Origin of the sequence: Serratia proteamaculans, from assembly GCF_004684015.1 — a bacterium.
Classification (GTDB): domain Bacteria; phylum Pseudomonadota; class Gammaproteobacteria; order Enterobacterales; family Enterobacteriaceae; genus Serratia; species Serratia proteamaculans_F.
In genome coordinates this window covers 115,343-294,757 of sequence record NZ_SRIA01000001.1, presented here as the reverse complement: position 1 = coordinate 294,757, position 179,415 = coordinate 115,343, and the positions used below count along the sequence as shown (strand labels likewise).

Annotated in this window: 156 protein-coding genes, 6 tRNA genes, 1 other RNA gene and 1 pseudogene (1 of these 164 running past the window's edge); 44 read left to right on the top strand and 120 right to left on the bottom strand. The window is 56.0% G+C overall.

Annotation, left to right across the window (positions count from 1 at the left end):
- The 4 genes from hemG to pepQ all read right to left on the bottom strand — a co-directional run.
- Positions 1-526, bottom strand: a 526-nt coding sequence (gene hemG, locus E5C26_RS01360) for a menaquinone-dependent protoporphyrinogen IX dehydrogenase (RefSeq protein WP_135314744.1), incomplete at its 3' end; no start/stop codon positions are given.
- A 22-nt stretch (positions 527-548) separates the two neighbouring features.
- Positions 549-2,000 (bottom strand): Trk system potassium transporter TrkH, encoded by a 1,452-nt coding sequence (trkH, locus tag E5C26_RS01355; RefSeq protein ID WP_012004734.1) that lies wholly within the window; start codon positions 1,998-2,000, stop codon positions 549-551.
- A gap of 34 nt (positions 2,001-2,034) precedes the next feature.
- The gene (locus E5C26_RS01350) at positions 2,035-2,649 is read right to left on the bottom strand and encodes an IMPACT family protein (protein WP_135314743.1); all 615 of its coding nucleotides are present in this window, start codon (positions 2,647-2,649) and stop codon (positions 2,035-2,037) included.
- On the bottom strand, positions 2,649-3,980 hold the full coding sequence (gene pepQ / locus E5C26_RS01345; RefSeq protein WP_135314742.1) for a Xaa-Pro dipeptidase: 1,332 nt from the start codon (positions 3,978-3,980) through the stop codon (positions 2,649-2,651). The genes E5C26_RS01350 and pepQ overlap by 1 nt, the downstream gene beginning before the upstream one ends.
- Before the next feature lie 428 nt (positions 3,981-4,408).
- On the opposite strand from pepQ, the gene fadB reads away from it, so the two are divergent.
- Both fadB and fadA read left to right on the top strand, forming a co-directional pair.
- The gene (fadB, locus tag E5C26_RS01340) at positions 4,409-6,598 is read left to right on the top strand and encodes a fatty acid oxidation complex subunit alpha FadB (protein WP_135314741.1); all 2,190 of its coding nucleotides are present in this window, start codon (positions 4,409-4,411) and stop codon (positions 6,596-6,598) included.
- Positions 6,599-6,608: 10 nt separating this feature from the next.
- A complete protein-coding gene (gene fadA, locus E5C26_RS01335; protein WP_135314740.1) occupies positions 6,609-7,772 on the top strand; it encodes an acetyl-CoA C-acyltransferase FadA in 1,164 nt (387 codons plus the stop codon).
- Positions 7,773-7,942: 170 nt separating this feature from the next.
- On the opposite strand, the gene fre is transcribed toward fadA, so the two are convergent.
- From fre to pepE (E5C26_RS01320), 3 genes are all read right to left on the bottom strand, one after another.
- Positions 7,943-8,644: an NAD(P)H-flavin reductase gene (gene fre / locus E5C26_RS01330; protein ID WP_135314739.1), complete on the bottom strand. Its 702-nt coding sequence runs from the start codon at positions 8,642-8,644 to the stop codon at positions 7,943-7,945.
- Between the two features lie 50 nt (positions 8,645-8,694).
- Positions 8,695-10,191, bottom strand: a complete 1,497-nt coding sequence (gene ubiD / locus E5C26_RS01325; RefSeq protein ID WP_135314738.1) for a 4-hydroxy-3-polyprenylbenzoate decarboxylase — start codon at positions 10,189-10,191, stop codon at positions 8,695-8,697.
- An 88-nt stretch (positions 10,192-10,279) separates the two neighbouring features.
- Positions 10,280-11,005, bottom strand: a complete 726-nt coding sequence (pepE, locus tag E5C26_RS01320; RefSeq protein ID WP_135314737.1) for a dipeptidase PepE — start codon at positions 11,003-11,005, stop codon at positions 10,280-10,282.
- Between the two features lie 244 nt (positions 11,006-11,249).
- Here pepE (E5C26_RS01320) and rfaH point away from each other — a divergent pair, with 244 nt between their 5' ends.
- A complete protein-coding gene (rfaH, locus tag E5C26_RS01315; protein ID WP_135314736.1) occupies positions 11,250-11,738 on the top strand; it encodes a transcription/translation regulatory transformer protein RfaH in 489 nt (162 codons plus the stop codon).
- Positions 11,739-11,783: 45 nt separating this feature from the next.
- On the opposite strand, the gene hemB is transcribed toward rfaH, so the two are convergent.
- The 12 genes from hemB to udp all read right to left on the bottom strand — a co-directional run bounded on the left by hemB (position 11,784) and on the right by udp (position 22,450).
- Complete coding sequence (gene hemB / locus E5C26_RS01310; RefSeq protein WP_135314735.1) at positions 11,784-12,806, bottom strand: porphobilinogen synthase; 1,023 nt, start codon at positions 12,804-12,806, stop codon at positions 11,784-11,786.
- Positions 12,807-12,820: 14 nt separating this feature from the next.
- Entirely contained in the window at positions 12,821-13,603 is a 783-nt protein-coding gene (gene tatD, locus E5C26_RS01305) for a 3'-5' ssDNA/RNA exonuclease TatD (protein WP_135314734.1), read from the bottom strand.
- Between the two features lie 52 nt (positions 13,604-13,655).
- The gene (gene tatC, locus E5C26_RS01300; RefSeq protein WP_135314733.1) at positions 13,656-14,426 is read right to left on the bottom strand and encodes a Sec-independent protein translocase subunit TatC; all 771 of its coding nucleotides are present in this window, start codon (positions 14,424-14,426) and stop codon (positions 13,656-13,658) included.
- A gap of 3 nt (positions 14,427-14,429) precedes the next feature.
- Positions 14,430-14,996, bottom strand: coding sequence for a Sec-independent protein translocase protein TatB (gene tatB / locus E5C26_RS01295; protein ID WP_135314732.1), 567 nt, complete (start codon positions 14,994-14,996; stop codon positions 14,430-14,432).
- 3 nt (positions 14,997-14,999) lie between these two features.
- Entirely contained in the window at positions 15,000-15,263 is a 264-nt protein-coding gene (gene tatA / locus E5C26_RS01290) for a Sec-independent protein translocase subunit TatA (protein WP_135314731.1), read from the bottom strand.
- Positions 15,264-15,343: 80 nt separating this feature from the next.
- Positions 15,344-16,975, bottom strand: a complete 1,632-nt coding sequence (gene ubiB, locus E5C26_RS01285; protein ID WP_135314730.1) for a ubiquinone biosynthesis regulatory protein kinase UbiB — start codon at positions 16,973-16,975, stop codon at positions 15,344-15,346.
- Positions 16,972-17,580, bottom strand: a complete 609-nt coding sequence (gene ubiJ / locus E5C26_RS01280; protein WP_135314754.1) for a ubiquinone biosynthesis protein UbiJ — start codon at positions 17,578-17,580, stop codon at positions 16,972-16,974. Before ubiJ ends, ubiB begins: the two co-directional genes overlap by 4 nt.
- Before the next feature lie 13 nt (positions 17,581-17,593).
- Complete coding sequence (gene ubiE, locus E5C26_RS01275; protein ID WP_012004718.1) at positions 17,594-18,349, bottom strand: bifunctional demethylmenaquinone methyltransferase/2-methoxy-6-polyprenyl-1,4-benzoquinol methylase UbiE; 756 nt, start codon at positions 18,347-18,349, stop codon at positions 17,594-17,596.
- 79 nt (positions 18,350-18,428) lie between these two features.
- Entirely contained in the window at positions 18,429-19,976 is a 1,548-nt protein-coding gene (gene rmuC, locus E5C26_RS01270; RefSeq protein ID WP_135314729.1) for a DNA recombination protein RmuC, read from the bottom strand.
- A gap of 140 nt (positions 19,977-20,116) precedes the next feature.
- Positions 20,117-20,647, bottom strand: coding sequence for a DedA family protein (locus E5C26_RS01265; protein ID WP_135314728.1), 531 nt, complete (start codon positions 20,645-20,647; stop codon positions 20,117-20,119).
- Positions 20,648-20,734: 87 nt separating this feature from the next.
- The gene (locus E5C26_RS01260) at positions 20,735-21,517 is read right to left on the bottom strand and encodes a tyrosine-protein phosphatase (RefSeq protein WP_135314727.1); all 783 of its coding nucleotides are present in this window, start codon (positions 21,515-21,517) and stop codon (positions 20,735-20,737) included.
- A 171-nt stretch (positions 21,518-21,688) separates the two neighbouring features.
- On the bottom strand, positions 21,689-22,450 hold the full coding sequence (udp, locus tag E5C26_RS01255) for a uridine phosphorylase (RefSeq protein WP_135314726.1): 762 nt from the start codon (positions 22,448-22,450) through the stop codon (positions 21,689-21,691).
- 508 nt (positions 22,451-22,958) lie between these two features.
- Here udp and E5C26_RS01250 point away from each other — a divergent pair.
- Positions 22,959-23,795, top strand: coding sequence for a dienelactone hydrolase family protein (locus E5C26_RS01250; RefSeq protein ID WP_135314725.1), 837 nt, complete (start codon positions 22,959-22,961; stop codon positions 23,793-23,795).
- Positions 23,796-23,900: 105 nt separating this feature from the next.
- Here the strand turns inward: E5C26_RS01250 and metE are convergent, their stop codons facing one another.
- On the bottom strand, positions 23,901-26,177 hold the full coding sequence (metE, locus tag E5C26_RS01245; RefSeq protein WP_135314724.1) for a 5-methyltetrahydropteroyltriglutamate--homocysteine S-methyltransferase: 2,277 nt from the start codon (positions 26,175-26,177) through the stop codon (positions 23,901-23,903).
- Positions 26,178-26,282: 105 nt separating this feature from the next.
- Between metE and metR the strand changes: the two genes are divergently transcribed.
- A complete protein-coding gene (gene metR / locus E5C26_RS01240; RefSeq protein ID WP_135314723.1) occupies positions 26,283-27,233 on the top strand; it encodes an HTH-type transcriptional regulator MetR in 951 nt (316 codons plus the stop codon).
- Positions 27,234-27,266: 33 nt separating this feature from the next.
- Here the strand turns inward: metR and E5C26_RS01235 are convergent, their stop codons facing one another.
- Positions 27,267-28,130 carry a carboxylate/amino acid/amine transporter gene (locus E5C26_RS01235; protein WP_135314722.1) on the bottom strand — a complete coding sequence of 288 codons (864 nt, stop codon included), beginning with the start codon at positions 28,128-28,130 and terminating at the stop codon, positions 27,267-27,269.
- Between the two features lie 151 nt (positions 28,131-28,281).
- On the opposite strand from E5C26_RS01235, the gene E5C26_RS01230 reads away from it, so the two are divergent.
- The gene (locus tag E5C26_RS01230) at positions 28,282-28,611 is read left to right on the top strand and encodes a hypothetical protein (RefSeq protein ID WP_135314721.1); all 330 of its coding nucleotides are present in this window, start codon (positions 28,282-28,284) and stop codon (positions 28,609-28,611) included.
- On the opposite strand, the gene ugpQ is transcribed toward E5C26_RS01230, so the two are convergent.
- The 11 genes from ugpQ to E5C26_RS01175 all read right to left on the bottom strand — a co-directional run bounded on the left by ugpQ (position 28,608) and on the right by E5C26_RS01175 (position 39,986).
- Entirely contained in the window at positions 28,608-29,354 is a 747-nt protein-coding gene (gene ugpQ / locus E5C26_RS01225; RefSeq protein WP_135314720.1) for a glycerophosphodiester phosphodiesterase, read from the bottom strand. The genes E5C26_RS01230 and ugpQ overlap by 4 nt on opposite strands.
- Entirely contained in the window at positions 29,351-30,427 is a 1,077-nt protein-coding gene (locus E5C26_RS01220; RefSeq protein ID WP_135314719.1) for a sn-glycerol-3-phosphate import ATP-binding protein UgpC, read from the bottom strand. The genes ugpQ and E5C26_RS01220 overlap by 4 nt, the downstream gene beginning before the upstream one ends.
- 4 nt (positions 30,428-30,431) lie before the next feature.
- A complete protein-coding gene (gene ugpE, locus E5C26_RS01215; RefSeq protein ID WP_135314718.1) occupies positions 30,432-31,277 on the bottom strand; it encodes a sn-glycerol-3-phosphate ABC transporter permease UgpE in 846 nt (281 codons plus the stop codon).
- Positions 31,274-32,161, bottom strand: a complete 888-nt coding sequence (ugpA, locus tag E5C26_RS01210; protein WP_012004705.1) for a sn-glycerol-3-phosphate ABC transporter permease UgpA — start codon at positions 32,159-32,161, stop codon at positions 31,274-31,276. The genes ugpE and ugpA overlap by 4 nt, the downstream gene beginning before the upstream one ends.
- Before the next feature lie 114 nt (positions 32,162-32,275).
- Positions 32,276-33,595 (bottom strand): sn-glycerol-3-phosphate ABC transporter substrate-binding protein UgpB, encoded by a 1,320-nt coding sequence (gene ugpB / locus E5C26_RS01205; RefSeq protein ID WP_135314717.1) that lies wholly within the window; start codon positions 33,593-33,595, stop codon positions 32,276-32,278.
- Positions 33,596-33,785: 190 nt separating this feature from the next.
- The gene (locus E5C26_RS01200; protein ID WP_135314716.1) at positions 33,786-34,973 is read right to left on the bottom strand and encodes an aminotransferase-like domain-containing protein; all 1,188 of its coding nucleotides are present in this window, start codon (positions 34,971-34,973) and stop codon (positions 33,786-33,788) included.
- 105 nt (positions 34,974-35,078) lie between these two features.
- A complete protein-coding gene (livF, locus tag E5C26_RS01195; protein WP_135314715.1) occupies positions 35,079-35,780 on the bottom strand; it encodes a high-affinity branched-chain amino acid ABC transporter ATP-binding protein LivF in 702 nt (233 codons plus the stop codon).
- 3 nt (positions 35,781-35,783) lie between these two features.
- Positions 35,784-36,551: a high-affinity branched-chain amino acid ABC transporter ATP-binding protein LivG gene (livG, locus tag E5C26_RS01190; RefSeq protein ID WP_135314714.1), complete on the bottom strand. Its 768-nt coding sequence runs from the start codon at positions 36,549-36,551 to the stop codon at positions 35,784-35,786.
- Positions 36,548-37,831: a high-affinity branched-chain amino acid ABC transporter permease LivM gene (locus tag E5C26_RS01185; RefSeq protein WP_135314713.1), complete on the bottom strand. Its 1,284-nt coding sequence runs from the start codon at positions 37,829-37,831 to the stop codon at positions 36,548-36,550. The genes livG and E5C26_RS01185 overlap by 4 nt, the downstream gene beginning before the upstream one ends.
- Positions 37,828-38,754 carry a high-affinity branched-chain amino acid ABC transporter permease LivH gene (gene livH, locus E5C26_RS01180; protein WP_135314712.1) on the bottom strand — a complete coding sequence of 309 codons (927 nt, stop codon included), beginning with the start codon at positions 38,752-38,754 and terminating at the stop codon, positions 37,828-37,830. The genes E5C26_RS01185 and livH overlap by 4 nt, the downstream gene beginning before the upstream one ends.
- Positions 38,755-38,870: 116 nt before the next feature.
- The gene (locus E5C26_RS01175; protein ID WP_012004698.1) at positions 38,871-39,986 is read right to left on the bottom strand and encodes a branched-chain amino acid ABC transporter substrate-binding protein; all 1,116 of its coding nucleotides are present in this window, start codon (positions 39,984-39,986) and stop codon (positions 38,871-38,873) included.
- Positions 39,987-40,391: 405 nt separating this feature from the next.
- On the opposite strand from E5C26_RS01175, the gene panM reads away from it, so the two are divergent.
- Genes panM through E5C26_RS01160 form a run of 3 tightly spaced genes read left to right on the top strand, consistent with a single transcriptional unit; the run spans position 40,392 to position 44,042 of the window.
- Entirely contained in the window at positions 40,392-40,784 is a 393-nt protein-coding gene (gene panM / locus E5C26_RS01170; protein WP_135314711.1) for an aspartate 1-decarboxylase autocleavage activator PanM, read from the top strand.
- Entirely contained in the window at positions 40,781-41,998 is a 1,218-nt protein-coding gene (locus E5C26_RS01165; RefSeq protein WP_135314710.1) for a DUF3142 domain-containing protein, read from the top strand. Before panM ends, E5C26_RS01165 begins: the two co-directional genes overlap by 4 nt.
- Before the next feature lie 43 nt (positions 41,999-42,041).
- Positions 42,042-44,042 carry a hypothetical protein gene (locus E5C26_RS01160; RefSeq protein WP_240775887.1) on the top strand — a complete coding sequence of 667 codons (2,001 nt, stop codon included), beginning with the start codon at positions 42,042-42,044 and terminating at the stop codon, positions 44,040-44,042.
- 59 nt (positions 44,043-44,101) lie between these two features.
- On the opposite strand, the gene rpoH is transcribed toward E5C26_RS01160, so the two are convergent.
- The 4 genes from rpoH to ftsY form a co-directional block, all read right to left on the bottom strand.
- Positions 44,102-44,959, bottom strand: a complete 858-nt coding sequence (gene rpoH / locus E5C26_RS01155) for an RNA polymerase sigma factor RpoH (RefSeq protein WP_012004694.1) — start codon at positions 44,957-44,959, stop codon at positions 44,102-44,104.
- A 315-nt stretch (positions 44,960-45,274) separates the two neighbouring features.
- Positions 45,275-46,228, bottom strand: a complete 954-nt coding sequence (gene ftsX / locus E5C26_RS01150; RefSeq protein ID WP_135314708.1) for a permease-like cell division protein FtsX — start codon at positions 46,226-46,228, stop codon at positions 45,275-45,277.
- Positions 46,218-46,889: a cell division ATP-binding protein FtsE gene (ftsE, locus tag E5C26_RS01145; RefSeq protein ID WP_012004692.1), complete on the bottom strand. Its 672-nt coding sequence runs from the start codon at positions 46,887-46,889 to the stop codon at positions 46,218-46,220. Before ftsE ends, ftsX begins: the two co-directional genes overlap by 11 nt.
- 5 nt (positions 46,890-46,894) lie before the next feature.
- A complete protein-coding gene (gene ftsY / locus E5C26_RS01140) occupies positions 46,895-48,466 on the bottom strand; it encodes a signal recognition particle-docking protein FtsY (RefSeq protein ID WP_135314707.1) in 1,572 nt (523 codons plus the stop codon).
- Positions 48,467-48,690: 224 nt separating this feature from the next.
- On the opposite strand from ftsY, the gene rsmD reads away from it, so the two are divergent.
- Positions 48,691-49,311: a 16S rRNA (guanine(966)-N(2))-methyltransferase gene (gene rsmD / locus E5C26_RS01135; RefSeq protein ID WP_135314706.1), complete on the top strand. Its 621-nt coding sequence runs from the start codon at positions 48,691-48,693 to the stop codon at positions 49,309-49,311.
- Positions 49,301-49,573, top strand: a complete 273-nt coding sequence (locus E5C26_RS01130; protein WP_006317223.1) for a DUF1145 family protein — start codon at positions 49,301-49,303, stop codon at positions 49,571-49,573. Before rsmD ends, E5C26_RS01130 begins: the two co-directional genes overlap by 11 nt.
- Here E5C26_RS01130 and E5C26_RS01125 read toward each other — a convergent pair whose 3' ends face one another.
- From E5C26_RS01125 to E5C26_RS01105, 5 genes are read right to left on the bottom strand one after another with little or no spacing between them, the layout of a single operon-like run.
- Positions 49,574-49,939, bottom strand: a complete 366-nt coding sequence (locus E5C26_RS01125) for a DUF2500 domain-containing protein (RefSeq protein ID WP_135314705.1) — start codon at positions 49,937-49,939, stop codon at positions 49,574-49,576.
- A gap of 23 nt (positions 49,940-49,962) precedes the next feature.
- The gene (locus tag E5C26_RS01120) at positions 49,963-51,447 is read right to left on the bottom strand and encodes an MdtP family multidrug efflux transporter outer membrane subunit (RefSeq protein ID WP_167796589.1); all 1,485 of its coding nucleotides are present in this window, start codon (positions 51,445-51,447) and stop codon (positions 49,963-49,965) included.
- A 5-nt stretch (positions 51,448-51,452) separates the two neighbouring features.
- The gene (locus tag E5C26_RS01115; protein WP_135314703.1) at positions 51,453-53,402 is read right to left on the bottom strand and encodes an FUSC family protein; all 1,950 of its coding nucleotides are present in this window, start codon (positions 53,400-53,402) and stop codon (positions 51,453-51,455) included.
- Positions 53,403-53,411: 9 nt separating this feature from the next.
- Entirely contained in the window at positions 53,412-54,455 is a 1,044-nt protein-coding gene (gene mdtN, locus E5C26_RS01110) for a multidrug transporter subunit MdtN (protein WP_135314702.1), read from the bottom strand.
- 6 nt (positions 54,456-54,461) lie between these two features.
- A complete protein-coding gene (locus E5C26_RS01105; protein WP_135314753.1) occupies positions 54,462-54,719 on the bottom strand; it encodes a YtcA family lipoprotein in 258 nt (85 codons plus the stop codon).
- A 267-nt stretch (positions 54,720-54,986) separates the two neighbouring features.
- Here E5C26_RS01105 and E5C26_RS01100 point away from each other — a divergent pair, with 267 nt between their 5' ends.
- Entirely contained in the window at positions 54,987-55,613 is a 627-nt protein-coding gene (locus E5C26_RS01100) for a lysoplasmalogenase (protein ID WP_135314701.1), read from the top strand.
- A gap of 37 nt (positions 55,614-55,650) precedes the next feature.
- Here the strand turns inward: E5C26_RS01100 and E5C26_RS01095 are convergent, their stop codons facing one another.
- Positions 55,651-56,028, bottom strand: a complete 378-nt coding sequence (locus tag E5C26_RS01095) for an AprI/Inh family metalloprotease inhibitor (RefSeq protein ID WP_135314700.1) — start codon at positions 56,026-56,028, stop codon at positions 55,651-55,653.
- A gap of 52 nt (positions 56,029-56,080) precedes the next feature.
- The gene (locus tag E5C26_RS01090; protein ID WP_135314699.1) at positions 56,081-57,544 is read right to left on the bottom strand and encodes a serralysin family metalloprotease; all 1,464 of its coding nucleotides are present in this window, start codon (positions 57,542-57,544) and stop codon (positions 56,081-56,083) included.
- A 613-nt stretch (positions 57,545-58,157) separates the two neighbouring features.
- Here E5C26_RS01090 and E5C26_RS01085 point away from each other — a divergent pair.
- The 4 genes from E5C26_RS01085 to E5C26_RS01070 all read left to right on the top strand — a co-directional run bounded on the left by E5C26_RS01085 (position 58,158) and on the right by E5C26_RS01070 (position 63,987).
- Entirely contained in the window at positions 58,158-60,473 is a 2,316-nt protein-coding gene (locus E5C26_RS01085; RefSeq protein WP_135314698.1) for a zinc/cadmium/mercury/lead-transporting ATPase, read from the top strand.
- Positions 60,474-60,626: 153 nt separating this feature from the next.
- Entirely contained in the window at positions 60,627-61,697 is a 1,071-nt protein-coding gene (locus E5C26_RS01080) for a hypothetical protein (RefSeq protein WP_135314697.1), read from the top strand.
- The gene (locus E5C26_RS01075; RefSeq protein WP_135314696.1) at positions 61,697-62,833 is read left to right on the top strand and encodes a BamA/TamA family outer membrane protein; all 1,137 of its coding nucleotides are present in this window, start codon (positions 61,697-61,699) and stop codon (positions 62,831-62,833) included. Before E5C26_RS01080 ends, E5C26_RS01075 begins: the two co-directional genes overlap by 1 nt.
- Positions 62,833-63,987 (top strand): DUF4056 domain-containing protein, encoded by a 1,155-nt coding sequence (locus E5C26_RS01070; protein ID WP_135314695.1) that lies wholly within the window; start codon positions 62,833-62,835, stop codon positions 63,985-63,987. The genes E5C26_RS01075 and E5C26_RS01070 overlap by 1 nt, the downstream gene beginning before the upstream one ends.
- On the opposite strand, the gene tusA is transcribed toward E5C26_RS01070, so the two are convergent.
- Positions 63,963-64,208: a sulfurtransferase TusA gene (gene tusA / locus E5C26_RS01065; RefSeq protein ID WP_012004676.1), complete on the bottom strand. Its 246-nt coding sequence runs from the start codon at positions 64,206-64,208 to the stop codon at positions 63,963-63,965. The two genes, E5C26_RS01070 and tusA, sit on opposite strands and share 25 nt — an antisense overlap.
- A gap of 220 nt (positions 64,209-64,428) precedes the next feature.
- Here tusA and E5C26_RS01060 point away from each other — a divergent pair, with 220 nt between their 5' ends.
- From E5C26_RS01060 to E5C26_RS01055, 3 genes and pseudogenes are all read left to right on the top strand, one after another.
- The gene (locus E5C26_RS01060) at positions 64,429-65,094 is read left to right on the top strand and encodes a 7-cyano-7-deazaguanine/7-aminomethyl-7-deazaguanine transporter (protein WP_135314694.1); all 666 of its coding nucleotides are present in this window, start codon (positions 64,429-64,431) and stop codon (positions 65,092-65,094) included.
- A 122-nt stretch (positions 65,095-65,216) separates the two neighbouring features.
- A pseudogene (locus E5C26_RS24730) lies at positions 65,217-65,318 on the top strand (GNAT family N-acetyltransferase); the annotation flags it as partial.
- A gap of 79 nt (positions 65,319-65,397) precedes the next feature.
- Positions 65,398-65,961 carry a DcrB family lipoprotein gene (locus E5C26_RS01055; RefSeq protein WP_135314693.1) on the top strand — a complete coding sequence of 188 codons (564 nt, stop codon included), beginning with the start codon at positions 65,398-65,400 and terminating at the stop codon, positions 65,959-65,961.
- A 32-nt stretch (positions 65,962-65,993) separates the two neighbouring features.
- On the opposite strand, the gene glpC is transcribed toward E5C26_RS01055, so the two are convergent.
- Genes glpC through glpA form a run of 3 tightly spaced genes read right to left on the bottom strand, consistent with a single transcriptional unit; the run spans position 65,994 to position 70,094 of the window.
- A complete protein-coding gene (gene glpC, locus E5C26_RS01050) occupies positions 65,994-67,193 on the bottom strand; it encodes an anaerobic glycerol-3-phosphate dehydrogenase subunit GlpC (RefSeq protein ID WP_135314692.1) in 1,200 nt (399 codons plus the stop codon).
- Complete coding sequence (glpB, locus tag E5C26_RS01045; protein WP_135314752.1) at positions 67,190-68,461, bottom strand: glycerol-3-phosphate dehydrogenase subunit GlpB; 1,272 nt, start codon at positions 68,459-68,461, stop codon at positions 67,190-67,192. Before glpB ends, glpC begins: the two co-directional genes overlap by 4 nt.
- Complete coding sequence (gene glpA, locus E5C26_RS01040) at positions 68,451-70,094, bottom strand: anaerobic glycerol-3-phosphate dehydrogenase subunit A (protein ID WP_135314691.1); 1,644 nt, start codon at positions 70,092-70,094, stop codon at positions 68,451-68,453. Before glpA ends, glpB begins: the two co-directional genes overlap by 11 nt.
- A 365-nt stretch (positions 70,095-70,459) precedes the next feature.
- Between glpA and glpT the strand changes: the two genes are divergently transcribed.
- Together glpT and glpQ are read left to right on the top strand one after the other, a co-directional pair.
- On the top strand, positions 70,460-71,815 hold the full coding sequence (gene glpT, locus E5C26_RS01030; RefSeq protein ID WP_017891280.1) for a glycerol-3-phosphate transporter: 1,356 nt from the start codon (positions 70,460-70,462) through the stop codon (positions 71,813-71,815).
- 78 nt (positions 71,816-71,893) lie between these two features.
- Complete coding sequence (gene glpQ, locus E5C26_RS01025) at positions 71,894-72,973, top strand: glycerophosphodiester phosphodiesterase (protein WP_135314689.1); 1,080 nt, start codon at positions 71,894-71,896, stop codon at positions 72,971-72,973.
- A 35-nt stretch (positions 72,974-73,008) separates the two neighbouring features.
- On the opposite strand, the gene yigL is transcribed toward glpQ, so the two are convergent.
- Positions 73,009-73,809 carry a sugar/pyridoxal phosphate phosphatase YigL gene (yigL, locus tag E5C26_RS01020; RefSeq protein ID WP_135314688.1) on the bottom strand — a complete coding sequence of 267 codons (801 nt, stop codon included), beginning with the start codon at positions 73,807-73,809 and terminating at the stop codon, positions 73,009-73,011.
- 11 nt (positions 73,810-73,820) lie between these two features.
- On the bottom strand, positions 73,821-74,858 hold the full coding sequence (pldB, locus tag E5C26_RS01015; RefSeq protein ID WP_135314687.1) for a lysophospholipase L2: 1,038 nt from the start codon (positions 74,856-74,858) through the stop codon (positions 73,821-73,823).
- A gap of 303 nt (positions 74,859-75,161) precedes the next feature.
- Here pldB and rhtB point away from each other — a divergent pair, with 303 nt between their 5' ends.
- The gene (rhtB, locus tag E5C26_RS01010; protein WP_135314686.1) at positions 75,162-75,782 is read left to right on the top strand and encodes a homoserine/homoserine lactone efflux protein; all 621 of its coding nucleotides are present in this window, start codon (positions 75,162-75,164) and stop codon (positions 75,780-75,782) included.
- 52 nt (positions 75,783-75,834) lie between these two features.
- Here rhtB and rhtC read toward each other — a convergent pair whose 3' ends face one another.
- Genes rhtC through pldA form a run of 3 tightly spaced genes read right to left on the bottom strand, consistent with a single transcriptional unit; the run spans position 75,835 to position 79,233 of the window.
- Complete coding sequence (gene rhtC / locus E5C26_RS01005) at positions 75,835-76,461, bottom strand: threonine export protein RhtC (RefSeq protein ID WP_135314685.1); 627 nt, start codon at positions 76,459-76,461, stop codon at positions 75,835-75,837.
- Positions 76,462-76,473: 12 nt separating this feature from the next.
- Positions 76,474-78,306 carry an ATP-dependent DNA helicase RecQ gene (recQ, locus tag E5C26_RS01000; protein ID WP_135314684.1) on the bottom strand — a complete coding sequence of 611 codons (1,833 nt, stop codon included), beginning with the start codon at positions 78,304-78,306 and terminating at the stop codon, positions 76,474-76,476.
- 48 nt (positions 78,307-78,354) lie between these two features.
- Positions 78,355-79,233, bottom strand: a complete 879-nt coding sequence (gene pldA / locus E5C26_RS00995; RefSeq protein ID WP_135314683.1) for a phospholipase A — start codon at positions 79,231-79,233, stop codon at positions 78,355-78,357.
- 202 nt (positions 79,234-79,435) lie between these two features.
- Between pldA and E5C26_RS00990 the strand changes: the two genes are divergently transcribed.
- Positions 79,436-79,906, top strand: a complete 471-nt coding sequence (locus tag E5C26_RS00990) for a thioesterase family protein (protein WP_012004662.1) — start codon at positions 79,436-79,438, stop codon at positions 79,904-79,906.
- A 64-nt stretch (positions 79,907-79,970) separates the two neighbouring features.
- The gene (gene rarD / locus E5C26_RS00985) at positions 79,971-80,858 is read left to right on the top strand and encodes an EamA family transporter RarD (protein ID WP_135314682.1); all 888 of its coding nucleotides are present in this window, start codon (positions 79,971-79,973) and stop codon (positions 80,856-80,858) included.
- A gap of 73 nt (positions 80,859-80,931) precedes the next feature.
- Here rarD and E5C26_RS00980 read toward each other — a convergent pair whose 3' ends face one another.
- From E5C26_RS00980 to corA, 6 genes are all read right to left on the bottom strand, one after another.
- Positions 80,932-81,882, bottom strand: coding sequence for a DUF1177 domain-containing protein (locus E5C26_RS00980; RefSeq protein ID WP_135314681.1), 951 nt, complete (start codon positions 81,880-81,882; stop codon positions 80,932-80,934).
- Complete coding sequence (pepE, locus tag E5C26_RS00975; RefSeq protein WP_135314680.1) at positions 81,879-82,601, bottom strand: dipeptidase PepE; 723 nt, start codon at positions 82,599-82,601, stop codon at positions 81,879-81,881. The genes E5C26_RS00980 and pepE (E5C26_RS00975) overlap by 4 nt, the downstream gene beginning before the upstream one ends.
- Before the next feature lie 31 nt (positions 82,602-82,632).
- Entirely contained in the window at positions 82,633-83,817 is a 1,185-nt protein-coding gene (locus E5C26_RS00970) for an aminotransferase class V-fold PLP-dependent enzyme (RefSeq protein WP_206194219.1), read from the bottom strand.
- 29 nt (positions 83,818-83,846) lie between these two features.
- Entirely contained in the window at positions 83,847-85,457 is a 1,611-nt protein-coding gene (locus E5C26_RS00965) for an OPT/YSL family transporter (RefSeq protein WP_135314679.1), read from the bottom strand.
- Positions 85,458-85,521: 64 nt separating this feature from the next.
- A complete protein-coding gene (locus tag E5C26_RS00960; RefSeq protein ID WP_135314678.1) occupies positions 85,522-86,274 on the bottom strand; it encodes an IclR family transcriptional regulator in 753 nt (250 codons plus the stop codon).
- A gap of 259 nt (positions 86,275-86,533) precedes the next feature.
- Entirely contained in the window at positions 86,534-87,484 is a 951-nt protein-coding gene (corA, locus tag E5C26_RS00955; protein ID WP_012004659.1) for a magnesium/cobalt transporter CorA, read from the bottom strand.
- 434 nt (positions 87,485-87,918) lie between these two features.
- Here corA and E5C26_RS00945 point away from each other — a divergent pair, with 434 nt between their 5' ends.
- On the top strand, positions 87,919-88,398 hold the full coding sequence (locus tag E5C26_RS00945; protein WP_135314676.1) for a WbuC family cupin fold metalloprotein: 480 nt from the start codon (positions 87,919-87,921) through the stop codon (positions 88,396-88,398).
- 43 nt (positions 88,399-88,441) lie between these two features.
- Here E5C26_RS00945 and uvrD read toward each other — a convergent pair whose 3' ends face one another.
- From uvrD to lptM, 6 genes are all read right to left on the bottom strand, one after another.
- Positions 88,442-90,604: a DNA helicase II gene (gene uvrD / locus E5C26_RS00940; protein ID WP_112363631.1), complete on the bottom strand. Its 2,163-nt coding sequence runs from the start codon at positions 90,602-90,604 to the stop codon at positions 88,442-88,444.
- Positions 90,605-90,681: 77 nt separating this feature from the next.
- Entirely contained in the window at positions 90,682-91,398 is a 717-nt protein-coding gene (gene yigB, locus E5C26_RS00935; RefSeq protein ID WP_135314750.1) for a 5-amino-6-(5-phospho-D-ribitylamino)uracil phosphatase YigB, read from the bottom strand.
- Entirely contained in the window at positions 91,398-92,309 is a 912-nt protein-coding gene (gene xerC, locus E5C26_RS00930; RefSeq protein WP_135314675.1) for a tyrosine recombinase XerC, read from the bottom strand. Before xerC ends, yigB begins: the two co-directional genes overlap by 1 nt.
- On the bottom strand, positions 92,306-93,010 hold the full coding sequence (locus E5C26_RS00925) for a DUF484 domain-containing protein (protein ID WP_135314674.1): 705 nt from the start codon (positions 93,008-93,010) through the stop codon (positions 92,306-92,308). The genes xerC and E5C26_RS00925 overlap by 4 nt, the downstream gene beginning before the upstream one ends.
- Complete coding sequence (gene dapF, locus E5C26_RS00920) at positions 93,007-93,831, bottom strand: diaminopimelate epimerase (protein ID WP_012004653.1); 825 nt, start codon at positions 93,829-93,831, stop codon at positions 93,007-93,009. The genes E5C26_RS00925 and dapF overlap by 4 nt, the downstream gene beginning before the upstream one ends.
- A gap of 57 nt (positions 93,832-93,888) precedes the next feature.
- Positions 93,889-94,095: an LPS translocon maturation chaperone LptM gene (lptM, locus tag E5C26_RS00915; protein WP_017891271.1), complete on the bottom strand. Its 207-nt coding sequence runs from the start codon at positions 94,093-94,095 to the stop codon at positions 93,889-93,891.
- A 78-nt stretch (positions 94,096-94,173) separates the two neighbouring features.
- On the opposite strand from lptM, the gene cyaY reads away from it, so the two are divergent.
- Positions 94,174-94,494, top strand: coding sequence for an iron donor protein CyaY (cyaY, locus tag E5C26_RS00910; RefSeq protein WP_012004651.1), 321 nt, complete (start codon positions 94,174-94,176; stop codon positions 94,492-94,494).
- A gap of 46 nt (positions 94,495-94,540) precedes the next feature.
- Here the strand turns inward: cyaY and E5C26_RS00905 are convergent, their stop codons facing one another.
- A complete protein-coding gene (locus tag E5C26_RS00905) occupies positions 94,541-97,093 on the bottom strand; it encodes a class I adenylate cyclase (RefSeq protein ID WP_135314673.1) in 2,553 nt (850 codons plus the stop codon).
- Positions 97,094-97,409: 316 nt separating this feature from the next.
- On the opposite strand from E5C26_RS00905, the gene hemC reads away from it, so the two are divergent.
- Genes hemC through hemY form a run of 4 tightly spaced genes read left to right on the top strand, consistent with a single transcriptional unit; the run spans position 97,410 to position 101,436 of the window.
- A complete protein-coding gene (gene hemC / locus E5C26_RS00900; protein ID WP_135314672.1) occupies positions 97,410-98,351 on the top strand; it encodes a hydroxymethylbilane synthase in 942 nt (313 codons plus the stop codon).
- Positions 98,348-99,088, top strand: a complete 741-nt coding sequence (gene hemD, locus E5C26_RS00895; protein WP_135314671.1) for a uroporphyrinogen-III synthase — start codon at positions 98,348-98,350, stop codon at positions 99,086-99,088. The genes hemC and hemD overlap by 4 nt, the downstream gene beginning before the upstream one ends.
- A gap of 23 nt (positions 99,089-99,111) precedes the next feature.
- Complete coding sequence (hemX, locus tag E5C26_RS00890) at positions 99,112-100,236, top strand: uroporphyrinogen-III C-methyltransferase (RefSeq protein ID WP_135314670.1); 1,125 nt, start codon at positions 99,112-99,114, stop codon at positions 100,234-100,236.
- 3 nt (positions 100,237-100,239) lie between these two features.
- On the top strand, positions 100,240-101,436 hold the full coding sequence (hemY, locus tag E5C26_RS00885) for a protoheme IX biogenesis protein HemY (RefSeq protein ID WP_135314669.1): 1,197 nt from the start codon (positions 100,240-100,242) through the stop codon (positions 101,434-101,436).
- A 674-nt stretch (positions 101,437-102,110) separates the two neighbouring features.
- Here hemY and E5C26_RS00880 read toward each other — a convergent pair.
- The 20 genes from E5C26_RS00880 to trxA form a co-directional block, all read right to left on the bottom strand.
- Positions 102,111-102,238, bottom strand: a non-coding RNA gene (locus tag E5C26_RS00880) — RtT sRNA.
- 32 nt (positions 102,239-102,270) lie between these two features.
- Positions 102,271-102,347 (bottom strand) — tRNA-Pro (locus tag E5C26_RS00875).
- Positions 102,348-102,423: 76 nt separating this feature from the next.
- Positions 102,424-102,510, bottom strand: a tRNA-Leu gene (locus E5C26_RS00870).
- A gap of 43 nt (positions 102,511-102,553) precedes the next feature.
- Positions 102,554-102,629: transfer RNA gene (locus E5C26_RS00865), tRNA-His, on the bottom strand.
- 59 nt (positions 102,630-102,688) lie between these two features.
- Positions 102,689-102,765, bottom strand: a tRNA-Arg gene (locus tag E5C26_RS00860).
- A gap of 135 nt (positions 102,766-102,900) precedes the next feature.
- Entirely contained in the window at positions 102,901-104,304 is a 1,404-nt protein-coding gene (thrP, locus tag E5C26_RS00855) for a bifunctional threonine/serine APC transporter ThrP (protein ID WP_135314668.1), read from the bottom strand.
- A 369-nt stretch (positions 104,305-104,673) separates the two neighbouring features.
- Complete coding sequence (gene wecG / locus E5C26_RS00850) at positions 104,674-105,414, bottom strand: lipopolysaccharide N-acetylmannosaminouronosyltransferase (RefSeq protein ID WP_099062184.1); 741 nt, start codon at positions 105,412-105,414, stop codon at positions 104,674-104,676.
- A 13-nt stretch (positions 105,415-105,427) separates the two neighbouring features.
- On the bottom strand, positions 105,428-106,804 hold the full coding sequence (wzyE, locus tag E5C26_RS00845; protein ID WP_135314667.1) for an ECA oligosaccharide polymerase: 1,377 nt from the start codon (positions 106,802-106,804) through the stop codon (positions 105,428-105,430).
- Entirely contained in the window at positions 106,801-107,886 is a 1,086-nt protein-coding gene (locus tag E5C26_RS00840) for a TDP-N-acetylfucosamine:lipid II N-acetylfucosaminyltransferase (RefSeq protein ID WP_135314666.1), read from the bottom strand. Before E5C26_RS00840 ends, wzyE begins: the two co-directional genes overlap by 4 nt.
- On the bottom strand, positions 107,883-109,133 hold the full coding sequence (gene wzxE / locus E5C26_RS00835; protein WP_135314665.1) for a lipid III flippase WzxE: 1,251 nt from the start codon (positions 109,131-109,133) through the stop codon (positions 107,883-107,885). The genes E5C26_RS00840 and wzxE overlap by 4 nt, the downstream gene beginning before the upstream one ends.
- Before the next feature lies 1 nt (position 109,134).
- Positions 109,135-110,265, bottom strand: a complete 1,131-nt coding sequence (gene rffA, locus E5C26_RS00830) for a dTDP-4-amino-4,6-dideoxygalactose transaminase (RefSeq protein ID WP_135314664.1) — start codon at positions 110,263-110,265, stop codon at positions 109,135-109,137.
- Positions 110,252-110,983, bottom strand: a complete 732-nt coding sequence (gene rffC / locus E5C26_RS00825; RefSeq protein WP_135314663.1) for a dTDP-4-amino-4,6-dideoxy-D-galactose acyltransferase — start codon at positions 110,981-110,983, stop codon at positions 110,252-110,254. Before rffC ends, rffA begins: the two co-directional genes overlap by 14 nt.
- Positions 110,961-111,842 (bottom strand): glucose-1-phosphate thymidylyltransferase RfbA, encoded by an 882-nt coding sequence (gene rfbA / locus E5C26_RS00820; RefSeq protein WP_135314662.1) that lies wholly within the window; start codon positions 111,840-111,842, stop codon positions 110,961-110,963. The genes rffC and rfbA overlap by 23 nt, the downstream gene beginning before the upstream one ends.
- Positions 111,843-111,893: 51 nt before the next feature.
- On the bottom strand, positions 111,894-112,961 hold the full coding sequence (gene rffG, locus E5C26_RS00815; RefSeq protein ID WP_135314661.1) for a dTDP-glucose 4,6-dehydratase: 1,068 nt from the start codon (positions 112,959-112,961) through the stop codon (positions 111,894-111,896).
- The gene (gene wecC, locus E5C26_RS00810) at positions 112,958-114,220 is read right to left on the bottom strand and encodes a UDP-N-acetyl-D-mannosamine dehydrogenase (protein ID WP_135314660.1); all 1,263 of its coding nucleotides are present in this window, start codon (positions 114,218-114,220) and stop codon (positions 112,958-112,960) included. The genes rffG and wecC overlap by 4 nt, the downstream gene beginning before the upstream one ends.
- The gene (wecB, locus tag E5C26_RS00805; protein WP_135314659.1) at positions 114,217-115,347 is read right to left on the bottom strand and encodes a non-hydrolyzing UDP-N-acetylglucosamine 2-epimerase; all 1,131 of its coding nucleotides are present in this window, start codon (positions 115,345-115,347) and stop codon (positions 114,217-114,219) included. Before wecB ends, wecC begins: the two co-directional genes overlap by 4 nt.
- 84 nt (positions 115,348-115,431) lie before the next feature.
- Positions 115,432-116,484, bottom strand: a complete 1,053-nt coding sequence (wzzE, locus tag E5C26_RS00800; RefSeq protein WP_037410117.1) for an ECA polysaccharide chain length modulation protein — start codon at positions 116,482-116,484, stop codon at positions 115,432-115,434.
- Positions 116,485-116,504: 20 nt separating this feature from the next.
- A complete protein-coding gene (gene wecA, locus E5C26_RS00795) occupies positions 116,505-117,602 on the bottom strand; it encodes a UDP-N-acetylglucosamine--undecaprenyl-phosphate N-acetylglucosaminephosphotransferase (RefSeq protein WP_135314658.1) in 1,098 nt (365 codons plus the stop codon).
- Positions 117,603-117,917: 315 nt separating this feature from the next.
- Positions 117,918-119,177, bottom strand: coding sequence for a transcription termination factor Rho (gene rho, locus E5C26_RS00790; protein WP_004950874.1), 1,260 nt, complete (start codon positions 119,175-119,177; stop codon positions 117,918-117,920).
- 578 nt (positions 119,178-119,755) lie between these two features.
- Positions 119,756-120,082 carry a thioredoxin TrxA gene (trxA, locus tag E5C26_RS00785; protein ID WP_037422813.1) on the bottom strand — a complete coding sequence of 109 codons (327 nt, stop codon included), beginning with the start codon at positions 120,080-120,082 and terminating at the stop codon, positions 119,756-119,758.
- 117 nt (positions 120,083-120,199) lie between these two features.
- On the opposite strand from trxA, the gene rhlB reads away from it, so the two are divergent.
- A complete protein-coding gene (rhlB, locus tag E5C26_RS00780) occupies positions 120,200-121,486 on the top strand; it encodes an ATP-dependent RNA helicase RhlB (protein WP_012004630.1) in 1,287 nt (428 codons plus the stop codon).
- A gap of 6 nt (positions 121,487-121,492) precedes the next feature.
- Positions 121,493-122,989 carry an exopolyphosphatase gene (ppx, locus tag E5C26_RS00775; RefSeq protein ID WP_135314657.1) on the top strand — a complete coding sequence of 499 codons (1,497 nt, stop codon included), beginning with the start codon at positions 121,493-121,495 and terminating at the stop codon, positions 122,987-122,989.
- Between the two features lie 44 nt (positions 122,990-123,033).
- Here the strand turns inward: ppx and rep are convergent, their stop codons facing one another.
- Positions 123,034-125,058 (bottom strand): DNA helicase Rep, encoded by a 2,025-nt coding sequence (gene rep, locus E5C26_RS00770; protein WP_135314656.1) that lies wholly within the window; start codon positions 125,056-125,058, stop codon positions 123,034-123,036.
- A gap of 109 nt (positions 125,059-125,167) precedes the next feature.
- Here rep and ppiC point away from each other — a divergent pair, with 109 nt between their 5' ends.
- Entirely contained in the window at positions 125,168-125,449 is a 282-nt protein-coding gene (gene ppiC / locus E5C26_RS00765) for a peptidylprolyl isomerase PpiC (protein ID WP_017891252.1), read from the top strand.
- Positions 125,450-125,475: 26 nt separating this feature from the next.
- Here ppiC and E5C26_RS00760 read toward each other — a convergent pair whose 3' ends face one another.
- The 9 genes from E5C26_RS00760 to bcsR form a co-directional block, all read right to left on the bottom strand.
- Positions 125,476-126,969, bottom strand: coding sequence for a M16 family metallopeptidase (locus tag E5C26_RS00760; protein WP_135314655.1), 1,494 nt, complete (start codon positions 126,967-126,969; stop codon positions 125,476-125,478).
- A gap of 407 nt (positions 126,970-127,376) precedes the next feature.
- A complete protein-coding gene (locus tag E5C26_RS00755) occupies positions 127,377-128,666 on the bottom strand; it encodes a dicarboxylate/amino acid:cation symporter (RefSeq protein ID WP_135314654.1) in 1,290 nt (429 codons plus the stop codon).
- Positions 128,667-128,959: 293 nt separating this feature from the next.
- Positions 128,960-130,966, bottom strand: a complete 2,007-nt coding sequence (hmsP, locus tag E5C26_RS00750; RefSeq protein ID WP_135314653.1) for a biofilm formation regulator HmsP — start codon at positions 130,964-130,966, stop codon at positions 128,960-128,962.
- Positions 130,967-131,180: 214 nt separating this feature from the next.
- Positions 131,181-134,654: a cellulose synthase complex outer membrane protein BcsC gene (gene bcsC, locus E5C26_RS00745; RefSeq protein WP_135314652.1), complete on the bottom strand. Its 3,474-nt coding sequence runs from the start codon at positions 134,652-134,654 to the stop codon at positions 131,181-131,183.
- A complete protein-coding gene (bcsZ, locus tag E5C26_RS00740; protein ID WP_135314651.1) occupies positions 134,636-135,748 on the bottom strand; it encodes a cellulose synthase complex periplasmic endoglucanase BcsZ in 1,113 nt (370 codons plus the stop codon). Before bcsZ ends, bcsC begins: the two co-directional genes overlap by 19 nt.
- A gap of 5 nt (positions 135,749-135,753) precedes the next feature.
- Complete coding sequence (bcsB, locus tag E5C26_RS00735) at positions 135,754-138,063, bottom strand: cellulose biosynthesis cyclic di-GMP-binding regulatory protein BcsB (protein ID WP_135314650.1); 2,310 nt, start codon at positions 138,061-138,063, stop codon at positions 135,754-135,756.
- 55 nt (positions 138,064-138,118) lie between these two features.
- The gene (bcsA, locus tag E5C26_RS00730; RefSeq protein WP_135314749.1) at positions 138,119-140,722 is read right to left on the bottom strand and encodes a UDP-forming cellulose synthase catalytic subunit; all 2,604 of its coding nucleotides are present in this window, start codon (positions 140,720-140,722) and stop codon (positions 138,119-138,121) included.
- Positions 140,719-141,456, bottom strand: a complete 738-nt coding sequence (bcsQ, locus tag E5C26_RS00725; protein WP_135314649.1) for a cellulose biosynthesis protein BcsQ — start codon at positions 141,454-141,456, stop codon at positions 140,719-140,721. The genes bcsA and bcsQ overlap by 4 nt, the downstream gene beginning before the upstream one ends.
- Positions 141,457-141,459: 3 nt before the next feature.
- Complete coding sequence (gene bcsR / locus E5C26_RS00720) at positions 141,460-141,651, bottom strand: cellulose biosynthesis protein BcsR (protein ID WP_135314648.1); 192 nt, start codon at positions 141,649-141,651, stop codon at positions 141,460-141,462.
- A gap of 199 nt (positions 141,652-141,850) precedes the next feature.
- On the opposite strand from bcsR, the gene bcsE reads away from it, so the two are divergent.
- Genes bcsE through bcsG form a run of 3 tightly spaced genes read left to right on the top strand, consistent with a single transcriptional unit; the run spans position 141,851 to position 145,258 of the window.
- Entirely contained in the window at positions 141,851-143,419 is a 1,569-nt protein-coding gene (gene bcsE, locus E5C26_RS00715) for a cellulose biosynthesis protein BcsE (protein WP_135314647.1), read from the top strand.
- The gene (bcsF, locus tag E5C26_RS00710) at positions 143,406-143,603 is read left to right on the top strand and encodes a cellulose biosynthesis protein BcsF (protein WP_135314646.1); all 198 of its coding nucleotides are present in this window, start codon (positions 143,406-143,408) and stop codon (positions 143,601-143,603) included. Before bcsE ends, bcsF begins: the two co-directional genes overlap by 14 nt.
- Before the next feature lie 2 nt (positions 143,604-143,605).
- On the top strand, positions 143,606-145,258 hold the full coding sequence (bcsG, locus tag E5C26_RS00705) for a cellulose biosynthesis protein BcsG (protein WP_135314645.1): 1,653 nt from the start codon (positions 143,606-143,608) through the stop codon (positions 145,256-145,258).
- Between the two features lie 281 nt (positions 145,259-145,539).
- Here the strand turns inward: bcsG and dppF are convergent, their stop codons facing one another.
- The 6 genes from dppF to E5C26_RS00675 all read right to left on the bottom strand — a co-directional run bounded on the left by dppF (position 145,540) and on the right by E5C26_RS00675 (position 153,498).
- A complete protein-coding gene (gene dppF, locus E5C26_RS00700) occupies positions 145,540-146,529 on the bottom strand; it encodes a dipeptide ABC transporter ATP-binding subunit DppF (protein ID WP_135314644.1) in 990 nt (329 codons plus the stop codon).
- The gene (dppD, locus tag E5C26_RS00695; RefSeq protein WP_037422859.1) at positions 146,526-147,506 is read right to left on the bottom strand and encodes a dipeptide ABC transporter ATP-binding protein; all 981 of its coding nucleotides are present in this window, start codon (positions 147,504-147,506) and stop codon (positions 146,526-146,528) included. The genes dppF and dppD overlap by 4 nt, the downstream gene beginning before the upstream one ends.
- 14 nt (positions 147,507-147,520) lie before the next feature.
- Positions 147,521-148,423, bottom strand: coding sequence for a dipeptide ABC transporter permease DppC (dppC, locus tag E5C26_RS00690; protein WP_037422861.1), 903 nt, complete (start codon positions 148,421-148,423; stop codon positions 147,521-147,523).
- Between the two features lie 11 nt (positions 148,424-148,434).
- A complete protein-coding gene (dppB, locus tag E5C26_RS00685) occupies positions 148,435-149,454 on the bottom strand; it encodes a dipeptide ABC transporter permease DppB (RefSeq protein WP_135314643.1) in 1,020 nt (339 codons plus the stop codon).
- 142 nt (positions 149,455-149,596) lie between these two features.
- Positions 149,597-151,204, bottom strand: coding sequence for a dipeptide ABC transporter periplasmic-binding protein DppA (dppA, locus tag E5C26_RS00680; protein WP_135314642.1), 1,608 nt, complete (start codon positions 151,202-151,204; stop codon positions 149,597-149,599).
- Positions 151,205-151,806: 602 nt separating this feature from the next.
- Positions 151,807-153,498 (bottom strand): glycosyl hydrolase family 18 protein, encoded by a 1,692-nt coding sequence (locus E5C26_RS00675; protein WP_135314641.1) that lies wholly within the window; start codon positions 153,496-153,498, stop codon positions 151,807-151,809.
- Between the two features lie 380 nt (positions 153,499-153,878).
- On the opposite strand from E5C26_RS00675, the gene E5C26_RS00670 reads away from it, so the two are divergent.
- Both E5C26_RS00670 and E5C26_RS00665 read left to right on the top strand, forming a co-directional pair.
- Positions 153,879-154,169, top strand: coding sequence for a toxin-antitoxin system TumE family protein (locus E5C26_RS00670; RefSeq protein ID WP_135314640.1), 291 nt, complete (start codon positions 153,879-153,881; stop codon positions 154,167-154,169).
- Positions 154,166-154,513 carry an HVO_A0114 family putative DNA-binding protein gene (locus E5C26_RS00665; protein ID WP_135314639.1) on the top strand — a complete coding sequence of 116 codons (348 nt, stop codon included), beginning with the start codon at positions 154,166-154,168 and terminating at the stop codon, positions 154,511-154,513. Before E5C26_RS00670 ends, E5C26_RS00665 begins: the two co-directional genes overlap by 4 nt.
- A gap of 48 nt (positions 154,514-154,561) precedes the next feature.
- On the opposite strand, the gene E5C26_RS00660 is transcribed toward E5C26_RS00665, so the two are convergent.
- The 7 genes from E5C26_RS00660 to E5C26_RS00630 all read right to left on the bottom strand — a co-directional run bounded on the left by E5C26_RS00660 (position 154,562) and on the right by E5C26_RS00630 (position 161,402).
- Positions 154,562-154,638, bottom strand: a tRNA-Pro gene (locus E5C26_RS00660).
- A 120-nt stretch (positions 154,639-154,758) separates the two neighbouring features.
- Positions 154,759-156,090, bottom strand: a complete 1,332-nt coding sequence (locus E5C26_RS00655) for an MFS transporter (protein WP_012004606.1) — start codon at positions 156,088-156,090, stop codon at positions 154,759-154,761.
- A gap of 94 nt (positions 156,091-156,184) precedes the next feature.
- A complete protein-coding gene (uhpB, locus tag E5C26_RS00650; RefSeq protein WP_135314748.1) occupies positions 156,185-157,726 on the bottom strand; it encodes a signal transduction histidine-protein kinase/phosphatase UhpB in 1,542 nt (513 codons plus the stop codon).
- Positions 157,726-158,316: a transcriptional regulator UhpA gene (gene uhpA, locus E5C26_RS00645; RefSeq protein WP_017891232.1), complete on the bottom strand. Its 591-nt coding sequence runs from the start codon at positions 158,314-158,316 to the stop codon at positions 157,726-157,728. Before uhpA ends, uhpB begins: the two co-directional genes overlap by 1 nt.
- A 120-nt stretch (positions 158,317-158,436) precedes the next feature.
- Positions 158,437-160,131 (bottom strand): kdo(2)-lipid A phosphoethanolamine 7''-transferase, encoded by a 1,695-nt coding sequence (gene eptB / locus E5C26_RS00640; RefSeq protein WP_135314638.1) that lies wholly within the window; start codon positions 160,129-160,131, stop codon positions 158,437-158,439.
- Positions 160,132-160,356: 225 nt separating this feature from the next.
- Positions 160,357-160,782 carry an organic hydroperoxide resistance protein gene (locus tag E5C26_RS00635; RefSeq protein ID WP_004934114.1) on the bottom strand — a complete coding sequence of 142 codons (426 nt, stop codon included), beginning with the start codon at positions 160,780-160,782 and terminating at the stop codon, positions 160,357-160,359.
- Positions 160,783-160,937: 155 nt separating this feature from the next.
- Positions 160,938-161,402, bottom strand: a complete 465-nt coding sequence (locus tag E5C26_RS00630; protein WP_135314637.1) for a MarR family winged helix-turn-helix transcriptional regulator — start codon at positions 161,400-161,402, stop codon at positions 160,938-160,940.
- Between the two features lie 111 nt (positions 161,403-161,513).
- Here E5C26_RS00630 and E5C26_RS00625 point away from each other — a divergent pair, with 111 nt between their 5' ends.
- The gene (locus E5C26_RS00625) at positions 161,514-162,113 is read left to right on the top strand and encodes an HD domain-containing protein (RefSeq protein WP_135314636.1); all 600 of its coding nucleotides are present in this window, start codon (positions 161,514-161,516) and stop codon (positions 162,111-162,113) included.
- A 12-nt stretch (positions 162,114-162,125) separates the two neighbouring features.
- Here the strand turns inward: E5C26_RS00625 and E5C26_RS00620 are convergent, their stop codons facing one another.
- Positions 162,126-162,884 carry an SDR family NAD(P)-dependent oxidoreductase gene (locus E5C26_RS00620; RefSeq protein WP_135314635.1) on the bottom strand — a complete coding sequence of 253 codons (759 nt, stop codon included), beginning with the start codon at positions 162,882-162,884 and terminating at the stop codon, positions 162,126-162,128.
- Positions 162,885-162,998: 114 nt separating this feature from the next.
- On the opposite strand from E5C26_RS00620, the gene E5C26_RS00615 reads away from it, so the two are divergent.
- Complete coding sequence (locus E5C26_RS00615) at positions 162,999-163,862, top strand: LysR family transcriptional regulator (RefSeq protein ID WP_135314634.1); 864 nt, start codon at positions 162,999-163,001, stop codon at positions 163,860-163,862.
- A 93-nt stretch (positions 163,863-163,955) separates the two neighbouring features.
- Positions 163,956-164,705, top strand: coding sequence for an NAD-dependent epimerase/dehydratase family protein (locus tag E5C26_RS00610; protein WP_135314633.1), 750 nt, complete (start codon positions 163,956-163,958; stop codon positions 164,703-164,705).
- Here E5C26_RS00610 and E5C26_RS00605 read toward each other — a convergent pair.
- Complete coding sequence (locus E5C26_RS00605; protein WP_135314632.1) at positions 164,702-166,150, bottom strand: alpha/beta hydrolase; 1,449 nt, start codon at positions 166,148-166,150, stop codon at positions 164,702-164,704. The genes E5C26_RS00610 and E5C26_RS00605 overlap by 4 nt on opposite strands.
- Before the next feature lie 104 nt (positions 166,151-166,254).
- On the bottom strand, positions 166,255-166,491 hold the full coding sequence (locus E5C26_RS00600) for a DUF4282 domain-containing protein (protein WP_012004591.1): 237 nt from the start codon (positions 166,489-166,491) through the stop codon (positions 166,255-166,257).
- A gap of 145 nt (positions 166,492-166,636) precedes the next feature.
- Here E5C26_RS00600 and E5C26_RS00595 point away from each other — a divergent pair, with 145 nt between their 5' ends.
- Positions 166,637-167,224, top strand: a complete 588-nt coding sequence (locus E5C26_RS00595) for a histidine phosphatase family protein (protein WP_135314631.1) — start codon at positions 166,637-166,639, stop codon at positions 167,222-167,224.
- 571 nt (positions 167,225-167,795) lie between these two features.
- On the opposite strand, the gene E5C26_RS00590 is transcribed toward E5C26_RS00595, so the two are convergent.
- The 5 genes from E5C26_RS00590 to E5C26_RS00575 form a co-directional block, all read right to left on the bottom strand.
- Entirely contained in the window at positions 167,796-168,932 is a 1,137-nt protein-coding gene (locus E5C26_RS00590) for an HlyD family secretion protein (protein ID WP_135314630.1), read from the bottom strand.
- A gap of 5 nt (positions 168,933-168,937) precedes the next feature.
- The gene (locus tag E5C26_RS00585; RefSeq protein ID WP_135314629.1) at positions 168,938-169,261 is read right to left on the bottom strand and encodes a DUF3302 domain-containing protein; all 324 of its coding nucleotides are present in this window, start codon (positions 169,259-169,261) and stop codon (positions 168,938-168,940) included.
- Positions 169,262-169,447: 186 nt separating this feature from the next.
- Positions 169,448-169,542 (bottom strand) — tRNA-Sec (locus E5C26_RS24585).
- 100 nt (positions 169,543-169,642) lie between these two features.
- Entirely contained in the window at positions 169,643-170,989 is a 1,347-nt protein-coding gene (locus E5C26_RS00580) for an esterase-like activity of phytase family protein (protein ID WP_135314628.1), read from the bottom strand.
- A 76-nt stretch (positions 170,990-171,065) separates the two neighbouring features.
- The gene (locus tag E5C26_RS00575; protein WP_135314627.1) at positions 171,066-172,265 is read right to left on the bottom strand and encodes a CynX/NimT family MFS transporter; all 1,200 of its coding nucleotides are present in this window, start codon (positions 172,263-172,265) and stop codon (positions 171,066-171,068) included.
- A gap of 126 nt (positions 172,266-172,391) precedes the next feature.
- Here E5C26_RS00575 and E5C26_RS00570 point away from each other — a divergent pair, with 126 nt between their 5' ends.
- The gene (locus E5C26_RS00570; protein WP_135314626.1) at positions 172,392-173,246 is read left to right on the top strand and encodes a LysR family transcriptional regulator; all 855 of its coding nucleotides are present in this window, start codon (positions 172,392-172,394) and stop codon (positions 173,244-173,246) included.
- A gap of 53 nt (positions 173,247-173,299) precedes the next feature.
- On the opposite strand, the gene xylR is transcribed toward E5C26_RS00570, so the two are convergent.
- The 4 genes from xylR to xylF all read right to left on the bottom strand — a co-directional run bounded on the left by xylR (position 173,300) and on the right by xylF (position 178,402).
- Positions 173,300-174,478, bottom strand: a complete 1,179-nt coding sequence (gene xylR / locus E5C26_RS00565) for a D-xylose utilization transcriptional activator XylR (RefSeq protein ID WP_135314625.1) — start codon at positions 174,476-174,478, stop codon at positions 173,300-173,302.
- A gap of 196 nt (positions 174,479-174,674) precedes the next feature.
- Positions 174,675-175,859, bottom strand: a complete 1,185-nt coding sequence (xylH, locus tag E5C26_RS00560; RefSeq protein WP_135314624.1) for a xylose ABC transporter permease XylH — start codon at positions 175,857-175,859, stop codon at positions 174,675-174,677.
- Entirely contained in the window at positions 175,837-177,378 is a 1,542-nt protein-coding gene (locus tag E5C26_RS00555; RefSeq protein ID WP_135314623.1) for a xylose ABC transporter ATP-binding protein, read from the bottom strand. The genes xylH and E5C26_RS00555 overlap by 23 nt, the downstream gene beginning before the upstream one ends.
- Before the next feature lie 28 nt (positions 177,379-177,406).
- Positions 177,407-178,402, bottom strand: a complete 996-nt coding sequence (xylF, locus tag E5C26_RS00550) for a D-xylose ABC transporter substrate-binding protein (RefSeq protein WP_135314622.1) — start codon at positions 178,400-178,402, stop codon at positions 177,407-177,409.
- A gap of 367 nt (positions 178,403-178,769) precedes the next feature.
- Between xylF and xylA the strand changes: the two genes are divergently transcribed.
- Positions 178,770-179,415, top strand: partial view of a xylose isomerase gene (xylA, locus tag E5C26_RS00545; RefSeq protein WP_135314621.1) — the 5' portion only. Its footprint extends 674 nt past the window's final position; the window shows 646 of its 1,320 coding nt (coding positions 1-646); its start codon is at positions 178,770-178,772; its stop codon lies beyond the right edge, outside the window.

The window sequence follows — 179,415 nt, the reverse complement described above, 5'->3', positions numbered from 1 at the left end:
CATACTGAATATGACCAAACTCCTGGGCAAAACGGTCCACCTGCTGCCAGTCGGTATACTCCACTTCTTTACTGGTATCTGTTTCGCCCCCCGTCATACGCATAATAAGTTGAATCATGACTCGATCGAACCAGCGATAACGTGGATAGCGCAGCGCGCCGGCAAACACGACACACTGTTTTGGCTGCCAGGGAGAAGACAACAGGAACTTGCGGGTATAGGCGTTGGTCTGTGGCGAACGCTTGTCCGCCTTGCGGGCGGTCAGGTTAACGCTAAAAAACGCGCTCGGCATCTGGTTCAACTGCTCAGCATGGCGTTTAACAAACTTATCCAACGTCGGATGGAAATGGCCATAGCGTATTGAGGCACCAATCAGCACCTGCTGATACTGGCTGAGGTCGACATTATCCGCCTGTAGCAAATCGATCACATCGCAGCGCAGCGTATCCTGCAATTTGCTTGCTATATAAGAAGCAATAGAACGTGTTTGCCCATCACGGCTAGAATAAAGAATCAGTGCCTTCACGGCGTTACTCCTTCTATCAGGATCATTCACGCCAGAACGTCGGTGTGAACAGAACCAGCAGTGTAAAGACTTCAAGGCGCCCGAACAGCATCGTCAGAACCAGGATCCACTTCGCCGGTGCAGGCATAGTGGTGAAGTTATCCGCCACCACTCCCAGCCCAGGCCCAAGGTTGTTCAGCGTCGCCGTTACGGCAGCAAAGGCAGAAAAATCATCAACGCCGGTGGCGATAATCGCCAGCATGCTGACGATAAACACCAGCGCATATGCAGAGAAGAAACCCCATACCGCCTCCAGGATGCGTTCCGGCAGCGCGCGGTTACCCAATTTGATAGTGTAAACCGCATTAGGGTGCACCAGCCTTTTTAGCTCACGCGAGCCCTGTAAATACAGCAGCAGAATGCGGATCACCTTCAGGCCGCCACCGGTCGAGCCGGCACAGCCACCAATAAATGCAGAGCACAGCAACAACATCGGCAGGAATAACGGCCATTTGGCAATACTGTCGGTGGTAAAGCCGGCAGTTGTCGCCATAGATACCACCTGGAAAAACGCCTGATTGACCGTTTCCATTCCGGTTTTGTAGACACCATGTCCCCACAACACGGCAGTACACACCACCACCAGCGTCAACTGCACGGCAATGAACATGCGGAACTCAGGATCGCGCCAGTAAACCTTCAGGCTGCGGCCGCTCAGCAAGGCGAAGTGCAAGCCGTAGTTACAACCGGAGATCAGCAGGAAAATAGCAATGATGGTGTTGATGGTCGGACTGGCGTAATAACCGATGCTGGCATCATGGGTAGAGAAACCGCCAATAGCAATGGTCGAGAAGCTGTGGCCGATAGCGTCGAACACCGACATGCCGGCCCCCCAAAGTGCCAGCGCACAGGCAATGGTCAACAGGACATAAATCAGCCACAGGGTTTTGGCCGTTTCGGCAATGCGTGGCCGCATCTTGTTATCTTTCAGTGGACCAGGCATTTCTGCGCGATATAGCTGCATGCCACCGACACCGAGGATTGGCAGTATCGCAACCGCCAACACAATGATCCCCATCCCGCCCATCCATTGCAGCATCTGCCGATAGAACAAAATGGCTTTGGGTAGTGAGTCCAACCCCACCAGCGTCGTCGCCCCGGTAGTGGTTAAACCGGAAAACGATTCGAAAAAAGCATCAGTCAGCGAAAGATTAGGCCGTTCAGAGAATAAAAATGGCAATGCCCCGACGCTGCCCAGCACCGTCCAGAACAACACCACTATCAGAAAACCCTCTCGCGGCTTTAGCTCATGCTTTTGTTTGCGGTTAGGCCACCACAGCATCAGGCCAATAGTTACCGCTACAAAGAAGGTCTGGCTGAATGCCCGCCCTGCCCCATCGCGGTATATCAATGCCACCAGTCCAGGAATAAACATCGTCCCGGAGAACAGGATGACCAGCAAACCAACGATACGGGTTATAGCGCGAAAATGCATTTCAGCACGATCCTTAGCAATTCAATTGGGGGAATTATTGCGAAATGGGGGTCAATTGCAAATTACCGCGACTGAGATCACGTAATTTATTCCCGAAAGCTTCGACACCGGTGACCGGCAAAGTCAGGTGCAGCGTGACGGAAGCACCATATTCCCCCTGTACAATCCGCCCTTCAGTTTGCTGCAACAAATTCTCTACCAGCGCCAACTGAGCATAGTCACATTGCAAAGTATATTCGGCCTGCGGGATTTTGTAGCTCACAGCCAATTGCTTTAAAGCCTGCTGCACGCCACTGCCGTAGGCTCTCACCAAGCCGCCGGTGCCCAACTTGATACCGCCGTAGTAACGAACGACTACGGCGGTGATTTCACCGATGCCGCTGCCCATCAGCTGTGCAAGAATGGGTTTACCGGCCGTGCCGGAAGGTTCGCCGTCGTCGGAGAAGCCCAACTGTTGTGAGTCAGTCGGTGATCCTGCGACAAATGCCCAGCAATGGTGCCTGGCCGCCGGGTGTTCATCACGAACCTGCTGGATAAACGCCTTTGCCTCATCAACCCCGCTGGTCGGTGCCAGCAGGGTGATAAAACGACTCTTCTTTATTTCTTCACTGACACTGACGGGGCCTGCCGGGATCGGGTAAGGCTGCATCAGGCCAGATTCAGATCGCGCGTCATGTTCTCGATACGCTTTTCGTGGATCACGATATTGTCTTCAATACGGATACCACCATAAGGTTTCAGCGCATCGATGCGATCCCAGGCAAAGTGTTGACTGAATTCGCCGCTGCGCCATGGCGCCAACAGGGAATCAATGAAATACATGCCGGGTTCAATGGTTAACACCATGCCTGGTTGCAACACGCGGGTGCAGCGCAGGTACGGGTATTTGGACGGCGCAGCCAGATGGGTACCCAGTTCATCCTGCATAAAGCCGGCAGAGTCATGCACCTGTAAACCCAGAGGATGGCCCAGACCGTGTGGCAGGAATGGCGTGGTCAGCCCCTGCTCAACCATGGCTTCTTCACTGATGCCGGTCACCAGCTTGTGGCTCTTGAGCAATTTGGCGATACGTTGATGCATTTGCACATGGTAATCAGTGTAACGCACGCCGGCTTTGATGGTATCCATCAGTGCCAGTTGCTCACCGTTAAGATCTTTTATCAGGTGCGCGAAATCACTGCCGCTCTGACCAGCGTAGGTACGAGTCAGGTCGGCGGCGTAACCGTTATATTCGGCACCGGCGTCAAGCAGGAAGCTCAGTATTTCTGACGGTGGCTGTTGATCCAGCGTAGTGTAATGCAGCACCGACGCATGCTCATTGAGCGCAACAATGTTGTCATAAGGCACATCGGTGTCGCGATGACCCGTGGCGGTGAGGTAAGCCTGGTTGATATCAAACTCACTCATGCCGGACAGGAAAGCCTCATGAGCAGCATGGTGCCCCATAACCGCGGTTTTCTGTGCTTCGCGCATGCAAGCCAGCTCGTAGCCAGTTTTGATTGAGCGATGGAAATCGAGGTAATTCAGCACCGCTTTCGGGTTGACGTTTTCTGCCAGAATACCAAGATCGCGGGCACGTTGCTGCGCATAGCCGATATAACCCACACGCTCACGCTGGGCAGGAAGCTGCTGCGCGATATCATCAGCATTGGCCAACGGCATCAGTTCAACGGACTTGGTCCAGAAACTCTCCGGCAGTGGCTCAACGCTGTGCCAGTAATCGACCGGCGAATAGAACCACAGCTTCGGTTTGTTAACGCCATCCACCCACAGCCAGCAGTTGGGTACCGAGGTGACTGGCACCCAGGCCTTAAAGTGCGCGTTCACTTTGAACGGATAGCTACGGTCGTCCTGGAATATCCTTTGCAGCTCTCCTGAGTGAATCAGCAGCGCATCCAGTTTGTTGCGCGTTAACACTTCACGCGCCCGTTTTTGCAGTTCTGCCAGGTGGTCGTTATACAAAGAAGCCAGCGTTTCCATCACAATACCCTTATACATACCATTAGAACGGAATGAGTCATCTTAGCACAGCGTTCAGGCGTACCAACCCCATCAGCTCTGGCATGCGGGGCGGTTCGCAAATCCCTGTAAACCTCGTTACATCCGTAGCTTAACAATCCGTCAGGCAGCCAAGCCTGGCCACGCAAGAGTTACTGCCCACATCCCCAGTGTTTGGGCGGCACAGCCTCCAGAGCCTACATCACCATCGGTAAGCGTATGGGGCTTTCAAACGCCAGCAAACCACCGTAAAGCAAAAAATATAAATTCACTAAAAATCAATAAAATAACCAGAGGACATGTGATCAGACCAGCAAATATGCAATCTCTCATTTGCATATTGTTAACATAAAAACCACACTCCTCATCATCTGGTCATACCAGATCAAACGCTGATTCAGGAGATAGACATGCTCTACCAAGGCGAAACATTACAACTGCACTGGCTCGACAACGGCATCGCCGAGCTGGTGTTCAATGCCCCAGGCTCGGTAAACAAGCTCGATACCCGCACCGTTGCCAGCCTGGGCGAAGCGCTCGCGGTGCTGGAAAAGCAGACCGAGTTGAAAGGCCTGCTGCTGCGTTCTACCAAGGCCGCCTTTATTGTCGGTGCCGACATCACCGAATTCCTTTCGCTGTTTGCTGCCCCGGCTGAAAAGCTGCAGCAGTGGCTGAACTTCGCCAATGCGATCTTTAACCGGCTGGAAGATTTGCCGGTGCCGACCATTTCGGCCATCAACGGCTATGCGCTCGGCGGCGGCTGCGAATGTATTCTGGCGACCGACTTCCGCGTTGCGTCTCCGGATGCGCGTATTGGCCTGCCGGAAACCAAACTGGGTATTATGCCCGGCTTCGGCGGCTCGGTTCGCTTGCCACGCCTGTTGGGTAACGACAGCGCTCTGGAAATTATCGCCGCCGGTAAAGACGTCAGTGCCAAAGATGCACTGAAGGTCGGTCTGGTGGATGCAGTAGTTGCACCGGAGAAGTTGGTGGAAGCCGCACTGAAAATGCTGCAACAGGCGATTGAGGGCAAACTGGACTGGCGCGCCTATCGCCAGCCAAAGCTCGAGCCGTTAAAACTTAGCCCAATCGAAGCGGCCATGAGCTTCACCACCGCCAAAGGCATGGTGATGCAAACCGCCGGAAAACATTATCCGGCGCCAATGACCGCAGTCAAAACCATTGAGGCCGCAGCCAAGCTGGGCCGTGATGAAGCACTGAAACTGGAAACTGCCAGCTTTGTGCCATTGGCCCGTTCTAAAGAGGCCCGCGCGCTGGTCGGCATCTTCCTTAATGACCAGTTTGTGAAAGGTCAGGCGAAGAAGCTGGCAAAAGGTGTTGAAGCGCCGAAGCAGGCTGCCGTGTTGGGTGCCGGTATCATGGGTGGCGGTATCGCCTACCAGTCGGCGCTAAAAGGCGTGCCAGTTGTCATGAAAGACATCAGTGACAAATCCCTGACGCTCGGGATGAATGAAGCCGCCAAACTGCTGAACAAGCAGCTGGAACGCGGCAAGCTCGATGGCATGAAAATGGCCCAGGTGCTGTCGACCATTCAACCGACGCTGGATTACGCCGGTATCGAACGCGCTCAGGTGATCGTCGAAGCCGTGGTCGAGAATCCAAAGATCAAGGCGGCAGTACTGTCCGAAGTAGAAGGCCTGATCGGTGAAGACACCGTACTGGCGTCCAATACCTCGACCATTCCGATTAATCACCTGGCGAAATCGCTCAAACGCCCACAGAACTTCTGCGGCATGCACTTCTTTAACCCGGTACACCGCATGCCACTGGTGGAAATCATCCGCGGTGAGCAGACCAGCGACAGCACTATCGCCGCCGTGGTGGCCTATGCCAGCCGTATGGGTAAAACGCCGATTGTGGTTAACGACTGCCCAGGGTTCTTCGTCAACCGTGTGCTGTTCCCGTATTTTGCCGGTTTCAGCATGCTACTGCGCGACGGTGCGGACTTCCGCCAGATCGACAAAGTGATGGAAAAACAGTTTGGTTGGCCAATGGGTCCAGCTTATCTGCTCGACGTAGTGGGGATTGATACCGCGCACCACGCCCAGGCGGTGATGGCGACCGGTTTCCCTGAACGCATGAGCAAAGATTACCGCGATGCTATCGACGTGATGTTCGATAACCAGCGTTTTGGTCAGAAAAATCAGTTGGGCTTCTATCGTTACAGCCAGGACAACAAAGGCAAACCGCGTAAAGACAACGATGAGCAGACCGATGTGCTGCTGGCCGAAGTCAGCCAGCCGCGTCAGACCATCAGCGACGAAGAAATTATCGCCCGCATGATGATCCCGATGATTAACGAAGTGGTGCGCTGCCTGGAAGAAAACATTATTGCCAGCCCGGCCGAAGCCGATATGGCGCTGGTCTACGGCATCGGTTTCCCTCCGTTCCACGGCGGGGCGTTCCGTTACCTGGATACGCTTGGCACCGCCAATTATGTCGAACTGGCCCAGCGTTATGCGCATCTCGGCGCCCTGTATCAGGTACCTGCCGGCCTGCGCACCAAAGCCGAACATAATGAAAGCTACTACCCGGTGGCAGCCCCGCTGTCCGATGTCTCCACTGGCCAACCGGCATGAGGTCATAAAGATGGAAAACGTAGTTATTGTTGATGCCGTACGCACGCCGATGGGCCGCTCCAAGGGCGGCGCCTTCCGCCAGGTACGTGCTGAAGATCTTTCCGCTCACCTGATGCGTGCCGTACTGAGCCGTAATCCGTCGCTGGATGCCGCCGAAATTGACGACATTTACTGGGGTTGCGTGCAGCAAACTCTGGAACAGGGCTTTAACATTGCCCGTAACGCTTCGCTGCTGGCCGAGATCCCACACAGTGTCCCGGCGGTCACCGTCAACCGACTGTGCGGCTCATCCATGCAGGCGCTGCACGACGCCGCACGCGCCATTATGGTCGGCGATGCACACGTCAGCCTGATTGGTGGCGTAGAACATATGGGTCACGTACCGATGAATCACGGTGTGGATTTCCACCCGGGTCTGAGCCGCAGCGTGGCAAAAGCCGCCGGTATGATGGGTCTGACCGCCGAGATGCTGGCCAAGATGCACAATATCAGCCGCCAGATGCAGGATGAGTTCGCAGCACGCTCGCACCAACGTGCGCATGCCGCTACCCTGGCCGGCTATTTCAAGAATGAAATCATCCCAACCACCGGCCACGACGCCGACGGTGTGCTGACCCGTTATGACTTCGACGAAGTGATCCGCCCGGAAACCACCGTCGCCAGCCTGGCAGCGTTGCGCCCGGCCTTCGATCCGGTCAACGGCACCGTGACCGCCGGTACTTCTTCGGCATTGTCCGACGGTGCGTCTGCCATGCTGTTGATGAGTGAATCGCGCGCCAAAGCGCTTGGCCTGAAAGCCCGCGCCCGCATTCGTTCGATGGCGGTAGTCGGTTGCGACCCTTCCATCATGGGCTACGGACCGGTACCTGCCAGCAAGTTGGCGCTCAAACGTGCCGGACTGAACGTGCAGGACATCGACCTGTTTGAACTCAATGAAGCCTTTGCCGCCCAGTCACTGCCGTGCATCAAGGATCTGGGTCTGTTGGACAGCATCGACGACAAGATCAACCTGAACGGCGGCGCCATTGCCCTGGGTCACCCATTAGGCTGCTCGGGCTCACGTATCTCTACGACCCTGCTGAACAATATGGAACGCCGCGACGTACAGTTCGGTCTGGCGACCATGTGTATCGGTCTGGGTCAGGGGATTGCCACCGTTTTTGAACGCGTTTAGCTGTGTCTATTAGGGATGACTGCGTCAACACTTCAAACCGCAGCATCCCGCCAAGTTTAGTTGCCGTACTTCCCGCCTGTCAGGGGCGGGTTTTTTTATGCCTGAATTCTGCTGACGCCCCAATAAAAAGGGGCAGCCATTGGCCACCCCGTTTGCTACTGCTTCGCGCCTCAGATAAACGAGAAAGCATCGCCAAACATATGCGCTTCCAGCGCGCCACGTTCGGCACAGAAACGTTCGCGAGCGATTTTGGCCATCTCGAAACGGCCGGCAATATAAATGTCGTGCTCTGCCAGCGTGCCGAAATCTTGCAGCACCGCACTGAGCACCGTGCCACTACGGCCACGCCACTCTTCTTCCGGCTGTTCAACCACCGGAATGACTTTCAGATTAGGATGCTGCAACGACAGCGCTTCCAGCTCGCTCAAGTCATACAGGTGCTTCAGTTCGCGCCCGCCCCAGTAGATGGAAATATCGCGATCCGGCTGCTGCTCCAGCGCGGCCAACAGAATCGAGCGCGCGTAGGAAAAACCAGTGCCGCCAGCGATCAACACCAGCGGACGGCTGCCTTCTTCACGCAACCAGGCATCGCCGTGCGGGATATCAACGGTAATCGCCTGCTCTTTCAGAATGCGATCCATCACCGCCATGGCATACAGATTCAGCTCCGAAGCGCCAATATGCAGCTCAATGTAATCCTGGTCGGTCGGAATGGAAGCCAGTGAGAACGGGCGCTTGTCGCGCTCATCCATCACCACCATCAAATACTGTCCTGCCTTGAAAGAAAACGGTGCCTCAGGCACCAAACGTACCCGATAAACCGTATCGGTAATGGCCTCTACGGAGGTCACTTTACAGCTCAATATTGTCATGCGTTCCCTCTGTCGGGTCATCAATGCAAAACTGAGAACAAAGCCTGGCGCTAAAGCGTCGGTTCTCTGTCACTGAAAATTGCGAGCTCATCCCAGATTTCATCGACGCGCGCACGCACCTTTTCATCCATCTGAATCGGACGGCCCCATTCGCGCTGGGTTTCACCCGGCCATTTATTGGTGGCATCCAGCCCCATCTTCGATCCCAAACCGGAAACCGGTGAGGCGAAGTCCAAATAATCGATCGGCGTATTCTCCACCAAAACGGTATCCCTTGCCGGATCCATTCGGGTGGTAATCGCCCAAATCACATCATTCCAGTCGCGTGCGTTGACGTCATCGTCGCAGACGATAACAAACTTGGTGTACATAAACTGACGCAGGAACGACCAGACCCCCATCATTACGCGTTTGGCATGACCGGCATACTGTTTCTTGATAGTCACCACCGCCAGGCGATAGGAGCAACCTTCAGGCGGCAGATAGAAATCGACAATTTCCGGGAACTGCTTTTGCAAGATAGGAACGAAGACTTCATTGAGCGCCACGCCCAACACCGCTGGTTCATCCGGCGGACGACCGGTATAGGTCGAGTGATAGATAGCGTCACGACGCTGGGTGATGTGGGTGATGGTGAATACCGGGAAGTGGTCGATTTCGTTGTAGTAGCCGGTGTGATCGCCATACGGGCCTTCAGGCGCCATTTCACCCGGTTCGATATAGCCTTCCAACACGATTTCCGCGCTGGCGGGCACTTCCAGATCGCAGGAAATACACTTGACCACTTCGGTTTTGTTGCCGCGCAGCAGCCCGGCAAAGGCATATTCAGACAGGGTATCCGGCACCGGTGTTACCGCGCCGAGAATGGTGGCGGGATCTGCGCCCAGCGCAACCGCAACCGGGAAGCGCTCACCGGGATGCGCCTGGCACCATTCGAGGTAATCCAGCGCGCCACCGCGGTGCGACAACCAACGCATGATGACTTTATTCTTGCTCAGCACCTGCTGGCGATAAATGCCCAGGTTCTGTCGCTCTTTTTGCGGCCCGCGGGTCACGGTCAGGCCCCAGGTGATCAGCGGTGCGGCGTCTTCCGGCCAGCAATGCATCACCGGGATACGGCTGAGATCGACGTCATCACCCTGCCATACCTGCTCCTGACAAGGCGCTGAACCCAACACCTTGGTCGGCATGTTCAGCACTTGCTTGAACTTCGGCAGTTTATCGAACAGATCGCGAAAGCCCTTTGGCGGCTCCGGTTCTTTAAGGAACGCCAGCAACTTGCCGACCTCGCGCAACGAGCTGACATCCTCCTGGCCCATCCCCATCGCTACGCGACCGGGAGTACCGAACAGATTGCATAGCACCGGCATGTCGTACCCTTTCGGGTTTTCGAACAGCAGCGCCGGGCCGCCCGCACGTAAAGTACGATCGGCAATTTCTGTCATTTCCAGATAGGGATCAATCGGCTGGCTAATGCGTTTTAGTTCGCCTCTCTTTTCCAGCAACGAGAGGAAATCGCGTAAGTCACGGTATTTCATGCTGATCATTATAACGGCCAGTGAGAAGGGCATTATAGGCCCTCTTCACGGTTGTTGCTGCACTTTTGTTAAACACCGGTAAAGACCTCACCGGCACTCAGTGGCACGTGAACGGCACCAACGGGCGTAATGCCTGCGCATCCTGATACTCCTGGGTCTCTACGCCGTGGCGGAACACCTTGAAGCCCTGGTCTCGGGCACTGAAATAACGCAGATCATTGCCCTCAACGTGCAACAGACTGCCCTCTCGCAGCGCCACCACAGATTCGCTTGGATTAACCGCGCAGAACTCCGCCAGGCGCTCATCACGGGTTTCACCCATGTGGCCACTGATATGGGCATCAATGTAATGCGGGTTGATTTGCACCGGGAACAGGCTCAATGCCGGCAATACGACGCTGTTGCGTACCGGCATGTCATTGGTGGTACGAATGCTTGGTGTGGCAACGTTACAACCGGCGCTCCAGCCCACATAGGGAATGTTACGTTCGCGGACTGCTCGCTGGATCGGGACTATCAGGCCCTTCTCATGCAGCATCTGGTTCAGCATCCAGGTGTTGCCGCCGCTGACCAAAATGCATTGCGCCTGTTCAATCGCCGCAGCCGGAGACTCGGCATGGTGAATGCTGGTGACTTTTATACCCAGAGTTTGCGTCAGCTCCTGCGCACGCTGATCGTAATCACCGCGGATCATGGCATATGGGATAAAGACGGCGGACGTGATACCGCGGCGCGCTATCATCGCCAACAGGTGGCTCTTGGCATAGCCCAACAGTTCACTTTCACCGGACAGCTTGCCATTGCTCAACAGAAATAACTCCATTTCTCCCCCTCAATCGAAAACGATGAATACCATCACATCAGGCGACGGTGCCCCAAGGCATACTGCGACGGTAGCAAATTTTTAGCCCTTTGTTATACCCAAGCCGTGCGGATAAGTGTGTGACCCTTCGCTAATTGCCAGCAATTCATGCAGATAGCGGCTGTTACATGCTGAAACTTGCACCACTATGTATCCGTAATAGCTTTTGATATGCTTACTGGCTGACAGAAAGGCATGTGAAATTATGGAATCTTGGTATCTACTGTATTGCAAACGCGGCCAGCTTTTACGGGCACAGGAACATCTGGAGCGGCAGGAAGTTAACTGCCTGAGCCCAATCATTACGCTGGAAAAGATCGTGCGTGGTAAACGCATCGCGGTCAGCGAGCCTCTGTTCCCCAACTATCTGTTTGTGGAATTCGATCCGGAGCGCATCCATACCACCACCATCAGTGCAACGCGTGGTGTCAGCCACTTCGTACGCTTTGGTTCAACGCCGACCACTATCCCGCAGAAAGTGATCGAAGAGTTGCAGACTCATACCTGCGAGACCTACGTCGATCCAGAAACGCCACAACCCGGCGATAGCGTGTTGATCGTCGATGGGATGTTCGAAGGGCTGCAGGCGATATACACCGAGCCGGACGGCGAAGCGCGCTCAATGCTGCTGCTCAACCTGATCAACAAACAGGTCAGCCAAAGTGTGGACAACCGACAGTTCCAAAAGCTGTAATGTAAAAAAGGCGCCCAAGGCGCCTTTTTACTGGAGACTCACGCCTTAGCGCTGCATCGCATCGTCATGCATCCACTGAGCTACCCGCTTGGCGAAGTAGGTCAGCACGCCATCGGCACCGGCACGCTTGAAGCACATCAACGACTCCATCACCGCCGGCTGTTCCTGCAACCAACCGTTTTGAATCGCCGCCATGTGCATCGCATATTCGCCGGACACCTGATAGGCGAAGGTCGGCACACCGAAGGTGTCTTTCACCCGACGCACCACGTCCAGATACGGCATGCCCGGCTTCACCATCACCATATCCGCGCCTTCCTGCAGATCCTGTGCAATTTCCTGCAGCGCTTCGTCGCTGTTGGCAGGGTCCATCTGGTAGGTTTTCTTGTTGCCGCCTTTCAGATTGCCGCTGGAACCGAGTGCATCACGGAACGGGCCATAGTAACAAGACGCATATTTGGCTGAGTAAGCCATGATCTGAGTGTTAATCAGGCCTTGATGCTCCAGTTGATCGCGGATCGCACCGATACGGCCATCCATCATGTCACTTGGCGCCACGATTTCTGCACCGGCTTCAGCATGGGACAGTGCCTGACGCACCAAAATCTCTTTGGTGATGTCGTTAATGACATAACCTTGCTCGTCGATGATGCCATCCTGACCGTGGGTGGTGTAAGGATCCAGCGCCACATCGGTCAGAATACCCAATTCAGGCACCGCGTCTTTTAATGCACGTACCGTACGCTGTACCAGGCCGTCCGGGTTATAGGCTTCTTCTGCATGCAGTGATTTCAGGCCAGACTCAATGACCGGGAACAGGGAGATCACCGGCACGCCCAGCTTGGCAATGGCTTCCGCTTCTTTCACCAGCAGATCGATGCTCATGCGTGATACGCCAGGCATGGATGCCACGGCCTCCTGACGGTTGCTGCCTTCCATGACAAATACCGGGTAGATCAGGTCGTTAACCGTCAGTTGGTTCTCCGCCACCAGGCGACGACTGAAATCATGACGGCGCACGCGGCGCATACGGCGACCAGGGAAGGTGCCCGGAAATGCATAGCTCATAGTTTTCTCCTAACTCATTCCAGCCGGAATAGCCGGCGGGCGTTCTCATCGATTTTTTGCCCCAGCCATTCGGCTTCTTCTTGTCGCCAGGCGGCCACTTGCCGGACGATATGGGGCAAATAACAGGGTTCGTTGCGGCGAGATGCAGGTTTCGGATGTAGATCCCGGGGCAACAGATAGGGAGCGTCGGTTTCCAACAACAGACGGTCTGCCGGGATCTGCGGCAACATTGCACGCAATTCCAGGCCACGCCGTTCATCACAGACCCAACCGGTGATACCCACCGACAGACCCAACGACAAACAGCTTTCCAATTCTTCGGCGGTGCCGGTAAAACAGTGCACCACGGCCGCGGGCAGTTTACTCAACCAGGGTGCCAGCAGCGCAACAAAACGTGCGTGCGCTTCACGGCAGTGAAGAAAAACCGGCATCGCCAGCTCTGCCGCCAGCGCAAGTTGCGCGCTGAAGGCCGCCTCCTGCTGTTCCGGGGTAGAGAAATTACGGTTGAAATCCAGCCCGCATTCACCAATGGCCGCGACCTGCGGCCGGGACGCCAATAAGTGGATTTGCTCAGCAACCCGATCGTCCCAACAACTGGCATGGTGCGGATGCACACCGGCGGTGGACCAACAGTACCCGGCATGCTGTTGTGCCAGCTCATTGGCAGCAAGGCTTTCCTGCAGATCGGTGCCGGTTATCAGCAGCCCTGTTACGCCTGCGGCACGGGCGCGCTCCACCACTGCCGGGCGGTCTTTGGCAAACTGTGAACTGGTGAGATTAACGCCGATATCAAACATGATGTTCCCAAAGTAAAAGCCGCCCATCGGGCGGCTTGCGACATACTAATTTTTAAACTGCCGGGGGTTCATCACCTTCGTCTTCTTCTTCCGGCTGCGCACGACGCTTACCCGTGTAGAAGCGGGCAAAGAACACACCCACTTCAAACAACAGGTACATCGGGATCGCCAACAGAGTCTGAGAGAACACATCCGGCGGGGTCAACAGCATACCAACCACGAAAGCGCCGACCAGAACGTAAGGCCGTTTCTTTTTCAGATCTTCCGGTGAAGTGACGCCACTCCAGCACAGCAGAATAATGGCAACCGGTACCTCAAAGGCCACGCCAAACGCCATAAACAGCGCCATGACGAAATCGAGATAGTTATTGATGTCGGTCGCAATCATCACCCCGACGGGCGCGGTCTTGGCAAAAAAGCCGAACGCCAACGGGAACACGATAAAGTAGGCAAACGCCATACCGAGATAAAACAGCAGACTGCTGGAGACCAGTAACGGCATCATCAGGCGGCGTTCATGCTTGTATAACGCCGGTGCGATAAAGGACCACACCTGATACAGGATCACCGGTGCAGACACAAACACCGAGACGATCATGGTCAGCTTGATCGGGGTAAAGAACGGTGAAGCCACGTCGGTGGCGATCATGCTCGCCCCGGCGGGCAACTGCTTGATCAGCGGCGCAGACACCAGTTGATAAATGTCATTGGCGAAAAAAACCAGCACCAGGAAGACTCCCAGTATGCTGATAATCGAGTTTAACAACCGCTTACGCAGTTCTATCAGATGACTGATAAGGGGTTGGGTATCTTCAACAGCCATGTTTTAACGATCGCCACTAGGTTGGTGAGACGCTGGGGTTTTATCCACAACAGGTTCTGGTTTTGCCTGAACGGCCGAAGCGACCGGCTGTTTAACCGGCTCGACCACGGGTTGTGCAACCGGCGGCGCTACCGCAACGACCGGCTCCGGCACGGCAGCCGGGGACGATGCCACGGCCGCAGCTTCTGCCGGCGTCACGCCGTCATGAATAGCTTCAGGATCGGTGACCAGAGGGTTATGGATGGTGTGCGCAGGTTCGGTTTTGTTGTCACTGTCGCCCTGATAAGAACGTTTCAGCGATTCCGCCGCGTCTTTCAGCTCATCCATTGACGCCTTCAGCTCCGGCGACAAATTCTGCATGCCCGCCTTCTCTACCTTTTTCAGACTGTCCTGCAGTTCCTGCAGCTTCAGCTCCTGAGAAAGTTCGTTCTGCACCGAAGCCGCCAAGGAACGCAGCGCGCGGATCCAGCCCGAAACTGTTCTTACCGCAACCGGCAACCGTTCCGGCCCGAGTACCACCAGGCCGATAACCAGAACCAGCAACAGTTCACTAAACCCAATGTCAAACACGGTTTATACCTGCTCTTTGTTCTTCGACTCTTCCGCTTTCACTTCCGGCTGCTTATCGGTAATAGGCTTGGCCGTGAAGTCAGCGTCATCCAGGCTGCTTTTCTCAGCCGTGTTGGTCGGCGGCGTATTTTCATCGCCGATCGCCTTTTTGAAACCTTTGATTGATGCACCGAGATCAGAGCCCAGCGTACGGAGCTTTTTGGTACCAAACAGCAGCACCACGATCACTGCGATGATCAACAATTGCGTAATACTAATACCGCCCATTGCAATTACCTCTATTTTAAAAGGGTTTTTCCAAAATCCGTCGCATTATACGGCAGATTTTACCAGAGTTTCGAATCAATTCAGGCGGTTCGCTTCCAGCCAATCACCCAGGATACGATACCGGCCGCTATCAGCCACGCGGGGAACACTTCAACATCCCCCAGCAGCAAAATCGTACCGCTTACTAACAGTGTAGCGCCAACACCGAACAAATAACGCGATTGCCCCTGGCGAACCCGCTGGGCCTGCATCTGATTTGTCAGTTTATCAACGCTCTGTTGCAACAGTTTATGCTGCTGCAGGCTATCGTAAAATAATTCAGGCAGTTCGGGCAGTTTCTCGGCCCAAAATGGCGCTTTTTCTTTCAGTGCGCGGATCACTGCCGGTATACCGACCTGATCGCGCATCCAACTTTCCAGAAACGGCTTCGCCGTGGTCCACAAATCCAGCTGCGGATAAAGCTGCCGGCCCAGACCTTCAACATACAGCAAGGTCTTCTGCAATAACACCAGTTGGGGCTGCACTTCCATATTGAAACGGCGTGCGGTATTGAACAGGTTCAACAGCACGTTGCCGAACGAAATTTCCGACAATGGCTTTTCGAAGATGGGTTCACACACCGTGCGAATAGCGAATTCGAAATCTTCCACGTTGGTGTCGCGCGGGACCCAGCCAGAATCTACGTGCAGCTCTGCGACCTTGCGATAGTCACGATTGAAGAAGGCGATAAAGTTTTCCGCCAGATAGCGTTTATCGTCTTTGTTCAACGAGCCGACAATACCGCAGTCAATGCCGATATAGCAGGGATCTTCAGGATGCTCATAGCTGACAAAAATATTACCGGGATGCATGTCAGCATGGAAGAAGCTGTCGCGGAAGACCTGGGTGAAGAACACCTGAACCCCGCGTTCGGCCAACAGTTTCATGTTGGTGCCCTGCTTTTCCAGCGTTGGGATATCCGAAACCGGAATTCCGTAAATGCGCTCCATGACCAATACGCTTTCGCGGCAGTAATCGGAATAAACCTCCGGCACGTACAGCATCGGGCTACCGTCGAAATTACGGCGCAGCTGGATGGCGTTGGCCGCTTCACGCAGCAGGTTCAACTCGTCCAGCAAGGTCTTTTCGTATTCGCGCACCACTTCACGCGGACGCAGACGGCGACCATCCGGCATCAGCTTTGGCACCCAGGCCGCCAAACGATACATCAGGCGGACGTCAGCCTTGATAATCGGCCGGATATCGGGCCGAATCACCTTCAGCACCACTTCCTGCCCGGTCGTCTTTAGCCGTGCGGTATGTACCTGAGCTATCGATGCCGAAGCCAGCGCCTGCTGGTCAAAATCATCAAACCAGGTTTCCAGCGGGCCGCCCATCGCCAACTCAATATGCTTACGTGCCAGTGCACCATCGAAGGGGGCAACCCGGTCCTGCAACAGAGTCAACTGATCCGCAATCTGTGGTGGGAACAGGTCACGACGGGTGGACATCATCTGGCCAAACTTGATCCATACCGGTCCCAGTTCCTGCAAGGCCAAACGCAGACGTTCACCCAGCGGTTTATCTGCATGGCGGTTTGGCATCCAGAATAGCAGACGGCGGCCCACGCGCAGCGGCAACGTCAAGCGCATCTGGGGGATCAATTCATCCAGGCCATAGCTGAGAAAAACGCGGACGATCAAATACAGGCGGCGTAGTTCGCCAGGGGTCATCGTTTACCCTCCAACTTGTCCATGCGAGCAATCAGCGCTTCGAGGCTGCGAACGGTGGCATCAACTTCCTCGTTGAACCACACAACTTCCAGTGGGCCTGGCGCCACGCGCCACTCTTCCGTCAGTGTTTCCGCTACATAATGCTGTTGACGCTGGAAGCCTGTTTTCAGCAGGTTAGCGCCCTTACCGAGCGCCTGCGTAATCCCCTGCGCGGCAATATCGCCGATGTAGGGGGCCAACCATTCAGCCGGATCCCACTCCGCCAGATCGAGCAGCCCAACCAGTTGTTGAACCACCTGAATATCCCCTTCGACAATCAGCTCACCGCTGCGCATCAATGGCGAAAGTTGCTGGCGATCCCGCAGCTTCAGCAACACCGAGATGCGACTGCGTACCGTGCAGTCGGCGGTATCTTCAGACTGACCAAGCACATCGACACGCTGCTCACTGAACAGCAACACCAGCGGTGAGGAAAGCTCCTGCAATTCAATACGCAAGACCTTACCTGCCAGGCGCAAACGGGCGGCTTTCATGCTGCGATCGCGGAACAGCAGGCTATTGAGCGATGTTTCCAGCACGCCGGTCAACAACGGGGTTAACAGCATCGGCATGTCCATATCAGAACTTGAAGCCACGATGCAGGGCCACAATGCCGCCGGTCAGGTTAAAATAGGTCACGTTGTCAAAGCCGGCAGCCCCCATCATACCCTTCAGGGTTTCCTGATCGGGATGCATGCGGATCGACTCAGCCAGATAGCGGTAACTTTCCGGATCCTTCACCACCAGCTCACCGATTTTCGGCAGCACGTGGAACGAGTAGGCATCATAGGCTTTACTTAGCGGCGCCAGCAGCGGTTTGGAAAACTCCAGCACCAGCAAACGGCCGCCCGGCTTAAGCACGCGGAACATGGAACGCAGCGCTTTGTCTTTGTCGGTCACGTTGCGCAGGCCGAAGGAAATGGTAATGCAGTCAAAATAGTTATCCGGGAACGGCAGCGCTTCGGCATTGGCCTGCACATAGTTGACGTTGCCGATAATGCCGCGGTCACGCAGCTTCTCGCGCCCCATCTTCAGCATGGAATCGTTAATGTCCGCCAGTACCACCTGCCCCTGCTCACCGACCATGCGGGAGAACTTGGCGGCCAGGTCACCGGTACCCCCGGCCAGATCCAACACCCGCTGCCCACGGCGAACGCCGCTGCAGTCAATGGTAAAACGCTTCCAGATACGGTGGATACCAAACGACATCAGGTCGTTCATCACGTCATACTTTGCAGCTACCGAATGAAAAACGTCTGCCACCATGGCCTGCTTCTCGTCTCTAGCTACGGTGCGAAAACCGAAGTCGGTGGTTTCCTGCGGTTGATCTGCCATTGTCCTGCCTGCTATTCAGTCAATTTAGTGTGGATGAGTGTACCAGAACCCTACGCAATACCCCACCTCGCCGCGGCTGTCATGCCTGCGATGCGGAGCGGGGTTCCTCTGCGGAGTCGTCGTCTTCCGCCCCGGGCAACGCGTCAACTTCATCGTCACCCGCCGTCTCGAATTCTTCATCATGCTGCGCACTGGCCTGCTGAGCCAGCAGCGGGTTAATCGGTCTTTTCACCTCAACCCCCAACGCGCGGAACCCCTCGGTCTGGCCGATAAGATTACCACGGCCTTCACTCAGTTTATTCATCGCCTGGCGATAACTCCCCTGGGCCTTGTCCAGGCTCTGCCCCAGCGCCGACATGTCGTCAACAAACAGCCGCATTTTGTCATACAACCGCGCCGCTCTGTCGGCAATGCGTTGGGCATTCTGGCTTTGATGCTCATAGCGCCAAAGGTTGGTGATGGTACGCAACGCCACCAGCAAGGTGGTCGGACTGACCAGCATGATGTTGTGTTTGAGCGCTTCGCTGATCAGCTCCGGCTCACGGTCAATGGCCAGCAGGAAAGCCGGCTCGACCGGAATAAACATCAGTACGTAGTCCAGCGAACGCAGGCCGGGCAACTGCTGGTAATCCTTGCGTCCCAACAGGCGGATATGGCCACGCAGCGAGCCAATATGCTCACTCAGCGCCGCCTCGCGTTCCACTTCATCTTCACTGTTGAAGTAACGTTCGTAGGCCACCAGCGACATTTTCGCATCGATGACCACGTCCTTCCCCTGGGGTAAACGAACGATGACGTCCGGCTGCATACGGCTCTGATGATCCAGCCGCACATTGACCTGGGTTTCGTATTCGTGTCCTTCGCGCAGTCCGGAAGCTTCCAGAACCCGACTTAGCACCACCTCGCCCCAGTTACCCTGAGTTTTATTATCCCCTTTCAGGGCCTTGGTGAGGTTAATCGCCTCGCGTGCCATTTGTGCATTGAGCTGCTGCAGGTTACGTATTTCGTGGGTCAGCGTATGGCGTTCACGCGCTTCCTGACCAAAACTGTCCTGCACCTGGCGGCGGAAACCATCGAGTTGCTCACGCAGCGGCAGTAACAGGCGGTCCAGGCTTTGCTTATTCTGCTCGTCAACCTTGCGTCCGCTGTGTTCAAAAATGCGGTTGGCCAAATTTTCAAACTGGGTGGTGAGACGCTGTTCGCTGTTAATCAACAGACGCTGTTTTTCTTCTGCCGCCATACGGGTTTCTTCCAGGCGGATAGTCACCTCACGCAGCTCGGCCTCCTGAGCGCTGTTAACCTCACGCTGGGCGCGCAGTTCCTGATTCAGCAACTCGCATTCGTTACGCCAGTGATTGAGCTGTTGAAGTTTTTCGTGCCCTGCGGCCAGCTGGCTGTGCAAATTACGCAGTTCCAGATCGCTCTGCCGCATTTGTTGCTCATTACGCTGCAGCGTTTCTTGCCGGGCTGTTGTCTCCTGCTGCGCCTGTTGCAGCGATTGTTCCAGCAGCCGTAGCTCGGTTTCATGCTGTGCCTGCGTCTGCTGCACACGCAAACTGGCGATTAGCCACCCCAGCAGCAGGCCAATTGCCACCCCGCCCATACCGTAAACCAAACTGGTATCCACCCTGCCTCCTGTTACACCTGACCGTTCCGGCGTTTTATGCGCCTGTTGCCCGTCACGTTAAGGGGATGCTGTATGGATGTCCAGTCTGTTTTTGCCCCAACGGCTCAAAATTGCGAAACGCTACGCAAGTCAGACCAGAACTAGCCAAACCACTGGCTTAACCACTTGATGCCAAACGCCCCCGGCGCGAGAATGCCGAACGCCCAGATCATCGCCGAAGTGATATTCGCGACCTGGAAATAACGCTGGGGCATGCCGCAAATGCCACCAACCAGCGGCACCACGGCACGCAACGGGCCGAAGAAGCGACCGATGAAAATGCCCAGTACGCCCCAGCGTTCAAAGAACGCATGGCCACGCGTCAGTAGCTGTGGATTGCGAGAAAGAGGCCACATATGCGCCACCCGGTCTTGATAGTGATAGCCAATCCAGTAAGAGAGCCAGTCGCCGAAAAAGGCTCCGGCAGCGGCGGCAACCCAGATAGGCCAGAATGCAATGCCGCTTTCGCCAATCAAGGCTCCCAGTGCCAGCAAAATCACCGTGGCCGGCAACAGCAGCGACAGAAACGCCAGTGATTCGCCGAACGCCAGGAAGAAAATAATCGGGATGGCCCAGGCTTCATGCTGCCGCACGGTGTCGCTGACCCAGTGGATAATGTCATTGAGGCTCAATATGGGCTCCAGATGCGGGATTTATAGCCCCAAGGATACGCAATGCCGGCCGGGGTCGATTAAACCCCGGCTAAACACCCATGCAGTTTACTCGAGGTAAAACGCCTGCAGCGCTTCACGCTGATTTTGGCCCAGGCCGTACTCGGCTTCCAGCCAGCGATCGGTTGAACCGTATTGGTCACGGATGCAGCTCAGGGCGGTCATCAGGAATTCTTCGCGGGCGCTGAGCACATAGGCAAATTGCCCCAGAGCCGAGGCACTCAGGCGAATCGACAATTGATCCAGCATTTGTTCGCGGAAGGTTGCCAGCGTGGTTTCGGTCAGCAGGTAATCTTCTACCACCGTCGCTTCATCAGCCCCCAGCGCAAACAACACCAGCGCCGATCCTATCCCGGTACGGTCTTTACCTACCGCGCAGTGCTGAACGATGGCGCCGTTACCGACATTACTCAGCAACTGGGTCAGCTGTTTGTACGCCGCATTACCGAAAGGCAACCGGCGGTACAGTTCCAGCATAAACGCCTGCGCGTCGAAACCAGCCAAAGTTTCACTGGTCAACTTTTCCAGGTTGGCATTCACTTCATTGCTCAAAGGATTGGCCGGGAAATGATGGTAATCGGCACCGCGCCACAGAATGTCCGGCTTGGCCTGCACTTCATCGGCATCCCGGTAATCGAGTACCGAACGCACCGGTACACCGGCCAGGAAGGTGCAGTCGTCTTCGGTCAGACGCTCCAGAGAACCGGAACGGAACAACAAACCGCGCTTGATACGGCGGCCGTCGGCGACGCTGTTGCCGCCAAGATCGCGAAAGTTAATGCCGCCATCAAGCGGCGCCAATGAAGGATGAAGCAGGATCTGGGCGGTCATAAACGTCCTCGCTGTTATTGTCTGAAAAAACGCAACCTGTAAGCAGCGGTAAAGCCGGGCTCAGCGGGTAAAGAGGCGGCCAGAAAGATGGCGCTGATGAGGTTAACCGTAACAGATTACGGCTGAATGGAGAAACGGGCCGCGTCAGCGACCCGTTGAAATGCGAGATAATTACAGCAGGCGGCGCGCCGCATCAACCACGATCTGCACCGCTTTGCTTTCGGTGTTTTTCATGGTTTCTGCGTTCGGGATTTCCTGCTGGGTGCGGTTAACAATCACACCGGCAACCATACCGGCACGCAGGCCCTGGCTGGCACACATGGTCAGCAAGGTAGCGGATTCCATTTCATAGTTCATCACGCCCATCGACTGCCATTCTTCCATTGAGCCTTTGAAGCGGCTGACGACGCGGCCGGAGAAGGTATCGTAACGTTCCTGGCCAGGGTAGAAGGTATCGGAAGACGCGGTCACGCCAATGTGCGTGGTAGCGCCGGCAGCCTTGGCGGCTTCGACCAGTGCCGTGGTACAGGCAAAGTCGGCCACGGCCGGGAACTCCATCGGGGCGAAATGCAGGCTGGCACCGTCAAGGCGAACCGCCGCGGTGGTGACCAGAACATCGCCGACATTGATATTCGACTGGATCGCACCGGTGGTGCCGATACGCAGGAAGGTACGGATCCCCAATTGCGCCAGTTCTTCAACGGCAATAGAGGTAGACGGGCCGCCAATGCCGGTAGAGCAGACGATCACCGCCTTGCCGTCCAGCTCTGCGCGCCAGGAAGTAAATTCACGATGGGAAGCCAGATGCACCGGATTTTCCATCAGCTTGGCAATTTTCTCTACGCGCTGTGGATCGCCAGGAACGATGGCAAGCAGGGCCCCTTGTAAATCGTTTTTAGTGAGGCCGAGATGAAAAACGTCAGATTGGGACATGCGAGACTCCTCATGGATCATGTTTATTGGGAGGAACAAAAAAGTACTCTACTGAAAATTGCCACGCAATTTCGTGACAACCATCACTATGAATAAAGAAACAGAATGCAATCTACATAGTATTTGTGATTAACATCACAAAAACCAAGTCAAAAGTCGATATGAACATCTCAGATGCCCCAAGTCTAGTCGACAAAATGCACCGCTGTTTTTCAACCTCGCTGTTGAGTACAGGAGCTGATTTCCTGATGAAACTATTTACATCGGAACAGAAAATAACCTTATTTTATCGGTGACTTAGCCACAATAAAGGGAGGTAACGCACCTTATGGTATTAATGCAGGTCAACATGCGTAATAGCATGATAAAAAGACAACAAAAATGCGCTAAAGCCAGATAATTATTCGTTTTTTACAGACTTGGCCGAAAATGCTCCCCCCGGTGCCAATAACGGGTAATCTTTCCTATAGTTAATCTCAGCGCTTTTCTCGATTGCACGGAGACCGCAATGAAAACCGATCAAGTGATGACATTAAAACAGGCCCAGGGGGGATTCACCCCGGCCGTTACACCCTTGGCTGCTTCAACCATTCTCACCGACGAACAAGGCATTCATGCCGGGGAAACCACCATTCCCTCGCAGGGTGACAATCTGCCGGCCTATATTGCCAAACCTGCCGATAGCAGCGGCCCCTTCCCGGTGGTGCTGGTGGTGCAGGAGATTTTTGGCGTACATGAGCACATTCAGGATGTGTGCCGTCGCCTGGCCAAACAGGGCTATCTGGCGATAGCACCGGAGCTGTATTTCCGCCAGGGCGATGCCCGGGATTACACCGACATCAGCGAACTGTTCCAAAAGCTGGTGCTCAAGGTGCCGGATCGCCAGGTATTGGCGGATCTGGACCATGCCGCTCATTGGGCCACACGCCACGGCGGCGATGCCGGCAAGCTGGCGATTACCGGTTTCTGCTGGGGCGGGCGTATTAGCTGGCTGTATGCGGCACATAATCCGCAGTTGAAAGCGGCTGTTGCCTGGTACGGTAAACTGGTGGGCGAAAAAACGCTGAACTCGCCAAAACAACCGATCGATGTCGCGACCCAACTCTCTGCGCCGGTGCTGGGATTATATGGCGGACAGGACACCAGTATCCCGCAGGATACGGTGGAAAGCATGCGTCAGGCACTGCGGGCGGCCAACGCTGATGCCGAGATTCTGGTCTATCCCGACGCCGGCCACGCCTTCTATGCCGACTACCGGCCAAGCTATGATGCAGAAGCAGCCGCCGACGGTTGGCAACGCATGCTGACATGGTTCGCCCAACACGGCGTGCCGGGCGTGAAATAAACCTCACCTCACGGCTGCCTGACCAGGCAGCCGCTTGCGACATAAAAAAGGGCGCCGAAGCGCCCAGAATAATCACATCAAAACATCATTGCCCAAGGGTGGCAATCAGGCCTGCTGCTCGCGCAGACGCTGTGCTGCCAGCACCATGTTGGCCAGCGACTGACGGGTTTCCGGCCAGCCACGGGTTTTCAGGCCACAGTCCGGGTTAACCCACAGGCGTTCTGCCGGGATGTTCTGCGCGGCTTTACGCAGCAGCGCTTCAATCCATTCCACGCTTGGCACGTTTGGCGAGTGAATGTCATACACGCCCGGGCCGATTTCGTTCGGATATTCGAACTCTTTAAAGGCTTCCAGCAAATCCATATCGGAACGCGAGGTTTCGATGGTGATCACGTCAGCATCCAGCGCTGCGATCGAATCCATGATGTCGTTGAACTCGCAGTAACACATGTGGGTGTGGATCTGAGTATTATCCTGCGCCACGGCGGCATTCAATTTGAACGCGCCCACCGCCCAATTCAGGTAGGCAGCCCAGTCGGATTGACGCAGCGGCAGACCTTCACGCAGTGCCGGTTCATCAATCTGGATGATGCCGATACCGGCTTTTTCCAGATCTTCCACTTCGTCACGCAGCGCCAGGGCGATTTGTTTGGCAATCACTTCACGGGTCACGTCTTCACGCGGGAATGACCAGCAAAGAATGGTCACCGGACCGGTCAACATGCCCTTCACCGGCTTGTCGGTCAGTGACTGGGCATACTTCGCCCACTCTACGGTGATCGCTTCCGGTCGGCTGATATCGCCGATGATCACCGGCGGTTTTACGCAGCGGGAACCGTAGCTCTGCACCCAGCCGTTTTGGGTGAAGACGAAACCGTCGAGGTTCTCACCGAAGTACTCGACCATGTCGTTACGCTCGGCTTCGCCGTGCACCAAGACGTCCAGGCCCAGACGTTCTTGCTCAACGATCGCCTGTTTGATGTGTTCGCTAATGCTGGTGCGGTAGTTGTTGCTGTCCAAACGCCCCTGTTTGAAGTCCAGACGCAAACCGCGAATTTCGGTGGTTTGCGGGAACGAACCGATAGTGGTGGTCGGCCAGGCCGGCAGATTAAAGCGTTCGCGCTGTGTCTGAGCACGCTCGGCGTAAGGACGCTGGCGTTCGCTGTCCTGCGCGGTAATCGCAGCCAGACGTTGACCCACCTGGGCATTATGCACACGGCTGGAGTGACGACGGGCACGGATGGGCGCACTGTAGGCGTCCAGTTCAGCCTGTTTTGCTGCACCCGGTTCGTTTAACGCCGCACTCAGCAATGCCAGTTCGCCGCATTTTTGCAGGGCGAAGGCGAACCAGCTTTTCACCTCTTCGTCCAGGCGAGTTTCCACGCTCAGATCGATCGGGCTGTGCAACAGTGAGCAAGAGGTGCCGATCCACAATGGGCGGCTGCCGACGAACGGCTGCAGGCGCTCGAACCAGCTGCTCAGATCGGCGCGCCAGACGTTGCGACCGTTGATTACCCCCAGTGACAGCAGCCACTCTTGCGGCAGCGCTTTATTCAATACCGCGATATCATCGCGACCACCAACCAGGTCAACGTGCAGGCCCTGCACCGGCAACTGTCGAAGGGTATCAAGGTTGTGGCCAACGCTATCAAAATAGGTGGTCAGCAGCAGTTTTACCTGGCCCTGCAGCGCGTCATAAGCCGGTTTGAAGGCGTTCAGCCACGCCTGCGGTAATTCCAGCACCAGCGCAGGCTCGTCGATCTGCACCCATTCAACACCGCGTTTTGCCAGTTCGGCCAGCACCTGCTGGTAAACCGGCAGGATATCGTTGAGCAGCGACAGGCGGTCAAACGGCTCACCCTTCACTTTGCCCAACCACAGGTAAGTGACTGGCCCCAGCAGCACAGGCTTGATTTTGTGGCCCAGCGCCAGCGCTTCGTCAACTTCGTCCAGCAGTTGAGTCCAGCACAGTTTGAACTGCTGGCCCTTATGGAATTCAGGCACTATGTAGTGATAGTTGGTGTTAAACCATTTGGTCATTTCTGCCGCTGCCGCCGGTTCACCGGTCGGTGCACGGCCACGGCCAATACGGAACAGCTGGTCCAGATCAATTGAGCCATCCGCATTCTGATGACGCGCCGGCACGTTGCCGAGCAGCAAACTGGTGGTCAAGACATGATCGTACCAGGCGAAATCGCCGACCGGCACCAAATCCACTCCGGCCTGCTGTTGCTGTTGCCAATGACGAGCGCGCAGCTCGCGGCCAACGGCCAACAGTTCTTCCTGCGTTGAGTTACCTGCCCAGTAGCTTTCCTGAGCTTTTTTCAGTTCACGTCGTAGCCCAACGCGAGGAAAACCCAGTGTGTGATTTAGAATTGCCATCGTCATATTCCCCATTTAGCCGTCCAGATGTTTACACATCCATAATCCGCAGGTACTGTATTAACCACAAGCGCAATTTATTCACTGTCACTGTGAAGGACTCTCATGATCGAACTGAAACACTTACGGACGCTGCAGGCTCTGCGCAATACCGGTTCGCTGGCGGCCGCGGCTGCTCAACTCCATCAAACGCAGTCTGCTCTTTCGCATCAGTTCAGCGATCTGGAGCAGCGCCTGGGCTTCAAGCTGTTCGTTCGTAAAAGCCAACCGCTGCGCTTTACCGCGCAGGGAGAGATCCTGTTACAGCTGGCAGAGCAGGTTCTGCCGCAAATTCAGCAGGCATTGCAGGCGTGCCACGAACCGCATCAAGCCACGCTGCGCATTGCCATAGAATGCCACAGCTGTATTCAGTGGCTGACACCGGCGCTGGATAACTTCCGCCAGAGTTGGCCACAGGTGGTGATGGACTTTAAGTCCGGCGTCACCTTTGATCCGCAGCCGGCGTTACAGCAAGGCGAGCTGGATCTGGTGCTGACTTCCGATATTCTGCCGCGCAGCGGTCTGCATTATTCACCGATGTTTGATTTTGAAGTGCGGCTGGTGCTGGCGCCGGATCATCCGTTGGCCAGCAAGTTGCACATTGAACCTGAAGATTTGATCGATGAAACGCTGATGATTTATCCGGTACAGCGTCAACGACTGGATATCTGGCGTCATTTCCTGCAGCCGGCAGGCATCAGCCCAGCGCTGAAAAACGTCGATAACACCTTGTTGCTGATCCAGATGGTGTCGGCGCGGATGGGGATTGCGGCGTTACCGCATTGGGTGGTGGAGAGTTTTGAGCGCCAGGGGTTGGTGGTGACCAAAACCCTCGGCGATGGCCTGTGGAGCCGTTTGTATGCCGCAGTTCGCGATGGGGAACAGCGCCAGGCGGTAACCGAAGCCTTTATCCGTTCGGCACGCCAGCACGCCTGCAATCATCTGCCGTTCGTCCGTGACGCCGCCCGCCCAAGCGCCGGCGTTGCCAGCGTCAAACCGTTGGCCTCACAGCCCTGACGACCAGGGCTGTCTGCGCTTGGGCAGCCCGGTTTATTTACTGATTATTTTGGGTGCCACCCAACGGCGATGCACCCACAGCGAAGCCACAATCACCGCCCCACCGATAATAAAACTTGGCCAGTGCGGCTGTTGCTGCCAGATGGCCAGATTCACCAGCAGCCCGGCAGGCACATGCATGTTATTCATGATGCCCAGCGTACCGGCGTCCACCTGCGTGGCACCATAGTTCCACATGAAATAGCCCAACCCGGAAGCTACCACGCCCAGCCACACCAGAATGCCCCATTGCAGGTTGGTGGTCGGCAACTGTTGCGGGTTGCCCCACAGGCACCAGGCCACCACCGCCACCACCAACGCGCCCAGATAGAACCAGGAAAACGCGGTGTGCTGTGGCAACGGATGCACTTCCATCAGACGCTTATAACCGACCATGCCAATGGCGAAGCTGATATTCGCCGCCTGCACCAGCAGCAGTCCCAACCAGAAATGCTCGCTAAGCTGATGGTAACGGATGATCGCCGCCCCCAAAACGGCCAGCAACGCACTGAATACGTAGCTCCAGCGCAAACGCTGTCCGCTGATCAGGTCATAAATCAGCGTGACGTACAGCGGCGTCAGCACGGTAAACAGCAGGAATTCCGGCACCGTCAGGTACATGTAGGCACGGAAGCTGAACAGGTACATGATGCCGAGCTGGCAAGCCCCCACCAGCATGTACAGCAGGATCACCTTTGGCTTGATATTGCGCCAACGCAGAAAAGGCAGGAACACCAATGCCGCCAGGCCAATACGCATCAGCACCGAGAACCAGCTGTCGACCTGGCCCGCCAGATATTCGCCAATCAGGCTGAAAGAGAACGCCCACAAAATGGTAGTAATCACCAGAAGCAGCACGATGAGTTCACCCTAAAAATTCACAAAGGGCGATTGTAACGGAAGGCGGGATAGGGGGTGACGAAAAGGCAGTTTACATCTGTACAAAATACAAACTGTCGGCAAATTTTCACTGCTGAGTTAGTCTTAATAGAAAACAGGAGTCAATATCATGAAAAATTATCACCTGCTTTACGGCCTGTTGCTGCTGTCCGGGTTGGCGAATGCAGCCAACGGTGTCACCGAGCTCAGCTCGCAACAGCAGTTTCTCAACCAACGCAATCAGCAAGCGCAGCAGCAGCGCATGCTGAATAATCAGCAGTTAGACCAGCGCCGCCTGCAACAACAGCGGCAGCTCGACAACAACCAGCAGCAACTGCTTAAAACTTCGCCGAACGGCGGACAATTGCTGCCAAATGGCAACCAACCGCGCAATCCGTTCGATCGCACCACGCCTGCGGTACCTCAGGCGCCGCTGCCGACGCCGGTCAACCGAGGCTAGCTATTGGGAAAATCGGGGCCAATCAAATCTATTCGGTCAGTACAAATGCAGTCAACGCCCCAGTTTAGCAACAAGCGCGCCCGCGCCGGCTGGTTAACGGTATAAACCAGAATGCGTAATCCCGCCGCCTTCAGCGCTGCCACCCGTTCGGCGGTCAGTTCTTTATGGTTGATGTGTAAAGACACGCAACCCAGGCGTTCGGTCAGCGCCGGCCAGTTGTCATCCCACTGATCCAGCAACAGGCCGCGCGGCAATTCCGGCACGGTACGTTGTGCCGCTGCGAGCGCTTCAACCGAGAATGAAGACAGCAGCGGATCGGTCTGCCCCTGCCACAGCAGGCGTGCCGCCAGCGCCACGACCCGGCCGGTTTCGTCATCGCTGCCGGTGGTGGGCTTGATTTCAATGTTCGCCATCATGCCGTGCTGCTGGCAACGTTCCGCGACCTCCGCCAGCAAGGGTAAGCGTTCGCCTTTGTAGGCGGAGTTATACCAGTTGCCGGCATCCAGTTGCACCAGCTTGTCCCATGGCAGCTCGCCCGCCACGCCCCAGCCGTTGCTGGTGCGATCCAGGGTATCGTCGTGCAGCAGAAAAATTTGCCCGTCCTGCGCCAGCTTGGCGTCGAACTCAATCATTTTGTGGCCGTGACGTGCGCCCACGTCGATCGCCGCCAAAGTGTTTTCCGGTGCCAGGGAACCACCGCCGCGGTGGGCGACAATGTGTGGATAAGGCCAGGTTGTGGTCATTGTTCCATCCGTAATCCGCTATCGGTATCAAAAAAGTGCAGCGCCTGTGCAGGCAGATGCAAATATAGCGTGCTGCCTGCCGTCGGCATAGTTTCATGCGAAAGCCGCGCAATGACGCCATGGCCACCCCACTGCCCGTGCGCCAGATTATCCGCGCCCAGCAGCTCCAGCGTTTGCAGCACCAGCGGCACGCCACCCTGTTGCTCGTCAGTAAGTTGAATATGCTCCGGGCGAATACCGAGCGTCAACTGGCGACCGCCCCAGTGCGGCTTCGCCTGCGGTAAATTCAAGGCCATGCCGTCTGCCAGTCGAAGCTGGCTGCCATCGGCACTCAGGGTGCCCGGTAACAGGTTCATCGCCGGTGAACCAATGAAGCTGGCGACAAACAGCGACGCCGGGCGCTGATAGACCTCACTCGGGGTGCCAATCTGCTCCGCCACGCCCTTGTTCATCACGATCACCCGCTGCGCCAGCGTCATCGCCTCCACCTGGTCATGCGTGACGTACAGGCTGGTGGTTTTCAGCCGACGATGCAGTTGCTGTAATTCCAGACGCATTTGCACGCGCAGCTTGGCATCCAGGTTGGACAGCGGTTCATCAAACAGGAACACCGCCGGTTCACGCACGATAGCCCGCCCCATCGCCACCCGCTGACGCTGGCCGCCGGAAAGCTCACGCGGCTTACGCTGCAGCAAGGGTTCCAGTTCTAAAATGCGTGCCGCTTCTTCTACCCGCTGTTGGATATGCTGTTTGCCAAAGCCGCGAATTTTCAGGCCATAGGCCATGTTGTCATACACGCTCATATGCGGGTACAACGCGTAGTTCTGGAACACCATCGCAATGCCGCGGTCTTTCGGCTCCATATCGGTCACGCGCTGGCTGTCGATATAGATATCGCCGCTGGTGGTACGTTCCAGCCCGGCGACCATACGCAGCAGCGTCGATTTTCCGCAGCCGGACGGACCGACCATCACGATAAACTCACCGTCCGCCACGTCGAGATCGATCTGCTTAATCACCGGCGTTTTACCGTCGTAGGATTTGGTGACTGCCTGTAGTTTTAAACCTGCCATTTCGTTACTTCTCGCTATCAACCAGGCCGCGCACAAACCAGCGCTGCATCAGAAGAACCACCGCCAGCGGTGGGATTAAAGTCAGGATCATCGCCGCCATTACCTGATTCCACTGGGTCGGCGCGCCGGAGGTGGAGATCATGCTTTTGATGCCCGCCACCGCAGTGCCCATTGAGGCGTCGCTGGTAATCAGGATCGGCCACAGGTACTGGTTCCAGCCGTAGATAAAGGTGATGACAAACAGCGCCGCCAGGTTGGTCTTCGACAGTGGCAGCACGATGTCCCAGAAGAAGCGCATCGGGCCGGCGCCATCAATGCGCGCGGCTTCCAGCAGTTCGTCCGGCAAGGTCATAAAGAACTGGCGCAGCAGGAAGGTCGCGGTGGCCGAGGCCATTAACGGCAGCGTCAGGCCGGTGTAGCTGTCCAGCAGATTGAGGTTGGAAATCACCTCCACCGTGGGGAAAATACGCACTTCCACCGGTAGCATCAGCGTCATGAAAATCAGCCAGAAAAACAGGCTGCGCAGCGGAAAACGAAAATAAACGATGGCATAGGCCGACAACACCGATACCACGATTTTGCCGAAGGTAATCGCCAGCGCCATGATCACGCTATTGAGCAGCAGCAGCGAAAACGGCACTTTGAGGTTGCCCACTCCGCCCTGCCAGATATTGCTGATGTTTTCCCACAGGTGGCCGCCCGGGATCAGGGTCATCGGCACCTGGAATACCTGTTTGTCGTCCAGCGTGGCGGCTACAAAGGCCACATACAGCGGGAACAGCACCACCAGCACGCCGATAATCAGCATTACGTGGCTGAAGATATCCAGCCCGCGTCGATTCTCAATCATTGGTAACGCACCTTACGTTCGACAAAACGGAACTGGATCACCGTCAGGCCAATCACCAGCAGCATCAGGATCACCGACTGCGCCGCAGAGCTGGACAAGTCCAGACCGGCAAAGCCTTCACGGTAGATCTTGTAGATCAGTGTGGTAGTGGACTGCACCGGCCCGCCGCCGGTGGCGGCATCGATCACCGGGAAGGTGTCGAAGAAGGCGTACACCAGATTCACCACCAGCAGGAAGAAGCTCACCGGCGTGATTAACGGCAGTACCAGATTGAAGAAACGCCGCACCGGGCCGGCACCGTCGATGGCCGCCGCTTCCACCAGCGAACGCGGAATGGACTGTAATGCTGCCAGGAAAAACAGGAAGTTGTAGCTGATTTGCTGCCAGACCGAAGCCAGCACCACCAGGAACATCGCCTGCCCGCTGTTCTGTGCGTGGTTCCAGTTGTAGCCCAGTCCGTTAAGGAAATGAGTAATCAGCCCCAGACCGGGGTTGAACAGGAAGATCCACAGCACCGCCGCCACCGCCGGAGCCACCGCGTAAGGCAGGATCATCAGCGTCTGGTAAATCCGGCTGCCGCGCAGCACGTAATCCACCAGCGCAGCGAAGAACAACGATACTACCAGCCCGATACCCGCCACCAGGAAGCTGAAAATCAGCGTGGTGTAAAACGAATCTAGGTAGTAAGGATCCTGGAACAGCTGGGTAAAGTTATCCAGGCCGACAAACTGGCTGGACAGACCAAATGGATCGAGGCTCTGCACCGAATACCACAGCGCTTCGCCGGCGGGCCACAGGAAGAAGATTGCGGTGATCAACAGTTGCGGCAGCACCAAGACATAGGGCAGCCAGCTACAGCCGAAACCGGGACGGGAAGATGACATAGGGGTTAACCGTTAATGTGGGTGAAGGGCCGACTGAGCCCCTCACCCCGGCCCTCTCCCTTGGGAGAGGGGGTGAAATCGGTGTCGTTCGCCGGAACGGAGTTCCGGTTGACGCTACTTGGTCTGGGACTCGAAGCGACGCAGCAACACGTCACCGCGCTGCACTGCGGCATCCAGCGCCTGCTGTGGCGTTTTCTTGCCGGTCCACACGCCTTCCAGCTCTTCATCCACCACGGTACGGATCTGCGGCATATTGCCCAGGCGCAGGCCCTTGGTGAACGGTAATGGCGGCTTGTTCAGCATCTGGCGGGTTGCTACGTCGGCGCCCGGGTTCTTGTCATAGAAACCCTGTTGCTTGGTCAGGTCGTAAGCAGCGGTGGTGATCGGCAGATAGCCGGTCTTCTGGTGCCATTCGGCGGCAATTTCCGGCTGAGCCAGATACTGCAGGAACTCGGCGACCCCTTTGTAAGTAGCGGCATCTTTGCCGTTCATCACCCACAGGCTGGCACCACCAATGATGGCGTTCTGTGGTGCATTTTTGGCATCGGCATCGTACGGCATCATGCCCACGCCGTAGTTGAATTTGGCGTAGTGCTTGATATCCGCCAGTGAGCCGGATGACGCAGTAGTAATGGCGCAGTCACCGCTGTAAAACTTCTCGGTGGATTCGTCTTTACGGCCGAAATAGGTGAAGTCACCCTTCTTGTTCATCTCTTCCAGCAGTTGGATGTGCTTGACCTGCAACGGCTTGTTGAACTCCAGCTTGGCGCTGGTACCGCCGAAACCGTTGTTCTCGGTAGCAAATGGCACCCCATGCCAGGCGCTGAAGTTCTCGAGCTGGATCCAGCCCTGCCAGCCGCTGGCGTAGCCACACTTCATACCGGCAGCACGCAGCTTGGCGGTATCCGCCGCCAGTTCCTGCCAGGTTTTTGGCGGCTGGTCCGGGTTCAGACCGGCTTTTTTGAAGGCGTCCTTGTTGTAATACAGCACCGGGGTAGAGCTGTTGAACGGCTGGGACAGCAGGTGACCGCTCTTATTGTCGGTGTAGTAACCCGCCACCGTCGGCACGAACACCGACTCGTCAAAGTTGATACCAGCGTCTTTGAACACCTCATACACCGGCTTGATCGCCTTGCTGGCCATCATGGTTGCCGTGCCCACCTCGTACACCTGCAAAATTGCCGGTGCTTTACCAGAGCGATAGGCCGCAATGCCCGCCGCCAGGTTCTGTTCGTAGTTACCTTTATAAACCGGGACAATTTTGACGTCGGTGTGCGACTGGTTAAAGCGATCCGCCAGGGAATCGACTTCTTTACCCAATTCACCTTCCATTGAATGCCAGAATGGGATCTCGGTTGCCGCCAGTGCCTGAGTGCTGACCGCCAGGGTCAACGCAACGCACAGCGTAGTTTTGCGAATAGCGTAGGTGAGCATGCCTAACTCCTGAAAAAGCTGGTGTAATAAGCGCGTGAGCGAAAAGAATCAGTTTTTTGTTCGGAAGCTAACATGCCATGCTCGGATGACAGAAACATAACCATCAGATGACAGCCATGTGACGAGAGAGTGAAGTGCAGATTGCGGTTTGATGTCGGCGGCGAGGAAAAGTGCCCCGCCGCCGTGGGGATTACAGTGAACGACGCAGGCGGGCAACGGCTTCCTGCATCTGTTGCTCGGTGGCAGTAGCGAACGACAGACGGAAAGTCGAACGATCCGGGTTGTCAGAGAAGAAGTATTCCCCCGGCACGAAGACCACACCCTGTTGCAAGGTGGTTTTCAGCCATTCGGTGGCATTGAACGGCTGACGGAAACGCGCCCACAGGAACATACCGCCCTTCGGCATATCAAAGCTGATGTGGTCACCCAACTCTTGTTCCACCAGCCCGGCCAGGATCTCGCCCTTTTGCTTGTAAGCCGCACGGATCTTTTCGATCTGCGCCGGCAGACGATCCAGCCCCAGGTAACATTCGACGATGCTCTGCGACAGCGCGCTGGCGTGCAGATCCGCCGCCTGCTTGATGATCGCCACTTTATGCAGCAGGAACGGCGGCAAAATCGCCCAGCCCAGACGCAGGCCCGGTGCCAGGATCTTGGAGAAGGTTGAGGTGTAGATAATGTTATCGGTATGGCCCAGTACCTGCTGTGAAATCTGGTGCAGCGTGGCGTTGCGCTCCTCGGTAAAACGAAGTTCGCCGTACGGGTCATCTTCGATGATCAGGAAATTGTGCTCGGCCGCCAGTTTTACCAACAGTTCGCGGCGCGGCGCGCTCAGGGTAATGCCGCTGGGGTTGCCGAAGTTCGGCACCACATACACACCCTTGATGCGCTGGGTTTTCAGCAACTCGGCCAGTTCTTCGACCACCATGCCATCGCTGTCGGACGACACCGACATGATGTTGGCTTCCGCCAGCTCCAGCGTCTGTAACGCCGCCAGATAGGTCGGACGTTCCACCACAAACACGTCGCCCGGGTTGACGATGGCACGCATTACCAGATCCAACGCCTGCTGAGATCCTGCCGTAACCATCACTTCTTCGGCCGTGGCCGAAACACCACGCTGGGCGCACAGTTCACAGATGCGCTCACGCAGCACCGGGCTGCCTTCGGTCAAACCATACTGAAAAGCGCTTTTCGGCTGCTCAGTGATTGCCTGATGCGTAGCGATGCTCAAGCCTTCGAAATCAAACAAGGCATCAGAGGGGATGCCGCCCGCCAGCGAAATGACGTTTTCCATCTTACTGTGCTTGAGCAATTCACGAATTGCCGAGCTTTTTACTTTTACGATGCGCTGCGCGAGTAACCCTTCTGTGTTCATTTCTTCTTCTTCTCGTAATCGTTAAAAACTTTGTAGGGGCGCTGTACACTGCGCCCGAATCACTCGGGGCGAATATATTCGCCCCCTACAGCTTAGACGGGTATTTCAGCCGCCCAGATATGCCGACCTAACTGCTTCGTTTGCTAACAATGCGGCTCCCGTATCTTCCAACACCACGCGGCCGTTTTCCAGTACATAACCACGATCGGCCAGTTTCAGTGCCTGATTGGCGTTTTGCTCCACCAGGAAGATGGTCATTCCCTCTTCGCGCAGTTGCTCAATGATGTCAAAAATCTGCTGAATAATGATCGGTGCCAGCCCCAGCGAGGGTTCGTCGAGCAACAGCAACTTTGGCTGGCTCATCAGCGCACGGCCAATCGCCAGCATCTGTTGCTCACCGCCGGACATGGTGCCGGAACGTTGGGCACGGCGCTCCAGCAGGCGCGGGAACAGGCCGAACACCCGTTCGATACGCTGCTGATACTGCTGGCGGTTGGCAAAGAAACCGCCCATCGCCAGGTTTTCTTCCACCGTCATGCGCGAGAATACCCGCCGCCCTTCCGGCACAATCGCCACCGCCTCACGCATAATGCGCGAGGTCTGCCACTGGGTAATATCCTGATCGAGGAAAGTGATGCTGCCCTCGCTGGCACGGGGTTCACCGCACAGCGTGCCGAGCAGCGTAGTTTTACCCGCACCGTTAGCGCCGATCAGCGTGACTATCTCACCCTGCTTAATGTTCAGGCTGACCTGATGCAGCGCCTGGATTTTGCCGTAATGGGCGGATACCTGATTAAATGACAACATAATTTATTCGCCCAGATAAGCCCGGATCACGTCCGGGTTGTTACGGATTTCTGCCGGGGTGCCTTGCGCCAGCGGCGTGCCCTGGTTCACCACGTAGATGCGGTCGGAAATGCCCATCACCAGCTTCATGTCGTGTTCGATCAACAGCACCGACACCTTGTGCTGATTGCGCAGTTCGACAATCAGGTGATCCAGCTCGTCGGTTTCCTTCGGGTTCAGCCCCGCCGCCGGCTCGTCGAGCATCAGCAGTTCCGGTCGGGTAACCATGCAGCGTGCAATTTCCAGCCGCCGTTGTTGACCGTAAGCCAGGTTACCCGCCGAGCGGTTAGCCATCTCCAGCAGGCCAACCCGCTGCAGCCACACCGCGGCACGTTCCAGCGCATCGGCTTCGGCGCGGCGGAAGGCCGGGGTTTTCAGCAGCCCGGCAAAAACGCCGCTTTTCAGATGCTGGTGCTGCGCAACCAGCAGGTTTTCGATCACCGTCATTTCACGGAACAGCCGCACATGCTGGAAAGTCCGCACCACGCCCATGCGAGCGATGGTCTGGCCGGATAACCCTTCCAGGTGACGTTCGCGCAGTTTGATGGTGCCGCCGGTTGGGCGGTAGAAACCGGTCAGGCAGTTAAATACCGTGGTTTTTCCGGCACCGTTCGGGCCGATCAGCGAAACGATTTCGCCTTCATTGAGTTCCAGCGCCACGTTATTGACCGCCAGCAGGCCGCCGAAACGCATCGACAGCCCTTCGACCTTCAGCAAAGGTTGCATACTCATGCCTGTTCCCCCTTGCCCGCGTGGATATCCGCCGCTTTCAGTTTAAGCTGTGGTCGCTTCATCGGCAGCAGCCCCTGTGGTCGCCAAATCATCATCAACACCATCAGGGCACCCAGCAGCAACATGCTATATTCGTTCAAATCACGCATCATTTCACGCGACACCACCAACAAAATAGCCGCCAGGATCACCGCAAACTGCGACCCCATGCCACCCAATACCACAATCGCCAACACAAAGGCCGACTCGACGAAGGTAAAGGATTCCGGGCTGACAAAGCCCTGGCGCGCGGCAAACAGCGTACCGGCAAAACCGGCGAAGGCGGCACTGATGGTAAAGGCGGTCAGCTTGATTTTGGTCGGGTTAAGGCCCAGCGAGCGGCAGGCGATTTCATCTTCGCGCAGCGCTTCCCAGGCACGGCCCAGCGGCATGCGCAGCAGGCGGTTGATCACAAACAGCGTCAGTACCACCAGCAGCAGTGCCACCAAATACAGAAACACGATGCGATCGCTCGGATCGTATTTCAGGCCAAAGAAGTTGTGGAAGGTGTCCCAGCCGCCATCGCGCAGGCTGCGGTTGAACTCCAGCCCAAAGAAGGTCGGTTTCGGGATCTGGCTGATCCCGTTCGGGCCGCCGGTGATCTCGGTATTGTTCAGCAGCAGGATGCGCACGATCTCCCCGAAGCCCAGGGTGACAATCGCCAGGTAATCGCCGCGCAGTCGCAGCACCGGGAAACCGAGCAGGAAACCGAAGATGGCGGTGACGATGCCCGCCAGCGGCAGGCTTTCCCAGAAGCCGAGACCGTAATAATGGTTCAGCAGCGCATAGGTGTAAGCACCGATGGCGTAAAAACCGCCGTAACCCAGTACCAACAAGCCGGACAGCCCGACCACCACGTTCAGGCCCAGACCCAGCATCACGTAAATCAACGTCAGGGTGGCGATATCCACCGTGCCGCGCGACACCAGAAACGGCCAGGCGACGGCGGCAACAATGATCGCTGCGGCCAGCAGCTTCTGGCGCGCGGTGGTGCCATCAAAGCTCGGCAAGACGAATGACGGGCCGGAGATTTTTTTCAGCCCTTGCTGCATCAGCGGACGCAACAATTGGAAGAAAAACACGATGACGCAGCCAATGCCGATCCACATCCAACGGACTTCCGCCGCGCCATGCACCACCAGTTTGGTACCGTCGAGACTCAGCTGCATCCCCATCAGGAATGAAGCCATCACAAACAGCACCAGCGTGGCGATCAACGCGTTGAGCAGATTGAGTTTCATACCTTCTCAACCTCCGGACGCCCAAGGATGCCGGTTGGCATGATCAGCAACACCACGATCAGCAGCGCGAACGACACCACGTCTTTATATTCAGTGCTCAGGTAGGCCGAGGTCAGCGCTTCCGCCACGCCCAGTACCAGGCCACCAATCATTGCGCCGGGAATGCTGCCGATACCGCCCAGTACCGCCGCGGTGAAGGCTTTCATGCCGGCCATAAAACCGATGTAGGGGTTAATCACCCCGTAGAACTGCCCCAGCAGCACGCCGGCCACTGCCGCCATCACCGCGCCAATCACGAAGGTCAGCGAGATAACCCGGTCGGTATTGATGCCCAGCAGGCTGGCCATCTTCAAATCTTCCGCGCAGGCACGGCAAGCGCGGCCCATGCGTGAATAACGAATAAATATCGTCAGCGCCAGCATCGCCAGGAAGGTGACCCCCCAGATAATCAACTGCATGGTGGTGATGGTGGCGGCAAAACCGTTACTTTCGCCCAACACCCATTGACCGGTGACCAGGCTAGGCAGCGCCAGATCGCGCGAGCCCTGCGTCAGGCTGACGTAGTTTTGCAGGAATATCGACATCCCGATGGCGGAGATCAGCGCGATCAAACGCTTGGAGTTGCGCACCGGCTTGTAGGCCACCCGCTCAATGCTCCAGCCGTAGGCGCTGGCAATGACGATCGACACCAGGAACCCGGCACCAATCAGCAACCAGCTAACGTCGATGCCCACCATCATCAGGGCGGCAATAACAATAAAGGAGACATAGCTGCCGATCATATACACCTCGCCGTGGGCGAAGTTGATCATGCCGATGATGCCGTAGACCATGGTGTAACCGATGGCGATCAATGCATAGGTGCTGCCCAACGTGACGCCGTTGAACATCTGCTGCAGAAAATAGAGAACCTGCTCTGACATACTCTAACCCTTGGCTGCGAAACCTGAATGCGAAGAACATTCAGGTAAAGGGATACGGAGCCGGCAAGCCGGCCCGCGGGCGCAGCAGAACTGCGCCCTACCCTGATGATTATGGCTTATTTAATGGGTGTTGATGTGCCGTCCGCATGCCATTCAAACACGCCGAACTCGAAGCCTTTCAGATCGCCCTTGTCATCCCAGCTCAGTGGCCCCATCACGGTGTCCACCGGCTTGCCGGTTTTCAGATCCTTGACGATGTCGGCCGGTTCCTGGCTGCCGCTGCGTTCCATCCCGGTGGTCAGAGATTGCAGTGCGGCATAAGTCGTCCAGACGAACGGACCGGTCGGATCCAGTTTCTTGGCTTTCAGCGCATCGACCACAGGTTTGTTGGCCGGGACCTGATCGTAGCGTTTCGGCAAGGTCACCAGCATGCCTTCGGAAGCGGCACCGGCGATGTTGGACAGTGAGGAGTTGCCCACCCCCTCTGGCCCCATAAAGCGGGTGGTCAGGCCAGCCTGTTTGGCCTGGCGCAGGATCTGGCCCATTTCCGGGTAGTAGCCGCCGAAATAAACGAAATCGACGTTCTCTTTCTTCAGACGTGCCACCAGGGTGGAGAAATCTTTATCCCCGGCGGTGATACCTTCAAACATCACCACGTCGGTACCCTGCTTTTTCAGGCTGTCGCGTACCGAGCGTGCCAGGCCTTCCCCGTACTGCTGCTTGTCGTGGATCACGGCAATGCGCTTGGGTTTGATCTCGCTGAGGATGTACTTGGCCGCGGTCGGGCCCTGATCGGAGTCCAGACCGGTGGTACGCATGATCATCTTGTAACCACGGGTGGTCAGATCGGCGTTGGTGGCCGCCGGGGTGATCATGATCACGCCTTCATCTTCATAAATATCGGACGCCGGCTGCGTCGAGGACGAGCACAGGTGGCCAATCACATAGCGGATACCGTCGTTGATCACCTTGTTGGCCACTGCTACCGCCTGTTTCGGGTCACAGGCATCGTCGTATTCCACACCAACCAGCTTATCGCCCTTGATGCCGCCCTTGGCATTGATATCGGCAATAGCCTGACGGGCACCGGTAAACTCCATATCGCCATATTGTGCGACCGGGCCAGACATCGCCCCGACGATCGCCACCTTGATGTCTTTTGCCATTGCCGCATGCCCGATTGCCATCGCGATACAACCCGCCAACAATGCCTTACCTTTTGTTAATTTCATCGCAAATCCCCATCTGTCGTTGTGAACGTACCTGTTGTGTTTGCCTGCACCTGACCCTTATTTACTGCTTTTATTCATAAGTAATAATGATTTAGGTGTTTTCATGGCAATATTTTCTAATAAGACTTTATTTTTCATGCCATTAAACAGGAATTTTCTGCTGCAAATCAACTTGCACAATCAGGAACAAGCGGTGTAAACAGCATAAAATCCGGATTAAATCTGCGCCATTTCGCATCAGGCACAGCGCGTTATGCTGGTTCCCGATCGCTTTACTACATATTTACTCGGAAAATGCGTCTTGCAAAAAACATTTCGCGCAGTAATCGTACAGAAAAACTTACACAACGCTCTGAGCAAGATCTATTACACTGTCGGCATCGATTAGCCGTTCGGAAATCCTGCATGAAACTGACTATTGAGCGATTAACCACGCTGTCCCCGCAAGACCTTATCGATCTTGGCAAAATCTGGCCGCATCAGCAGCCGGAACACTGGCAGCGCTGGTTGAGCGGCGATAAAGCCCTGTTCGCCGCCCGCTTCAACGAACGGTTGCTGGGCGCGGTAAAAATTGAGCTGGACGGTGACCATGCCCAACTGCAGGATTTACTGGTGCGTGAGGTGACTCGCCGTCGCGGCGTCGGGCTTTATCTGGTGCAGGACGCCCAGCGCCAATTGCCGCAGATAAAGCACTGGCAGCTTTCAACCGCCGGTCTGAGCGCACGCGAACGCGGTGAAGTGGATAACTTTATGCGCGCCTGCGGTTTCACTCAGCAAGGCGATCTCTGGCAGCAATGAAACGCGGGCTAATGGCGCTATTACTGCTGGCACTGGCATTAATCGCCTGGTTTGGCGGCCGCCAGCAGGCACTGCAGCTGCAGCCCCGTCAGGATAACCAGGTCTACGTTTGGCAACGAGTCTGGACCCCGCAACATGCCGCAGCGCTGGCGCAAAGCCGCAATCTTTTCTCTACGTTGCGGGTGCTGGGTTTGCAGGTACATCCGCGCGAAGGCTGGCGTGAAATCCCGGTTAATCTCTCATTACTGAAACAAGATGGCCGCCCGCTGTGGCTGGTCGTGCGTCTGGACGGGCAGTTGGCACAGCTGGACGAATCCGCCATTCGCCAGCGCCTGCTTAAACAGCTGCAGCAGTGGCAGGCCGCCGGGCTGCAGGTCATCGGCGTTGAAATAGATCACGACGCCGCCACCGCTCGCCTGCCCGACTATCAGCATTTCCTGCAGCAACTGCGTCAGCAGCTACCTCGCTCATTGCAACTGGGCATCACCGCCTTACCGACCTGGATCGGCTCCGCAACACTGCCCGACCTATTACAACAAGTGGACAGCTCGGTCCTGCAGGTGCATGCGGTGCTGTCGCCGCAACAAGGGTTATTTTCCGGTCCGCTGGCACTGCGCTGGGTAAAACAGTACGCGAAAATGACGCAGAGGCCCTTCCGGGTGGCCCTGCCCGCCTATGGCATGGGTCTGGTGGGGTTTGATGCGCAGGGCGCGCAGGTTGAAAGCGAAGCTTCGCTGCGCGTGGCCGGGACCTCGCGAGAGCTGACGGTCGCGCCGCAACAGGTTGCCGACTTTTTGCATCAATTGAACGCACAGACCACGCCGTACCTGCGTGGCATTATCTGGTTCCGGCTGCCGCTGGCGGACGATCGCCGTGCCTGGTCATTGACGACGCTGCGTGCAGTGATTAAAAACCAACCGCTCAGCGTCAACTGGCAGATAAAAATTAGCCCTCAACCACAGCAAAAAGGGCTCAATGATCTGATACTTCACAATAATGGGCCGGTTGATGCCCCGCTGCCCCAGGAAATTGTCATCAACGCCAGCGAATGCCTGGCGGGGGATGCAGCGGGCAACTACCGGCTGGAAAGTGAGCCTCAACGGCAACGCTTCGTCCTGATTAGCGGCGACCAGTTACGCGCCGGGCAATCGCGGCCATTAGGCTGGCTGCGCTGCCAACAACTGACGCCAGGAGGCACCCTTGTCACACCTTAATGCTCGTACTCTTCCACTGGCGGCCCTGATCGCCTCAGCGTTAATGATGCCGATTAACGGCTACGCCTGCGGGCCGGATTTCCCTAACCGGTTGCTGGTCGATCGCAATGGCACGCTGCTGTACATGCCGGAAGGTAACTTTGCCTTTGAGGCCGGGCGCCTGGTTGCGGTGGATAAACAGCTGCCGTTATGGAAAGCACCACCGCCGCCTATGCCGCCGAAACCGATGCCGCAGTCGCCGGAAACCATCATCATCGGCAAAATGCGCGCCGCCAAAACGGTTGAAGAAGCCGATGCAGTCAATACTCAGGGGTTGTCTGATGCCGCTCGCCTGTACCAACTGGGCGCAGTGGCCTTTGCCGGTCAGGATCCGCGTGCCGGCGAATACTTCCAGCAGGTACTGACGTTACCCGCAGCAGAACAGGGCGATTGGGGGCTGCGAGCGCAATACTCACTCGGCCGACTGCTGATGGGCGATCACGGCACGCCAGATAACGAAAGTGGCGAACCGGCTGCGACGGCCAAACACCCGGCAAAACCGCAGTTGGAGCAAGCGCTGGCGGCTTTCCAGCAGGTGATTGAGCGAGTGAAAAGCGGCACGGCCGATCCGGATCAACTGGCGCTGAGCAGTCTCGGCCAGCAGGCACGTATCCATCTGTGGCTCAATGACGTGACTCAGGCGGCGCGGCTGTATGCCCAACAGGCGGCGCAGGGCGATCAAGGCGGCGGACTGTCGTTGCAGTACGTTTCCAGTTACCTGGTCAATCCTGACCACTTCGATACGCTTAAACAGGCGATTATCGATCCGCTGATCCAGCAATTGGTCACTATCGAACTGTTCGCCCGCAGCAGTAATCTGCAAATGGCCGACACTGACGGCACCGGTAGCCGCTCAACGCAGATCGTCAGCCAAATTCTGACGCTGTTGGACGCCTCGGTGAAAAGCGGCTTCAGCGGCAGCGACCGGTTGGCAGCTTTGGCTTACCGCGCCGGACAATATCCGATGGCGGCCAGCCTGCTGAAACACGCCGGTGACAGTGGCCTGGCCTGGTGGCTGCGCGCCAAGATGGCGCTGCGTGACGGTGATATTAAAACCGCTACCGCAAACTACGCCAAAGCGGCGGCCGCTTTTCCATCCAGTGAAAGCTGGGGCGAGCAGCGCAATGCGGATTTTGTACAAGAAACCATCGTGCCCGAGTGTCGGGTGGCAGGGGAACAGGCAATTTTGGCGTTGGATCGCGGCGACTATCTACAAGCGATGGATTTCCTGTATCGCGGCAAAGATATTTATTGGGCCGACGTCGCCGACGTGGCCGAACGGGTGCTGACCGTCGACGAGTTGAAAGGCTTTGTCGATAAGCATGCGCCCGCGCCCACTACACCGCTCAAACCGGTCAATCCGGACGAGTACAGCGGCCAGCCACTGACACCGGAGGTACAGTTGCGCGAGCTGCTGGCGCGGCGACTGATGCGCGCCGGACGTCCTCAAGAGGCCATGGGCTATTTTGACCCCCCTAATTATCGCCAGGTGGCGCAACAGTACGCCGATACGCTGAAAACGGCACAGGACAAAACCGCCGACAAACTGGCACGCGCCAAAGCCTATTATCAGGCGGCCACGCTACTGCGCACACAAGGGCTAACCTTCACCGGTTACGAGATGACGCCGGATTACGCGATTTATGACGCAGGTTATTCCTATCTGGGAGATGCGTTTGATACCCGTGAACTCAAACATAAGAGTTGGATCAGCAGCGCACAGGCGGCGCGGGCTAAAGCGGCACTGCCGCCGCAGGACAATCGCTTCCTGCACTATCGTTGGCAGGCGGTCAACCTGGCCCTGCAGGCCGCCGATTTGCTGCCGCCAAAAAGCCAGGCCTATGCCGCCGTCTTGTGTAATGCCGCCGGTTGGGTGATCAAACGTGATGCAAAAACCGGTCAGGCACTGTATCAGCGCTATATCAACACCGGATCTCGCTATCCCTGGGCCAACAAGTTTGGCTATAGCTGCCCGGCACCAGACTTCGCTGCCGTTACGCCATAGCGCCGAATTTCAGGCACAAAAAAGCCCGGCTAGCCGGGCTTTTTAACGCTTACGCGGGATTAGGCTTCGATCGCCATTTTCAGTTTCTTCATGGCATTCTTTTCCAACTGACGGACACGCTCAGCGGAAACGCCATACTGATCGGCCAGCTCTTGCAGCGTGGACTTGTTATCGTCGTCCAGCCAACGGGCACGAATAATATGCTGACTACGCTCGTCCAGGCCTTCCATCGCGTAGGCCAGTTTGTCTGCGGCGTTGCTTTCCCAGTTATCTTCTTCGATACCTTCGGCAAAGTCAGAGCTTTTATCCTGCAGGTACAGCACCGGCGCCATCGACTGGCCTTCACGGGCGTCGTCGTCCGGCGTTGGATCGAAAGTCATATCCTGTGCCGCCATGCGGGATTCCATCTCGCGTACGTCCTTGCTGGTCACGCCCAGTTCACGGGCCACCAGTTCCACCTCGTCCTGATTGAACCAGCCCAGACGCTGCTTGGTTTTACGCAGGTTAAAGAACAGCTTGCGCTGTGCCTTGGTGGTAGCAACTTTGACGATACGCCAGTTACGCAGTACGTACTCGTGAATTTCTGCCTTGATCCAGTGCACCGCAAAGGAAACCAGGCGCACCCCAACCTCTGGGTTGAAGCGGCGAACAGCTTTCATCAAGCCGATATTACCTTCCTGGATCAGATCCGCCTGCGGCAGGCCGTAACCAGAGTAATTCCGGGCAATATGAGCGACAAAGCGCAGGTGAGACAGGATCAGCTGCTTAGCGGCTTCCAGATCGCCCTGATAATGCAGCCGTTCAGCCAGCTCCCGCTCTTCCTCTGCCGTCAGCATCGGATAGGTGTTGGCGGCCCGGATATAGGCTTCCAAACTGCCCTGGGGCACTAAAGCTAAAGTTTGCATTTCTTTGGTCATTCAAACCCTCTCTTGAAAAAACAGGTCATGCAGGTGATTTATCACGGCGGGGAACTGATTGATTCTACGGCAGTTGCTATTGCAAAAGCGGTCCACACGCCGGGCACCATAACATTTTGCTGCAGATTTTGACCGTGTTCCGCCCTATTGGTTCACAATTTTTCGATCGTATTGTGCATGACAATACGTGACGAAGACTCAGGCCGATAGGGAATTTGTGCGCAAAGAAGAGACATGATGGAGCTTGGGTTGATGCCGGTAGCTCTTCTCCCACAACACGCTCGGAGCAGCAGGAGAAGAGTATACCAAAAAACTTTATTGTGGTGTAAATCGACGTAAATGTTGCACCGTCGCCAACCAGGCTGCGATCCAGCCGATCATCGCGGAGACAATCAGCAACAGCAAGGCTTCATCCCAACCCAGACCGTGTAGGGTAAAGGTGGTGCCAAACACCTTGGCCACGCCGGTAACCACCGACTCCAGGCGCCACACCATGCCCCCGGACAACAGCAACGACAGCAACGCGCCAAAGAAGCCCAGCATCGCCCCGCCATTCAGGAAAGGCCGCAGAATAAAACCGTCGGTCGCACCGATCAGCTTCATCACGTTGATGGTGTCACGGCGGCTGAAGATGCTCAGCCGTACACTGTTGCCGATCACCAGGAACACCGCCACAATCATCAGCACGCCGATCATCGCAGCCACCTGGCCCACCAGCCCGGTCAGCGCCGCCAGGCGGGCAAACCAGCTGTCGTCCATCCTGACCTCATCCACGCCCTGTACCGCGGCTACGCGATCGCGCAGGGTATTGAGGGTGTCTGAACTTTGGAAACTCATTTTCGGCGTGATGATAGCTACCGCTGGCAACGGGTTTTCTTCCAGCATATCCAGTGCGCCGCCAAAGCCGGACCAGTTGCGGAATTCGCCCCGGGCTTCTTCACGCGACAGGTAATTCACTTTCTCGACGCCGGCTTCCGCCTTGATGACGTCTAGCACTTTCACCGCCGCGTCGTCATCGAGGGATTTATCCAGATAAACCGTCAACTGCGGTGTCGGGTACCACTGGGTCGCCGCAGTACTGACGTTTTTCCAGACGATGTAACACACGCTCGGCAGTGTCAGGGAGATTGCAATCACCATCACCGTCAACAGCGTTGCCAACGGCTGGCGCAGCATGTCCTTGATGGCATTCATCCAGGCGTAACGCCATTGTTCACGCCAGCCACCGCGCAGCGCTTTGCTCTTGGCGGTTTTTGCGTTATTCGCCATGATGCGCTCCTCCAGCCATACGCCCCTGGCTCAGACGCAGAGTGCGGTAATTGCGACGGGCAATCAGCCCGGTGTCATGGGTGGCCATCAGCACGGTCACGCCAACACGGTTAAATTCTTCAAACAGACGCAGAATGCCTTCCGACAGCGCATCATCCAGGTTACCGGTTGGCTCATCCGCCAGCAGCACCGCCGGTTTGTTCACCACCGCACGGGCAATACCCACGCGCTGCTGCTCACCACCGGAAAGCTGGATTGGGAAGTTTTTCGCCTTATCCAGCAGCCCGACCTTATCCAGCGCGGCGGAAACGCGGCGGCGGATATCTTCGGTACTGGCACCGGCGATGATCAGCGGCATCGCCACGTTGTCATACACCGTACGATCCAGCAGCAGATGGTGATCCTGGAAAATCATGCCGATCTGACGACGCAGGAACGGCACCTCACTGTTTCTCAGGCGACTGATGTCGTGGCCACCAAACCAGATATGGCCGGCGCTCGGCCGTTCAATGCCACAAATCAGTTTCAGCAGGGTACTTTTACCCGCGCCGGAATGGCCGGTCAGAAACGCCATCTCTGCCGGGCGCAGATGGAAATCTACCCCCTGCAGTGCCTGTCGTCCGCCCAGATAAGCTTTACTGACCTGTTCAAAGCGAATCATCCGTATTAATCCTCTCGGGCAAAAAGTGCCTCAATAAAATCGTCGGCCTTAAACGGCCGCAAATCTTCGATGCCTTCCCCAACGCCGATATAGCGTATCGGGATAGCAAACTGATCGGCAATGGCGAAGATCACCCCGCCCTTGGCGGTACCGTCCAGTTTAGTCAGTGTGATACCGGTTAAGCCTACGGCTTCATTAAACAATTTCGCCTGGCTGACAGCATTCTGTCCGGTGCTGGCATCAAGGATCAGCATAACCTCATGGGGGGCCTGGTCGTCCAGTTTTTTCATGACGCGGACGATTTTCTTCAGCTCTTCCATCAGGTGCGCTTTATTCTGTAGACGCCCTGCGGTATCGGCGAGCAGTACGTCGATGCCACGAGCCTTGGCAGCCTGTACCGCGTCAAAAATCACCGAAGCGGAGTCTGCGCCGGTATGCTGCGCGATCACCGGGATCCGGTTACGTTCGCCCCATACCTGCAGTTGTTCCACCGCGGCGGCACGGAAGGTATCCCCCGCCGCCAGCATCACCGACTTGCCTTCCGCCTGGAACTGGCGGGCCAGCTTGCCGATGGTGGTGGTTTTACCCACGCCGTTCACGCCAACCATCAGAATGACATACGGGTTTTTACCGCCAACATCCAGCGGCTGATCAACTTTAGTCAGAATTTCAGACATTTCCTCCTTCAGCTTGCCGTACAGTGCCTCGGCGTCTTTCAACTGCTTGCGGCTGGCGTGCTGGGTCAGGGAGGTAATGATTTTACTCGTGGTTTCCACGCCGACATCGGCAATCAGCAGCTGTTCTTCCAGCTCTTCAAACAGATCGTCATCGATTTTCTTGCCGCGGAACAGGCCGATAAAACCGGAACCCAGATTCTGTTTGGTTTTCACCAGGCTGCGTTTCAGGCGGGCGAAGAAACCTTCTTTGGTCGGGCGTTCCTGCTCCTGAGTCACCGCAGGGGCCAGCAGCTCAGGTTGTTGTTCTTCAATCTCTTCAATAACGGCCGGGGCGACGATAATCGGCTCCAGCACCACGCTGGCCGGCAGAGGCTCTGGTTCTGGCTCTGGCGCAATCACCTCAGGTTCAGGCTCGATCGCTTCCGGTTCAGGCACAGCGACTGGCTCTGGCTCTGGCTCTGGCTCTGGCTCTGGCTCTGGCACAATAACCGGTTCAGGTTCAATAACGGCAACCGTTTCAGGCTCAACTTCGGCAACGGGTTCAACAATGTCTTCCACTGCCGCCGGCTGCTGCTCTGCCGCCACCTGTTCGGTGATAGTAACAATCTCTTCCGCCAGCGCTTGTGCCGCTGCAGGGTGCTCGGCAACCACCGGCACGCTTTCGGCGATATGCTCACCGGTCAGGCTACCGTCCCATTCTCCTGGGGTCTCTACGGAAGCAGCAGGTTCAGATTCCTGGGCGGGGAGCTGGTCATCGAGCTTGGGAGCAACCGGTTCAGCCGGGGTCTCCACGGCCTGATTTTCCGCCGGTTCTACCGCCGTCTCAGGTTGCTGTTGCTCTTCTTCCTTCTGGCCGAAGCCCAGCCAGGAGAAAAACCCGCGTTTCTTATCTTTTGCCATGTTATGACTCTACTCCGTACCGAAGGCTTGCTTATACTGACAATTATTCCGCCGAGTCTATCACTTTCCCTCGCGCAGCAACACGCATCCGGTATGCTTTCCACTGTGAAATCAGGCAACAAAGTTTTACCGTTTTCCCCCGGCGCGTCTCACCGGTAGAATAGGGACAACTTTTCGTTAACTTGTGCGGCTTTCACCGCCCCAAACAGAAATAAAGCAAATCTATGACAAGAATATCGCCACGGGCGTCGGCAAAAAAACCGCCTCAGGCTGCGGCCGGACAGATCCGTATTATCGGCGGCCAATGGCGCGGACGGAAACTGCCGGTGCCCAATAGCCCAGGGTTACGTCCGACCACCGATCGCGTCCGTGAAACCCTGTTTAACTGGCTGGCGCCGGTGATCCAGGGTGCACGCTGCCTGGATTGTTTCGCCGGTAGCGGCGCACTTGGCCTGGAAGCGCTGTCCCGCTATGCCGGTAGCGTTACGCTGTTGGAGTTCGAACGCCCGGTGGCGCAGCAGTTGGAAAAGAATCTGGCGCTGCTGCAAGGCAAAGGTCATGTGGTCAATACCAACGCGCTGAGCTGGCTGGCGAAAAATGCCCAACCGTTTGACGTGGTGTTCCTCGATCCGCCTTTTCGCAAAGGGCTGCTGGCGGAAACCGTCACGTTGCTGGAACAACAGGGCTGGCTGGCCGATGAAGCCTGGATCTACGTAGAAGCCGAAGCCGAAAGCGCCGCCACCGACGTCCCGGCCAACTGGCAGCTACACCGTGAAAAAGTCGCCGGTCAGGTGGCTTACCGTCTTTATATCCGTTCTCAAGAGAAAACCGACAATGCTGATTAATCTGGGTCGCCTGCTGATGCTGTGCGTATGGGGCTTTCTGCTCTCCAATCTGTTTCACCCATTTCCCAAGCCGCTGAAGTACTTCATCGACGTGGCGCTGTTCTTTATGGTGGTGATGCACGGGTTACAACTGGTGCTGCTGAAATCCACGCAACCGAAAGATCAGCCGATAAGCTACTGGCAGGAAGCCAAGATCTTCATTTTTGGCGTTTTCGAACTGCTGGCCTGGCAGAAAAAGCAGCCGCCAATCAAAAGAAAATAATTATTGCGGCGCCGGTTGAACGGTAAAGGAGAGGTAGCGCGTTCCCTGCATGCTCAGCGTACCCTGCGCGCCCTTTTCAATCGGATTGTACTGCCACTGCTTCAGCCGCAGGGTGATGTCCTCTCCCCCACGCTGCGGGTGGAACACCACTTCATAGCGCATTGCCTCATTGACGATATGCTCGCGCTGGCGTGAACGGTTATTTGAGGCAGGGAACTCACGTTTCTCGCTCACCGTAACCTGCAGGCTGCGAACCGGCGCGCGGTCGTTTTCCGCCGCAGTACGGCGCTGGTTAAAATAACGATGCGTGGCCAGTACGGCAATCAACGCAATCACGGCGACAAAAAACAGTGGCGGTTTGCTCATCTTGGCTCCCTGATGTTCAGAATTTAGTGCGGCTGGGCAGTGGCCACCGCATCGCTGGTCACTGTCTGGCCACGATAATCGCCCCCCAGCGACTTAATCAACGTAATGTCGGTGCTGAGGCGTTGCGCCTGAATATCCAGTAACAACAACTGCTGCGCGATAGTGGCTCGCCGGGCTTCCTCAGCAGCGTAACGGCTGGCCAGCCCGCGCTGGTAATGAGCGCCCGCACTCTCCGTGGTGGCCATGGCGGCGCTGACTTTCTGCTGCTGCAGCATGACCTGCTGATTGAGATCATTGAGTTGGCTCGAGCTGATGGCCACATCACGCACCGCATCAAGTACTGCCTGATTATACTGCTTTATCAGAATGTTGCTGGCCGTACGGACCGATTTCAGATTGGCGTTCAGCCGGCCACCATCGAACAAAGGCAGCTGCAAGCCGGGCAGAATATTGATCTGCTGGAAGGAGTATTTAAACAGGTCACCCACGCTTAAGGCGTTATATCCCCAGAAGGCCTTGATATCAAAATGCGGGTAAAAGGCCGCCTTGGCCGCATCGACCCGGCTTAAAGAAGCGGTCACATAACCGCTCAATGCTTGCAGGTCCGGACGTCTGGCCAACAGTTCGAAAGACAAGGAAGTCGGCAGGGTTTCCTGCAGCACCGGCAGGTCAACCGGATGAATACTCGGCATATTGTGCGCATCTGCCCCTATCAGGGCGCGTAGCGTTTCACGATACTGGGTCAACATCCCCTGTTCGGTAATCACCTGCTGTTGTGCCGCCAGCAGTTCAGCCTGCGCGTTGGCAATATCAACCCTATCTTCCAGCCCGCGTGCGGCGCGATTTTCGTGGGCCTGCACCGATAACCGGGCAATGGACTCCAGTTGATTGAGCAGCGCAATCTTCTGGAAGCTGCTCTGCATGGCGAAATAGAGCTGTGCGACACTGCTGGCAAGATCCAGTTCGATACCGGCCGTCTCCGCTGTTCGAGCATTTTTCTCCCCGATGGCGGCAGCCACCTGAGCGCGATCCGCCCCCCATAGATCGATATCCAGGGTGGCACCCACGCCGACGGTATTGAGCGTATACCAGGGCCCATTGCGGTCCGCGGGCAGCGAAAATGAGTAGGGCCAGGTAAAGTTGCGATCGGTTACTCTCACCCGATTCTGGGCCGCAACCCCCACGGCCTGAAGCCCCTGGGCCGCCTGAGCCAGTTCGACCGAGGATTGAGACTGACTAATGCGCAGGCGAGCCGCCTGCATGGTCGGTGAGTTTTGCAATGCGCGGTTGACCAGCATATTGAGCTGAGCATCATGATAGCCCTCCCACCAGTTGGCCGCCGGCCACCCGCTGTGAGCCAAATGAATCACCTGCGATAACTGCGCCTGCTGCGGATTGACTATGGTCACCTGACCGGGATCGTCCTGAATTAATGCGCACCCGCTCAGCAGCAGGCTCAAACTCAGCACTAGCGGCGCGAGGCGCGGCTGGCCTCCTGCCATCATCATAATTTTCATTGCTTATTCTCGGAAAGATGAGGCTGCCGCCAGTCAGGCAAAGTTTGCACCGCCTGTGTCAGAGGATATAAAAAAGGATTTATCGGCCTGTTTCGTTCCACCGGCGTCAATATTGCAGCAGCGCCAGGCTGCTCTATGTTATCGGCGTAGCTGCGCAACAGCTGCGCGCACTGGGGCAGGAAAGTATCCCCTGGCGCCCTGTACAGCCGATACCCTTCACTCAACCGCACAATTTCCTGAGCCTGCATAAAAGCGGCGTTAATCGGCCAACTTTTCGCTTGCGGATAGGGATGGGCGTAGGTATTGAAAGGCTCTGCGGAGACCCGACCGATCAGGGTTTCGGTTTTCATCAGGGTCTGCAACAGCGGCGCTATATTAGCCTCACCCTCTTTTGCCGTCAGATAGTCGGCAATTTGACGATAAAGGCGCGCCAACTGCGCTTTTAACTGCGGAGCCTCACTGTCTGGCCACAGGTAAAGATGGACAATCGATGAAACCAATACCCCCAGCAGGATACCGATAACCCGATCGCGCAATTCCGTCAGGTTATACAACGGCCCGAACCAGCTGAAGAAAGCCAGGGAAAAAGTAAAGGCGATCTGGATACCCGCGTAGGCGATTCTTTCGGAGCCGGCCGCCAGCCAGGCTCCCAGAGCCATAACCGGCAGCGCCATCGCCAACAACCCGGTGAGGGAATCCGTATGGGGCTGAATAAAGACGATACATACCAGCGCCAGCAGCGTCGCCAGCAATGCCCCGCCAATACGCAACAGCGTCTTCTGCATAGTGGCACCCAACCCAGGCTGGGCCACAATAACGCAGCTCAACATAATGGTGTGTATCCCCTGCCAGTCTGTCGCAGTATAAAACACATAACAGATCAGGGTCGCCAGCAGCGTCTTCAGGGCAAAGTGCAGGTAGGCCGGATTTGACCAGGCATCCGGCAACAGCAAAGGCTCTTTCACTTGCCCTTCAGTTCGCAAGGGGATCGCCTCGCCCTGAGCCAGACGAGTCAAGGTTCGCGTCATTTCCAGCAAAATGGCTACGTTTGCGCTGTCGCTTGCAGCCGGCATCTCCATTTGGGCCGGTACAACGTCGCTATCGAAATGTTCCGCCAAATCGGCCAGCACGCCAGAGAGTTTACGGGCTTGTTGTTGGACTTGCGGGTCATTTTCACCCTGCTGAAGCAGCGCAGTCAGGTGGTAACAACGGCTGGCTGCCGCCATGAGCAACTGCCATTTCTCCGGATCATTGCTGATTTCGGCACTGGAACGCCCCGCCAGCTTATGCAGCAATTGCAAACGGGAAAATTGCGCCGCCACATCCAGCAGCTTCGGTTGCCCTTCCAGCCTGAGGTTGTCGCCCAAACGGGCCCATTGTGCAGACGTTTGGCGAAGCATCTGTGCCAGCAGGGCTTTGAACTGATAGCCGGGAAAGGCCTGATAAAAACAGGCATTGACCAGCAGCGTAACCAAAATAGCGGTATTGATCGCCACCCACAGCCACAGCAACAGCCGTACCAGAACTTCGCTTTCGCTGGTCATGGAAGGGAATGTCTGGGCATAAATCACCGACAGAGCGACGACAAAAAATGCCAGCCCCAGCTTGCCCAGCACCCTCATCAGATACATGGCGCAGAAAAACAGCAGCGTCGAAGCCACCAGCCGTATCAGCGGATAATCATAGGTCCATTTGAAAATCAGCAGGATACCGCCGATGGCGACGCTGATAGTGATCAGGAAAACTATTCCGATCAGTTTGATCATCAGGACGTTTTGCTGGCTGACATAGAAAACCACGATCAGCGCCACGGCCAGGAAAGGGATCTGCAGCGTCATAAACAGCGTGATCAACACCGCACAGCTCAGCGTCAAACGCAGGGTATAACCCCCCCTGCCAGGCGTGGCGCGTAACTCTCGGCTCAGATATTGCCCGATATTCTGCACGCGCCGCCCTTACTCAGACTCGGTTCGAGGCAATAAAACCGCGCTGGCGGACGCTCCCATGCGCAACAACTGGCGGTCCGGATGAGTAATGGCGATCTTCACCGGGAAACGTTGCGACACATGAACCCAGTTAATGCTCTTTTGAATCAGCGGCAAACCGCCGATCACGCTGCCCCCTTCTCCGGGCAAGACACCGGCGCCAATAGAGTCCACCACCCCGTCGAAGGTTTTGGAGTGATTGGTCATTACCGTTATTCGTGCCGGTACGCCGGCGCGAATATTTTGCAGATCGGTTTCCCGGAAGTTGGCGATGACAAACCAGTGGTCGTCATCCATTAAGGTAAATACCGGCTTTAAAGCGGAGGCGTACTGACCGACGGTGGTCTTCAGCGCCACGACCACGCCATTAAAGGGAGCCCGTACCTCGGTATATTCCAGGTGCAGTTCAGCCAACGTAATCTGGGCCATCACTTCTGCCCGCTGCGCGACCATCGCATCCACACCGGTGACCGCCGCGGCCGCCTGTTTCGCCTGCAATTGGGTGGTTGCCAGTTCTGAGCGAGCCGCTTTTTCTGCCGTTCTGGCCTGATCCAGGTCTTCCTGAGAAGCGAACCCCTGAGGGACCAGAGGTTCAAGGCGAGTGCGGGTGGAGGTGGTCTGTTTAACTAACGCCTGGGCGCGGGCTACGGCGGCAGCAACAGACTGGGCGTTATACTCCTGCGCTTTGACCGTGCGATTCGTCAGCCCAATCTGGGCATCCAGCGTGGCCAACCGGGCAATGGCATCGTCCAGCATGGCCTGATAAGGGCGGGGATCGATACGGAACAGCAGGTCACCTTTTTTCACCCGCTGATTATCCCGAATGGGCATCTCGGTAATCCGTCCGCTCACTTCCGGCACCACGTCGATGGTGTCCGCATAGACATAGGCGTCGTTGGTTTCCGGCGAAGTCTGTAGCTGCCATATCAACAAGATCATCGCAACGATAGCGGCCAGAACGATGACCAGCAATGGCCACTTTTTGCGTAATACACTGGAACGGGAATCAGTCATAGATGTTTACTTAACAAAGAGTAAGAACCAGAGGATCGCGGCAAACAGGAACATCAGCGCCAGGTAACTAATCACCAGCGGTGAAAAACGCGCCTGCCAGCCTTTACGCACAATCAACATATGGCAGGGGATCAACAAGAATGCGCCGCCCAGCAAACAAAAGAACCAGCCGGGGAATGTTGCACCGAATACCGGTATTGCCGGTGAGAATGAACAACCGGTGAGTGAATAAACGCTTGAAACGACAAGCAGCCGAACCAGCATGGAAATATGTTTCAAGCGCTATCCCTGATATTTTCTTTTCTGAAGTCGAGTCTAAACAGCATTACCGCTAAATAAAAGTCTGCGGCGTATTTAACCTGGCAATCGGGGAAACTAAAGTCCCTTTCTTGCAACCTCAGATAGGTTACAGTTCATACGCAAGAAAGCATTGTCGATGGCAGGCCTGCTGCCTACACTGCAATCAGGAAGTGACACTGGTGACAATTTGGAGCCGGAGGTTGTGGCTCCCATAACGAATAAGGAAGACATATGAGTTGGCCGTTCCTTGCCGTATTCTTTTCCGGTTGGCTGTTCGTCGACGCCTCCTACCGTGGGCCCCGCTGGCAACGTTGGGTGTTTAAACCTGTGACCTTGCTGCTGCTGTTATTGTTGGCCTGGCAAGCGCCAGTACTGGGTGCGGCAGGCTACCTGATCGTTCTCGGCCTGTTGGCAACGTTGGTAGCCGACGCTCTGTTGCTCCTGCCGCGCGAACGCGTGCTGTATGCCATCGGCGCATTTTTCCTGTCGAGTCTGCTGTATACCCTGAGTTTCGCCAGCCAGATGACTTTCAGTCTGTTTTGGCCGCTGCCACTGGCGCTGCTGGTGATTGGCGTGCTGTTGCTGGCGACTATCTGGACCCGGCTGGAAGAAATGCGCTGGCCGATTGCCACTCTGGTAGCGATGACACTGCTGATGGTGTGGCTGGCGGGGGAGCAATACTTTATGCGCAGCACCGATTTCGGTTTCTCGCTGCTGGCGGGGACCTCGCTGCTGTTGCTGGCCAATGTCATTTGGCTGCTTAATCGCTATCGCTTTAGCTTCCGCGCGGCCGATGCATTGGTGGCCTTCTGCTACTTCTCCGGCCATTTCCTGATTGTGCGTTCACTGTATCTGTAGTGACTCAGGGCGGGTTCGGCTGCCGAACCCGCTGCCACTAAGCCAGCGCCTTGAGCGTCAGGCCGTCGTCCGCGCCAAGCTGGTTGCGATAGATATCCCCATCCCGCGAAAAGAACGCCAGCGTGCTGCCGTCAGCCCGGAGTAGAGCTATGCCGTCCGGTGCCGGACGCCAGCCGACCACCTCAGCCGTTAACACATTCTTCAGGCAATTTTGCCGATCAACCAATTGATAGCCGTTGGTTGCACTCTGCTCGCTGGCCAAAAACTCGATCTGGCACTGCTGCTGCGCATCGGCAACTTGCCATTGTCCCGCCAGCGACTGCGCGGAAGGAAGAACCAAACTGCTGGCCATAACTGCCCCCGTTACCATCATATTTCCCGCCATTATAGCGGCACACGCCAAGCTGCCTTTCATATCGGCTCCCGCATAACGCCCGGCCAGATTGCGCCGGGCGTTATCCTCACTGTTACACGATAAAATCAGTGGTGACGTCTACCTGACCCACGATCTTCACCAGGAAGTCCGGCGCCTGATGGCCGCCGATATTCAGTGCCAAATCGCTGACATTATTTGATGCGTCATAAGTCAGTAGCGCTTCACCCACGGAGCCACTGAAATGATCAACGAAGTGGATTTGATCGCTGCTAGATTTACCCTGGTTGAAGAACGACAGGTCAATTTTGTCAGTGCCTTTCTGGAAATCCTTGAGCCAGTCGGAAGCGCCCGGCGCAGAATCACTGACCGCAGAGAAGACAAAGGTATCCTTGCCCGCACCGCCCCACAGCTCATCTGCCCCGCCGCCGCCGAACAGCACGTCGTTGCCCGCGCCCCCCTTGAGCACGTTGTTGGCCGCATTGCCGACGATAACGTCATTGCCTGAACCGCCGATGGCGTTCTCGATGGTCACGCCCGCCGCGATAGACACGTTGCCTTTCAACCCACCCACGTCGGAGAAGGATTTCTCGTTGAGGTTAATGCGCTGATTAGCGGTATAACCGGAGAAATCGAAGGTGTCATTACCGCCCGCATCCCATGCCGCAAAGATGACTTTCTGCGAGTTGCTGGTAGTGCTGAGGAAATCGCGGCCGGTATTGGAATTGAAGCCATACACGGTGTCACCGGTACGGGTCGTCAGGTTGGCGCCATACAGATGCTGGATGGCGGCAATGTCATCGAGCAGCGGTGCTGCCGCGTAGTGCCCGCCGTTATCACCGCCGGTGTTGGTTTCACTCCAGTAGCTCATCAGGCTGAACTCGCGGGTGTCCTCGGCATAGGTAACGTCATTGTAGGTTGGGTTGCCTTCCCCGGCGTTGTATTCACCCGGGTGGCTCAGGCCCAGCGCATGACCAATTTCGTGGGTAAACGTCTGGCGGCCATAGTCTTCGCTGGCCGGATGTTTGACGTTGGACTGGTTGACGTTGTACCAGGTCTGGCCGCCCAGATTCTGGCCCTGATAGATGGTATTCGGCAGGAAAGCGTAGGCCTGGGTATCGTAGTCATAATGACCGGGACGGTCCTGGCTGTAGTTGCCGAAGGTAATATTGGCCTTCTGACTGGCGGCCACTTCGGTGAAGGTGAGATTGGCCACGTCAGACCAGGATTGCAGCGACAGTTTGGCCTGTTGCTGCTGTTCCGCACTGAACTTGCTCAGCCCGGTGTCGCCAGCGACGTTGGTGGAAGAGAATTTATAATCCGGGAAGGAGAAAGTTAATTTAGCCGGCTGGCCAAAAACTTTATAACCGTTCCAGGTTTGGTTCTCACGGGTAATAAACAGCCCAGCTTGTTCGTTTGAAAATGAGTCCTTGCCATTAACCTGAATCCCGTTGCCACGCTCGTGGTAATGCAACAGATCGTCTACAGCATTGTAGCCGGAGCCAGTAGTTGCAAGGCTGGATTCAGTAACTTCAATTGCCTTTTTAGTAGATTGCATTGGTTCGATTCCACTCATTAGCTGATCGTTATCAATCAGACAGATAGACATAACCTGCCGGTCAGCCACGGAGTAGGATCCGCCGATTAACCGGAAGGGACTTATGCGCCGTTACCGGCAGTGTGTTAGATAGAATTAATGCATATATATCAGCAAATAAGATTACCGCCATAAATGGTAATCGATTCCAATTATAGGCAGGCGTGCAAAACTGAACATAAAATAATCAGCTATATATTTTCTCAACGAAGGCGATTTATGCTGGTTTTAGGCGATCTTTACAATCTAAATGAAACTTAGTCGTCATAAGTTGGCAACAAACTTCAACAAAAATGCGGCCTGCCGGTGCAAGCGGATCGTGCTGGCATAAAAGTGACAAAAAGTTAAATTTAGCTAAAGAGTTATAGATTAATAACTCTTTATTATTAGCCGTCGGGACTTTTAAATTCTTAAGGGAATACCCTTTTCTGATTTCGTCTAACGGCCCTGCGCCACCCGCGATAACGCCACCTCTCAGTTAGCAATAATTCTCATCCGCCGCTTGACTCTGGAGTTGACTCCAGGGTGTAGAGTCTGCCCAATGAACTTCATTAACGGCCCGGAGGGGGACGCTATGACTAACCATGAAAAGCATAATCATCAGGAACATCACCATGCGGAAGGCGGCTGCGGTTGCAACCACAGCCACAGCAAAACCCAGCACGGTTGCAGCAGTGAAAAGCAAAGTCCCGCCGACCATAGCGGACATGGCCATACGCACGATCATGGTGCCGGCGGGTGCAGCGCTGACAGCCATGAAGATCCGGATGAGGAAAGTGACAGGCTAGCTGCCGCCCCTCTCTCCGGCAGCCAGCGCTACAGCTGGAAAGTCACCGGCATGGATTGCCCAAGCTGCGCCAAAAAAATTGAAAATGCGGTGACTGCCCTCCCGGGCGTCGATAACGCTCGCGTGCTGTTCGCCACGGAAAAACTGGTGGTCGACGCTCAATCTGATATCAGCCTGCGCATTCAAGACGCAGTGAAACAAGCCGGTTTTACCCTGCTCGGCACTCAGACCACCCAAGCCGACCAGCCAAAAGCATCGCGTCTCGGCGAGTTTGCTCCACTGCTGCTGCTCACTACGCTGATGATCGTCAGTTGGGCGCTCAGCATGGTCAACCCTGAACTGAGCCGCATTGCCTTTACCGCCACCACGCTGGTGGGCCTGGCTCCGGTCGCGACCAAGGCGGTGCGACTGATTCGCTCCGGCACACCGTTTGCCATCGAAACCCTGATGAGCGTGGCAGCCATTGGCGCGCTGTTTATCGGTGCCACCGCCGAGGCGGCGATGGTCTTGCTGCTGTTTATGGTTGGCGAGATGCTGGAGTCCTACGCGGCCAACCGAGCGCGCCGTGGCGTGAAGGCGTTGATGGAACTGGTGCCGGAAGACGCCCTGCTGCTGCAGGGGACGGAGCGCAAACGCGTGCCGGTTGCCAGCCTGCGCCCCGGCGATGTGATTGAAATCGCGCCCGGCGGCCGCCTGCCGGCCGATGCCGAACTGCTCAACCCGTTTGCCAGCTTCGACGAAAGTGCCCTGACCGGTGAATCGGTGCCGGTTGAACGTCAGCAAGGCCAGAAAGTCGCAGCGGGCAGTTTGTCGGTCGATCAGGCCGCGCAGATGAAGGTGGTTTCCGAACCGGGCAAAAACGCCATCGACCGTATTTTGCAACTGATTGAGGAAGCCGAAGAGCGCCGTGCGCCGATCGAACGCTTCCTCGACCGTTTTAGCCGTTACTACACCCCGGCCATCATGTTGCTGGCCATCGCAGTGATCCTGGTGCCACCGTTGCTGTATTCAGAGCCCTGGGAGACCTGGATTTATCGCGGTCTGACTTTGCTGCTGATCGGTTGTCCTTGTGCGCTGGTGATCTCTACCCCGGCGGCGATCACCTCCGGGCTGGCAGCGGCCACCCGCCGCGGTGCACTGATTAAAGGTGGTGCGGCACTGGAGCAACTGGGTCAGGTGCAAACCATCGCCTTCGATAAGACCGGCACACTGACAGAAGGCAAACCGACGGTGACCGATGTGCTCCCTCTCAACGGCATCAGCGAACAGCAACTGCTGACCCTGGCCGCCGCCGTAGAGGCCGGTTCCCATCACCCGCTGGCGCAAGCGATTATCAACCGCGCCGAGCAGTATGGCGTGCCTCTGCCACTGGCACAGGGGCGCCGCGCTCTGGCAGGCGTTGGGGTGGAAGGCGTGATCGACGGCAGAACCGTACTGATCAGTGCGCCGGCCAAGTTAGCCGCAGGCCTGCTCAGTGAGCAGGACAGCCATCAGGTGGAACGGCTGGAAAACGCCGGTAAAACGGCGGTGGTGGTGCTGGAAGACGGAGCCCCGATTGGCCTGTTGGCGCTGCGCGACACGCTGCGTAGCGATGCCAAACAGGCAATTGCCGAACTGAAAGCGCTGGGGATCAACGGGGTCATGCTAACCGGTGACAACCCGCGTGCGGCGGCAGCAATTGCCAGTGAGCTGGGGTTGGATTACCGTGCCGGGCTGCTGCCGGAAGATAAAGTGAAGGCGGTAACCGAACTGAGTGAACTGCGCCCAACGGCGATGATCGGCGACGGCATCAATGATGCGCCGGCGATGAAAGCCTCCAGTATCGGTATCGCGATGGGCAGCGGCACCGACGTGGCGCTGGAAACCGCTGACGCGGCGCTGACCCATAACCGGCTGGTGGGCGTGGCGGAAATGATCCGCATATCGCGCGCGACACACGCCAATATTCGGCAGAACATCACCATTGCATTGGGGCTGAAAGGGGTATTCCTGATCACCACCCTGCTGGGACTGACCGGATTGTGGCTGGCGGTGCTGGCAGACTCCGGCGCCACCGCGCTGGTCACCGCCAACGCCCTGCGGCTGCTGAAGAAACGTCAATAATAACCTATGAAAACCACATCATGCGCCAGACTACAGGGTGCATGATGTGACGCATTTTATGCACTATTAACTGTAGGGTTTTATTATATTCTCGCGCACTTGCATGACGGGACCGTCAAGGATGCCCCACCCTTAAATGCCAAGAGCCTAATAATGAAAAACTTTAATTATACCTACCTGTTATTTGTTCCAATGACCCTGCTCTCGCCCCTGAGCTTTGCACAGCAGCCTGAAACCGACAGTACGCAACAGTTGATCGACCAGGCCCAGCGCCCCCCCTTTACCCAGGGAGGGCTACCCGCCGCCAACCATACAGCAACAACCACCGAGGAAGCCCAGCCCCAACCAGAGCATCGCCTGCTGCCAATCTGGGGGGATGAAGCACGTGCACGCGGCTATGACCTGCCGGAACCCTTCGGGATCGGCGTCAATTACATGAACATGCGGCAAAATATTAACGTCGATAGCATCAACTTTACCGGCTTGGGTTGGGACACATTCAATCTGCCGTCAAATTTGTTCAAAATCGACGTGGGCAAAACCCGCGAACAGAGCAAAACGGAAACCATGCGTCTGGACACCTGGGTGCTGCCATTCCTTAATGTTTACGGCATCGTCGGCCATACCAAAGGCAGTTCGTTGTCCCAGGTCTCCGTTGATGCCGATCCCAGCCAACATTCAGGAATGATGGAAAAAATCATCGCCAATGTCGTACACGGCATGAATAAGCAAGGGACACTGCGCGATCTGGATTTCAAACTCGATTTCAAGGGCACCACTTATGGCGCAGGCGCCACGATAGTCGGGGGCTATGACAACTGGTTCGCCTCGGTCGATACCAACTACACCCGCACCAGTTTTGATATCCTCGATGGCCAAATTTCCGCGCTGACGGTATCGCCCCGCGTCGGCTATCGCTTCCTGGTGCCCGGTATCAGTGGGCAGAGTCATCTAAACCTCTGGGTTGGCACCATGTATCAGGACGTGCAGCAAGAGTTCAAAGGCAGCCTGTCTGATTTAAGAATGCCGGCCGAACTGCAATCGCTGATGGCCCTGGCCAATCAGAAAGGTGAGGGTCGTTTCGAGGTAAAACAGCATCTGCAATCCCCATGGAATGTCCTGGTTGGCACGCAATATGAGATCACCAGACATTTTAACGTGTTGACCGAGTTTGGCTTCAGCCAACGCAACAGTTTTATGGTCTCGGGTGAATATCGCTTCTGATGGCGATCTCGCTCCGCTGTTTACCCCTGGCCTTGTTGGTTCTGCTGCCCGGTGTTGATGCCGCTTTGTTGTCACGTCAGCAAATAGATGAAATGTTGGCCCCTCTGGGGTCTGACAACCATTTCGACAGCAGCAAAGCCATCGATTGGGGTGTCTTGCCCGGCCCGTTTTATACTCCCGAACTCGGTCTTGGCCTCGGTACCGCTATCGTTGGGATCTATCGGCCGGACAGCCATGACAACGTCAGCCAAAATTCGACGCTGGCGTTAAAAGGCTTTGTCAGTTCGACCGGGGCCTTTGGTGTCGGTTTCCAAAACCACAGTTTTTTCGCTGACGACCAATGGCGCTTCTTTGCCGAGGGTTCGCTCAACAATATGCCCACCTACTTTTGGGGCACCGGCCACCAGGCTGGGCATAACGAGGGCAACAAGGAAAAGTACACTCAGCAGTCATTCCAGATAGCGCCACAGCTGTTGTACCGTATTGCCAGCGCCACCTACGCAGGGATTGGCTGGGACTTTTCCTCAACCCATGCCAGCGATCCTGATGGGGGTGACAGCAGCCTGTTAAGAGCCCAAAAAGCCGGAGTGTCATCGCTAAGCTCTGGAGTCAGCAGTTCGTTGAGTTACGACACCCGTGATTTCGTTTCCAATGCCAGTCGGGGGCAGTTTTTTCGCCTGAGCGACACTTATTTTGCCCCTGAGTTGGGCGGCGACAGCCGTTTCAATGCCGTTGAAGGCCAATACAACGCCTATCACAGTTTGAGTGCGAAAAGCGTGCTGGCGCTGGATGCCTTCAGCCGCCTGACCACGGGCGAGGTTCCCTGGGACAGGCTGGCTGAGCTGGGCGACGACCAACGAATGCGTGGCTATTATCAAGGCCGCTATCGCGACAGGAATGTGTTCAGCAGCCAGGTTGAATATCGTCGCAAGCTGGACTGGCGGCACGGTTATGTGTTGTGGGCCGGTGCCGGGACGCTAAGCAGCAAGGCCGGCGATCTGGGCCATGGCCCCTGGTTGCCTACGCTGGGTGCGGGTTACCGTTTTGAATTCAAACCGAAAATGAATGTACGGCTCGATTTTGGCGTCGGGCGTGGAAGCAGCGGGTTTTACTTTCAGGTTGGGGAAGCTTTTTAATGCGTTCTGTCGCACTGGTATTTTTGCTGTTGTTGCCCCTCTCGCTGCACGCCACACCGTTGGAAACGCTGATCACTTCGCAACCCACCGCTGAAAGCCGGATTGTCTGGCCGGTGACCGCGCCACTGCCACCACCGGGTGGTTTACGTCCCTGCTGCGCCTTTGGCTATAACCTCAAAGCGCAGGCCTGGGGGATCCCCGTACCCTTTTATCAATTAGGTAACCTGGTGGATGCCGATCGGCTAGGCTCCCATCAATACAACGACAGCGCTTTCAACGCCATCAGCAACTTGCTGGGCGTTGGCAGTGAGCAATTGGGCTTGATCTACACCCATCGGGGAGGATTTATCGATATCGCACACGTCCGCGATACCGCCGACAATACCCTCTTTCTGTTCAGCCAATTGCTCCCCCGATTGGGTCAGCAGTGGCATATCGACCTTAGCCCCGAGCTGGCAACCCGTCGCATACAGTTGAACGCCTTTAGCCCACCTCAAGATGCAGCGCAGCGCTATACGCTGGCGGCCTATTTGGCAGGTGAAATCGCTTTTCAAATGGCGGCATGGCATGAGATTGCACAGTGGTATGGCTACCGTTCCGTGCCGGGGTTTTCTGAGGAAGTCTCGGCTTTTTCACCAGAAGACCTGTATTCCAATCTGTTGGGAGCACGATTGGCGATTGATGCAATTTTGCAAGGGCAGGCGGTATCTCTCACTGCCTACAACAGCGCCATGGAGAGGCTGCTCCCTCAGGCTCTGCACCAGCTTGGCGCGGTATCCATCAGGGCAACCCAGCGGCAGTTTGACGGTATTGACGGCGACTGGTGGGACAGCCATCGCCGGGTGCCGGAGAAGTTTTTGGTGTTAAAACGGGATTACACCACCGGAAGCAATCGCCTGCCCGCGCTGCCTCCGTTCGAGAAGACCGCCCCACAGCGCCTGACGATACCGCTACAGGTTCAGGGGTTCCTGCTGGCAAGTCTGGGCGAGCTGCAACTCTGGCCGACAGATGACATGCGCAATCTTCCGGCACCTGCCCAGTATTACCGCCCATTGGATTTCGATGGGCTGGCATTACATGCTCGGGCATTGGACGCACAGCAAATATTGCAAACACGCGGTGATAAACGTCAAACCCCTTTGCGCAATAAATAGCGGTAAGGTGCGGTGTCGGTTTCCTGCGCCACCAGCGTATGTTCCATAAAGCGGCAGAACCCCGGAATGTCGCGGGTAGTTGCCGGATCGTCAGCGATAATCAGCAGAGTTTCACCGTTATCCATATGGCGCACGGTTTTGCGCACCATCATTACCGGTTCCGGACAACGCAGCCCCAGCGCATCAAGCGTCTGGTCGGCCTGGGCAAATAAGTCAGTCATGCAATTTTTCTCGGTCGAAAACGATCGGCGAACGCTCGCCACATCTCATTAGCGCCTAGTTTACGCCGGTAGTTTTTCTGTGCAAGATGCGTTAACGTTTGCGTTAAATTTAACCATTGCATTGGTTGCGCAAACGCGTATCATGCGGCCGCGACGCTTATTTTGTTGCGCAGACAAGACATTCTGGGTTCCCTCACCCCACGATTAAAAAGGCTACAACATGTATTCGTTTACTGCTCAGCAGCGCCTTACCGCGTTGGTCTGGCTATCGCTGTTCCATATTATCATCATTACCTCCAGTAACTATCTGGTGCAGTTGCCGATGTCCATTTTCGGCTTTCATACCACCTGGGGTGCTTTTACCTTTCCGTTTATCTTCCTGGCGACCGATCTGACGGTGCGTATTTTCGGCGCTCCGCTGGCACGTCGTATCATTCTTTCGGTGATGGTTCCGGCGCTGTTCATTTCGTACGTGATCTCCACCGTGACCTATCAGGGTGAATGGCAGGGCTTTGCCGCCTTGGGCAGCTTTAATCTGTTTGTCGCCCGTATCGCCGTCGCCAGCTTTATGGCTTATGTGCTCGGTCAGATCCTCGACGTCCACGTTTTCAATCGTCTGCGTCAGCGCAGCGCCTGGTGGGTGGCTCCGGCAGCCGCCATGTTCCTCGGCAACATCAGCGATACCCTGTCGTTCTTCTTTATTGCCTTCTACAAGAGCAGCGACGCCTTTATGGCTAACAACTGGGTTGAAATCGCGCTGGTGGATTACAGCTTCAAAGTGCTGATCTGCCTGCTGTTCTTCCTGCCGATGTACGGCGTACTGCTGAATATGCTGCTTAAGCGTATCGCCGCACGCCAGGACGACGGCAGCCTGCAACCGGGCTAACCCGTGTTATTATTGGCGGCCTGCACCCACCCGGAGGCCGCCATGACCGTTATTATCCGCCACGCCACCCTCGACGAAATTCACTGTCTGTATCAGCAAATCCCCGCATTCGGCAACCAGCAGCGCTGCTGATGATGCTCATCAGCAATCACTATCAGATTGTTCAGCTGGAAAAGAAAAGCGAAGTGGCTGATTATCGGCTATTACTTGAAAAAACCTTGTGACAACATCTGCTTGCATTTCAACCTGGAATAGGTTGCGATACGTGAGAGAACCCCTACCTGAAAGGAAGAAGGAAGCCCAATGCGTAAAGTAGCAAAATTGATGGGTATCAGCCTGTTAGTGCTTGGCCTGGCGGCCTGTGACGGCGACACCAAAGACACCAAGGCATCGGCAGGAGATGCCGCCGCCAGCGCCCCAGCCGGGCAACAGGTAAGCTTGCTGGATGGCAAGCTGGCGTTCACCCTGCCGGCGGGCATGGCGGACCAAAGCGGCAAACTGGGTAATCAGGCGAACAACATGCACGTTTACGCCGACAGTACCGGCCAGCGCGCGCTGATTGTGATCCTCGGCGACAAGACTGCCGACAGCCTGGAAACCCTGAGCAAGCGTCTGGAAGATACTCAACGCTCGCGCGACGCCAACCTGCAGGTGATCACCAACAAAGCCATCGACGTTAACGGTGTTCCGCTGCGTCAGTTGGACAGCATCATCACCAGCGGCGGCGAGAAAGCCTACTCCTCTATCCTGATCGGCACGCTGGACAACAACATGCTGACCATTCAGGTGACGCTGCCGGCGGATAACCAGCAGCAGGCGCAGAGCGAAGCCGAAGGCATCATCAAAACGCTGAAACTGAACAAGTAATCTTTGCCAAGGCGCAGTTTAATGCTGCGCCCTTAAGCCAATGCCTGCGCCAGCAGGGTGATCGGATGTTCGCAGCGTTTGCTGGTCGACATCTCGATTTGCCATTTGCAGGTTTCGCAGTCAGTCACCACCAAATCGACCCCACTCTCCTCTATCTGACGGAACAGCGACGCACCAATACCCTGCGAAGTCTCATAGTTCTCGGATTTAAACCCGTAGGTGCCGGCAATACCGCAGCACTGCGAATCCAGCACCACCAGCTCCAGCCCCGGTATCTGCCGTAACAGCTCCAGCGTATAGGCGGTCCAGCCCATTTTTTCCATATGGCATGGCGTATGGTAGGCCACCCGCAGCGGCGTGTGCTTCAGCGGCAACTGACGCCCTTGATTGATCAAGCGGTACAGGTAGCGCGTCGCCAGTTCCACCCGCTCACGCACCGCCGAGGTGTCCACGTCCAGCAGGTGCGGGTATTCATCACGCAGGGTAAAAGTACAGCTCGAAGAGGTCGCCACCACCGGGATACCCCGTTCCAGTACTGTTTCATGCAGCGATTCGGCGTTAACTTTGGCCTGTTTTTTTGCCTGGGCAATAAAGCCGTTGGCGATCAGCGGTACGCCGCAGCATTTCTCCCGCTTGAGCAACTGCACGCCGATGTCCATCGCATTGAACACCTTGATCAGATCCTTGCCCAGTTGCGGATGGTTGTAATTGACGAAGCAGCCGTGGAAGAACGCCACCTGATCGGCATAACGCTGTTGGGCCTGAGCCTGCTGACGGTACCAGCGGCGGAAGGTACCAAACGAGTACTTTGGCAATTCACGCCGATGGTCAATTTTCAGCGCCTTGTCGAGCAGGGCACGCACCGGTTTAAGCCCGGTAGCGGCATTAACAATCGGCGCAAACGGCGTCGACAGCGAGCCCATGAGATCGGTATGGCTGAGGATAGCGTCACGCAGCGTGGGTTTGCTCTGGGCAAAGTCGGCACGGGCACGCTGAATGATATCGCCGATTTTGACGTCGGACGGGCAGGCCACCTCACAGCGTTTGCAGTTGGTGCAATACTTCAGCGCTTCGTCATACAGCGCCGGATCCTTGAGCCGCAGGCGCTCGCCGTCTGGCCCCGCCTGTTTTGGCCCCGGATAGAGCGGATTGACTTTAGCTACCGGGCAATAGGTGGTGCAGACGGTGCACTTGATGCAGTTTTCAAAGCTATTATCTTTCTGCAGGCTCATGGACGCTCCTCCTGTGCCGCAATCTGTTGCGCGACGTACAGCGCCCCAAGCAGCGAAACACCCGCACCGCAGCCCTGCTGCAGGGGATCATAGCCACCGGTCACTGCGCCGATGGCATACAGGTTGCTCAATGGCTCCCCCTGCCTTAAGGCACGCAGCCGGTTATCGGTACGTACGCCAAATTGCAAATAGGGCTGCGGAGCAAACAGATTGCGATCGCTCCAGTCTGCGCGATCCGCACGGCTGTCGACATCCAGCCCAAACACCGGTTCACGTATACCGTCAAAATCCGCCACCAGCCCGTTGCTGAAGAAGCTGCCGCTGGCCAGCACCACCTGCTGCGCCAGCAACGGAATATCGGTGTGGTTGCGGGTATAAAGGCCAGTGACCCGCCCGGCTTCGATATCCGCCCGCAGCACGCTATCACCTGGCATAAAAACGCCGCCCAGTTGCTGCAGACGCGAACGCAGCGCCTGATGCAGGCGCATACCCAGCACCGAAGGCGGCAACGTCGGTAACAGCAGAATGGGTTTACCCAGCGCCGCCTGCAACGCGGCCAGTGAGGTATCATCTTCCAGCCCCAGACAGGCGGGCAGGAAAATCGCCTCGGCATCACCGGCCAGTCGACGCATTTCTTCCGCCATCGGCGTCAGGTTTTCCGGCAGATCCAGCACCCTCGCAATATTCACCGCCCGGAACTCACTGGGGTTGTTGCGCAGCCGATCCAGCGCCGGCAAGTGCATATAAGCAACTTCAGCCTTGATGCCCAGCGTCTGTATCAGGGAACTGGCAGCCAACTGCGGCTGAAAATCCAAAAATCCTTCAATGCCGATCACCGCGATATTTTTCCACGGTAGCTCGCCGTCCAACGGCGTGACCGGGATAGCCTGTGGGCTAAGCCAGGTGGCCCGGCGCGTACCCAGCGGAGTGACCCGCAGATGATTACGTTCACTGCTGCCCTGCAGGCTCAAACCACAGCGTTGCAGCAGCAGAGCCGCGTCATCCGACAATGCCGCCACCCTTTCCGCCCCCATCAGCGTGTAAGGATGCCGTGGCGCCTGTAGCGCAAGCTCAGACATCGCTGCCAGGGGTGACGTTACCGGAGTGCCGTCAGGTAACTGCGCCAGCAGATCAAGCGATCCGGAGGAAAAATAGAGTGCGCTTTGGCCTGAACTGACCACGGCGCAGCGCTTACCCTGTTCCGCCAGCCTGATAGCGCAGGTCATGCCTGCCAGGCCACCGCCAATCACCACTATGTCAAATCGCATCATCGGCCTCCTGTTCCCCCCGGGCATCGAGCCCGCACAATCCCTGGTAAACCCAGCTGGTAAACTCACTTTCACGTAGCGCATCGCCCCAGGCGATCGGCCGAACGCCTTTCCAACGCTCGTTAAGGAAATGCGATAGCTGATCGATCGACTGCTGCGGGGTTGTGACGTTAAAACGCGTCAACAGCCCGGCGGCGCGACAGGCGCAGAGTTCCCCCTGGCAGGTGCCCATGCCGACGCGGGTGCGGCGGCGGAGATCGACCAGATTGTTGACGGTGAGGGAGTTCACCGCATAACGCACTTCGCCGGCGGTGACCGCTTCACATTCGCACACCAGGCTGTTATCCAGCCGATCGCCGGCCGGTACCTGACTGGCCCTGTCGCCATGGCGATAGACCGCCGAACCACGAATGCTGGCAGGCAGAGAAACCACGCTGCGCACCGTTTCTTCCGCCGACTGACGGGAGCCGGGCAAGGCTTCCTGCGCGGTGGTACAGGGGCTGTCCAGCCCAAGCTTTTCACACACTTTATCGGTCGCCCACTGCGCCATCAGCCGGTAGGTCATCAACTTGCCGCCGGTAATGGTAATAAAGCCTTCCAGGCCGTCGCGGCTGGCATGATCGAGCAGCACGATGCCACGGCTGACGTTGCGGCCGCTGGGGTCGTCGTCACTGGCTACCAGTGGTCGCACACCGGCATAGGCGCGCAGAATACGCGTCTGCGCCAGCTCCGGCGCCAGCAGCGCCCCCTCGCGGATCAGGATGTCAACTTCCTGCGGTGTCACCAGCATGTTGTCGATCTGGTCATAGTCAATATGGGTGGAGGTGGTGCCAATCACCGAGATGGTGTCGCCCGGCACCAAAATGTCGGCGTCCGCCGGTTTGCGGCAGCGGTTGATCACCATGTTGTTGATGCGATGGCCGAGGATCAGCAGCGCGCCCTTGGCCGGGAACATGCGAATGCGCAGATCGGCATATTCCGCAATCTGCTGGCCCCAGATACCGGCCGCGTTGACGACTACCTCGGCATGAATATCGTAACGCTGTGAAGATTGATGGTCGAAAACGCGCACTCCGGTTACGCGATCGCCTGCGCGAAGTAAACCGACCACCTGATGATAAGTAAGGATCTGCGCACCGTGCTCACGGGCATCGAGCATATTGGCGGCGGTCAAACGGAAAGGGTCAACGGTGCCGTCCGGTACCCGCACCGCGCCAATCAGCGTCGGGTTGGCCGCCGGTTCCAGGCGCAGCGCCAACTGCGGGTCAATCGCTTCAGCGTTGATCCCGGCGCTGTGGCAGGAGGCAATGAACTGTTGCTGGTAAGCCAGCGGATCCTGCGGCAGCGTGATGAACAGCCCATCGGTACGCTCGATGCAGTGATGTGCAATACGCTTGAGGATTTGGTTCTCTTCTATGCATTCGCGCGCCGATTCACCGTCAGTCACAGCATAGCGCGCTCCGCTGTGCAGCAGACCGTGGTTACGACCAGTGGCACCGGTGGCGATATCGTGACGCTCCAGCAGTATGCAACGCAGGCCACGGCGCGCGCAGTCACGAGCAATGCCCGCACCGGTCGCACCGCCGCCAATAATGATCACATCCGTTTCGTTATCCGGTGAATGGCTGCTCATGAGGCTCTCTCAGGATCCGTGATTATTAATCTATTGAGCCACAGTCATTGGGGTCTTTGTTTGATAAGGAACAATAACGAACTCAAAACGAAAGCAAAATGTCCACAAAAAACCATGAATGTGATCATAATCACGATTTTTGGGCGTTTTTCTATTTCATAACGTTAACGAATCGCTCAAAATCCGCCGGTGTTTCATAAAAGTGTAACAATTGCGCCATTCATCACAGCGACACCAGGCTGATTTGACTAGGATGACGCTCGTTATGGAACAAAAAAACACCACATTCGATATCCGCTCAATCTTCAAATGATCGTTCTTGGTCATATTGATGTGATAACTAGATAAAGCCATCGGAGGCGCTCATGTTGAGTATTTTTAAGCCGGCAGCACACATTTCCCGTGTGCCGGTCGACAAAGTCGACCCGCTGTACCGTAAATTGCGCTGGCAAATTTTTATGGGGATTTTCTTCGGTTATGCCGCCTACTACCTGGTGCGCAAGAACTTCACCCTGGCCATGCCTTACCTGATCGACCAGGGCTTCAGCCGCGGTGACCTCGGTTTCGCGCTGTCCGGTATTTCCATCGCCTACGGCTTTTCCAAATTCATCATGGGGTCGGTTTCTGACCGCTCCAACCCTCGCGTGTTCCTGCCCGCCGGCCTGATCCTGGCTGCCGCGGTGATGCTGTTCATGGGCTTCGTGCCATGGGCGACTTCGAGCATCGCGGTAATGTTCGTGCTGCTGTTCCTGTGCGGTTGGTTCCAGGGTATGGGCTGGCCGCCATGTGGCCGAACCATGGTGCACTGGTGGTCGCAGAAAGAGCGCGGCAGCATTGTTTCGGTCTGGAACTGCGCCCATAACGTGGGTGGCGGTCTGCCGCCACTGCTGTTCCTGCTGGGCATGGCCTGGTTCAACGACTGGCATGCAGCGCTGTATATGCCGGCCTTCGGCGCCATCCTGGTGGCCCTGATCGCCTTCGCCCTGATGCGTGACACCCCGCAATCCTGTGGCCTGCCGCCGATCGAAGAATACAAAAACGATTACCCGGACGACTACAGCGAGAAAGCGGAAGAAGAGCTGACTGCCAAGCAAATCTTCATGCAGTACATCTTGCCGAACAAGTTGCTGTGGTACATCGCCGTGGCCAACGTGTTCGTTTACCTGCTGCGTTACGGCATCCTGGACTGGTCACCGACCTACCTGAAAGAAGTGAAGCACTTCACGCTGGATAAATCTTCCTGGGCCTACTTCCTGTACGAATATGCCGGTATTCCGGGCACCCTGCTGTGCGGCTGGATGTCGGACAAAGTATTCAAGGGCAACCGTGGCGCCACCGGCGTGTTCTTTATGACCCTGGTCACCATCGCCACCGTGGTTTACTGGCTTAACCCGGTCGGTAACCCTGGCATCGACATGGCCTGCATGATCACCATCGGCTTCCTGATTTACGGGCCGGTGATGCTGATCGGTCTGCACGCACTGGAACTGGCACCGAAGAAAGCGGCCGGTACCGCGGCGGGCTTCACCGGTCTGTTCGGTTATCTGGGCGGTTCAGTCGCAGCCAGCGCCATCGTCGGCTACACCGTTGACTACTTCGGTTGGGACGGCGGCTTTATGGTGATGATTGGCGGCAGCGTCGGCGCAGTATTGCTGCTGCTGTTGACCATGCTGAGCGAGAAAAAGCACCACGCAGAGATCGCGGCCAACAAACGCGGTTAAGCGTCATACAACTTTCGCATTATTTAAAGGCCGCATTGCGGCCTTTTTACTGCCCCTACAAACATGGAGAACAACAATATGCGGACTCAAGTCAAAGCCCTGCTGACAGGGATTATCCTGGCCACCTCAATGGTCAGCGCCGCACAGGCTGCCGACAAGGTGGTGATCGCCCACCGTGGTGCCAGCGGCTATCTGCCGGAACACACGCTGCCAGCCAAAGCTATGGCCTACGCGCAGGGTGCAGACTTCCTCGAGCAGGATCTGGTGATGACCAAAGACAATGAGTTGGTGGTGTTGCATGACCACTACCTCGATCGCGTCACCGACGTCGCCGAACGTTTCCCGGACCGCGCACGTAAAGATGGCCGCTATTACGCCATCGACTTTACCTTGCCAGAAATCAAATCGTTGAAGTTCACCGAAGGCTTCGAGATTGAAAACGGTAAAAAAGTGCAGGGTTACCCTGGCCGTTTCCCGATGGGCAAATCCGATTTCCGCGTCCATACCTTCCAGGAAGAGATCGAGTTTGTGCAGGGGTTGAACCATTCAACCGGCAAGAACATCGGCATTTACCCGGAAATCAAAGCGCCATGGTTCCACAAGCAGGAAGGCAAGGATATCTCCAGCAAAGTGCTGACGGTGCTGAAGCAGTACGGTTATACCGGCAAGGGTGACAACGTTTATCTGCAATGCTTCGACGCCAACGAGCTGAAGCGAATTAAAACCGAGCTGGAACCGAAGATGGGCATGGACCTGAAGCTGGTCCAACTGATTGCCTATAACAAATGGCAGGAAACCTATGAGCAAAAGGCCGACGGCAAATGGGTGGAATATGACTATGACTGGATGTTCAAGCCGGGTGCGATGAAACAAATCGCTCAGTATGCCGATGGCATCGGGCCGGACTACCACATGCTGGTAGTGGCTGAGAAATCCAAACCGGGCAAGGTGGTACTGACCGATATGGTGAAAGAAGCCCATGCCAACAAGCTGGCGGTGCACCCCTTCACCATCCGTGCCGATGCATTGCCGGACTACGTCACCGACGTGAATCAGCTGTATGACGTGATTTACAACCAGGCAGGTGTTGACGGTGTGTTCACCGACTTCCCTGACAAGGGCGTGCAATTCCTGCAAAAGCAGAACCAGCATAAATAATACGAATGAGGGCGCCGCGAGGCGCCCTGTTCATATCAACCCAGGAACATCTTGCGCAGGTAGTGCGGCACTGCGTCATCGACGTTAGAGCCAATCACTTCCAGCTCCGGCAGTTTGTCTTTCAGGCGCTGATGCGCGTCGCGCATGATGCAACCCTTGCCGGCCATCGACAGCATTTCCAGATCATTCATACCGTCGCCGAAGGCAATGCACTCTTTCAGCGTATAGCCGATGATCTTGGCCACTTCTTCCAGCGCATGGCCTTTTGACACACCACCGGCCATCACTTCCAGACAGGTTGGGAACGAGAAGCTGACGTTAACCCGATCGCCCCAACGCGCATTGATGGCATCTTCCAGCGGTAACAGCTTTTCATGATCGTCACAGGTGAAGTACACCTTGCATACGCCATCGGTTTCCAGCAGGCCCGGTTCGAACAGTTGGTACTGGAAAACGGACTCACGGAAGAACTCTTCCTGCTCCGGACTTTCGCGGTTAATGAACCAGTCGTCATTACGGTAAACGTTAGTGGTGATGTCCGGATCGTTGTGCAGCATGCCGTAGAGATCGCGGGCAATGTCTTCGGCCAGGTTATGGCTGAAAATCAGCTCGCCGTCGGTGTTATGCACGCGAGCGCCGTTGGAGGTGATCATAAAGGCGCTGATCTCGAGGTTATCGCGGATCTGCGCAACGTCGATGTGATGACGGCCGGTAGCAAAGACAAAATGCACGCCACGCTGGGTCAGCAGCTTCAGTGTCTCTTTGGCGTAAGGTGACAGAGTGTGGTCGGGTGACAGCAGCGTGCCATCTAAATCGGAAGCGACGACGTGATACATAGCGGTAATTTCTAACCTCTAATGGTGTGGTCGGCGGTTGGGGTACCACCTAAATGATGAGCAAAGAAACGCAGGATTGCGCTCAATGCTTCGGCGCGCATCGCGTCCCGCTCAAACAGGATCTCATGCCGTGCGCCTTCGATAACCTGCGGTTTTCCCCCTTCACAGGGGTGGCCCGCGTCTGACAATGCCTGACAAAAAGCCTGATGGGAACGGTTGTCGACCACCCGATCCTCTCCGGCCTGCAATAATAATAGCGGCGTGGTGATTCTAGCCGCCTGGGTGATGATTTCTCGCCCGGCCTGAAGACTTTCCCTTACCCAGTGGTAGGTTGGCCCACCCACCTGCAGTTCGGGATAATCGGCGTAATAACGTAAACAGCGACGGTAGCGCTCACGGCTGTGGGTCAACACGTTGACCACATAAGGTAGCGGTCGCCACTGACCGGTACCTATTGCATAGTAATCGCGCACCCGCGGGTGCTTCTCCGTCCAGTTCAGAATACGATTGGCCATCCAGCCCGGCATCGGCAAATAGATACCGAACATCGGTGCACAAAACGCAGCAGCATCAAAAGCTTGTGGCTGGCGGGCCAGAAACTGCGCCAGGATCGCACCGCCCATAGAGTGAGCCAACGCAACCTGTTGCCGGTAACCGTGCGGCACCACTTGTTGTTGATAAAACTGGGCGAAATCGTCGACGTAATCGGCAAAGTTTATCACATGACCGCGGTGTGTATCAGCCAGCAAACGACCGGAACGGCCTTGCCCACGGTGATCCAGGATCATCACGTCATAGCCGCAATGGAACAGATCGTAGGCAACCTCAGGATATTTAATATAACTTTCGATACGACCGGGGCTGATCACCACCACCCGCTGATGACGAGAGGAACTGAAACGCACAAAACGGATGGGGACGCCGCCGACGCCGCTGAACTCGCCTTCCTCACGCTGCCGCCAAAAGTCCAGCAGCGGTCCCGTGGCGAAAGCAGAAAACTGCTTTTCACGCGTTAACCAGTCATCAGTGCTGAGAGTAAACGACGTCATCACATGCCTTTTAGCTGGAGGTAGAGCCTATAAAATGTGATAAATATAACTATACCCGATGGCTTTCAAGTTGGCCGCTCTAGCGCGTCCATGCGCTCGCGGCATTTGTACATCCCTGTACAGCACAGCTAGGCGCCCAGCTCGTTCATCCCCAGGTATTGTAGGGGCGCCGCATGCTGCGCCCGCGTTAATCGGGGCGAATATATTCGCCCCCTACAGTAGCTGGAGTTCACGAACTGCAGCTTGAAAGACGCCGGGTAGAGGTCATTTTGACACAAATTGGCGCTTTCAGGGAGTACTGCAATGACCTTGGATTGGTGGTTAACCTATCTGCTGACAACTCTTATCCTCAGCCTGTCACCCGGCTCAGGGGCGATCAATACCATGAGCACCGGTATCAGCCACGGTTATCGTGGCGCAGCGGCATCCATTGCCGGCCTGCAGGTCGGGCTGAGCCTGCATATCGTACTGGTAGGTATTGGTCTGGGTGCGCTGGTATCGCAGTCACTGCTGGCGTTTGAACTGCTGAAGTGGTTCGGTGCCGCCTATCTGGTGTGGCTTGGCATTCAACAGTGGCGCGCTGCAGGTTCGCTGGACTTGCATACGCTGGCAGGCACTATGCCGCGTCGCCGACTGTTCCGTCGCGCCGTGCTGGTCAATCTGACCAACCCGAAAAGCATCGTGTTTCTGGCCGCGCTATTCCCACAGTTTATTTTGCCAAGCCAACCACAAGCCGAGCAGTATCTGGTGCTCGGTGTCACTACCGTGGTGGTGGATATTTTCGTGATGATAGGTTACGCCACCCTGGCTACCCGCATTGCCGGCTGGCTGAAGACGCCACGCCAAATGCAGCTGCTTAACCGCATCTTCGGTTCACTGTTCATTCTGGTGGCCGGGCTGCTGGCGACAGCCAGAAAGGCGTAAAGCAAAAGGGCCGAACATAGCTGTTCAGCCCTCAAAATCCCTGCGGCAATGATTAGCGGGTAAAGATCAGGTGTAAACCAAAACCGGTGAACAGCACGCCCGCCAACCCGTCGATCCACTTGGCCAACCGCTGATAGCCACGGCGCATGGTCGGCAGTGCAAACACCACCGCCACCAGGCTGAACCAAACAAAAGTTTCGGCGATGATCAGCAAGAACAAGCCCCAGCGGGCACCGGCACCGACGTCGTCACCCACAAACAGCGAAAACACGCTGCCGAAATAGATGACCGCCTTCGGATTCGACAAGTTGGTCAGGAAGCCACGGATAAAGCTGCGTCCCGGCTTCGGCAAGGCCACTTTCACCTCTGGCGCAGCAAGCGTCTGGGCATTTTGGGAACGGGCGGAGCGCAGCAGTTGCCAGCCCATCCAGCACAGGTAAATCCCACCGCCCACCATGATGATTTGATGCAGCCAGGCCATTTTTTGCAGGATCAGGTGCAGGCCCATCAAGGCCACGCCCGCCCACACCACGATACCCAGTGAAATGCCCAGCACCCCCATCATCGCCTCACGACGTGAGCGGCTGGCGGCAGTTTGCGAAACAAAAAAGAAGTCCGGCCCCGGGCTCATCAGCGCAATCAGGTGCACCAGTGCCACGGTCAGAAACAGCATCAGCATGATTTATTGCCCTTAATCTTCGTCATTATCGAGGTGATCGCGGATCATCGCCATAAACGGCGCGCCAAAACGCTCCAGTTTACGCTGACCGACACCGTTAACGCTCAACAGATCGCCGGCCTTGATAGGCATCTGCTCCGCCATTTCCAACAAGGTGGCATCGTTAAACACCACATAAGGCGGGATATTTTCTTCGTCGGCAATAGATTTTCGCAGCTTGCGCAATTTGGCAAACAGTTTGCGATCGTAATTGCCGCCGTAGGACTTTTGGTTACTGCTGCTGCGGGCCTTCAGGCTCTGGATGCGCGGTACCGCCAGTTGCAGTTCCAGCTCACCTCGCAACACCGGCCGCGCAGATTCGGTCAATTGCAGCGCCGAGTGCATGGCAATGTTCTGGGTGATAAAACCCAGGTGGATTAACTGACGCAGCACACTGGTCCAGTGTTCGGTGGTCTGCTCGCGACCAATGCCGTACACCGGCAGTTTCTCGTGCCCGTATTCACGGATACGCTGATTATTGGAACCGCGCAGCACTTCGACAATGTACCCCAGCCCGAAACGCTGGCCGACACGGTACACGCAGGACAACGCCTTGCGCGCATCCTCCAGTCCATCGTAACGCTTGGGGGGATCCAGGCAGATATCGCAGTTGCCGCAGTTCTGGTGTTTGCCTTCGCCAAAATAGTTGAGCAGCACCAGGCGGCGGCAGGTTTGCGCTTCGGCAAAAGCCCCCATGGCGTTCAACTTGTGGCGCTCGATATCCAGTTGCTGTCCGGCAGGCTTTTCCTCCAGACAGCGACGCAGCCAGGCCATATCGGCCGGGTCATACAGCAGGATCGCCTCGGCCGGTAAGCCGTCGCGACCGGCACGGCCGGTTTCCTGATAATAAGATTCGATATTGCGCGGAATATCAAAGTGCACCACAAAGCGCACGTTGGGTTTGTTAATGCCCATGCCGAAGGCGACGGTAGCCACCACCACCTGTAAGTCATCCCGCTGGAACGCTTCCTGCACCTGCGCGCGGCGGTCGTTGTCCAACCCGGCATGATAGGCGCCCACGCTCAGCCCACGGCTTTGCAGGCGTGCCGTGGTGTCTTCCACCTTGGCGCGGCTGTTGCAGTAAATGATGCCGCTTTTTCCGCGTTGGTCCTGCACGAAGCGCCACAATTGGTCGAGCGGTTTAAACTTCTCCACCAAAGTGTAGCGAATGTTGGGCCGGTCAAAACTGCTGACCTGCACCAGCGGATCCTGCAGCGCCAGCAGACGCACGATATCGCCACGGGTAGATTCATCAGCGGTGGCGGTCAGGGCAATCACCGGCATATCCGGGAAGCGTTGCTTCAACAGCCCCAGTGCGCGGTATTCAGGGCGGAAATCGTGGCCCCACTGCGAAATACAGTGCGCTTCATCTACCGCCAGCAAGGCAGGTGGATTGCCGCCGAGCTGATCGAGGAAGCTGTCCATCATCAGCCGCTCTGGGGCGATATACAGCATTTTGATCTGGCCGCTGCGGCAACCCGCCATGACCTCAAGCTGTTGCTCGCGCGTCTGGGTCGAGTTATAGCAGGCGGCGGAGACGCCATAGGCCAGCAACTGATCGACCTGATCTTTCATCAAGGAGATCAACGGGGAAACCACTAACGTCAGGCCATCCATCACCAGCGCCGGGATTTGGTAGCACAACGATTTACCGCCGCCGGTCGGCATAACCACCAGGCAATCCTGCCCGCCGATCGCCGTGTTGATAATCGTTTGTTGACCCGGTCGGAATTGCTGGTAGCCGAAGGTATCGCGCAATACCTGCTCTGCCAGCAACTCTTTGTTTATCACTGCTGCGGTTGACACACACTTCCCCATTTTTTGTAGCAAAACGCCGCCTTTATGACGGCCGGATTACATAATATCGTTAAGCATGACACCAACGCCAACCCGTGTCTGCCGGAAGTTGTAATCAATCAAGGATTCGCCGTAACCGCTGAACACCTGGGTATAGAAACGCACATGCTTGCTGATCGGGTAGCTCCAGCCCAATTCTGCACCACCGTAGCCGCTGTTCCAGTTGTAGTGACTGTCGACACTGAACACGCTGTCACCCCAGGCATAACCCACTTTCAGGCGGTAATAGCCCATATATTTGGTGATATCCGGGTTATCGTCGCTGCTGTCGCTTTCTGCGAAACGGAACCAGGGTTTGAGATCCACCTGCCAGTTGCCGTTTTGCGCCATAAAGCGGGCGTAACCCCGGTTCCAGCTACGGGAAGTGGGATCAGAGCGGCCGTTGGACTGGTGATTCAGGCCCACTTCAACGTCACGCAGTGTCCAGCCGGCGAAGCTGTAATCGGTCGCCCACCCCAGGAACACCTGCGGTTCGTAGTTGGTCTCACGGAACGGTGATGACTCACTGTGGTTGGAAAGCTGCCACCAGGAGCGCTGAGTATAAGACGCACCCAGCACCGAGTTGTCGCCAAGAATGCCGCGCCACAGCGGGAATGCCAGGCTGAGCTGGTATTTCACTTCATCCTTGCGAGCATTATCGGCCCAGTTATAGGACTTGATAGCCTCTTTGTTAATATTGCTGGTATCGGTGTACAACACATAGTTGGTGTCATACGGGTACAGCGTGAATGGGTTGTCGTGATCCTGCAGCATGTTGGCAATAATGCTGCCGCGTACCGCCGGTTTATCATGAATTTGCTGCTCTTTGGCTTCTTCTGCCTGAACCAGCAGCGGTGTCGCCAGCGTGGCCAAAACGAACCCTGACAAAATGCGCATAACGTTCCTCACCCCAACAAAAAATGACAAACTCTGAAATAAAAACAGGCCATTTTACACACAAAGGGAGCTTTACAGCAGTGTGGCGTGTATTTATTGGATTAGTCTGGAAAGCAACAAAATATAGGCATAATATCAACAAACAGTTAACCTGGACTGACCAGTTAGCTTCCCTTACTACACCGAACAAGAATGGGTATTTATGTCTACCACACCACTGACACTTGAAGCCGCACGCCAGAAAATTGGCGAAATCTTTGTTTATCACATGCCGTTTAACCGCGAGCTGGGCCTGGAACTGCGCCGTTTTGACGACGATTACGTAGAGCTGAGTTTCACCAACCAGCCCAAGCTGGTGGGTAACGCAGCTCAGAAAATCCTGCACGGCGGCGTCATCGCCTCAGTGCTGGACGTCGCTGCGGGGCTGGCCTGCGCCGGCAGCGTGCTGATGCGCCTGGATCCGTTGATCGAAGAAGAAGTGGCTACGCGTCTCTCTCGCATGGGGACTATCGACCTGCGCGTTGACTATCTGCGCCCTGGACGTGGCGAGCATTTCGTTGCCGCCGCCAGCGTATTGCGCAGCGGCAACAAAGTCGCGGTCGCCCGCGTCGAACTGCATAACCACGATGGCCTGCATATCGCCAGCGCCACCGCAACCTACCTGGTAGGGTGATTGTGTGCGGTGAGTCTCTTCAGTACACTCACCGCATCTTCGTTTTTCCCATCCGAGTAACGTCATGGACGCACAGCAAACCCGACAGGGCATCTTCTTTGCTCTGGCCGCCTATTTTATTTGGGGTATCGCCCCGGCCTATTTCAAGCTGATCCAGCAGGTACCCGCCGATGAGATCCTCACCCATCGGGTGATTTGGTCATTCTTCTTTATGCTGGCGCTGATCACAGTCGGGCGTAACTGGCCACAGGTGCGGGCCGCCTGCCACAACCGCAAGCGACTCTTGTTGCTGGCGGTAACCGCGCTGTTGATCGGCGGCAACTGGCTGCTGTTTATCTGGGCGGTCAATAACCACCATATGCTGGAAGCCAGCCTGGGTTACTTCATTAATCCACTGGTGAATGTGCTGTTGGGGATGTTGTTCCTGGGCGAACGCTTCCGTCGGATGCAATGGCTGGCGGTGATACTGGCTTTTGCCGGCGTCCTGATCCAGCTATGGCAATTCGGTTCGCTACCGATTATCGGCCTGGGGCTGGCGTTCAGCTTTGCCTTCTACGGCCTGTTGCGCAAGAAGATCGCCATCGACGCGCAAACCGGTATGCTGATCGAAACCCTGTGGCTACTGCCGGTAGCAGCGGCCTATCTGTTCCTGTTCGCCGACAGCCCAACCAGCCATCTTGGTGCCAACTCCTGGTCGCTGAACCTGTTGCTGGTGGCGGCCGGTATCGTCACCACCATCCCGCTGCTGTTCTTTACCGCTGCAGCTACCCGCCTGCGCCTGTCGACGCTAGGCTTCTTCCAGTATCTCGGCCCCACGCTGATGTTCCTGCTGGCCGTCACCTTTTACGGTGAAACCGTCGGGCAAGACAAGCTGGTGACCTTCGGCTTTATCTGGGCGGCGCTGCTGTTGTTTATTCTCGACGCGCTCTACACCCAGCGCAAACTGCGTTGATGCCGGCATGGCGCGGGTAATGGTTTAACCGCGCCACGCTGAACCGGCGACCGTTATCTGCCGCCAACCATCATTAATGCCTTAAGAAGTCCAGGCTGCCATAACGCGTAACCAGCTTGTCATACTCCGCGCTGTCGTAAAAACTGGCACGCTTCCAGGTATATTGCTTCGCCACTTCGTGAACAAAACGGGTCGCCTCATTGAGTTCAGTAATATAACTGGCACCCGTTTCGCTGCCCGGCACCACGCTGGCTGCGGTGATCGCCAGGCCCACGACCGGTGCCTCTGTGGCAACATGGGGCTGCATGATGCTGTTGAAGTGGTAAACACCGTTATCGTAATCGGTAATATCCTGGGTCGTGATCGGGAAGGTTACCGCTGGTTTGCCGGTGGTCAGCTCCATCAGTTTTACCAGGTCCGGTGCCACTCGCAGTATGTAGCCTTGCTTCGCCGTTGCCGAAAGCGCCATTCCCTTATGGTTGATGATGGTGTTGCCCTTGGAAGTATCCACTGAAATGATGGCATCCATCTCCGGCAATACTTCGTACTGGTTCATCGTCGCCGAAGAAACCGGCATACCCATAAAGTCGACAGGTTCATGCGGGGTAATGCTGACATGGGTTGCCACATGGGTAGTGACAATCACATCTCCTTTCAAGCGAGCGCCCTTGACCGCGCTTTCCCACAAGCTAGCCGCCGTAGCCAGGGCAACCGTAGAGCCATCGGCATCGGAAACCTGGCCAATACGGGCCGGGATCGCCGCCTGTGCGCCCAAACGCCCAATGACCCCCAGGGTTGGATACTGGCTTTTTTCGCCCAGCACCAGTTTACCTTCCGTGCCCTTGATGAAAATTTGGATAAACTCACAGTTGTACTGTGGATCCTCTGGAGCCTGATAAGGCACCGTCCGTAACTGGATAATGCCGCCCTCACCCAATGCATTCAGGTAATCGGCAAAATCATTAGCGCACAGCGCCGGGTTATCCATCATTTCGTGGATAGCCATCACATGTTTAAAGCTCATCGTCCCACTCCCTTTATTGAGGATAAATCGAAAGGCTGCCCCACTGGCAGTTTCCTATCCCCTTGTAGGGTAAAGACTATTCCCCCTTGCTCGCCAAGGACCTTCGCCCTGTCATCTTCCACCAACAAAGCGCTGCCTTCAGGAAGAGCCAGCAGTTCTTCCTGTGGGTTGATCGCCAGGAACTCCGCCAATCGCTCTTCACGGGTTTCACCGTTATGGCCCGGTGGTTTGCCCGAAATAAAATGTGGGTTGATCTGGAAGGGCACCAAATTCAGTGCATCAAACGTCGGCGGTGCAATGATCGGCATATCATTGGTGGTACGAATCGTCGGGCAGGCAACGTTGCTGCCGGCACTCCAGCCAATATAGGGAACGCCTTCGAGTACACGTCTGCGGATCGCCGCAACCAGATCGGCATCATACATTCTGCGTAAAAGTGCCCAGGTGTTACCACCACCGATGGCAATCGCCTGTGCTGCGTTGACCGCCGCCAGCGGATCTTCGGCCCGATGGATCGAATTTATCCCATAGCCCAAAGCCGCAAATACCGGCTTTACCCGCGCTTCATACTCATCAAAGCTGAAGGTCACCGCCGCATAAGGCACAAACAGCACCTGCTGCCCCTGGTGTTGCAGCACCGCATGGATTTGCTCGCCGGCATGTTCCAGATATCCCTGATTTCCCTGACGCGAACTGCTCATCAACAGTACTTTTTTCATTACTCTTACTCCTTGTCTGGATCGCTGTGTCTTAGTTAACTGAACGAATAAGCTCTACCGCGCGATCGATTTCCTGCTCGGTATTGAAATAGTGAAGAGAGAGGCGCGCCATACGCTCGATGCCGTACAGCTGCATGATGGCGTGTGCCATAAAATGCCCGGCTTCAATAATCACCCCTTGCCGCTCCAGCAGGGTCACCAGTTGGCTGGGATCTCGCCCGGCGATATTAAACGGCAACAGGCCAATGCGTTCTGAAGCTATCTGCGGACCATAGATTTGTATGCCAGGCAGCGTATTCAGGCGGCTAACGGCGTAACAGGTCAGCTCTCGCACACGCTGTTCAATGGCCGCCATGCCCAGCGATTGCGCATACTCAATGGCCGCGCCCAGACTCAAAATGGCAGGTACATTGGGGCAACCCGCTTCAAAACGCCTGGCCGTATCAGGAAGTACCAGTTGCCCCGCGTCATCAAAACTGCTGTTCCACCAGCCCACCAAACTTGGCTCCAATTGGTTCACCAGCCCGGCACGGACATACAGCACGCCAGACCCTTCTATGGCGCGCAACCCCTTACGGCCGCAAGCGGCCAGGAAATCACACCCTAGCGCGCTGACGTCGGTAGCCAGCATCCCCAGACTTTGCGAAGCATTGACCAGGCTCAGAACGCCCCGCTGACGCGCCAGCGCACACAGCGCCTGTACCGGCTGAATAGCCCCGGTGGCATTGGAGAGTGCCCCAAACGTCAGCAGGCGTGTCTTATCCGTCATCAAGGAAGCGATATGCGCTGGCTCCAACACCCCTTGATCATTGGCCTTCGCCGCCACCACCTTGATTCCGCGCCGATGCTGCAGTCGCAGCCACGGCGAAATGTTGCTGAGGATTTCGGTGTTAGGCACGATCACCTCATCACCTTCTTGCCAATCAATGCCCTGCGCCACCAGCGAGATACCTTCACTTCCATTGCGGGTAAAAGCGATTTCACCGACATCTGCATTCAGGAAGGCCGCCGTCTGTTGACGGATAGTCTCTAACTGCGCGTAAATCTTCTTGCGCAAGCTAGGCAGATACGGCCCCTGGTATGCCGTGGCGTCTAAATAATCCTTTACCCGGTTCAGTACCGGCAGTGGCGGCGGCGCGGCCGCCCCGGTATCAAAATAGGCGTACTCTTTGGTCACCGGGGTATCTTGTCTGATTTGCTGAATATCCATGGTCATTCCATTATCTCCTTGATATAAGTTCATATTTATCGGATGAATAACGCGACGAGTTTTGCTTTCAGTAACGGGATAAACATTTTTGCAGCGGCGAACAACGCATCCCCGGCAATCAAGCCACCAGCAAAAGACGACGTGTCAGCAACCGTGCGATTAAAGCCCTTTTCCAGTAGCAGGCGGACCAGCAAGGCCGCCAATACGGTCCAGCCAGCGGTCGGGTAGTTAATCAGCAACCCGGTAGCGAACAGCACGCCCAATTGCCGCGATGCGCCCCCCCACCATTGCAGCAATGCGCCCGGCACGGCCCAAATCAACAATTGCATCGCCACTTCCGGTGAGGTTCCGGCTTTAATGGTGCTGGCATAAGCGCGAGAGGCAGGGGCGACCAAATCCTGGTTGAAGTAGGTTTGGTACATCAGCGCCACCATCACAATGGCGACAGCAAAGCCCAACATCGCAATCAGGTACTGTTGGCGGCGGCCATACAACTCTGCGACTTTATCCTGGCCTTCACCCCGGATCAGAAACCCGGTTTTCAGGTCAAAACCCTTATCCGCAAAAGCCGGGCCGGTAGCGGCGCAGAACCCTACCAGCATCGCCAAGGCTTGCGGTGGGAAACCAATCAGCATGCCGATGATCAGTGAGATTAATGCGGCAGCAAAAGCCGGGAACCAGCCGGAATACATGGCGGCGATGCCAACGATAGTTTCCTGAACCAGCGCCGCAACGGCGGCAAATAGCAGGAAACCCACCAGCATGGGTAAACTCATGTCGGTATACAGGCCCGCCATAACCGCAATCAGCAATGCCACCAGCAAATAAGCGACAAAACCGCTCCTCAGGGTCAGCATGAATTTTTTCGCCGCCTGTTTATCTTCACCGACAGGATTGGTCGCCCTACGGGAAGCCACTATCTGGCGGACCACCTGAATCAGTGCCACCAAGCCCGCGCCGATCATAAAACCATGGGGGATAAACAAGGCATTCACATCAAAGGAAGGGATCACATCGATGAAGGGGTGATTGTTGGCATACCCGCGCACCAACAGGCCGATGCCAAACATCATTAGGGCGACTTGATTACCGATCAATGCGACGCCAGCAGCGGACATAGGAACCCCCAACGCCGCACCGCCCACCCCTGCCGCAATGCCAATGCCTAAAAAGAGTGCCTTTTTGCCGCCACGATCGCCGGCCCAGAGAGCCTCTGCTGTCGCCACCCCCGCAGGCCAGACGCCGGTCGCCGGGAAAACTTTGCTGTCAAACATGCGGTACAGCATGGTGGCATCGACCAACATCGCCATCGCCGACCCCAGCAACATCGGCCATACCAGCTCCGGCATCCCCATCAGCCAGGGAATGCCGATTGCCGTCATCAGGCAGTTGGCGGCGCCAAAGGTGGCAGCCGATACCGCCGTTTGCACCAGATTCTGCCGCCGTATATCGCGGAACCCTGCCAGTGCCGCGATCGGAATACGTGAAACACAGATGGCGATCAGCGCGCCCAGAATCGAGGTATTGGCTGAGATCCCCAGGGTCGTAATCAGTTGAATACCAATGATGGCTCCCAGCGCGGCCAATATAATGGCGGCCAGTAGCAATAACGGTTCTGTCATTTTCGGCTGTGGTATCTGTTCCATATGTTCCCCTGGCCTTATGCCGGCCCTATTTCGTTATGGTGTTCCTGCCCTGGCGGTGTTGCCGCTAACCAAAATGGCGCAGTGCCTGACGAACCTGCCCCTGGGCCAGCGTCATCTCTTCAATGCATCCGGCAATACGTTGTTCATCAAAACGAAAAGCCGGCCCAGCCAATGCCAGCGAACCAAATAGCACGCCGTCTTTCCCCCAGATGGGTACCGCGAGACCAAAGCTTTCACGTACCCATTCCCCTTTGGTATAGGCAAATCCGGCCTCGCGGATGGCATCACACTCCTGCAGCAATGCCGCCGCATCCCAGGTAATTTCTGAGGTATTTTCCTGCTGCCGTTGCACCCAGGCCGCAAAATGCGCTGCCGGCATATGCGCCAGAATCGCTTTTGAGGCCGCTCCGGCATGCAGCGGCATATGGGAGCCGGTGCTGACTCGCAACTGAATCGTGTTGGGGCTTTCCCCAATGGCAATACAGATACAGTCATCACGACTCAGCCAATTCAAATAGGCCGTTTCACCACTGCTCAAGGCCAGGGTTTGCAGGATGGGCGTCACCACTTCGATAAAGGTCATCACGCCCGAAACCATGCCGCCCAGTTGATAAAAACGCAGCCCCAAGCAGTATTGCGTTTTTGGTGCACCTAGCCGCAGCAAGAAACCATGTTCGGTATAAGTGGCCAGCATGCGCTGCACCACCGCCGGGTGTTGCCCACAAGCTTTAGCCAAACCACGAACGCCCCATTTGGGTGTCTCTGGGGTGAAGTAATCCAGCAAGCTGAGGGCCGTCGAAAGGCTCTTTAGACTCATATCTTCTGTCTCTCATACAGATACAATGTTGTTTTTAAATAGACACTTAGCTCTGTTTAAAACGTTATTGCCGACAGCTCAAGCTAAAGATGGTTAATTGATGAGCGATGGATGAGAAGTGTGACAAAGATGTCATTCTGTTCTAAATGAAATGTTAAATGCCGGACGGCGTGTTGGGGAAAATAGGGGGTCGGGAAGGAGAATCAGGAGACAACAGCAACCGGGGGCGATAATCATCGCCCCCGATCAAAGGAGAAGGTTATAGCCAGTTTTTGCGCTTGAAGTACAGATAGGGGGCCAGCCCCGCCAGGATCATCAGGCTGATGGCGCCAGGATAACCGAACGACCACTTCAGCTCCGGCATAAACTCAAAGTTCATCCCGTAGCTTGAGGCCACCAGCGTTGGCGGCAGAAACACCACCGACACCACCGAGAAGATCTTGATGATGCGGTTCTGCTCGATGTTGATAAAGCCCATCGCCGCCTGCATCAGGAAGTTGACTTTCTGGAACAGCGATTCGTTGTGCGGCAGCAGGGATTCGATATCGCGCAGCACTTCACGCGCCTGTTCCAACTGGCCGGTCGGCAAACGAGCCTTACGCACCAGGAAATTCAGCGCGCGCTGGGTATCCATCAGGCACAGACGGACCTTCCAGCCGATATCTTCCAGCTCGGCCAGCGTCGACAGCGCCTCATCGTATTCATCGCCCTGATGGCCCTCCATGATCACCCGGCTGAGCTTTTCCAGATCGCTGTAGACGTTTTCGATCTCGTCCGCCAACTGCTCAATCTTGGTTTCGAACAAATCCAGCAACAGCTCATAGGCATTGCCGTCAACCATCGTCAGATTACGGGCGCGCATGCGGTACAGGCGAAACGCCGGCAGTTCACGCTCACGCAGGGTATACAAACGACCATCGCGAATGGTGAAAGCCACGGTAGAGTTGCCGGCATGATCTTCCGCATCTTCAAAATAGAAGAAGGAGTGAATATGCAGGCCATCTTCGTCTTCGAAGAAACGCGCGGAGGCTTCGATATCATCCAGCTCCGGGCGTGTTGCCAGGCTTTGGCCCAGCTCGTTTTGCACGCGCTCACGTTCGCCTTCTTCCGGCTCAACCAGGTCAACCCACAGTGACGTAGTGAGATCATCGGAGTCATCCAACTCCAGACGGGACAGACGGCTGTTATCTAATTTAAACGCGCTTAGCATCAGCTAAAACTCCCTTGTGGTGACAGGGGTAAACAACGCGTGGAAGCACAGAAACAGGGGGATGTTGTATCGCCAGCTTGTTTCAGACCATGATGGATCTGACTCATAGCGACACAGAAGAGGTCGCCGACAACCACGAAGGCTATCAGCTCAATGGGATAGCCTTAGAGGTTGAACCTGTTGTTGTCCAGGTCAGTGAGCCAGTATCTACTGGGTGTGTCCAAGGCGTATGTCCTCATTGATAATAGTGCGCGCATGTTACGCCGAGAAGAAAAAGCCTGTCAACCGGTTAGGCTCGATAATTGCGCAACAATTCATCGCTATAACCGTTGGGTAAAATCAGCGATAACTGTCACGAAAAAGCTACGGCAATCTCTGACCCCGCTCGGGAATGTTGCTAAGATGAGGCCACGATAAGCTTGCGGACTTTACCGATGAAACAAATTACTGCCCACGACCTGACCAGCATGAGTGAACAGGCCGCTACAGTAGCACGCCTGCGCGCGCACCGTACGTTACACGAAGAGTTGAGCGACCCGGTGCAGCGACTGGCGATTGCCATGGAACCCGGTACCTATATCCGCCCCCACCGCCACCCACAAACCTGGGAACTGCTGACACCGCTACGCGGCCGCTTTGTGGTGCTGCAGTTTAACGAGGATGGCGTCGTCACCCAACGCACCCTGCTCGGCGAAGAAACCAAAGTGCTGGAGATGCCGGCGTTTACCTGGCATGCCGTGCTGTCGGTTGATCCGGGTGGCGTAATATTCGAGGTGAAACAAGGGCCTTATCAGGCGTTGTCCGAAGAAGACTGCATGCCGTGGGCACCGCAGGAAGGGGCCGAAGGTACCGAGGCGGTGATGCGCTGGTATGCCACCGCGCAGATTGGCGACCACTATACCCGTTCAGTTTGACGTGACCACAGGGGCGGATCATTCGCCCCTGTTAGCACCGGCCTTAGACCGTTTCCAGACGGGCGTAGGCGGCCACCAGCCACTTGATGCCTTCGCCCGGGAAAGCAATCTGCAGTCGACTGTGTTCGCCGCTGCCTTCCAGATTGACGATAGTCCCTTCACCAAACTTGGGGTGGCGCACTCGCTGGCCCAGCTTGTAACCGGTGTCGTTTTCGCTGATCGGCGTGCCCATGCGGCGGTGATTCGCCGGCCGTGAGACACTGGCGCGCAAACGCACTTCTTCCACACACTCCTCCGGCAGTTCGCCGATGAAACGTGAAGGCCGGTGATAAACCTCTTTACCGTACAGACGACGGGTTTCGGCATAGGTCAGCGTCAGTTTCTGCATGGCGCGAGTCAGCCCAACGTAGGCCAGGCGGCGCTCTTCTTCCAGCCTGCCGCCTTCGTCCAGCGACATCTGGCTCGGGAACATCCCCTCTTCCATGCCGACAATAAACACCTGCGGAAACTCCAGCCCCTTGGCCGAGTGCAGGGTCATCAACTGCACCGCGTCCTGATAGGCATCGGCCTGCCCCTCGCCCGCTTCCAGCGCGGCATGTGACAGAAATGCCTGCAGCGGCATCAGATCCTGATCTTCATCCTGATAACTGTACTGACGCGTTGCCGTCACCAGTTCCTCAAGGTTTTCGATACGCGCCTGACCTTTTTCGCCCTTCTCCTGCTCATACATAATGAACAGCCCCGAGTCGCGGATCACCCGATCGGTCTGGACGTGCAGTGGCATATCGGCAGTTTCGTGCGCCAGCGAATCCACCAGTTCGGTAAAGCGTTGCAGCGCAGATGCCGCGCGCCCGGCCAGTACCTTGTCCTGCAACAGTGCGCGGGTGGCTTGCCACAGAGTCAATTGACGATCGCGGGCCGTACGACGCACTTCGTCCAGCGTCCGGTCGCCAATGCCACGGGTCGGCGTATTCACCACGCGTTCGAACGCAGCATCGTCATTACGGTTGGCGATCAGCCGCAGATAGGCCAATGCATCCTTGATTTCCTGCCGCTCGAAGAAGCGTTGCCCGCCATAAATACGGTATGGCATCGCCGTTTGCAGCAGCGCCTCTTCCAGCACGCGTGACTGGGCATTGCTGCGATAAAGGATGGCACAGTCATTCAGCGCACCGCCGTTTTCCTGCCAGGCTTTGATGCGGCCCACCACGAAGCGCGATTCATCCAGTTCGTTGAAGGCACAGTAAACTGAGATCGGCTCGCCTTCACCGCCTTCAGTCCACAGGTTTTTCCCCATGCGCCCGCCGTTGTTGGCGATCAGGGTATTGGCCGACTTCAGGATATTGCTGGTCGAACGGTAGTTCTGTTCCAGCAATACGCTTTGCGCACCGGGGAAATCCTTCAGGAAGCGTTGGATATTTTCTACCTGAGCGCCGCGCCAGCCGTAAATAGACTGATCATCGTCACCGACGATCATCACGTTGCTGTTATTACCGGCCAGCAGGCGTATCCAGGCGTACTGAATGCTGTTGGTATCCTGAAACTCGTCCACCAACACGTTGGTGAAACGTTCACGGTAATGATTGAGGATATGCGGCTTGTTCAGCCACAGCTCATGGGCACGCAGCAACAGTTCGGCAAAGTCCACCAGCCCGGCGCGATCGCAGGCTTCCTGATAGGCCTGGTAGATACGCAGCCAGGTCGCTTCCACCGGGTTGTTGTAGGTTTCCACATGCTGCGGACGCAGGCCTTCATCCTTTTTGCCGTTGATGTACCACATCGCCTGACGCGGTGGCCATTGCTTTTCATCGATATTCAGCGCTTTGACGATGCGTTTGAGCAGGCGGAACTGGTCGTCGCTGTCGAGGATTTGGAAATCCTGCGGCAGGTTGGCATCCAGATGATGAGCGCGCAGCAGCCGATGAGCCAGACCGTGGAAGGTACCAATCCACATGCCGCCCTGGCTGGTGCCAATCAGGTGTTCGATACGGTGGCGCATTTCCGCCGCCGCCTTGTTGGTGAAGGTCACCGCCATAATGGAATACGGCGAGCAGTTCTCTACCGCCAGCAGCCAGGCAATGCGATGCACCAGCACCCGGGTTTTACCGCTGCCCGCGCCGGCCAGTACCAACAGGTTGCCACGTGGCGCCGCCACGGCTTCGCGTTGTTTTTCATTCAGGCTGTCGAGCAGATCGGAAACGTCCATAGGCACCATTAATTGGTAAGGGAAAGCGCGTCAGAGACGCGATTCCACTGGGAATTTATACAGAGTTCTGGCAGGGATTATAACAATGCTGTCAGCGATGCCAACTGCGAAATCTCAATATGTGGCAGCAGACGGCTGTCGGCGGCCTGCATCAGGCTGCGCTGGCGGTCGTTGACCCAACAGGCCTGCAGGCCGGAACGCAATGCCCCGGCGACGTCGGTGGTCAAGTCATCACCCACGTGAAGAATGCGTTCAGGCGCTACCCCCAACCGCTCGGCGGCCAGTTGATACATGTCCTGATAGGGCTTGGCGCGGCCATCCGGCCCGGAACGCAGCACAAACTGGAAGTAACCATCCAGTCCGCACAGTGCCGGATCGGCATTGCCGTTGGTGATCGCCACCAGCGGGAAACGTTCACCCAGTGCTTTCAGGGTGGCATGGGTCGCGTCCGGTACCTCGATGCGACTGCGCCACAGCGCAAAGTTCTGCATCGCCGCATCGGCACCGATGGCCGCTTCGGCATCACGCAGCCCCTGACGGCTCAGCGCCAGATGGATAGCACGCCAGCGCCACTGGGTGACATCGTGATAAATCTCCGGATCCTGTTCGCGCAGCTCCTGGCGCAGGCGATGAAAATCTGCCGACTGGAAGTGGTTCAGCCCAGGATGGTAGTTCTGCAAAAAGGCTACCGACTGCAGCTCGGTCTGTTTGATCACCGGCCGATTGTCGTACAGCGTGTCGTCCAGATCAAAAGTCAGCGCCGCCAGCGGTCGTAACGGACGATAAAAATGCATCATGATTTCCCCCGTTTGGCACGTGGATGCGCGGCATCGTACACGTTCGCCAGATGTTGAAAGTCGAGGTGGGTGTAGATTTGGGTGGTGGTCAGATTGGCGTGACCGAGCAGTTCCTGCACCGCACGCAGATCGCCGCTCGACTCCAGCATATGGGTGGCAAACGAGTGGCGCAGCTTGTGCGGATGGATATGGCTGTTAACGCCCTGTTTGACGCCCCACTCGGCAAAACGCTTTTGCACGTTGCGGGTCGAGATACGCTTGCCCTGATTAGACAGGAACATGGCATCGTCCGATGGCCCGAACAGATCTCGCATCGCCAGCCAGTGTTCCAGCCAGGTCACCGCCGTGCGGCCCACCGGCAGCTTGCGTTCCTTGCTGCCCTTACCCAACACCCAGATTTCACCGGCGGCAAGGTCGACATGGCGGCAATCGAGCCCCACCAGTTCCGAAAGACGCAGCCCGGCACCGTACATGACTTCAAGCATGGCGCGATCGCGTACCGCCAACGGATCGTTAAGATCGATATTCAGCAGCTGATTCATTTCATCGACGTCGATATTCTTCGGCAGATGACGACCACTGCGTGGCGTTCGGATCCCTTTGGCGGGGTTGGCAATCAGCATACCCTGGCTGACCTGCCAGTCGAGAAAACTGCGCAACGCCGACAGGCGCAATGCGAGGCTGGAAGACTGTAATCCGGCACGTTTGCTGCGCGCCGCAAGCTGTCGGACTTTAGCGGCGTCCAGCAACGGCCACTCCGTGACGCCAATGTCCTGCGCCAGCGCCATCAGCGCCTGCAGTTGACGCGAATAACTCAGTTGGGTGAGCGGGCTAAGCTGGCGCTCGACCTTCAGATAGCGCAAAAAAGCGTCCACCGGCTGTTGCAGGCTGGCCGCCAGCAGAGTCATGCGCGTTCGACCCAGCGTTCCAGCAGTTCCGGCAGCATACGCGCCAGTTGATTGAGCATTACCGTACCCATACCCTGCTGGTAGTGTTGCGTATCGCGGCTGCTGAAAATCACCATGCCCAGTTCACCGTCTTCACCCAGCATCGACAACGCTACCGAACCGACCATCTTGGCCTGTGGCAGCAACAACAGCAGTTCGGGCCCATTCAGGCTGCCGAGGAAATGTTGTTGGTCACCCAGGCGCTGAATACGCAGCGGTTCAAACGACGAACGCGTCAGGGCGAGGTGGGTGAAATCGGAAGGCGCACCGATTTTCCAGCTTTCAGAAAACAGGCGAATATTGGCGCCGGCCAAACCGAAACCCCGCGCCCATCGCTGCAGGCGATTGAGCATATCCTGCAGGCTGTCGGCGGTGGCCAGATTGGCCTGCAGATGCAGCAGGCTGGCAAACAGCGTTTCGTTGGCGCTGGCCTGCTCCATCAGCAGGGTGATTTCTTCTTCCAGCCGGTTGATATGGTTACGCTGGCGGGCCAGATGCCACTCGACCAGCGACACGGTACCGCGAACGGGATGGGGAACGCGCATCTGTTCCACCAACCGCGCATTGCGGATAAAGAAATCCGGGTTTTGCAGCAGAAACTGCATCACGGTATCGTCGTCAAGCTCAATGCCTGCGACAGCCTGGTCCTCAACACTCTTCATAGATGAATAAATCCGTCATATACATGGGTTGCCGGACCGGTCATAAACAGCGGGCTGCCCGGTCCTTTCCAGCGAATATGCAGGCTGCCGCCCGGCAGTTCTACATGCACCTCTTCTGACAGCAATTCCTGTTGGATCCCCACTGCCACTGCCGCGCAGGCACCGCTTCCGCAGGCCTGGGTTTCGCCGGCACCGCGCTCATACACGCGCAATTTGATGTGCTCACGGCTGACAATTTGCATAAAACCAATATTGGCCCGCTCAGGGAAGCGCTCATGCCCTTCCAACACCGGCCCGAGCAATTCCACCTTGGCGGTTTTTACATCATCCACCTGTAAAACACAATGCGGGTTGCCCATCGACACCACGCCGCACAGCACCGTGTGTTCCGCCGCGCGCATGATGTAAGTCTTTTCTTCTTTGGTCGCGCGAAAGGGAACCGTCTGCGGATCGAAGTTCGGTTCGCCCATGTTCACGCACACCAAATCGTCATCGGTGACGCTCAGCACCATACGTCCGGTCTGGGTGCTCACGCGAATATCGCGCTTGTTGGTCAGCCCTTTCAGCCGCACAAAGCGGGCAAAACAGCGAGCACCGTTGCCACACTGCGCCACTTCACTGCCGTCGGCGTTAAAAATGCGGTAGTGGAAATCCAGTTCCGGATCGTAAGGCGGTTCTACCACCAGCAGCTGGTCAAAGCCAACGCCCAGGTGCCGATCGGCCAAACGGCGGATCAGCTCGGGTGAAAAATAGACATTCTGTGTAACGGCATCGACCACCATAAAGTCGTTGCCCAGACCGTGCATTTTGGAGAACTGCATATCATACTCCGCTATCCGTCTTGGTTTGCGGTGGCCTGTGCCGCCGCAAATAGGGTGTTACTGAGCGCTCATCGACGGTTTTTGCTGAGAGCTGGAAAGTTCCTGCTGATTTTTCTGTACCTGTTCGCCGGTCTGAACCTGAGTAGCCGGTTTCTTAGTGCTGGCCGGATCGGCTGGAGGGAAGTACAGCGGGCCTTTCAGACCACAGCCGGAGAGCCCGGCAAGCAGAACTGCCATCAGCGCATAGCGTAGTTGTTTTTTCATTTGCATTAATGCCTGTAATTCATGCGTCCAAGGTCTCTATAATCGCAGGTGGATCATGAAAAGCAATAGGAATTGAATATGAACGATAGTGAGTTTCACCAGTTGGCTGACCAACTGATGCTTAATATTGAAGAGACACTGGACGATTTTGATGGCGATGCGGATATCGATTACGAAACCAACGGTGGCGTAATGACGTTAAGCTTCGAAAATGGCACCAAAATTGTCATTAATCGCCAGGAGCCTCTGCATCAGGTTTGGCTGGCGACCAAGACCGGCGGCTATCACTTTAACTACCGTGATGGCGTGTGGCTCTGCGATCGCAGCGATCGTGCGTTCTATCCGTTGCTAAGCGAAGCCGCCAGCGCACAGGCCGGCGAAGAAGTGAAATTTGCCTGAAAATAGCCGCACTCGCAGGGGTTCAGTTTACTGAGCCCCTGCGATGTCAGTGCAGCTGGAACTGCTGTTTCAGCGGCTGAGCCGCACCGTCGGCCAAGGGAACACACAGGCTCGACAACACGTTACTGCGGAATGGGATCACCTGAGTACGGCCATCAAGCTGCACTATCTGGTAGAACTGCGGCAAATTGAAGTTGATAAAACTGGAACCGTAGGTGAAGCGATCGTGCGAGGAAGAATAGAAACGGCTGACGTCACGTACCAGTTCTTCTTTACTGCCTTCACAATGGTGATAAACCTCAACCCGGTTCGACTCATCCAGAATATAGATGTTAAAGCCCTTGTCGTCCGAGGTGTCTTCAAAGAAGAATTGAATAATCCCCTCACTGGCAAAACCATCCACAACTGGCGGTAAATGCACCTGATCGGTTTCCACTTTGATCGACAGGCCATGCAATTTGTTGTGGGAAATAGCACCGTAAAATTCCACCGCGTTTTCCAGCTTTTGCACCGACACGCTCAGCCGCTCAAAGAACAGGCCCCAGGTCTGGCCGGCAACCCGTACCGCTTTAAAGCGGCCCGGTTCCAGTCGGGTGCTGGACAAGCGCAGTTCAATGCACTCTGACACCAACTGCTGAATGCGGGTACGGATCAAACCGCGCAGATGCTGGCTGTAGCAGAACACCTCTACCGATTCCGGTGGGGCGGCGTCCTGATGCATTTTGCCAAGAATGGTCTTCAAGGCTTCCAGCACCGATTGCTCACCGCTGAAATGCAGAGTACGCACTTCGTTCCAGGAGTTGCGATACAAGAGATCGATACTGCCCACCAGGCACTGTTGTTGCTGACCAAAGCTGAACACATCAAGCTTGCGGAAATCGAAATGCACCACCTGATTGCGGAAGGCGGCGGTCGGATCGTTTTCCAGATTGACGATAATCGCCAAATGGCGAATTTCACACGGGCTGTACAAGGCTTTTGGCGTGGGTGCCGCCAGCCGCAGCGGGAAGTGGTGCGACACATCGGCCACCAACTCCTGCAGTTTGGCGGTGTCACACAGGTTGCCGCTCTTGATATGCAAACGGGTCTTCGGTGTCAGCAGGCCGTTGAAATAAGCCCAGGCCACCAGCTTGTTCAGGTAACGGTTATATTCCAGCGGTTGATGGCTGACAATCGAGTCCATGGCCGGCGCCTGGTTGTACAGGTACCAGCCGGTGCGGTTGGCGCGGCCAACCGGCACGTGAATAAAGGTTAAGTCGTCTTCTGACAGATCCGGCGAAATCTGCGGGTTCACCAACGTCACCTTGCCGGGCAGCGCTTCAAACGCGGCATACAGCTTGCGGGTCAGCACCCCAATATCCTGAGGGCTGGCGCTGACGCTGAGGTTGTTGCGACGGGCGAAGCGGATCAGGTTGCGGTAGCTTTGCATCATCGCATCCAACAATTCGTTGTGCGCTTCCCGCACCCGCTCGATTTTCCAGTTGGCGCGATTATCCAGGATAGCCAGACGTTCTTCGTCCCAGCCCCATTCGCTGACCAGCTGGCTGAGGATCTCACGACGCCAGCCGACGCACGCGTTGGCACGCGACAGTTTTTCACAGACTTTCAGGTAGAAGCAGCGGCGGACCAGATCGAGGCGGGTGGTATCGTTGATGGCGTTCAAATAATGCGTGACACGTTCGAGCATCATACAGTAGGCGTCGAGACCAAAGCAGACGATCTCACCCTGATGCAGGCGCTGTTTGATGTCCATCGCCAACAGTTGAGTATTCGGGTATTCCCAGGAATAAGCTTCCAGCAACAGGGTCTTCAGCACCGCCTTGTAAGGCGAGTCGATACTTTTGTACAACTGCCACAGGCTGGCACCGAAGTATTCTTCCGCCGACAGCGTACCCAAACCACCAAGATCCAGCCATTCGTTCGGCGTTAACGCGCCTTGCGAGTACAGCGACAACACATACTCATCGTAATGTGCCTCTTCTTCGCCCGGCACCATGTTCCACAATATACGTTTGCCAGCCAGGCGCACTGCGGTACGGTAAAATTCGTCCAGCAGCAGGATATGTTGGGTAGAACCGCAGTCTTCACCGCCCAGGCTGCCGCTTTCGTTATGGCGGAAGCGGTTTTCATCGATCAGGAAGAAGCTGACTTCGACCCCCATCGACGCCGCCCATTTTTCCAACAGGCTGCATTTCTGCTGCAGGCGATTACGCTCTTCGTTGTCCAGCCAGGACTGGTGGCACACCCAGATGTCGAGATCCGAGCTGCAACTCTGGCCGATCGACGAGGTGCTGCCCATCGAGTAAACCCCGGTAATCGGCAGTTCACCGCTGGCCAGCTTGTCAAACGGGCTGCCCCATTTGTCTTCTAAATCGTTGAGGTAATCTTGCTGGGTTTCATCAGGCGTGTAGATACAAACGCCATGGGGAACGTTACCGTTCAGATAACCTGGCATCAGTGGGTGGTGGTGGTGCAATAAGGTAGGCAGCAGACTGTATACCCGTTGGAACGCGGGCTTCATGGCCGCTAGGGCGCGATCGATTCGTAATTGATTGATCGCATCCAGTCTCTGCTTCAGTGTCTCGATGTAGAGGTACAAGACGTCTCGCCTGATTATCCCGGTATTTAGAAAAAAACCCGTATTCCATAAGCGCCGTTAGTGTTGGAAGAATATTTGGCAACTTATTGCTGGAAACGTGATCAATCTAACACCTTGCTGATTGACCGTAAAGGAAGTAACGCTTCACTATTATTGTAGCGCCACTCCAAACGATTTACCCGCAGTGTTAACTGCCCCAAAACACATCACACGTCCCGTTGATTCCGTTGTCCTTTCTTCGCCTGCGGCTTCTTGCACTGACAGTTTTCACACTCAGTGGTAGGATGAACGGCGAATTATAAAAACGGTAACAAGCATGTTAGACAAAATTATTCGAATTGCCACCCGACAAAGCCCACTCGCTCTCTGGCAGGCACATTATGTGCAGCAGCGCCTGATCGCCAGCCACCCCGGCCTGCAGGTCGAACTGGTGCCAATGGTAACGCGGGGCGACATTATTCTGGATACGCCACTGGCGAAAGTCGGTGGTAAAGGGCTGTTTGTTAAGGAACTTGAGCTGGCGCTACTCGATGGCCGCGCCGATATCGCCGTCCATTCGATGAAAGACGTCCCGGTAGATTTCCCCGCCGGCCTGGGTTTAGTGACCATTTGCGAGCGCGACGATCCGCGCGACGCATTTGTATCCAATCGTTTCGCCTCGCTGGATCAACTGCCGCAGGGCAGCGTGGTCGGCACCTCCAGCCTGCGCCGCCAGTGCCAGTTACGTGAGCGTCGTCCGGACCTGATCGTGCGCGATCTGCGCGGCAATGTTGGCACCCGCTTGTCAAAGCTGGACAACGGTGATTACGACGCCATTATTCTGGCGGTCGCCGGGCTCAAGCGCCTGGGTCTGGAGCAACGTATCCGCAGCCCGCTGAGCCCGGAAGAGTGCTTGCCGGCGGTCGGTCAGGGTGCGGTGGGCATTGAGTGCCGCCTCGACGATGAAACTACCCGTGCGCTACTGGCCCCGCTCAATCACGCCGTAACCGAAACCCGCGTTCGTGCCGAACGTGCGATGAATACCCGGCTGGAGGGCGGTTGTCAGGTGCCGATCGGCAGCTATGCCGAACTAGATGGTGACAGCCTGTGGCTGCGTGCGCTGGTGGGTTCTCCGGACGGCAGCCAGATGGTGCGCGGCGAACGTCGCGGCCCAGCGGCGCTGGCGGAACAAATGGGCGTTGAGCTGGCGGAAGAGTTGCTGGCACAGGGCGCGCGCGAAATCCTACAGGATGTTTATCAGGGAAATCCTCCAGCATGACTATACTGGTAACCCGCCCTTCTCCTTCGGGAGAGCAATTGGTCAGCCGACTGCGTGCGCTCGGCCGGGTTGCCTATCATGCCCCGCTGATCGACTTCGCCCCTGGCGGTGACCTGCCCAAACTGCCGCAGGCGTTGCAGCAACTCAATGATGGCGATTTGGTGTTTATCCTGTCGCAACATTCGGTCAGCTACGCCAACTCGGTGATGGGTCGCGTTGGGCTGCCATGGCCTGCCAGACTGACCTATTATGCTATTGGCCGTAATACCGCACTGGCGATGCACCGCATCAGCAGCCTGCCGGTGGAATATCCACGCGAGCAGGAGATCAGCGAAACGCTGCTTCTGTTGCCGGCGTTGCAGAAGCTGGACGGCAAACAGGCATTGATCCTGCGCGGCAACGGCGGACGCGAGCTGCTCGGCAACAGCCTGAGTGAGCGCGGGGCCGCCGTCAGCTATTATGAATGTTATCAACGCAGCCCGGTGCACTATGATGGCAGCGAGCAAAGCGCCCACTGGCAACGTGCCGGTGTTGATACGCTGGTAGTCACCAGCGGTGAAATGTTACAACAGCTCTATACTTTAGTTCCTGATTACTACCGTTCATCGTGGCTGTTGCGTTGCCGCCTGGTAGTGGTGAGTGAACGCCTGGCTACCCTCGCCCAGGAATTGGGCTGGAGCACAATTCGGGTAGCTGATAACGCCGATAATGACGCGCTGATCCGCGCGCTACAATAAACCTGACTATGGGATGTGCCACTATGACGGAACAAAATACCCCCTCCGCCCCGGTTGAAGAGCCAACCCCAGTGGCTGATAGCCCCAAGCCACCAGACGCTAACCCGCGTAAAGGTAAAAATACCGGCCCGGTATTGGGCGCAATCGCCATCGTGCTGGTTATTGCCCTGGGCGCGGGTGGCTATTACCACACACATCGACAGGCACAGCAGTTAATCACCGCCAATCAAAACTTGCAGCAGCAGCTTGAAGCGCTGAAACAGAGCCAACAGCAAGAAAAAAATGCGCTGGAAGGCCTGTTGCAGCAACAGGGAAAAACGCTGGATGCCGCCGACCGCGAGCAAGCGACCCTGACGCGACAACTGAGTGAGCTGCAAGAAAAAGTCGCCATCATCTCCGGCAGCGACGCCAAAACCTGGTTGCTGGCGCAGGCCGACTTCCTGGTGAAAATGGCCGGGCGTAAACTGTGGAGCGATCAGGACGTGACTACCGCCGCCGCCCTGCTGAAAAGTGCCGATGCCAGCCTGGCAGACATGAACGATCCGAGCCTGCTCGAGGTTCGCCGGGCCATCACCGAAGACATCAGCACGCTGTCCACCCTGACCCAGGTGGATTTCGACGGTATCATCCTCAAGACCAATCAGTTATCCAATCAGGTTGATAACCTTCGCCTGGCGGATAACGACAGTGACGAAGCGCCGATGGATCAGGACAGCAGTGAGCTATCGAGTTCGATCAGCGAATGGCGACAAAACCTGACCAAAAGCTGGCACAACTTTATGGCCGACTTTATTACCGTTCGCCGCCGTGATAGCAGTGCCGAACCGTTGCTGGCTCCGAACCAGGACATTTACCTGCGCGAGAATATCCGTTCGCGCCTGTTGGTTGCCGCTCAGGCGATCCCACGCCACCAGAACGAAGTATATAAACAGTCGCTGGAAACCATCTCAACCTGGATCCGCGCCTACTTTGATACCACCGACCCGGCCACGAAAGCTTTCCTGGAAGAGTTGGATGCCCTGAGCCAGCAGTCAATCACCATGGACGTGCCGGACCAGTTGAAAAGCCAGCCACTGCTGGAAAAACTGATGCAGACCCGGGTACGTAATCTGATGACCCAGTCCCCTGCCGCTCATCAGGAGGGATAAGCCATGTTACGCGTGCTATTTCTGTTCCTGGTGCTGATCGCCAGTGTGGTCGTCGGGCCGATGTTAGCCGGCCATCAGGGCTATGTGCTGATTCAGACCGATAACTACAATATCGAAACCAGCGTCACCGGCCTGGTGATCATGAACGTCCTGCTGTTTGTCGTGCTGCTGGTGATCGAATGGATCCTGCGCCGCATCTTCCGTACCGGTGCTCATACCCGTGGCTGGTTCCTGGGACGCAAACGCAGCCGTGCGCGCAAGCAGACCAAGGCCGCACTGATCAAACTGGCCGAAGGCGATTACAAGCAAGTTGAAAAACTGCTGACGCGCAACGCCGATCATGCCGAACAGCCGGTGGTTAACTACCTGCTGGCCGCCGAGGCCGCGCAGCAACGCGGTGACGACTTCCGCACTAACCAATACCTGGAACGCGCCGCCGAAGCCGCCGATACCGACCAGTTGCCGGTAGATATCACCCGCGTGCGCATCCAACTGGCGCAGGGCGAAAACCATGCCGCACGTCACGGGGTCGATCGCCTGCTGAACCAGGCGCCGCGTCATCCGGAAGTGTTGCGTCTGGCCGAGCTGGCTTATCTGCGCACCGGCGCTTTTGCCTCATTGTTGGAAATTCTGCCGTCGATGAGCAAGATCAACCTGCATACCGAGGCTGAACTGCAGGCCCTGCAGCAGCAGGCCTATATTGGCCTGATGAATCAGGCCATGGCGGATGAAGGCAGCGAGGGTCTGAAACGCTGGTGGAAAGATCAGAGCCGCAAAACTCGCCATGAGGTTCCGCTGCAAATTGCGATGGTGGATCACCTGATCGAATGCAATGACCATGAATTGGCGCAGGAAATCGTGCTTGATAGCCTGAAGCGCCAGTACGATGAGCGTCTGGTGCTGTTGATCCCGCGCCTGAAGTCCGGCAATCCTCAGCAGTTGGAGAAAGCGCTGCGCCAGCAGGTGAAGCTGCATGGTGCCACACCGCTGCTCAACAGCACGCTGGGTCAGCTGTTGATGAAACACGGCGAATGGCAACAGGCGGCCGATGCATTCAGGGAAGCGCTGAAACAGCGTCCGGATGCCTACGACTACGCCTGGTTGGCGGATGTGCTGGATAAGCTGCACCGCTCGGACGAAGCAGCCCAAATGCGTCGTGAAGGCCTGATGTTGACCCTGAAGCAGAACGGCGATTCATAACGGTATTACCGAGTGAACAAAGCGCGGCATGATTGCCGCGTTTTTTTTCGCCTGTCGCTTATGTTCAGGCAAAAAAAACACTTGCCGCGGTGGCAAGTGTATAAAAAAGCAATCAGGTCTAGGACAACAGGGGCGGTGCCTCACTCAACGTTATGCCCGGAGTGTGATGTCTGCGGCTGCAAGCAACGCTGACATCGTTCTGGTGGGCAATAGGCACCTTAAATCGGCTCTGCGTCATTCCCAGGGTTTATGAAGCCTAAGCAAACATAAGAGGTGGAATGAGCATCTACAGAGTAGATATTGCACTTGGCATGCCAACTTTGGAAAAAGTGCCGTTTAGCTTGAATAAAATTAACTAACCAATTGAATTAAAAGTAATTTAAAAACAACAGTAAATTAACCGCCTCTCATCAGATGTTACCCCACTCGCCCCCTGGCCCCAGAAGATATGTCGCCTTATAACGACGACTTAAGCCAAAGTGATTTTTATCTTATTAAATCATGATGTTATATGTCTCAACCTGGCGACAATACACCATGCCGATGTCGCTGAAAGCCAACAGGGTTCCAAAAACCCAAAGCAGGACAGCAAGACAGCAAGAAGTTAAAAGTGAGGTTTACCGAATGGCAGAAAGCGAAAAGCCCGTTCATTGCTGAACGGGCTTTTCTGAAAGTGGTCGGCGAGAGAGGATTACTGCATCTGCGATGCTGCCCTGCGGGCCGTTGCTAAAGCAACGTTGTCTCGCTGCGCTCGGCTCAAACCTCCTTCGGAGGTGCTCATCCTGTAAACTACAGACGTAAAAAAACCCGCTAAAGAGCGGGTTTTCTTGAATGTGGTCGGCGAGAGAGGATTCGAACCTCCGACCCACTGGTCCCAAACCAGTTGCGCTACCAAGCTGCGCTACTCGCCGATTTCTTGTTGCAGATACTACCGAATCTTATCGCTTATGTCTATGTAAATATTAAATTTATTAGACATTTTGTGTGTGGTGCGAAGAGAGGGACTTGAACCCTCACGTCCGTAAGAACACTAACACCTGAAGCTAGCGCGTCTACCAATTCCGCCACCTTCGCACAGTCACAAAACAGCTTACAATTCTTCACTTCTCTTAGGAAGTGGGGTGGCTAATGGGACTCGAACCCACGACAACTGGAATCACAATCCAGGGCTCTACCAACTGAGCTATAGCCACCATAACTTCTTAACTTCACGCGGTAATACTACCACCGCAGCTCTTGCACACAAACTTAATGGTGCGCCCGACAGGATTCGAACCTGAGACCTCTGCCTCCGGAGGGCAGCGCTCTATCCAGCTGAGCTACGGGCGCATAGCGCCGTTGCGGGAGGGGATACTACGGTTTTAACCCAATCCTGTCTAGTGCTTTTTCGCAGAAATGTTGCGTTTGATTACGCTTTGCTCACTCCTGCGCAAGAAAGGGCTATCCGTAGCCCTTTTTCACCGGTTATTGCTGGGTTTCTGTCCGTTTTTCAGCCGGATGATGTTTCTTGTGCATACCGAAAGCAAAGTAGCACAGGCTGACTGCCGCCAGGAATATCGCCCCAACCAGCAAAGAAATACGGGTATCCGGGTTAATTCCCATGCCGATCAGCACGCAGACCAGGAAAGCGATGGTCAGATAGTTCACATAGGGGAACATAATCGACTTAAAGCTGTGGGTTTTGATCGCTTCTTTATGGGCACGGCGGAAATACAGCTGGCTGATCAGCACCACAAACCACGGCACCATACCCGGCAGCACGCTGGCGCTGTAGACATAGACAAACACCGCCTGCGGATTGGGGATCAGATAATTCAGTCCAGAGCCGACCAACAGACAGGCGATGGTCACGGCAATACAGTTCACCGGCACGCCGCTGGCAGAGAGTTTGGTCAGCGAGGCAGGCAGTTGACGGTTCTTGGCCAGCGCGTACAGCATGCGCCCCCCGCTATACATACCGCTATTACAGCCAGAGAGTGCAGCGGTCAACACCACGAAGTTAATGATGCCGGCGGCGGCAACGATGCCGATTTTGGCGAAGGTCAGCACAAATGGGCTGCCGGTGGTGCCGATACCGTTCCATGGGAAGATGGTAACAATGACAAAAATGGCGCCGACGTAGAAGATAAGGATGCGCCACAGGATGTTGTTAATCGCGCGTTTCAGCGTCACCTGTGGGTTCTTGGCCTCACCGGCGGTAATGCCGACCAGCTCAACCCCCTGATAGGACGCCACGACAATACACAGTGCAAACAGGAAGCCCTTCCAGCCGCCGGCAAAGAAACCGCCGTGCTCGGTCAGGTTGGCAAAACCGATAGGCTGCCCCCCATTGCCAAAGCCAAACAGGATCACCCCCAGCCCGACCAGAATCATCACAATGATGGTGGTCACCTTGATCATGGCAAACCAAAACTCCAGCTCACCGTACAGGCGCACCGCCGCCACGTTAGCCAGCGCGACCATCGCCACCGCGATCAGCGCCGGCAGCCACTGCGGGATCTCCGGGAACCAGAACTGCACGTAGACCCCAATGGCGGTAATTTCCGAGATGCCGACGGCAATCCACATAAACCAATAGCCCCAGGCGGTCAGATAGCCAAAGTAGGGACTCATGTATTTATGGGCATAAACGGCAAAGGAGCCTGCGACCGGTTCAAGGAACAGCATCTCGCCCATCGAACGCATAATAAAGAACACGAACAGCCCGGCGATGATATAAGCCAATAATACCGACGGCCCCGCCCATTTCAATGTGCTGGCCGACCCCATAAACAGGCCGACGCCAATGGTGCCGCCCAGAGCAATCAGCTCGATATGCCGGGCTTCCAGCCCCCGGTGTAGTCCTTGCGGTTTTTCAGTCTGTGGCATAAATCCTCGATAATATTCTTTTGATTGTGTCTGCATGCCGGCCGTTACCGGTCGTTATTGTTTTAATGAAAAATAGCGTAAATCATCCCCCGCCGCTCAGGCGGACATCAGCTTGTAATAGGACGGTCTTACGGCGGAGAAAAACGTCGTTCAATGCGGCCACATCTGGCGCCAACAGCTGGGGATAATTTCAGGGCGGTATCGTTTCGCATTTTGCCGCTATAAGCAAACCGCAATTTAAAACTTTATGGAATAAATGAAGGTGGGTTTAGGGACTGAGGTTATAGGAATGCTGGCTTATCAGCCATAACGCGGATTAATTGAACAATTCATTGCGTCGGGGCAGAATATTCCACCCCAACGCCTGCATTACATTTTGCCGCGATAATAGTAACTCACGAACTTCAGCAACCGGAGCTGGCGCCCGATACGGCTTGGCTGGCTGAGCAGCCGGTAGAGCCATTCCAGGCCGAGGTTCTGCCAGACCTTCGGCGCACGCTTAACATGCCCGGTGAATACGTCGTAGGTCCCGCCTACGCCCATATACAACGCTTGCGGATGTACCTTGCGGCAGTCACGCATCAGGATTTCCTGTTTCGGCGATCCCATCGCGACCGTCACTATAGCGGCGCCGCTGGCACGGATGCGTTCAAACAGCGATTCACGCTGTTCCGGTTTGAAATAACCGTCCTGGCTACCGACCAAATTCACATTCCACTGGCTACGCAGCTTCTGTTCGGTTTCCGCCAGCACCGAGGGTTTACCACCGATCAGGAACACCGGCGTTCCCTCACGGCCGGCGCGTTGCATCAGCGCTTCCCACAGGTCGGCTCCGGCTACGCGAGAGACATCGGCACCCGGATATTTACGACGAATTGACCGCACCATGCTGATGCCGTCGGCATACTTGTACTCCGCCTCATCCAGCAAGGCATGCAGCTCAGTGTCCTGCTCTGCCGTCAGGATTTTTTCGGCGTTCATGGCAACCAGCGTGCCCCGCTTTACGTGGCCACCGTCGAACAGAAAATCCATGCACTGCGCCATATCGCGAAATCCCCACAGGCTGAAACCGCGCAGCTCATATTTGGGAACCGAGATTTTTGCTTCCATCTTGTTATTACCCTTACAAAAGGCCGTCGACCCGCACGGATGAAGCAGGCGGTGTCAGCGTTCGCGAACGCAGAACCCGCGCCTTAATCAATCCGGCAGTATCAAACAGCCAATAAAGCAATTTTGCCATCAGCAAACAGGCGCCGAAAATGAGGCAGAAGAACACCACCCGCGAGACAAAGGAATCCACCCCTTCTCGTGCCAATACGATGATGTTGAATACCGCGCCAAAGCAGAAGCCCTGCAATATGGCGGCTTTATAAGGGTTCGATTCGCTTTTGCCCATCTCATACAGCCAGTCGAACCATTTGATGATCATCCCCACCAGTAGCGCGCCGACAGGAATGAACAACGCGCCGCCCATCACCACCAGCGAACCAATCAGCGTCGGTGAGATCGCCAGGCCAGAATGGTTATCCAGCACTTCCCAGGTGAAATAGTTGGCGGTATTGAGCACCGTGTCCGGTCGGCCCGGCCACAGCCAGCTCGGAATGAACACATAGAAATCACGCACTATCGGCGCCAATCCCTGGAAATCAATCTTGTCGTAGTTTTGCAGCAACAACGCCAAATTTTCCCACGGCGAGAAGGTGTCACGCGTCAGATAAAGGAAGGTATAAAACGCCTCGGGGCCACTGACGTCCAGGCTATAGCGCTTTAACGCCAGCCAGAACATGCCGACAATTCCGAACACCCCGGCGGCCACCAGCATCCACAGCGAGATCCAGCCGCGTACGATGCCGATAAACAGAAACAGCGAGAAAGCGATAATGATATTGGCGCGGGTGCCACCAACAATCACATAGGTGAGGATGCCAAAAGCCACCGTCGCCGCCAGGAAAAAGAACCAGGCACGCAAATCCTGCTTCAGGAAATACACAACCAACATCGCCGGAATGAAGAAATAGAAGAACCGTTTGAGCGCTACGCCCGACACGTCACTGGAGAAAATCTGGCTGTAAGAGTTGAGCTTGAACAGCAGGAAACCGTTTTGCAGAAAGAAAATGCCGACGGTAACGATCGCCACCAATGCCAGTAAAATCCAGGTCAGATGGGTTTCAACCCGGTTCATGCTGAATACCGGTTTACGCGGCTGTACGCTGCGCTTACGCAGCCGGGTTTTATAACTGACGTAGTAAATCGCATAAAACGCGGTGGCCGAAAGAATCGCGTACAGCAAGAACTCGACCGGTACCACCTCAACGTCAAACTGAAACACCAGCAGGCAGGTCAGCGGGAAGCCGAAGTAAAACGTCAGCAAATACAACAGTGAAAAGAAGACGTTGAAGTTAAAACGGACGCGCCGAAACTCCTGATAGGTCAACGTCAGAACAAACAACGTGCCAATCAGGTAGACGATAAATAACCCGCCAAATTGCGCCAACGTCATGAATTATCCCCTGCTGCCAGGGCTAATGCCTGTTGCCAGCCATCAACGTAGTTGGGATTAAAGAAGGCGATCGTCTGCTTGTCCACTGACGCCAGTTGGCGCTGCGCTTCACGCACTACCGCCTCATCCAGCGAATCACCGTAGAACAGCACCGGCAGATGCTGCTCCGCCAGATCCTGCCAGAACGGGTTCTGCCGGCTCAGCACGAACGGCACGCCAAACTGGATCAGCAGGCAAAGCGTACCGATCCCCTGCTGGCGGTTAAAGATAAAGTAGCCAAGGTCGCACTCGCGCAGAATGTTCAGGTAGTCGTCAAACGCCACCTGCTGCGTCAGCACCTGCAGGTTCCGGGCACTGAACAACGCCAGCCCGGCAGTGCGGACCTGTTCAATATAAGCCTCGTTGTTGGCCGGATAGCCCATCGGCAGGATCACGCGCACATCCGCGCCAAACTGTTGATGAATCGCTTTCAGTGCCTCAACGTGGCGGTTGGTGCGATCGCCGGAGTTGCCCACCAGAATGGTCATCGGCCCGGCCAGATTTTTCTCTACGCTGATACCGGTCAATGCCGGATCCATCCGCGTCGGGAAATACAGCAGGGAGGCAGGTACACGCGCATGTCTCTGTTGGTAGTGGATCACATCACCACGGGTAGCGAATACGCGTCCAACACGGCCTTGTGCGATGCGGCGCAGCAAATAGAACAGGCGGAATTTCCAACTGGTGGCGTCTTCATACAGATCAGCGCCCCAGATATGCCAACTGACCTGATGGGCTTTGATTTTGCCGCTCAACAATGCCAACCACAACGTCGGGTTAAACTGCCCATGGAAGAAGAAACGCTGGTCGCGATCGGCCTGAGCACGGGCTATAACCGCCATCGCCAGGCTTTTCTTATCCGGATGACATTCAAGGTTCAGTTCGGGGAACGCCCCTAACCCAGCGGCATCTTTGGTAGCCACCATGAAATGGCGTGTCTGATCGGACGGCAGGCGCTTCGCCAACACGTCGTTGAAGAAACGCAGCACCGTCTGATTGTGATGCGGGATGTCAGATCCCAGTACGTGAATCAGTGTAGTCATACTCGTCTACGATAAAGAATAAATACGCAGCTACAGAGCGTGAAATACACGATGTAGGTTGCCATGTAAGCCTGTGCCGCACCCAGCGCGCCGTGCAAGGGGATCAACCAATGCGAGAACAGCGTCAACAGCAGAAACTGGCTGACTTCGGTCAGGATATAAAAACGCAGCGACGCCTTGGCAATAACCAGATAACCAAATACATAAGCGCCAACCTTGAGCACATCCCCCACCAGTTGCCAGGCGAACAGATCGCGCATCGCGACGAACTTGTCCGTAAACAGCAGCCAGATGGCGAAATCGCGTAGCAACCAGACCGTGAAGCTTGCCGCCGCCACCGCAGGCAGCACAAATTTTAGTGAGCGCACAATCTCCTGCGAGATAGCGCTTTTTTCCTTTAACCGCGACAGCGTTGGCAGCAGATAGACGGTAAACGAGGCGGTAATAAACTGCAGATACGCGTCGGAAATGCTGCTGACGCCCTGCCAAATCCCCACCTCTTCCCAACTGTAATGGCTTGCCAGCAGGTTACGCATCATCACATAGGCCACCGGCAGCGTCACTGAAGTGATCAACGCCATAATGGTGAACTTGCCAAGGTGGCTGGCCAGCGCCTTGTCCCATGCCAGCGCCAAATAGCTCAGCGGCAGGGTTTTGCGTCGCCACAGCATCAAACCGGCGGGAAACACCACCAATGCCGGTACCAATGCCAACCCCGCCAGGGCACCTTCATAACCGCCCAGCCTGAAGCACAGGTAGTAGGCCACCACGCCAATCAGGCTGCCACCGATCACCGAAAGCGCATTGCCCATCGCATCGCGAAAGCCCTTCAGCACCGCCATAAACAGGTTGGCGTAAGCAATACCCATCTGAATGAACGCCACCGCCCGCACCACCCCAACATAATCAGCATGGCCGAATAGCCCGATACTGATAGGTTTGGCCGCGAACAAGAACACCAGCGCCAACAGCGTGGAAAAAACCAGCACGATGGTCGACGCCGTGCCAACAGCCAGCCGCAACCGCTGCGGATCCTGATGGTATTCGGCAACGTATTTTGTGATGCCGTTAAAAATCCCGGCGCCGGACAGCACGCCCAGTACGGTAATCAACTGGCGGAAGTTACCCGCCTGACCCACACCGCTGGGACCAAAGGCCACCGCCAGCAGTTTCACCACCAACAGCCCCACACCAATCTTGATAAGCGTAGAGCCGGCGGTCCAAATCGATGCTTTTGCCAGCGACATATCAGGCGAAGAAGCTGAGGATGGTATTGATCACTGTGCGCTGAGTGATATCAGTCATATTGTAGAACAACGGCAAGCGTACCAACCGCGCGCTCTCCTGGCTGGTGAAGCGATCTTCACCGGCAAAGCGGCCAAAACGATCGCCCGCCGGGCAATCATGCAGCGGAATGTAATGGAACACCGTCATGATCTCGGCTTCTTTCATGTAATCGATAAACGCCGTGCGGTCTTCAACATCGCGCAGTTTGATATAGAACATATGCGCATTCTGCACGCAGCCCGCCGGGATGGTCGGCAGCACGATACGGCCCGCCTCGGCTAACGGCAGCAGGCTATCGTAATACTGCTGCCACAGCGCCAGACGACGTTGGTTGATTCTTTCGGCCACTTCCAGTTGCCCCCACAGATAAGCGGCCTGCAGATCTGACATCAGATAGCTGGAGCCGATATCGCGCCAGGTGTACTTGTCCACCTGGCCACGGAAGAACTGACTGCGGTTGGTGCCTTTCTCGCGAATGACTTCCGCCCGATCAATCAGCGCCGGATCGTTAATCAGCGTGGCACCGCCCTCACCGCCTGCGGTGTAGTTTTTGGTTTCGTGAAAGCTAAAGCAGCCAATATGGCCGATGGTGCCCAGCGCTTTCCCCTTGTAGGTGGACATCACGCCCTGCGCGGCATCTTCAACTACATACAATTTGTACTTTGCCGCCAGCGCCATGATGGTGTCCATCTCGCAGGCTACGCCGGCGTAATGCACCGGCACAATGGCACGGGTCTTGTCGGTGATGGCCGCTTCAATCTTGCTTTCATCGATGTTCATGGTGTCAGGACGCAGGTCAACAAACACTACGGTGGCACCACGCAACACAAAGGCGTTAGCGGTTGAAACAAAGGTGAAGCTCGGCATGATCACTTCATCGCCCGGCTGAATATCCAGCAGGATCGCCGCCATCTCCAGCGAGGCGGTACAGGACGGCGTCAACAGCACCTTCGGGCTGCCAAACCGCTGTTCCATCCACTGCTGGCAACGACGGGTAAAACCACCGTCACCGCACAGCTTGCCACTGCCCATCGCAGCCTGCATATAGTCAAGTTCAGTGCCAACAACCGGTGGTGCGTTAAATGGGATCATGTCTTCCTCTGTATAACCAGTACGAGGTGCTTTCAATAACAGCACCTTGTCGTTGATAGAGCCGTAGCGCGGCCAGATTACCTAGCTGGGTCGCAACCCGCAGGCGCTGCAGCGCCCCTTGGCGGCACTCTGCCATGGCTGCCGCCATCAGTCGCGAGCCAATTCCTTTACCTGCCGCGCCCGGAAAAGCCGCCAACAGGCCAATGCGAGCTTCCTGACCACCAAGCTCACGCAGGCTGACAAAGCCCTCCGGCTGCCCAGTATCGTCCAGCGCCAGCAAGCATTGATGGTCAAAGGTTCCCATTACCGCTTTTTCGACCCACTCGGCATAAAAGCGGCCGCTGTCCTGGCAGTGATACCAGGGGGCGCGGAAACGGCTGGAGATGAACACGCTGGCCGCCGCCTCACGCAGCATCGGGATATCGGCCGGCACCGCCGGGCGAATGGCCTGCGGCGTCACTGAATGAGGTAATGCACATTCCGTGCCGAGATTCAGCACCAGATCGACTTCACCCTCAACCAGTTGGAAGCCTAAACGGGCCAAACCGTCCGCCCAGGCCGTTTGCTGCGCCGGAATTTTGGCCTGCACCAATGCGTAAGCATCCAGTTCAGCCTCGGTGGGCATCGGAGCCGCCGTAGAGAAGTTGAGTTTGGCGCTGTTAAGGGCGAAAAACTCTGTTTCCCAGGCTAAGGGCTCAATACTGGCGCGGACGGGCATGCAGCAGATCCAGCAGGTATTTGCCGTAACCGGTTTTCAGCAACGATTGTGCGGCACGCTTCACACTGTCATCGTCCAGCCAGCCGTTACGCCAGGCAATCTCCTCCAGACAGGCAATTTTAAAGCCTTGACGTTTTTCCACCGTCTGCACAAAGCTGCTGGCTTCCAACAGGCTGTCATGGGTGCCGGTATCCAGCCAGGCGAAGCCACGGCCAAGCAGTTCAACGGTCAGTTCGCCACGCTCCAGGTACATCTGGTTAATGCTGGTGATCTCCAGCTCGCCACGCTCCGAAGGTTTCACCTGTTTGGCGAATTCCACAACCTGGCTGTCGTAGAAATACAGCCCAGTCACCGCCCAATTGGATTTAGGCGCTTTCGGCTTTTCTTCAATCGACAGCGCGCGGAAATTATCATCAAACTCCACCACGCCAAAGCGCTCAGGATCCATCACCTGATAACCGAACACGGTCGCGCCCTGCGTACGGGCGGCAACCGTCTTCAGTTTCGGACTAAAGCCTTGGCCAAAGTAAATATTGTCCCCCAGCACCAGGCAGCTCGGCTCGCCTGCAAGGAATTCTTCGCCAATCAGAAACGCCTGTGCCAGGCCATCGGGGCTGGATTGTTCGGCATAGCTGAGGTTAATGCCGAACTCTTCGCCGCTGCCCAACAAGCGTTTGAATGAGGGTAAATCTTCTGGGGTAGAGATGATCAAAATGTCGCGGATCCCCGCCAGCATCAAAACTGACAACGGATAATAAATCATCGGCTTGTCGTAAATAGGTAATAGCTGTTTGGATACGCCGCGGGTAATGGGATGTAAGCGTGTACCGGAACCGCCCGCCAGAATAATACCTTTCATACTCACTCCAGAATCCACAGGGCCACCATTCGAGCGGCAGCCCAGCTAAATTTAGTCGGATAAACCTAAACGTTCACCTGCATAGGAACCGTCTTGAACACGGCGCCACCAGGTTTCATTGTTCAGATACCAGGAAACCGTTTTGCGGATGCCGCTTTCAAAGGTTTCCTGCGGACGCCAGCCCAGCTCCCGGTCAATTTTTCCGGCATCTATCGCGTAGCGCATATCATGGCCCGGACGATCCTTGACGTAAGTAATCAGGTCGCGGTATTTCTCAACGCCCTGTGGCTTGTTCGGCGCCAACTCTTCCAGCAGATCGCAGATAGTTTGTACCACCTCAATATTCTTGCGCTCGTTGTGGCCGCCGATATTGTAGGTTTCGCCGACCACGCCTTCGGTAACCACCTGGTACAACGCACGAGCATGGTCTTCCACATACAGCCAATCACGCACCTGCGCCCCATCGCCATACACCGGCAAGGGTTTACCGGCAACGGCATTGAGGATAACCAACGGAATAAGCTTCTCAGGGAAGTGATAGGGGCCGTAGTTATTGGAACAGTTGGTAACCAATGTCGGCAGGCCATAAGTACGCAGCCAGGCGCGAACCAGGTGATCGCTGGAAGCCTTCGAGGCCGAATACGGGCTACTTGGCGAGTAAGGCGTGGTTTCGGTGAACAAATCGTCCGTGCCATGCAGATCGCCATACACTTCATCGGTGGAAATGTGATGGAAACGGAAGCTTTGCTTTTTCTTCGCGTCCAGCGGCTGCCAATAATGGCGGGCCGCCTCCAGCATGGTGTAAGTACCCACCACGTTGGTTTCAATAAATGCCGCCGGGCCGTCGATAGAACGGTCAACGTGGCTTTCCGCTGCCAGGTGCATGACCACATCCGGCTGGAACTCGGCAAACACCCGATCCAACGCCGCACGATCGCAGATATCTACCTGCTCAAAAGCATAGCGTGGGCTATCGGCCACCACTGAAAGCGACTCCAGATTGCCCGCATAGGTGAGCTTGTCGACCACCAGGACGCTGTCCTGCGTGGCTTCAATAATGTGCCTCACCACCGCGGAGCCAATAAAGCCGGCGCCTCCAGTAACTAAAATACGTTTCACCGCCAAACCCCTTTGGTATCCACGATCCAGGATTGCGTGATCTCTTCCGGCTTGATTGCCTTGAATTGCTTATGGTCAACCAGCATCACAATCACATCAGCCTGCTGCAACGCTTCCGGCAACTCTTTCAGCGTCACGTGGCCAGCCAGCGATTTCGGCAGTTGCTCCACGTTTGGCTCAACGACCAGCGTCTCTCCCACGTGCCAATCGGCAATCAAATGCGCCACTTCTACCGCCGGACTTTCGCGCAGATCGTCGATATTCGGTTTGAAGGCCAGACCGAAGCAGGCAATTTTCACTTCTGAGGCTCGCTTGTCGGTCGCCGCCAGACAGTCGGCAACCGCCGCTTTGACGCGATCAACCACCCACAGCGGTTTTCCGTCATTGACCAGACGCGCAGTATGAATCAAACGTGCCTGCTGCGGGTTTTGCGACACGATAAACCACGGGTCGACTGCGATGCAGTGTCCGCCGACGCCAGGGCCTGGCTGCAGGATATTCACCCGCGGATGGCGGTTGGCCAGGCGAATAAGCTCCCAGACATTGATGCCCTGCTCGGCGCAAATCAGCGACAGTTCGTTAGCAAAGGCAATATTCACATCACGGAAGCTATTTTCAGTGAGTTTGCACATCTCTGCGGTGCGGGAGTTGGTAATCACACACTCGCCTTCGAGGAAAATCTTGTACAACGCGCTGGCACGTTCCGAACATTTTGGCGTCATGCCGCCAATAACGCGGTCGTTCTGAATCAGCTCAACCATCACCTGCCCTGGCAGCACGCGCTCTGGGCAGTAAGCGATGTTCACATCGGCGGATTCACCGGCCTGCTGCGGGAAGCTGAGATCGCTGCGCGCCTCGGCCAGCCACTGCGCCATTTGCTCGGTGGCACCGACCGGTGAGGTGGACTCCAGAATAACCAGGTCGCCCTTCTTCAGCACCGGTGCCAATGATTTCGCCGCGGCTTCAACATAAGCCAGATCCGGCTCGTGGTCACCTTTAAACGGCGTTGGCACCGCGATCAGGAAAGCATCTGCCGCCAGGGGTTTCGTCACCGCCTGCAGATAGCCGCCGTCGACCGCGTCTTTCACCACTTTATCCAGATCGGGTTCAACGATATGGATCGCGCCACGGTTAATGGTATCCACCGCATGTTGGTTAACATCTACGCCCACCACTTTTTTCTTGCGGGAGGCAAACGCCGCCGCCGTTGGCAGGCCGATATAACCCAGACCGATAACCGAAATAGTGTTAAAACTCATAGTGTCACCTGATGATTCTTCAAAGCTTCGAGAATACGCTGGCAGGCATGCCCGTCACCGTAAGGGTTATGCGCCCGACTCATGGCGTGATATTCGTCTTCGTCCGTCAGCAACCGGGTAACCGCATCAACAATTTTGGCTACGTCGGTGCCCACCAGACGCACCGTGCCCGAATCGACCGCTTCAGGCCGTTCAGTGGTGTCGCGCATGACCAGCACCGGTTTGCCCAATGACGGGGCTTCTTCCTGAATACCGCCAGAGTCGGTCAGGATCATATAAGCGTTAGCCATCAGGTACACAAAGGGCAAGTAATCCTGCGGGTCGATCAGGATGATGTTATCAATCCCTTTCAGAATACGGTTGACCGGCTCACTGACGTTGGGATTGAGATGCACCGGGTACACGACCTGCACATCGGGATGAGTGCGGGCAATTTCTGCCAATGCGCTGCAAATCCGTTCGAATCCGCCACCAAAGCTTTCACGACGGTGGCCGGTCACCAGGATCATTTTTTTGTCGGCATCCAGGAACGGATAACGCTGTGACAGGCTGTCATGCAATGCAGCATCACTCATCACCCGATCGCGTACCCAGAACAGTGCGTCAATCACCGTATTGCCGGTGACAAAGATATGATCGTCCGCTATCAGTTCGCGCAACAGGTTCTGACGCGAATTTTCCGTCGGGGCAAAATGATACATCGCCAGATGGCCGGTCAGCTTGCGGTTGGCCTCTTCCGGCCACGGGGAGTAGAGATCGCCGGTACGCAGACCCGCCTCTACGTGTCCAACCGGGATACGCTGATAGAACGCCGCCAAACTGGTCGCCAGCGTGGTGGTGGTATCACCGTGAACCAGCACCACGTCCGGTTTGAATTCTTCAAGAACGCCTTTCAGGCCTTCCAGGATACGGCAGGTGATCTCACTCAATCCCTGGCCGGGCTTCATGATGTTCAGGTCGTAATCAGGCACTATCTCAAATAACCGCAATACCTGATCCAACATCTCACGATGCTGTGCCGTAACGCAGACTCTTGATTCAAAGGCTTCATCCTGAGCCAGGGCATGTACCAGCGGGGCCATTTTGATGGCTTCAGGTCTGGTGCCGAAAACTGTCAACACTTTCACAGCGAATCTCTTTTGGTCGGTTAACCGCAGGCGTACCTGCGAATTGGGCGCTTACGCGCCCTTCAGCGAATTATTATATTATTTTTAATTACGCGGCCGACGCACCAGGGCAACACCTGCGCCAACCAAAGCGCCCATCGCGCCCCACATGATCAACCAGAATATCCGCCGTGGGCTATCACGTTTTACCGGTTCTTCCGGGGTCCGCAAATAGCGGTAAGTCTGAAATTTCTCGTCCAATGTCGGGCCGACGTTCAATGTCGACAGCATCGCACGATTTTGATCGTAATCCAGATCGAAGGTTGGCCCTGAAGCCTGTAGCCCTTCCAAACGCGCCTGCAGCATAGGTTTGCCCAGCAGGAACAGATCGGAGTCCGGCAGTTGCTCTGCCGGCGTATCGGTCTGAGTCCGGCTGATACCCTGCGTCTCGGCAATTTTCAGCGCCTGTTGAATGGTATTCAATTCACGCTTATACACTGCCGCCGCTACCGCTTCCTGGCGCTTGACCTGCGCCTTCATCGAGGTGGTACGGGCCGCCCAGGCCCCCTGGATCTCTTCGTTCAGATGCTGTGCCGCCCGGTGGCTGGCGAACGCCACGTATTGACGCAACAAACGGTTAGCATCGGCTGCCGTTTCCGCCGTCAGCTTCACGCCGTCGTTCGGCACTTTTTTATCATCGCGTGGGGTAAACTGAATGTTGTTAATCAGTTCGTCGAGCAATGCCGCATCGGCAGCGGCATCGCCTTCCTGGCGCTGTTTGTAATAATCGCTCTGCAGCCAGAAATCGCGACGCGTATCGTAGGCCGCCAACTGCATAATGAATTCATTATAGGCTTCGTCAGCAATACCGGGTTGATCGGTGCTGGCGGCCGGCATGGTCCGCACATCCAGATTACGCAGGAATTGTTGCTGGGAATAATACCCCCCTAACGCATTCACTGTTGGCCGATCGGTAATCGCCGTCGCACTCCACTCCTGTTTCACCAGGTAGGAAACCATCAGTGCAACCACGGCGAATAACACCGCAATACCGATAATCCATGGCTTACCACGCCACAGGGTGCAGCACAGGCCGCGGATATCGAGTTCGTTATCCACCGCCGGGATATTCTTGTCAGACCTTGTTTCTGGATTCATCACTGCCCAAAAGCCTCTGGTTAAGATACTTGCTTATTGCCGTTCGAACGCCGCAGACGGCGCTTGATACGCTTAATGTAACGTGCAACACGCCAGGCGCGTTTAATGCAGTAACCGTATAAAAAGAAGGCAAGCAAGAATAATGCCAACATTACCCATTCAGGGATAAAAGTAAGGCGTTCGCCAAGCACGCCGATGGCTGCCAGCAACGCTGCCGCCAGGGTTATCAACACGAAAGCCTGCCGTGGCGTAAAGCCCGCGCGCATAATCAGATGGTGAATGTGTTGGCGGTCAGGGGAGAAAGGGCTCATCCCTTTGCGTAAGCGACGGTACATGATCGCAATCATGTCCATCAGTGGAATAGCGATAATCCACAGCGCAGTAACCGGATTGATGGAGTGAGCTTTGCCCTGCGAGCTTTGCAGCAACAGCCAAATGGCGGTGAAACCGATCAGCGTGCTACCGGCATCCCCCATAAACACTTTATACCGGCGGCCAAGAATGCCGAGGTTAAGCAGGATATAAGGCACGATGGCGGCAATCATTGCGAAGCACCAGAAAGCCAGGTCAGAATGACCACTCAGGTACAACAACACGCCCAGCGCACCGAAAGACACGCACGACAGCCCACCCAGCAAGCCATCAATGCCGTCGACCATGTTAAAGGCGTTGATGGCTGCCCAGACGGCAAATAGCGTGACCAGGTAGCCAAACGGCCCCAGCAGCATTTCCCAGTCGCCCAGCACATGACCAAAACTGCGCAGGTAAAGCCCGGCGAAAACCATCATCGCGATGCCGACCAGTGCCTGAACCAGCGCACGAATTTTAACGCTGATATCGAAACGATCGTCAAGAGCACCAACGAACACTAATATCCCCGCGCAAGCGAGGTAGAGTTTGCCATGCGCAATCGTTTGGTCAGAGATAAGGAAGGCAAAGCACAGCCCGGCATAAACAGAAATACCCCCGACCAGAGGGATCAGCCCCTGATGGCGTTTGCGGTAATTAGGTTTATCAACCAGACCAATACGTTTTGCTGCTTTACGGGCAACAAAGAGAAAAGCCAAAGAAAACAGGAAAACAAATAGAATTTCAGTACTCATAGTGAGTAAGTTCACAGTTAACAAGATCTCTGTAGAAGATAAGGCAGCTTAACACGGGCGACAGGTTGCGCCATGATATCCCGCTACCTTTCAGTCATTTCCTATGACGACAGCCATTCATTCTTATTCCACTATGTGTCTGCCTGCTGTTTCGGTAGTAACAATGCGCGAACGACGAAACACCGACCGCAAATAAGATGAATTCTCAGTAAGTCACGAAAATAACTTACGTTTCCATTTCTGTTACTTATCGTATCTTCCAAAAGCAAAAAACGCCACGACTAGGCGTGGCGTTCTTGGAATATTTACTCAATTATGAGCGCATCGTCATTATGAGCGCTTCATCATATCGAAGAATTCATCGTTGGTCTTGGTCATGGCCAACTTGTTAATGAGGAATTCCATCGCGTCAATCTCACCCATCGGGTGAATGATTTTACGCAGGATCCACATTTTCTGCAGTTCTTCAGAGGTGGTGAGTAATTCTTCTTTACGGGTACCAGAGCGGTTGTAGTCGATAGCAGGGAATACGCGCTTCTCGGCGATTTTACGCGCCAGATGCAATTCCATGTTGCCGGTACCTTTAAACTCTTCGTAGATAACTTCGTCCATTTTCGACCCGGTATCGACCAGCGCAGTAGCGATGATGGTCAGGCTGCCGCCTTCCTCAACGTTACGTGCCGCACCGAAGAAACGCTTGGGACGATGCAGGGCGTTGGCATCCACACCACCGGTCAACACTTTACCGGAAGCCGGTACAACGGTGTTGTAGGCACGCGCCAGACGAGTGATGGAGTCGAGCAGGATGATCACGTCTTTCTTGTGTTCAACCAGGCGCTTGGCCTTCTCAATCACCATTTCTGCAACCTGAACGTGGCGAGATGCCGGCTCGTCAAAGGTAGAAGCGATAACTTCGCCCTTCACCAGACGCTGCATCTCGGTCACTTCTTCCGGACGTTCGTCGATCAGCAGTACCATCAGCACGCAGTCTGGATGGTTGTAAGCGATGCTCTGCGCAATGTTCTGCAGCAGCATGGTTTTACCGGCTTTCGGCGGTGCAACAATCAGACCACGCTGACCACGACCAATCGGCGAAGCCAGGTCCAGCACGCGTGCTGTCAGGTCTTCGGTTGAGCCGTTGCCGCGTTCCATCCGCAGACGGGAGTTGGCATGCAGTGGGGTCAGGTTTTCGAACAGGATCTTGCTACGGGCGTTTTCCGGTTTGTCGTAGTTAACTTCGTTAACTTTCAACAGGGCAAAGTAGCGCTCGCCTTCTTTTGGCGGACGAATCTTACCGGAAACGGAGTCACCTGTACGGAGGTTAAAACGGCGGATTTGGCTAGGGGATACGTAGATGTCGTCGGGGCCTGCAAGGTAGGAGCTGTCTCCGGAACGGAGGAAACCAAATCCATCCTGCAATATCTCCAACACGCCATCGCCGAAGATATCTTCTCCACTTTTCGCATGTTGCTTAAGGATAGAGAAGATAATGTCCTGCTTGCGCATGCGGGCAAGGTTTTCCAGCCCCATATTTTCGCCGAGAGTAATCAGCTCAGAAACCGGCGTATTCTTTAATTCGGTAAGATTCATAGTGGTGGGTTCTTAAACTCGGGGTATGTCTCGAACTTATATCGTGAATGGTATGGCAGCGGGATATCTCTTCCGTCTTTCTGGTGGTCGCGTTGGCTTCTCTTGTTCATCCCAAAACCTAGCGGACTAAGCTGCGGAGATGCTTTCGGTTGCCGACTGGCCACACCTTGAAATCCATTGGATATTCGTGCCTGTTTACTGGACGCTCGATCACCGGGCGCTGAGCCGTCACGGTAAGAAATGGCTTACAGAGGACGCGCGCATTGACGGTTTAAGATCGAAGGTACCTTAAAATTGATTTTGCAAAACCGTTTGATTGCTAAAACGCGGGCTGAGTTCATTTTTTCTTTCAACGCCAGCGGTTCAACACAGAGTAAAGCTTTAGATTTAGACTCTTTAGATTTAAAACTTCGGGCAAGTTCTATATGCAGTATGGTTAAACTTAACACGCTTCTTGGCAGGCGTCTAGCGGTGAATTGAACATCCCCACCAGACGCCTGTATATCCCCGTTGTCTCTCACGCGGCAGCATTTTTAGCCGCCGCATCACATCCACTGGGCATAGGGCTTCCCGCCCGATTACAGATTCGCGTTAAGGAAATCTTTGAGCTGACCTTTGGACAGCGCACCAACCTTGGTCGCGGCCACTTCACCGTTCTTGAACAGCAACAGCGTAGGGATACCACGGATACCGTACTTGGGTGCGGTTGCCGGGTTCTGGTCGATATTCAGCTTGGTGATGGTCAGTTTGCCTTCAAACTCATCGGCAATCTCATCCAGAATCGGAGCAATCATCTTGCACGGCCCACACCATTCAGCCCAGAAATCGACCAGGATTGGCCCTTCAGCTTTCAGCACGTCGGTGTCGAAGCTGCCGTCAGTCAGGTGAATAATTTTATCGCTCATGTTCTACTCCAAAGGATTGTGTCTACCTTGTTGGTGTAGCATTAACCAACCTAAGGTGACTTTATTTCACCGGATACGCTTTCGTAAAGCAATAGTTAGCTGATATTCTACCACACTATGAGCAAAACACACTTGACCGAACAGAAGTTTTCCGACTTCGCCCTGCACCCGTTAGTCCTTGAAGCCCTTGAAAAGAAAGGGTTTCAACATTGCACGCCTATCCAGGCGTTAGCATTGCCGCTCACGCTCTCTGGGCGTGACGTTGCAGGTCAGGCGCAAACCGGTACCGGAAAGACGTTGGCATTTTTAACGTCTACTTTTCACTATTTGCTTTCTCACCCGGCGAAACAGGATCGCAAGATCAACCAGCCGCGCGCCTTGATCATGGCGCCAACGCGTGAACTCGCGGTGCAGATCCACTCCGATGCGGAAGCCCTGTCCCAGTCCACCGGCCTGAAAATGGGTCTGGCGTACGGCGGCGATGGCTACGACAAACAGCTGAAAGTGCTGGAAAGCGGCGTGGATATCCTGGTGGGGACTACCGGTCGTTTAATTGATTACGCCAAACAGAACTATATCGATCTGGGCGCGATCCAGGTTGTGGTGCTGGATGAAGCCGACCGCATGTACGATCTGGGCTTTATCAAAGACATTCGCTGGTTGTTCCGCCGTATGCCTGCGGTCGATCAACGCCTGAACATGCTGTTCTCTGCCACCCTGTCCTATCGCGTACGCGAGCTGGCTTTCGAGCAGATGAACAACGCTGAATATGTTGAAGTGGAACCGGAACAGAAAACCGGCCACCGTATTAAAGAAGAATTGTTCTACCCGTCCAACGAAGAAAAAATGCGTCTGCTGCAGACGTTGATCGAAGAAGAGTGGCCTGACCGCTGCATCATCTTCGCCAACACCAAACACCGCTGTGAAGACGTCTGGGGCCATCTGGCTGCCGATGGTCACCGCGTAGGCCTGTTGACCGGCGATGTGGCGCAGAAAAAACGCCTGCGTATTCTCGATGACTTCACCAAGGGCAACCTCGATATTCTGGTCGCCACCGACGTCGCCGCCCGCGGTCTGCACATTCCGTTGGTTACCCACGTCTTCAACTACGACTTGCCTGACGACTGCGAAGACTACGTTCACCGTATCGGTCGTACCGGCCGTGCCGGCGAAAGCGGTCATTCCATCAGCCTGGCTTGCGAAGAGTACGCGCTCAATCTGCCGGCGATCGAAACCTATACCGGCCACAGCATTCCGGTAAGCAAGTACAACAGCGATGCGTTATTGAGTGATCTGCCTGCGCCAAAACGCTTGGCACGCCCACGCGGCGGCAACGGCCCACGCCGTAATTCCGCGCCACGTCGTGGCGGTGCGCCACGCAATAACCGTAAACGTTCAGGCTGATAGACCATGCTCAGTTCCAGCGCACTTTATGCCGCTATCGACCTTGGCTCCAACAGCTTCCACATGTTGGTGGTGCGCGAGGTGGCCGGCAGTATTCAGACATTGGCGCGCATCAAGCGCAAGGTGCGTCTGGCGGCCGGGCTGGATCAAAACAATCTCCTGTCACAGGAAGCCATGCAGCGCGGCTGGCAATGCCTGAAGTTGTTCTCCGAACGCCTGCAGGACATTCCACGCGCACAGATCCGAGTGGTCGCCACGGCCACGCTGCGTCTGGCGTCCAATGCCGATGAGTTTCTGCAAACCGCAGAGCAAATTCTCGGCTGCCCGATCCAGGTGATCAGCGGTGAGGAAGAAGCACGGCTGATTTACCACGGCGTTGCCCATACCACCGGCGGTCCGGACCAGCGTTTAGTGGTCGATATCGGCGGCGGCAGCACCGAGCTGGTTACCGGTACCGGTGCACAGGCGGCTCAGCTGTACAGTCTGTCGATGGGGTGTGTCACCTGGCTGGAGCGGTTCTTCAGCGATCGCAATCTGGGGCTGGAGAATTTCGAGCGGGCCGAACAGGCTGCACGTGAAATGGTGCGTCCCATCGCACCACAGCTGCGTCAGCACGGTTGGCAAATCTGCGTCGGCGCTTCCGGCACCGTCCAGGCGCTGCAGGAAATCATGGTGGCACAGGGCATGGATGAACGAATCACCCTGTCCAAACTACGCCAATTGAAACAGCGCGCCATTCAGTGCGGCAAGCTGGAAGAGCTGGAAATTGAAGGCCTGACGCTGGAGCGCGCTCTGGTGTTCCCAAGCGGGCTGTCGATCCTGCTGGCAATTTTCCAGGAGTTGGGCATCGAAAGCATGATGCTGGCCGGCGGCGCACTGCGTGAAGGTCTGGTCTACGGCATGCTGCATCTGCCGGTCGAACAGGACATCCGCAGCCGTACCATTCGCAACCTGCAACGACGTTACCTGTTGGATACCGAGCAGGCCGAACGCGTCAGCCAGCTGGCTGCCAACTTCTCACAGCAGGTGAGCAATGAATGGCAATTGGATACGCGATGTCGCGAGTTATTGCACAGCGCCTGTCTGATCCACGAAATCGGCCTCAGCGTTGATTTCAAACAGGCGCCGCAACATGCCGCCTACCTGATTCGCCATCTGGATTTACCCGGTTTCACCCCGGCGCAGAAAAAACTGCTGGCCACCCTGCTGCAAAACCAGAGCAACACTATCGATCTGCCACTGCTGAGCCAACAAAACGCCCTGCCGCCGCGAACGGCGCAACGTTTATGCCGGATTTTGCGCCTGGCCATCATCTTCGCCAGCCGTCGCCGCGACGATACGCTGCCGGCGGTACGCCTGCGTGCCAATAATGATGATGAGCTGACGGTGATCCTGCCGCCAGGTTGGCTGGAACAGCACCCGCTACGGGCAGAGTTGTTGGATCAGGAAAGTCATTGGCAAAGCTATGTTCATTGGCCGTTGATACTGGAAGAACAACGTTGATATGACAAGGGCGCCAATAGCGCCCTTACTTTTAACTTCCGCTTTTAACTTCCGCCTTTGGCCTTGGCCAACTGGGCGCGAATATTCGCCAGATGGCTTTGACCTTTTTGCATCCGTTCTTGCGGACTGACCACCTTACGTTCACTTTCCCATGCCAGGTCATCCTGCGGCAGCTCCAACAAGAAACGACTTGGCTCCGGCCGTACCAGTTCACCATATTGGCGACGTTCGCGGCACAGGGTGAAAATCAGCTCTTTTTGGGCGCGGGTGATCCCCACATAGGCCAAACGTCGCTCTTCATCGACGTTATCCTCGTCAATGCTGCTCTGATGCGGCAGTAACCCTTCTTCCATCCCCACCAGGAAGACATAAGGGAACTCCAGCCCTTTGGAGGCGTGCAACGTCATCAACTGAACCTGGTCCAGTTCCTCGTCGCTTTCGCCGCGTTCCATCATGTCGCGCAGGGTAAAGCGTGTCACCACCTGGGTCAGCGTCATTGGCTCATCCAGCTCGCTGCCTTCGAGCATTTCCGTCATCCAGCCGAACAGCGTATTGACGTTTTTCATGCGCATTTCGGCGGCTTTCGGGCTGGGTGAGGTTTCAAACAACCAACTTTCGTAATCTACGCCGTGGATCAGATCGCGCACCGCAGCTATCGGTTCACGCTCCGCCAGTTGGGCAATCCCGTCCAGCCAGTGAGTGAAGCGTTGCAGCGACTCTAACCCACGACCGGTCAGGTGCTGGCTCAGGCCGAGATCGAAACTGGCGCGGAACAGGCTTTTGTTACGTTGATTGGCCCATTCACCCAGTTTTTGCAGCGTTGCCGGGCCAATCTCACGCTTTGGCGTGTTGACGATACGCAGGAACGCACTGTCATCATCCTGATTAGTCAGAACACGCAGGTAGGCCAGCAGGTCCTTGATTTCCGGCCGCGAGAAAAACGAGGTGCCACCGGAGATTTTGTAAGGGATGCGGTTTTGCATCAGCATTTTTTCAAACAGCCGTGACTGATGGTTACCACGATAAAGGATCGCATAATCGCCGTAGTTGGTTTTCTTCACGAAGTGATGGGCAATCAGCTCCCCGACAACGCGCTCAGCCTCATGATCCTCATTATTGGCGGTCACCACCTTCAGTTCTTCACCGTAACCCAGCTCGGAAAACAGCCGTTTTTCAAACACGTGCGGGTTATTGGCGATCAATATATTCGCCGCCTTCAGGATACGCTCGCTGGAACGGTAATTCTGCTCCAGCTTAATCACCTGCAGCGCCGGAAAGTCTTCCTTCAACAGCACCAGGTTCTGCGGACGCGCACCGCGCCAGGAATAAATCGACTGATCGTCGTCCCCCACCACGGTGAAACGCGCGCGGTTACCCACCAGCAGCTTCACCAGTTCGTACTGACTGGTGTTGGTGTCCTGATATTCATCCACCAACAGGTAGCGAATACGTTGCTGCCAGCGTTCGCGTACTTCTTCATTGCGCTGCAATAGCAGGGTCGGCAGCAGGATCAAATCGTCGAAATCCAGCACGTTACAGGCACGCATATGCGCGTGATACAGGCCGTAGCAATGCGCGAACAGCTTGTCGCGTTCAGAACGCGCCAGTTCCATCGCCCTCTGGGGATCGACCAGATCATTCTTCCAGTTGGAGATGGTGGAAATCAGCTGCGCCACCAGCGTTTTGTCATTCTCCAGCCATTTCTCGGTCAGTTCTTTCAACAGCGCCAGCTGATCCTGATCGTCGAAAAGTGAGAAGTTGGACTTCATCCCCAGCGCGACATATTCACGTTTGATGATTTCCAGCCCCAGCGTGTGGAAAGTGGAAATCATCAGCCCGCGTGCTTCTTTACGCCCCATGGTTTGCGCCACACGCTCTTTCATCTCACGCGCAGCCTTATTGGTAAAGGTCACGGCGGCGATGTGCCGCGCCTGATAACCACAGTTGTGGATCAGGTGAGCGATTTTGTTGGTGATGACGCGCGTCTTGCCGGATCCTGCACCGGCCAGCACCAGGCAGGGCCCGGTAACGAATTCGACGGCTTGTTGTTGGCTGGGGTTTAATCGCATGGCGCTTTCTTGCTCGACTTTTTAACGTGGAGGAGGATTGTAGCAGAAAGCACCGATGAGATTTAACGGGTATAATCAGCGCAATTTCTGTATCGATAAAGGCAATACCATGGCAAAGACGGCGTGCGCCCTGCACATTCTGGTAGATAACGAGAAACTGGCCGATGAACTGTTGGCCAAGCTTAAACGCGGCGTCAGCTTTGACACCCTAGCGCGCAAATATTCAACTTGCCCATCAAAGCGCAATGGCGGTTCTTTGGGCGAGTTCAACAAGGGCACCATGGTGGCAGCCTTCGATAAAGCGGTGTTCAGCATTCCGCTGCTCAAGCCCTATGGCCCGGTGAAAACCCAGTTCGGCTACCACATCATCAAAGTGCTGTACCGCAGTTGATTGAGGGGGGCTTGCGCCCCCTATTCTTACTGTGCACTGGTCTCCGGCGCTGGAGCGGTATCGGTGGGTTTGACTTCTTCCGATACCACGGCAGGTGCCGGGGACATAATGCCGCTATAGGTTTCCTGTAACTGCTTCATGCTCATCTCTGGCTCGCCTTTCGGTTGCATCAACACCAGGGTCGCATCTTGCGAAAGCTGAAGTTTCAGCTCCTGGTTCAGCGCTTCCAGCGTCAATCCACTCAGGAACTCCTGACGCAGTTTTTGATACTGCTCCGGTGCGATATCCACCACGCCGCTCTGTTGCGAGCGCAAGCGCTGGCTCATCAACACGTCCGTATCGGTGCGGGCATAGGTGGCAAACAGCTTGCTGAGTTGATCGTTTTTCTGTGCCAGCAGGGCGTTAAACTCGTCTTGCGACAACCCGTTATTACGCACGTTTGCCAACTCGCGGGCGATAAAGCCCAGGCTGTTGTTCAGGTTATTGTTTGGCGTGTCCAGATGGATGGCACATTGGGCGCGTTGGTATTGCACGCGGCAATCGAAGCCCAGATGCAGGTTTTTCTGGTCACTCTTGTCCAGCACCTGCTGGAGATGCCAGAACAACGCTTCACGCGCCATATCACCACGCCAATAGCGGCTCAGGTTTTGCGAATCACGGATCGGGTGCCAGGGGGCATCCCACATGATCGACAGCGTATCCTGTTTCACCTGCTCGCTGATCAGGCTGACCGGCTGCGGTGACAATGGCGTCAGCGTTGGCATCAGGGCCGGCGTTTCGCGCTTGCCTTGCAGCGGCGAGAACGCTTTGTTGATTTGCTCGCTCAGGCTGCGGCTGTCTACTTTACCCACCACGTACAATGTCATGGCGTCAGGGGTGTACCACTGCTGGTAGAATTTTTTCAGTTGATCGACATTCACCGGTCGCTTCGGAGGCTGGGCCGGATCGTGTGCCAGCATCGTCGAGCCTTTCAGGCGATAGCGCCACCAGGCATCTTTGGGATTCGGTGGGAAAGTGCCAACCGGATCGACGCTGGAGTTGACCACCGCATGCACCGTATGTTCGTCGATCGCCAGCTTGCCGGTGGTATCGGAAAGCCACGCCAGCGCTTCTTTCAGCAAGTCTGGGCGGTTATTCGGCAAACTGAGATTATAAATGGTGAAGTCATAAGAACTGATCGCCGGCGGCAAAGGCCGGTCGCTGTCTACGCTTTGTTGCCACAGTGAACGCAGTTGCGGGGGCGTAAAGCTTTCGCTACGCGCCAACGACAGGCGCGGCAACAGATGGGCGAAGCCAATCTGCTGTGAAGACTCGACTAAAGAGCCGGTGTTAACCATCAGCCGCAGTTCGACGCGATCGCTCGGCCGCTGCGGTGTGTCTAATATCTGCCATGAAAACCCGTTGGCCAACGCCCCCTGCTGCCAGGCAGGATCGGGTTGTAGTGCTTCAGCCTGCACGCTGCTGTTGGCTGCAGCCAACAGCAGCCCACCTGCGATGAGATGAATTCTGGTGCCCTGCATGTGAACCCCTACTTAATAACTATACCCGTCGCCTTTCAAGTTGCAGCGTTGTTAACTGCACTCGCTCACCTCAGTTACTTACTCAAGTAAGCGCCTGAGGATGAGCGAGCTGGCCGCCTAGCTGCAACTTGAAATTCATAGGGTATATCCAATTTCTTTATGCAAATGCGGATATTCCATTCACCGGAATATTAGGCTGCAACCAACAGCCTACAAACAAAACGCCCTGAGTTTCACAGTGGGGCGGAAAGCAGAAAGTGTACCATCGAGTTAGACCGCGCGCCTTTGCGGATGTCACTCATTAGTGTGAAAAATAATGGATAACCGAATTTTTAATGCAAGAAATCATTACGCGGGGGGATAAAGCATCACCGATTGCCGTGGCAACCGGTGATTTGAGGATAAAATCAGGCTGAAGGCAGCGTTTTATCGGCACCTGTTCCAGACTTGTTGGACAGGGTGTCATGCAGCTGTTTTTCATCCAGCTGTTTACACCATTTTGCCACCACCACCGTGGCCACACCGTTACCGACCAGGTTGGTCAGCGCGCGGGCTTCAGACATAAAGCGGTCGATGCCCAAAATCAGCGCCAGACCGGCCAGCGGCAGATGACCGACGGCGGAAATAGTGGCGGCCAGCACGATAAAGCCACTGCCGGTCACCCCTGCAGCCCCTTTCGAAGACAGCAACAGCACCACCAGCAGAGTTACCTGATGGATGATATCCATATGGGTATTGGTCGCCTGCGCGATAAACACCGCCGCCATGGTCAGGTAGATTGAGGTGCCGTCCAGGTTAAAGGAATAGCCGGTCGGAATAACCAGACCCACCACCGATTTTTTGCAGCCCAGTTTTTCCATCTTGTCGAGCATGCGTGGCAGTACCGACTCGGAAGAAGAGGTCCCGAGCACGATCAACAACTCTTCTCTTATATAGCGAACAAACTTGAAAATGCTAAAGCCGTTGGCGCGGGCAATCGAGCCCAGCACCACCACCACGAACAGAACGCAGGTGAGATAGAAGCAGGCGATCAACTGACCGAGTTGCAGCAGCGAGCCCACGCCGTACTTGCCTATGGTGAACGCCATGGCCCCAAAGGCCCCCAACGGCGCCAGACGCATAATCATATTGATGATGCCGAAGATCACGCGGGAGAAGCTTTCAATCACATTGAAGATCAGTTGGCCCTTATCGCCCAGGCGATGCAGGGCAAAACCGAACAGCACGGCAAACAGCAGCACCTGCAGAATATTGCCGCTGGCGAAGGCACCGATCACGCTACCGGGGATGATGTCCAGCAAGAATGGGATAATGCCTTGCTGCTGAGCTTGTTCGGCGTAGACGGCCACCGCTTTGGCATCCAGCGTGCCGGGGTCGATGTTCATCCCGGCACCCGGTTGTACCAGGTTGACGATCAGCAAACCAATCAGCAACGCAATGGTGCTGACAATTTCAAAATAGAGCAGTGCAATCGCACCGGTACGGCCCACGGCCTTCATGCTCTCCATACCCGCGATACCGGTCACCACGGTACAGAAGATCACCGGAGCGATGATCATTTTAATCAGTTTGACGAATCCATCGCCCAGAGGTTTCATCTGCGCGCCAATGTCAGGGTAGAAATGGCCAAGCAGGACGCCCAGCGTAATCGCTGTCAGCACCTGAAAATAGAGGCTCTTAAAGATAGTGAGTTTCATATGAACATCCTTTGGGGGGGAAGACACGCACCAGGCGGTAGTCTAGTTATCTCGCCTGTTCATCGCTTGCGCGGAAAATAACACCCACCTAACAACATGGAAATAATTTGTTGCACCAATAGATACATGTTGATACGAATTTAAGAGCTGAAACGCGCCAGCTCAAATGCAAGGTTGTAAATTGCGTAACCCTTTGTTTGCACTAACGCGAAAGAGGTAGGTAGCACTGGCGGTTTTCGGACGAAATAATGGGCGACGTGAATGTCGCCCATGGAGAAAGGCAAAGGAGGAAGTCAGGCCGGAGGCTGGCAGAACTCGGCTTCAAACTCACTGCGCGGTAACGGACGAGCAAACAGGAAGCCCTGGCCGCTATGAATACCGTGCTGTAGCAGCCAATCACGCTGCTCGGCATTTTCGACGCCTTCGGCCATCACTGGCAACGCCAGCACCTCAGAAATCGAACTGACAATACGCACCATAGCGTCGTCCGTCGGCAGACCCTGAATAAAGCTCTTGTCGATTTTAATCAAATCGATCGGCAGGCACTTCAATCGGTTGAGGTAATTAAGACTGGAATACCCCATGCCAAAATCATCCAGCGCGATGGAAAGACCCAAATCGTGCAACTCCCGCAACAGCGCCAGCGCACGATCGAGATCGTCAATACGCACCGTTTCGGTAATTTCCAGCAACAGCTTGCGCGGATCAATCTGATACTGCGCCAGCAGGCTCTTCAGGTGTGGAATAAAATCTTCATGCTTCATCTGGATCGGTGACACATTGACCGCCAGCGGCAGCGTAATGCCTCGCGCCTGCCAATCAGCCAGGATCAGGCAAGCCTCTTCCAGCACCCAGTTGCCGAGCGGCACAATCACACCCAGCTCCTCGGCTAATGGAATAACCTCGGCCGGCAGGGTAAAGCTGCCATCATACTGCTGCCAGCGCAGCAGGGCCTCGGCACCGATCACCGCGTTGGATTGCATATCGACCTGCGGCTGCAAAAACAGGGTGAAGCGGCGCTGCTCGATGGCTTGCAGGATTTCACTTTCCTGCGTCAGTCGTTTCTGCGTACGCTCCGTCAGGCTGGGTTCGAAGAAAAACACCTGATTTTTACCTTCACGATGCGCCGACATCATCGCCGAGGTGGCACTGCGCAGTAGCTGTTCCGCACTTTCCCCCGGATTAAGATAATGGGCAATACCGATGCTGGCGTTGGGTCGCAGCGGCATATCCTGCAGGCTCAGCGGCGCATTAATCTGTGCCATGATCCGACGCGCCAATTGCATGGCGTGGAACGGCCGCTCAACACCTTTGGCCAAAATGGCAAACTCGGTTTTGCTCAACTGCGCCAGCACGCCGTTTTCATCGATGCACTCACGCAACTTCTTCACCAGCGTCAACAGCAGCGCTTCGCGCATGGCCGGATTGAGCACACCGGAGGCTTCATGCAGGGTTTCAATGCCGATAACCAGCAAATTAAAACGCTCAGGCCGCAGGCTGGAAGCAATATGCTGCTCCAGCAGGGCAGTAAACAGCGCCTGATTTGGCAGCTCGGTGACCGGATGATGGGTGCTCATGCGGCTCATTTCGGCATAGGCTTTGGCCAGCCGCTGCTGATTGCGGTTGTAGTTGCGCACCAACAGCCCCAGCTCATCGTCCTGGTGCAGTACCGGCAGCATCAGTTGATGGTATGGCGCTTCTTCCTGGGAAATATTTTCCAGCTCTTTGGCCATCGCGCGCAACGGATGCACCATCAGCCGGTTCATACACCAGCTGATAGAGACCGACAGGATCAGCGCCAGCAGCAAATAAGTCGATAACATGGTCGACAGAATGCTGAGAATGAATTGGTACATGCGGAACGAATCGGCCTGTAGCACCAGATAAGCCAATGGCTGCGGGTTGGCCGGCACGCGCTCCAGCGAATAGAGCGGCACGGAAATCTGGATTGGCAGCTCGAACAGGCGAGCAATCAGCGTCGGCACCGGACGTTCTGGCGGGAAATTAGCGTGCAATGCCTGGAATTCGTTCGGCAGTACGATATCCGCCCGGCTCAGAATACCTACCGGCAGCAGGGTGTTCAGCACCCGCTTGGTTTCCGGCACATCCATGCGCAGCACGGCCTCCGCCAGCGGCTGGCGTACGGAATGAGCAATATTTTCCAGTTGCTGGGCATAGTCATCCCTGCGCTGCTGCACAAAATGGAATAACTGGATCACGATAAAGATACAGATTGTCACCAGCGCCACGCCGGAAACCGTTGCCATCTGTTTAATCGTTAATGAACGCCTGACCCGCAAACCTGCTCTCCGCTAATTCGGGCTGAAATAAAAAAGGGATGAATAATACCCATCCCTCGGACCGGTCTGAGTATACTCGATCGTTAGCTGTTTTTATCTTGCCATACCCAGGACAAAACCAAGAAAACCGCGGGTTTCAGTCTTTTCCTAATGGGAATAAGCACAGGGTAGCAAAACTACCCTGTGCCGACACTCTGAATCTACCTGAGTTGGGTTACTTGAAATCGGCGTATGGCGTCAGCGGCTGCGGCGGTAAATCCAGGTCGCCTTGCCAACCGGCCATCGAATAGCGCAGATAAATCAATGCGTGGCTTGGCGTGTAGTCTTTCGCCTGCTGGATATCCAGTCCGGCACCCAGCGTCCAGTGCGAACTGAGGCGTCGCTCGACAATAGCCCGCAGGGTATAACCGACACCGGAAGAGGAACTGCCGTCCTCTACCGCAAACTTGTCCGGCAGCGAGTCCGGGATCAAACCTTGCAGCGGATAACGTTGCTGACTTTTGGTTTTCGAATGGGACAGCGATACCGACCCACCCAGCTCCCATGACCAGTTCTCGGTCCGTTGGCGATAATTGACCGGCACCGCCAACGACATATATTGCTGCGGACTGTAATAGCCCCCCTGCCCGAGCGAGTAACCACTCAAATCCTTCTGATAGTGCCACAGCATGGTGTTGAGCCCGACGGTGACGCGGCGATTATCTTCATTGATCAGCTTGTAATAATAACCGGCCATAAAGCGTTCACGTTGGTTATCCTCAACGTTTTTACCGGTCAACTGATGTGCGCTGAGATCGGCCCAGACGCCATGAGCCTCGCCACGATCGTAGCTACCGCTCAGGCTGACCCCGGTGGCGCGAACGCCGCCCCAGGTGGTGCCGGTGTTCGGATCTTTGGTGCCGCCAAACGCCAGCAATGAGCTGGAAACCGGTCGACGCGAAGCCGCCAACGTCCAGCCAATGTGGTTCCAGTCATTGCTGTAGGCCAGCCCGCCGACCCAGTCGACCACTTCGAAGCCCATCGGCGTGGTACCGATGTCCCCTGACCAGCGATCGTTCTGCCAACCGACCGCCACGCTGGTGCCGGTGGTTTTTTGATGTTCGTCGCCGCTACACCCCTGAGTATTACAGGTGCCAAAGGTCTCGTAATATTTGCCGCTACCGTCGGTGGAGAAACTGCCGGCATCCAACTGCACGGTATCGGAACGGAAAAATGCCCGCCCGTCGTACAACGGCATATCCACCTGCAGCATGGTGTCGTGCGCTTTGTAATCTGAGATACCGCCGGTACCGCTCGAGCCCCAATAATCGTGATCGAGCGTGACGTTAACGTCCTGCTGACGGTACAAATCCGCTGCGTCCGAGCGGATACCGCGCCTGAGCCAGTCGTCACCTGGGTTATTGCGCGTCAAATAGGTGTAGCTGTCGTTATCCTGCGGCACGCTCGGTGCAATGCCGCTGGCCACCATCGCCTGTTTGTAATCTTGTTGCGCCAGCACCGGTTGTAACTGGTCGCGCTCGAGCCGCGCCGCATCGCGGTAAATCAGCGCCTTCGACTGGCTTGCCGGCTCTGGCTGAGCTGCAGTTTTCAGCCGGGTAAAGATATCGGTGGCTTTTTGCGGTTCACCAACGGCATACCAGGCGTTAGCTTCCCGCCGTTCGCTGTTGCCTGAAGGCGTCAGTTCCGGCGTTTTGGTTTGCAGCTGCTGGCGGGCCTCGCTCAACTTGCCCTGTGCCACGTAGGCCTCGATTTCGCCCAGCCGCGCATCCGGGTTATTGGGCTCGCGTGTCCGCACGCGCTGATAGTCCGCCAATGCGGCGTCATAATCGCCGCGCGCCAGCGCCCAGTCGGCCAACTGGAGGTCGATACGGGTATCCGCCGGTTGCCGGTGCAGGTAAGCCACCGCCCCCGGCTCGTCGCCTGCAGCGCGTAACTGCTCGGCATGGTCCAGCGTCGCCTGCATTTTCAAACGCTGCGCCAGTTCGCGCATATTGTCGTTCCACTGTGCAGTAGGCAAAGCATTCAACTGTGCCAGCGCCTGCGGGTCGCGATCGCTGCCGGAGAGATACAGCGCATAGGCATAGGCCAACTGCGGGTTGCCACGCTGTTTTTGCGCCAGCCGAGCGAACAGGGCATCCGCCTGCTGTGGCTGCCCAGCCTGACGCAGCGTTTGCGCATAGTGGTAGGTCAACCAGACGTCATCGGGGTCCATCTGCTGGGCACGGCGGTATTTTTCCGCCGCCTGATGCCACTGCTGCTGCTGAACCAACTGATCGGCCTGCTGCTTGAGCATATCGAGCTGCAAGCCTTCGAGCGTGCTGCGCATTTTGTTTTGCTGACTGCGCGGCAGACTGTTGAGATAGGCCAGCGCCTTTTCCGGCGACTGACGCTGATAGATATTCACCAGGCCACGCACCGCACTGCCGCTGCCCGGATCCAACCGTAACGCCTGTTGATAAAAGCGTTCGGCGGCAGTGTCATCTTTACGTGCCACCGCAACGTCACCCAGCCCAATCACTGCGCTGCTGTCCGTGTTGTCGAACTGCCGCGCCTGCTGGTATTTTTGCTGCGCCAGCGCCAGATTACCGGCCTTCAACGCCTTGTCACCTTCGTCGACCGCCAGCCAGTAGCTGTTGCTCTTGATCAGACTCTGCCATTTACTGCTGCCATAACCGCTTTTATCGGCCTGCAAGGCCTGGCGGAACAGGCTCAAGGCCTGCGGACGATTACCTGCGCGCGAGTAAGCCTGCCCGAGCGCCCCCAGCACTTCGGCATCATTGGGGGAAGCCGCCAGCGCTTTCCTGAGTTCAGGAATGGCCGCGCGGCTACCGCCTTTATCTACCTGCGCCAAACCGCGTACCCGTGCCTGATAGGCAGGATCCGCCAGCAATGCCTGTTGCCGGGCCAGCTCTTGCCGGGCGCTGACCGCCTGATCGCCGGTTTCAAAGACCCCGAGAAAACGGTTAAGGGCCGCCACGCTTTGCGGGCTGACCGGCATGGCTTTCACTTTCTCCAGCCAGAGATCGGCAGCATCCCCGCGCCCTGCGGGTTCGGCCGCCACTTTCTGCAGTAAATCGTAAGCCTGCGCGTCACGATCCTGGCTAAATAGCATCCGCGCCAACGACAAGCGCAACGGCACGTTGCCGGAATATTGTTGATCCAACTTCTGCAGTTGTTTCATTGCGGCGGCTTCCTGCCCCGGCAGCCGCGCGACCAGCCGCCAGTACTCCACCGCCAGTTCAAGGGTCGGCGGATCCCCGTGGAACAGGGCATCATATTGCGCTTTCGCCTCCGGCAAACGACCGGCGGTCGCCATCAGCCGCGCCTGCTGTAGCTTTTGACGGGTCTCCGGCTGGGTCAGCAACATGTTCATTTCCGCCTGGCGATAGGCGCTGGACTGCGGCGCTATCTTTTTCAGCTTATCCAGCTGCTGCTGCGCCAACGCCTGATTACCCTGACGTAACGCCAGCCGCATACGCGCTGAAATCACTTCCGGGTTGTTCGGATCCATCAGTTCAAGCCGGTAGAGTGATTGGCGAACCAGCTCATCTTTGTTGCCGGCCTCACCAACGCGCACCTGCTCCAGCAGCCACTGCTCCGGCGCGACGGTTTCTGCCCCTTGCGCCTGTGGCAATATCGCCAGACTTAAAGGCAGCAGCCCCAGCCAGTTTATTCGGAAGTTACGCATTGGCCGCCCCAGGAGGGTTGTAGTTCACCCTGCCGATTAAAACGATAACGTTGTTGATCCCATCCCTGGCCGAACAGCGCCAGCGAGGCGCTGAAATAGGCTTTGTCGCCCGGCGGGTTTTGCTTAATGCGTTGGCGCTGCACCTGCAACGCCTCGGGTTGATTCGCCAGCATCGGCAACATCGAGGCAGAAAAGCCCACCGGCCCGTCACCCATGGTTTTGCCGCTGGCGGTGTCGGTTTTCTCCGGTGGCACGCCCTGTTGAACGGTGAGCTGCGCCATAGGTTGCAACTGCTTGAGCAGCGCCGCCTTGTGTTGATCGTCGTCTGCCAGCATACCGGCCCACAAATAAACCCGGATGGCGTCATAGCTGCCGATGTTCGGCTTGACGGTGTCCGGCTGCCAGCCTTTGCCGACCTGCCACACCACCCAGTCCGGCGAGAAGCCGTGAGGGGCCGTTTCCAGCCATAGCCGCTGATTGGTTTGCTGCATCGCACGCCATGGGCCGTTCAACGCGGCAAAACGTGCCAGCAGCTGCGGCGGCAGGTAGCTCGGGTTGAGCCGCCAGCGATCTTCCGCCACAAACCCCACCTTACCCGGTAACAGCATCAGCCCCAGACCGGGGATGTCCGCCACTTCTTCACGAGCAATACGCTGCAACAGCAAGGTACCGAGGGTTTGATAGCGCCGGCTCTGCCACAGGCGACCGGCTTCCAGCAGGTTGTAGGCAATCCACAGATCGGCATCGGAGGCCGAATTGCTGTCCAGCACCGTCCACTGCTTTTTATCGTCTTCACCCCATAACCAGGCCGGCAAATGGGCGCTGAGATCGCCCGCCGCCAGATTATTCTCCGTCCATGTCAGCAACTGGTCGAATGCCGGTCGGTCATTGGCCACCAGAGCAAAAAACAAACCGTAACTCTGGCCTTCCGAGGTGGTAATGCGGTTTGGACTGCTTGGGTCGATCACCCGCCCCTGCTCGCTGATATAAAACTGTTTGTACTGTTGCCAGGCCGGCCACTCGCAGGCCGCTACTGCGCCGAATGAGCACAGCAGCAGCATGCCGAATGTCAGACGTTTCAACGTCGCAGGCATAGCGACTAATCCCGATCTTCAGGCGACAGGCGGCGACGACTGATGGCCTTCAGGCCACGCCACAGCATCAGCGCCAGTACCACCACCACCACTACCGCAATCACCGCCAGCAGCACCGGATGGGTCGACAGCATATGCCAGACGCGTTCCCACCACGGCAGGTGGCCAACATAGTAAACGTCGCCCACACGCAGGCTGTTCACCCCCGATTCCCGGATCACCGCCACCGAACCGAACACCGCCGCCCGCTTGCCGCTGTCCAGCAGCGCATTGTTCAGCAAGTCGTAACCACGCGGGCTATCGGCCAGCAACGCCACAATACTGCGCTGGCTGTTAAACGGTGACTGCACGCCGACAATCGCCGACATCGCCCCTTCTGAACTGATGGTGGTTTTGCTGTCCGCCCTGGTGTCCTCCGCCAGCACGTCCATGGCCGGCAGCGGCAACTGCCGTGTCGGTTGTTTCACCCAGCTCTGGGTGGCATCGACCAACAGGTTGATTTTTTTGTCGTCCCGCAGTTCCGGTGGAATTGTGCCGATCATCAAAATATCGGCGTCGCGATCCTTGGCCTGTGACCAGTCATCGCTCACCGTCATCGCCAGCGCCGGGTAACCGGTTTGGGCGCCAATAACGCCCATCGCGTTCAGCAATGCGCTGACCTGCGGTGGCTGCGGCTGTTTATTCACCAGCACCAGGGTCTGCGACAAATCGGCCAGGCGGCTGAACGGGAAACCGGCGTTGGCAAAAGCACGCAGATCCGGCATTGCCATAAAGTGACGATAGCCGGAGAAATCAATGGTCGATGCACCGTCGATCACCGCATGGTTGGCGGTAAAGGAGTAGGTTTCACAGCGCCCTTCGGCCCCGCTGGCCAGCAAGGTGGTGTAGTCAAAGTCGAAACGCAGTTGGTTGGTGGCCCCCAGCCGCAGCGCCGGGATATTGACGCTCTTGTCCGAATCGACCAGCCCCTGGGTCAGCGGCAAGCGCAACAATTGAGTGCCCTGCTCATGCTCCGGCACCAGCGAATAGGCCTGCACAAACTGGTTGTTCAGGCTGACGCTCAGGCGCGAGCCGTCCTGAATGCGCGGCGCGGTGTAGCGATATTTCAGATGCATATCAATGCCGGTACTGCGGATCAGGAACAGGTCCGGCGGCAGATTCATGGTCAGCGAGATCGGGCCAGGCTGGATGCCGCTGGTCTGCAGTTGCTCAGCGTACTGCTGCAGTTCGGCAAAGGTCATCGCCCTGTCGGTTCGCACCCAGTTAGGCGCGTCATACGGCTGGCGCGGCGCCAGTTGTTCAACCTTGTCCACCGTGACGTTCTGGCCGCGGAACAGGATGTTGCCCTGCGCAATGCCTTTGACTGCGGTGATCAAATCGTTGTCATCGCGGCCCTGTACCAGCAGCAGTTTGATGTACGGATTGTCCGGATGGCTGATCATCTCCACCGTCGGTCCATTGACCGGCGGATAGTCGCGCAGGAAGTCCGGGCGTTGCTTGTTGGTGGCAAAGACGATGGCGTGCCGTTCCGGCAGCTTGTTATATAACGCGGGGAAAGACTGACCGCGCCACTGCGCCTTGCTGCCGAACCACGAGGCCAGAATGCCCGCAGCCCGCTGCTGGGTGACATCCGGTTGGCCGGCAAACACCATGGGCAGGGTCAGCGGCCGGTTGTCGCGGCTGTCGAAGAAAGGTTCCGGGAAATGCGACAGTTCGTTCTTCACCGGCAGAGTCTGGTAGCGCAAATTCAACGAGCTGGACTTGCTGACTTCGAGCCACAACGTGGTACTGGCCGGGTTTTCACAAATATTCTGGTAATGACCGACGAACTCCAGCCGCACACGGTTAAAATCGGTGATATAGCGTGGATCGATCGCCATCTGGATGCGATTGGGTTTGCCGAGCTGCTCTTTGGCGAGGGTGGTCACGCCCATCAGTTCGTCATTGAGGTACACCTTGACGTGCGACTCCACCGGGATCAGTGAAGGTGACGGGGTGAACTCCAGGTCGAGCATCGCCTGCGACACCACTTCATCGCTGCGCACGCCAAACTCAACCTGACCATCCGGCCGGGTACCGCGCAGGGTAAAGGTGCCCGGCGGCGGCGCAATTTTGGCAAACGGCAATTGCACGTCTCGCACCGGCGCATTCGGATCCTGCGGCGCGACCGATCCCATGGGTGTCGTGACCGCAGCATCGGCAGGCACCGCCAGCGGCGGTTGTGCGGCAACGGTCGGTGCGGTGGCGGTTTCAGCCTGAGACAGGGTGCTGATGCCTAAGGCCAGGGCGGTAAACCAGGTTATTTTTCTCGTCATCGTATCATCATCAATGTTAGAGCCTGGGGGCCAGGCGAGTAAGCGGGCGGTTTGCCTATACCACTGTCTCTTTTTGGCTGAAGGCCGGAGCCCTGCCGACACCGTGCGGGATAAATGACACCATCCATGCAATCAGCGTCGTGGTTCCAACCAGCAAGCGGCGCACCAACGGCGGTGCGTAATCCGCCATACGTATATAACCCCGGAAGCCCAGCGCCAGAACGTCGCGCAGGCTTTCGATCGGTTTATCTTCAGGGAAGCCGTCCTGCCACAGCGCCCAGGTATCGGCGCGGGCAAAGGTACACTGAATAAAATCAATATGTTCACGGGTGCTAAGGCCAACCAAACGGATGCCCACTTTGCTGCCGAAGGCGCGCGTCACCACACAGGGGAAACTGTATTCCTGCTGACCGCGCTTGAGCAGCAGCGACACCTTGTCACCGTCTTTCAAGGCGTCCGTCACACGCATTTCAATCCCCACCCCGCCGTCGGAATAATCACGCAGCGTGCAGGGGAACAGATGGCCGTCGGCGCGAGCAATGGCCGCCGGCATGGCAATCTCCACCCGGTGTGCCTGGCGGACTTGTTTGGCTTCGACCGCCACCGCCACCGCACCACCGAGGATAGTCATGTTGTACAACACCCACACCAGGCTGATGATCACCGTCATCACTTCATCCGCCGGACCGTAGCCCAAGCGCCAGACGCCGAACACCAACCCGGCCAGGTTCAATATCACCAGGAACATATAGGGCCGGGTAATCACCCAGTCGACATGCTCCTCTTCCACCAGCCCGCCTTTGGCGGTCACGTTGAATTTGCCCTTGTGCGGATTAAACAGCGCCACCGTGGTTGGCCGGGCGATGTACCAGGCCAGCACCGTCTCGTAGATCTCACTCCAGAAAGAGTGGCGATATTTACCCTGAATGCGCGAGTTGGTCAGGCTGGCGTGGATCATATGCGGCAACACGTACAGCGCGATCGCCAGCGCCGGAGCAAAGATGATATAGGCGTGCAGCAGCAGGAAGGCCAAAGGCGCGGTGAGGAAGATCAACCGCGGAATACCGGACAGGAAGTGCAGCATGGCGTTGGCGTAACACAACCGCTGCGCCAATTTCAGCCCCTTGCCAAACAACGGGTTATCCAACCGGAAAATCTGCACCATGCCCCGCGCCCAGCGAATACGCTGGCCAATGTGCGCCGACAGGCTTTCGGTCGCCAGCCCCGCTGCCTGCGGGATACGGATATACGCCGAGGTATGCCCGCGACGATGCAAACGTAGCGAGGTGTGGGCATCTTCGGTGACGGTTTCCACCGCAATCCCCCCGATTTCATCCAGCGCACTACGGCGCAAAATAGCGCAGGAGCCGCAGAAAAAGGTCGCGTCCCACATATCGTTGCCATCCTGCACCAGACCATAGAACAGCGTGCCTTCGTTCGGCGTCTGACGAAAACGCCCGAGGTTGCGTTCAAACGGATCCGGTGAGAAGAAGTGATGCGGAGTTTGCAGCATCGCCAGCTTTTTGTCTTTGAAGAACCAACCCATGGTCAATTGCAGGAAAGAGCGCGTCGGCACGTGGTCGCAGTCGAAAATCGCCACAAACTCACCGGTCGCCTGCTTCAACGCGTTATTGATGTTACCGGCCTTGGCGTGCTCATGGGTTGGCCGGGCAATATATTTCACCCCCACCTCTTCGGCAAAGGCCTTGAACTCAGGCCGGTTGCCGTCGTCGAGAATATAAATGGTGACCTTCTCTTTCGGCCAGTCGATACCCAACGCGGCATAGATAGTGGGCTTCACGACCCCCAAGTCCTCATTGTAGGTCGGGACCAGCAGATCGATGGTCGGCCAGGTCGTGCTGTCGGCGGGCATCGGTACCGGCTGGCGGTTAAGCGGCCAGACGGTCTGGAAATAACCCAGCACCAACACCACCCAGGCATAGGTTTCCGCCACTAATAACAACAGGCCGCAGGTCAGGCTGAGCGGATCGTCCCAGTTCAACGTCGCGGTGTAGCGCCACCACAGGTAGCGGCAGGACACCGTCAGCGACAGCACGATCAACATCAGCGCCGGCAGACGCCCCGGCACCCGGCGCACCACCATGGCGATGCCCCACAGCAACAGCACAAACACGAACTGCGCAGGCAGGTCGAACGGCTGTGAAATACACAAGATAGCCAGGATCGCCGCCAACACGCCGACAATAATAAACAGCACGCGGCGCATCCGCCGGCTCATTCCGCTCAGTTGCTTCACCGAGCGCTGCTCCAGCCCGGCGCTTTCCAACCGTTGAGGGAGGGTTTTCAGCCAATTGGAATACCGTAATTGCAGGCGCTGCCAACCGGCGAAACGCGGATAGTCCACTGGGGCGCGATCGGTGCGAAACACCAGCAGCCACACTCCCTGCACCAGATAACGCAACACATCCGCCGGCCGTGGGCGGCTAAACGAAATATGCGGGAACCAATAGGCGCGGGAAGCCCGCAAGCGTTGCCAGCCCGGCGATTCAAAACGCAGAAAAAACCAGCCGAGAGCCACCAACAGTGTGGTGAAAAAGGCGGTAAATGCCGATGAGCCATGGCGACGGTAGGCACGATAACGCGCCTGCACTGCCTGTTGAACAGGCGGCACCAGCAGCAGGCTCATTACCCGGCTCATGGCGTCGTATCCTTCAGATTGATCAGACACCAGTTAGCCAGCGTCAACACTTCGTCGGCGGCCAGACTTTCCGGTCGGTACTCGCCCAACGGCTGCTTTACCGCCAGCGCCTCGGCCATGGCCTCATCGCGGTGGATAACCACCGGCAACAACCCGCCCAGCGTTTGTAACCACAGCTGATGCAAGTCTTGCTGGAGCTGGCTGGCAGCGAAATAGTGGTTAATCAGGAAACGGCAACCGTCCGGCAGAGCCTGTTGATGTAAGCGTACCTGGCAGTTAGCGTCCGGAGCTATCAACATAAAGATACTGTCCGCCAGCGGCAGCGCCTGCGCGGCCAACACCTGATCATCCGCCGGTAAATCCAGCAAAATCCAGTTGTACTGCGCACTGGCACTTAGCTGCGCCAGATTGTCCTGCCAGCGGGTGGGGTGTTGCCGGCAGTATTGTTGTAAATTTAACCGTTCCAGCGCAGTGAGTCGACCAAAGGGCAGAAAGTCGATATTTTCGCAGTAGTGCATCGCACCCTGTTGCCAATCGCCACCATCCTGTTCCGCTCTGGCCCAGCCGCGAGCCAACTCAAACGGCGTATTAAAATGCAGGCGCAACAGGTTATCCGGCGCAAAATCAATCGCCAGCACCGACTCGCCCAGTTGCTGCAATGCCCATGCTAGCGCCGCGGTAACCGACGTTGCGCCCATCCCGCCTCGCAAACCCTGCAGCGCAATCACTGGCATAAACTAGTGACTCCCTGCGGTCTGCACAAATTCGGCCAGCAGCGGCCAGCGCGTCATCATCTGCGTTAAACGCTCCTGACGCGAAATATCGATATAACTTAATTTTGGCAATGAGAAAGCGTGGCTGAGGGCCAGCAGATCATCCTGTGTTTCTGGCGGTACCACTGCATGAAAGCGCGTTGATGGATTATTCATTCTGCCGCCTTTAAAAAATAGGCTAATGTTAATTAACTATAGCAACGTAATATGAAGACATGGCCAATAAGATGATTCCTAACAGATATTATTACACAGATTGTTAGATTTGTTATTATTGATCCCAATGATACTATGACTGAATAGCAACGCTCAGTTGGCCGCGACGACACTTTCAACGAAAGTAGAAACATATCCTATGACGCAATCTTTCTCATTAGGTATTCGGCAGATTTGGGAAGAACTTTCTGCAATGCAGGCTCCGGGCCTGTATTGGGTAAATATCGACCGTCAAACCGATGCTAACTTGCTCTGCCAACAAACCCTGGCCGCCCAGGCTGCAACCAGCCAGGTGGCATTGATTTGCAGTGGGGATAAACCTGACCGACTGTTGGCCGAGCTGGCCTCACCCGCCCTGAAAAAAATTCCGCTGTACCAGTTGCCTGAAAAAAAATCCGCGCTAATGCATTTCAGCGATGACCTGATGCGCGCACTAAAACCGCAAAACCGCTTATTAATCCTGATGGCCCATGCCAGCCTGTGGCAAACCTTCACCAGCGAAGAGTTGCGCAGATGGGCGCGCGCCACCGCCATCTGGCTACGCCAACAAGGCTGCACACTGTTGATCCTCAGTCACGGCAGCGGCGTCAACAAGCTCAAGGGGCAGCTCAGCGGCCAACACCGGATCCTTAACGGCCTGTCCAGCCTGCAGTGGCAGCAGGACAATGCCCAATATCTGGTTAACTGGTGGAGTACCGAAAACGGCATCAATGCCAACCAACTGCTGACGCTGTATACCGGTGAACACGGCTGGCAAGGCGATGATGACAACAATAAACCCTCGCCGACCTCCATTCGCAGCGATGAGGGGCGCTATCTGGCCCAACAAAGCATTCTGGAAGGCGCACCACCGCTGTCGGCCAACTGGCAACTGCTGGAAAGCAATACGCTACTGGCGCAGCAAGGCATGCTGACACTCTCGGCGACGTTGATCTTTGCGCTGTACCAAAGCGACGAAATCGATGCGCTGGCACACCAAATTCACAGCCTGCGCCGCCAACGCGGCAACGGGTTGAAAATTGCCGTCCGCGAGATGAGCGCCAGCCTGCGCTACAGTGATGAACGCCTGCTGCTGGCCTGCGGTGCCAATCTGATTGTGCCGCACGTCGCCCCGTTGTCGCGCTTTCTGACCATGCTGGAAGGCATCCAGGGGCAACGCTTTTCTCGCCATGTTCCGGCAGACATCGATGCTCTGCTGGCCGGCCTGCGCCCCTTGCAGCTGAAAGGTTACCTGCGGCCGGATGACTTTAGCCAGGCGGTAAACTCATTGATGGCCAACACGCTGCTGCCGGAAGACGGCAAAGGCGTGATGGTCGCCCTGCGCCCGGCCCCTGGGCTGCGTGCCGAGCAGGCGATGACCCTGTGTTTCTTACGCCGCTTCGGCGACGTGATGACCGTGGTGCAAGGCCGGCTGGTGCTGTTCCTTTCCACCTGCCGAATTAACGATTTGGATACCGCCCTGAAATTTATCTTCCGCCTGCCGGTGGACGAAGCCTTCAGTAACCGGGTGGTGTGGTACCAGGACGTGGATATTATTTCAGAAATCAAACGGCTGGCGCACAGCGCCAATATACCGTTGGCGGCGACAACCGCACCGGTCACGCCGCGCCAGACCGCCGCCGTAGCGGACAGCCAAGAGGAACGCCGTCAGCCGGTGGCCTTCACGCTGGCGACGGGCCCACAGGAGAAAAATCATGTTGAATCTTAACGATATTGTGCAATTGATTATCCTGTGCGCGATTGTTTTCATTCCACTGGGTTATGCCTTTCATCGGCGTTTCCCACACTGGCGTCAATACTGGCAAAACCTGTTGTTATCACCGCGCTATTTAAAATCCGCCGGGTTATGGGTGCGCGAAGGTTCTTCATCTCAGATTAAGCGTAAAAAATAGCCATGAAGCCAACAAATAACCCGCAATCCGATAACTCTCTGTGGCGCTACTGGCGTGGGCTGGGTGGCTGGAACTACTACTTCCTGGCCAAATTTGCCCTGCTGTGGTTCGGTTATCTGAACTTCCACGCCCTGCCCAATCTGGTGTTCATGGCGTTCCTGCTAATGCCGATACCGGCGCTACGCGTGCACCGCTGGCGCCATTACCTGGCGATCCCGATAGGTATCGGCCTGTTCTATCACGACACCTGGCTGCCCGGCATCAACAGCATCATGAGCCAAGGCTCGCAATTGACCGGCTTCAGTCCCCAATATCTGCTGGAGCTGACCAACCGCTTTATCAACTGGCAGATGGTCGGCGCCGCCTTTGTGATGCTGATTGCCTATCTGTTTTTGGCCCAGTGGGTGCGAGTCACGGTATTCACCGTCGCCGCCCTGGTGTGGTTGAACCTGATCAATATTGCCGGGCCGGCAGTGTCATTGTTGCCTGCCAGCACCACCGCCTCCACCAGCACCACACCGGCCGCGACAACCCCGGCGGCGGGCGGTGGTGGCGCCCCAGCGGACAGCGCGCCACCCACCAGCGCCAACCTGACGGCTTACCTGAACCAGTTCTACGATAAGGAAAAAGCCCGCGCCACCGCCTTCCCGGCCAGCCTGCCGGCCGATGCCCAACCGTTTAACCTGCTGGTGATCAATATCTGTTCGCTGGCCTGGGCCGACATGGAAGCGGTGAAACTGGACAACCATCCGCTGTGGTCGAAGATGGACATTATGTTCGACAACTTCAACTCGGCGACCGCCTACAGCGGCCCGGCGGCCATCCGTCTGCTGCGCGCCAGCTGCGGCCAGCCTTCGCACCACGACCTGTATCAACCGGTGAACCAACAATGCTATCTGTTTGATAATCTGGCCAAGCTGGGCTTTAAAGAACAGTTGATGCTCGATCACTCCGGCGTGTTCGGCAACTTCCTCAAAGAGCTGCGCGAACAGGGCGATATGCAAGCACCACTGATGTCTCAGGCGGGTATCGGCAACGAACTGGCGTCGTTTGACGGCGAACCGATATACAACGATCTGGAGCTGCTGACTCGTTGGCTGGATCAACAGCAAAAGGCCGGCGATACCCGCAGTGCCACCTTCTTTAACATCATTCCGTTGCATGACGGCAACCGCTTCGTCGGTTCGAACAAGAGTGCGGACTATCAGCCACGGGCGCAAAAACTGTTCGACCAGCTCAATACCTTCCTTGATCAACTGGAGAAGTCCGGGCGCAAGGTGATGGTAGTGGTTGTGCCGGAGCACGGCGCAGCACTGGTGGGAGATAAAATGCAGATGTCCGGCCTGCGTGATATCCCCAGCCCGAACATTACCCATACACCGGTGGGCATCAAGCTGATTGGCATGAAAGCGCCACATCAGGGCAGTCCGCTACAGATTAAGACCCCCAGCAGCTACCTGGCGCTTTCCGAACTGGTTTCACGCCTGGTCGACGGCAAGGCGTTCACCGCACCGAGTGTAGACTGGCAGGCGCTGACACAGAACCTGCCGCAGACGGCGGTTATTTCAGAGAATGACAACGCCATCGTGATGCAATACCAGGGTAAACCCTATATTCGATTGAACGGCGGTGATTGGGTGCCTTACCCTCAGTAAATACAGCTGAGAATCTTCACTTTAATATCAGGCACGCCTTCGGGCGTGCTTTTCACATCCGGAATTAGCAGGCAGGCTAAAACTAATAAATCACCGCATTATTACCCTGCGAAGATTCTTAATATGAATATTTTTATGTCAGGATTTCGTTAAGAGAAATAAGCGAAATTAATACGAATTAATTATTCGCTCAATAAACTAATTAGCCGGCCAGTGGGTTTAATCAAAAAAAATGCCGACAACAATGCCGGCATTTAAATTAATTGTTATTGATAACAAAGTTATGTCGCAGGATTTTCATCCTGATCGACCGCAAAACAGGCCACCATCTGTTCGCCATATTGTTTTAACTGCGGCTGCAGTTGGGTACATGGCCCAAACGCACGACGACAGCGGGCATTGAATGCACAACCCGGCGGCGGATTCATTGGGCTGGGTAGCTCACCGGTCAGCTTGATGCGTTCACGACGCATATCCGGATTCAGACGTGGCGTCGCAGACAGCAGTGCCTGAGTGTACGGATGGCGCGGGTTGTTGAAAATGGCGTCTTTACTGCCCTTCTCCACGCAACGGCCGAGGTACATCACCATCACTTCGTCGGCAATATGCTCCACCACCGACAAATCGTGCGAGATGAACACATAGGACAGCCCCAAATCCTGCTGCAGATCCATCATCAGATTCAGTACCTGCGCCCGCACCGAGACATCCAGGGCGGAGACCGGTTCATCGGCAATCACTACATCCGGGTTAAGCATCAACCCACGAGCAATAGCAATACGCTGGCGTTGCCCACCGGAAAACATGTGCGGGTAGCGATCGTAGTGCTCGGTTTTCAGGCCGACCTTGGCCATCATCTCCAGCGCTTTCTCGCGACGTTGCGCGCTGTTTAGCCCGGTATTGATCTGCAGCGGCTCCTCGAGGATCTGCCCGACCTTTTTACGCGGGTTGAGCGATCCATAAGGATTCTGGAACACAATCTGGATCTTCTGGCGTCGCAGCTTCTCGGCGGTGACGTCCGGCTTCAGCAGATCCTGTCCCTGGTAGTACAGCTCACCGCCGGTCGGCACTTCAATCATCGTCAACAAACGGCCCAGCGTTGACTTGCCACAGCCGGACTCGCCCACCACCGCCAGCGTTTTGCCACGCTCCAGGGTGAAAGAGACGCCGTCCAGGGCTTTAACCAGCCGTTCCGGGGCAAAGATGCCCTTCTTGACCGGGTAGTGTTTCTTCAGGTCAATCGCCTGCAACAAGGGTTGGTTCTGGCTCATACGGTCGGCCTCCCCGCATCATCCAGCGGTGTGTGACATTTAACCTGACGGCCGGGAATGGTGCGTAATTCCGGCTCTTCAACGCGGCAGCGCTCATTGGCGTACGGGCAACGCGGGTTGAGCAAACAACCGCTTGGGCGGTCATATTTGCCCGGTACCACGCCCGGCAGCGAAGCCAGGCGCGCCTTGTCGGCCGCGAACTCCGGCAGCGCACGCAGCAGCGCCTGAGTATAAGGGTGACGCGGTGCGCGGAAGATTTCCGATGCTTTACCGGATTCCACCACCTGGCCGGCATACATCACGATGATGTGATGCGCCGCCTCGGACACCAGCGCCAGATCGTGGGTAATCAACAGCAGCGCCATGTTTTCCCGCTGCTGTAATTCCAGCAGCAGCTCGATAATTTGCGCCTGAATGGTCACGTCGAGTGCGGTGGTCGGTTCATCGGCAATCAGCAGCTTTGGCCGACAGGCAATCGCCATGGCGATCATCACGCGCTGGCTCATACCACCGGAAAGCTGGTGCGGATACACGTCCAACCGCGAAGCCGGATCGGGAATGCCCACCTGCGTCAGCAGATCGATAGCCCGCTGACGACGGGTGCGACGGTTACCGCCCTGATGCACCTTCAGCGCTTCCATAATCTGGAAACCGACGGTATAGCACGGGTTCAGGCTGGTCATCGGATCCTGGAAGATCATCGCCACTTCCGAGCCCACCAGTTGGCGGCGCTCTTTTTCGGAAATTTTGCGCAGATCCTGGCCGTTAAACTCCAGCTTTTCGGCCATCACCTTCCCGGGAAAATCGATCAGACCCATAATCGCCAGCGAGCTGACGGATTTACCGGAGCCGGATTCACCGACGATCCCCACCACCTGGCCCTGCTCCACGCTGTAACTGATACGGTCTACCGCGCGGAAAGGGGTGCCTTCGTCACCGAAGTGCACCGAAAGCTTGTCTACATTTAATAACGCCATCTCTCTCGTCCTCTTTACTGCTTGAGTTTGGGGTCGAGAGCATCACGCAAGCCGTCCCCCATCAGGTTAAATGCCAGCACCGTCAGCAGGATCGCCACGCCGGGGAAGGTCACCACCCACCAGGCGCTTTGTGCGAACTGCAACACGTCGGAGAGCATGGTGCCCCACTCCGGCGTAGGCGGCTGTGCACCCATACCCAGGAAGCCGAGAGCGGCCATATCCAGGATAGCGTTCGAGAAACCAAGAGAAGCCTGAACGATCAGCGGTGCCAGGCAGTTTGGCAGGATATTGATAAACATTTGGCGCATCGCACCGGCCCCCGCCACGCGTGAAGCGGTGACGTAGTCGCGGTTCACTTCCACCAATACCGCAGCACGGGTCAGACGCACATAGTGCGGCAAGGCGACGAAGGTTAGCGCCAGGGAAGCATTGACGATCGACGGACCGAAAATCGCCACCAATACCAGCGCCAGCAACAGGCTCGGCAGGGCCAGCATGATGTCGACGATGCGCATAATGATGGCATCCACCACGCCGCCAAAGTAACCGGCCAGCAGGCCCAGCACCACGCCCATGATCAGCGACAGCACCACCACCAGACAACCCACCAACAGTGACAAGCGGGCGCCGTACATCAGACGCGACAGCACATCGCGGCCAACGTCATCGGTCCCCAGCAGATATTGCCAACTGCCGCCTTCTTGCCAGACCGGCGGCTTGAGCAGCGCGTCGCGGAACTGATCCGCCGGTGCATGCGGTGCCAGCACCCCGGCACCGATGGCAATCACAAACATCAGAACGATATACACCAGGCCGACAACGGCCCCTTTATTGCGCTTGAAATAGTGCCAGAACTCCTGGAACGGGCTCATTGGCTTCGGCGCACCTTTAACTACAGACTCAGTGATTTGAGACATCAGAGCGCCCCTTATTTCTTGTGGCGAATACGCGGGTTGACCACGCCGTAGAGCACGTCTACCAGCAGGTTAACCAGAATAATCATACAGGCGACCAGCAACACGCCGCCCTGAACAACCGGATAGTCGCGACGTTGCAAGGCGTCCATCAGCCAACGTCCCAGGCCCGGCCAGGAGAAGATGGTTTCGGTCAGGATCGCACCGGCCAGCATGGTGCCGACCTGCAGACCGATCACCGTCACGACCGGCAACAAGGCGTTACGCAGCGCATGCACCACAATCACCCGCATACGGCTCACGCCCTTGGCGCGCGCGGTACGGATGTAATCTTCGCCCAGCACTTCCAGCATCGAGGAGCGCGTCATACGCACTATCACCGCTAACGGAATGGTCCCCAACACGATGGCCGGCAGGATCATATGCATTACGGCGTCAACGAAATCGCCCGGTTCGCCCCAGATCAGGGTGTCGATCAGCATAAAGCCGGTCAGCGGCAAGCTATCGTCCAGGAACACCGTATCGCTGACCCTGCCCGAGACCGGCGTCAGATTGAGCTGCACCGAGACCAGCATGATCAGCATCATGCCCCACCAGAAAATCGGCATCGAATAGCCGGTCAGTGAGATGCCCACCGCGGTATGGTCGAATATTGAGCCTCGCCTGACCGCCGCCAGCACCCCAACCGGAATGCCCACCAGCACGGCGAAAATCATCGCGCAGACGCCCAACTCCAGGGTGGCCTTGAAGCGCGGCACAAACTCTTCCCAAACGGAGATGCGGCTTTTAAGGGAGGTACCCAGATCGCCATGCAACACGTTGGATACGTAGGTGAAATATTGTTGATAGAGCGGTTTATCCAGCCCCATTTCCGCCATCAGGTGTGCATGGCGTTCTGCGGAGATCCCGCGTTCCCCGGCCATGATGGTCACCGGGTCGCCGGGGATCATATGGACGAATGCAAAAGTCAGCAAAGTAATGCCGATAAACGTTGGGATAACTAACCCCAAACGTCGGAGTATGAACTGCAACATATCCCGAACTCTCTGTATCAATGCCCGGCAGCTCATCGTCCGCCAGGCTTATTAAAGCTCACACACTTCTGGTGTTTCTCTGCCTACGGGCAACCACGCCCCTCCCTTAAAGAGAGGAGCGTGGTATTAACCGGTAGTGGAATTAATCCAGAGAGACATTCTCAAAGTGATGCTTACCAAGCGGATCCACGACGTAGCCCTTCACTTCCTTACGCACTGGCTCGTAAACGGTAGAGTGGGCAACAATCAGTGCCGGAGCCTGATCGTGCATCACTACCTGAGCCTGTTTGTACAGTTCTATGCGTTTGTCGTGGTTCGATTCGGCGCGCGCCGGTTGAATGAGATCTTCAAACGGCTTGTAGCACCAGCGAGAGTAGTTGGAACCGTCTTTGGCCGCGGCGCAGCTAAACAGCGTGGCGAAGAAGTTATCCGGATCCCCATTGTCGCCGGTCCAGCCCATCATCACCGTCTGATGTTCGCCCGCTTTGGCGCGCTTGAGGTATTCGCCCCACTCATAGGTTACGATTTTGGCTTTCACGCCGATTTTCGCCCAGTCAGACTGGATCATTTCCGCCATGCGGCGCGCGTTCGGGTTGTACGGACGCTGTACCGGCATTGCCCACAGGTCGATGGAGAAACCGTCTGCCATGCCCGCTTCTTTCAGCAGTTCTTTAGCCTTGACCGGATCGTAAGCGTAGTCTTTCACCGCGTCGTTATAGCCCCACATGGTTGGTGGGATCAGGTTCTTGGCCGCCTGGCCTGCCCCCTGGTACACCGCGTCGATGATCGCCTGCTTGTTGACCGCCATGGTCAACGCCTGACGCACCTTCAGGTTATCCAGCGGTTTTTTCTCAACGTTGAATGACAGGTAACCGACGTTCAGCCCCGGTTGTTCCATCAGATTGATGGTTTTGTCCTGCTTCATGCGCGCGATATCAGCCGGGTTCGGGTACGGCATTACCTGGCATTCGTTTTTCTGCAGTTTGGCGTAACGCACTGAAGCGTCAGGCGTGATGGAGAACACTAAACGGTCGATCTTCGGCTTGGTGCCCCAGAAACCGTCAAATGCCTTGTAGAGAATTTTGGAGTCTTTCTGGTATTGCAGCAGTTGGAACGGGCCGGTACCGATTGGGTTCAGGTCAATTTTCTCCGGGGTGCCGGCTTTCAGCATCACGTCAGCGTATTCGGCAGACATGATAGAAGCGAAGTCCATGCCCAGGTCAGCCACAAATGGCGCCTCAGGACGGGTCAGCACAAAGCGTACGGTGTAGTCGTCCACTTTCTCGATTTTGGCAATCAGCTTCGGCATGTCCATGCCTTCAAAGTACTCATAGCTGCCGCCGGAGACTTTGTGATAGGCATTTTTCGCATCCAGCTGGCGTTCGAAGGAGAACACCACGTCGTCGGCGTTGAAATCACGGGTCGGTTTGAAGTCTTTGCTGCTCTGCCACTTCACGCCTTTACGCAGGTGGAAGGTGTAGGTTTTGCCGTCTTCGCTGACATCCCATTTTTCAGCCAGGCCTGGCTGCAGCTCGGTGGTGCCGATTTTGAATTCGACCAGACGGTTATAAATAGGCACCGAGCTGGCGTCATAGGTGGTGCCCGAGGTGAACAGCTGCGGGTTGAACCCTTCCGGGGAACCTTCAGAACAGTAAACCAGAGTCTTGGCTTGCACGCTGGCCGCAACGGTCAACGCAATCAGCCCAATACCGAATTTCAGAATCCCTGTTTTTCCCAAGGAACTTGTCATCGCTAGTGCTCCATTATGTGATGTGATGTGTGTATTACCGCCAGAGCCTGTATTTTTTATTGCGCGGCCTGTGCAGTCATGCCCGTAGGCTGGAAGGGATAATTGCGCGAGAGAGCCGGGTGAACGTATCCCGGTGGGGGCGTCTGAGCGCGTGAAATTCACTCAAACAACTCTCGCTCTTACCCCTGAGGCTACCAAATTGCCAACTGTTTGGGGTGTCGTCAATATAACCAGTGGGGATTTACACAGACTGTGAGAAACAGCAAACAAACATAAAAAAAACCTTTTTTTAACAGTGGCAGCATGAAAACTTATGCTATACGGTCATTTTTAGCTCAATAGGCTGCATTGCAGAAAGTAGCTGGTATTTAACTCCGAGAAAAAACTAAAAAAGTTTGTTGCTGAATGATGAATATCTGAACGGTTATTTTTGTGATCGGCGTAAAAGACAGGATGAAATGCTGCCTTCTTACCCGAAAGGGTGAGGTGTCGGTGCCGTTTTTTAACCCTGCGACGTCACAATCTATTCGCCGTAAAAAAACTTTCGTCTGCCAAAAAGCCGGGGGCAAAAGGATATCCCCCGGCAACGTGCTACAACCGATTTATTGCGTGCCGGCGCTGTTGCCCAGGCTGCTGTTCATATTGTTCAGAATATCGCCGTTATCGGCGTCGATTTCCCAGGAGAACAAGCCACCCAACTGCTTATCCAGCACATACTTGCCCTTCGCCTGCACCGAACGCGCATCGTCGAAGGTGATCAGATCACCGGTCGAAGGTTTGAACACGTAAGGGGCTTCAGCGGTGGCGTCGTAGCTGTACTGCCATTCACCGCTCATAAACTCATTGGCGATTTGGCGGTAATCCACGATGCCATTTTCCCAGGTGCCTTTCACCGGGCCGGTCGCGGTGCCGGTAAACGGAATGTTGTTCTGGTAGCCGTTCACCCCGGTCCAGCCGCGGCCGTACATGGCAGTACCCACCACGATTTTGCCCGGCTTCACGCCCTGCGTCAGCAGCGCATTGACGCCATTCACCGTGGTATAGGCCGTATCCGGTTTCCAGGACGGTGCTTTCAGTGCGGTCTGGTGGCCCAGATTTTTCAAATCGAATGCGCCATAGAAGTCGTAGCTCATCAGGAAGATGTGATCCATCGAGTTCTGCGCGGTGTTGTAGTCCACCTTGTCGATTTTATCTTTGCCGGCGCTGATCGCGGAGGTCAGTTCATACTTGCGACCGGTTTCCGCGGAAAGCTGATCGAGCATGGCACGTAGCTCTTTCATCAATTGCACATAGGTTGCCCCGTCCTGCGCGCTGCCCAGTTTCGGGTTAGCGCCCTGTCCGCCCGGGAATTCCCAGTCGATATCCACGCCGTCAAAGAACTTCCAGGTTTGCAGGAACTCTTTCACCGAGCCGACGAAACGATCACGCTTGGCCTTGTCACCCATAAAGAAGAACGGGTCAGACAAGGTCCAGCCGCCAATCGAAGGCAGGATTTTCAGGTCTGGACGCGCCTGCTTCAGCGCCATCAACTGGCCGAAGTTGCCTTTGTAGGGGTCGTCCCAGGCGGTAACGCCTTTTTGCCCTTTCTGTAATGCGGCAAACGGATCGTGGATCGACACCTTGAAGTCTTCACGACCCTGGCAAGAGCGTTGCAGCGCCTGGAAACTGCCTTCGATCTCTTTCAGGCTGTCGTTGATGCCGTCACCGCCGCAGATCGGAATAAAGCCGTACAGCAGATGCGTCAGGTTTTGTGCCGGCAGTTTATCGACGGTGAAATTACGGCCGTAGACGCCCCATTCCACAAAATAAGAACCGACCACTTTGCCGGAATCTTGTTTATAAGGTTTATTCTTTTCCAGCAGCGGCTCTTTTAAGGGGGCCAAATGACTGCCATCGGTATCTGCCACGACAATTTCGGTGGCATCGCTGGCGGTACAGCCGTCGGCATTACATAACGCCACCTGCATTTGATAACGGCCGCCTTTATTAACTTTAAAGTTTGCCGTGCCGGAAGCACCGGTTGAGGCACCGCTCCAGACCTCCTTGCCATTTAATAATACTTTTGCCGTGGTACCGGTATCGCCATTCCATAAATTCCATGAAACAGAAACGTCGGCGGCATTTTTTACCTTCACCAGGTTATTATAAGCCGTCGCCGCTTGATCGACTTCGACGATAGCGAACTTGGTATTGCCCCAGGCCAGCGTAGGCTTGCCCGGTGCGGCGGCCTGCGCCGCAGAGCACAGCGTGCTGCCGATCAGCAACGCCAACAACGGTTTATTAAATTTGCGCATAACTGATTCCTTTATTCCGAGAGGATAAACATAAAATATTTAATGACGGCGCCGATTGCAGGAGGAAAATAACTCCGCAATAATCCAGGCCAGTTAAAATGAAAAATAAGCATTAATCTTTCCCACGTAACGGAAATCTATCATTCCCATTCCGCGTATTCAGACTATAGATAAAATAATCATTAAAACAATAGCGCTATCAACCGGGTTTTATTTGGCAATAATGAATTAATTTAATAATGAATAACCGCCACCAATGGGAATAAGGAGAGTGAATTAAATACTGGCAAAGGATAAATATTTGTCATGGCACAAGATGTTGTCTTCATTGACAACACTCTTAATGTGCTGTTATTTTAAACAACATGAAGGAGACGGAAGTGCCTTCTCAACTGATCTATCAGGACAAAATCCAACTGACAAACACTGAATTTATGCAAATGGTTATTTGGCATGTCGAGCCCCCTGTTAACGGCAGCACTCATAACTACAAGTACAGGTTTGCCTACGTCAAAGCGGGCATTTGCCGTTTACGTTATGACAATGAAGCCGGTAAAGGCGACCACAAACATGTGGGTGACAAGCAGCAGCCGATTGTGTTTACCCACCTGACAGCATTGCAACACAGCTTCTTCAATGAAGTCGCACGACTAAGAGGGGAAAGAGAATGAACAGAGTCACCATCCGCGTTGCTTCTCTTGAGGAAATACAAGGCAATCTGGAGAAAGCCCTGCAGGGCAACAAGCAGCAACAAGGAAGCTACATCACATTTTTAGACTGGGAGAGCCTGTGGAAAACCCTGTCGCCTAAAAAAATGCAAATTCTTCATACCATGACCGGCAGTGGCGAACTTTCAATCCGGGAAGTCGCACGTCGCGTTAAACGGGATGTGAAAGCGGTGCATACCGATCTACAGGCTCTGCTAGGCTGTGGCCTTGTTGATAAAAGCGAACGAGGCATCATTTTCCCCTATGACGAGATCCATTTTGACTTCGTCGTCGGCAAGGCCGCCTGAATGACAGACGAAAAAAAACCTGCTTTAAAAAGCAGGTTTTCTTGAATGTGGTCGGCGAGAGAGGATTCGAACCTCCGACCCACTGGTCCCAAACCAGTTGCGCTACCAAGCTGCGCTACTCGCCGATGCGGGCCGCATCTTACTGCTGACGATATTACGCGTCAATCACTTTATCGTCCCGGCCAATCAAGTGGTGATAAAAACGGCATAACGCGCACTACAGCAGTCTGCAGCGCGCTTTTTCATCATGCCTTCGCCGTTTTCAGCGCCGGTGATTGAGCGCGCAAGAACGGCAGCAGGAACAGCGCGGACAAGCAAGCGGCGATCGAGATCACCACGAAGAAACCGTTCCAGTGCCAAATTTCCATGATGCGCGCAATCGGGTAGCCGGACAGCGCCGCCCCCAGATAAGCAAACAGGCCGACAAAGCCGGTTGCCGCCCCGGCAGCATCCTTGTGTGAACATTCTGCCGCCGCCATGCCGATCAGCATCTGTGGGCCAAAGATGAAGAAGCCGATAGCAAAGAAGCAGGCCGCCTGCAGCAGGAAAGTGACACCCGGCATGATCCACAGCGCCGCAACCGACAGGAAGATGCCGATGGCGAAGATCAGATTCATTGGCCCACGGTTACCGCGGAACAGCTTGTCAGAGCCCCAACCGGCCACCAGCGAACCAATAAAGCCACCCACTTCGAACAGCGAGATCGCCGAGTTGGCGGTCATCAGTGAATAGCCTTTTTCCTGGGTCAGGTACAGGTTGCCCCAGTCATTGATGGCCGTACGCACGATGTACACCAGCACGTAGGAGACCGCCAGCAGCCAGATGTACTTGTTGGTCAACACATAGCGCTTGATGATTTCGCGGTTGGTCAGCCCCTGGCCTTCCGATTCCTGCACCAGTTCCATGGCGTCGTTACGCCATTTCCCCACGCTAGGCAGGCCCATGGTGGACGGTTTGTCACGCAGGCGCCAACACATCAACAGACCCAACACCACGCCGATAATGCCCGGAATAATCATGCCGTAGCGCCAGCTGAAGTGCAGCGAGATAAAGCCAACCAGCAGCGGGATTAGTGCACCGCCAAAGTTATGCGAGGTATTCCAGATCGCCCACCAACTGCCGCGCTCGGAACGCGAGTACCAACTGGTGAGGATTTTTGAACATGGCGGCCAGCCCCAGCCCTGGAAGAAGGCGTTGAGGATCCACAGTGTCCCCAGCATCAGCAGTGAAGAACTGAGGCCGAAGAAGATATTGAGTATGCCGGTCATAATCAGGCCCAACCCCATAAAATAGCGCGGGTTGGAACGATCGCTGATCATGCCTGAGATAAATTTCGAGCAGCCGTAAGTGATGTAGAACAGCGTACCGAGAATGCCGACGTCAGACATTGTCAGGCCAAGATCGCTCAGCATCGCCGGCATAATGAAGTTGAAGCTTTTGCGCGTGAAGTAAAACGCGGCATAGCCGATGTACATCGTCCACATCAGCTGGATGCGCCAGTATTTATAGCTGGCATCGATCTGTTTTTGATCGGTAACCGGCGGCACATCATCGCGGCTTTTAAGGAAAGACCACATGTGAAACCTCAGAGAATATGAAAAGTGCCGCTATCATGCTGCGCGCGCGCGAAAATGACTTACGCCGGATTCCCGACGCGGCTAGGAGTATTTCCTAGTTTGGCCCTTCCGCCGGTGAAACTGTGGGTAAGATCACATTCAAACAGGTGCCCTTCTCCGACGTCAGTCGCAGGCGGCCGCCCAGTGCACTGATGCGCTCCTGCATGCCGCGCAGGCCATAGCCCGGCTCATGACTGGCCAAATCGATACCCACGCCGTTATCGCGAATGGTCAGCAACACCTGCGGCAACTGTCCTTTGCGCTGACGAAGACGCGCATCCAGCTCAATCCGGCTGGCGGCGGCGTGACGACAAACATTGGTCACCCCTTCCTGACACACCCGATACAGGGTGATTTTCAACGTCTCATCCAGCAGTTCATCCGGCACCTGCCACTGCATCACGCTCACCAGCGACGGATCCTGCGGCAATGATTCACGCAGCATCGCCGCCACCGCCGCCGACAGCGGCAGGTTATTAAGCGCGGCCGGCCACAGCTGGGTCAGCACATCATGCACGCCGTCATACACCCGCAATGCCAGCGTATCTATCGCTTCGGCGCAGCCCATCACCTGCGGCTGTGGCGCCAACCGTTTGATAATACTGGCCTGGGTGCGGATCACGGTGATGGTTTGACCAACCTCGTCGTGCAACTCCCGCGCTACCTCGCGCCGGGTCTGTTCTTCTGCCGTGACCAGAGCGCGCGCCAGTTGGCGGTTTTCTGTCAGCCGCAGTCGCAGTTGCTGGTTCAGCTCGCGCTGGCGTTGAATACCCGCACCGAGCAGCAAACCGGTCAGGCTCTGGGCCAGCAGCGACAGCAGCAAATCACGGTGCGATTCAGGTTGTGGCGGCTCGTTGGCTACCAGTACTACACCATTAAGCAGGGTGGCCAACAGCGCGCCCTGCCAGCCATAGCGATAAGACATAAAGACAATCGGAATGGCCAGGCAAAAGGGGGCAAAACGGCGCAGCTCGGCGGCATTGACCTGCTGTTGCAGCCAGATGCTGAGCGCAAACAGCAGTAAATAGCTGGCCAAGTGGCGCAACCGTAGCGTCACCGGCTTATGGATCAGGCCCGGTTCGAGCGGTACCCAGATCTGCCGCGCCAGGTAGTGCCACAGCAGCAGACAGGTCGGGGCAATAGTGAATCCGCCCGCCAGTCCCAGCAACAGGGCTCTGGCACCCTCACCGTTCGCTAGCTGCCACACCAACGCCTGTAACAACGCAGCCACCGCCACCACCGCGCCCTGCATCAATGGCCATTGCCATTCGCTGTCATTTTCCTGATGCCGCAGCAGCCAGGGGGAAGCCACCAGGCTGAGCAACACCGTCAGCACCAGTACCACCACCGAAGCCCAGAGTGCCGGCCCGTAACCGAACTGATCGGCCAGCACCCCCATCAGCAACAGATCGGCCAGCAGAATGCCCGGCCAAAAGCGATAAGGGCTTTGCAGCAGAATGCCCATACGCAGGCCAAACGGGAACAGTAACAGCGCCTGCCACGGCGGGTCGATCAGCGCAGTGCCAATGCCCCACAGGCAAAACGCACTGGTGGCATAGATAAAGAACAACGCCAGTTGGGTGATCAGGCGTTGCATCACAGGTTCAGCATCCGCTTCGCCAGTTCGACATTGTTATTGATACCCAGCTTGGCGAACAGGTTGGCGCGATGCACATGTACCGTTTTGGGTGACAGGCCCAGCGCAGCAGCAATCTCCCGCACCTCCTGCCCTTGCGCCAGTAGCAGTGCGATTTCACGTTCACGACGGGTCAGTGGGTCCACCTTCACCCGCGCCAGTTGCTGGGCGATTTCAGGCATCAGGTACACGCCACCGCTGGCGACGGTGCGCACCGCGGTGATTAAATCTTCCGGCTTGCAGCGTTTGGACAAGAACCCGCAGGCACCGCGCTCCAGCGCCAGCTCCACCAGCGCCGGGTTGTCATGCATTGACAGCATCACCACCCGAATACCCGAGGGAATATCCGCCAGCAGATCCAGTCCGCTGCCGTCCGGCATCGAAATGTCACAAATGCAGATTTCCGCTTCCAGACCGGGCAGGCCGGCGCGTGCCTGAGCCGCACTGCTGAACTCGCCGACCACCTGAATATCCGGCTCCAGCGACAGCAGTTGCACAAAGCCCGATCGCACAATGTCATGATCGTCAATAAACGCCACGCGCAAGGTCATGGAAATCTCCGGTCCGAGGGGGAAAGTGCGTAAGTATACCGCAAGCCTGGGCTGGATTAGTTGATGAAGGGAAGGTATTAACGGATTTTACCGGGCGCAATGCGCCCGGTATGGGAGAGGTTACAGCTGAGTCGGAGCCGCTTTTTCCTGCGGAATATTGCACCAGTTGTTTTTTGCCACGATGCCGCCATTCGGCGAGGTATAACCCAGGCAGCCGAGAATGGTATCGAACAGCTCGACATGGCGATGGGTCTTGCCAACCCGCTGCTGCGCCTGCAATTGCTCAAACGCACTGCGATGCTGTGAGTCTTCCAGGAACTTGTCGGACGCCCAGACCATCATTGGCACGCGAAACTGCTCCACCGGGGCCATTTCACGCGGCGTGCCATGCAGGTGTGAATTCTCGCCTATCGACTCGCCGTGATCGGAAGAATAGAACACAATCGCTTTCTTCTCGCGCACCTGGTCAATCACATTGGCGATAAAGCTGTCGGTATACAGCACCGAGTTATCGAAAGCGTTAATCAACTGATCCTTGGAACAAAAATCGTCAACGCCGATACACTCCGGCTGATAGCGTGCGTAGCTGCGCGGATAACGCTGGGAATAGAGATAATGCGAGCCTTTGGTGTGCAGAATGACCAGGTGCTTGCCCTTGGGATAACGGGCCAGCGACTCTTTCATTTCATCCACCAGCAGCATGTCGTCGACCGATTTGCCATCGTTACGCTTCTCGGAGGCAATCATCTCGCGGAAAGAATAGTTGTTCACTTCGGTGTTGTTATAGAACCAAACCTCACTCTGCATGGCGAACAGCTCGGAGGTGAAGCCCAACTCTTTCATTACCGCGAACACATTTTGCTCTTTCAGCGTCCGTTGCGGGTTATCTGCCGTGCCGCCTTCTCGCACAAACATGCAGCGCAGTGACAGTTTGGTGGCGGTATCACAGGATGTGCCGCGGAACGCCACCAGATTTTTCTCTTTGGACAATCGCGGCGTGGTGTCACGGTCGTAACCGAGAATGCCCATGTGATCCCAACGCGTGGTTTCACCAATGATAAACACCACATAGGTATCATCAATATCGGCCGGTGCCACATAGGTAAAGTTCTTGGCCGGGTCGAATAAATTGGCCTGATCCTGGCTTTCGTCGTAACGGGTATAGGCAAACAGCCCCAGCGCCGACAGCCAGTTGGACGGCAAATAGGAATGCGCCACTACGCCGCCGTAGCTTGGCAAGTCCACATTGGTGATTTTTTCCTGTTCGCTTTGCTCGTTATCCAGCATACGCAGTGGCACCCAGACCAGCGCGACCACCGCCACCAGCACCACCAGCGGTTTGATCCGGTGTCCTGGCGTTTTCAGCTGTTCGATCAGGGTGTAACGCAGGCTGTTTTTCCAGATGCACAGCAGTGGCAAGGCACTGAGCACCACCATCCACAGCACGAAGTGCATGCCGACCACTTCTTTCGACAGATCGACATCGGTGGTCATCACCGAAACCACGATACCGTAGCCGATCACCACGTTGAAAAACGTCATGTAATAGCTGGCAGCCACGGAAATCAGCACCAAGAGTGAGGCAATGACGCGGTAGAACAGCCGGCCGCCGAGCGAAACCAGCCGCATAATAAAGAAGGTGAACAGAACGATAGCGATAACCTCGGTTACCGCAGAAATAACCTTAATCCCCTGAATGCCGTGCGAAAACGAATCAAAGCGACGATAGAAAACGGAAAGGTTCAAAAAGATGCCGATATAGATCGCTAACAATAACGATAAATTCTGCTGTGATAGCGATTTAACTTTGTTCATGTAACGCGGTGGCTCCGGGGGCTTTAACAGTTCTGAAGTCAGTCAGACATTCGATGCGGCCGCAGGTTCAGCCGATCGGCAATAAGCGCTATTTTGGGGGTAAGAATCAAGAGAATTCTCAAAAAATGAACACTTTTGCCATTTTTTGTGAAAAAGATCCGGTTGGCGCGAAATGATAAATGGAGGGATAAACCCTCCATTATTTCCGTGGCATTGGCAAAAATCTTATTTAACGTTAAGGGTTACATCAATATTGCCGCGGGTGGCGTTGGAATAAGGACAGACCACGTGGGCTTTTTTCACCAGATCTTCCGCCACACTGCGCTCGATGCCCGGCAGAGAGATATCCAACTGCACCTCGATACCGAAACCATTAGGGATTTCCCCAATACCGACGGTGCCGTCAATTTTGGCTTCGGCCGGGATCTTCACTTTTTCTTTCGCCGCGACAAACTTCAGTGCGCCGAGGAAGCAGGCCGAATAACCGGCGGCAAACAGCTGTTCCGGGTTGGTGACTTCACCGCCCGCGCCGCCCATTTCTTTCGGTACGCCCAGTTTGACATCCAACACGCCGTCAGATGAGGTCGCACGGCCATCGCGGCCACCGGTTGCGGTGGCATGAGCACGGTACACAACTTTTTCAATCGACATACATCATTCCTTCTTTCTGGTTGGAGACATCACGGCGATTCCACTGGCGGAACGCCGTCATTGGTGTATCTTTCACGATTAAATCGTACACTATATATTTGATGCTTACTTACAGTTTAGTTCACCCATGCCGATCCTGCGTCCGGCATGGGGAGTCAAAGTTGGTTGATCAGCTTGCCGCGCAACTTTTCCAACTGCTGTTTGATATTGACGATTTCGTCGAGACTGCAATCGGTAGCGCACATTACCGCTTCCGGTACCGACTGCGCTTTCTCGCGCAGCGCACGACCGGCGTCGGTTAATGCAATAATCACCTGCCGTTCATCGACGGTGGCACGGTAACGCACTAATAGCCCGGCCGTCTCCAGCCGTTTCAGCAACGGTGTCAGGGTAGCGGAGTCGAGAAATAGCCGTTCGCCAATGTCCGTGACCCTGATTTCGTCCCGCTCCCACAGCACCAGCATCACCAGATATTGCGGATAGGTGAGATCAAGCTGGCTCAGCAGTTTACGGTACACCTTGTTCAGCGCCAGGTTGGCGGAGTACAGGGCAAAGCAAAGTTGCTGGTCGAGCAACAGCAAGTTTTTCGCTGTCGGTTGTTCGGTGTTTTCGATTTTCATGTTCTGAATATAGATAGTACACGATGTAATCGCAAACTATTTTTTAGCCGATATGCTACCTTGTTAAAAGCAGGGGATGCCACAGCGAGGTGCTGTGTGGAGGGAAAGGACATGACAGACACTCTGACAGAACGTGCGCGCCGTTACGCCACCAAGGCGCATGCGGCCATCGATCAGCGTCGCAAATATACTAATGACGCTTATATTGTTCATCCGCAGGCGGTAATGGAAATCGTCAGCAGCGTGCCACACAGCGAAGAAATGCTGGCCGCCGCCTGGCTACACGATACGGTAGAAGATACGCCTACGACCCTGAGTGATATCGAAAGCCACTTTGGCCCGCAGGTCGCCAGCCTGGTGGCGATGCTGACCAACGTCAGCGGCAGCGGGGACGGCAACCGCTTCGAGCGTAAAAACCGCGATCGCCGCCACAGCGCCAGCGCTTCACCGCAGGCCAAAACCATCAAGCTGGCGGACCTGATCGACAACACCCGTTCGCTACTGGACTATGACAGCCATTTCGCCCAAACCTACCTGATCGAAAAACAGCGGCTGCTGGAAGTGTTGACCGAAGGTGACCCTACCCTATGGCAGCAGGCGCATCATATTGTCGAAAAGGGGCTGGAAAGGCTGCAATTGCCACCGCATAACGTCCCGGCAAGCTGGTTTGAACATGCCCGCCAGCGCTACCGGGAAAGCGATGCGGCATAGCCGACAACGACTTCAGTGCGCAAAATAATGCATGCCGCCGTCTACCGGGATCACCGCTCCGGTGATATAGCGCGCTAGTGGGGAACAAAGAAATGCGGCCAGATAGGCCATATCCTCCGGCTCACCAAAGTAGCCTATCGGGATATTCTGTTTGATAAACGCCTGGCGCGCGGCCTCGGTCGGGTGCAGTTTTTCACGCACCTGTTCGCTATTAATCCGCCCAGGCTGCAGTGTATTGACGGTAATCCCTTGCGCCGCCACTTCGCCTGCCAGCCCCTTGGCCCACAGATGCAATGCCCCTTTGGCGGCGGTAGCCGCATTCAGACTACGCGGCTCCATCGAGCCGCTGATGTTGATCACGCGTCCCCAGCCCTGAGCCTGCATGCGGGGCAGCAACGCATGGGTTATCCGGCGCGCCGGTGTAAAGTTCAGGGCAAACGCCTCTTCCCAACCGGCATCGCCTTCGCTCAGTGACGTCGGGCGGGCACCTCCGACCGCATTAATCACAATATCAATGGTCCCGAAACGCTGCATCACCTGCGACATCATGCCCTCGAGCGCTTGCACATTGGTGATATCCGCCGCGATCACACAGGGCCGAATGCCACCGGCTTGTTCAACTTCGTCCGCCAGAGCCTGCAAACGATCTGCCCGGCGGGCTGTCGCCACCACAATGACCCCCTGCGCCGCCAAGACCCGCACCATACCCGCACCTATCCCTTCGCTGGCGCCGGTCACCAGCGCGATACGCCCCTGCAGATACAAATTCATAAGATATCCTAATTGAATAATTCAACCTGGTGACAAAGATAACGCCATTGAATCACGTCACGGTCTGTGTGAATATTCCGTAAACTCGCGGAAATACTGTGCAGGAATTCACTGATGTTCGATTGGCAGGATTTAAAACACTTCGTGGTGCTGGCACGCACCGGTTCATTGTCGGCAGCGGCACGGGAGCTGGGCTGCGATCACGCCACGGTAGGTCGACGGGTGGCGGCACTGGAGAAGGCACTCGGCGTGCCGCTGATCCTTCGTCTGCCGCGCAGCACGCCGCTGACGCAGGACGGGAAAGTGATTGCCGGCCTGGCGACCGACATCGAAAACCAAAGCCACGCCATTGTCCGCCATGCGCGCAGCATTGGTGAAACACCGCAAACCCAGGTGCGTATCAGCGCCCCGCCGTCGATTGCCGCGCGGGTTATTGCCCCGCAGATTGCGCAATTTCACCAGACTTTTCCGCATATTACGCTGATACTCTCCGGCGAATCGGCGATCGCCGAACTCGATCGCGGTGACGCCGAAGTGGCGGTGCGCATGGTGCGGCCACAACAACCGGACCTGCTGGTACAGCGCATCGGCATGATGCGCTATGCGCTGTATGCCACGCCACAGCACGCTGCCCTGCCCGAGGCGGCACGGGCCTTTATCGCCTACGACCATCACTACCAAAACCAACCGCATCAACAGTGGCTGCAACAGCTGTTGCAGGGCCGCCCGGTGGTGTTTCAGGCCAGCGACCTGTTCTCACTGCAAGAAGCCGCACGATCGGGGCTTGGTGCGGTAGTATTACCGACGTTTGTTGCCGATGGCGACCCAGATATGGTTACACTGCCCACGTCAATCGCAGCACCGACCCGTGAGCTGTGGCTGGTCACTTACCCGGATCTGGCTCGCTCGACGGCCGTGCGCGCGGTAATGAATTTTCTGACAGAAATCATCGGAGAAAAATGCCCACTGGCAGGCTAAAACATAAGGCATGCTAATTTGATACTGGACAAATCTGACGCGGCGGATTATTACTGGTCTCCACAGAATGGACTTTAGGGACTGGTTGAGATCATGACTTTGCGCACTGAATTTGGACGAATTCTGATTACCGGCGCGGGCGGCCGGGTGGCGACGGCATTCCGTCAATCGGTGGGAAATCGCTATCAACTGCGGCTGGCGGAAAAAGACCTCGGGCTACTAACCAACCTGCAGCCGAATGATGAGATCGTCAGCTTCGACATTGCCGATATCGCCGCCTGCCGCGCGGCCTGCGCCGACATCGATACCGTGTTGCACCTGGCGGCCGATCCCTCCCCCGATGCGGACTTTTGCCACTCGCTGATGGATAACAATATCCTCGGCACCTTCAATATTTTCCGCGCGGCAAAAGACGCAGGCTGTAAGCGCGTGGTCTTCGCCAGCAGTGCGCAGGCGGTGGAAGGTTATGCGCTGGATTATCAGATTAGGCCACAGGACGCACCAAAACCGAAAAATATGTACGGCGTCAGCAAGGCGTTTGGCGAAGGCATCGCCGCCTACTTTGCCCATCAGGAAGGGCTTTCTGCGCTGTCGGTACGCATTGCCAATTTCACCACACTGGAAGCGGGTGAACAGCTCAGCGCCCGCGATATGAGCGCTTTTCTCAGCCACCGCGACGCCGCCGACCTGCTGGAGCGCTGTCTGCGCGTTGAAGGCGTGCACCATGCGGTGGTGCACGGCGTTTCCAATAACCGCTATAAGCGGCTGTCGCTGGAAGAAACCAGCCAACTGCTCGGGTACTACCCGCAGGACGACGCGTTCAGCATCCTCGGTTTCGACTAAAGTTTGCTATCAATGCGCTGTAGCAGGTAAGGGAAAAACGGGTTGGATGCAATGCGCATCAACGAATCAAGACTGACCACCAACACCGAGCTTTCTCCGCGTGCGGCAATAGTGCCGAGGCTAATGCCGAATTCATCACGCTGCGCCGGAAAACGACCATAGAGTGAATCACTGACCGGGAACGGCAACGCCACGTGAGACAGCGAATAAATATCCGCTGGATAAGTCATGCCCAGTGGCTGCTCGCTGGCCGTGGTTGCCCCGGCTGGCGTGACGCTGGCGATCGCCTCGCTGCTTTCCGGTGAGGCGTTGGCGATCACCGTGGTCTGGTAGTGGCGAGGAGACGGCGGCAGCAGTTGGCTGACTGCCGCCGCCGCATTTGGCCGCAGCAGTGGCCCGAAGTTGACCGTACGATTGACGTCAAACAACACCAGTTCGCTGCCGTTAACCGGCAATTCGTTATATAACGCACGGATCACCGCCCGGGTGCTGACCGTGGAGTCCATCACCGACTGGAAGGTCAGTATCGGCGCTAATTTATCCAGCTTGCCGTCACGCGCCGCACGGGCGATTTGCTGTTGCAGACCATTACTGAGCAGATAGGACTGACGCGCTCCGTTCACCGGGAACGAGTTGTATTTGAAAGGGTTAAATTCCGGCAACACCCCGAGCCAGGCGGCTTTGGCAAACGCCGGAAACACCGCAGGCCAACCGGCAATACCGGCGAAACGAGCAAAACTGGTCACGCCGATCATCGGTGAGATCAGCACCAGTCGTTGTGGTGTCGCCAATTGCGGATCGTCCAATGCATCCAGCGCGTACTTCATCGCCAGCGCACCGCCGTTGGAAAAGCCAACAATATGCAGCGGCTTATCGCCCCCGGCTTTGCTGCGCGCCTCGCGCACGGCTAAACGTGTCGCCGCCAACCAGTCTTGCCATTCAATATCGGTTAACGCCCCCGGCACCGTACCGTGCGCAGGCAGGCGAATACCTACTGCCACATACCCGTGCTGCCGATAATTTTCGGCAATGTGCCGCAGGCTGTAAGGGGAGTCGGTCAGGCCGTGCAACAGCACCACCGCACCACGCGGTTCGCCCTGTGGCAGCAGCTCATAGGAACGGTTCCAGTCGTGGGCGAAGTGCTCGGGATAGATCGGGCTGCCGTCAAAGTAGCGGTTGAGTGGAATACGTTCGCTGGCGGAGAGTTTGTCCGTGACGTTAGCCTTCACCTCATCAAACACCCGGCTCTCTGCGGCCAAATAGCCCTGCCAGTCGGCCTTGTCCAGCTCGGCGGCCGACAGCTCGTGCGGAACAAAGGTGTGCCAGGTTTCCAGCGCCGGACCGCTCTGAGTGTCGTAAATGCGCACCGCAAACAGCGTGAGCAGCACGGTAACAACCACTATCGTCAGCCGTTTGGTCCATTTGATTATCGCCCTGGAAGGCATGCTCACTCCTGATTTCACGGTTATCCCAGCTGCGATTATAGAAGTTAAATGCTCTCAGGGCAGGTAGCGTAATGCCGGGTGTTTTGCCCGGCATTTTTATCGCATTACGGCTTTTCGGAGATTTTGCGCAGGTATTCGTTATTTTTAAACGCAATAATGATCATTTCAAAGCAGACGCGAGTAAACACGCCACCGATGATGATTGCGAACAGACCACGGAAAAACTCACCGTAGAACATCGCCCCAATCCCACCAACAATAATGCTCAGCAGGCACAGCCAGTAGACACCGGTGATGATTTTCGGCGTCAGCATCGCATCAAAAAAGAAAATGTTTTTCATTGTAAATCCTTCCTTAGGCCAGTATTTAATTATCCCAGAGGCGCCGCATCGGAGCGGCAAGCCCTTTTTGTCACACCGGTAATGATAGCGAGTAACGCGACCAAAAGCGCATAGAAATCAGCAGGCCATTACATAAGGGTTGAGGATGTTTAACAAAGTAGCTCACAATTTACTCGGCGGTTTGGCGGCGTTGCTACTGTTCAGCCAAAGCGCACTGGCGCAGGAAACGCTGATCTTTATGCGGCATGGGGAAAAACCGGCCAACAACAGCGGGCAGTTAACCTGCAAGGGACTGAACCGAGCGCTGGCGCTACCGAACGTGCTGCTGAACCGCTATGGCAAACCAGACTTTATCTTTGCCGCCGGGCCAAAAGAGAATAAGACCGGCAGTTCACTGCGGGCGCTGTCGACCATCATGCCCACCGCCGTACGCGCAGGGTTGCCGATCGGCATTCAGTTCCACGCCGATGACATCGACGGGTTGCAACAGGAACTGCTGAGCGATAAATACCAAAACTCACGCATTTTTATCGCCTGGGAGCACAAGAATCTCGATAAGGTGGTCAAGAACATCGTAGCCGCACGCGGGGGCGACGCCGATTCAGTGCCAAAATGGCCGGGCAGCGACTTCGACAGCATTTTCGTGGTCACGCTGGATCAAGACAAGGTTTCTTTTAGGCAGGAAAGCGAGGGTTTAACCGCATTGGCGGAGACCTGCCCTTCGGGGGGGTAATGCCAAACGGCCTTTGGCTGGTTCTGACAAGACGATAATCAGCAGCCCCGTGGATTTGCTATCGGGGGCTTAATCAATATAACAACTCTCCATTTCAAAATAATAAACAACTTGAATCATTTAAAAAACATATTGAAATTAAATGTTATCACTCTAAAAATATAGATTTATTATATATTGAAACAACCTAGGGTGAAGAGCAGTTAAAATTAAATAACCAACACCTGAATTTACTAATAACAAGTTAATACTTTGTATTTGGCCTGCGGGATTGAATATATACAGGAACATGTAAATATCTTTCTTAGCGGGGCTAAGGGTAGCGCCGCACTGATTAAGGAAAGATCATCATGGCTAAATCCCCTATCGGCACCACAGCCTCTACCGGGCACAAATGCCCAGAAAGCGGCGTCTGGACAGTTGTAGGTACACCATCAACCACCGCTCCCATTGCCAAAGGCAATACCATGCCACCCTATAATAACCAGGCTGTCACCTGGCGATTAACGCAATATGCCTAAGTCGTAAGTTACTAAGCCGCCTCCTCAGGATGCGGCTTTATCATAGATAACTAATGATCCAAATACAGATAGTGCATCCAGCTGGTCATGCGTAACAAGACCTTGCGCATGACCGCCACGTGGGTAAAGTGGTCGGAGTAAACCGCCACCTGCGAAAAAATCCCGTCAGGTAATTCGTCAATTTCGCGGTTGGGCGCCAGCTCAATTACTGCCAGCACACCGTCGCTGCTGGCGGCCACGCTCAGCGATTGTAGCGTCCCTTGCGCCTGGTAAGACCCGCCGGGAACTACCGGAAGAATTTTGATCAATTTACCGGGGAATACCTGGCCGGGAAATGCATCAAATACGACTTCGGCTTCGTCACCGGCCTTGAGGCGCAACAACGAATTTTGTCGGAACTGAGCAATGATTTGCCGTTTTTGCTCAGGGATAAACACCATCACCGGACGCAGCGGAATTGCCGCGGCATAGGTACCCGGGCGAATCAGCACTTGGGTCACGTAGCCGTCGCTGGGGGCACGGATCACGGTTTGATCAAGATTATATTTGGCCTCAGCCAACTGCGCCCTTAGGCTGACAATTTGGGACTGTTCCCCGTTAACCACGCTGTCTAGCTGACTTTTTATTTGTGCCTGCTCAGCCACTGAGCCTTTTACCAGCGCATCTTGCGCCAGATAGTTCTGCCGGGCGTTATCAATATCGCTTTCCGAAAATGGATTGACCTTGGCCTGACTGCCTCTGACATAGCGCTGGTAGTCTTTATATAACCGATCGCGTTCTGCGCTAACCCGAGAGGTATTGGCGATCGCTTCGTCGAGCTGCCCTTTAAGCACCTGAGTATTATTAATCGCGGTAACCAGGTCTGCCTCGAGCCTATTGACCCGAGCCTGGTAGCGAGCGGGATCTAATTTAAATAGCACTTCACCTTTTTTAATTAATACGTTTTGCTTATCTGTTACTTCGCTAACCACCCCTGTCACCTGTGGCGTAATAGGGATAGAGATAACCGCTTTTTGCGCCAGAAAAGTATAGGGATGGTTATAATTCATTAGCAGAATTAACGCCCCAATTAAAAATACGCCCCCCAATGCGGCCGTGGGTACGGTCCATTTATTGACCGGTATTTTGAAGATTTTAAATATAGACCAGGCAAAGGCGACATAAGTCAGGATAATAAGCAGGTCCATGGTGGCTACTCCGCAGGCGGCGTTTTATTATCAGCCAGTTTCATCTCCAGCTCCGCCACACGTTGCTGTAACTGTGCGAACGACGCCTCTTGACTTTGCATACCCCAACCACGCTCGGGGCGGTACAACGTGGCCCATATCCATAAAAACGGCCAGATCACGTGTAGAGTAAATAAACTCACCCAGCCCGCGACATGGATGGCATCGGCATGCGGATGGTTGCGTGCCTTGGCAATAAGATAGGGAATATCATGGAGAATAATGATCCCATAGAAAATAATAAGAAAAACCAGAATCAGTACACCCAACGCGAAGTAATTAAGAAACATAGCTGCCTCTAATTCACGAATCCAGTGTTCAATTATTAAAGATAGACCTGTTTTTAGCTTTTTGTGCTAAAACTGAATAAGTTTATTTCATAGGAAATTTATTATCGGATGTTTACTGGCATAGCAGTCGTTCTGCATTGATTTACTGTGGTTTATGGAATTTACGAAAACTATCAGGACAAGCTTTGGCGGAAGATCACAGGAGTCGAACCTGCCCAGGACCGCTGGCGGCCCCAACCGGATTTGAAGTCCGGCCGCCCCACCGGGGACGAGGATCTTCCTTCGGGAATCGGAAGCAAGGGGCTGATTATAGCGCAGTTTATCCCTGGCGCTAGCAGGGAATAACGGTAGCCCCCGACAATACGCCGGAGGCCGCTAATGTTAAGGCTTCAGCAAGTCCTTCACATCCAGCAGGATAAACTCGTTGTCATCCGCCACATTCGGCTGGCGGCTGGAGGAGAACGGGAAGTTATTATCGTTGCCGACGATGATATGGCTGCCATCCACCACGTCCACGTTTTCAATGGTGAAGAACGGGAAGGTCAGCACCCCGTTATTCAGCGGTTTGCGCGCCAGCTTGTTTGGGTCCTGAATGTTCATCAGATCTATATAAGCCAATTTATCGACCGGTTTGCCGACGTTATCGTCGGAAAAAGCGATTTTGTACACTCGCTTGAACTTAGCCACCTGGCTGAAGCAGTTATCGGTCGGTGCTCCCGCAGCGCAAGCTTTGTCCGCCGTGCCTTCGTTATTATCACGCTCGATCACCAGGCCGTGGGTGGCGTCAATCATGTTGAAATCACCGATGGCATTCTGGTTATCTTCCAACACATATTGCCAACTGCGACCGGTCCAGGCCTGCTGTTTCACGTCAAATTCCAGCACCCGCAAGTAGCGTTTACCGTCGATATTCTCGAATTTTTCACCGTCCCACAGCGCGCCTTCCAGCAACGGGTACAATTTGCTGCCGTCCGGTGACGCCGCCATGCCTTCAAAACCTTTGGAACGTGCTACCTGGAAGTTCTGTTTGCCGTCCGGTGCGCCCGGCAGGGTCAGCGTCGGGTTATCCGGCGACTTCACCACCTTGCCGTCGACCTTGGTATCGAACACTGCCAATACCTTACCGTTCAGATCGGCCTTAATCAGATAGGGGCCGAACTCATCGCCAATCCACAGGGCATTGCCGGCAAACTGGAAGCTTTCCGGGTCGAAATCGCTGCCGGTCAGGTAACGTTTATCGGTGCTTTCATTGATGATATGGAACGGCACTTTCTGATCGGGATCGTGCAGGAACACCGTTTTCAGTGGTGTCACAGTGCCGTTGTCAAAATCGATTTTGTAGTGATTGAGGTACAGCATGGCATCCGGTGAATTGGCCTTGCTGCCAAAACCGTTGTCGGTCAGCACCCAGTAGGTGCCGTCGGGCATATGTTTGATGCCGGAATGGCCCTGCAGCGGTTGCCCGTTGATCGGCAGGCCAATGCCGGTCATACGATCGGCAGATTTGCCCGCCACACTACCCAGTTCGGTGACACGTTTGCCGCTGGTGTATTTACCGCTTTGCTGCAAATCGCTGGGAGCATCCTGCGGTGCGGCAACGTTGGCTTTCACGGCCAGTAATGCGTGCCCTGCCAGGGTCGCCGGCACCGGTTGGGCTTCGGCCCACAGGTTAGAGCTCAGCGCCATACAGCCGGCCAACAGCGCCAGGCGGGTTTTGGTTATGTGCATGTCTTGGTTCCCTTTTTGTTGTTATCGCCCAGAGGTAAAAGCAACGTCACTATAGGGAACCGCAATGACAGTAATATTATTCGGCGAACGCCCGCCGGTAGCTGCGCGGATGGAAGCGCCAGGTGATGGCGATCAGCACCACCACCAGCAGCGCATGGATTTGCCAATCCAGTACAAAGCCGCCACTGTAATCGCGCAGCAGACCGGAAATATAGGGCGTGGTGCCCGCCAGCAGGAAACCGATACCCTGCATAAAAGCCACCAGTCGCCCCGCGGCCGCCGGGTGCGGAATATGGTCGAGCGCCAGCACCAGGCACAGCGGGAAGGCACCGCCCAGCCCCAGGCCGGAAACCAGTACCCACAACCACGGCAGCGTCTGCGGCAAATAAATCAGGCCGATAAAGCCGATCAGCTGCATGACTAATGCCAGCAATAATAACGGCCGACGATCTACCGATCGCGCCAGCGCTGGCAACAGCAGCGCCCCGACGACCTGCCCGAAGGTCATCAGCGCCAACAGCGCTCCGCTGGCCTGCGGCAGCCAGCCGAGCTGCATGTAATATGGCGGCAGCCAGGCAATCAGGCTGGTATAGCCGCCATTGATCAAACCAAAATAAGCGCCGAGCAACCAGGCACGACGGCTGAACCACAGGCTCGGCCCGCTGGAAGTCCCCGACGGCGTCAGGCGTGCCAGGCCACGGCTGACCGGCCACCAGGCGATTAACGCCACCAATGCTGGTACCGCCCACCAGGCCAATGCACTGTGCCAGTCGTGGCCGACACTCATCAGCCAGGGGGTGATCGCCGCCCCCAACCCGCCACCGCCCATCAGGGCCGCCGACCACAGCCCGGCCACCAGTGCCATCTGCTTGAGAAAGTGATGTTTGATAATGCCGGGCATCACCGCCTGGATCACCCCAATTCCCAGCCCACCCAACACTGCGCTCAGCAGCAATTGTGTGCTATCCGGAGCCAGCTCACGCCAGACGGCCCCCAGGCCAATCGCCAACAGGCTCAATACCACACTGGTACGTTCGCTGAACACACGGTTAATCGCCCCACCCGCCAGCGCCATCAACCCCATCATCAGCACCGGCAAGGTGGTCAACAGCGCCGCCCCGCCAAAACTCAGTCCGGTGGCCTGCCGCAATGTCGGCAACAACGGGCCGATCGAGGTCAACAGCGGCCGCATATTCAGGCCAATCAGCACCAGCGCCCACAGCAAGGGGTTGAACCAGCGGCGTAAGAAGGGGGGAGCAACAAATTGATTTAACACGGTCTATTCCTGAACTTCCGGGGTGAGGAGTGTGAGATCACAGAGTGACCGCCACAACGTTGCCTAACTCTAGGCTCCGCCGTTAGTATTGGGAAATTAAATAATAAAATAGCCAACAGTGGGAAAATGAATCGCTACCCGATGTTCAATCCGCAGTTATTGCTCAGCTTTGTCGCAGTGTGCGACAGCAACAGTTTCACTCGCGCCGCAGAGCGGGTGTTCTTGTCGCAGTCGACCGTCAGCCAACAGGTGCGCCGCTTGGAAGAAATGCTGGGCAAACCGCTGTTTGAACGTTCGTCCCATCAGGTATTGCTAACCGAGGAAGGCGTCAAACTGTTGAGCTATGCAAGACGCATCATCGCGCTGAATGAAGAGGCGCACGACGCCTTGACCGGCATCTGGCGTGACGGCGTACTGCGATTGGGAATGCCGGAGGATTTCGCTGCCCCCACCACCGAACTGTTGGCGGAATTCAGCCGTGCGCACCCGCATCTGCGGCTGGACGTCACCAGCGGACTGAGTGCCGACTTGCACAACGGCTACGCCCGTGAGGAGCTGGATCTGATCCTGGTGAAACAGCGCCGTAGCCAGCCACCGCGGGCCGCCCGGCCGGAACCGCTGCTGTGGCTGGACAGCCTGGCCTTCCCGGCAATAGAACAATCCCCGGTGCCGCTGGCGGTGTTCCCGCTCAATGGTTTGTACCGCGACGACCTGTGCCAGGCGCTGGATAACCTCGGCAAGCGCTGGCGTATTGGCTACAGCAGCGCCAGCCTGGCCGCACTCACCGCCGCGTCTGCCGCCGGGCTGGGCGTCACCCTGCTGCCAGCCAGTTGCCGCTTGCCCAGCCACCGGGTATTGGGCAGCGCCGAAGGTTTACCGCCAATCGACAACATTGAACTGGCGCTGTATTACCGCGACGGCGCCCCCGCCGCCACCCCGGCGCTGGCCGAACGGCTAAAGGCATTTTGTGGGTTGGTGTGAGGAAACCTGTAGCTTGATTAGCTACATATGTAGCCATAACGGCTACACCCGCCCTAATACCCCACCTCGCCATAACGCCCACGGTAGTCTTTGGGCGTCATGTCATAGCCTTTCTTGAACACCGAATAAAAATACTGCAGCGACGGGTAGCCACACATCTGCGAAATCTCGCTGATGGTCAACGAGGTTGCCGTCAACAAGTTGCGGGCGCGATCCAGCTTTTCCTGATGGATCACATGGTGGATAGTTTCGCCGGTCTCATCCCTGAAGCGTTTTTCCAGATTGGAACGCGACAGGCCGATCGCATCCAGCACCTGCTCAACCTTGATGCCCTTGCAGGCGTGATGACGGATGTAATGCATTGCCTGAATCACCGCCGGATCGCGCAGCGAGCGGAAATCGGTAGAACGGCGTTCAATTACCTTCACCGGCGGCACCAGAATGCGCTGCAACGGCAGTTCACGGCGATCGAGCAGTTGGTGCAGCAACTTGGCAGCACGGTACCCCATCTGGCGGGTGCCCTGCGCTACCGAAGACAGCGCCACCCGCGACAGGTAACGCGTCAGTTCTTCATTGTCGATGCCGATCACGCACAGCTTTTCCGGCACCGCGATGTCCAGATGTTCGCACACCTGCAGTAAATGGCGTGCCCGCGCATCGGTTACCGCGATGATGCCGGTTTGCTGCGGCAGGGTCTGCACCCAGTCCGCCAACCGGTTCTGCGCGTATTGCCAGTTATCCGGTGCGGTGGCCATACCCTGATACACCACGCCCTGATACTGCTCCAGCGCCACCCGCTGACGGAAAGCATGCTCACGTTCCTGCGCCCAACGCTTGCCGCCCTCGCTGGGTAAGCCGTAGAAGGCAAACCGATTGATGCCCTTTTCTTTCAGGTGGCTGAATGCCGCCTCCACCAATGCCTGATTGTCGGTGGCGATGTAGTGCACCGGCGGATAGTCCTCTTCGCGGTGATAAGAGCCGCCCACACCGACGATAGGCACCCTGACGTTGTGCAGCAGTTGCTCAATGGCGCCATCGTCGAAATCGGCGATCACCCCGTCGCCCAGCCAGTCCTTGATGTTGTCGATCCGGCAGCGAAAATCCTCTTCGATAAAGATGTCCCAATCGCACTGTGAAGCCTGTAAATACTCACCCACGCCCTCGACCACCTGGCGGTCGTACACTTTATTGGCGTTGAACAGCAAGGTAATGCGAAAGCGCTTTTCGAACATGGGCATCCCCGGTAACCCCCAGTGACTGTAGGGGGCGAATAAATTCGCCCCGATTAAGGCGGGCGCAGCATGCAGCGCCCCTACAATGTCTGGGGATAGGTGAGTGAGTCGCCTGGCTGCAACCTGAAAGCTACAGGGTATTATCTGCGAGAGCAGCAGACATCACCTCATAACTGTGAGCTCAGACGCTATTCTTTTATGCCCGGCGCTTGGTGGCAGAGTCCATCCATACCGCCAGCAGCAAAATGGCGCCCTTGACGATGTACTGCCAGAAGGTCGGCACGTCCAGCATGCTCATGCCGTTATCCAGCGACGCCATGATGAAGGCGCCCATCACCGCACCCGCCACGCTGCCGATACCCCCGGCCAGGCTGGTGCCGCCAATCACACAAGCGGCGATGGCGTCCAGCTCGGCGATGTTGCCCGCCGAAGGCGAACCGGCCCCCAGCCGCGAACTGAGGATCAGCCCGGCAATCGCCACCATCAGGCCATTGATGGCAAACACCGCCAGTTTGGTGCGCTCGACGTTGACGCCCGACAGCCGCGCAGCGTCAATATTGCCGCCGATGGCGTAGATCCGACGGCCAAAGGCGGTACGAGTGGCCATAAATATCCCCGCCAACATCAGTGCAGTGAGGATCAGCACCGGCGTCGGCACCCCACGGTAATCATTGAGCAAATAGATGGCCCCGAGCACCAGCAGCGCCAAAATACTTTGTCGGGTGACATCACCGCCTGCTGTCGCCACCGGCAAACCGAGCTGCGCACGCCGACTACGCCGCCGCCACTGCCAGGCGACAAACAGCATCAGCCCAACGGCGCCGATGCCAAAACCCAGACCGTTCGGCAAATAGCTCTGGCCAATTTGCGACATCGCACTGCTGGTCGGCGCAACGGTGGTGCCATTGGTGATGCCAATCAATATGCCGCGAAAGGCCAGCATCCCGGCCAGGGTAACGATAAACGACGGAACCTTGCGATAGGCGACCCACCAACCGTTCCAGGCCCCCAACAGCAGGCCGGCCAGCAGCGTCACCACGATGGTCAGCGGCAGCGGCCAACCCAGCCAAACGTCAAAAATCGCCGCCGCGCCGCCTAACAGCCCCATCATCGAACCGACTGACAAATCGATTTCTGCCGACACAATCACGAAAACCATGCCGACCGCCAAAATCCCGGTGATCGCCGTCTGGCGCAGCAGGTTGGAAATATTACGCGCGCTGAGATAGGCCCCTTCGGTGGTAAAGGTAAAGAACAGCATAATGACGACTATCGCCGCCAACATCACAAACACCTGCAAATTGATGGATTTCAGTTTCACTATGGGTTTTTTCTCCACCATTGCCGGCACAATCGCTTCAGACTGCGTGTTTTTCGACATCTGTTTCACTCCTCAATGCGGCTTCCATCACCTGTTCCTGGGTCAGACCCTGATTGATCAACGAAGCCTTGATTCGCCCCTGGTGCATCACCAAGACCCGATCGCTTAACCCCAGCACTTCCGGCAGCTCCGAAGACACTACGATCACCGAAATCCCCTGCTGCGCCAGTTGATTGATTAACTTATAGATTTCGTGTTTGGCACCGATATCGATACCACGCGTCGGCTCATCCAGAATGAGAATTTTCGGTTTCAGCAGCAGGCACTTGGCGAGGATCGCCTTCTGTTGGTTCCCCCCGCTCAACCGGGCAATCGCCAGTTCAGGCGAGGACGTTTTTACCTTTAGCTGGGCCAGCGACTGGCGAATGGTCGCCTGTTCCCTGGCATCATCAATCACCGTCAGCACGCCGCTAAAATCGCTCAGCGCCGCCAACGTCATATTGGCCCCCACCCCCATCACCGGCACGATGCCATCACGCTTGCGGTCTTCCGGTACCATGGCAATGCCATAGCGCATCGCCTGGCGGCAATTGTTGATAACGGCCGGTTGCCCATTAAGGCTAATGCTCCCCTGCCAGCGGCCAGGGTAGACGCCGAACAGACACTGCATGGTTTCGGTACGTCCGGAGCCGACCAGCCCGGCCACACCGAGGATCTCGCCGCGTCGCAGACTGAAGGAGACATCGTCCACCCGACGAACGTGGCGATTCACCGGGTGCCAGGCCGTCAGGTTTTCCACCTGCAGGACAACTTCACCGATATCATGCTGTTGCTGCGGATAGAGCTCGGTTAGTTCACGCCCGACCATCATGGCGATAATGTCGTCCTCGCTCATTTCCGCCGCCGGGCGCGTACCGATATGCTTGCCATCGCGGATCACGCAGATCAGATCCGAAATCGCCTTCACCTCATTCAATTTGTGCGAAATGTAAATGCAGGCGATGCCGTGATCGCGCAGATCCTCGATGATCGCCAGCAGCGTGGCGGTTTCACTTTCGGTCAGCGACGCCGTCGGCTCATCGAGCACCAGCAGCCGCACCTGCTTGTTCAGCGCCTTGGCGATTTCCACCAGCTGCTGCTGCCCCAGACCCAGTTCGCCGATGGGGGTGTTGGGATCCACCTCCAGCTTGACCTGCGCCAGCATCCGTCGGCAGCGCAGATACATGGCGTCATAATCCATTACGCCGTATCGACGCCACTCATTGCCGAGAAACATGTTTTCCAGCACCGTCATCTGTTTCACCAGTGCCAGTTCCTGATGAATGATGGCGATGCCTTTCTGCTCGGTATCGCGAATGTTTTTCGCCGCTAATAAATCATCAGAGAAATAAATATCGCCCTGATAACTGCCGTGCGGATATATACCGCACAGCACTTTCATCAGGGTGGATTTTCCCGAACCGTTTTCACCACACAGTGATAATACCTGGCCTGCCTCTAACTTCAGGCTGACATTATCTACCGCCTTGACCACACCAAACTGCATGGTGATATTTTTCATTTCTAATAGGCTGGGCATTATTCCCCCGTATTACCGGTTAGCGGAATTAATTAATCTCGGCTTTTTTATGGAAACCGTCGGCAACAATGGTGCTGTCGATATTCGATTTATCGACCGGAATAGGGGTTAATAACCAGGATGGCACGTCTTTGCTGCCGTTATTTAATGTGGCATTGGCCTTCGGCTGTTCACCCTTGCCCAGCTGCACTGCGATGCCCGCCGCCTCGTCGGCCAGCTTGCTGATTGGCTTATAGACCGTCATGGTCTGGGTGCCGGCGACAATACGCTTCACCGCCGCCAAATCGGCATCCTGACCGGAAATAGCCACCTTGCCCGCCAGGCCCTGTGCGGCCAGCGCCTGAATAGCACCACCGGCAGTGGCGTCGTTGGATGCCACAACCGCGTCAATCTTGTTATTGTTGGCTGTCAGCGCATTTTCCATGATTTTTAATGCGTTTTCCGGCAACCATCCGTCGACCCACTGATCGCCCACCACTTTGATTTTTCCACCGTCGATCAGCGGTTGCAGCACCTTCATCTGTCCCTGGCGGAACAGCTTGGCGTTGTTATCTACCGGCGAGCCGCCCATCAGGAAATAATTGCCCTGCGGCACCCGTTGCACCAGGCTTTGCGCCTGCAACTCCCCGACCTTTTCGTTATCAAAGGAGATGTAGAAATCGATATCGGCGTTATTGATCATGCGATCGTAAGCCAGCACCTTAATGCCTTCCCGCTTGGCCTCGCTGATGACGTTGCTCAACACCTTGCCGTTATAAGGAATAATCACCAGCACGTCGACGCCACGGTTGATCATGTTTTCAATCTGCGCCATCTGGGTTTCTTCATTGCCATTGGCCGACTGAACAAACACATCCGCCCCCAACGCTTTGGCTTTGCTGACGAAGATATCGCGGTCTTTTTGCCAGCGCTCCAGGCGCAGGTCGTCGATCGCCATGCCGATTTTGACTTCTTTGCTAAACGCCGGTTGGCTGGCCAGCGCCAGCAGCGCGCAGACCGAAAGGAACACAGGTTTGAATTTCATCTTATATACCTTTGTTATTTAACGGATAGATGGCAATAATTGAAACGGGCCGGTTACCCAGCTTAGAGCGGATTGTTATCGGTTATTTAATATTCAGCAATTACTGATTTTTACCGGCCAATTATGATTTTTGGTTTATTGTTGTTTTTATGATGGCGGTCATGCTTTCACGCTGAAAAACAGCAGGTCGACAAATAAAAATAAATTAAGCCTTTAATAAACTGCGGTTAATAGCCAATTATGAGATCTGCCGCACATTTAATAATTCTGTGAATTTAAGTGTGAAATAACGTAATTGAGCCGCCTGTCGCAAACTCCGAAGATAAAGCCATCCCGTAAACCGGGCATTGCTACCCAGGAGTCGATAATGCAATCTTATTTTGATCAGCTTGAACAAGTGCGCTACGAAGGCCCCACCAGTAATAATCCACTGGCCTTTCATCATTACAATCCGGATGAACTGGTGCTTGGCAAGCGCATGGCGGAACATCTGCGCTTTGCCGCCTGCTACTGGCACACCTTCTGCTGGAACGGTGCGGACATGTTCGGCGTCGGCTCGTTCGATCGCCCCTGGCAACAGCCGGGCGACGCACTGGCGCTGGCCAAACGCAAAGCCGACGTGGCATTCGAGTTCTTCCACAAGCTGAACGTCCCCTATTACTGCTTCCATGACGTCGACGTCTCGCCGGAAGGCGCCTCACTGAAAGAGTATCTGCACAACTTTGCGGTCATGACCGACGTGCTGGAAGAAAAACAACACAGCAGCGGGGTAAAACTGCTGTGGGGCACCGCCAACTGCTTTACCCATCCGCGTTACGGTGCCGGTGCGGCCACCAATCCGGATCCGGAAGTGTTCAGTTGGGCGGCCACTCAGGTGTTCACCGCCATGAATGCTACCCAACGCCTGGGCGGTGAAAACTACGTGTTGTGGGGCGGCCGTGAGGGCTATGAAACCTTGCTCAATACCGATCTGCGCCAGGAACGTGAGCAAATTGGTCGCTTTATGCAGATGG

What these genes read in the sequence shown, in the direction of transcription:
- trkH (WP_012004734.1), bottom strand. Translation starts at nt 2,000, where the DNA reads ATGCATTTTCGCGCTATAACCCGTATCGTTGGTTTGCTGGTCATCCTG.
- E5C26_RS01350 (WP_135314743.1), bottom strand. Translation starts at nt 2,649, where the DNA reads ATGCAGCCTTACCCGATCCCGGCAGGCCCCGTCAGTGTCAGTGAAGAA.
- pepQ (WP_135314742.1), bottom strand. Translation starts at nt 3,980, where the DNA reads ATGGAAACGCTGGCTTCTTTGTATAACGACCACCTGGCAGAACTGCAA.
- fadB (WP_135314741.1), top strand. Translation starts at nt 4,409, where the DNA reads ATGCTCTACCAAGGCGAAACATTACAACTGCACTGGCTCGACAACGGC.
- fadA (WP_135314740.1), top strand. Translation starts at nt 6,609, where the DNA reads ATGGAAAACGTAGTTATTGTTGATGCCGTACGCACGCCGATGGGCCGC.
- fre (WP_135314739.1), bottom strand. Translation starts at nt 8,644, where the DNA reads ATGACAATATTGAGCTGTAAAGTGACCTCCGTAGAGGCCATTACCGAT.
- ubiD (WP_135314738.1), bottom strand. Translation starts at nt 10,191, where the DNA reads ATGATCAGCATGAAATACCGTGACTTACGCGATTTCCTCTCGTTGCTG.
- pepE (WP_135314737.1), bottom strand. Translation starts at nt 11,005, where the DNA reads ATGGAGTTATTTCTGTTGAGCAATGGCAAGCTGTCCGGTGAAAGTGAA.
- rfaH (WP_135314736.1), top strand. Translation starts at nt 11,250, where the DNA reads ATGGAATCTTGGTATCTACTGTATTGCAAACGCGGCCAGCTTTTACGG.
- hemB (WP_135314735.1), bottom strand. Translation starts at nt 12,806, where the DNA reads ATGAGCTATGCATTTCCGGGCACCTTCCCTGGTCGCCGTATGCGCCGC.
- tatD (WP_135314734.1), bottom strand. Translation starts at nt 13,603, where the DNA reads ATGTTTGATATCGGCGTTAATCTCACCAGTTCACAGTTTGCCAAAGAC.
- tatC (WP_135314733.1), bottom strand. Translation starts at nt 14,426, where the DNA reads ATGGCTGTTGAAGATACCCAACCCCTTATCAGTCATCTGATAGAACTG.
- tatA (WP_135314731.1), bottom strand. Translation starts at nt 15,263, where the DNA reads ATGGGCGGTATTAGTATTACGCAATTGTTGATCATCGCAGTGATCGTG.
- ubiB (WP_135314730.1), bottom strand. Translation starts at nt 16,975, where the DNA reads ATGACCCCTGGCGAACTACGCCGCCTGTATTTGATCGTCCGCGTTTTT.
- ubiJ (WP_135314754.1), bottom strand. Translation starts at nt 17,580, where the DNA reads ATGCTGTTAACCCCGTTGTTGACCGGCGTGCTGGAAACATCGCTCAAT.
- ubiE (WP_012004718.1), bottom strand. Translation starts at nt 18,349, where the DNA reads ATGGCAGATCAACCGCAGGAAACCACCGACTTCGGTTTTCGCACCGTA.
- E5C26_RS01260 (WP_135314727.1), bottom strand. Translation starts at nt 21,517, where the DNA reads ATGACCGCCCAGATCCTGCTTCATCCTTCATTGGCGCCGCTTGATGGC.
- udp (WP_135314726.1), bottom strand. Translation starts at nt 22,450, where the DNA reads ATGTCCCAATCTGACGTTTTTCATCTCGGCCTCACTAAAAACGATTTA.
- E5C26_RS01250 (WP_135314725.1), top strand. Translation starts at nt 22,959, where the DNA reads ATGAAAACCGATCAAGTGATGACATTAAAACAGGCCCAGGGGGGATTC.
- metE (WP_135314724.1), bottom strand. Translation starts at nt 26,177, where the DNA reads ATGGCAATTCTAAATCACACACTGGGTTTTCCTCGCGTTGGGCTACGA.
- metR (WP_135314723.1), top strand. Translation starts at nt 26,283, where the DNA reads ATGATCGAACTGAAACACTTACGGACGCTGCAGGCTCTGCGCAATACC.
- E5C26_RS01230 (WP_135314721.1), top strand. Translation starts at nt 28,282, where the DNA reads ATGAAAAATTATCACCTGCTTTACGGCCTGTTGCTGCTGTCCGGGTTG.
- ugpQ (WP_135314720.1), bottom strand. Translation starts at nt 29,354, where the DNA reads ATGACCACAACCTGGCCTTATCCACACATTGTCGCCCACCGCGGCGGT.
- E5C26_RS01220 (WP_135314719.1), bottom strand. Translation starts at nt 30,427, where the DNA reads ATGGCAGGTTTAAAACTACAGGCAGTCACCAAATCCTACGACGGTAAA.
- ugpE (WP_135314718.1), bottom strand. Translation starts at nt 31,277, where the DNA reads ATGATTGAGAATCGACGCGGGCTGGATATCTTCAGCCACGTAATGCTG.
- ugpA (WP_012004705.1), bottom strand. Translation starts at nt 32,161, where the DNA reads ATGTCATCTTCCCGTCCCGGTTTCGGCTGTAGCTGGCTGCCCTATGTC.
- ugpB (WP_135314717.1), bottom strand. Translation starts at nt 33,595, where the DNA reads ATGCTCACCTACGCTATTCGCAAAACTACGCTGTGCGTTGCGTTGACC.
- E5C26_RS01200 (WP_135314716.1), bottom strand. Translation starts at nt 34,973, where the DNA reads ATGAACACAGAAGGGTTACTCGCGCAGCGCATCGTAAAAGTAAAAAGC.
- livF (WP_135314715.1), bottom strand. Translation starts at nt 35,780, where the DNA reads ATGTTGTCATTTAATCAGGTATCCGCCCATTACGGCAAAATCCAGGCG.
- livG (WP_135314714.1), bottom strand. Translation starts at nt 36,551, where the DNA reads ATGAGTATGCAACCTTTGCTGAAGGTCGAAGGGCTGTCGATGCGTTTC.
- E5C26_RS01185 (WP_135314713.1), bottom strand. Translation starts at nt 37,831, where the DNA reads ATGAAACTCAATCTGCTCAACGCGTTGATCGCCACGCTGGTGCTGTTT.
- livH (WP_135314712.1), bottom strand. Translation starts at nt 38,754, where the DNA reads ATGTCAGAGCAGGTTCTCTATTTTCTGCAGCAGATGTTCAACGGCGTC.
- E5C26_RS01175 (WP_012004698.1), bottom strand. Translation starts at nt 39,986, where the DNA reads ATGAAATTAACAAAAGGTAAGGCATTGTTGGCGGGTTGTATCGCGATG.
- panM (WP_135314711.1), top strand. Translation starts at nt 40,392, where the DNA reads ATGAAACTGACTATTGAGCGATTAACCACGCTGTCCCCGCAAGACCTT.
- E5C26_RS01165 (WP_135314710.1), top strand. Translation starts at nt 40,781, where the DNA reads ATGAAACGCGGGCTAATGGCGCTATTACTGCTGGCACTGGCATTAATC.
- E5C26_RS01160 (WP_240775887.1), top strand. Translation starts at nt 42,042, where the DNA reads ATGATGCCGATTAACGGCTACGCCTGCGGGCCGGATTTCCCTAACCGG.
- rpoH (WP_012004694.1), bottom strand. Translation starts at nt 44,959, where the DNA reads ATGACCAAAGAAATGCAAACTTTAGCTTTAGTGCCCCAGGGCAGTTTG.
- ftsX (WP_135314708.1), bottom strand. Translation starts at nt 46,228, where the DNA reads ATGGCGAATAACGCAAAAACCGCCAAGAGCAAAGCGCTGCGCGGTGGC.
- ftsE (WP_012004692.1), bottom strand. Translation starts at nt 46,889, where the DNA reads ATGATTCGCTTTGAACAGGTCAGTAAAGCTTATCTGGGCGGACGACAG.
- ftsY (WP_135314707.1), bottom strand. Translation starts at nt 48,466, where the DNA reads ATGGCAAAAGATAAGAAACGCGGGTTTTTCTCCTGGCTGGGCTTCGGC.
- rsmD (WP_135314706.1), top strand. Translation starts at nt 48,691, where the DNA reads ATGACAAGAATATCGCCACGGGCGTCGGCAAAAAAACCGCCTCAGGCT.
- E5C26_RS01130 (WP_006317223.1), top strand. Translation starts at nt 49,301, where the DNA reads ATGCTGATTAATCTGGGTCGCCTGCTGATGCTGTGCGTATGGGGCTTT.
- E5C26_RS01125 (WP_135314705.1), bottom strand. Translation starts at nt 49,939, where the DNA reads ATGAGCAAACCGCCACTGTTTTTTGTCGCCGTGATTGCGTTGATTGCC.
- E5C26_RS01120 (WP_167796589.1), bottom strand. Translation starts at nt 51,447, where the DNA reads ATGATGATGGCAGGAGGCCAGCCGCGCCTCGCGCCGCTAGTGCTGAGT.
- mdtN (WP_135314702.1), bottom strand. Translation starts at nt 54,455, where the DNA reads ATGACTGATTCCCGTTCCAGTGTATTACGCAAAAAGTGGCCATTGCTG.
- E5C26_RS01105 (WP_135314753.1), bottom strand. Translation starts at nt 54,719, where the DNA reads ATGCTGGTTCGGCTGCTTGTCGTTTCAAGCGTTTATTCACTCACCGGT.
- E5C26_RS01100 (WP_135314701.1), top strand. Translation starts at nt 54,987, where the DNA reads ATGAGTTGGCCGTTCCTTGCCGTATTCTTTTCCGGTTGGCTGTTCGTC.
- E5C26_RS01095 (WP_135314700.1), bottom strand. Translation starts at nt 56,028, where the DNA reads ATGAAAGGCAGCTTGGCGTGTGCCGCTATAATGGCGGGAAATATGATG.
- E5C26_RS01090 (WP_135314699.1), bottom strand. Translation starts at nt 57,544, where the DNA reads ATGCAATCTACTAAAAAGGCAATTGAAGTTACTGAATCCAGCCTTGCA.
- E5C26_RS01085 (WP_135314698.1), top strand. Translation starts at nt 58,158, where the DNA reads ATGACTAACCATGAAAAGCATAATCATCAGGAACATCACCATGCGGAA.
- E5C26_RS01080 (WP_135314697.1), top strand. Translation starts at nt 60,627, where the DNA reads ATGAAAAACTTTAATTATACCTACCTGTTATTTGTTCCAATGACCCTG.
- E5C26_RS01075 (WP_135314696.1), top strand. Translation starts at nt 61,697, where the DNA reads ATGGCGATCTCGCTCCGCTGTTTACCCCTGGCCTTGTTGGTTCTGCTG.
- E5C26_RS01070 (WP_135314695.1), top strand. Translation starts at nt 62,833, where the DNA reads ATGCGTTCTGTCGCACTGGTATTTTTGCTGTTGTTGCCCCTCTCGCTG.
- tusA (WP_012004676.1), bottom strand. Translation starts at nt 64,208, where the DNA reads ATGACTGACTTATTTGCCCAGGCCGACCAGACGCTTGATGCGCTGGGG.
- E5C26_RS01060 (WP_135314694.1), top strand. Translation starts at nt 64,429, where the DNA reads ATGTATTCGTTTACTGCTCAGCAGCGCCTTACCGCGTTGGTCTGGCTA.
- E5C26_RS01055 (WP_135314693.1), top strand. Translation starts at nt 65,398, where the DNA reads ATGCGTAAAGTAGCAAAATTGATGGGTATCAGCCTGTTAGTGCTTGGC.
- glpC (WP_135314692.1), bottom strand. Translation starts at nt 67,193, where the DNA reads ATGAGCCTGCAGAAAGATAATAGCTTTGAAAACTGCATCAAGTGCACC.
- glpB (WP_135314752.1), bottom strand. Translation starts at nt 68,461, where the DNA reads ATGCGATTTGACATAGTGGTGATTGGCGGTGGCCTGGCAGGCATGACC.
- glpA (WP_135314691.1), bottom strand. Translation starts at nt 70,094, where the DNA reads ATGAGCAGCCATTCACCGGATAACGAAACGGATGTGATCATTATTGGC.
- glpT (WP_017891280.1), top strand. Translation starts at nt 70,460, where the DNA reads ATGTTGAGTATTTTTAAGCCGGCAGCACACATTTCCCGTGTGCCGGTC.
- glpQ (WP_135314689.1), top strand. Translation starts at nt 71,894, where the DNA reads ATGCGGACTCAAGTCAAAGCCCTGCTGACAGGGATTATCCTGGCCACC.
- yigL (WP_135314688.1), bottom strand. Translation starts at nt 73,809, where the DNA reads ATGTATCACGTCGTCGCTTCCGATTTAGATGGCACGCTGCTGTCACCC.
- pldB (WP_135314687.1), bottom strand. Translation starts at nt 74,858, where the DNA reads ATGACGTCGTTTACTCTCAGCACTGATGACTGGTTAACGCGTGAAAAG.
- rhtB (WP_135314686.1), top strand. Translation starts at nt 75,162, where the DNA reads ATGACCTTGGATTGGTGGTTAACCTATCTGCTGACAACTCTTATCCTC.
- rhtC (WP_135314685.1), bottom strand. Translation starts at nt 76,461, where the DNA reads ATGCTGATGCTGTTTCTGACCGTGGCACTGGTGCACCTGATTGCGCTG.
- pldA (WP_135314683.1), bottom strand. Translation starts at nt 79,233, where the DNA reads ATGCGCATTTTGTCAGGGTTCGTTTTGGCCACGCTGGCGACACCGCTG.
- E5C26_RS00990 (WP_012004662.1), top strand. Translation starts at nt 79,436, where the DNA reads ATGTCTACCACACCACTGACACTTGAAGCCGCACGCCAGAAAATTGGC.
- rarD (WP_135314682.1), top strand. Translation starts at nt 79,971, where the DNA reads ATGGACGCACAGCAAACCCGACAGGGCATCTTCTTTGCTCTGGCCGCC.
- E5C26_RS00980 (WP_135314681.1), bottom strand. Translation starts at nt 81,882, where the DNA reads ATGAGCTTTAAACATGTGATGGCTATCCACGAAATGATGGATAACCCG.
- pepE (WP_135314680.1), bottom strand. Translation starts at nt 82,601, where the DNA reads ATGAAAAAAGTACTGTTGATGAGCAGTTCGCGTCAGGGAAATCAGGGA.
- E5C26_RS00970 (WP_206194219.1), bottom strand. Translation starts at nt 83,817, where the DNA reads ATGACCATGGATATTCAGCAAATCAGACAAGATACCCCGGTGACCAAA.
- E5C26_RS00965 (WP_135314679.1), bottom strand. Translation starts at nt 85,457, where the DNA reads ATGGAACAGATACCACAGCCGAAAATGACAGAACCGTTATTGCTACTG.
- E5C26_RS00960 (WP_135314678.1), bottom strand. Translation starts at nt 86,274, where the DNA reads ATGAGTCTAAAGAGCCTTTCGACGGCCCTCAGCTTGCTGGATTACTTC.
- corA (WP_012004659.1), bottom strand. Translation starts at nt 87,484, where the DNA reads ATGCTAAGCGCGTTTAAATTAGATAACAGCCGTCTGTCCCGTCTGGAG.
- E5C26_RS00945 (WP_135314676.1), top strand. Translation starts at nt 87,919, where the DNA reads ATGAAACAAATTACTGCCCACGACCTGACCAGCATGAGTGAACAGGCC.
- uvrD (WP_112363631.1), bottom strand. Translation starts at nt 90,604, where the DNA reads ATGGACGTTTCCGATCTGCTCGACAGCCTGAATGAAAAACAACGCGAA.
- yigB (WP_135314750.1), bottom strand. Translation starts at nt 91,398, where the DNA reads ATGCATTTTTATCGTCCGTTACGACCGCTGGCGGCGCTGACTTTTGAT.
- xerC (WP_135314675.1), bottom strand. Translation starts at nt 92,309, where the DNA reads ATGACTCTGCTGGCGGCCAGCCTGCAACAGCCGGTGGACGCTTTTTTG.
- E5C26_RS00925 (WP_135314674.1), bottom strand. Translation starts at nt 93,010, where the DNA reads ATGAAGAGTGTTGAGGACCAGGCTGTCGCAGGCATTGAGCTTGACGAC.
- dapF (WP_012004653.1), bottom strand. Translation starts at nt 93,831, where the DNA reads ATGCAGTTCTCCAAAATGCACGGTCTGGGCAACGACTTTATGGTGGTC.
- lptM (WP_017891271.1), bottom strand. Translation starts at nt 94,095, where the DNA reads ATGAAAAAACAACTACGCTATGCGCTGATGGCAGTTCTGCTTGCCGGG.
- cyaY (WP_012004651.1), top strand. Translation starts at nt 94,174, where the DNA reads ATGAACGATAGTGAGTTTCACCAGTTGGCTGACCAACTGATGCTTAAT.
- hemC (WP_135314672.1), top strand. Translation starts at nt 97,410, where the DNA reads ATGTTAGACAAAATTATTCGAATTGCCACCCGACAAAGCCCACTCGCT.
- hemD (WP_135314671.1), top strand. Translation starts at nt 98,348, where the DNA reads ATGACTATACTGGTAACCCGCCCTTCTCCTTCGGGAGAGCAATTGGTC.
- hemX (WP_135314670.1), top strand. Translation starts at nt 99,112, where the DNA reads ATGACGGAACAAAATACCCCCTCCGCCCCGGTTGAAGAGCCAACCCCA.
- hemY (WP_135314669.1), top strand. Translation starts at nt 100,240, where the DNA reads ATGTTACGCGTGCTATTTCTGTTCCTGGTGCTGATCGCCAGTGTGGTC.
- thrP (WP_135314668.1), bottom strand. Translation starts at nt 104,304, where the DNA reads ATGCCACAGACTGAAAAACCGCAAGGACTACACCGGGGGCTGGAAGCC.
- wecG (WP_099062184.1), bottom strand. Translation starts at nt 105,414, where the DNA reads ATGGAAGCAAAAATCTCGGTTCCCAAATATGAGCTGCGCGGTTTCAGC.
- wzyE (WP_135314667.1), bottom strand. Translation starts at nt 106,804, where the DNA reads ATGACGTTGGCGCAATTTGGCGGGTTATTTATCGTCTACCTGATTGGC.
- E5C26_RS00840 (WP_135314666.1), bottom strand. Translation starts at nt 107,886, where the DNA reads ATGACTACACTGATTCACGTACTGGGATCTGACATCCCGCATCACAAT.
- wzxE (WP_135314665.1), bottom strand. Translation starts at nt 109,133, where the DNA reads ATGTCGCTGGCAAAAGCATCGATTTGGACCGCCGGCTCTACGCTTATC.
- rffA (WP_135314664.1), bottom strand. Translation starts at nt 110,265, where the DNA reads ATGATCCCATTTAACGCACCACCGGTTGTTGGCACTGAACTTGACTAT.
- rffC (WP_135314663.1), bottom strand. Translation starts at nt 110,983, where the DNA reads ATGCCCGTCCGCGCCAGTATTGAGCCCTTAGCCTGGGAAACAGAGTTT.
- rfbA (WP_135314662.1), bottom strand. Translation starts at nt 111,842, where the DNA reads ATGAAAGGTATTATTCTGGCGGGCGGTTCCGGTACACGCTTACATCCC.
- wecC (WP_135314660.1), bottom strand. Translation starts at nt 114,220, where the DNA reads ATGAGTTTTAACACTATTTCGGTTATCGGTCTGGGTTATATCGGCCTG.
- wzzE (WP_037410117.1), bottom strand. Translation starts at nt 116,484, where the DNA reads ATGAATCCAGAAACAAGGTCTGACAAGAATATCCCGGCGGTGGATAAC.
- rho (WP_004950874.1), bottom strand. Translation starts at nt 119,177, where the DNA reads ATGAATCTTACCGAATTAAAGAATACGCCGGTTTCTGAGCTGATTACT.
- trxA (WP_037422813.1), bottom strand. Translation starts at nt 120,082, where the DNA reads ATGAGCGATAAAATTATTCACCTGACTGACGGCAGCTTCGACACCGAC.
- rhlB (WP_012004630.1), top strand. Translation starts at nt 120,200, where the DNA reads ATGAGCAAAACACACTTGACCGAACAGAAGTTTTCCGACTTCGCCCTG.
- ppx (WP_135314657.1), top strand. Translation starts at nt 121,493, where the DNA reads ATGCTCAGTTCCAGCGCACTTTATGCCGCTATCGACCTTGGCTCCAAC.
- rep (WP_135314656.1), bottom strand. Translation starts at nt 125,058, where the DNA reads ATGCGATTAAACCCCAGCCAACAACAAGCCGTCGAATTCGTTACCGGG.
- ppiC (WP_017891252.1), top strand. Translation starts at nt 125,168, where the DNA reads ATGGCAAAGACGGCGTGCGCCCTGCACATTCTGGTAGATAACGAGAAA.
- E5C26_RS00760 (WP_135314655.1), bottom strand. Translation starts at nt 126,969, where the DNA reads ATGCAGGGCACCAGAATTCATCTCATCGCAGGTGGGCTGCTGTTGGCT.
- E5C26_RS00755 (WP_135314654.1), bottom strand. Translation starts at nt 128,666, where the DNA reads ATGAAACTCACTATCTTTAAGAGCCTCTATTTTCAGGTGCTGACAGCG.
- bcsC (WP_135314652.1), bottom strand. Translation starts at nt 134,654, where the DNA reads ATGCGTAACTTCCGAATAAACTGGCTGGGGCTGCTGCCTTTAAGTCTG.
- bcsZ (WP_135314651.1), bottom strand. Translation starts at nt 135,748, where the DNA reads ATGCCTGCGACGTTGAAACGTCTGACATTCGGCATGCTGCTGCTGTGC.
- bcsB (WP_135314650.1), bottom strand. Translation starts at nt 138,063, where the DNA reads ATGACGAGAAAAATAACCTGGTTTACCGCCCTGGCCTTAGGCATCAGC.
- bcsA (WP_135314749.1), bottom strand. Translation starts at nt 140,722, where the DNA reads ATGAGCCGGGTAATGAGCCTGCTGCTGGTGCCGCCTGTTCAACAGGCA.
- bcsQ (WP_135314649.1), bottom strand. Translation starts at nt 141,456, where the DNA reads ATGCCAGTGATTGCGCTGCAGGGTTTGCGAGGCGGGATGGGCGCAACG.
- bcsR (WP_135314648.1), bottom strand. Translation starts at nt 141,651, where the DNA reads ATGAATAATCCATCAACGCGCTTTCATGCAGTGGTACCGCCAGAAACA.
- bcsE (WP_135314647.1), top strand. Translation starts at nt 141,851, where the DNA reads ATGACGCAATCTTTCTCATTAGGTATTCGGCAGATTTGGGAAGAACTT.
- bcsF (WP_135314646.1), top strand. Translation starts at nt 143,406, where the DNA reads ATGTTGAATCTTAACGATATTGTGCAATTGATTATCCTGTGCGCGATT.
- bcsG (WP_135314645.1), top strand. Translation starts at nt 143,606, where the DNA reads ATGAAGCCAACAAATAACCCGCAATCCGATAACTCTCTGTGGCGCTAC.
- dppF (WP_135314644.1), bottom strand. Translation starts at nt 146,529, where the DNA reads ATGAGCCAGAACCAACCCTTGTTGCAGGCGATTGACCTGAAGAAACAC.
- dppD (WP_037422859.1), bottom strand. Translation starts at nt 147,506, where the DNA reads ATGGCGTTATTAAATGTAGACAAGCTTTCGGTGCACTTCGGTGACGAA.
- dppC (WP_037422861.1), bottom strand. Translation starts at nt 148,423, where the DNA reads ATGTCTCAAATCACTGAGTCTGTAGTTAAAGGTGCGCCGAAGCCAATG.
- dppB (WP_135314643.1), bottom strand. Translation starts at nt 149,454, where the DNA reads ATGTTGCAGTTCATACTCCGACGTTTGGGGTTAGTTATCCCAACGTTT.
- dppA (WP_135314642.1), bottom strand. Translation starts at nt 151,204, where the DNA reads ATGACAAGTTCCTTGGGAAAAACAGGGATTCTGAAATTCGGTATTGGG.
- E5C26_RS00675 (WP_135314641.1), bottom strand. Translation starts at nt 153,498, where the DNA reads ATGCGCAAATTTAATAAACCGTTGTTGGCGTTGCTGATCGGCAGCACG.
- E5C26_RS00665 (WP_135314639.1), top strand. Translation starts at nt 154,166, where the DNA reads ATGAACAGAGTCACCATCCGCGTTGCTTCTCTTGAGGAAATACAAGGC.
- E5C26_RS00655 (WP_012004606.1), bottom strand. Translation starts at nt 156,090, where the DNA reads ATGTGGTCTTTCCTTAAAAGCCGCGATGATGTGCCGCCGGTTACCGAT.
- uhpB (WP_135314748.1), bottom strand. Translation starts at nt 157,726, where the DNA reads ATGCAACGCCTGATCACCCAACTGGCGTTGTTCTTTATCTATGCCACC.
- uhpA (WP_017891232.1), bottom strand. Translation starts at nt 158,316, where the DNA reads ATGACCTTGCGCGTGGCGTTTATTGACGATCATGACATTGTGCGATCG.
- eptB (WP_135314638.1), bottom strand. Translation starts at nt 160,131, where the DNA reads ATGAACAAAGTTAAATCGCTATCACAGCAGAATTTATCGTTATTGTTA.
- E5C26_RS00635 (WP_004934114.1), bottom strand. Translation starts at nt 160,782, where the DNA reads ATGTCGATTGAAAAAGTTGTGTACCGTGCTCATGCCACCGCAACCGGT.
- E5C26_RS00630 (WP_135314637.1), bottom strand. Translation starts at nt 161,402, where the DNA reads ATGAAAATCGAAAACACCGAACAACCGACAGCGAAAAACTTGCTGTTG.
- E5C26_RS00625 (WP_135314636.1), top strand. Translation starts at nt 161,514, where the DNA reads ATGACAGACACTCTGACAGAACGTGCGCGCCGTTACGCCACCAAGGCG.
- E5C26_RS00620 (WP_135314635.1), bottom strand. Translation starts at nt 162,884, where the DNA reads ATGAATTTGTATCTGCAGGGGCGTATCGCGCTGGTGACCGGCGCCAGC.
- E5C26_RS00615 (WP_135314634.1), top strand. Translation starts at nt 162,999, where the DNA reads ATGTTCGATTGGCAGGATTTAAAACACTTCGTGGTGCTGGCACGCACC.
- E5C26_RS00610 (WP_135314633.1), top strand. Translation starts at nt 163,956, where the DNA reads ATGACTTTGCGCACTGAATTTGGACGAATTCTGATTACCGGCGCGGGC.
- E5C26_RS00605 (WP_135314632.1), bottom strand. Translation starts at nt 166,150, where the DNA reads ATGCCTTCCAGGGCGATAATCAAATGGACCAAACGGCTGACGATAGTG.
- E5C26_RS00600 (WP_012004591.1), bottom strand. Translation starts at nt 166,491, where the DNA reads ATGAAAAACATTTTCTTTTTTGATGCGATGCTGACGCCGAAAATCATC.
- E5C26_RS00595 (WP_135314631.1), top strand. Translation starts at nt 166,637, where the DNA reads ATGTTTAACAAAGTAGCTCACAATTTACTCGGCGGTTTGGCGGCGTTG.
- E5C26_RS00590 (WP_135314630.1), bottom strand. Translation starts at nt 168,932, where the DNA reads ATGGACCTGCTTATTATCCTGACTTATGTCGCCTTTGCCTGGTCTATA.
- E5C26_RS00585 (WP_135314629.1), bottom strand. Translation starts at nt 169,261, where the DNA reads ATGTTTCTTAATTACTTCGCGTTGGGTGTACTGATTCTGGTTTTTCTT.
- E5C26_RS00580 (WP_135314628.1), bottom strand. Translation starts at nt 170,989, where the DNA reads ATGCACATAACCAAAACCCGCCTGGCGCTGTTGGCCGGCTGTATGGCG.
- E5C26_RS00570 (WP_135314626.1), top strand. Translation starts at nt 172,392, where the DNA reads ATGAATCGCTACCCGATGTTCAATCCGCAGTTATTGCTCAGCTTTGTC.
- xylR (WP_135314625.1), bottom strand. Translation starts at nt 174,478, where the DNA reads ATGTTCGAAAAGCGCTTTCGCATTACCTTGCTGTTCAACGCCAATAAA.
- xylH (WP_135314624.1), bottom strand. Translation starts at nt 175,859, where the DNA reads ATGTCGAAAAACACGCAGTCTGAAGCGATTGTGCCGGCAATGGTGGAG.
- E5C26_RS00555 (WP_135314623.1), bottom strand. Translation starts at nt 177,378, where the DNA reads ATGCCCAGCCTATTAGAAATGAAAAATATCACCATGCAGTTTGGTGTG.
- xylF (WP_135314622.1), bottom strand. Translation starts at nt 178,402, where the DNA reads ATGAAATTCAAACCTGTGTTCCTTTCGGTCTGCGCGCTGCTGGCGCTG.